The organism is Sphingomonas sp. CFBP 8765 (assembly GCF_014841445.1).
Classification (GTDB): Bacteria; Pseudomonadota; Alphaproteobacteria; order Sphingomonadales; family Sphingomonadaceae; genus Sphingomonas; species Sphingomonas aerolata.
Genome location: NZ_JACYTY010000002.1, coordinates 112111 through 342796 on the forward strand (window position 1 = coordinate 112111; position 230686 = coordinate 342796).

216 protein-coding genes, 3 tRNA genes and 2 pseudogenes (2 of these 221 running past the window's edge) are annotated in these 230686 nt (G+C 65.7%); 128 read left to right on the forward strand and 93 right to left on the reverse strand.

Features of this window, described 5'->3' with window-relative positions:
- On the reverse strand, positions 1-1093 hold the 5' portion of the coding sequence (locus IFT87_RS05030; protein ID WP_192007785.1) for a hypothetical protein. It extends 125 nt beyond the left edge of the window; the window shows 1093 of its 1218 coding nt (coding positions 1-1093); its start codon is at positions 1091-1093; the stop codon falls past the left edge of the window.
- 165 nt (positions 1094-1258) lie between these two features.
- Between IFT87_RS05030 and IFT87_RS05035 the strand changes: the two are divergent.
- The 4 genes and pseudogenes from IFT87_RS05035 to IFT87_RS05050 all read left to right on the forward strand — a co-directional run bounded on the left by IFT87_RS05035 (position 1259) and on the right by IFT87_RS05050 (position 4434).
- A pseudogene (locus IFT87_RS05035) lies at positions 1259-1814 on the forward strand (recombinase family protein).
- Between the two features lie 592 nt (positions 1815-2406).
- Positions 2407-2811: a lysozyme inhibitor LprI family protein gene (locus tag IFT87_RS21005; protein WP_192007786.1), complete on the forward strand. Its 405-nt coding sequence runs from the start codon at positions 2407-2409 to the stop codon at positions 2809-2811.
- Between the two features lie 651 nt (positions 2812-3462).
- On the forward strand, positions 3463-3801 hold the full coding sequence (locus tag IFT87_RS05045) for a hypothetical protein (RefSeq protein ID WP_206757223.1): 339 nt from the start codon (positions 3463-3465) through the stop codon (positions 3799-3801).
- Positions 3802-3822: 21 nt separating this feature from the next.
- The gene (locus IFT87_RS05050; RefSeq protein WP_192007788.1) at positions 3823-4434 is read left to right on the forward strand and encodes a GGDEF domain-containing protein; all 612 of its coding nucleotides are present in this window, start codon (positions 3823-3825) and stop codon (positions 4432-4434) included.
- Between the two features lie 253 nt (positions 4435-4687).
- Here the strand turns inward: IFT87_RS05050 and IFT87_RS05055 are convergent, their stop codons facing one another.
- On the reverse strand, positions 4688-5767 hold the full coding sequence (locus tag IFT87_RS05055) for a helix-turn-helix transcriptional regulator (RefSeq protein ID WP_192007789.1): 1080 nt from the start codon (positions 5765-5767) through the stop codon (positions 4688-4690).
- 378 nt (positions 5768-6145) lie between these two features.
- On the opposite strand from IFT87_RS05055, the gene IFT87_RS05060 reads away from it, so the two are divergent.
- The 4 genes from IFT87_RS05060 (at position 6146) to IFT87_RS05075 (ending at position 11025) form a co-directional block, all read left to right on the forward strand.
- Positions 6146-7480: a vanadium-dependent haloperoxidase gene (locus tag IFT87_RS05060; RefSeq protein WP_192007790.1), complete on the forward strand. Its 1335-nt coding sequence runs from the start codon at positions 6146-6148 to the stop codon at positions 7478-7480.
- 403 nt (positions 7481-7883) lie between these two features.
- Complete coding sequence (locus IFT87_RS05065) at positions 7884-8507, forward strand: hypothetical protein (RefSeq protein WP_192007792.1); 624 nt, start codon at positions 7884-7886, stop codon at positions 8505-8507.
- Positions 8504-9577, forward strand: coding sequence for a hypothetical protein (locus tag IFT87_RS05070; protein ID WP_192007793.1), 1074 nt, complete (start codon positions 8504-8506; stop codon positions 9575-9577). The genes IFT87_RS05065 and IFT87_RS05070 overlap by 4 nt, the downstream gene beginning before the upstream one ends.
- Complete coding sequence (locus tag IFT87_RS05075) at positions 9574-11025, forward strand: hypothetical protein (protein WP_192007795.1); 1452 nt, start codon at positions 9574-9576, stop codon at positions 11023-11025. Before IFT87_RS05070 ends, IFT87_RS05075 begins: the two co-directional genes overlap by 4 nt.
- 326 nt (positions 11026-11351) lie before the next feature.
- Here IFT87_RS05075 and IFT87_RS05080 read toward each other — a convergent pair whose 3' ends face one another.
- The gene (locus tag IFT87_RS05080) at positions 11352-11786 is read right to left on the reverse strand and encodes a pyridoxamine 5'-phosphate oxidase family protein (RefSeq protein ID WP_192007796.1); all 435 of its coding nucleotides are present in this window, start codon (positions 11784-11786) and stop codon (positions 11352-11354) included.
- A gap of 183 nt (positions 11787-11969) precedes the next feature.
- A complete protein-coding gene (locus IFT87_RS05085) occupies positions 11970-12467 on the reverse strand; it encodes a hypothetical protein (RefSeq protein ID WP_192007797.1) in 498 nt (165 codons plus the stop codon).
- Between the two features lie 495 nt (positions 12468-12962).
- Between IFT87_RS05085 and IFT87_RS21010 the strand changes: the two genes are divergently transcribed.
- From IFT87_RS21010 to IFT87_RS05095, 3 genes are all read left to right on the forward strand, one after another.
- A complete protein-coding gene (locus tag IFT87_RS21010) occupies positions 12963-13154 on the forward strand; it encodes a DUF6771 family protein (RefSeq protein ID WP_446740629.1) in 192 nt (63 codons plus the stop codon).
- Positions 13155-13903: 749 nt separating this feature from the next.
- Positions 13904-14311, forward strand: coding sequence for a response regulator (locus IFT87_RS05090; protein WP_192007799.1), 408 nt, complete (start codon positions 13904-13906; stop codon positions 14309-14311).
- A 333-nt stretch (positions 14312-14644) separates the two neighbouring features.
- The gene (locus IFT87_RS05095) at positions 14645-15145 is read left to right on the forward strand and encodes a MucR family transcriptional regulator (protein ID WP_192007800.1); all 501 of its coding nucleotides are present in this window, start codon (positions 14645-14647) and stop codon (positions 15143-15145) included.
- Positions 15146-15655: 510 nt separating this feature from the next.
- Here the strand turns inward: IFT87_RS05095 and IFT87_RS05100 are convergent.
- From IFT87_RS05100 to IFT87_RS05110, 3 genes are all read right to left on the reverse strand, one after another.
- Positions 15656-15874 carry a hypothetical protein gene (locus IFT87_RS05100; RefSeq protein ID WP_056405815.1) on the reverse strand — a complete coding sequence of 73 codons (219 nt, stop codon included), beginning with the start codon at positions 15872-15874 and terminating at the stop codon, positions 15656-15658.
- A 50-nt stretch (positions 15875-15924) separates the two neighbouring features.
- Positions 15925-16506, reverse strand: coding sequence for a recombinase family protein (locus IFT87_RS05105; protein ID WP_192007801.1), 582 nt, complete (start codon positions 16504-16506; stop codon positions 15925-15927).
- Between the two features lie 629 nt (positions 16507-17135).
- Positions 17136-17309, reverse strand: coding sequence for a hypothetical protein (locus tag IFT87_RS05110; protein WP_192007802.1), 174 nt, complete (start codon positions 17307-17309; stop codon positions 17136-17138).
- A 509-nt stretch (positions 17310-17818) separates the two neighbouring features.
- Between IFT87_RS05110 and hsdR the strand changes: the two genes are divergently transcribed.
- The 6 genes from hsdR (at position 17819) to IFT87_RS05135 (ending at position 25792) form a co-directional block, all read left to right on the forward strand.
- On the forward strand, positions 17819-21196 hold the full coding sequence (gene hsdR, locus IFT87_RS05115; protein WP_192007803.1) for a type I restriction-modification system endonuclease: 3378 nt from the start codon (positions 17819-17821) through the stop codon (positions 21194-21196).
- Positions 21197-22663, forward strand: coding sequence for a class I SAM-dependent DNA methyltransferase (locus IFT87_RS05120; protein ID WP_192007804.1), 1467 nt, complete (start codon positions 21197-21199; stop codon positions 22661-22663). It begins immediately after the preceding gene.
- A gap of 20 nt (positions 22664-22683) precedes the next feature.
- Positions 22684-23937 carry a restriction endonuclease subunit S gene (locus IFT87_RS20835; protein WP_192007805.1) on the forward strand — a complete coding sequence of 418 codons (1254 nt, stop codon included), beginning with the start codon at positions 22684-22686 and terminating at the stop codon, positions 23935-23937.
- 4 nt (positions 23938-23941) lie between these two features.
- Positions 23942-24370: a winged helix-turn-helix domain-containing protein gene (locus IFT87_RS20320; protein WP_249403220.1), complete on the forward strand. Its 429-nt coding sequence runs from the start codon at positions 23942-23944 to the stop codon at positions 24368-24370.
- A 3-nt stretch (positions 24371-24373) separates the two neighbouring features.
- Positions 24374-24865, forward strand: a complete 492-nt coding sequence (locus tag IFT87_RS20325; RefSeq protein ID WP_249403221.1) for a restriction endonuclease — start codon at positions 24374-24376, stop codon at positions 24863-24865.
- A gap of 354 nt (positions 24866-25219) precedes the next feature.
- Entirely contained in the window at positions 25220-25792 is a 573-nt protein-coding gene (locus IFT87_RS05135) for a recombinase family protein (protein WP_192007807.1), read from the forward strand.
- Between the two features lie 49 nt (positions 25793-25841).
- Here IFT87_RS05135 and IFT87_RS05140 read toward each other — a convergent pair whose 3' ends face one another.
- From IFT87_RS05140 to IFT87_RS21015, 5 genes are all read right to left on the reverse strand, one after another.
- Entirely contained in the window at positions 25842-27689 is a 1848-nt protein-coding gene (locus tag IFT87_RS05140; protein WP_192007808.1) for a hypothetical protein, read from the reverse strand.
- Positions 27686-28633 (reverse strand): TniB family NTP-binding protein, encoded by a 948-nt coding sequence (locus tag IFT87_RS05145; RefSeq protein ID WP_192007810.1) that lies wholly within the window; start codon positions 28631-28633, stop codon positions 27686-27688. Before IFT87_RS05145 ends, IFT87_RS05140 begins: the two co-directional genes overlap by 4 nt.
- Positions 28630-30804: a DDE-type integrase/transposase/recombinase gene (locus tag IFT87_RS05150; RefSeq protein WP_192007811.1), complete on the reverse strand. Its 2175-nt coding sequence runs from the start codon at positions 30802-30804 to the stop codon at positions 28630-28632. Before IFT87_RS05150 ends, IFT87_RS05145 begins: the two co-directional genes overlap by 4 nt.
- A 134-nt stretch (positions 30805-30938) precedes the next feature.
- A complete protein-coding gene (locus tag IFT87_RS05155; RefSeq protein WP_192007812.1) occupies positions 30939-31706 on the reverse strand; it encodes a TnsA endonuclease N-terminal domain-containing protein in 768 nt (255 codons plus the stop codon).
- A 216-nt stretch (positions 31707-31922) separates the two neighbouring features.
- Positions 31923-32153 carry a helix-turn-helix domain-containing protein gene (locus IFT87_RS21015; RefSeq protein ID WP_192007814.1) on the reverse strand — a complete coding sequence of 77 codons (231 nt, stop codon included), beginning with the start codon at positions 32151-32153 and terminating at the stop codon, positions 31923-31925.
- 554 nt (positions 32154-32707) lie between these two features.
- Between IFT87_RS21015 and IFT87_RS05165 the strand changes: the two are divergent.
- Both IFT87_RS05165 and IFT87_RS05170 read left to right on the forward strand, forming a co-directional pair.
- Positions 32708-33055, forward strand: a pseudogene (locus IFT87_RS05165) (transposase); the annotation flags it as partial.
- A gap of 615 nt (positions 33056-33670) precedes the next feature.
- On the forward strand, positions 33671-34309 hold the full coding sequence (locus IFT87_RS05170) for a hypothetical protein (RefSeq protein ID WP_192007815.1): 639 nt from the start codon (positions 33671-33673) through the stop codon (positions 34307-34309).
- 62 nt (positions 34310-34371) lie between these two features.
- On the opposite strand, the gene IFT87_RS05175 is transcribed toward IFT87_RS05170, so the two are convergent.
- From IFT87_RS05175 to IFT87_RS05190, 4 genes are read right to left on the reverse strand one after another with little or no spacing between them, the layout of a single operon-like run.
- Entirely contained in the window at positions 34372-34893 is a 522-nt protein-coding gene (locus IFT87_RS05175) for a hypothetical protein (protein WP_192007816.1), read from the reverse strand.
- Entirely contained in the window at positions 34894-35511 is a 618-nt protein-coding gene (locus tag IFT87_RS05180) for a hypothetical protein (RefSeq protein WP_192007818.1), read from the reverse strand.
- Positions 35501-35923 carry a hypothetical protein gene (locus IFT87_RS05185; RefSeq protein ID WP_192007819.1) on the reverse strand — a complete coding sequence of 141 codons (423 nt, stop codon included), beginning with the start codon at positions 35921-35923 and terminating at the stop codon, positions 35501-35503. Before IFT87_RS05185 ends, IFT87_RS05180 begins: the two co-directional genes overlap by 11 nt.
- Before the next feature lie 10 nt (positions 35924-35933).
- Positions 35934-36980, reverse strand: coding sequence for a hypothetical protein (locus tag IFT87_RS05190; protein ID WP_192007820.1), 1047 nt, complete (start codon positions 36978-36980; stop codon positions 35934-35936).
- Between the two features lie 520 nt (positions 36981-37500).
- Here IFT87_RS05190 and IFT87_RS05195 point away from each other — a divergent pair.
- On the forward strand, positions 37501-37644 hold the full coding sequence (locus IFT87_RS05195; RefSeq protein ID WP_192007822.1) for a hypothetical protein: 144 nt from the start codon (positions 37501-37503) through the stop codon (positions 37642-37644).
- Positions 37645-37829: 185 nt separating this feature from the next.
- Here IFT87_RS05195 and IFT87_RS05200 read toward each other — a convergent pair.
- Positions 37830-37903, reverse strand: a tRNA-Gln gene (locus IFT87_RS05200).
- A 185-nt stretch (positions 37904-38088) separates the two neighbouring features.
- On the opposite strand from IFT87_RS05200, the gene IFT87_RS05205 reads away from it, so the two are divergent.
- Positions 38089-39108 (forward strand): Ppx/GppA phosphatase family protein, encoded by a 1020-nt coding sequence (locus IFT87_RS05205; protein ID WP_037528621.1) that lies wholly within the window; start codon positions 38089-38091, stop codon positions 39106-39108.
- On the forward strand, positions 39105-39785 hold the full coding sequence (locus IFT87_RS05210; RefSeq protein WP_031393473.1) for an RlmE family RNA methyltransferase: 681 nt from the start codon (positions 39105-39107) through the stop codon (positions 39783-39785). The genes IFT87_RS05205 and IFT87_RS05210 overlap by 4 nt, the downstream gene beginning before the upstream one ends.
- 406 nt (positions 39786-40191) lie before the next feature.
- On the opposite strand, the gene rpoZ is transcribed toward IFT87_RS05210, so the two are convergent.
- On the reverse strand, positions 40192-40536 hold the full coding sequence (gene rpoZ / locus IFT87_RS05215; protein ID WP_031439727.1) for a DNA-directed RNA polymerase subunit omega: 345 nt from the start codon (positions 40534-40536) through the stop codon (positions 40192-40194).
- Between the two features lie 164 nt (positions 40537-40700).
- Between rpoZ and IFT87_RS05220 the strand changes: the two genes are divergently transcribed.
- Complete coding sequence (locus tag IFT87_RS05220; RefSeq protein ID WP_052149001.1) at positions 40701-41903, forward strand: phospholipase D-like domain-containing protein; 1203 nt, start codon at positions 40701-40703, stop codon at positions 41901-41903.
- 24 nt (positions 41904-41927) lie between these two features.
- On the opposite strand, the gene tldD is transcribed toward IFT87_RS05220, so the two are convergent.
- Together tldD and IFT87_RS05230 are read right to left on the reverse strand one after the other, a co-directional pair.
- The gene (tldD, locus tag IFT87_RS05225) at positions 41928-43358 is read right to left on the reverse strand and encodes a metalloprotease TldD (RefSeq protein WP_056673054.1); all 1431 of its coding nucleotides are present in this window, start codon (positions 43356-43358) and stop codon (positions 41928-41930) included.
- Between the two features lie 18 nt (positions 43359-43376).
- Positions 43377-43610: a zinc-finger domain-containing protein gene (locus tag IFT87_RS05230; protein WP_031393477.1), complete on the reverse strand. Its 234-nt coding sequence runs from the start codon at positions 43608-43610 to the stop codon at positions 43377-43379.
- A gap of 272 nt (positions 43611-43882) precedes the next feature.
- On the opposite strand from IFT87_RS05230, the gene IFT87_RS05235 reads away from it, so the two are divergent.
- A complete protein-coding gene (locus IFT87_RS05235) occupies positions 43883-44821 on the forward strand; it encodes an ABC transporter ATP-binding protein (protein WP_056673057.1) in 939 nt (312 codons plus the stop codon).
- A gap of 40 nt (positions 44822-44861) precedes the next feature.
- Here IFT87_RS05235 and IFT87_RS05240 read toward each other — a convergent pair whose 3' ends face one another.
- Positions 44862-46643, reverse strand: coding sequence for a hypothetical protein (locus tag IFT87_RS05240; protein WP_037528625.1), 1782 nt, complete (start codon positions 46641-46643; stop codon positions 44862-44864).
- A 217-nt stretch (positions 46644-46860) separates the two neighbouring features.
- Positions 46861-47358, reverse strand: coding sequence for a PilZ domain-containing protein (locus IFT87_RS05245; protein WP_084215047.1), 498 nt, complete (start codon positions 47356-47358; stop codon positions 46861-46863).
- Positions 47359-47724: 366 nt separating this feature from the next.
- Between IFT87_RS05245 and IFT87_RS20840 the strand changes: the two genes are divergently transcribed.
- The 9 genes from IFT87_RS20840 to IFT87_RS05290 all read left to right on the forward strand — a co-directional run bounded on the left by IFT87_RS20840 (position 47725) and on the right by IFT87_RS05290 (position 59065).
- Positions 47725-49527 (forward strand): ABC transporter ATP-binding protein, encoded by a 1803-nt coding sequence (locus tag IFT87_RS20840; RefSeq protein ID WP_031439721.1) that lies wholly within the window; start codon positions 47725-47727, stop codon positions 49525-49527.
- The gene (locus IFT87_RS05255) at positions 49524-50444 is read left to right on the forward strand and encodes a hypothetical protein (protein WP_052380852.1); all 921 of its coding nucleotides are present in this window, start codon (positions 49524-49526) and stop codon (positions 50442-50444) included. The genes IFT87_RS20840 and IFT87_RS05255 overlap by 4 nt, the downstream gene beginning before the upstream one ends.
- An 880-nt stretch (positions 50445-51324) precedes the next feature.
- Positions 51325-51606 (forward strand): PqqD family peptide modification chaperone, encoded by a 282-nt coding sequence (locus IFT87_RS05260; protein ID WP_037528629.1) that lies wholly within the window; start codon positions 51325-51327, stop codon positions 51604-51606.
- A 37-nt stretch (positions 51607-51643) separates the two neighbouring features.
- The gene (locus IFT87_RS05265) at positions 51644-53608 is read left to right on the forward strand and encodes an asparagine synthetase B family protein (protein WP_037528632.1); all 1965 of its coding nucleotides are present in this window, start codon (positions 51644-51646) and stop codon (positions 53606-53608) included.
- Positions 53608-54660 (forward strand): 50S ribosomal protein L11 methyltransferase, encoded by a 1053-nt coding sequence (locus IFT87_RS05270; RefSeq protein WP_052380851.1) that lies wholly within the window; start codon positions 53608-53610, stop codon positions 54658-54660. The genes IFT87_RS05265 and IFT87_RS05270 overlap by 1 nt, the downstream gene beginning before the upstream one ends.
- On the forward strand, positions 54639-55142 hold the full coding sequence (locus IFT87_RS05275; protein ID WP_192007823.1) for a lasso peptide biosynthesis B2 protein: 504 nt from the start codon (positions 54639-54641) through the stop codon (positions 55140-55142). The genes IFT87_RS05270 and IFT87_RS05275 overlap by 22 nt, the downstream gene beginning before the upstream one ends.
- Entirely contained in the window at positions 55136-56347 is a 1212-nt protein-coding gene (locus tag IFT87_RS05280) for a nucleotidyltransferase family protein (protein WP_192007824.1), read from the forward strand. The genes IFT87_RS05275 and IFT87_RS05280 overlap by 7 nt, the downstream gene beginning before the upstream one ends.
- A gap of 316 nt (positions 56348-56663) precedes the next feature.
- Positions 56664-57845, forward strand: a complete 1182-nt coding sequence (locus IFT87_RS05285) for a polysaccharide pyruvyl transferase family protein (RefSeq protein ID WP_192007825.1) — start codon at positions 56664-56666, stop codon at positions 57843-57845.
- A complete protein-coding gene (locus tag IFT87_RS05290) occupies positions 57842-59065 on the forward strand; it encodes a glycosyltransferase family 4 protein (protein ID WP_031440302.1) in 1224 nt (407 codons plus the stop codon). The genes IFT87_RS05285 and IFT87_RS05290 overlap by 4 nt, the downstream gene beginning before the upstream one ends.
- Here the strand turns inward: IFT87_RS05290 and IFT87_RS05295 are convergent.
- The 4 genes from IFT87_RS05295 to IFT87_RS05310 form a co-directional block, all read right to left on the reverse strand.
- Complete coding sequence (locus IFT87_RS05295; protein WP_152555456.1) at positions 59052-59627, reverse strand: hypothetical protein; 576 nt, start codon at positions 59625-59627, stop codon at positions 59052-59054. The two genes, IFT87_RS05290 and IFT87_RS05295, sit on opposite strands and share 14 nt — an antisense overlap.
- Positions 59628-59684: 57 nt before the next feature.
- Entirely contained in the window at positions 59685-60257 is a 573-nt protein-coding gene (locus tag IFT87_RS05300) for a polysaccharide biosynthesis/export family protein (RefSeq protein WP_192007826.1), read from the reverse strand.
- Positions 60258-60323: 66 nt separating this feature from the next.
- On the reverse strand, positions 60324-61436 hold the full coding sequence (locus tag IFT87_RS05305) for an acyltransferase family protein (RefSeq protein ID WP_031440299.1): 1113 nt from the start codon (positions 61434-61436) through the stop codon (positions 60324-60326).
- Complete coding sequence (locus tag IFT87_RS05310; protein ID WP_159512169.1) at positions 61433-61750, reverse strand: hypothetical protein; 318 nt, start codon at positions 61748-61750, stop codon at positions 61433-61435. Before IFT87_RS05310 ends, IFT87_RS05305 begins: the two co-directional genes overlap by 4 nt.
- A gap of 620 nt (positions 61751-62370) precedes the next feature.
- Here IFT87_RS05310 and IFT87_RS05315 point away from each other — a divergent pair.
- The 5 genes from IFT87_RS05315 (at position 62371) to IFT87_RS05335 (ending at position 70284) form a co-directional block, all read left to right on the forward strand.
- Positions 62371-63672 (forward strand): outer membrane beta-barrel protein, encoded by a 1302-nt coding sequence (locus IFT87_RS05315; protein ID WP_192007827.1) that lies wholly within the window; start codon positions 62371-62373, stop codon positions 63670-63672.
- Between the two features lie 58 nt (positions 63673-63730).
- Positions 63731-65965 carry a GumC family protein gene (locus tag IFT87_RS05320; RefSeq protein ID WP_342211131.1) on the forward strand — a complete coding sequence of 745 codons (2235 nt, stop codon included), beginning with the start codon at positions 63731-63733 and terminating at the stop codon, positions 65963-65965.
- Positions 65966-66128: 163 nt separating this feature from the next.
- Positions 66129-67169 carry a glycosyltransferase gene (locus tag IFT87_RS05325; RefSeq protein WP_249403251.1) on the forward strand — a complete coding sequence of 347 codons (1041 nt, stop codon included), beginning with the start codon at positions 66129-66131 and terminating at the stop codon, positions 67167-67169.
- A complete protein-coding gene (locus tag IFT87_RS05330) occupies positions 67169-68839 on the forward strand; it encodes a glycosyl hydrolase (RefSeq protein WP_192007828.1) in 1671 nt (556 codons plus the stop codon). The genes IFT87_RS05325 and IFT87_RS05330 overlap by 1 nt, the downstream gene beginning before the upstream one ends.
- Entirely contained in the window at positions 68830-70284 is a 1455-nt protein-coding gene (locus IFT87_RS05335; protein WP_192007829.1) for a hypothetical protein, read from the forward strand. The genes IFT87_RS05330 and IFT87_RS05335 overlap by 10 nt, the downstream gene beginning before the upstream one ends.
- A gap of 8 nt (positions 70285-70292) precedes the next feature.
- On the opposite strand, the gene IFT87_RS05340 is transcribed toward IFT87_RS05335, so the two are convergent.
- Positions 70293-71345, reverse strand: a complete 1053-nt coding sequence (locus IFT87_RS05340; RefSeq protein WP_192007831.1) for an acyltransferase family protein — start codon at positions 71343-71345, stop codon at positions 70293-70295.
- A gap of 143 nt (positions 71346-71488) precedes the next feature.
- Between IFT87_RS05340 and IFT87_RS05345 the strand changes: the two genes are divergently transcribed.
- Positions 71489-72490 carry a glycosyltransferase family 32 protein gene (locus tag IFT87_RS05345; RefSeq protein ID WP_249403224.1) on the forward strand — a complete coding sequence of 334 codons (1002 nt, stop codon included), beginning with the start codon at positions 71489-71491 and terminating at the stop codon, positions 72488-72490.
- A 48-nt stretch (positions 72491-72538) separates the two neighbouring features.
- Here the strand turns inward: IFT87_RS05345 and IFT87_RS05350 are convergent, their stop codons facing one another.
- From IFT87_RS05350 to IFT87_RS05365, 4 genes are read right to left on the reverse strand one after another with little or no spacing between them, the layout of a single operon-like run.
- Complete coding sequence (locus IFT87_RS05350; protein WP_192007832.1) at positions 72539-74035, reverse strand: oligosaccharide flippase family protein; 1497 nt, start codon at positions 74033-74035, stop codon at positions 72539-72541.
- Position 74036: 1 nt separating this feature from the next.
- The gene (locus IFT87_RS05355; protein WP_192007833.1) at positions 74037-75185 is read right to left on the reverse strand and encodes an acyltransferase family protein; all 1149 of its coding nucleotides are present in this window, start codon (positions 75183-75185) and stop codon (positions 74037-74039) included.
- Positions 75178-76272, reverse strand: a complete 1095-nt coding sequence (locus IFT87_RS20845) for a glycosyltransferase family 4 protein (RefSeq protein WP_183935937.1) — start codon at positions 76270-76272, stop codon at positions 75178-75180. The genes IFT87_RS05355 and IFT87_RS20845 overlap by 8 nt, the downstream gene beginning before the upstream one ends.
- Positions 76269-77141 (reverse strand): glycosyltransferase family 2 protein, encoded by an 873-nt coding sequence (locus IFT87_RS05365; protein WP_031440289.1) that lies wholly within the window; start codon positions 77139-77141, stop codon positions 76269-76271. Before IFT87_RS05365 ends, IFT87_RS20845 begins: the two co-directional genes overlap by 4 nt.
- A 203-nt stretch (positions 77142-77344) precedes the next feature.
- Between IFT87_RS05365 and IFT87_RS05370 the strand changes: the two genes are divergently transcribed.
- Positions 77345-78478 (forward strand): glycosyltransferase family 4 protein, encoded by a 1134-nt coding sequence (locus tag IFT87_RS05370; protein ID WP_192007834.1) that lies wholly within the window; start codon positions 77345-77347, stop codon positions 78476-78478.
- Here IFT87_RS05370 and IFT87_RS05375 read toward each other — a convergent pair.
- Together IFT87_RS05375 and IFT87_RS05380 are read right to left on the reverse strand one after the other, a co-directional pair.
- The gene (locus IFT87_RS05375; RefSeq protein ID WP_249403225.1) at positions 78472-79068 is read right to left on the reverse strand and encodes a sugar transferase; all 597 of its coding nucleotides are present in this window, start codon (positions 79066-79068) and stop codon (positions 78472-78474) included. The genes IFT87_RS05370 and IFT87_RS05375 overlap by 7 nt on opposite strands.
- A gap of 508 nt (positions 79069-79576) precedes the next feature.
- Positions 79577-80584, reverse strand: coding sequence for a LacI family DNA-binding transcriptional regulator (locus tag IFT87_RS05380; RefSeq protein WP_192007836.1), 1008 nt, complete (start codon positions 80582-80584; stop codon positions 79577-79579).
- Between the two features lie 124 nt (positions 80585-80708).
- Here IFT87_RS05380 and IFT87_RS05385 point away from each other — a divergent pair, with 124 nt between their 5' ends.
- From IFT87_RS05385 to IFT87_RS05425, 9 genes are read left to right on the forward strand one after another with little or no spacing between them, the layout of a single operon-like run.
- Positions 80709-81971 (forward strand): MFS transporter, encoded by a 1263-nt coding sequence (locus IFT87_RS05385; RefSeq protein WP_235188335.1) that lies wholly within the window; start codon positions 80709-80711, stop codon positions 81969-81971.
- Positions 81968-83032 carry a sugar phosphate isomerase/epimerase family protein gene (locus IFT87_RS05390; protein WP_192007837.1) on the forward strand — a complete coding sequence of 355 codons (1065 nt, stop codon included), beginning with the start codon at positions 81968-81970 and terminating at the stop codon, positions 83030-83032. Before IFT87_RS05385 ends, IFT87_RS05390 begins: the two co-directional genes overlap by 4 nt.
- Positions 83029-84171, forward strand: coding sequence for a Gfo/Idh/MocA family protein (locus IFT87_RS05395; RefSeq protein WP_056406580.1), 1143 nt, complete (start codon positions 83029-83031; stop codon positions 84169-84171). The genes IFT87_RS05390 and IFT87_RS05395 overlap by 4 nt, the downstream gene beginning before the upstream one ends.
- Complete coding sequence (locus tag IFT87_RS05400) at positions 84168-84557, forward strand: c-type cytochrome (protein ID WP_192007838.1); 390 nt, start codon at positions 84168-84170, stop codon at positions 84555-84557. Before IFT87_RS05395 ends, IFT87_RS05400 begins: the two co-directional genes overlap by 4 nt.
- Positions 84558-84570: 13 nt before the next feature.
- Positions 84571-85482, forward strand: a complete 912-nt coding sequence (locus tag IFT87_RS05405; RefSeq protein WP_031440857.1) for a hydroxypyruvate isomerase family protein — start codon at positions 84571-84573, stop codon at positions 85480-85482.
- Between the two features lie 26 nt (positions 85483-85508).
- Entirely contained in the window at positions 85509-86324 is an 816-nt protein-coding gene (locus IFT87_RS05410; RefSeq protein ID WP_192008155.1) for a 3-keto-disaccharide hydrolase, read from the forward strand.
- Positions 86321-86896, forward strand: coding sequence for a gluconate 2-dehydrogenase subunit 3 family protein (locus IFT87_RS05415; RefSeq protein WP_031440859.1), 576 nt, complete (start codon positions 86321-86323; stop codon positions 86894-86896). Before IFT87_RS05410 ends, IFT87_RS05415 begins: the two co-directional genes overlap by 4 nt.
- Positions 86893-87738: a sugar phosphate isomerase/epimerase family protein gene (locus IFT87_RS05420; RefSeq protein ID WP_192007840.1), complete on the forward strand. Its 846-nt coding sequence runs from the start codon at positions 86893-86895 to the stop codon at positions 87736-87738. The genes IFT87_RS05415 and IFT87_RS05420 overlap by 4 nt, the downstream gene beginning before the upstream one ends.
- Positions 87739-87759: 21 nt before the next feature.
- Positions 87760-89436, forward strand: a complete 1677-nt coding sequence (locus tag IFT87_RS05425) for a GMC family oxidoreductase (RefSeq protein ID WP_031440861.1) — start codon at positions 87760-87762, stop codon at positions 89434-89436.
- A gap of 57 nt (positions 89437-89493) precedes the next feature.
- Here the strand turns inward: IFT87_RS05425 and IFT87_RS05430 are convergent, their stop codons facing one another.
- A complete protein-coding gene (locus tag IFT87_RS05430; protein WP_031440862.1) occupies positions 89494-90579 on the reverse strand; it encodes a LacI family DNA-binding transcriptional regulator in 1086 nt (361 codons plus the stop codon).
- Between the two features lie 259 nt (positions 90580-90838).
- Here IFT87_RS05430 and IFT87_RS05435 point away from each other — a divergent pair, with 259 nt between their 5' ends.
- The 9 genes from IFT87_RS05435 (at position 90839) to IFT87_RS05475 (ending at position 105151) form a co-directional block, all read left to right on the forward strand.
- Positions 90839-92011: a glycoside hydrolase family 43 protein gene (locus IFT87_RS05435; protein ID WP_249403227.1), complete on the forward strand. Its 1173-nt coding sequence runs from the start codon at positions 90839-90841 to the stop codon at positions 92009-92011.
- Complete coding sequence (gene xylB / locus IFT87_RS05440) at positions 92011-93456, forward strand: xylulokinase (RefSeq protein ID WP_031440864.1); 1446 nt, start codon at positions 92011-92013, stop codon at positions 93454-93456. The genes IFT87_RS05435 and xylB overlap by 1 nt, the downstream gene beginning before the upstream one ends.
- Positions 93457-93465: 9 nt before the next feature.
- Positions 93466-94773: a xylose isomerase gene (gene xylA, locus IFT87_RS05445; RefSeq protein WP_031440865.1), complete on the forward strand. Its 1308-nt coding sequence runs from the start codon at positions 93466-93468 to the stop codon at positions 94771-94773.
- A gap of 398 nt (positions 94774-95171) precedes the next feature.
- The gene (locus IFT87_RS05450; RefSeq protein WP_031440866.1) at positions 95172-96422 is read left to right on the forward strand and encodes an arsenic transporter; all 1251 of its coding nucleotides are present in this window, start codon (positions 95172-95174) and stop codon (positions 96420-96422) included.
- Between the two features lie 53 nt (positions 96423-96475).
- The gene (locus IFT87_RS05455; protein ID WP_031440867.1) at positions 96476-97756 is read left to right on the forward strand and encodes an MFS transporter; all 1281 of its coding nucleotides are present in this window, start codon (positions 96476-96478) and stop codon (positions 97754-97756) included.
- Between the two features lie 102 nt (positions 97757-97858).
- Positions 97859-99436, forward strand: coding sequence for an L-aspartate oxidase (nadB, locus tag IFT87_RS05460; protein ID WP_031440868.1), 1578 nt, complete (start codon positions 97859-97861; stop codon positions 99434-99436).
- Between the two features lie 116 nt (positions 99437-99552).
- Entirely contained in the window at positions 99553-100662 is a 1110-nt protein-coding gene (locus IFT87_RS05465; protein WP_192007841.1) for a serine hydrolase, read from the forward strand.
- Between the two features lie 78 nt (positions 100663-100740).
- Positions 100741-103515: a DNA polymerase I gene (gene polA / locus IFT87_RS05470; RefSeq protein WP_192007842.1), complete on the forward strand. Its 2775-nt coding sequence runs from the start codon at positions 100741-100743 to the stop codon at positions 103513-103515.
- A 118-nt stretch (positions 103516-103633) separates the two neighbouring features.
- A complete protein-coding gene (locus IFT87_RS05475; RefSeq protein WP_031440872.1) occupies positions 103634-105151 on the forward strand; it encodes a lipopolysaccharide biosynthesis protein in 1518 nt (505 codons plus the stop codon).
- Positions 105152-105184: 33 nt separating this feature from the next.
- Here IFT87_RS05475 and purH read toward each other — a convergent pair whose 3' ends face one another.
- From purH to IFT87_RS05495, 4 genes are all read right to left on the reverse strand, one after another.
- Positions 105185-106747: a bifunctional phosphoribosylaminoimidazolecarboxamide formyltransferase/IMP cyclohydrolase gene (gene purH, locus IFT87_RS05480; RefSeq protein WP_031440873.1), complete on the reverse strand. Its 1563-nt coding sequence runs from the start codon at positions 106745-106747 to the stop codon at positions 105185-105187.
- Between the two features lie 253 nt (positions 106748-107000).
- On the reverse strand, positions 107001-108704 hold the full coding sequence (locus tag IFT87_RS05485) for a heparinase II/III family protein (protein ID WP_192008159.1): 1704 nt from the start codon (positions 108702-108704) through the stop codon (positions 107001-107003).
- Positions 108705-108733: 29 nt separating this feature from the next.
- A complete protein-coding gene (gene rpe / locus IFT87_RS05490; protein ID WP_031396295.1) occupies positions 108734-109393 on the reverse strand; it encodes a ribulose-phosphate 3-epimerase in 660 nt (219 codons plus the stop codon).
- A gap of 71 nt (positions 109394-109464) precedes the next feature.
- Complete coding sequence (locus tag IFT87_RS05495; RefSeq protein ID WP_192007844.1) at positions 109465-110742, reverse strand: RsmB/NOP family class I SAM-dependent RNA methyltransferase; 1278 nt, start codon at positions 110740-110742, stop codon at positions 109465-109467.
- Positions 110743-110844: 102 nt separating this feature from the next.
- Between IFT87_RS05495 and IFT87_RS05500 the strand changes: the two genes are divergently transcribed.
- Together IFT87_RS05500 and IFT87_RS05505 are read left to right on the forward strand one after the other, a co-directional pair.
- Complete coding sequence (locus IFT87_RS05500; RefSeq protein WP_081874308.1) at positions 110845-111003, forward strand: DUF1674 domain-containing protein; 159 nt, start codon at positions 110845-110847, stop codon at positions 111001-111003.
- 242 nt (positions 111004-111245) lie between these two features.
- A complete protein-coding gene (locus IFT87_RS05505; protein ID WP_342211132.1) occupies positions 111246-113075 on the forward strand; it encodes an AsmA family protein in 1830 nt (609 codons plus the stop codon).
- Between the two features lie 46 nt (positions 113076-113121).
- On the opposite strand, the gene IFT87_RS05510 is transcribed toward IFT87_RS05505, so the two are convergent.
- Positions 113122-114099: an NAD(P)H-dependent glycerol-3-phosphate dehydrogenase gene (locus IFT87_RS05510; protein WP_192007846.1), complete on the reverse strand. Its 978-nt coding sequence runs from the start codon at positions 114097-114099 to the stop codon at positions 113122-113124.
- Positions 114096-115124 (reverse strand): tRNA (adenosine(37)-N6)-threonylcarbamoyltransferase complex transferase subunit TsaD, encoded by a 1029-nt coding sequence (tsaD, locus tag IFT87_RS05515; protein WP_031440878.1) that lies wholly within the window; start codon positions 115122-115124, stop codon positions 114096-114098. The genes IFT87_RS05510 and tsaD overlap by 4 nt, the downstream gene beginning before the upstream one ends.
- A gap of 75 nt (positions 115125-115199) precedes the next feature.
- Here tsaD and hemC point away from each other — a divergent pair, with 75 nt between their 5' ends.
- Complete coding sequence (gene hemC / locus IFT87_RS05520; RefSeq protein ID WP_192007847.1) at positions 115200-116108, forward strand: hydroxymethylbilane synthase; 909 nt, start codon at positions 115200-115202, stop codon at positions 116106-116108.
- Positions 116105-117751 carry a uroporphyrinogen-III synthase gene (locus tag IFT87_RS05525; RefSeq protein ID WP_052148996.1) on the forward strand — a complete coding sequence of 549 codons (1647 nt, stop codon included), beginning with the start codon at positions 116105-116107 and terminating at the stop codon, positions 117749-117751. The genes hemC and IFT87_RS05525 overlap by 4 nt, the downstream gene beginning before the upstream one ends.
- A 52-nt stretch (positions 117752-117803) precedes the next feature.
- Here the strand turns inward: IFT87_RS05525 and IFT87_RS05530 are convergent, their stop codons facing one another.
- Together IFT87_RS05530 and IFT87_RS05535 are read right to left on the reverse strand one after the other, a co-directional pair.
- The gene (locus tag IFT87_RS05530; protein WP_031440881.1) at positions 117804-119351 is read right to left on the reverse strand and encodes a globin-coupled sensor protein; all 1548 of its coding nucleotides are present in this window, start codon (positions 119349-119351) and stop codon (positions 117804-117806) included.
- Between the two features lie 202 nt (positions 119352-119553).
- A tRNA-Gly gene (locus IFT87_RS05535) sits at positions 119554-119628 on the reverse strand.
- Between the two features lie 163 nt (positions 119629-119791).
- On the opposite strand from IFT87_RS05535, the gene IFT87_RS20340 reads away from it, so the two are divergent.
- The 7 genes from IFT87_RS20340 to IFT87_RS05565 all read left to right on the forward strand — a co-directional run bounded on the left by IFT87_RS20340 (position 119792) and on the right by IFT87_RS05565 (position 127855).
- Entirely contained in the window at positions 119792-120589 is a 798-nt protein-coding gene (locus tag IFT87_RS20340; protein ID WP_031440882.1) for an ImuA family protein, read from the forward strand.
- Positions 120558-122063, forward strand: coding sequence for a Y-family DNA polymerase (locus IFT87_RS05540; protein WP_249403256.1), 1506 nt, complete (start codon positions 120558-120560; stop codon positions 122061-122063). Before IFT87_RS20340 ends, IFT87_RS05540 begins: the two co-directional genes overlap by 32 nt.
- A 7-nt stretch (positions 122064-122070) precedes the next feature.
- Positions 122071-125454 (forward strand): error-prone DNA polymerase, encoded by a 3384-nt coding sequence (locus IFT87_RS05545; protein WP_192007848.1) that lies wholly within the window; start codon positions 122071-122073, stop codon positions 125452-125454.
- An 88-nt stretch (positions 125455-125542) separates the two neighbouring features.
- Positions 125543-126439 carry a tetratricopeptide repeat protein gene (locus IFT87_RS05550; protein WP_192008163.1) on the forward strand — a complete coding sequence of 299 codons (897 nt, stop codon included), beginning with the start codon at positions 125543-125545 and terminating at the stop codon, positions 126437-126439.
- Positions 126436-127038 carry an LON peptidase substrate-binding domain-containing protein gene (locus tag IFT87_RS05555; RefSeq protein ID WP_031395355.1) on the forward strand — a complete coding sequence of 201 codons (603 nt, stop codon included), beginning with the start codon at positions 126436-126438 and terminating at the stop codon, positions 127036-127038. Before IFT87_RS05550 ends, IFT87_RS05555 begins: the two co-directional genes overlap by 4 nt.
- Entirely contained in the window at positions 127035-127223 is a 189-nt protein-coding gene (locus IFT87_RS05560) for a Trm112 family protein (protein ID WP_031440886.1), read from the forward strand. Before IFT87_RS05555 ends, IFT87_RS05560 begins: the two co-directional genes overlap by 4 nt.
- A complete protein-coding gene (locus IFT87_RS05565) occupies positions 127223-127855 on the forward strand; it encodes a DUF2238 domain-containing protein (RefSeq protein ID WP_037528593.1) in 633 nt (210 codons plus the stop codon). The genes IFT87_RS05560 and IFT87_RS05565 overlap by 1 nt, the downstream gene beginning before the upstream one ends.
- On the opposite strand, the gene IFT87_RS05570 is transcribed toward IFT87_RS05565, so the two are convergent.
- Positions 127837-129051, reverse strand: coding sequence for a UbiH/UbiF/VisC/COQ6 family ubiquinone biosynthesis hydroxylase (locus tag IFT87_RS05570; RefSeq protein ID WP_192007850.1), 1215 nt, complete (start codon positions 129049-129051; stop codon positions 127837-127839). The genes IFT87_RS05565 and IFT87_RS05570 overlap by 19 nt on opposite strands.
- Before the next feature lie 143 nt (positions 129052-129194).
- Here IFT87_RS05570 and IFT87_RS05575 point away from each other — a divergent pair, with 143 nt between their 5' ends.
- The 5 genes from IFT87_RS05575 to IFT87_RS05595 all read left to right on the forward strand — a co-directional run bounded on the left by IFT87_RS05575 (position 129195) and on the right by IFT87_RS05595 (position 134947).
- Complete coding sequence (locus tag IFT87_RS05575) at positions 129195-131510, forward strand: DNA translocase FtsK (protein ID WP_031440889.1); 2316 nt, start codon at positions 129195-129197, stop codon at positions 131508-131510.
- Between the two features lie 211 nt (positions 131511-131721).
- Positions 131722-132342: a LolA family protein gene (locus IFT87_RS05580; protein ID WP_031395416.1), complete on the forward strand. Its 621-nt coding sequence runs from the start codon at positions 131722-131724 to the stop codon at positions 132340-132342.
- A 261-nt stretch (positions 132343-132603) separates the two neighbouring features.
- Entirely contained in the window at positions 132604-133386 is a 783-nt protein-coding gene (locus tag IFT87_RS05585; protein WP_037528589.1) for an exodeoxyribonuclease III, read from the forward strand.
- Positions 133383-134438 (forward strand): GTP cyclohydrolase II, encoded by a 1056-nt coding sequence (ribA, locus tag IFT87_RS05590; protein ID WP_031440892.1) that lies wholly within the window; start codon positions 133383-133385, stop codon positions 134436-134438. The genes IFT87_RS05585 and ribA overlap by 4 nt, the downstream gene beginning before the upstream one ends.
- On the forward strand, positions 134435-134947 hold the full coding sequence (locus IFT87_RS05595) for a YdcF family protein (protein ID WP_051916637.1): 513 nt from the start codon (positions 134435-134437) through the stop codon (positions 134945-134947). Before ribA ends, IFT87_RS05595 begins: the two co-directional genes overlap by 4 nt.
- Here IFT87_RS05595 and IFT87_RS05600 read toward each other — a convergent pair.
- Positions 134944-135627, reverse strand: coding sequence for an HAD family hydrolase (locus tag IFT87_RS05600; RefSeq protein WP_031440893.1), 684 nt, complete (start codon positions 135625-135627; stop codon positions 134944-134946). The genes IFT87_RS05595 and IFT87_RS05600 overlap by 4 nt on opposite strands.
- The gene (locus IFT87_RS05605; protein ID WP_235188386.1) at positions 135624-136322 is read right to left on the reverse strand and encodes a YggS family pyridoxal phosphate-dependent enzyme; all 699 of its coding nucleotides are present in this window, start codon (positions 136320-136322) and stop codon (positions 135624-135626) included. The genes IFT87_RS05600 and IFT87_RS05605 overlap by 4 nt, the downstream gene beginning before the upstream one ends.
- A gap of 22 nt (positions 136323-136344) precedes the next feature.
- Here IFT87_RS05605 and IFT87_RS05610 point away from each other — a divergent pair, with 22 nt between their 5' ends.
- Complete coding sequence (locus IFT87_RS05610) at positions 136345-136857, forward strand: thiamine phosphate synthase (RefSeq protein ID WP_031440895.1); 513 nt, start codon at positions 136345-136347, stop codon at positions 136855-136857.
- Between the two features lie 43 nt (positions 136858-136900).
- On the opposite strand, the gene IFT87_RS05615 is transcribed toward IFT87_RS05610, so the two are convergent.
- Positions 136901-137611 (reverse strand): hypothetical protein, encoded by a 711-nt coding sequence (locus IFT87_RS05615; RefSeq protein ID WP_234387526.1) that lies wholly within the window; start codon positions 137609-137611, stop codon positions 136901-136903.
- A gap of 247 nt (positions 137612-137858) precedes the next feature.
- Between IFT87_RS05615 and IFT87_RS05620 the strand changes: the two genes are divergently transcribed.
- Genes IFT87_RS05620 through holA form a run of 4 tightly spaced genes read left to right on the forward strand, consistent with a single transcriptional unit; the run spans position 137859 to position 142345 of the window.
- A complete protein-coding gene (locus IFT87_RS05620) occupies positions 137859-138290 on the forward strand; it encodes a DUF3576 domain-containing protein (protein ID WP_031396163.1) in 432 nt (143 codons plus the stop codon).
- 10 nt (positions 138291-138300) lie between these two features.
- Complete coding sequence (gene leuS / locus IFT87_RS05625; protein ID WP_192007852.1) at positions 138301-140814, forward strand: leucine--tRNA ligase; 2514 nt, start codon at positions 138301-138303, stop codon at positions 140812-140814.
- Positions 140811-141329, forward strand: a complete 519-nt coding sequence (gene lptE / locus IFT87_RS05630) for an LPS assembly lipoprotein LptE (RefSeq protein ID WP_037528585.1) — start codon at positions 140811-140813, stop codon at positions 141327-141329. Before leuS ends, lptE begins: the two co-directional genes overlap by 4 nt.
- Positions 141326-142345: a DNA polymerase III subunit delta gene (holA, locus tag IFT87_RS05635; RefSeq protein ID WP_192007854.1), complete on the forward strand. Its 1020-nt coding sequence runs from the start codon at positions 141326-141328 to the stop codon at positions 142343-142345. The genes lptE and holA overlap by 4 nt, the downstream gene beginning before the upstream one ends.
- Positions 142346-142410: 65 nt before the next feature.
- On the opposite strand, the gene IFT87_RS05640 is transcribed toward holA, so the two are convergent.
- Genes IFT87_RS05640 through IFT87_RS05665 form a run of 6 tightly spaced genes read right to left on the reverse strand, consistent with a single transcriptional unit; the run spans position 142411 to position 148162 of the window.
- Positions 142411-143322 carry a ParB/RepB/Spo0J family partition protein gene (locus tag IFT87_RS05640; protein ID WP_037528581.1) on the reverse strand — a complete coding sequence of 304 codons (912 nt, stop codon included), beginning with the start codon at positions 143320-143322 and terminating at the stop codon, positions 142411-142413.
- Positions 143323-143332: 10 nt separating this feature from the next.
- Positions 143333-144115: a ParA family protein gene (locus tag IFT87_RS05645; RefSeq protein ID WP_031396158.1), complete on the reverse strand. Its 783-nt coding sequence runs from the start codon at positions 144113-144115 to the stop codon at positions 143333-143335.
- Positions 144112-144732, reverse strand: coding sequence for a 16S rRNA (guanine(527)-N(7))-methyltransferase RsmG (rsmG, locus tag IFT87_RS05650; RefSeq protein ID WP_037528578.1), 621 nt, complete (start codon positions 144730-144732; stop codon positions 144112-144114). The genes IFT87_RS05645 and rsmG overlap by 4 nt, the downstream gene beginning before the upstream one ends.
- A complete protein-coding gene (mnmG, locus tag IFT87_RS05655) occupies positions 144729-146564 on the reverse strand; it encodes a tRNA uridine-5-carboxymethylaminomethyl(34) synthesis enzyme MnmG (protein ID WP_192007855.1) in 1836 nt (611 codons plus the stop codon). Before mnmG ends, rsmG begins: the two co-directional genes overlap by 4 nt.
- 54 nt (positions 146565-146618) lie before the next feature.
- Positions 146619-147899 carry a tRNA uridine-5-carboxymethylaminomethyl(34) synthesis GTPase MnmE gene (gene mnmE / locus IFT87_RS05660; protein WP_192007857.1) on the reverse strand — a complete coding sequence of 427 codons (1281 nt, stop codon included), beginning with the start codon at positions 147897-147899 and terminating at the stop codon, positions 146619-146621.
- Between the two features lie 8 nt (positions 147900-147907).
- Entirely contained in the window at positions 147908-148162 is a 255-nt protein-coding gene (locus IFT87_RS05665; RefSeq protein WP_031440901.1) for a DUF6489 family protein, read from the reverse strand.
- Between the two features lie 56 nt (positions 148163-148218).
- On the opposite strand from IFT87_RS05665, the gene IFT87_RS05670 reads away from it, so the two are divergent.
- Together IFT87_RS05670 and IFT87_RS05675 are read left to right on the forward strand one after the other, a co-directional pair.
- Positions 148219-148692 carry a methylated-DNA--[protein]-cysteine S-methyltransferase gene (locus IFT87_RS05670; RefSeq protein WP_166746577.1) on the forward strand — a complete coding sequence of 158 codons (474 nt, stop codon included), beginning with the start codon at positions 148219-148221 and terminating at the stop codon, positions 148690-148692.
- A complete protein-coding gene (locus IFT87_RS05675) occupies positions 148689-149390 on the forward strand; it encodes a dienelactone hydrolase family protein (protein ID WP_192007859.1) in 702 nt (233 codons plus the stop codon). Before IFT87_RS05670 ends, IFT87_RS05675 begins: the two co-directional genes overlap by 4 nt.
- Positions 149391-149677: 287 nt before the next feature.
- On the opposite strand, the gene IFT87_RS05680 is transcribed toward IFT87_RS05675, so the two are convergent.
- The 4 genes from IFT87_RS05680 to hemE all read right to left on the reverse strand — a co-directional run bounded on the left by IFT87_RS05680 (position 149678) and on the right by hemE (position 153651).
- Positions 149678-150397: a TerC family protein gene (locus IFT87_RS05680; RefSeq protein WP_037528574.1), complete on the reverse strand. Its 720-nt coding sequence runs from the start codon at positions 150395-150397 to the stop codon at positions 149678-149680.
- Between the two features lie 237 nt (positions 150398-150634).
- The gene (rho, locus tag IFT87_RS05685; protein WP_192007861.1) at positions 150635-151891 is read right to left on the reverse strand and encodes a transcription termination factor Rho; all 1257 of its coding nucleotides are present in this window, start codon (positions 151889-151891) and stop codon (positions 150635-150637) included.
- A gap of 273 nt (positions 151892-152164) precedes the next feature.
- Positions 152165-152626: a CopD family protein gene (locus tag IFT87_RS05690; RefSeq protein ID WP_031440904.1), complete on the reverse strand. Its 462-nt coding sequence runs from the start codon at positions 152624-152626 to the stop codon at positions 152165-152167.
- A complete protein-coding gene (gene hemE, locus IFT87_RS05695; protein WP_051916478.1) occupies positions 152623-153651 on the reverse strand; it encodes a uroporphyrinogen decarboxylase in 1029 nt (342 codons plus the stop codon). Before hemE ends, IFT87_RS05690 begins: the two co-directional genes overlap by 4 nt.
- Positions 153652-154000: 349 nt before the next feature.
- Between hemE and IFT87_RS05700 the strand changes: the two genes are divergently transcribed.
- From IFT87_RS05700 to IFT87_RS05750, 11 genes are all read left to right on the forward strand, one after another.
- Positions 154001-154816, forward strand: coding sequence for a pyruvate, water dikinase regulatory protein (locus IFT87_RS05700; RefSeq protein ID WP_031440906.1), 816 nt, complete (start codon positions 154001-154003; stop codon positions 154814-154816).
- Positions 154813-155406 carry a Maf family protein gene (locus IFT87_RS05705; protein ID WP_031440907.1) on the forward strand — a complete coding sequence of 198 codons (594 nt, stop codon included), beginning with the start codon at positions 154813-154815 and terminating at the stop codon, positions 155404-155406. Before IFT87_RS05700 ends, IFT87_RS05705 begins: the two co-directional genes overlap by 4 nt.
- Positions 155407-155532: 126 nt before the next feature.
- A complete protein-coding gene (locus IFT87_RS05710) occupies positions 155533-156348 on the forward strand; it encodes a shikimate dehydrogenase family protein (RefSeq protein ID WP_031440908.1) in 816 nt (271 codons plus the stop codon).
- Positions 156345-156932, forward strand: coding sequence for a dephospho-CoA kinase (gene coaE, locus IFT87_RS05715; RefSeq protein WP_031440909.1), 588 nt, complete (start codon positions 156345-156347; stop codon positions 156930-156932). Before IFT87_RS05710 ends, coaE begins: the two co-directional genes overlap by 4 nt.
- Positions 156933-156939: 7 nt before the next feature.
- Positions 156940-157632 (forward strand): DNA polymerase III subunit epsilon, encoded by a 693-nt coding sequence (dnaQ, locus tag IFT87_RS05720; protein WP_031395100.1) that lies wholly within the window; start codon positions 156940-156942, stop codon positions 157630-157632.
- A 49-nt stretch (positions 157633-157681) separates the two neighbouring features.
- Positions 157682-158278 (forward strand): ribosome hibernation-promoting factor, HPF/YfiA family, encoded by a 597-nt coding sequence (gene hpf, locus IFT87_RS05725; RefSeq protein WP_031395099.1) that lies wholly within the window; start codon positions 157682-157684, stop codon positions 158276-158278.
- Between the two features lie 101 nt (positions 158279-158379).
- Entirely contained in the window at positions 158380-158847 is a 468-nt protein-coding gene (locus IFT87_RS05730; protein ID WP_107931477.1) for a PTS sugar transporter subunit IIA, read from the forward strand.
- On the forward strand, positions 158837-159316 hold the full coding sequence (locus IFT87_RS05735; protein ID WP_031395097.1) for a PaaI family thioesterase: 480 nt from the start codon (positions 158837-158839) through the stop codon (positions 159314-159316). Before IFT87_RS05730 ends, IFT87_RS05735 begins: the two co-directional genes overlap by 11 nt.
- A gap of 10 nt (positions 159317-159326) precedes the next feature.
- Positions 159327-159653, forward strand: coding sequence for a DUF1491 family protein (locus IFT87_RS05740; protein ID WP_031440911.1), 327 nt, complete (start codon positions 159327-159329; stop codon positions 159651-159653).
- Between the two features lie 189 nt (positions 159654-159842).
- Positions 159843-160466, forward strand: a complete 624-nt coding sequence (locus tag IFT87_RS05745) for a cell wall hydrolase (protein ID WP_235188388.1) — start codon at positions 159843-159845, stop codon at positions 160464-160466.
- Between the two features lie 117 nt (positions 160467-160583).
- Positions 160584-161081: an MmcB family DNA repair protein gene (locus IFT87_RS05750; RefSeq protein ID WP_031440913.1), complete on the forward strand. Its 498-nt coding sequence runs from the start codon at positions 160584-160586 to the stop codon at positions 161079-161081.
- Positions 161082-161141: 60 nt separating this feature from the next.
- On the opposite strand, the gene IFT87_RS05755 is transcribed toward IFT87_RS05750, so the two are convergent.
- A complete protein-coding gene (locus IFT87_RS05755) occupies positions 161142-161798 on the reverse strand; it encodes an ankyrin repeat domain-containing protein (protein WP_249403228.1) in 657 nt (218 codons plus the stop codon).
- Positions 161799-161872: 74 nt separating this feature from the next.
- Here IFT87_RS05755 and IFT87_RS05760 point away from each other — a divergent pair, with 74 nt between their 5' ends.
- From IFT87_RS05760 to IFT87_RS05770, 3 genes are read left to right on the forward strand one after another with little or no spacing between them, the layout of a single operon-like run.
- Positions 161873-162472 (forward strand): SCO family protein, encoded by a 600-nt coding sequence (locus tag IFT87_RS05760; protein ID WP_037528571.1) that lies wholly within the window; start codon positions 161873-161875, stop codon positions 162470-162472.
- The gene (locus IFT87_RS05765; RefSeq protein WP_031395091.1) at positions 162469-162903 is read left to right on the forward strand and encodes a YcgN family cysteine cluster protein; all 435 of its coding nucleotides are present in this window, start codon (positions 162469-162471) and stop codon (positions 162901-162903) included. Before IFT87_RS05760 ends, IFT87_RS05765 begins: the two co-directional genes overlap by 4 nt.
- Positions 162904-162907: 4 nt before the next feature.
- Entirely contained in the window at positions 162908-163582 is a 675-nt protein-coding gene (locus IFT87_RS05770) for a YgjP-like metallopeptidase domain-containing protein (protein WP_192007862.1), read from the forward strand.
- On the opposite strand, the gene IFT87_RS05775 is transcribed toward IFT87_RS05770, so the two are convergent.
- The 5 genes from IFT87_RS05775 to IFT87_RS05795 form a co-directional block, all read right to left on the reverse strand.
- Entirely contained in the window at positions 163558-165717 is a 2160-nt protein-coding gene (locus tag IFT87_RS05775) for a transglycosylase domain-containing protein (RefSeq protein ID WP_192007864.1), read from the reverse strand. The two genes, IFT87_RS05770 and IFT87_RS05775, sit on opposite strands and share 25 nt — an antisense overlap.
- Positions 165718-165836: 119 nt before the next feature.
- Entirely contained in the window at positions 165837-166922 is a 1086-nt protein-coding gene (locus tag IFT87_RS05780) for an NAD(P)/FAD-dependent oxidoreductase (RefSeq protein WP_342211133.1), read from the reverse strand.
- Positions 166919-167617, reverse strand: coding sequence for a methyltransferase domain-containing protein (locus tag IFT87_RS05785; protein WP_031440918.1), 699 nt, complete (start codon positions 167615-167617; stop codon positions 166919-166921). The genes IFT87_RS05780 and IFT87_RS05785 overlap by 4 nt, the downstream gene beginning before the upstream one ends.
- Complete coding sequence (locus tag IFT87_RS05790; protein WP_037532050.1) at positions 167611-168741, reverse strand: type III polyketide synthase; 1131 nt, start codon at positions 168739-168741, stop codon at positions 167611-167613. The genes IFT87_RS05785 and IFT87_RS05790 overlap by 7 nt, the downstream gene beginning before the upstream one ends.
- A gap of 100 nt (positions 168742-168841) precedes the next feature.
- A complete protein-coding gene (locus tag IFT87_RS05795) occupies positions 168842-169003 on the reverse strand; it encodes a hypothetical protein (RefSeq protein WP_156360361.1) in 162 nt (53 codons plus the stop codon).
- A gap of 325 nt (positions 169004-169328) precedes the next feature.
- Between IFT87_RS05795 and IFT87_RS05800 the strand changes: the two genes are divergently transcribed.
- Together IFT87_RS05800 and IFT87_RS05805 are read left to right on the forward strand one after the other, a co-directional pair.
- Entirely contained in the window at positions 169329-169796 is a 468-nt protein-coding gene (locus tag IFT87_RS05800; protein WP_031395526.1) for a hypothetical protein, read from the forward strand.
- A gap of 212 nt (positions 169797-170008) precedes the next feature.
- Complete coding sequence (locus tag IFT87_RS05805) at positions 170009-170716, forward strand: PilZ domain-containing protein (protein ID WP_192007866.1); 708 nt, start codon at positions 170009-170011, stop codon at positions 170714-170716.
- On the opposite strand, the gene IFT87_RS05810 is transcribed toward IFT87_RS05805, so the two are convergent.
- The 3 genes from IFT87_RS05810 to IFT87_RS05820 all read right to left on the reverse strand — a co-directional run bounded on the left by IFT87_RS05810 (position 170713) and on the right by IFT87_RS05820 (position 172196).
- Entirely contained in the window at positions 170713-170868 is a 156-nt protein-coding gene (locus tag IFT87_RS05810; protein WP_166746558.1) for a hypothetical protein, read from the reverse strand. The genes IFT87_RS05805 and IFT87_RS05810 overlap by 4 nt on opposite strands.
- Positions 170869-170960: 92 nt before the next feature.
- Positions 170961-171047 (reverse strand) — tRNA-Leu (locus IFT87_RS05815).
- 162 nt (positions 171048-171209) lie between these two features.
- On the reverse strand, positions 171210-172196 hold the full coding sequence (locus tag IFT87_RS05820; protein WP_192007867.1) for an MJ0042-type zinc finger domain-containing protein: 987 nt from the start codon (positions 172194-172196) through the stop codon (positions 171210-171212).
- A gap of 198 nt (positions 172197-172394) precedes the next feature.
- Between IFT87_RS05820 and ftsE the strand changes: the two genes are divergently transcribed.
- From ftsE to IFT87_RS05840, 4 genes are read left to right on the forward strand one after another with little or no spacing between them, the layout of a single operon-like run.
- Positions 172395-173105, forward strand: a complete 711-nt coding sequence (ftsE, locus tag IFT87_RS05825; RefSeq protein WP_056406665.1) for a cell division ATP-binding protein FtsE — start codon at positions 172395-172397, stop codon at positions 173103-173105.
- Positions 173102-173980: a cell division protein FtsX gene (locus tag IFT87_RS05830; RefSeq protein ID WP_192007869.1), complete on the forward strand. Its 879-nt coding sequence runs from the start codon at positions 173102-173104 to the stop codon at positions 173978-173980. Before ftsE ends, IFT87_RS05830 begins: the two co-directional genes overlap by 4 nt.
- Entirely contained in the window at positions 173977-174513 is a 537-nt protein-coding gene (locus IFT87_RS05835; RefSeq protein ID WP_037529032.1) for a YdcF family protein, read from the forward strand. The genes IFT87_RS05830 and IFT87_RS05835 overlap by 4 nt, the downstream gene beginning before the upstream one ends.
- Positions 174510-175196, forward strand: coding sequence for a lysophospholipid acyltransferase family protein (locus IFT87_RS05840; RefSeq protein WP_031439520.1), 687 nt, complete (start codon positions 174510-174512; stop codon positions 175194-175196). The genes IFT87_RS05835 and IFT87_RS05840 overlap by 4 nt, the downstream gene beginning before the upstream one ends.
- A gap of 26 nt (positions 175197-175222) precedes the next feature.
- Here the strand turns inward: IFT87_RS05840 and IFT87_RS05845 are convergent, their stop codons facing one another.
- Both IFT87_RS05845 and hisC read right to left on the reverse strand, forming a co-directional pair.
- Positions 175223-176131, reverse strand: coding sequence for a prephenate/arogenate dehydrogenase family protein (locus IFT87_RS05845; RefSeq protein WP_037529033.1), 909 nt, complete (start codon positions 176129-176131; stop codon positions 175223-175225).
- On the reverse strand, positions 176131-177228 hold the full coding sequence (hisC, locus tag IFT87_RS05850; protein ID WP_031439518.1) for a histidinol-phosphate transaminase: 1098 nt from the start codon (positions 177226-177228) through the stop codon (positions 176131-176133). The genes IFT87_RS05845 and hisC overlap by 1 nt, the downstream gene beginning before the upstream one ends.
- A 73-nt stretch (positions 177229-177301) precedes the next feature.
- Between hisC and metX the strand changes: the two genes are divergently transcribed.
- The 3 genes from metX to IFT87_RS05865 all read left to right on the forward strand — a co-directional run bounded on the left by metX (position 177302) and on the right by IFT87_RS05865 (position 179564).
- Complete coding sequence (gene metX, locus IFT87_RS05855) at positions 177302-178441, forward strand: homoserine O-acetyltransferase MetX (RefSeq protein WP_031439517.1); 1140 nt, start codon at positions 177302-177304, stop codon at positions 178439-178441.
- Positions 178438-179058 (forward strand): methionine biosynthesis protein MetW, encoded by a 621-nt coding sequence (metW, locus tag IFT87_RS05860; protein WP_031439516.1) that lies wholly within the window; start codon positions 178438-178440, stop codon positions 179056-179058. The genes metX and metW overlap by 4 nt, the downstream gene beginning before the upstream one ends.
- Before the next feature lie 110 nt (positions 179059-179168).
- Entirely contained in the window at positions 179169-179564 is a 396-nt protein-coding gene (locus IFT87_RS05865) for a response regulator (protein ID WP_031439515.1), read from the forward strand.
- A gap of 16 nt (positions 179565-179580) precedes the next feature.
- On the opposite strand, the gene IFT87_RS05870 is transcribed toward IFT87_RS05865, so the two are convergent.
- The 6 genes from IFT87_RS05870 to IFT87_RS05895 all read right to left on the reverse strand — a co-directional run bounded on the left by IFT87_RS05870 (position 179581) and on the right by IFT87_RS05895 (position 185615).
- Positions 179581-181128 carry a sensor histidine kinase gene (locus IFT87_RS05870; RefSeq protein ID WP_306286268.1) on the reverse strand — a complete coding sequence of 516 codons (1548 nt, stop codon included), beginning with the start codon at positions 181126-181128 and terminating at the stop codon, positions 179581-179583.
- Positions 181129-181133: 5 nt separating this feature from the next.
- The gene (ssb, locus tag IFT87_RS05875) at positions 181134-181721 is read right to left on the reverse strand and encodes a single-stranded DNA-binding protein (RefSeq protein WP_192007870.1); all 588 of its coding nucleotides are present in this window, start codon (positions 181719-181721) and stop codon (positions 181134-181136) included.
- An 8-nt stretch (positions 181722-181729) separates the two neighbouring features.
- Entirely contained in the window at positions 181730-183592 is a 1863-nt protein-coding gene (gene feoB, locus IFT87_RS05880; RefSeq protein ID WP_031439774.1) for a ferrous iron transporter B, read from the reverse strand.
- A gap of 13 nt (positions 183593-183605) precedes the next feature.
- Positions 183606-183881 (reverse strand): FeoA family protein, encoded by a 276-nt coding sequence (locus IFT87_RS05885; protein WP_031394931.1) that lies wholly within the window; start codon positions 183879-183881, stop codon positions 183606-183608.
- 106 nt (positions 183882-183987) lie between these two features.
- Entirely contained in the window at positions 183988-184641 is a 654-nt protein-coding gene (locus IFT87_RS05890; RefSeq protein ID WP_037529961.1) for a COQ9 family protein, read from the reverse strand.
- Positions 184638-185615, reverse strand: a complete 978-nt coding sequence (locus IFT87_RS05895; protein ID WP_082451174.1) for a DMT family transporter — start codon at positions 185613-185615, stop codon at positions 184638-184640. The genes IFT87_RS05890 and IFT87_RS05895 overlap by 4 nt, the downstream gene beginning before the upstream one ends.
- A gap of 50 nt (positions 185616-185665) precedes the next feature.
- On the opposite strand from IFT87_RS05895, the gene IFT87_RS05900 reads away from it, so the two are divergent.
- Positions 185666-186754: an alkene reductase gene (locus IFT87_RS05900; RefSeq protein ID WP_107931028.1), complete on the forward strand. Its 1089-nt coding sequence runs from the start codon at positions 185666-185668 to the stop codon at positions 186752-186754.
- 90 nt (positions 186755-186844) lie between these two features.
- Positions 186845-187381 (forward strand): hypothetical protein, encoded by a 537-nt coding sequence (locus tag IFT87_RS05905; RefSeq protein ID WP_236701578.1) that lies wholly within the window; start codon positions 186845-186847, stop codon positions 187379-187381.
- A gap of 50 nt (positions 187382-187431) precedes the next feature.
- Here the strand turns inward: IFT87_RS05905 and ribH are convergent, their stop codons facing one another.
- The 7 genes from ribH to gltX form a co-directional block, all read right to left on the reverse strand.
- The gene (gene ribH / locus IFT87_RS05910) at positions 187432-187854 is read right to left on the reverse strand and encodes a 6,7-dimethyl-8-ribityllumazine synthase (protein WP_031440486.1); all 423 of its coding nucleotides are present in this window, start codon (positions 187852-187854) and stop codon (positions 187432-187434) included.
- On the reverse strand, positions 187854-189017 hold the full coding sequence (gene ribB / locus IFT87_RS05915) for a 3,4-dihydroxy-2-butanone-4-phosphate synthase (protein WP_037531593.1): 1164 nt from the start codon (positions 189015-189017) through the stop codon (positions 187854-187856). The genes ribH and ribB overlap by 1 nt, the downstream gene beginning before the upstream one ends.
- Positions 189007-189648 (reverse strand): riboflavin synthase, encoded by a 642-nt coding sequence (locus IFT87_RS05920; protein WP_037531591.1) that lies wholly within the window; start codon positions 189646-189648, stop codon positions 189007-189009. The genes ribB and IFT87_RS05920 overlap by 11 nt, the downstream gene beginning before the upstream one ends.
- Complete coding sequence (gene ribD, locus IFT87_RS05925; RefSeq protein WP_192008167.1) at positions 189648-190625, reverse strand: bifunctional diaminohydroxyphosphoribosylaminopyrimidine deaminase/5-amino-6-(5-phosphoribosylamino)uracil reductase RibD; 978 nt, start codon at positions 190623-190625, stop codon at positions 189648-189650. The genes IFT87_RS05920 and ribD overlap by 1 nt, the downstream gene beginning before the upstream one ends.
- Positions 190626-190627: 2 nt before the next feature.
- Positions 190628-190975, reverse strand: coding sequence for a hypothetical protein (locus tag IFT87_RS05930; protein WP_031396092.1), 348 nt, complete (start codon positions 190973-190975; stop codon positions 190628-190630).
- Between the two features lie 103 nt (positions 190976-191078).
- Complete coding sequence (locus tag IFT87_RS05935) at positions 191079-191744, reverse strand: energy transducer TonB (RefSeq protein WP_056673274.1); 666 nt, start codon at positions 191742-191744, stop codon at positions 191079-191081.
- Positions 191745-191904: 160 nt separating this feature from the next.
- Complete coding sequence (gltX, locus tag IFT87_RS05940; protein WP_037531543.1) at positions 191905-193248, reverse strand: glutamate--tRNA ligase; 1344 nt, start codon at positions 193246-193248, stop codon at positions 191905-191907.
- A gap of 106 nt (positions 193249-193354) precedes the next feature.
- Here gltX and IFT87_RS05945 point away from each other — a divergent pair, with 106 nt between their 5' ends.
- On the forward strand, positions 193355-194293 hold the full coding sequence (locus tag IFT87_RS05945; protein ID WP_031440310.1) for a ribose-phosphate pyrophosphokinase: 939 nt from the start codon (positions 193355-193357) through the stop codon (positions 194291-194293).
- A 34-nt stretch (positions 194294-194327) separates the two neighbouring features.
- Here the strand turns inward: IFT87_RS05945 and IFT87_RS05950 are convergent, their stop codons facing one another.
- Positions 194328-194669: a PilZ domain-containing protein gene (locus IFT87_RS05950; protein WP_042466950.1), complete on the reverse strand. Its 342-nt coding sequence runs from the start codon at positions 194667-194669 to the stop codon at positions 194328-194330.
- A gap of 230 nt (positions 194670-194899) precedes the next feature.
- Here IFT87_RS05950 and sucC point away from each other — a divergent pair, with 230 nt between their 5' ends.
- The 5 genes from sucC to IFT87_RS05975 all read left to right on the forward strand — a co-directional run bounded on the left by sucC (position 194900) and on the right by IFT87_RS05975 (position 200207).
- Positions 194900-196102, forward strand: coding sequence for an ADP-forming succinate--CoA ligase subunit beta (gene sucC, locus IFT87_RS05955; protein WP_031440309.1), 1203 nt, complete (start codon positions 194900-194902; stop codon positions 196100-196102).
- A gap of 231 nt (positions 196103-196333) precedes the next feature.
- Positions 196334-197080, forward strand: coding sequence for an electron transfer flavoprotein subunit beta/FixA family protein (locus IFT87_RS05960; protein ID WP_192007871.1), 747 nt, complete (start codon positions 196334-196336; stop codon positions 197078-197080).
- On the forward strand, positions 197077-198006 hold the full coding sequence (locus IFT87_RS05965) for an electron transfer flavoprotein subunit alpha/FixB family protein (protein WP_031440307.1): 930 nt from the start codon (positions 197077-197079) through the stop codon (positions 198004-198006). The genes IFT87_RS05960 and IFT87_RS05965 overlap by 4 nt, the downstream gene beginning before the upstream one ends.
- A gap of 164 nt (positions 198007-198170) precedes the next feature.
- Positions 198171-198926, forward strand: coding sequence for an energy transducer TonB (locus tag IFT87_RS05970; RefSeq protein ID WP_192007872.1), 756 nt, complete (start codon positions 198171-198173; stop codon positions 198924-198926).
- Positions 198927-198968: 42 nt separating this feature from the next.
- Positions 198969-200207: a dipeptidase gene (locus IFT87_RS05975; protein ID WP_031440444.1), complete on the forward strand. Its 1239-nt coding sequence runs from the start codon at positions 198969-198971 to the stop codon at positions 200205-200207.
- Positions 200208-200210: 3 nt separating this feature from the next.
- Here IFT87_RS05975 and IFT87_RS05980 read toward each other — a convergent pair whose 3' ends face one another.
- The 4 genes from IFT87_RS05980 to IFT87_RS05995 are packed head-to-tail and all read right to left on the reverse strand — an operon-like array spanning position 200211 to position 204626.
- Positions 200211-201485, reverse strand: a complete 1275-nt coding sequence (locus IFT87_RS05980; protein WP_037531152.1) for an MFS transporter — start codon at positions 201483-201485, stop codon at positions 200211-200213.
- Entirely contained in the window at positions 201457-202461 is a 1005-nt protein-coding gene (locus IFT87_RS05985) for a histone deacetylase family protein (protein WP_031441774.1), read from the reverse strand. The genes IFT87_RS05980 and IFT87_RS05985 overlap by 29 nt, the downstream gene beginning before the upstream one ends.
- A 23-nt stretch (positions 202462-202484) precedes the next feature.
- Positions 202485-204059, reverse strand: a complete 1575-nt coding sequence (locus IFT87_RS05990) for a lysine--tRNA ligase (protein WP_192007874.1) — start codon at positions 204057-204059, stop codon at positions 202485-202487.
- Positions 204060-204116: 57 nt separating this feature from the next.
- Positions 204117-204626, reverse strand: coding sequence for an outer membrane protein assembly factor BamE (locus tag IFT87_RS05995; RefSeq protein ID WP_031396395.1), 510 nt, complete (start codon positions 204624-204626; stop codon positions 204117-204119).
- Between the two features lie 129 nt (positions 204627-204755).
- Here IFT87_RS05995 and IFT87_RS06000 point away from each other — a divergent pair, with 129 nt between their 5' ends.
- Positions 204756-205262 (forward strand): ubiquinol-cytochrome C chaperone family protein, encoded by a 507-nt coding sequence (locus IFT87_RS06000; protein WP_192007875.1) that lies wholly within the window; start codon positions 204756-204758, stop codon positions 205260-205262.
- Complete coding sequence (locus IFT87_RS06005) at positions 205259-205783, forward strand: YceD family protein (RefSeq protein WP_031441776.1); 525 nt, start codon at positions 205259-205261, stop codon at positions 205781-205783. The genes IFT87_RS06000 and IFT87_RS06005 overlap by 4 nt, the downstream gene beginning before the upstream one ends.
- 18 nt (positions 205784-205801) lie before the next feature.
- On the opposite strand, the gene IFT87_RS06010 is transcribed toward IFT87_RS06005, so the two are convergent.
- Positions 205802-206341, reverse strand: coding sequence for a SixA phosphatase family protein (locus IFT87_RS06010; RefSeq protein ID WP_037531145.1), 540 nt, complete (start codon positions 206339-206341; stop codon positions 205802-205804).
- 10 nt (positions 206342-206351) lie between these two features.
- Positions 206352-209081, reverse strand: coding sequence for an ATP-dependent DNA helicase (locus IFT87_RS06015; RefSeq protein WP_192008169.1), 2730 nt, complete (start codon positions 209079-209081; stop codon positions 206352-206354).
- 305 nt (positions 209082-209386) lie between these two features.
- Between IFT87_RS06015 and IFT87_RS06020 the strand changes: the two genes are divergently transcribed.
- The 5 genes from IFT87_RS06020 (at position 209387) to IFT87_RS06040 (ending at position 215448) form a co-directional block, all read left to right on the forward strand.
- Entirely contained in the window at positions 209387-210766 is a 1380-nt protein-coding gene (locus IFT87_RS06020) for a glycosyl transferase family protein (RefSeq protein WP_192007876.1), read from the forward strand.
- Positions 210732-211952, forward strand: a complete 1221-nt coding sequence (locus IFT87_RS20345; protein WP_249403229.1) for a hypothetical protein — start codon at positions 210732-210734, stop codon at positions 211950-211952. The genes IFT87_RS06020 and IFT87_RS20345 overlap by 35 nt, the downstream gene beginning before the upstream one ends.
- A gap of 43 nt (positions 211953-211995) precedes the next feature.
- On the forward strand, positions 211996-212910 hold the full coding sequence (locus IFT87_RS06030; protein ID WP_037529957.1) for a sulfite exporter TauE/SafE family protein: 915 nt from the start codon (positions 211996-211998) through the stop codon (positions 212908-212910).
- A gap of 38 nt (positions 212911-212948) precedes the next feature.
- Positions 212949-213668: a TIGR02186 family protein gene (locus IFT87_RS06035; RefSeq protein ID WP_052149151.1), complete on the forward strand. Its 720-nt coding sequence runs from the start codon at positions 212949-212951 to the stop codon at positions 213666-213668.
- 88 nt (positions 213669-213756) lie between these two features.
- Positions 213757-215448, forward strand: coding sequence for an ATP-binding protein (locus tag IFT87_RS06040; RefSeq protein WP_037529954.1), 1692 nt, complete (start codon positions 213757-213759; stop codon positions 215446-215448).
- A 43-nt stretch (positions 215449-215491) separates the two neighbouring features.
- Here the strand turns inward: IFT87_RS06040 and IFT87_RS06045 are convergent, their stop codons facing one another.
- Together IFT87_RS06045 and IFT87_RS06050 are read right to left on the reverse strand one after the other, a co-directional pair.
- Complete coding sequence (locus IFT87_RS06045; RefSeq protein ID WP_052149150.1) at positions 215492-216136, reverse strand: BLUF domain-containing protein; 645 nt, start codon at positions 216134-216136, stop codon at positions 215492-215494.
- A gap of 207 nt (positions 216137-216343) precedes the next feature.
- Complete coding sequence (locus IFT87_RS06050; RefSeq protein ID WP_192007877.1) at positions 216344-217873, reverse strand: peptidoglycan DD-metalloendopeptidase family protein; 1530 nt, start codon at positions 217871-217873, stop codon at positions 216344-216346.
- A gap of 242 nt (positions 217874-218115) precedes the next feature.
- Between IFT87_RS06050 and IFT87_RS06055 the strand changes: the two genes are divergently transcribed.
- The 6 genes from IFT87_RS06055 to IFT87_RS06080 all read left to right on the forward strand — a co-directional run bounded on the left by IFT87_RS06055 (position 218116) and on the right by IFT87_RS06080 (position 223856).
- On the forward strand, positions 218116-220608 hold the full coding sequence (locus tag IFT87_RS06055; protein WP_192007878.1) for a helicase-related protein: 2493 nt from the start codon (positions 218116-218118) through the stop codon (positions 220606-220608).
- Positions 220601-220924, forward strand: coding sequence for an RNA-binding S4 domain-containing protein (locus tag IFT87_RS06060; RefSeq protein WP_042466606.1), 324 nt, complete (start codon positions 220601-220603; stop codon positions 220922-220924). Before IFT87_RS06055 ends, IFT87_RS06060 begins: the two co-directional genes overlap by 8 nt.
- Positions 220925-221138: 214 nt before the next feature.
- Positions 221139-221480, forward strand: a complete 342-nt coding sequence (gene fdxA, locus IFT87_RS06065; protein WP_031393648.1) for a ferredoxin FdxA — start codon at positions 221139-221141, stop codon at positions 221478-221480.
- A gap of 218 nt (positions 221481-221698) precedes the next feature.
- Complete coding sequence (locus IFT87_RS06070) at positions 221699-222232, forward strand: CarD family transcriptional regulator (protein WP_031393647.1); 534 nt, start codon at positions 221699-221701, stop codon at positions 222230-222232.
- 147 nt (positions 222233-222379) lie between these two features.
- The gene (locus tag IFT87_RS06075; RefSeq protein WP_037530038.1) at positions 222380-223111 is read left to right on the forward strand and encodes a head GIN domain-containing protein; all 732 of its coding nucleotides are present in this window, start codon (positions 222380-222382) and stop codon (positions 223109-223111) included.
- Between the two features lie 52 nt (positions 223112-223163).
- Positions 223164-223856 carry a GIN domain-containing protein gene (locus tag IFT87_RS06080; RefSeq protein ID WP_037530036.1) on the forward strand — a complete coding sequence of 231 codons (693 nt, stop codon included), beginning with the start codon at positions 223164-223166 and terminating at the stop codon, positions 223854-223856.
- A gap of 9 nt (positions 223857-223865) precedes the next feature.
- Here IFT87_RS06080 and IFT87_RS06085 read toward each other — a convergent pair whose 3' ends face one another.
- Positions 223866-224282 carry a DUF1489 family protein gene (locus IFT87_RS06085; RefSeq protein ID WP_037530035.1) on the reverse strand — a complete coding sequence of 139 codons (417 nt, stop codon included), beginning with the start codon at positions 224280-224282 and terminating at the stop codon, positions 223866-223868.
- Positions 224283-224325: 43 nt separating this feature from the next.
- The gene (mgtE, locus tag IFT87_RS06090) at positions 224326-225735 is read right to left on the reverse strand and encodes a magnesium transporter (RefSeq protein WP_031440994.1); all 1410 of its coding nucleotides are present in this window, start codon (positions 225733-225735) and stop codon (positions 224326-224328) included.
- Positions 225736-225843: 108 nt separating this feature from the next.
- Here mgtE and IFT87_RS06095 point away from each other — a divergent pair, with 108 nt between their 5' ends.
- Complete coding sequence (locus tag IFT87_RS06095) at positions 225844-226299, forward strand: peptidylprolyl isomerase (protein ID WP_192007879.1); 456 nt, start codon at positions 225844-225846, stop codon at positions 226297-226299.
- A 182-nt stretch (positions 226300-226481) separates the two neighbouring features.
- Here the strand turns inward: IFT87_RS06095 and IFT87_RS06100 are convergent, their stop codons facing one another.
- On the reverse strand, positions 226482-227366 hold the full coding sequence (locus IFT87_RS06100) for a LysR substrate-binding domain-containing protein (protein ID WP_037530034.1): 885 nt from the start codon (positions 227364-227366) through the stop codon (positions 226482-226484).
- A 276-nt stretch (positions 227367-227642) separates the two neighbouring features.
- Here IFT87_RS06100 and IFT87_RS06105 point away from each other — a divergent pair, with 276 nt between their 5' ends.
- Together IFT87_RS06105 and IFT87_RS06110 are read left to right on the forward strand one after the other, a co-directional pair.
- Positions 227643-229916, forward strand: a complete 2274-nt coding sequence (locus IFT87_RS06105) for a CDC48 family AAA ATPase (protein ID WP_037530033.1) — start codon at positions 227643-227645, stop codon at positions 229914-229916.
- Between the two features lie 305 nt (positions 229917-230221).
- A complete protein-coding gene (locus IFT87_RS06110; RefSeq protein ID WP_128082199.1) occupies positions 230222-230506 on the forward strand; it encodes a hypothetical protein in 285 nt (94 codons plus the stop codon).
- Between the two features lie 27 nt (positions 230507-230533).
- Here IFT87_RS06110 and IFT87_RS06115 read toward each other — a convergent pair whose 3' ends face one another.
- Positions 230534-230686, reverse strand: partial view of an MFS transporter gene (locus tag IFT87_RS06115; RefSeq protein ID WP_037530031.1) — the 3' portion only. The gene runs 1170 nt beyond the window's last position; 153 of the gene's 1323 nt are visible here — the last part of the coding sequence; the start codon falls outside the window, past its right edge; the stop codon is at positions 230534-230536.

The window sequence follows — 230686 nt, forward strand, 5'->3', positions numbered from 1 at the left end:
CACCTAAGGGGCGGGCCTCGATCACACGCCACCCCTTTGCCGGTCGCAATTTGCGGGGAATGGTAATGATCCTGTCGCCTGCCATCTTACGCCAATCCGGCCGTCCGCGCGTGAATCGCTCGGTTGGATGGTCGATGATTAGATCGAACGTTCCGGCGGGTTGGTCCGAAGGTAAGGTCGCGAGCCGCATGGTTTCGCTACCGCCCCGGCATGTCGTTTGTGAGATAGTAAGAGGATCAATACCGGTCTTTTCTTTCAGCCGTGCTGCCATCCATTTCTGACCATCGGCCCGAGGAACTTCGGTTGCATGCGAATAGCCGACATGAATCAACAGCTTGGCGGCCGGGTAACTCTTTACGAATGCCGCTAGGTTGTTGGCCTGGGCTTCTTCTCGAAAAGCAATCTGCTGGCTCTGACTGACACCTTTGCTCGGCTCGTTGTGTGTGTTGTCCTCATAAGGCAGCAGGCGATAGCCAAGAGCTTTGGCTTGCCGCCCGAGCCGCCCGTAGCCCGCCTCTGAAGAGTAGTGGCCGTCGTCATCGGAAAGATAGGGCAGGTCCGGATGGCCAAGAAGCGAGGGCAGATACCGCTGTGGTACAGTAGCCGGCGGATTCGATAGCGTTTCCAGCCCCAACGTATCGTAACCCAGTGGGCGCAGGCGTCGTGCTACTTCCGCAGTAAACCAGCGGTGACGCGATCGTTCGTGGCTTTCGTTGATAATGACTATGGAAGTCTGCTCGGCTCTACGCACGATTTCATCTAGAGCCGCTGTCGCCAGTGCAGATGGTGAGCAGTTCGTGGGTTTATAATCGTCGCTAGATGCTGCGATTAGATCCTCACGCCCGAACAGGCTGAGGGTCTGTGTGTCGCCATCCGATACAATGGGATGGTCTGGATCGATTTCCGACAGGCTCTCCAATTTCCAAGAGATCATGGAAGGCAGACTATTTACCTGAACGATCTCGAATGGCTGTGAGAGTATTACGCGCTGCCCCAGGACACCGGGTTGGTCTGTTGCACACGAGCTAAGCGAAGCAACAAAAATTGCCGCGATGAAATTTCGTGAACTCATATCTGGAATAAGTAAGCGCATATCGAATGCTACCGATCACCTTTTCCGATTTCAACTTCTTTGGCGACAGTGAGAGCTCCCGCGTTTTTAAGCTTCTGATGCAAAAATCACGGATTTTGCATCATGCGGAAAACAGCCGAATTGCAGGCGCTTCCATGATGCATAAATCCAATGCACAATCGGGGCATGATTTACGGCTACGCACGCGTCTCATCCAACGGGCAGGATCTAGCCCAGCAGCTCGCCCAGCTCGATGCGGCCGGCTGCACGAAGGCCTATCGCGAGAAGGTCAGCGGCGCGACTGCCGAGCGGCCCCAGCTCAAGCGCGCGATCGGCTCGCTCGATACCGGCGACGTGCTTATGGTGACGTCCACTGATCGCCTTGCCGTAATACCCGTGACCTGTTGAACATCCTCCATGCGGTGAAGGAAGCCGGTGCTGGCTTCCGCTCGATTGCGGAGCCAATGGTGGACACCACCTCGCAGTTTGCCGATGTCATCATTGCGGTGCTGGGGGTTGCCGCCAGCTATGAGCGCCATCGTATTACCGAGCGCACCGCTGCCGGCAGGGGCCAGGCCAAGGCCCGTGGCGTCAAGTTCGGCCGACGTGCTACCCTTCCCCTCACCAGCAGACAGAAGCGCCACAGCGGCTTGCAGCTGGCGACACGCAACGCACTGTCGCAGCGCTGTTCGACGTCGATCAGGCAACAATATCGCGGCTGCATCGAAATCAGGGACGCTAACAGCGGGGTGGCCTGTTTCTCCCGCGATACATGATGGTAGCGGTGGTCGGCTTTGATCGAGCATTCACGGCCACGCTCAACGAAAAACCGGTAGCATCGTGATAGTTAGCGAAGTGAAAACCAGGGCGGCGCTGAACGACAGAACGCTTTAGGCCAGATTTCTGAGCTTGCCTGTCATAATAACCGGCAACGTTAGCTAGGGTCGACGACGTTGAGAAGCTGTACCCCCGATAACAGCCAATGGCTTGATCGCGGAGCAGAAAGTTAGCCCCAGCCGGTGCCTTATAATTGAATGTTTCAGCCAATGCCGGCGATACAATGACGGCAGCGACGAGCAACGCTGCCAGTGGATTTGATAGGTTCATAATTTACTGCCCCCTGTTCCCTGTCGATCCTAACGGCAGATTTGACTGCTACAACGCATCGGAGATGTGCATCAAAATTCAGACCACGGTTCTGCCCTTCATCGTATGATGCAAAACTTGTGAGTTTTGCATCATTGGGAAACGATCTTCCGTTCTTGGTTTAGCGAGCTATCACTAGGATCTACTGATTAAGGAGAGAGCCTGTGCTGCCCCTTCTAGCGCTAGCGATGGTCGTCAGTGCCAGCCCTGATCCTGCTCCTTGCTCTGGTGCAACAACTACACAGGTGAACGACTGTCTCGCAGCTCGCTTCGGCGAGGCAGATGCTGATCTAAACCGCTATTACGACGTGGCAGTTCAGCGAGTTCGCAAAGACGGTGGGGAGCCTGTAGCCAAAGGTTTCATCCAAGCTCAACGGTCATGGCTATCGTATAGAGAATCTGAATGCGGTGCGATTTTTGAGAAGTATCGGGATGGCACAATCAGGACGAGCATGGAGGCCGGGTGCCGCATACGCCTAACGCGCTTACGGACTTATATGATCTGGCGTAACTGGCTGACTTATGCTGATAGCACGCCTCCCTTACTACCTCGCCCAGCCATCGATAGTGCACTGTCAGATGGTCGCGGATAGCTGAGGGTACGCGCTTTCACGGCATTATCGTTGATGCAAAAATTTTGATTTGTGCATCACGAATGGCCGGATGGGTGGAAAGCGGAATGGCGGCTTAGCGCCCGCCAGTGCCGTCCCGGAAGCCGCGTTCGAAGTCGTGAGCAGCGTCCTTCAAGCCAGCATATTGTGTGATCGCCACGAGGACGACAACTGCGGCAACCAAAAGGTGCCTTCTTCCAGTTCGGCGACGTTGATCGGAGGCGTTCATGGGATCAGTCCTCACTTGATAAGTCGCTTCATCCTATGCCTGCGTCAGATTGCAGGCAACCGAGGCTGCAGGCAGCATAGCCTTCCATCCTCAATAAGCGACGGCTTTCAGGCACCGCGACAACCGTGCTGAACGGCGACAATGGGCGGTTTCGACCGTTGCAAAAGGGACCCCTTTTGCGACGCGACACAAGCCGTTATCGGTTTCGAATGTCGCAAAAGCAGCGACATTCGAGACGTTCGAAACTCAGGACTCGCGCGACATGGTCGAGCAGAGTCCGAAAGCAGGCAATTCGCTAATCCCCAAAGTCAGTCAGTCACTACCTTGGTCGCTCACCAGAAATACCGAGCAGTCTGGTTGCTACTACATGGCATATTAAGAAGTGCGGGTGTATACGTACATTTGTGTCAATGCTTATTCAGCAGGGCCAGGTGCCGTTTAACTCGTGGGGCATTCCTTCGCCGGGCCTGTACGAATCTCAATCGCATGGTTTGGTGAAGCCACTGCTTCAGCGTGCCATGGCGCTGGCAAAGGTTGGCGCTTGGTCCTGCAACCTTGCAGATAGCAGCCTGAGTTGGACCTCCGCTGTCTATGATCTGTTCGGGTTATCGCCGAACATGCTCCTCGACCGGCGGCAGACTGTCGAAATGTACGCGGAGCATTCCCGCGACGCGCTAGAGAGGCTGCGCGCCCGGGCGATCGCCGTCGGCGGCACTTTCACCCTAGACGCGCAAATCACCTAGGCGACTGGCGACATGCGGTGGATGCGCATTACCGGCGAGATGAGCCGCACTGCATGTGGCAAACGTCTCCTGTACGGCTTGAAGCAGGACATCACAGAAGAGAAGTTGCGCTACGAGACGCTGCGACGGCTTGCGGAGAATGACGCCCTTACCGGGCTGGCAAGCCGAACTGTCTATGAAAGCCGCTTCCTAAACAGGCAACCCGGCGTCGCACCAATCAGCCCGCTGGGTGCCCTGATTCTGTTCGATCTGGATGGCTTCAAGGGGATCAACGACCGATTGGGGCATCTGGCTGGAGATGCTTGCCTCAAGGCCTTCGCAGAGCGGCTTTCCACGAGTTTCCCCGAAGCGCTGCTGACCGCGAGAATAGGCGGCGATGAATTTGCCGTAATCGTCAGTAATGATGAACCATTATCCTTGATAAAAGCAAGTCTGGACAGCCTCCAGTCCCTGCTGGCCGCACCCGTCCTGTGGCGGGAACATATTTTTAAGGTGGCCGCCACAAGCGGTTTTGCCCTCCCAACCGATCCATATTGCTATGACGCCGAAGAACTGTTCGTCCGCGCCGACGCTGCGCTCTACGCTACCAAGAGAACGGGGCGGCGCGATCGAGCGTCTGACCGGCCCCTATAAAAAACGGGATAAAGTCCGAGTCAGACTTTAAGCAAATAATACTGGAAAACGTTCTGGCACCTAATTATCAATCTTGGACACCACGGCGTCGCATAAGTCAAAATCCAGAACTTTCGCGACAACTTACGAGCTAAGGAGTTCGATCGCGCCTCTCCAATGTTGGGGAGCCTAGTCTACCGGGTTGGGTGCCGGCACCCGTATAACCGACCGGCCATGACGTTCAGCTTCCAGCGGCGCAGTCCGATGATAAGGTTCAGAGATTTGGCGGTGTCATGCATTGCAGTTGCAGAGATAGCTCTGCTTGCTTTCCAGTTCCTGTCTTGGCGAACGCGCGCTTCAAGTGAGTACGCACCGTTTCTGACGAGACGCCAAGCTTGCTTGCAACCATAGACAAGCCATTACCTTCAGCTACTAAAAAGGCGACATTAGCTTCGGCCGGCGTTAGGTCGTATAAAATCTGTAGGAAACTTGGTTTTAGCGAGGATGTATTGTGTAGTTTATCAATTACAACAAGTATGGTATCATAAGAAAATACGTCTTGAGCAGATCGTGAGGTTGGTAGCAGGTGGAGAACAAAAGGGGATTGGTCAATTCTTCTGACGGCAATCGATGTCCCTATTGAAATATCTTTGGCTTTGAGAGCGGATAAAAATCCAATATTTGCGTTTGGGTTTAGTAGCCTCATACGGCCATCCCTCAAATCGATCGCATCGTCTTTGTTTTGATTGAAAAGCGCATTCGAACTTACCACATAAGCGTCAGCAGTTATGATAGCAGCTGCTGCTCCAATCGCTGCCAGTGCATCAGTTGCAGCTTGTGCTTGAATGAGTCGCATTTGTGCCGAGATGGCCGAAGCTCGTGCAAGGTGAGGGCGTAGCCGGTTAAGTGCTAAAACAGAGTTACTTGCTCCAAGATAGCTAGAAAAGCCCTCGAAGGTAATCATCAGGCCGTCTGTTTGGATGCCTTGGATAGCTGTGCCAACGCCCTCATCAAATCCTCGTGGTCTTAGAAAATCAGTGTAGATCGGCAGGGTCTCCAGCTCATTCGGACTCATTAAGTCATGATCCGTCAAAAATCCTGGGTGTCGAGATGCGGCTCTACATCGAACTGCGCGGAGGTTCTGATCAACCCATCCCTCGTCAACGAACTCCCGCATCACTGAATCGAGGCTAGAAGATGCCGTCCATTTCTCCGCGCTACCTGACTTAATCATCAAGAGTCCGCCACGCGCCCCAACGTGATGTGCCAGTCGGTCAAGGGTTCTAGGCCACAGAGAAGGCATAAATCCCGCTTCGTAGATCAGATCGGTCAATACATCAGACTCGTCTCTCATGTGCGCTCCAACATGATGAAACCGCGCGGATGATATCACCCATACGGGTGACGCGCTGCCATTTACCATAACGTATGACCCGTGGTGAGGGCGAATCTAAGATTGTTCGAAGATCCGGGCTGTCGATGGGGGCGCTGCTATGATCCTGCCGCCGTGCAGTTTTGCTGTGCGGGGGTAGTAGATCCGTGGTTACGGCGTCGGTGACACCGTAACCGTTATCATGAGGGGGCAGTCATGACGGTAGGTTCTAGTCAGCTTCGCTTTTGGATTAACATGGCGCTAGAGTGCATCCGACGCGATCATACGTTCCGCGTACCCTGCGCACCAATTAGCGAGGGCGATCAGCGTGGCCCATTCCTAACCGCCCGGGCGCTTGGCATGGCACTGGGCGCACTTCACGACGCCCATGCTTTGGCTGCCGGCCGACCTCCTCTACTCACTATCCCGGACACAGGTAGCTTGGGCGGGCTGCCGCCGATCATGACCGCGGCCGCGGCTTGCCATCAGGTTCTATTACACCGCTACCCCAAGCAGTCGCGCCTGCTCGACTATGCATGGAGACAGTGGTTCGAACTTTATGGTCTTGGCGGTCACGCAGACGCCGAAGCCGCAGGGCGACGTTTTGGCACCGCAGTCCACGAGTTTGGTGCGGACGATCCAGTAAACGCAAAACAGGGGATGTTCGCACCTAGTCCTGGGACACCGTACAAGCACATTGCCCCCCCAAACGAGGCGACTCAAGGTTACTCAGGCGGTGAGTGGGGCAAGTCGAAGCGTCTGCTCGCTACCCGCCTCGCCTATTTCCCTTCACCGCCTGGTCGGGCATCGACTACCGCCGTCAACACCACACCACACTTCCAAGCTGATTTTGCGAAGGTTGCTGCCAAAGGCGCGGATCGCCACACTGGCACCCGTACCGCCGAAGAGGAAGTCGTCGGCATCTTTTGGGGCTACGACGGGGCGCCGGAGCTTGGGACGCCGCCGCGCCTTTACATGCAGGTCGTGTTGACTGTGCTAGATGTCATTGAAGCACGTAAGCCGGGAAAGCTCGACATCGGTGAGGAGCTCGCGATCATCGCGGGAGTCGCGATCGCCATGGCCGATGCGGGTGTCGAGGCTTGGCACTACAAGTACAGTGATGAACATATGATGTGGCGGCCGGTCGTCGGCATACGGAACGCCGTAGATGGAAATGGAACGCCCATTCCTGGATGGCTGCCACTAGGACGACCCGACACAAACAATAGCGGTCAAGGCTTAACGCCAGACTTTCCGGCATATCCCTCTGGTCACGCTACTTTTGGAGCGTCCGCCTTCCAACTGTTACGACTATATCTAGTCGAAAAGGGCGTTGCGAAGTTTGACGGCAAAGGTGTGGATAACATCCACTTTGACTTCACGTCCGACGAGTACAACGGCCGTAACACCGACCCGCGTACATCGTTTCCGCGGGAACACCTGACCCGATCACACAAGAGCCTATGGCAGGCCATTACCGATAATTCGCTTAGTCGTGTTTACATTGGTGTGCACTGGCAGTTTGACGGGATCACAACAAAAGGGAGTGATGGGGACGGCGAGTTCGGGATACCGAAGACTCCCGCAGATTTAGGTAAGCGTGGTGGGGTCTGGCTTGGTGGACAGATCGCTAACGAGGTCGCCGCAAAGCTCGGCGTTACATCGACAACAATAGCCGCTTCACATTTCTCGTAAAGCCTAGAACCCTGCCAGTGGCTAAAGTAAGTTGCGACATTTCAATTTACGAAGACTGGCTGTAATATGTGGCAACCATGTGTTGGTCACAATCATCAGGCATAATCTCCAGATATAGCAAGTAAGAAATTCTGATTGATGACCATACATAGGTAGGCTCAGCTTACGAAATTGATATGGACAGTTGTGACGATTAGCTGATGCAACGGAACGCCGCAGATTAATCGTATGGGCAATTCTAGTATTCCACGCCTATAAATCGAGCACGTTCTAGTCGGTTCAAATCTTCGCGGAGAGACTCGCTATGAAGCGTTCAAACTGTGCCGTTGTGTGCGGCAGTGGGGGTGACATGGATTACTTTTATCAGGGGGCATTAAAGCGGCTGTTGCGAAGTAGACTATCTATGCAGTTATTGGCGTCTGGTCCGATAATTGCGGGCGCAGCGCTCTTAAGTAGTTGTGCCGGAACGAAGGTCGGTCGTATCTCGAACCCGGCATACCAAGTAGACGGGCGCTTTTCGGACGCCAAGGCACAGGGCATCCGCTATTACGAGAGCGCTCCATTCCTGCTGGTCTACAGCGACGGCAAGGGCGGTCTCGTCAGCAAGCTCCTGTTCCTCCCGGATCTCACCCAGAAACGAACGGTCGACCCCTATGCTCTGCTCGCCTCTAACAACACGACGCTGACCTTCACTAACGGCGTCCTGACCCAAGGGAAGACGGTGGTCGACGAGACCATCGTACCCAAGGCGGTCGTCGGCGCACTGGAGAAAGCGGCAGGGGTCGCGCTAAAAGCCTTCAACGTCGCAGGCGGGGGTGCCAGCGGCAACTTGCCTCCGCCGCTCCTCTTCAAGATCATACTGAAGAACGGATCCGCGAGGCTGGCGGGAGGCAAGAGCGTGGGGTCGGACGGCACGCCGCGAGCCATCGGCGTAACGGTCTCGGCACCGAACAAGGAAGGCGGCGAGGGGGAGAATTCGAAGGCTGCAGCAGAATCTCTGCCTGCCCCAGAGGAGGACAAGCGATGAGCAAAGTCTGCACGCTGGCGTTGACCGGCATGCTCGCCAGCACGGTCGCGCTGTCCGGGTGCTCGACTTTTGTCAGGAGCCAGATCGCCACCCCCCGGGCGGAAGGTATCGAGTATTCGCTGCCGGTTCCCATCATCCGGGTTACGCCCCAAGCGAACGGTACGATGACGGTTGATGTGGAGTATCTGCCGGATCCCGACAACACCTACACCTTGAAGACATCCTCCTTCCTGTCGTCATACGCGCTCGACGTCCAGCGCGAGAACGGCATGCTCAAGAGCGTGTCGCTTGACGCCAAGTCGGACGCCGTCGCAGCCGCGTCCGTCGAGTCCGCGGGCAACCTCGTCAAGGCGCGGGCTGAAGCGGCATCGAAGGAAGACGAGGCGCAGGCGACAACGGCCAAGGAGCAGATGAAGGCGATCGAGGACGCAGGCCTTGCCTTAGCGATTGCTGAGGCCAAGGTAAAAACTCTCGAAGGCAGCGGCGCAACGGACCAGCAGAAGCTGGAAGCTAGGATCGCGGCGGATGAAGCCTTGGCCAAGCAGCAGTTCCTCACAGAGGCGGCGAGCGCGAAGGCACAGGGTGCGATGAACGTAATCGATGGGGAGGCCTTTCCCCAAGCGGCCGGCCCAGTGCTGTTCCGCGTGGTTCCGATCGGCACCGACGACGTGAAGCTGGTGGCGTTCGACGGCCCGGCGGCGTTCGCGACGTCGTCCCCCACCGCGCCTGCCTCGGCGCCTGCGGGCTCGGGAGACTTATCGATCGCACTTGAAGGTCCGTCGGTCCTCCGTCGCACGGGCGCTCCCCTGAGTATCACCCTCACGACCGATCGCGCGATGAAGTCCTTCGATCTGTCCAGGTCCAAGCTTATCGCGATCGGCACGGGCGCAACGAACCGCATCGCGCTTGTCACGAAGGCGGAGGTAAGCACGGGCTCGGCCTCTGGAAGGATCGTGCTCACCCTGAGCAGCGCTACGCCGCCGGGACGATATAGCCTATCCCCCTCGCTGATCCTGGCGGACGATCAACCGGGAATGACCGATCCGATCGACTTCACGGTGCAACGGTGATCGCGTTCGAATGTCTGCTGGCACGCCTGACTGCACAGGTCGGCATTCCGACGTTCGCAATGAACGGCGAGGAGCAGGTGCTGCGCGACGTTTTCGATCAAGGCTCGGCTGGCGACATCCAGCTCAGCATCAACAATGCGCCCCTCAATTCTCCGATGAGCAACGCGAAAGGCTTCCACTCGCTCGACCTGCACCTCGCCTTACAAAATCTTACGCAGAACGTGCCGGGCAAGCCCGCCAACAAGATCGCCGTTATGTTCGCCGACTTCTACGCTCCATATCCTCAGGCGCTCGGCGTTATGTTTGATAGAGGCTTCGAGACGCCCGATGATCCGAGTAGCGCAAAGGCGTTCCGTGCGGTGCCCCGAGAGGGTTGCGCGGTCTTCCTCGGCGCAATCACGCAGTACCGGAAGTCCGACGCTGCCCGTCAGGCGGAGGCGCTGTTCACCACGATTCACGAGCTCGGCCACGTGTTCAACCTGCAGCATGCCAACCACCCCGCCAACTTCCTCGCGCAAAGCGTGTCAAAGCCCTATCCTCCGGAGAGCTACCAATTCTTGCCGGCGCACCGCAACATGCTCGCGCACTGCTCATCTTCACCATTCGTGTGCCCCGGAGGTTCCCCCTTCCAGTCGACTGGCATGTTCGCGAACCACAACTCGCAAGTTCGGCGGGCGTCGTCGCCGCCTCAATTCGGGCTCGAACTCGCGATCGGGATGGGGCAGCGGGAGTTCTGGCCGTTTGAGCCGATCGAACTCGACGTCACGCTCCGCGTGGCGAACGGCGTCGACCGCAGTTTCAGGGTGCCGGACACACTGGACGCCGGATACGACACCTTCGCCGTCTGGATTGAGGAGCCGGGGGGATCGAGGCGGAGACTGCAGTCGCCGCGCCGATATTGCGGTGCAACGCGGTCGCGTCAGATACGGCCAGGCCGGCCGTTCAGGCGCGACCTGAGCATCTTCGGGGAGGCCGGCGGCTATACCTTTCGCATTCCCGGCATTCACCGGCTGTGGGTTGATTTCGAATACAGACACGGTACCCGGTTGCGCTCCAACGACCTAGAGGTAAACGTGCTCCCAGCCGATGGAACGCCCTCTTACCGTTCGGTGGCGAACGCATTGGCTCGGCGCAGGAGCGCAGGAATCCTCTACCACCGCCTCCTTCGACGAAATGACCCGCATGTCCTCGACGAGCTTGCGGACTTCGCGGTGGGAGCGGACAAACCCAAGTCTGCCGGATCGATTCTGTATGCAGTCGCCCGCGCTAAAGCCGAGTTGGCTATACGGGATGGTGAGGCCCCCTGCAGGTCGGCAGCGGAGATGCTTCGCCGTGCCGCAGATGAACCCGACATGGGTGAGCACCAGCGCGAGTTGGCACGCAAGCTGACGGTCAGGCTCGACCGACGACGACGGCGAACTCAGACGGAGGCCACGGTAGCAGGCTAGCCCGACGGGAGTGATGTCAGACCGGCAGACGTCGAAACCTGGCTAGTCGAAGAGCGCCTCGCGACCGTGCGCATGTATCCTTCGCATCCCAAGCGGCCATAGCGTTCACTTTCTCGATGCCACGGGCTCGATCTCGCGATCGTGGAGACAGACTGATCAAGTCTTCCGAAAGGCCGTCATCTGCGGGAAAGGCTAGCTAGGCGATCAGCCCACGCCTAAATCCGCTTGTATGTCGCAGAAAGTGGGACATACGCGACGCCCAAAAGTCAGGACTTCCGCGACAATGCCGCGGAAGTCCTGTGTGGTACGGGCTTTAGGTGCCTTGCTCAGATGGTGATCTCACCCTCGTCGCTACCATCCCAGTATCGGATCGCCTTTGCATCGACACGGATCATCACGACACCAGGTGTGTCGATGCCCTCGGGAAAGTACCGATCGAGATCCTTGGTCCAGTGATCGGCGAATGCAGCCTTGTCCTCGATCAGCGCAGCGGCACCTTCGACAGTTACAAACAACGGGGGACCGCCGAGCATACCGACGGCACCGGTATAGCTAAGCGTGACGTGCGGATCGGCACGCAGGTCAGCAATCTTTCGCGAGTTTTGGTAGGCGAAGAAGTAGCTGTCGCCTCGGTATTCGACATCGCCGTTGTTGCTCATCGGGCGGGCTGTTAGGGTGCCATTGGGTGAGCGAGTGGCCATCATCGTGAAGTCCAACTTTGCCATCTTTTTTGACAGGTTGTGTAGGCTGAGGTCGGACATCGTGTTGCTCCTTCAATGTGGGGTCATGAAAGTTTGCCCAAGCGGTTGCAACGAACGTAGTGGCGTAACAGTCGCGTGCGCCGATACGACTATCGGTACAATCGCGAACAATTTTTAGAAAATTGACAGGTAAGGCAGGGGCTCCTCCCCAGACCTGCCGAGCCACTCTGTTCCCAGTAGTTGCTACGAACCGCTGCTCACAACTGCAGATAACGATCCGTCCGGATTGCGCCCCTCACGAATTAATACAGCATCCTGTTGCACTTGTCGGATATCTTGCGGGCTGCCTTCTCTAGCCGGCGGAAGCGCAACCTCGGCAATTCCCCCGACGTTAGCCGAACCATGGAGCGCACCTGCTATCTCGCGATCAAATTCGCCTGCTTCGATAGCGGCCCGCATGTTCACCAGGTAATCGGCAAAGCGGTCAGCGGGAATGAAGTTCGTCGTTTGACCACCGATCGTCAGTGTCGCCCCATTTCGCGTCGTAGGCGTGAAGGCAACATGCTCGCCGTCACGGACGAACCATGTTCCTGAATGAACACCGTCAGTCGCCCATGCCTTTTCGGCCAGATGTAAATCCTGCAAAACCTCGTCGCGGTCGGAAATTGGGTCAGCGGATGGCGACGAGACGACATCCTTCAAAGCAGACTTGGCCGCGTTAACAATGTTTTCTAGTGCCATTTCACTTCTCCAATACTGCTCCGGGACGTTATGAACGCAACGGTCTAATTCGCAGATTGGGCGCAGGTTCACTGGATAAAATCGCCAGCGCCTTTTTCGGACAAATTTTAGAAAGTGCATCGTTTCTACAGCGATAGAATGACCGCATTCGTGATGCAGATATCCTTCTAACGAATCGCGAGGCTGAAAAAGCAGTTAAAAAGGCTGATTAAACCTCCGGGTTGAAAAGCTAGGATCACGCTAGCGTTCTTTTTATGTTCCGCTATAATCCGGGTATGGAACACGCACTCGAGTCGATGCACGACGGCGCACAGCCGTTCAGTTAGACTCACACTCTGATTGCCGAGATCTTGCCAGAGCTTCGGCCTTACGAGATGCAGAACATCTTTTTCCAATGCTTCGAAGACGGTCCTGAGACCCTCCTGGCACCGATCGAAGCAGAGTTCGCGCGGCGTGGGCTGTGCCGTACGGCAAGTTCTCGACCGATTGCTTCTGATGGCTAGCGTGATTTCGCCGGAGCGGATTGCGGCCATTATCGAGAACGCGCCTGCATGGGATTTGATCGGCCTTACCGCCCCGCGCGAGGGACTGAGAGCAGACGCACGCCTGGAAGTGGCAAGGCATGTCTACGGCACTCTATATCAGCCTGTAGACGCTGAAACGGCGCAGATGGCTTTGCCCTGGTGATCCTGTGGGCAACACGTGGTTTAGGACGCTGGGGATTTCACGAAGCACGAAGCTAATGTGGGGTGCGTATGCTCCAAATGCGGGCGTAAGGGGGGCGTGCACCGCCTGGTTCTAGCAAGATGGTGCTACCTCAAACGCAAGAACATGTCGGTCAAATGCCTCCCCGGATATCTGCGATGTTTGGCTTGCGACAGTAGGCCAAGCAGGATCGCACCGACGCCACTACCGCCGTCCTTTCTCGGTTACGGTCAGGACGAACGCCAATGGAAGCGCTTCGAGCGGAAGCTGAGAGGGTAAGGTGGGCTTCTTGTAGGGGCGGGCGTCATCACCGACTATGCCGCTGATGCCGGGGCGACCGTTCACATGGTCCAGCATCACAGACGAGCGCCGGGGAACACACTACAAGCTAGGCAGTTTCTAAATACGCTGGAAGCGTCCTGCCCTTTCGGGGGGAACGGCGGTGAGAGCTCGCAATGCCCTGTCGGTCTTCAGATTGGCAGGGCATTTTCGTAACTATGTACGGAACCGACGCTGGCCTGTACTGTTGATATCATAACCGGCCGGGCACCCTCCCCCCTTGGCCCGCTGGTTCTAAAGCGCCCCGCTGCCCCCCCGCAGCGGGGTATTTTATTGTCTGGGTCCTTTTGGACAATGGGCCAATTAGGCGTTTGCATTCGCAAAGATGGCTTGAAAATGTCAAAGCCAGAGATCCGTCGGAGCCGTTTTGGCATGTGACGGGTTGGTGCGGCATGTCCCTATCAACAGTCCCCTATGCACTCGCCGTTGACGATGACCCGTTCATCCTCATGGATGTCACAGGTATTCTCGAAGATGCGGGTTTCCGCACTTATGAAGCGGATCACGGCGATGCTGCGATCGCGATGCTCCCCGAGTACGCGCACACAATCACCCTGCTCTTCTCAGACGTCGATATGCCGGGCGATACTAACGGGTTCGAGCTCGCCCACCACGTGGCAGAGAACTACCCCTGGATCGAGATCGTCATCGGCAGCGGCCACCTGCGGCCGAAAGCGAATGATTTGCCCGAAAAGGCGACATTCGTGTCCAAACCGTTCAATGCGCAGATGATCCATGGCCATCTCCGCGAGACCCTGCCCGATGGCAAGCTGCCAGAGCCCCTGAAAAAAGCGGTCTAGACGGGCGTTCACACCGAACCCAAGTTGCCGAACCGATAACAATTGCCGACGTGTGTTAGGCACGAATAGCGATCTGCAAAGGACGAGGGAGTCCACGGGACTATCGGTGTTGAGTTGAGGCTTAAAAGACCAAACCGGATCAACTTACATATAAAAGGGTGCCACTTTGCTGGCGTTATATCTCCGGTGACTTCTCAATCGGGGGTTCACTCAGCCGTTGATGATCGTCAGGCAGCGGTCTCATCCATCAAAGCGATATCACAGAATAACTTTTTGAAGGTTGTACGATTATTCAGGGAACCCTACTTGCCTGTCAGCTAAATGGAGTATTCAATGCCCGACGATACCTACCAGCCCAACGCTGTTGAACTCGCTACCGAGCTGACAATCGCTTGGCTCAGCAATCCAAATACCCGTACGTCGGCCGACGACGTTCCTGCATTTCTATCGCAGATGCACAGCAGCGTTCAGTCGCTTGTTGGCGGTTCGCAGACCGAAGAAAGCCATGCGGAGGAGCCCAAGGAATACGTTGGCGCGGTAACCGCCCGTAAGTCCCTCGCCAGCCCCGATCACATCATCAGCATGATCGATGGCAAGCCGTACAAGACGCTGCGCCGTCACCTCGCCACTAACGGCATGACGCCAGTGGAATATCGCGAGCGTTATGGCCTGAAGGCTGATTACCCCATGGTCGCTCCTACCTATTCGGAAGCGCGCCGCACCATGGCCAAGAGCATCGGCCTGGGTCGGAAGCCCGGTCAGACGAATGAGGCCAAGCCAGAGGCGGCAAAGCCTTCACCGCGTAAGCGCAAAGCCGACGACAGCGCAGAGTGATTGCAGGCCGGCCTTTAGAATTAAAGGCCGGCCACCCCAAGCGGTTATTTCTTTTGCTCTCCTTGCGGCACGCCGTTGTAGGGAGTTGCGCTGTTCTCGTCAGGCTTGGCGTCGAAAGAATTGGGCCGCTTGTGATCGTTGCAAGCACCGAGCGTGAGCAGCATGCCCATTAGAAATACGCGCATTTGATGTACCAGTATGATCAACCACAAGGTTGATCCCTATTGTGGTCCGGTTCGCCTCCATTAGGCAGTTGAACTGTGACGGTAGAGCCTGACAGGAAAACGGCTATCCCTCTTGGAGGGTTTTCATCACTGACGCTAGGTTTCCCTTGACAACAGCATAATTGCCCTTCTCAAAGTTTACGGCACTTGCATCATTGCCACCCTTGAAACGGCGCACAAAGTTTACGCGATCGACGTTTATAACGATCGGATCACCCTCAAGACTGTAAAATTCCACGTAACCGTTCACTCGTATCCCCCAACGACCGCGCCTAAATGCACTGCGTTACACATTGTCAGCCGTGTCCGGCGATCTCGCGGCAATCAAAGACGCTATTTCAGCTTCGTCTATCGTCCGATTTTCCCACGTGTCTTCCACCGCAATCGACTTTTCGTCATCGCGCATTGCGATCATTTCAGCAGCGGTAGCGAGCGCTTCGTCGAAGCTGTTTCGGTGAACACCCAGCGTGGACATCTCGCCGTCTTTACGGATTACGTAACGCATTAAATTAGCTCCTGTTGATTGAGACCACTAACCCAACCGAACAGGAATCCCTATGCGCTTGGTGCGGTCCAGCCGATCCAGGCCAGCGTGCCGATCAGCGTCGAGCGCGGTACCTTGAAGGTCCGACAGACAGATACCTTGCTGGCCCCACCATCTAGCGCGGCTGTAATGCGTTCGAGCGTTTCGGTATCGATCATCGGCGGGCGACCACCCTGGAGTCCGCGACGCTTTGCCGCAGCAAGCCCAGCCATTACGCGCTCGCGCGTCAGCGCGCGCTCATACTGTGCGAGTGCGCCGAAGAGGGAGAACAGCAGTTCGCCGTGTGGCGTGGTCGTATCCATCTGCTCGGTCAGCGACCGGAATGCGATACCGCGCGTCTTCAGATCGGTGACAATCGCCAGAAGCTGCGGCAGAGAGCGTCCAAGCCGGTCGAGCTTCCACACGATCAGCGTGTCGCCCGGGTTCAGATAGTCGAGGCAGGCTTTCAGTCCTGGCCGATCGTCGCGCGCGCCGGATACCTTGTCGGTAAGGAAATGACGATGATCGACGCCGGCTGCGACTAGCGCGTCCCGCTGAAGATCGACCGTTTGGCGGTCACCAGTCGACGAGACCCGCATATATCCAACCAGCATGTACGACAAACCCCCGAAAGCACGTTCTCGAACACTCAATCAAAGCGACAGGGTTTGTCGAATGTTACGACCGAAGGCGGCGCTTATTGAGCGAAGGCCGAGACCGGAGATGTCGTAAATCATGTGTTTCCCGTCATCACCTCGGATAGCATCTAGTGCCTGCAATATACGCCAGTCATCATTGACGTTTCACAGCGCGGTTCCTCTCACAGATGTCGCGAAAATCGGGTTAAGCGACAAAGGGCTGCAACGATCATGCCGCTGTGGTTCCTACGGCGGTGTCAGCTAACGAGCAGACCCGGTAAGAGCTGTTCGGCCTCAGTACGGCTAAACAAACCCGAAGCCTGAGGTTTAACTCCATGAGTTCTAGCGAAATTGCCAACTGCGCGCCGGTACAAAACTAATTTTCGGCTCATCTCACTCGTGCTGATTTACCTTCGAGCTAATTCATGGGCCGCATCCATAGTTATCTCCCGAAAAGCGGAGCCGGGCCCAAGCGGGAACTCTGAATGGCGACTAAAATGCGGGGGGCTGATGTTCATCATTTAAGCAAGGTCGTTACCATGCAGCCGCTGCAATCCATGCCTTTGGTCTGCTGAAAACATTCGAGTAAAAGAATGCTCTTAGATCTAACCGTTATGGCCCAGCAAGCGTTGGATGAGCAGATCGCACGCATGATCCGGACCCTGCGGCGTCAGCGGATCGCGATAATACTGATCGGCCTGGCCGGCGCCGCGATCAAACTTACGACGTTGTACCCTCACCTTTAGTGCTTGCGGCACGCGACTATCGTCATCGCGCAACCACCTTGATCCTGTTCCTCCTGCTGCCACACAATCATTCTGCAATGACGTTGATACGACATAGCCGGAACAACTGGTTAAATGACAGGAAAGGGCCGCTTTGTGGCACTGCCCCCGCTCTGTCACGTAGATGCTCGGGGCTGTTGATAAATGCGCCGCTAGTGGCCGGGTACGCTTGGGGGCGGAATGACACCCCAAGGCTTTGCGATCCTGTCCCGACTAGGATTGAATAACGGGACGGCCTCAGCCGTCCCAAATGACGTTAGTGGGACAAAACCGACGTTCGTGAGCCGGGCCCGGAATGGCAGGTTCCCATCCAACACCTGACATTCCTGAAGCCCCGATCGTCGGTCGAAGACTGCGTGCGACTGACCAATTTTAGACTGTCTGGATATGGCCGCTTAAGGCTGAATATGCTGCCGGTCTGAGATATAATTTGATCTGCCTACCACATTTTGCGATCCTCGACGGAGACTAAGCCACTGGATTTTTGGTGGAGTGGGGGAACGGTGGACTCGCTGAATTTCGGCTTCCTTGAGGCCCATGATAAGCAGTTGGTGACTTTGGGAGGGTTGGCGGAACGCTATTTCTCAAGCGATCCTTCAACCGCTATCGTCAAGCTCCGACAGTTCGCTGAATTGATGGTGAAGATGGTCGCAGCGCATCACGCCGTGTATCGTGATGAGCGCGAGACATTCGAAGAGACGCTGCGTCGCCTATCATATGATCGCCTAATCCCCAAAGAAGCCGCCGATATCTTTCATGCCCTGCGAAAAACGGGCAACAGCGCCGTGCATGAAGCAAAGGGTAATCATTCCACTGCCCTGACGGCGCTGAAATTCGCTTGGTCGCTGGGCATCTGGTTTCATCGCACCTATGGTCGCGCTGCCAATTTCCAGTCCGGTGCATTTGTGCCGCCGCGCCAACCCGTTGATGCGACGGTTGCCCTGCGCGAAGAGATTGAAAAGCTCAGGCAGAAGGTGGCGGAAACTGAAGGTGATGCGGCTCGCGCTCGCCTTGAAGCAGAAGAACAGGCCCACGCGCGTGAGGCCATAGAAGAGAGATTGGTGCGCGAGGCCGAGGAGCGAGCCGCATGGGAGAAGATCGCCCAAGACATTGATGCCGAGAAGGCCGAAGTCACGAGCAAGCTCGCTGCCCTTCAAGCCGAAGCCGAAACTGTACCTCGCGCTGAGGCTACTCAATTGATCGAGCGCGGTGAAAAGGCTGCGGTCAAGATCGACCTCGACGAAGCGGAAACCCGTGCGCTTATCGACCAGCAATTGCGCGATCGTGGATGGGAGGTTAATACCCGCGACCTTCGATACAGCAACGGTGTTCGCCCTGCCAAGGGTCGCAGTCTTGCAATAGCTGAATGGCCAACCGCAAATGGCCCCGCCGATTATGCCCTGTTTGTTGGCACGAGTCTGATCGGCGTCGTGGAGGCGAAGCGACGGCGGAAGAATGTGTCAGCCGCGATTGACCAGGCTGAGCGCTATTCGACCGGCATAAAAGACAGCGCCGATTTTGGCTATGCCGGTGGGCCATGGGGCGATCATAAGGTGCCATTTGTGTTCAGCGCGAATGGCCGGTCCTATCTCAAGCAGATTGAGACAGAGAGCGGCATTTGGTTCCGCGATACCCGCCGCGCAGCAAACCATCGTCGCGCGTTGGTGGACTGGCCTACGCCGGAAGGCCTCAACGGGCAGCTTGAGGTCGATCAGGACGCGGCGGATGCGGCGCTTAAGGCGCAGCCATTCGAGTTCGGTTTCCCGCTTCGTCATTATCAGGAAAGCGCGATCCGCTTGGTGGAGGCTGCCTTATCGGCTGAGCAACGCGCCGTCTTGGTCGCGATGGCGACCGGCACAGGAAAGACTAAGCTTGCAATCGCCATGCTGTACCGTTTGCTGTCGGCCAAACGGTTTCGGCGCATCTGCTTCGTGGTTGATCGCAGCGCCCTTGGCGACCAGACAGAGGGCGAATTCTCGACCACCAAGGTCGTGTCAGGAAAGACATTCGCCGAAGTCTTTGGCCTCAAGGGTTTGGGCGACGTGACCCCGGACGTGGAAACGAAAGTCCACATCTGCACGATTCAGGGCTTGGTGAAGCGTGTCCTGTTCGCTGCCGATGGCACATCCGTGCCGCCCATTGACCAATACGACCTGATGGTCATCGACGAATGTCACCGCGGCTATCTGCTTGATCGGGAAATGTCCGACGCCGAGCTGAGCTTCCGGGGGCAGGATGATTATATCTCGAAATATCGCCGCGTGCTGGATTATTTCGACGCGGTGAAGATCGGCCTGACGGCTACGCCCGCGCTCCACACCACCGACATTTTCGGTGATCCGGTCTTCACCTATTCCTACCGCGAGGCTGTAGTCGATGGCTTCCTGATCGACCATGAGCCGCCAATTCGCATTGAAACTGCGCTGGCGCGGGCGGGCATCAAGTTCGAGAAGGACGAAGAGCTCGAACTGCTCAACACCCGGACCGGCGAAATCGATCTGGCTCACGCCCCGGACGAAATCCGTTTCGAAGTCGAGACATTCAACCGGCAGGTCATTACCCCGGAGTTCAACCGCGTCGTGGCGGAGGAACTGGCACGGCACATTGACCCGGCGCTACCGGGCAAGACGCTGATCTTCGCCGCCACTGATGCCCATGCGGACATGGTGGTCAGCGCCATCAAGGCCGCGTTCGCCAAGCAATATGGCGAGATTGATGACGCAGCCGTGAAGAAGATTACCGGCAGCGTGGACAAGGTGAAGAACTGGATCCGCTCGTTTCGTAACGACGCCAATCCGCAAATCGTGGTGACGGTCGATCTGCTCACCACCGGCATCGACGTGCCGAAGATCACCAACCTTGTATTCCTGCGCCGGGTGAACAGCCGCATCCTGTATGAACAGATGATCGGCCGGGCGACGCGCCAGTGTCCGGAAATAGGCAAGGAGGTTTTCCGCATTTTCGACGCCGTCGATCTGTATCCCCACCTCCAGAACATGACCGACATGAAGCCTGTCGTTGTCAATCCGTCGATCAGCTTTGCTCAGCTCGTCCGCGAAATGACGGAAGCGCAGAACGATGAGCAGCGGGAGGCCATTCGCGAACAGCTTGCTGTGAAACTGCGCCGCCGGATCAAGAAACTAACCGATGAGGCAAGGCAGCAGTTCGAGGCCGCAGCGGGCGAAACACCGGAAGCGATGCTGCAACGGGTTATGTCTGGTGATGCGCCGGGTCTTGCCGCCTGGCTGAAGGACCGTGCCGCGATCGGCCCCATTCTCGATTGGCAGGCCGATGGTGATAATCCCGGCCATGTTCCGATTTCCAAGCACGCGGATCATGTCGTCGATGTATCGCGTGGTTATGGCAGTGGCGCAAAGCCAGAGGATTTCCTGGTCAGCTTCGCCGCCTTCGTACGCAACAATATCAACACTATCGCCGCGCTGAAACTCGTCGTGCAGCGTCCCCGTGACTTGACCCGCGCTGATCTGAAGGAGCTCCGCCTAGCTTTGGACTCCAAAGGCTTTTCCGACGCCAACCTGCGACGCGCTTGGGCCGACGCCCGCAATGAGGAAATCGCCGCATCGGTCATCGGCTTCGTCCGTCAGGCGGCGCTGGGCGATGCCCTCATCCCCTATGAAGACCGTGTACGCGACGCCATGCGGGCGATCATGGCAAGCCGCGCATGGACCGACCCGCAAAGACGCTGGCTCAAGCGGATCGGCGACCAGATCGAAAAAGAAATTGTGGTGGACCGCGCTGCCATCGACAAGGAGCCGTTCATCGCCGATGGCGGCTTCAATCGCTTGAACAAGGTGTTCGGCGGGGAGCTGGAAAGCATCCTCGCCGGGATCAATGAAGAATTGTGGAAGAAGACCGCGTAAATGAGCACCACCACCGATATTGTGGCCAAGCTTTGGGGCCTGTGCAACGTCCTGCGCGACGATGGCGTCACTTATAACGAATATGTGACGGAGCTGACCTACCTGCTGTTCCTCAAGATGCTGGAGGAAACCGGCAAGGAAGAGCGGTTGCCGGAAGGGTGGCGCTGGGGCCTGCTTGCCAAACGCGAGGGTATAGAACAGCTCGATTATTACAAGGCGATGCTGCTCGAACTCGGCAAAGCGAGGGACGCGCTGGTCGGCGCGATCTTCATCGACGCGCAGACCCGCCTGCGCAAGCCGACCAACCTCAAGGCGCTGACCTCCAACATCGATCAGCTCGATTGGTTCTCCGCCCGCGAAGAGGGATTAGGCAATCTCTACGAAGGTCTGTTGGAAAAGAACGCGGCCGACAAGAAATCCGGCGCCGGGCAATATTTCACACCGCGTCCGCTGATCGACTGCATCGTGCGCCTGATGCAGCCGCAACCGGGGGAAGTGATTCAAGACCCGGCAGGCGGAACGGCCGGTTTCCTCGTCGCCGCCGACCGCTACATCAAGGATCACACCGACGATCTCTACACGCTGACCGAACAGCAGGCATTCTTCCAGCGACATAACGCCTTTTCCGGCGCGGAGTTGGTGCCGGATACCCACCGGCTGAGCATGATGAATCTGCTGCTGCACGGCATCGAAGGCGGCATGGAGAATATCGATACGCTCTCCCCCGATGGCGAGGCACTGCCTACGGCCAACTTGATCCTGACCAATCCGCCCTTCGGCACCAAAAAGGGCGGGGGGCGTCCGACCCGATCCGATTTCTCGATCACGGCGGATACGTCGAACAAGCAGCTTGCCTTCGTCGAACATATCGTGCGCGCATTGGCCCCCGGTGGCCGCGCTGCCGTGGTTCTCCCCGATAACGTGCTGTTCGAGGATAATACCGGTCGCCGCCTGCGAACCTGGCTAATGAACCTGTGCGACCTGCACACCATCCTGCGCCTACCCACCGGCATTTTCTATGCACAGGGCGTCAAGACTAATGTGCTGTTCTTCCGGCGCGGCAAGAGCGACAAGGGCAACACCAAAGCCGTCTGGGTCTATGACATGCGGGCGAATGCTCCTGCCTATGGCAAGACACGTCCGCTGTCCGTTGCCGACTTTGCGGAGTTTGAGGCCGCTTATGGTGCGGACGCCAATGGCGGCGCTGCGAGGCAGGATCAGGGAGAGGACAGCCGCTGGCGCAGGTTTGATCGCGCAGTCGTCACAGACCGCAACGACAATCTCGACATAAGCTGGCTTCGCGACACCGAAGCGGAAACCGAAGAGGCGCTGATCGAACCGGAGGACATTGCCGCCGCCATCATTGGCCATCTGAAAGCGGCTTTGGAGGAAATTGAAACGCTATCGGAAGAGTTGGAGCCGGACAGCGTTGAGGAAGCTATTGCCGTTGCGGAGGCAGCGGAATGAGTGGGTTACCGCGGGGGTGGGTGGCAACGGCTTTGGGCGAGATTGTGACTTTGCGAGGAGACAAGGTCGATCCAGCCAGCGTCCCCGAAAAATCGTTTATCGGCCTTGAGGATATCGAGCCTCACACATCTGCGATTTTGCGAGTTGGGCAGGCATCTGAAGTCAAGAGTTCTGTAGCCTGCTTCGAAGCCGGTGACGTTCTTTACAGTCGCCTACGCCCTTACCTGAACAAGGTGGCTCGCCCTGACTTTCCGGGCGTGGCTTCTGCTGAAATTCTTGCGCTGAAGCCGAGTGATGCCGCTGAAGCGGAATTCGTGCGTCGCAATATCATGACTAGAAGATTTCTCGATTTCACGGCTATGCTCGACAAGGGAGATCGGCCGCGTGTTAGTTATGATGAAATCGCCGCATTTCAGCTTTCTCTCCCGCCGCTCCCGGAACAGCGGCGGATCGTGGCGAAGATCGACAGCCTCACCGGCAAATCCAGACGCGCTCGCGACCATCTCGACCACATCCCCCGCCTCGTCGAGAGATACAAACAGGCTGTGCTGAACCTGGCCTTCTCACATCTCGCCGAACGGACACGCTTGCTTGATATGGTCGCAAGCGAACGCGGTATCCCATACGGAATCGTACAGACCGGCACGCCATACAAAGGCGGCATTCCGACTGTACGCTGTGGGGATATTAAAGATTTCCGCGTTGGGTTGGACCAGCTTAAGCGGGTCGATCCTGAAATTGAGCAAGGATATCAACGGACCCGTCTCAATGGCGGCGAGGTCCTTATAGCAATACGCGGTAGCGTTGGAGAAACGTGTGTTGCACCGGCGCAGTTCGCAGGTTGTAACATCAGCCGCGAAGTAGCAATGATACCGCCAAAATCAGACATCTCGCCTAAATTTATCATGTATTTTCTTGCTACATCCGAAGCAAAGCGTTTCATCTTGGGCAACACTAAGGGCGTGGCGCAACAAGGCATAAACTTGCGAGACTTGAAGGAACTTCCGACACCCGATTGTTCATTGAATGAACAAATAGCGGTAGCAGAACGCATCGAAGCCGCTTTCACTTGGATTGATCGCCTCGCTGCCGATTCAAATATTGCCCGCAGATTGATCGATCACTTAGACCAATCAGTGTTAGCCAAGGCCTTCAAGGGCGAAATTGTGCCACAAGACCCGTCCGACGAACCCGCAGCCGCCTTGATCGAACGCATCCGGGCAGAACGGGCTGCCGCGCCAAAGGCCAAGCGCGGTCGTAAAAAGGCTGCCTGATCCCATGGCAATTCCCGATTATCAGACATTGATGCTGCCGGTCCTGCGCCTCGCCGCTGGCGAACAGCGCGTGGCCGATTCCGCCGAACGCATCGCCGATGATCTTGGCCTCAGTTCCGACGAGCGCGAAGAGATGTTGCCCAGCGGACGGCAACGCCTACCCCAAAACCGCATTCATTGGGCAAATTTCTATATGTCCAAGGCAGGCCTTGTCGCCTCGCCGAAGCGGGGACGTTTCATTGCGACCGAAGCGGGGTGGGCGCTGCTAGCATCCAATCCCGCGCGCATCGGCGTGAATGAGCTGAAGGACTATGAAGGCTTCCGCGAGTTTTACAGCGGACAGAAGTCCGCTGACGATGATGCTGCGCCCGCAGCCATCGCTCCATCGGCCGAAACCGGCACACCGGAAGAGCAGATTGAGGCGGCCTATTAGGCGTTGCAATCGGCCCTACGCGCGGAACTGCTAGAACTGATCGTCCAGAACACGCCGGCCTTTCTCGAGCAACTGATCGTCGATCTGCTGATTGCCATGGGATATGGCGGATCGCACAAGAACGCAGCCACTCAGCTTGCCCGTTCTAGCGATGGAGGCGTCGATGGCGTCATCAACGAGGACAGGCTGGGGCTTGACCGAGTCTATGTGCAGGCCAAAGGCTATGGCGACGCGACGGTCGGGCGCCCCGATGTGCAGGCCTTCGTCGGCAGCTTGGTAGGCCATGGCGCAACCAAGGGCGTGTTCGTCACCACCTCCACATTCAGCAGCCAAGCGCGGAATTATGTCGAGCACCTCGCTCAGCGGGTGATCCTGATCGATGGAAACCGTCTGACTGGCCTGATGATCGAGTATGGTGTGGGCGTCCGCGTAAGCCGTAGGATCGAGTTCAAGAGGATCGACGAGGATTTCTTCGCGGAGGATTTCTCTATATAGAGATCGCTTAGAAGAGCCATCGACTGTTGTGCGCTGCGAATGGCGGATTTCAGGTCAGTAAGTGCAGAGTTCAGGGAATGGCAGTTCTTGGGAAGGGGATTTGTTCAGAGGAACTACCGGCATGGGCGCGTCATCGACCGGCAGCTGTCAAACTCGCGAGGGAGCTGGTTTCAGTGAAAACCGTCATTCCGGCGCCCGCACCGGAATATCTTAAGTTGGTCGACACCTGCCATCCCAAAAGGGAACCTCCAACGGGACGAGGATCACCGACGCAAAAATCCGTTGTATCCCCACCGGGGCATTCCCAAAATATAAGTCCCAAAATTCGCTGTTTGAGATGGGATAACGGGACTTATGCTGGTTGGTTATGCGCGTGTCTCGACCTCCGACCAGGACCTGACGCTACAAACCGATGCGCTGACCAAGGCAGGGTGCGAGAAGCTGTTCACCGACAAGGTGAGCGGCGCGAAGCTGAACCGGCCGGGTCTTACTGAAGCCCTAAATTTTGTGAGGGCCGATGACACGCTGGTCATCTGGAAGCTCGATCGCCTCGGCCGTTCGATTGGGGGCCTGATCGAATTGGCGGCCGACCTGTCGGCGCGCAAAATAGAATTCCGTTCGCTGACGGATGGGTTCGACACGTCAACGCCATCGGGTCGTCTGCTATTCCATATCCTGGCTTCCGTTGCGGAGATGAAGCGCGAGTTGATAAAGGAACGGACGATTGCCGGGTTGGCAGCGGCACGGGCAAAGGGCGGCACAGGCGGAGGCCGCAAGTCGGTAATGACGCCCGACATGCTCGACACCGCCCGCAAGCTGCTCAAGGCTGGCGACAAACCAGCGAATGTCGCGAAGCTGCTGCAAGTCGGCCGCTCTACCTTCTATCGACACTTCCCTGCCGCCGCCCGTGAAGGCGAACGGCAATGAATTGATTTGCGCCCGGTCGCCAGCATCCTTCGCTGGGCTTAGCCTCTCATCAGTTGCCAGACAGACCCGGGATAAGCTGCTCTGCTTGAGCACGCCTGAACAAGCCGCGCGCGGCGGGCTTCACCCCGTGAGACCGTGCAAGGTTGCCGACGGCGCGCCGATATACATGAAGCTTAAGGCTCATCTCACCTGTGCTGATATAGGTACGAGCTAAATGCAGGGCGGCATCCATGGTTATCTCGCGAAAGGCGGGGCCGGGTCCCAGCAGGAACTCCGAATGCCGGCTAAAATGCGGCGGCCGAATGTTCATGATCTCGGCAAGGTCTGTTTTTGTCACCATGCAGCCGCTCCAATCCATACTCTTTGTGGGCTGAAACCTCGGCAGCGAAAGAGCGCCCTTCGATCCGATCGTGATACGCTGCGCGAACGGCGCTTCCCCCTCAGCAAGGCTGGCGGTTAGCTCGCCGTCCACGATCGCTTTGAACACCTGTGCCCAAGGCTTCGGACGGCCGCCGATCTTCCGCATGGCCTGAGCAAGGCTGACCGGATGCGCATCGTTTGGCTGAGCCAGACGACAATACAGCTTGTCGCACAAGGCTTGCATGCCGTCCCGAGACACGGCGAGCTGCAAATAATCTCCGCGTCCGGGCGGTACGGGTACAACTTCCACAAGGCCAAGATGAGCGATTTCGCGGATTGCGTAGGTCGGCACACCAAGCATTTCTGCCGCATGGATCAGTCGCAAGCGCGGCGTTCTCTGCGCGACCATCGGCACTACAGCGTCTTTGTTCACGAGAACCTTCAACCTGATGCCGTCGAGCGCGAGGAATGAAGGCAGCCTGCCCGCCTTGCGCATCCTGAAAAGAGTCGGCCGGTCCGCGCCGGTCAATTTCGTCATTTCTGCGATGGTGACACCGCGTGAGCGTGCTGTGCGGCATCGCTCAAAAAGCTGGGAAAGCACCTTCTGGACGGCAGGTGACAGCTTTGGATTGCTGCGATCGCAAAGCACTTTGTAAAATGCCTTGCGGGTGCTCCCACCTTTTTCGATGCCGCCAAGGTTGAGCTTGTCAGCAACATGCTGCTCGATCGCGCCGGGCCAGCCCGCCAGGAAGGGCCATGTCGCCGCCAACGCCGGAACGAGTAGGTTGCAATTGCTATCGAGGCAAAGAGATCTGCTCTGGAGCAACGTAGCCACTCGCCGGTCTACAACCGGGGCGAGCGCACAAGCGAGTTCCAGCAGATGCCCGCCGCCTATGTCGCTGAGCTCCGGCGACAGATGACGGCGTGCGATCCTTCGCTTGTCTGAATCATGGTGTATCAAGCCGACGAGCATCGCGAGGCTGTCACGCATGTTTTCGGGAACTGGGACCGCTTGCGCCCGCGTGAGTGGCTCTGCGCAATAGTCACACAAGTCGATGCCCGCCGTACGTCGCCAGACCTGACGGCGACGGCAGTTTGGGTTTGGACAACGCTCTTCGAGATATTCCCATGTTTCGGTGCAGATCGGGAGCTGGCGGACTTGCCATAGGCCACGATGATGCGCTGACATCGACAATGCTTTGGGTGAGAAGCGCCTGTAGGAAAATTGCAGAAACTCCCGAGATACGACCGTCCCGAAAAAATTGAGCGTTCTCGTATCGGGCGACCATAGAGGCGAGTGCAGCCGGGTGCTTGCACGACCAATCCCTAGACAGTCCGCGAGGATCTCCAGACCCGTATCGTCGCAAAAGGAGGCATGAGGGCGGTGCAACTGGATCTCACCCGTGACTTCGGTGATTTGCGCCATCCGCGGCATGTGATGCGCTGCTGCGACGCGCGCGACGTAGCCGTCCAATGACTCTCCCGCGATCAGCGGGAGGACGCGCGTCACGCGCCATGGTGAAAGGTTCGCGCTCATTGCACGCGTTGCCTGGCGAATGGATTGCTTGAACAGAAATCGCGAGGAATACAGTAGCTATCGACGGCTTCGGCCAGATCACCGTGATCGATCGAGGCTCTCCCATCGTGCAGGGCAACAGCCATGGCGGCGCGCACTATCTTGCAGATACGCCGCACTCGGCCTGCCGACGCCTCCCAGATCGGTCGCGCGATACCCTCGTCTGCGAGGCCTGACAGGCAGGCCAGAATGCCTGCATCCACCATTGCTTGGTCGAGATCCGCGAGGAAGCTCAGAAAAAGTGCGCGATCGCCCCTCGTGTCCCAGCGTAGTGGCGAAAGATCGATGTCATCGTCGAGCCGTTCCATCAACTCCGGCACCTGGGCCAGGACCGATCCGGCATCTTCGGAACCAACGAAGGCCACCGGCGCAACGCCCGCGTCCATGATCTTTTCTCGGATTGCCGTGGCCATAGGACGGCTCATCAGGGGGCGGCGTGCAGCGCGATTAAACTCATCAAACACAACGATCTGCACACCGCTGCGCCGCATCTCAGCAATTGCTCTTGGCCAGCGTGCCTTCTCAGTGCCGACATCAGGTCGGGCAGCTCCGAGCGCCTGTAGGATTGAGGTCGGCAAGGAATCTGTCGTGCCGGCTCCTGCGGTTTCGACATGGAGAAGCGGTTTGCAGCCCTCGTCCGCCGCTGCTTCGAGGACGCGGCGGAGTGCGACGATGGATTCGGTCTTGCCGCAACCGTGCGGCGCGACGAGCATAGCCCCGCCGCAAGAAGAATGCTCCGAGCGGTCCAACGCCGCGATGCGCATCTCGTCGAGTGCTGCCATGACAGCCGTTTGAGGCGGATAATCTACGCGGATCGCGTCGAAGCTCGCTTTGGCCTTGCCGACGCGGGTGGCCGCGCTAGCAGGGGTCTCCTGCCTCAGCACCGGACTGGATCGATCAGTCATTGGTAGCCTCCCTTGTTCAAGGGCAGCCGGCGCTCGCGAGCCGGTGTGTCGGGTTCGCTTTGCCCGCGCGCGGCGTGCTCACGGCGGCGCTCAAGCGCCGATTTGGCCGGTTTGGCGCGCGGATCGGGGCGTGATGAGAGGATCTCCTGGTCGAGCGAGGTCAATCTTGCCCGGTCATTGGCAATGAAATCACCCGACGTGACCGACGAGGGCGTTGCCCGAACCAGATCGACGATGTTCCCCGTGGCTTGTCTTATGCGTGGCACTTCTATGAGGGTGGCCAAGCGTTTGCGGGAGGCGGCAAGGTCGCCGGGGCTGATGTTGCGGATGGCCTCGATCAGATGGCCGCGGGCATTGATCCGTTCCTCCTGTGTGTTGAACCCCAACCCCTGCTTATTCGCCTCGCGTTCGATCTGTTCGTGGAGCCACAGAGGCATGCCGCTGCTATATTGCTCGTCGGCGCACATCAGCTCGACATACTTGCGGGTCTTGCGGTTCCAGACGTGAATCCGGCTGATATCCATACTGTCGTAGCGGAACTCGACCGTTGCCGTAGCATCGCTCCGCCGCTGGCGGCGTGGCTCGATCGGAACGAGGTCGCGCAACAGCTCCGGTACAGCCTGGATGTCATGGTAGCGTAAGTTGAAGGCACGGATGCCGGTCGGGGAAAGCTGCGCGCCGGAACGTACCTCCATCACGTCGCGCGTGAAGGATGCGAAGTCGGCAAAATCGTTGATGCCGAACCGATTTATATCCCTTTCGAACACGAGCGCGGGCTGCTGGTTTCTCAACCCGTCATGCGGCTCGACGTTGTACGAAGCGACAATTTGATTCACGATCGCCTCCAGCTCATCAAGCATGACGATGGCTTGAGCCTCGGCGTCGTAACCCCACCGCCTAGCGTCATTCAGCGTCACCGCTCGACCTGGCAGCAGACGGGTGGTCTGATCGTTCAAGGTTTTAATCGCACGTTCGCCGATCGCCCGGTAGGTCGGCTGCTTAATCGGGCAGAAGCGCACGGAGAAGCCAGCGTCCCGCGCCGCCGCTTCCAGCGTATGACTCCGGAACTCGACGGCATTGTCGAGGATCAGGCAACCTGGTTTGCCGCAAAGCATGGCGAGAACCGGGTACCGGCTCACCATGGCCGGCGGGGGACGTTTAGGCAGCACGATGCGGCGTAGGATCTCGCTGACGGACCATCTGGATGGATCATGGAAGGTGATCAGATGGCCAACGATGGCGCGGCTTTTCACGTCGATGGCAAGTGTCAGCCACGGTCGGCCCAGCACCATCTGCAGGTTCGGGCATACGACATGTACGTCGAGCCATGTGTGATCGACGATCACATGTTGCATCACGAAGTCGGCCACGAGCGGCTTGCCGGCTCCTGACCAGTCCTGTTTTACCGCTTCTACTTCTATGGAGGTGGCCAAGGTTTTATCGGACTCGAGATTGTTGAAACGACGTCGCACCGTGCGTTCTGAGCAAATTGCGAATGGAGCGGATGGCTTGTCGATGAACGGATGGCGTCCCTCGTTCACCTGACTGAGCTTGGCGGCATAGTCGGCATGGATGTCGGAGACCTTGTGCCCCGCCTTGCGGCCCTCGAGCACGCAGGCCCAAAGGAGTTGCTGATCGATGCTGCCTTCCGACGGACGCACAACCTGTCTACCCGTCAGGGGGACCATGTGGCGCGGATGGCGGTTACCAATGCTGCCGCGATGCCTGCGCCAGTTCTTGACTGACGATGCAGAAGGCCTGGGTCCAAACGTTTTGGCCAACTCGGGCGTCCAGCACTGGTCGAGGGCAGCCTCGATGGCGCCGGCTCCTTGCTGGACACCGCGTTCGTCAAGCATCTGGCAGGCGGTCGCCATCCGCAACGCACGCGGAGAAATGGCACCCGCCTGATCGCGCGTCCATTCGGAGCGATCATTGTAGTTGCGGATCGTGTCGGCTGATCGTGGCGCTCTGGTAAGGGCGTCGCCACAGTGCTGCATAAGCTGGAATTGTTCGACGGTCGGTAATTCGAGCGATCCGTCTCGTTGCTCGTACTTGAAGATCTCGCCCGTGATCAGGTGGGTGAGCTGGACCCGGCCATGGGCATAGGCAGGATGATACTCGGCTCCGCGGACATCGACGACCGCGCCGGGGGAAAAGCGGATATACGCCATGAGATTCTATCCGTTCTGGCCGCGCCGGAGGGTGGCCGGCATCGAGATGATGCCGGCAACAAGCGCGGGTGGGATCAAAAATGGATTGTTGCCGGGCCTGCTAAGGACAGCCGGTCCTGAGCAACCGCTACGACTCAGTGAATGGTCACCGGCGTCGAATCCATCAGCGGACGGGTGAGGTCGAGTTCAATCCGACGGGCCACTGTAAGCGCCTGCAGCACTGCTTCGCCGGTGCGAAGGCACTGGGGGGCAATCGCGTTGGCTGTGCTGCCGAACGTCGCATCCATGCCTACCTGCCTTGCGTGAGCCTCCAGGCGCTCAACATGCTCCGGGAGGACCGTCACGAACCTACGCGAGCAAAACAGCGTGACGTTGCGACGGTGGACGAGGCTGTTCCAGATTTGATGACGGAAGACGATCCTGAACCGGATGCCATGCTCTTCGCAGACTTCGCGGACAGCCGCTAATTTTGCGCGGTATTCCGGGTCGGTAAGGTCTCGCTCGTCGCGTTTGATTTCGACGAGTGTGACCGTGCCATCGGATGCAAGCAGTTCGACATCGACGGTGTAGATCTGCTTTTTACCGTGCCGCGTGAATTCGAACCGTACCGACTCCGATGCCACCCGTACCACGGGGAACTCGACCTCGGCACGTGTCAAGAAATCGTATTGTGCCGCGCCTTGCCAGTGAAGGACGCGCCGTGCCTTGCGGCTAGTGTACCAGCCATTCTCGTGGGCAAGCCCGCCGTTGAAGGTGCGCAGTGCGCCGCCGTCTTCGGCGCGGATCATCTGCACGTAATGCGCATCGCTGTGTTTGTCGCGAGTGAACTTGGGAGGTGGGCTGCCATTGTGGCTGAGCACTGGCTCGGGCACCTGATCGTCATCTGCGGCATCGAATTTCATCGATCGTTCCTTCCATTTCGCAATCGGATGCGATGGACGTGAGGGGACATGACCCGGGACGGCCCCGAACCTTGACAGGTTTCACGGAATGAAGGAGATCAGGGGTCGTAAGGTCTCTGATCTTCTATGGGCCTCGCTGGCTGCAACCGGCGGGGCCTTTTCACTTCCGTAGCTTAGGAATGTTTCCGCGCGTCAGCGCGACCATTTGCTACGACATCATCTATCTCCTCCCGCTGGTTGCGGATAATGCGCGGGCCAGAGCTGGGCAGGCGTAAAGGCTGCCGCCGCCGCTATGGCCTCTTCGACCCGGCGCGAGCGCACGAGGCCTTTGGAAACTCTGGTAACGGTGCTGGGACTGACGCTTAGATCACGAGCGATCTGTGAGAGCGACGTGCCACGGCGTTCCAACACCCATTTGATGTGCCCGTGCCAATCTTCGCCACCCATTACCTGCCTCACCGGGGAGTCATTTGCGCTAAGTCGCCAAGCCTTTTTGCCCTCACGACTTACATGCGATTCGAATCATAATTGAAGAGTTTCGTCAAGCTCCATCAATCTATTGACAGCTATTGACAGGCGTCGCGGCCTTGCAAGCACGAGAATTTTGATTTGCCCGAAAGTCAAAAAGACTTTTAGAGTTTCGGACACGCACACGTTTGGTCGGTGCTTTCCTATTTAGTTGGTGTCAGGCGCATGGAGACGTGAATCATTCGTAAGATCATCACGATCAGCCACGCGCTTACATGCAGCTCCAACACGGCTATAAGGCAGTCGTTCGTACCATTCTTACTACTGTTCCGCAGGCCGGCGTCCATTCAAGTCGAAGGCGGGAGGTTCGAGTACGTAATATTGGTGTTGGGGTGGACGGCTCCCAACGGCATCGCAATGTGCCAGGCTGAGTTTGTCGAAGGACTCAACGAGGGAGACCGTCCATGAAGCAGGTTACACGTATTGGCGTCGATACGTCAAAGAACGTCTTCCAGCTGCACGGCGTGGACGCTGACCCCAGGCTATTCAAGTCAAGGCGCGATTTCGCCGCCTGGATGGGCCTCACGCCCAAGGATCATTCCACTGCCGGCCGAGCTCGCCCCGGCGGGATAACGCGCGCCGGAGATGAGCTCCTGCGAAGCGTACTGGTCAATGGTGCCACCGTTGTTCTGAAACAGGTTCGTGCCGGGCGCGGCAGGAATGCATCGCCATGGCTTCACAACCTTCTGGAGCACAAAAAACCCAAGCTTGTGGCTGTTGCGCTGGCAAACCGAACCGCCCGCATCGCCTGGAAGATGATGGTGAGCGGTGAAAGCTATCGCGCAACGCCGGCTCAGCCAGTTTTGGCAAAAGCAGCTTAACAGATTGGCTTGTCACGGTGAGCAGATACAGAATGCTACCGTGCTGAGCTGATGCGGGATCTTGCAGGAAACGAGTAGGTGTACTGATCAATCGATCCGGGATGCGGGACACTCCGAGCTTTCCACTGGCCCTCAGAGGTCGTCTTGGTGTTTGGAAGTCGCATCGCGAAAACCATCTTGGCCAGCGGACCATATGCGCCGCATCAACAGGTCGGACATATGATGGCAAGCGATCCGATCAAATACCCGCTCAAACCTCTTGCAAGAGGGGGCCGTCCACATATGGAAAGCGGAACGGCCGTTCTCGGTAGCCTTCAGAGCCTAGCTGCCGTCCATTCAGGTGTCCGCTGGGAGGCTCGTGTGTAACTGGGTGGAAAGCGAATAAATATTTCTAGCGCACACTGCTCCAGTGGGGCACCGGCCTTAGGTATTTCTATTTACCTAGGCGTTTTTCTAGAGAGTAGGTGACGCTGCTATAGGGCAATCCTTAGCGCCTGACCGCCCCTTTACCCTGATAGCCCGATTGTTGCGTCTGGGTCCCAGGAAGGCTTACCTATCAACCCTTCGATTGCGTTGCGCTCTCATCTGCGCCAACCTGGTCTGCATGGGGATGCGATGGACCTGGTAACCCGAATCTATCACGCGCTTGGTGGCGGCGCTGCCGCGCTCGCGGTAATCGTAGCTCTGATTGCCCTCGTCGGCGCGCTGGCTGGCGTCCTCACCTCCTACTTGGTGGCGGGCCGAACCGTCTACATCAACAGCATCACGGCTGAGCGTTCCAAGTGGATCGAAAAGCTGCGGACTAACATCGCGGCTCATTCTGGTTTGCTGGCTGAGCTGAGCTTCACCCTCCATGGTCAGAAGGTGGTCAAGAACGAGGGCAGCGGGATGGCATCGCTCGTCGTCAACGTGCTCACCAAGATCAACAACAGCGCGGCGATCATCCAGTTGCAGCTGAACCCATGGAATGAGATCGACAAGAACATCCTGAGCCTGATCGAGAGCATCGTGATCCGCGATGGAACCGACCACAACCTGGTGGACGAGGCAGACAAGCTGCTCATCGCGCACTCACAATGGCTGCTCAAAGCCGAGTGGGAGAAGGTCAAGTATGAGGCGCACGGTGGGTTCTATCGCTGGTGGTACAACAATGACGATGAGAAGCGACTGAAGGAATACCGCGCGTGGGTTGGAAAGGAGGGGTCGCTTACTGACGTGCTTGCCCGGTTCGCCAAGGAGAAGGCGCGCAAGTGAGCCTGCCAAGCAGGTGAGGTCGTCCACCATTCTGATTGCATCTGGATCGCAGGGTGCAACTACTAACCCGTTGGCTGCGTCCCACCCATGTCTGAATCACGAGGGGCCGGGAGCACGCCGCCGTCCCTGACCATGTAGTTTACGCCGGCCGCTTCAAGCAGGACCTCAGCGACTCGCTTGCCGCCCTTCAGCGGCTTGTGCCGACGCAGGTGCGCTGACAACCCAATTTCACCAGAAAGACGCAACACCTCTGACCTAGTGAGCCTCTTCACATCGCGGGCTCCGTTGGCCTCGTAATACTGGTCGCGAGGGATGGGACCCATGAAGCCGTTCGACTTGCTCAGCATCGATGGCGCATAAACGTCGCCCCTCGCTTCCACCCAGGCATGGATGAAGTCATGGCGCGAGCCGCTCGGGTTGGCGCGCAACTCTTCCTCTGTTCCTCCGGCGAACGTGCCGAGGCAGAGGTCGGCACCTGGTGCGTCCAGCACGAATGCGGCCGCGCGATAGAAGCAGGTTCCGAAGCCGTTACCCTCGAAGGCTACTGCACCGGACAGGTGTGGCATCACGGTCTTCTTGGGCACTTAGTTGTCCTCTGGGTTCCAGTAGAGGGGAACGCCATAGTGCTTCACAGCGAACGTTCGACCCGTGCCCTTGTGCGGATGAGCTGAATTGAACTGTAGCTCATTTACCTCGACAATGTCGCCCGTGAATTCAGTTAGCTTGCCTAGGGACGTCCGCCACTTGCTCATCAGATCGGACGGTTTTTCTTGATCAAAGTAGATGATGATCGCGCCATTGTCCTGCCCTGGTAGGCCGGTGGCGTATCGCGTCATCAGCTGACGGAAGCCCTTGAAGATCCAGGCTTTGCCGGTCCAGTTTTTAGCTTCACCGATCCACAAGAAGCCATCACGCATCTCGACGGAAATGTCGGTGTGCCCACCGATCTTTACATCGTGGTTGGCGGGAATGCCGTTCATGTTCAACATGGACACGATGTCTGTGGTAAGGGCGTCCTCACTCTGGTCCTGCTTATACTTCCGGTTCTTGACCAGATGGCCGATGGCTAATGCGAGCGCGCGTTCCAGTTGCTTGAGGATTTCCTCATGCGTGTCGGCGCTCTGCATCCGCAGCTGAACGTCGTAGGCTGTGTTGTTGTAGGCGCGATTGAGCATGTCACGCAGCGTGGTCTCACCGTCCATTGGCAGGCACAAGCGCGTTCACGAACTCCTGGGAAGCCTTGTAGACAGGCTTCAGCTGACCTGTGAAATTTTCAATCTCTTCACCCGTGCGAGGATGGATGAACACCGCCTCGTCAACGGACTGCATCACCTCCGATGCTGAGATAGCAATCTCTCGATCCTCGCCCTCGTCGTAGAACACGAAATAGAGCGTCAACGGATTGTGTTTGATTGTGGTGAGGGCAGTAAGTGCAGATTGAAAAACGTCGTCGTCGGGTCTGGTCTGCGCGAAGTCAGCCAAGAGAATGTATGTAAGGCGCTGAAGTTGGTCCGGCCGCATAGCTGCTAACCGATCCACCAGACTTTGGCAGATATGCAGAACCGGTTCGCGAATGTCGCGAGCTATGTTTTCTTTGATGTCCTGGAGAGCCATCAGGTCGCTATCACAGTTCGTCGTCGTCGTCTTCGTCGTCGGACGTCAGATGATCGAGGATGCGATCACGGACATGGTCATAGTCCAGGAACCGCGCGCAATTACGCACGACCATCTCGCCGATGAACGGGTTCTGTTCAGCGGTATGTGACGAGTTACCCCGGATCGAAACCTCGGGTGCCGAGGAAGCGTCCTCGCCTAGGTCGACATGCCAGAGCACGCTAGTCCGATACACCTGGATCGGAGCATTAAGCGCGCCAATGCCGCCGAGGTGGTAAGCCTCCTCGCGACAGCATTGCTCGCCCCGCCGGGTCTTCTCCAGCTTTTGAGATGCGCCAGCCACCATGAAGCCTAGTTCGACCATCGCGCCATCGCCCTGCTCTTCGTAGAGCGACTGTATGACGGGGAACAAGTTAACATGACTGAGTTCCAGGTTGCTCCCAAGAAGGTCATCGAATCGCCCACGAGCTTGGTTAAGGGCGATCATCCCGTGCCGCTGGTGCATCCCAAACGGGTAATCCACGCGGACTTCGACATAGCGGCCGTCCTCGGGAATCCACAGCACGTCTAGGGCTTCGAGGCGCTGGTGGCGAACACCGATCAGCTCGTTGAAGCCGGCAAGTTCGCCGGCTGCTTCGTCGGTGAGTTCTGCGACTACGACCGTCTCGCGGGTTTGTAGGTAGCGCGTGGAGGCGAGCACGACCGCTACGCCCTCATTGTAATTGACCACTGCCGCGAGCACCGGTGCTGCGCCTTGGTGCCCAGCCAACTCATCCTCGGTGAGCAAGATGGGGTATGCGCCACTGAACGGGTTCTCAGGCACATCAAGGGCCAGGGCAGTGGCCCGCAGAGCCGCGATCTCCTCTTCCTCAAGCTCAAATAGCTGAACCAGCTTTTCGCCGCACATGATGTGCTCTTCAAGGGCGTTCTGAAGCTCATCTTTTTTGTTGTCGTATTGGTCGTCACCGTCTGCGGCACGCGCAAGGGTGCGGTTCCAGCCGCGCGCCCGATCCAGCCCCTCCGATTTGAGGAGCCGCCGCGCCACCGCCCAGGGCATCCGTGCCCGCATACTTCGCATTACGTCGACAGTAGCCAAGACTCACCCTCTCACTGCATCGACAGTTCATCGCCCTACGGATTTGTTCTGGCAAGACTGACGCTTGGGGACTGGTGATCGCTACCCTACACCGGTGGAGCAAGCGAGCCTACCAGCCCCGTCGTATGGGCTCAAATGCGTGACACACCCCGCTGCTCTGCCCACGTCGTCGTGGCGGCTATTGCCACCCCCAAGCTCCCGTCGTCTCCCGCTGGAGATATATAACACGTCCTCTTCACCCGCCTTCTTGCCATAGCCGGTGCCAAAGAAATGGACGCCATCGCTTGCCTCAACGACGATCCGAGTCTCTTGGTCAGACAGCATCGGCACTTATTCACCGGGAGCCAAATGGATAACATCGGCCATCGGTCGGCTATTCTCACGCCGAAGCAGTGTTCACTTGTGCGCGACTGCAAAGGGCTGCTTTGAAAACAGGACGGTTCCGGCCGGACGCATACCCTTGGGAGATGGAGAAACGGGAATGATCGTGCTGACCGAATGGCTGCTTGCGGGAACACAAATTGTCCGCCTGAGCGTCCGGGTCTGGGTCGAAATCGCCAGATGGCCGATCGTCACTACCATCCTTGCCGGCATACAGGCCACACGCGTCCTACTTCACCGTTAGGGTAAATAGAACTTTTTCCCGACCTCTTTGCGGACGACGCGCCCTCCAGCAGCCTTGAGCCTCACCCAGGCAGTTCGGAACACAATTCTAACGTCACGACCGCGCTGGGTCGGCACCGACGAAAAGCTCGCCAGAAGCGTGCTCCTGTCACGGAGGTCAGGTTTCGGTGTCAAAGGAGAAAGCGCTGGATGCCCCGTGAGGATTCGAACCTCAATAGGCGGTATCAGAAACCGCAGTCTTACCATTAGACGACGGGGCATCAGCGAGGGCGCGATCTAAGCGGGGGTTTGCGCCGTGTCAACGCCCTGATGGTGCCAATTCGCCACGTCGCTTGCGTAATCGCCGCGCTGCGCTACATTCGTCGCCAAGCACCGGGCGGGTATTTTCCCGCGGCGGCAGATATAGATAGTGAGTTTTACGGCGATGGGGGATGTTTCCGCCCGAATGCCGTCCCGGCAGGCTGGTCCTGCCCGTCCGGCGGCGACCCGGCCCGGTCGAGGGCGGTGGGCCGATGCGCAGGCGTTTGCCGCGCTGGATCTCGGCACCAACAATTGCAGATTGCTGATCGCGCGCCCGCAGGCCGGTGGATTCGCGGTGATCGACGCGTTCTCGCGGATCGTCCGGCTCGGCGAAGGGCTCGCGTCCACCGGGCAGCTGAGCGACGCCGCGATCGAGCGCACGATCGCCGCACTGCGCGTGTGTTCGGACAAGCTGAAGCGTCGCAACGTCACGCTGGCGCGCTCGGTCGCGACCGAAGCCTGTCGCCAGGCGCGCAACGGCCCCGCCTTCATCGCCCGCGCGCTTGCCGAGACGGGTATCCATCTCGACATCATCACCGCGGAGGAAGAGGCGCGGCTGGCCGTGCTCGGCTGCCATGCGCTGATCGAACCCGGCAACGACCCCGCACTGATCTTCGACATCGGCGGCGGTTCGACCGAGCTTGTGCTGGTCGATACGTCGACGCCGATCCCGACCGTGCTCGACTGGCATTCCGCCCCCTGGGGCGTCGTGTCGCTGACCGAACATGCGGGCGGCGGCAAGGGCGAGGCGGGCCGACGCGCGGCCTATGCACGGATGCGCCAAGTCGTCGCGGACAGCATCGCGCCGTTCGCCGCGCGGCTGCCGCTCAACGTCGAGCGCCCCCGGCTGCTTGGTACCAGCGGCACCGTGACGACGCTGGGCAGTGTGCATCTGGGGCTCAGCCATTACGACCGGTCGGAAGTCGACGGGCTGATCGTGCCCGCCAGCGCGATGCGGCGGATCAGCGCGGACCTGTCGCACATGGCGATCGAGGAGCGGGCAAAGCTCGCCTGCATCGGAAACGAGCGTGCCGACCTGGTGGTCGCGGGCTGCGCGATATTGGAGACGATCATGGACATCTGGCCCGCCGAACGGCTCGGCATCGCCGACCGCGGCATTCGCGAGGGCATATTGCGCCGCCTGATGGGGAGCCCCAGGCCATGAGTCGCGGCGGCTCGGGCGGGCACACCCGCGTCCTCACCGCACGCAAGCGGACCGCGCAGTCGACGCGCTGGCTCGAACGCCAGCTGAACGACCCGTACGTCAAGCGCGCCAAGGCGGAGGGCTATCGCAGCCGCGCGGCGTACAAGCTGACCGAGCTCGACGAACGGTTCGAGGTCATCAAGGGGTCGAAGCGCGTCATCGATCTCGGCATCGCGCCGGGTGGCTGGGCCCAGGTGATCAAGCGCCGTCTGCCCAAGGCGGCGGTGGTCGGCATCGACCTGCTGCCGGTCGATCCGATCGACGGTGTGACGATCTTCCAGATGGATTTCATGGACGACGCGGCGCCCGCGATGCTGATCGACGCGCTCGGCGGCGCGCCCGACCTGGTGCTGTCGGACATGGCGGCGAACACCGTCGGCCATCCGCAGACCGATGCGCTTCGGACGATGGCGCTGGTCGAGGCGGCACTCGATTTCGCCTGTGACGTGCTGGAAAAGGGCGGGACCTTCGTGTCGAAGGTGTTCGCGGGCGGCGCAGATTCCGCGCTGGTCGCCGAGATGAAGCGCAACTTCACCAGCGTGAAGCACGCCAAGCCGCCGGCGAGCCGCAAGGGCTCGGTCGAGTGGTTCGTAGTGGCGCAGGGGTTCAAGGGGCGATCGGTCGATCGGGAGCGCTGATCCACCGATCGACCCGGCCTACCCCGTTCGTGCTGAGCGTAGTCGAAGCACCTTGAGTCCCATGCCCTTCGACTACGCTCAGGGCGAACGGTGTGGGGGGTGGCGAACGGTGCGGGCGGTGACGCACGGTGCGGGCGGTGACGCACGGTGTGGGATGGCGACCGGTGTCGGGGTGGCGACCGGTATGAGGGTTGCGACCGGTGGCCATCGGGACGGCGAATGCGAACCGCCCCCGTTACCCCCCGCCTCACCCCCAACGACACCCGCAAAGAAAAGGCCCGCGGACCTTCAGGTCCACGAGCCTTTCAATCACACCAACCAAGCGATGCCGAAGCATCGTTCGCCGGAAACCGATCAGGGTCAGATCACGACATGGCCCGGCTAGCGCCGCACCACGTCCGTGCGATCAACCCTCGTAATCGGCACCCAGATTCTGGTTGCGCGGCGGGGCGGCGGCGGTGAGGCGCAGCGCCTCGGCCGATGCCGCGAGGCTGCCGACGGCATCGACCTCGTCGTCATCGTCGACACGAACCTTCTGCAGGCCCTGAATGACCGATTCCTTGAGATGCGCCGGCTTGACGTTCTCGTCGGCGATCTCGCGCAGCGCGACCACCGGGTTCTTGTCGCGATCGCGGTCGAGCGTCAGTTCGGCGCCGCCCGAGATCTGCCGCGCACGCTGCGCTGCGAACAGCACCAGGTCGAACCGGTTGGGGATCTTGTCGACACAATCTTCGACGGTAACGCGCGCCATGACGCTTCCTTCGCAACAAACACCGATAGGGAGAACACAGGCGCCTACCCACACCGCGCCACAAAGTCAAGATTTTGCCGGTTGGGTGTCCGGCGCTACCCCGAGTCGCCCCGCCGCAAGGTTGCATCGGCCCGATGCTATGTCCACTACCCCCGGCCATGACCATGCCCGCCCCCGAGCTCGACCGCACCACGACCCCGCAGGCGGCGGAGTCGGTCTTCACCGTCGATGGCAACCGGCTGACCCTGCTCGAGGCGGGCCCCGAACGCCTGACGGCACTGATCGGGCTGATCGACGGCGCGCGGCAGTCGCTGCGCATCCTCTATTACATCTATGCCGACGACGATGCCGGCCAGCGCGTGAACGCGGCAATGATCGCGGCGGCGAAACGCGGCGTGACGGTCGCGCTGATCGTCGACGGCTTCGGCAGCGACGATGCAGCGAGCGCCGATTTCTTCGACCCGCTCGAAGCGGCGGGAATCGCGGTGTGCCGGTTCTCCGCGCGATTCGGCCGGCGATATCTGCTGCGCAATCACCAGAAGCTCGCGCTGGCGGACGGCGAACGGGACGACGCGCGGATCATCGTCGGCGGCTTCAACGTCGAGGATGACTATTTCGGCACCGTTGCCGACAATGCCTGGCGCGATCTCGGCCTGCTGATCGAAGGCCCAGCCGCGGGGCGGCTGACGGGCTATTTCGATGCGTTGAGCAGCTGGATCCACCAGCCCAAGGGCAAACTGCGCAAACTGAACCATGCGCTGCGCCGCTATAGCGAGACGCAGGGGCCGACACGCTGGCTGATCGGCGGACCGACGCGGCGGCTGTCACCCTGGGCGCGGGCGGTCCGCGACGACATGCGCCGCGCGACGCGGATCGACATCATCGCCGGCTATTTCACCCCGAGCCCGACGATGTTGCGCAGGCTGGATCGTGCCGGGCGTCGCACCGACCGCGTGCGCATCGTCACCGCCGCGAAATCGGACAACAACGCGACGATCGCCGCCGCGCGGTTCACTTATGCCGGACTGTTGCGCAAGGGCGTGCACGTCTTCGAATATCAGCCGACCAAGCTGCACACCAAATTGTATGTCATCGACGACGCGGTCCATATCGGCTCCGCCAATTTCGACATGCGCAGCCTGTTCATCAACATGGAGCTGATGATCCGGATCGAGGATGTCGACTTCGCTGCGAATGTTCGCCGCTATGTCGACGCCGAAATCGCCGCCTCGACCGAGATCACGCCGGCGCTCTACAAGGCAAAGACCGGTTGGCTGCAGCGCGTGAAGCAGTTCGGCGCCTATTTCGTGGTCGCGGTCGTGGACCCCAATGTCTCGCGCGGATTGAACTTCGGGATCGAGGACTAGGACGCCGCTGAACGGCGGCGCCCGTTACTGCGCCGCCGTACCACCGACCGTCAGGCCGTCGACCAGCAGCGTCGGCTGCCCGACGCCCGCCGGCACCGACTGCCCGCCCTTGCCGCACATGCCGATGCCCTCGTCGAGCGCGAAGTCGTTGCCGATCCCGCGCACCTTGGTCAGCGAGCTGGGGCCGTCGCCGATCAGCGTCGCGCCCTTGATCGGCGCGCCGAGCTTGCCGTCCTCGACCAGATACGCCTCGGTGCAACTGAACACAAATTTGCCCGACACGATGTCGACCTGCCCGCCGCCGAACGCCTTGGCGAAGATGCCCTTCTTGACGCGGCTCAGCAGCTCGGCGGGATCGTCGTTGCCCGCCTTCATGAAGGTGTTGGTCATCCGCGGCATCGGCGCGTGCGCATAGCTTTCGCGGCGGCCATTGCCGGTCGCCTCGACCCCCATCAGCCGCGCGTTGAGCCTGTCCTGCATATAGCCCTTGAGGATCCCGTCCTCGATCAGCACGGTCTCACGCGTCGGCGTACCCTCGTCGTCGATCGTCAGCGAGCCGCGGCGATCCTGGAGCGATCCGTCGTCGACCACGGTCACGCCCTCGGCCGCGACGCGCTCGCCGATGCGGCCCGAAAACGCCGACGTGCCCTTGCGGTTGAAATCGCCCTCGAGCCCGTGGCCGATCGCCTCGTGCAGCAGGATGCCGGGCCAGCCATTGCCGAGCAGCACGGTCATCTCGCCGGCGGGCGCCGCGATCGACTCGAGATTGACCAGCGCCTGCGACAGCGCCTCGTCGATCGCACGGTTGTACGTCTCGGGCTGGAAGAGGTCGGTATAGAGATAGCGACCGCCGATACCGTAGCTGCCCGTCTCGCGGCGGCCATTCTGCTCGGCGACGATCGAGACGTTAAGCCGCACCAGCGGCCGCACGTCGGTCGCGATGAAGCCATCGGCGCGGACGATCTCGACGACCGACCATGTCCCCGACAGGCTGACCGACACCTGCGCCACGCGCGGATCGCGTGCTCGCGCGGCGGCGTCGATCGTCTGGCAGAGGTTCACCTTGTCCGCGAACGGCACGAGGTCGAGCGGATCTGCGGCGGTGTAGCGGTGGCGGTTGGTGCCCTGGGGCGGGCCGGCCTTGGCGGCGACGCCCGGCTCGATCAGCGCCATCGTCTCCGCGGCGCGGCGGATCGCGGCGGGGGTCATCTCGTTCGAATGCGCGAACGCGGTCATCTCGCCCGACACCGCGCGCAGGCCGAAGCCCGAGCTCGTGTCATAGGAGGCGGTCTTCAGCCGGCCGTCGTCGAAGCCGAACGCCTCCGCCTTGCGGTACTGGAGATAGAGTTCGCCGTCATCGGCCTTGGCGAGCGCCTTGGCGGTCAGCGCCTGCGCCTGCTCGGGGTCGAGCGTGTCGCGGTAGAGGAACGAGCGGGGGTCTGCAGCTATCGTCATCCGATAGATATAAGCGGCTTAGCGCCCTGCGCCATCCCCATGGTCACGCAATGTCGACTGGTCCGCGCCATCGGCGGCCCCGCCGACCAGGATAAAGCGCCGATCGCAATAGCCGCAATCGACATAGCCGGTCTCGTCGATCTGCAGCCACACGCGCGGATGGCCGAGCGCTGCACCGCCGGGAATGTCGGTGGCGCCATCGCAGGCGACGCGGGCGTGGGTGACGCGGGTGGTTTCGAGCGGCGGATGCATGGCGGCGCGATAGCAAGCGCGGGCGGGGCGGGCAATTGGTTCTTCGGTGGTGATAGGAAGGAAGGATTTGTTCACGCGGAGGCGCGGAGGCGCGGAGGTGTTGCGCTTGTCGCGAAGCGACCTTCACATCAGATGCGGCGGAACAGAAAGTGGGTCTCCCGACCGACAGGCTGGATGCGACATCTCCGCGCCTCCGCGCCTCCGCGCGAACAAATCTTCTTTGCGACCCCCGAGGGGATGACCCGCCCTTCCCGTCCCGCTATGCCGCAGCGATGACCGAAGCCGCGATCGCCATCACCAATCTCTGCAAGACCTACGCCCCCGTTGGCACGGCGGAACCCAAGCGCGCGCTGGACGGGGTGACGTTCGACGTCCCGCGCGGCCAGATCTTCGGGCTGCTCGGCCCGAACGGTGCGGGCAAGTCGACGCTGATCAACATCCTGGCGGGGCTCGTCAACAAGACCGACGGCAGCGCCGCGATCTGGGGCTTCGACATTGACGGCCACCCGCGCAACGCCAAGGCGTCGATCGGCATCGTCAACCAGGAGATCCTGTTCGATCCCTTCTTCTCGCCGTTCGAGACGCTCGAGATCCAGGCCGGGCTCTACGGCGTGCCCAAGGCGAAGCGCCGGACGATGGAACTGCTCCGCGCGGTGCATCTGGAGGACAAGGCGCACGCCTATGCCCGCACGCTGTCGGGCGGCATGAAACGCCGGTTGATGGTGGCCAAGGCGATGGTCCATTCGCCCCCCGTCCTCGTCCTCGACGAGCCGACCGCGGGCGTCGACATCGAACTGCGCCAGCAGCTCTGGACCTATGTCCGCAGCCTGAATGCAGCGGGCGTCACGGTGATTCTGACGACGCATTATCTTGAGGAAGCCGAAGAGCTCTGCGACCGGATCGCGATCATCAACAACGGCCGCCTGATCGCCAACGAGCCGACCCGCGAACTTGTCGGCAAGGCGCAGGAAAAGATCGTCGCCGTCACCGTCGACCGCGACGTCGGCATGGTCCCGGCGAACGCCTGCTTCCAGAAGATCGCGCTCAAGGGCACGCGCACGCTCGAAATCACTTATGCCAAGGACCGCGTGAACGCCGGCGAAGTCCTCGCCGCGGTCCAGTCGGGCGGTTTCGGGATCGTCGACGTCTCGACCAAGGAACCCGATCTCGAGGACGTGTTCCTCAGCCTCACCCGCGCCGCCAACGCCTGAGCGCGCACGGCACCGGGCGCAGTGCCGGGGCCGGTTCGGTTCACGCCGTGGGGCAGACCACCGTCGTGCCCTGGCCACGGTTGCTCAGCGTGGCGCGGTAGAAGAAGGAGTCGCTGCCATAGGTCTGGTTGGGGCCGAACACGAGATCGACCTTATCGCCGATTTCGAGGCCGAACTTGACCCCGTTGACCGTGGCGGTGTCGACGACGATTCCCGAGGCGACGGTCACGCCATTGCGGGTGATGCGGTAATCGACGCCGTCGCCCGTATTTGCCTTGCTGAAACAGGCGGACAGTTCGACCTGCATCGCGCGCGGCGCGGTATAGCGGATCACCGCGCGGATCGGGTTCGCGCCATCGCCTGCCGGTGCGGCGGTGGTATTGTTGATGCGCAGCGGCTTGGACCAGCGATCGCCGAAATGGCTCGCGAAATCGGTGTCGAACACGCCGAGCCGGGTATCGACATTCGCCTTGTCGCGACGCCAGTAGCTCCAGGATCCGCTGCCATATTGCAGCATCGTGTCGGCAACGACCTGCGACGCGGTGATCGTATAGCCGGTGGCCCCGCTGACGATCAGCGGCTCGGATCCGATCTTGACCGGGCCAGCAGGCAAGGCCACCCCGTACATGTCGCGAACAACACCGCCGGTGAAGCTGATCGTGCCGCGCAGCCCCCATACGACCCAGCGATCGGCACCGATCCGGTAGAGGTTGAACGGCTGGTCCCCGGTATCGACCCGCACCGGCTGACCGTATGGCAACAGCGAATCGATGACGTTGCGATAGGCCCTGCCCTGCGGCTTGATCAGCGATCCGGTAAACAGCCCCATATACGGAAAATGAGTCTGTTCGACGAGCGCGTACCAGGACGCATGCCGGACGCCGGCGGCATAGAGCTCGACGACCGATTTCACCAAACCGGCCGAGGCGCGCCGCGTATCGGCATATCCGAAGCTGAATTCGGTTGCCCAGATCGGCTTTGGCGTCCCGTAGCGGCTCATGGCGGCGTTGAGATTGGCGATCTCGAAATCAATCCCCTCCGCATCGGGGCGATAGGGATGGACCGCGACGCCGTCGATCACGTCGAGCATGCCGATCGCGAACAGCGAGGTCAGGAACCCCGTCCCGATCACGTTGGTCGATCCGCCGAGGATCGCGACCTGCGGGTTGGCGGGCTTCACCCGGGCATAGAGGACCCGCAGCATGTCGACATAGGCGCGGAACTTGTCGACGCCGGCCGGATAATCGAGCGCGCCGGCACTGTTGACTTCGTTGCCGACCTCGATCGCCACGACACAGGATCCGAACCGCGTCAGCAGCGCGGCGATATAATTCGCATAGGCGGTGCGGCCCGCCGCCGACGACACCATCCGCCCGCCGTCGTAGAGCGCGTTCTTCGGCGTGATCGTGAGCGTCAGCGCACCGCCGCGTCCGCAAAATGTGGCGAGCGTCTGAACCGGGGTACCGGAAAAGTCGTACACGCCCGCCGTCCGCTCGACACTGGCCCAGTTGACCGTATCGCGCACGGATTTGGTCGCGAGCGGCGTCGTTAGATCGAGCCACGCGGGGCTCCATCCCTGGCTGAAATGGGTCTGCACGCCGAACGCGAACCCGGTCTCGCTCGGCAGAGCGCTCGTCGCCGCAGTGCCGGTCGTCACGCCTGGGGCCTGCTGGCCACTTGCCGGTTGAGACGCCGTCGCGGATGTCGAGACGACCGTGATCGCCGGGTCGGACACAGATGCGCCGCTCGCGCCGATCGCAAATGCCGTGACCCCGTACAACAACGTCGCCGCTGCCAGACCGACCGCTAGTTTCGCCTGCATTCGAACGCCCCCCGCGCCAAACATGCCCGTCGCCCTCACGACGAGTCGCCGCACTTTTCCTACCCCACTTGTAGAACAGATGAGTCTAAAATGGATGAAGTCGGCATTTTTTGGCTTGAATATCGTATTCTTGCAGTACTGCTGAATAATAAGACTGCCAAACTACTGGCAAACAGCAGTTTTGCTGATCTAAGTACTGATATCTCGGAATTGGTGGTCAGAGCCAGCCAACGACCAGTCCGAGCAGCACCCAGGCACCGACCCCGCACCCGACCATGACGACGGCGCGCACGGGTCGCGGCCAGGGTGTGATGTCGGGCACGGACTCAGACACGGGTGCATCGTGCGCCGCCGGGTCCTTTTCGAACATCGCGTGGACGATCGTCTGGCCGGAAAAGGCCTTTGCGAACGTCTCTTCTGGAATGGGCACCGCGAAGACACATCCATAGCCGCCAGGTGCGAGACGGACGACGTCTGCCTCGACGGTAGCGCCGCCGCCGCTCAGTGCGAGACGCAGACGCGTCCCCACAGTCATCGGGATCGAGGACCGCAGACGGCACCCTGTCGTCGAGAAATCCTCGACGATCACGTCATGCGCGACACCAGGCATGAGCCGTAATGTGCTGTCGGCGGAGACGACGCGCCGTGTGGCACGGCTTTCGCGCATCGTCAGCGCATCGATGGGCATGATCTGCATGGTTGCGGTGAGTGACATCGGTCCTCCAGGTTAAGGGCCGTATAAGTCGCGGCTCTTAACACAAGATTATCAGCGCAGTCCGGCATCATCATTTTTGCAGTTAACCCCCTAACAAATGCCATTATACAGATGCTTAGCAAATCAACATTTGTTTTCTTAAACAATAACCTCAGATATTAACGCTGAAACGTCCAATAATGACCCGCGTCATTGCTGATCATTGCACACTGCCTTAGGCGGAAAGACTATATGGTGTGCCGATGACAGATACCCCAAGCTCCCCGATCGACGCGCATCGGCATGACATCGCCAGGATCGATCCGACGGCCTGTAACGCCGCTTCTGGGATCGCGCTGCGCATCACGACGGTACGGGCATGACCTTGTGAATTGGCAGGAAGCACGGGCCTTCGTCATCGCATTCTGCCTGTTCAAGCCGCGCGCGTCGCTCGCGACGGGCCTGCTCGTCGCGATTGCCGGCCTGGTCGAGGCGCTTGGCCTCGTCCTCATCATTCCACTTCTCCAGATTGCCGGGGGGACGGGCGCTCGCGGACACTGGTCCACACTGCTCGCCCGGCTGCATCTCGACAGCCGCCCGGAGCAGATCACGCTCGTGCTCTCGGCCTTTGCCGTGCTCATGCTCGTGCGCGCCGCGCTGATCTCGATCCGGCAGAGCGCGGTCATCCGGCTGGAGCTGGAATTCCTGTCCTCGCTGCAGATCAGGCTGATCGAACGCCTGGGGGCAGCACCCTGGAGTGCGATCGTCGGGCTGCGGCATGCCCGGGTCAATCGTATCCTCGGAAGCGACATCCAGCGGCTCGGCCAAGCTGCGATCGGGCTCGTCCAGTCCATCGTGGCGGCGATCACATTGACGGTGCAGCTGACCATCTCGATGCTGCTCAGCCCGCTGCTCACGCTGCTCGCGGTCCTGTTCGTCGCGACGGGCGCGCTGCTCAGTGCCCCCTTGTTCCGCGCCGCCAGACAGGTCGGCGACAGCGTGACCGATGCCAATCTGATGATGGTGAACGAAGTCGGCCAGTTTCTCGGGGCCCTCAAGCTCGCGATGAGCCAGAACCTGGCCCCCCGGTTCGTCGCCGATTTTTCGAACGCCATGACCGACTCGGTCCAGGCCGAGCTGACCTTCGTCGCGCGGGAAAACCGATCGCGGCTCCGCATGACGGTGGCGGGCATCGTGATGGCGGGCGGGATCGCCGGGATCGGACTGGGCGTGGTCGCAGTCCCCGTCCCGACGCTGGTCGCGCTGCTGCTGATCCTGTCGCGGATGGCCGGACCAGCGCAGGCGCTGCAGACCCAGGCGCTCGAGGTCGTTCGCGCGCTGCCGGCCTATGCGCAGATTCGCGAGCTGGAGGCCGAACTCGCCAGCGATCGCGGTCTTGCGACCGACGCGATCCTGCCGGCGCTGGAGGTCCTGTCGTTCGACCGGGTCGGCTATCGTCACCCGCGCGGGGCCGACGGCGCGGGTTCCGGCGTCGACGCGCTCGATCTGGAACTCCGGCGCGGCGAGTTTCTGGGCGTGGCGGGGCGATCGGGCGCGGGCAAGACCAGTTTCGCGGACCTGCTCGTCGGCCTCTACCACCCGCAGGCTGGGCGCATCCTGCTCAACGGCACCCCCGTCACGCTGGCGAACCACAGCGCCTGGCGCGACCGGCTCGCCTATGTCGCGCAGGATCCGTTCATGCGCCATGCGAGCATTCGCGAGAACCTGCTCTGGTCCAACCCGGGCGCGAGCGATGCGGCGATCGCACGGGCGCTATGGATCGCCGACGCGGACGACCTGCTCGCACGACTGCCCGAGGGGCTCGCCACCTGGGTCGGCGAACGCGGCAGCCTGATCTCCGGGGGCGAACGCCAGCGGCTAGCACTCGCCCGCGCGGTGTTGCGCGATCCGCAATTGCTGATCCTCGACGAGGCCACCAACGCGATCGACATCGATGGTGAACAGATCATTCTTCACCGGCTGCGCGAGGCGTGTCCCGACACGACCATCCTGATGATCGCGCACCGGCTCGAAAGCCTACGCCGGTGTGACCGGATCCTCCTGTTCGATGCCGGGCGCGTCGTTGCACAGGGATCGTTCGAAACGATGCGATCGCGGCTGGTCGCGGTCGAGCGCGACGATGCGACCGCCGCGGCGCCGCACGCCGGACAGACGCAGGGGGCATCGTGAATTTCTATCGCGCGTTCGGACTGGTGTTTCGCTCGGACATCCCGCTCGGGTCGCTTGCCGCGAACCGCATCGCGGCACAGCAGCCCGATGTCGATATCCGACGCGGCACCCCGGCACGCCCCGATCCGGGGGTCGCCGTCGACGATATGCGGGTCGAGATCAACGCCGACTCGTTGCGCTTGTCCGTGCCCGAGTGCGGCTGGTTCGACGTGACGGGGGGTGCGCGCATCATCTACGAGGCGCGGGCCGGCATCCCGGCGGAACACATGCCACCCTATCTCCTGGGGACCGCGCTGGGGGCGCTGCTCCATCAGCGCGCGCTGCTGCCGCTGCATTGCAACGCGATCGTCCATGACGGCAGGGCCTATCTGTTCTGCGGGGATTCCGGCGCAGGCAAGTCGACGCTGGCCGCGGTGTTCGAAGCGCGCGGCTATCCCCTCCTCACCGACGATCTGTGTGCGATCGCAGCGGATGCGGAGGGCCGGTTTTCGGCCACCCCGGGAATCCCACGGCTCAAGCTCTGGATCGAATCGCTCACGGCACTCGGCCGCGAAGGCGCGGAGGTCACCCGCATTCCCTGGTATGAGGACAAGTTCGAGGTCGCGATGTCGCGCGCCGCCGAGGATCGCCGCTATCCCGTCGCCGCCATCTATCATCTGCGTCAGGCCGACGAGGATGCGCCGCCGGGCATCCACCGTCTGCAGGGGCTCGAGGCTGCCAATGCGGTGACGGCAAACATCTATCGCCGCCGCATCGCCGACCTCCTTGGCCGCGCGCCGGGCTATCTGGCCGAATCGATGGCGCTGATCCGTAGCGTTCCCCTTTTCCGATTCAATCGACGATGGGGGCTGCAGAACGTCATCGAAGATGCCGCCCTTGCCGAAGCCCATCTACTCGGCGTGAAGATGACCCAATAAGGGACGCAATGCTGCCATTGTAAGCAAAACGGTTGCGATGATTCCGATGATCTGTGCGACGACCGGGCAACAAGAAGTATTAGCTTAAACCGCATTGAAACACGATCTTTGGGAATTAGTCATGACACAGCATCGCAAGACATGGCAGCGTCCAGTACTTGTTCGCATGGATGCCGCCGATGCCGAGAGCGCATCACTGATGTATAATCGGGACTATTATCACCGCCAGATGGGCCCGTCTTGATTCCACAGTCCCGGTGGGTCGACGAAGCGCACCGGGGCGCGTTGACCTCGGGAACCCAGTCACGATCATAGCGGTGCCGCGCCCTTGAATGTGCGGTCCCCCGGCTCCGAACCACGCTGAACTCGCGCTCCGGTTCGATCATGACGATGCATGATTTCGCCGTCTTTCACCGCCGCTCGATCACGTCACCGTGATTCTTCAAGCAAATCCGGTTGGTTGACGGGTAACAAGTCGCCACGATCATTCATACGAGCCGCGAATTCATAAATGGTAAGGAAAACTATTCACGCCTTTTGGGCCGTTTATGCAATTATTGCGAAAGCCGGAAGCTGATCGACATGCCGCCGATACAGCAAATGCTACAAGGGGTATCGATATGGTCAAGACTCGCAAGACATGGCAGCGCCCTGCACTTGTTCGCATGGACGCAGCAGATGCCGAGAATGCTGGACAGCCCTATAACCGCGACCAGTTTCGTCGTCAGATGGGCCCATCCTGATCTTCAGTCCTGAACAGGCACGGGAAATCGCGCGGCGGTAATGCCGCGCGATTTTTTGTTGGGCATCGATCGGCCCGCCAGGCGCGCCGCCTCCGCGGACGGCCTGCGAAACGCTTCAAGAAGCATGGGAATTCTGTTTGGCTCGTGCAGATTTGGATACGCCGGTCCGCCGCAGCACATCGGCGGCAACGGCGGAGATTGACGGGCAACTGGTCGCGCTCGATATCAATAAGGGCGTTTGCTACGGCCTCAACGAGGTCGGTACGCGCATCTGGGGCCTGATCGATGCCCCCATGTCCGCGCGAGCGATCAGCGCGATTCTCGTGGACGAATATGACGTCGACCAGGCGACCGCCGAGGAGCAGACGCTCGATCTGATCCTCGAACTGCTCGCGGCGGAGTTGGCGATATCCGCCTGATCCGCGGAGGCACGCGCATCGATCGGGAGCGCATGGCGTGACAGCGATCTATGGCCTGACGCACTGGTCCGACCGGGACGTCGATGCCGATGCCGACCGCATGGGTACGGTGCTGGCCCGCTATGGCCGCGACGCGCACGAAATCTGGCGGGGGGGGACGATCGCGCTGGGCGCGCGTCACACCTTCCTGCTCGACGAGGACCGGTTCGTCGCCCCGATCCATGCCCGCGACCGCCGCTATGCAGTGGTCGCGGACGTGCATCTTACCGAGCGTGCGGAGCTGGAACGCGAACTCGGCCATTCGGGCGGGTCGGCAGCGGCACTGTCCGATGCGATGCTGGTCGCCGATGCGCTCGAACATTGGGGCGAGGGCGCGTTCGACCGCCTCTATGGCTGGTTCGCGATCGCCGCCTGGGACACGCAGGACCAGCGGCTGCTGCTCGCGCGCGACTTCATCGGCAAACGCCCGCTTTATTATCTGCGCGCCGAGGACGGCACGCTCGCCTTTGCCTCGATGCCCGACGCGCTGCACGCGCTCGGCATCGTCCCACGCGCGGCGGACGAGGACCAATATCTACGCCTGTTCCGCCGCGCGCCGCTTTCGCCGGATCGCACGCCGATGGCCGGTATCTCGCGCATCATGCCGGGATATTATGGCGTATTCACCGCACAAGGGGCGACGACGCACGCCTATTGGAAACCTGATCTGACGCCGTTGCGACGCCAGACGCAGCGCGACTATGAGACCCAGATGCTCACCCGGCTCGACGCCGCGGTCACGGCGACGCTGCGCGGCGCGGGCGACGAGATCGCCGCGCATCTCTCGGGCGGGTTCGATTCGACGACGGTCGTCGTGACGGCGGCGCGGCTTCTCGCGGATACGCCGAAGCGGATTGTCGCCTATACCGCGGCCCCGCATCACACGCCGCAGACCTACCAGACGCATCATTTCTCCGACGAAAGCGCGCTCGCTGCCGAAACCGCGGCGATGTATCCCAATGTCGAACATGTCGTGATCCGCAGCGATGCTCCGACGCTCGCGGCGCTCGACCGCACCGTCGATCTCTATCCCGAGCCGATCCCCAATCTGTGCAACATGGTGTGGGTCGACGCGATCAACGCAGCGGTGCAGCGCCGCGGCATCCGGGTCCTGCTCGAGGGCACGATGGGCAATCTTTCGATCAGCGCATCGGGCGTCGCGGCGCTGCCGTCGCTGGCGCGACGCGGACGGTTGCTCGCCTGGGCGCGGCTCGGCCGGGGGCTGGTCCGGTCGGGGTGGATGCGCTGGCCGGGCGTCGGCTGGAACACGATCGGCCCGTTGTTGCCCGTATCGCTGTGGAAACGGGTGATGCGCGCCCGGGGCATCGTGATGCCGTCGGTCGCCACCGCCATCCCGCTGCTCCCTGAGACGCTCGCCCGGGTCGAGGCGCGCATCGCCGCGGAGAACCCGACGATCGACCCGGCGCATGCGGCGGACCTGTCCGACGCGATGCGGTACGGCACCGATCCTGTCGGCGCCAATCTGCGCATGGTGGCCGGCAATGAGGACGGCAGTTTTTTCAAGGCAATGCTGGCGGAGTTCAGGATCGACGTCCGCGATCCGCTTGCCGACCGACGCCTCGTCGAATGGGCGCTGCGCGTGCCGGTCGAACGCTGGGCCTGGGGCGGCGAGCCCCGCGCGATCCTGCGCGGGGCCATGCGGGGCAAGGCACCGCCGAGCGTGCTCGATACCCGGCTGCGCGGCTATCAGGGCGCCGACTGGCCCGTCGCGCTCGTCGCCTCGCGCGACCGGCTGCGCGACGAGATCGACCGGATGAAGATGTTCGATCAGACCGCCGGGACGATGGATGTCGACCGGCTCCAGAAGCTGGTCGACGACATGCCGCCCGCCGATTCACCGCTTTGGACGGATATCGCCTATGAGATCGCCTATCGCGAGAATCTGCTGCACGCCGTCGCACTGGCCAGCCACATGCGTCGGACCGCCGGGAGCAATTATTGATGACCGCGGACGATCGTCTCGATCCGGGTATTCAGCGGCTGATCGCGGCTGTCGACGGCCGGCCCGATGCGATGGTCGCGCTGGCCCTGACTCTCCTGCTGCCCCGCGGCCTGACGCAAACCGCGCGACGGTTGTGCGACGCTGCGGTGGCGCTCGCCCCCGATGATCGCGAGATCGCAGCACAGGCGCGCCGGATTCGATCGGCCGGGGTCGGCAAATGGTATTTCACGATGGTGCAGGACGATGATCGCCACGCGCTCTATGCCGAGGCGCTGCGCAGCGTGATGCCGGCCGACGCGACGCTGCTCGATATCGGCGCCGGGACCGGCCTCTTCGCGATGATCGCGGCCCGGGCCGGTGCCGCGCGCGTCATCGCCTGCGAGCGGGATTCCGTGGTTGCAGCGGCCGCATCCGCGGTCGTCGCCAAAAACGGCTATGCGGACCGCGTGACGATCGTCCCGAAGGACGCGCGCGATCTGCAGATCGGGGTCGATCTGGCCGCGCCCGCCAATGTACTGCTGTGGGATAATCTCGCGAACAACCTGATCGGTGCGGGTGGACTGAGGACGGTCGAGGATGCGCGCGCGCGCCTGCTTACGCCGGACGCGGTGATCATGCCGTACCGGGCCGAGATCATGGTCGGGCTCGCCACCCATCGCCGCCCCGCCGATTATGCGATGGGCATCGTCGACGGCTTCGACATGACCCCGTTCAACCAGCTCGCGGTCAGCCATGATACGCCGGACCGGGGGGCGATCGACCTTCGCTCGAATGGCGTCGCGATCTTCGACATGGACTTTACCGGCCCGCCGATCCCCGCGGCGCGCAACGCCGTCACGGTCCACGCGACCGCAGGTCGGGTGCACGGGATCGTCCAGTGGATCCGCTTCCATCTGACCGAGGGGATCGTCTACGACACGATCGATCCCGGCGTGCGGGCGTTCGAAACCGAGGTGACGCCGGTCGAGCCGTTCGACGTCACGGACGGGCAGGCGGTGGTGATATGCGGCCGGCACGACCGCGACGTGCCATGGTTCTGGCTGGAGGCATGATCGTGCCACGCCGCCAGGATGGATTCTGGACCAAGTTCGGCCGCTTTTCGTGGGAGGAGCGGTTCGCCCTCGCCGAGGCGACCATCCTGCTGACGGTCTCCGCACCGCTGATCCGCCACGCGGCGCTGCCCCGGCTCGGCCGGATCGCCTCACGCCCGCTGCCCCGCCCGCTCCCGCCCGGGCCACGCCGGCGCGACCTGGCCGAGATCATCGCCTGGGCCGTCGATCGCGCGGCCAAGCGCAGCCGCCTGCGTGCGCTGTGTTTCGAGCGCGGGCTCACCGCACAGGTCATGCTGCGGCGGCGCGGAGTCGATTCGACGCTGTTCTATGGGATCCGCCCCGGTTCGAAGATGCCGCTCGACGCGCATGTCTGGGTTCTCGATCAGGGATTCGACGTGACGGGCACGCCGCCCGATGGAGGCTATGCGATCCTGGCGTCGTTCCCGCCGGGTCGTGAGGCGAGCGGATTTCAGCCGTGTTGAACCTCGATGCGCTGATCGACGGCGATGCCCAGATCGCCTCCCCGGAATTCGCGCTCGTCGTCGCGGCAACGCGGTGGCCGCATGATCCGCGCTGGGCAGCACGGCTTCGCGATCTGGCGTTACAGGTCACCGATTGGCCGCGCGTCGCGGCGATCGTCGAGCGCCACCGCGTTGCCGGCCTGTTTGCGGCAGGCCTGAACCATGCGGGCCTGCCGGACATCGATGCCGGGACCGAAGCGCGCGCCGCGATCGGGGCACTCGCGCGGGACAGCGCGGTACAGGAACTGCAATCCGTCTTCGAAACGCTACACTTGGTACGCGCGCTGGAGGGGGCCGGCATTCCCGTCCGGGTGCTGAAGGGCGCGACTGCGGCGATGCTCGCCTTTGGCCGCTATGGTGTCCGCTACAGCATGGACATCGATCTGATCGTCGCCAAGGACCAGGTCGCGCACGCCGCCAGCCTGCTCGACGCGCGGGGCTATGTGCGGATCGCGCCGGCGGCCGATGCGAGCGCGGCGACGATGCGGGCGCGGATGGCGCGCTACAAGGATCTCGCATTCGAGCATCCGGATTCGGGGCTGATGGTCGAGCTGCACTGGCGCCTGTTCCAGAATCCCTATCTGTTGCGCGGCGATGACCTCGATGCGCGCGAGCCGATGCAGCTCGTGCCGGGCGCCAGCGTGGCGGTTCTCCCGCGCGCTCCCGCGATCCTGTACCTGTTCGCGCATGGTACAGAACATGGCTGGGCGCGGTTGAAATGGCTCGCCGATATCGGCGCGATCCTTGCCGCCGAGACGCCCGCCGACCTCGATCAATTCTATGCGCGTGCACAGAAGCGGGGGGCGGCACGACTGGTGGCGGCGGGACTCATTCTCAGCCATGCCCTGTATGAGACCGCGCTGCCCGGCGCGATCCGGGACGACCTGGCACGCGACTGGCGGCTGCGATCGCTGGTGCGCACCGCTTATGCGAGCCTGATCGGCGACGAGGATGGCCGCGAACTCGAGCAGGTCGCGCATGCGACGACGCGCAAGAACCTCAGCCACTATCTGATCTCGCGCGATCCGCGTTTCGTGGTCCACGAACTGCGCTACGATCTGCTCGACCGCAGTGCGGAGGGGCTGAAGGGGGGCTCGCGGCTAGGCCGAGTGTCGCGACGGCTTTGGGCACTGTCCGGCGGCCGACGCCATGCCCAAAATGGCTAGGGCTCGACGGCTTTCACGATGATCTCAAGCCACGATGATTAATGTACCCCTGATTCTGGTATTGCAGTTCATATGTCTGGGATGTTTTAGATCTCTAATGTCTGTCAGTATATTGTGCAATTACCAGACTTTATCACCATATAGCGATTTGATTGATCATTTTTAGATTATATTTACTCGCAACGCTGCTCTGATGTTGCACGTAGGATATTTCGTCGGTAGGTTTGATCCGATCGGCGCGATAAAGTCTGATTACTCATTTGCGCCACCCGTCGGGTCCCCGTCATAATCTGCTGTCAGCCTAGGAGGCGCTGCTTTGAAGGTCGCGCTTTTCAATGTGAAATACAGCCCGAATCTGGGCGATGGGCTGCTGTCCGAATGCACTGAGCTCGAATTGCACCGCGCCGGGATCGATGCGGTCTCGATCGATCTTGCCGGCAGGACGGGCTACGCGCCCGGTAATGCCAGCCGGGGCAGGATGCTCGCCGTGCTTGAGGGAATGCCCGCACCGCTGCGCCGCGTCGCGACCCGCACGATCCTCTCGGCGCTGGCGGCGATCCGGCTGCGCCCGGCGTTTCGCCGCCAGCTCGTCGATTGCGATGCGGTCGTCGTCGGCGGCGGCAATCTGTTCAGCGACAGCGATCTCAATTTTCCCGTCAAGATCCACGCCGCACTGTCTGAAGCGGTGAACCTGCCGGCCGCGGTCTTTGCGGTCGGCGTGGCGCGGAACTGGTCCGCGACCGGTAGGCGATTGTTCGCCGACGGATTGCGGAATGCCACGATGGTCTATGCGACGGTGCGCGACGAACGATCGCGGGAGATCTGGGACGACCTCCTCCCCGCACCGATCCCCCGCGCGGGGCTGGTTCGCGACCCGGGTCTACTGGCCAGCCGGCACTATCCGCGAGGCCCCGCCTCCGCCGACCACCGCAGCGTCGGGTTATGCATCACCGATCCGCTCGCGCTGCGCTATCACGGCCATGACACGGATGCCGGAGACATGGCGCACTGGTATGGTGGCGTGGCGACGGCGCTTGCCCAGGCGGGATGGACCGTCGGGCTGTTCACCAACGGCAGCCCCGAGGACCGGGCGTATCTCAATCGCAACGCGGCAGACTGGATCGCGGCAGCCGTGCCGACGCGCATCACCCGCATCGCCGATTTCGCCACGCCCGGCGACCTCGCCACGTTCATCTCGAGCTGCGACCTGATGGTTGCGCACCGCATGCACGCCTGCATCGCCGCGCATTCCTTCGCGGTTCCAACGATCCTGCTCAAATGGGACCCGAAGCTGGAAAGCTTTGCCGAGATTGCGGGCCGATCGGACTATTTCGTCGACCCCGCGACGATCACGCCGACCGCGCTGGCCGAGCTGGCCGCACGGGCCGAGCAGGCCGGGGTCGATCGGGCCGCGTGCACGGCGTTGATCGATGCGGCGGCCGGCGACGTTGCGGCGCTTGCCCGCGCACTCAGGGCGGCGGTCGCGGCGCGTTCATGATCGATCATATCGTCGTCATCAACGACCTGTCGGTACCCAAGGGCGGGGCGACCGCACTCGCGCTGGCATCCGCATCGGCGTTTCGCGCACGCGGCTACCGCGTCACCTTCGTCACCGGCGATGATGGCGACAACCCGGCGCTCCGCGACCAGGGTGTCGAGATCGTCGCACTGGGAAGCAAGCGGCTGCTCTCGGGCGGCGCGCTGACCGCGCTGACCCGCGGCGTCTATAATCGCGCGGCCGCCGACATGGTCGCGCGCTGGATCGCCGCCAATGATCGCCCGTCGACGGTGTATCATGTGCATGGCTGGGCACAGATCCTGTCGCCGTCGCTGTTCGCCGCGATCGCGCCGGTGCGGGCGCGGCTCGTCTATTCGGCGCATGATTTCTTCCTGGCCTGTCCAAACGGCGCGTTCGCGTTTCTGAAGAGCGGTGCGGTCTGCACGCTGACGCCGATGTCGCCCGGCTGCATCGGCGCGAACTGCGATCGTCGCAGTTACGCGCACAAGCTCTGGCGGGTCAGTCGGCAGGCGGTGCAACGCCATCTTTATGATCCGCGCCACTCGCCGCCGGTTCTGGCGATCCACGAATCGATGCGCCCGTATTTGATGCGCGCGGGCATTCCGGACGCGGCCATCGAAGCGCTGCCCAATCCGGTCGTGCCCTGGTGCAACACCCGGGTCGAGGCCGAACGCAATGCCGAAATCCTGTTCATCGGCCGCCTCGAAGCGACCAAGGGTCCCGATCTTGCTGCAGCGGCGGCGCGGGCGGCGGGGTGCACCTTGCGTGTGATCGGTGACGGCGTCCTGCGCGAGTCGCTACAGGCCAGCTATCCCGAAATGTCGTTCATGGGCCAGCAACCGCCGGCGGCGATCCGCGGCTATGCGGAACGCGCGCGGATGCTCGTCATGCCGAGCCGTTATCCCGAGCCCTATGGGTTGGTCGCGGCGGAGGCGCTGTGGAGCGGCCTGCCCGTCATCATCACCGATACCGCCTTCCTCGCAGACGATATCGTCGCGGCGGGCGCCGGGCTGGCGATCGAACCGCGCGACACGCTAGCGTTTGCCGCCGCGATCCGGCTGATTGCCGAAGATGATGCGCTGGCACGCCGAATGAGCGAGGCGGCCTATGGCCACACCCGCGGGCTCGCGCTGACGCCCGACGCGTGGATCGACCGCCTGCTCGACGCCTATGCGCGTCGCCTGGCTATGGCAGCGTGACTGACGCCGGCGCGGGAAGCAGCAGCGGCAGCGGCAATGCGCCCCCGCGTGCACCCCGGCGGTCCGCCCGGGCGGTCCTGGCCGCGGTTGTCGTCGCATAGCCGGTCTTGACGACGCCCCTACTGTCGTCGGCCATCGTAGCTTTTCCGGCGCGTGCGCGGCCGGCGCCACGGCGCTCGCTGCCGGCAAGGACCCGATAGGGATTGGCGAGCGCCGTCGCGCGTAGCCGTTGCGCACGCATCGGCAGGATCGCCGCACCCAAGGCCGCCATGCCATAGAGCAACCGCATCGCGTCGATCGAATGATGGAAAAACGCCGATCCCGCGAATTCGCCGAGCGTCAGGCCGATCGCGCCAAGCCCGGCGATATCCGCGCTGCGCACCATCGGCAGGCCGAGCAGCAGCAACAGCGCCAGCGCATAGGCGATGATTGCGCCCAACGGAGCCGCGATCAGATCCGCGGCGGACAGCAGACCCGCCGCGACGACGAGCAGCACTAGGCCGCCCCGCGCGGCCATGACCACGTCTGCGCCGGTGATCCAGTGGGAGGGTCCTCGAATCATGGCCACAGCCATAACCGGGACACCTCAATTTCGTATTAAACCGGCCGGGGACCGCGATCAGAAATAGCGTTCGCCGACGCGGATCGTATCGCCGGGCTGGACCTCGATCGGCTGCTCGTGAATGACGACGGTGCGCTCCTCGGTCGCCCGCGCGCGACGGATATAGATATGGTTGCGATTGGCCCGATAGGAGAACCCGCCCGCGGCCGCGACCGCCTGCTCGATCGTCATGCCGTTCACGAACGGAAACTCGCCCGGCCGCGCGACTTCGCCCAGGATATAATAAGGGCGATAGTTGAGGACCTCGACGCTGACGTGCGGATTGTTGACATAGCCCTGGGCAAGGCTTGCCGTCACCGATTGCGACACCTGCTCGATCGTCTGGCCACCCGCCTTGATCGCGCCGATCAGCGGGAACGCCACGGTCCCCGACGGCGTGATGCTATATTCGCCGGTCAGATTGGGCTCGTTATACACCGTGATCCGCAACTTGTCGCCGGCACCCAGCCTGTATCCCTCAACGATCGCCATGTCGGACGCGGAAAGAACCGGCGGCTCCGCCTGCGTGCATCCGGTCGCCACCGCCAGGGATGCAATGATGACGACCCGAAAATAGACTATAGGACGCATGGTTTTCCCCAAACTATGATTGTCATGACTGTATCGGAATTGCCGACAAAGAGAAATACAGAGATGTCAGCTTGGGATAACCGTCGCCGACAATGGCATGGCCGATTCCCGGCGACGGTATCGTCTTGATAGCCATACCCGAACCGGTCCATCATAATAGCGCATGGCGACAATCGAGGCGGCAATTACGAACGCCAGGGATGCCACGATAATGGTCGCGGGCGCGAAACCCTGCCGCAACCCGATAAACGCGACTGACAACACTATCGGATAGTGAAGGATGTACAGCGGATAGGAGAGGTCGCCCAGGAACGCGGCCACCCGCCGCCATCGGGGCGGCACCTCGAACCGGCTCCCCGCCCAGACGAGCAGCGGCCCGCCCGCCAGAACGAACGCGAGATCCCTCGCCAGCGACGCCGCGCCGGTGAGCGGCAGCGCGACGCAGAACAGCAGCACCGCTGCCAGCGCCATGCTCGCTTTGGCCGATGGGCGCGCGGTGATCGCCGGCAATCGGGCCAGCAGCATCCCGATCGGAAAGCCGTACAACACCCGCGCCAGCCCGAACGGCAGTCGATCCGCGGTCGATCCGGCGATCAGCCGGTCGGTCCCGTAGAGCATGGGCCCCGCGACGATCACCACCGCCGCAGCGACCGCCAGCGCGACGATCCACAGGGTTCGGGCGCGGAACAGGATCCATGCGTAGAGCAGGTTGACGAACAGCTCGAACGACAGCGACCAGGCTGGTGCGTTCAGCGGAAACACACTGGGATAGGGAAGGAGATAGGGTAGCATCAGGAGGTTGCTGACCGTGGCGAGCACCAGCTGCCCGCCGTCGAGCGCGAACCGCGCGTGCAGATGCGACTGCGCCAGAACCTTGACCAACCCCAGGCCTGCCCCGACCAGGAACAGCGGATAGAGCCGGATGAGCCGCATTCCCACGAACGGCCCGAACCGCATCGTCGTCGACAGACGACGGTCATACGCCGTGGCGATGACATAGCCGCTGAGCACGAAGAAGAAATCGACCGCCAGATACCCGCCGGGCATCAGCGGCACGAAGACGATATCGCCGACGTGCAGCGCGATCACAGCGATCGCCGCGAGCCCCCGCAGAAGATCGAGCAGCAACTTGCGGTCATGATCGGCCCCGGTGCGCGCGGCCGGGGTAAGGGCCGTCATCGTCGCACCGCCCGCTGCGCCGCAAAGGGGAATCGATTGCCGCGCAACGCGGCGCAGGGCTGACGATCGACGTGGCGGCCGACACGCGTGCCGCGCCGCCGCGTACCCGCAATCGAACGCGTGATGATCGCCGTCATGATTCGCTTCGCCCTTCGGTTCGACAATGAGACGGCGACAGGATCAGGGATCCGTACGGCGTTGAGAACAGAAACTTTACTGCCAAAGTTCCAGACACAACCAGACCCGGCCTGCCCGACATCATGTGCTTTGACGACGGTATCTACGTTTTCTTCGGGCAAGACATCGCTATTCATGACCATTGTAAATAATCGCCGCTTTCATTGGAGCGAGGCGTTTCGGCCAGGGCCGAATGGCGATAGCATCGGGACCGCCGATGCCGACCGGCGCCCGGTCCGCGGACACGTCGCACCGCTGGCGCATGATGCCGACGCGGCCAGGCCGAAGAGCGCCCGGCTCGCAAAAACCCCAAGGGGTTCGGCGCGAGCGACTCAAAGTCTTCCTATACAGTTCAGGTTCTTATCGGTGAAACACCTGCTCACTGCGGATCAGCAAGACCTAGCCTCGACTGCCGTGATCGTCTGATATCATGTTCCGATCGAGCCCGAAGGCAGGACGTCTGATCATATGTCCTTTGGCCTTATCCCGCCTTCAGAGCCTCCCCATACAACCCCCGCCTACATTATGAAATGTATTGGAGCCTGCTCCACAGGACGCATGTTACAGCACCGATTGTAAGATCAACTTTTTTACCAAATGACACACCAACTGTAACTTGCATACAATAACGATCATTTGCCGCATCGACAGAATATTGTAGTTATACGGATGTGATGGGCCACGGCTTCTCCGATCCTGCCGAAGTTCGACACAAAGACGGCGGCGGGGCCGGGCAGAGCTCTTGGGGGGCGGCGTATTGGTTGAGCGTAAGAAGAGTGTCGCGCTGATCGCGCGGGCAGTGTGCGCAACGTTGCTCATCGGCGGCGGCGGCAGGGCCGGCAGTGCGTCGGCGCAGATGTCGGCGGGCCGGTTCGGCGCGCAGTCGGTGCTCGAGCGCACGCGGCCGGACTATGATCCGATCGGGCTTCGCCTCGGGACGTTCACGATCCTGCCCTCGCTCGACGCGAACACGGGCTACGACAGCAATGTCCGCGCGCTGCAAAGCCCGGTGCTCGACGACCTCATCTTCACGCTGCGCCCCGCGGTGGTCGCGCGATCCAACTGGTCGCGCAATGCGGTCACGGTGCGGGCGAGCAGCGACATCCAACGCTTTGTCGACCGTCCCGTCGAAAATGCCGAACAATATCAAATCGGCGCCGATGGTCGCTTCGATATCGGCAGCAGGACGCATCTGGTCGCGGACGCGCGCGTCGGCCGGCTCATCGAAGCACGCGGCAGCACCGGCGACACGGCGCTGGACGGCGAACCGGTCAATTTCATGGACTATCATTTCGGCACGGGCGCGGACCATGATTTCGGCCCGCTTCTGACCCGCGCCAGCTTCACGTTCGACGAATTCCGCTATGGCGATCGCAACGCCGCGGGCGGACGCAAGATCGACAACAGCCAGCGCAATTACCGCTCGATCCTCGGCGACATCCAGCTGACGATGCCTGTCGCGCCTGCCGCCGGCGTGTTCGTTCGCGGCACCGTCAATACTGCCGATTACATCAACGAACCTGTCGGGCCGAGCGGCGATTCGACAAGCTATAGCGCGTTGACCGGCATCGCGTTCGGCGTGACCCCGCTGCTCTACGGCAGCATCGGCATCGGATATTTCGCCCAGACCTACCGCGAGCCCTCGCTCGACGGCACCAATGGCCTGAACTATTCCGCGGCGATAACGTGGAACCCGACCCCGCTCGCCACCGCGTCGTTCACGCTCAATCGCGCGCTGCAGCGCGCACCCAGCCCGACGCTGGGCGCGATCACGACGACCACCGGGACGCTGATCGCCGACTACGAACTCCGCCGGAACCTGATCGTCGGCGCGACCGCGGGCTATTCGCGCAATCTATACGGCCTGATCGACCGCACGCAGACGCAGATGACCGGCTCGGCGCGTGCGACCTATCTGTTCAGCCGACTGATCTCGTCGACGCTTCGGCTCGACTATCTTCGAACCCGCCCCGATCAGTCGAGCGGCGTCGACAGCCTGGGCATTGGCCGACGCTTCGACAAGACCCGAATATTTCTCGGCATGCGGCTTCAACTATGAGCCGCGCGCCGATGATCCGACCAGCAAACGACATTCCCGGGATATGGAGAATGAGCAAGTGACAACCGCGATCCAAGTCTATGGCGGCGGCAATGCCATGCCGATCAGCCCCTATACCCCGCAGGCTAGCGAGGTCGCGCAGGATCGGATCGATGCGCGCGCGCTTGTCGCGATGTTCCGTCGGCGGCTCGGCATCTTCCTCCTGGTCTTCCTCAGCATCCTGATAATCGGCCTGGCGCTGACGTTCCGGCAGACGCCGTCCTATACCGCCGTCGCGCAGGTGTCGCTGAACGTCAAACAATCGGCGCTCACGCCAGCGGGGGTCGGCGAGCGGCCGGATCTCGACCGCGCCGAACCCAGCGCGAATTTCGTCGATACCCAGGTCGAGATCATCCGCTCCGAGGCCTTTGCCCGGCGCGTCGCCTCGGCCCTGGCGTTGCCGACGGATCCGCGCTTCACATCGTTGCAGGAGCCCCGTGGCATCCGCACCTGGATCACAAGCTGGTTCACGGCGCCGCCGAAAGTCGCGCGACCGACCGCGGCGGAGGCGGAAGCCGCGGCGATCACCTATGTTCAGGACGGCGTCACCGCGACGCGGCTGAACTCGACCTATGCGCTCCACATCTCGTTCAGCGACACCGATCCGGCGATGGCGGCGCGGATCGTCAACGAATTCGCGCGGCAATATACCGAGGGGTCGCTGGCGAAGAAGCAGGTCGAGAACCGCGATTCGACCGCGATGATCGCCCGCCGCGCGGAGGATCTGCGCGCGCGCTGGCAGGCCGCCGATGCGGCCGAACAACGCTATCGCATCCAGCACAACCTGACGAGCACGCAGGGCCTGTCGCTCACCGAGCAGGAGATCTCGACGTACAACCAAGCCGTCGCCGCGGCCCGCGCCGCGCTGGCCGAAGACCAAGCCCGCCTGTCGACCGCGCGGGCGCAGCTTCGTTCCGGCTCGCGCGGCGATGATGTCGGGGAAGCGCTGGGGTCGTCCGTCGTGTCGGGTCTGCGCGCGAACCAGTCCGCGCTGAGTGCTCAGGTCGCCGAGCTCACGACCCGCTATGGCGCGCGTCATCCCGACGTGCTGCGCGCGAACAGCCAGCTCGCCGCGATCGACAAGCAGATCAGCAACGAAATCGCGCGCGTCATCTCGAACCTCGCGGCGAAGACGCGGGTGTCGGAGGGCCGTCTCGCGTCGCTGTCCGGAACGCTGAGCGGCGCGCAGGCCGCACTGGCCGGCAACAACGCCGCCACTGTCGAGCTCAACAACCTGGCGCAGAACAACAAGACCGCACGGTCGACCTATGAATCCTATCTGACGCGCTATCAGGAGGAGCTGGCCCGGCTCGGCACCGAGCAGGCCGATGCCTCCGTCCTGAAGCTGGCGGCGATCCCCGACACCCCGACCAGCCCCAATATCCTGCTCAACCTGATCCTGACGACCGTGCTCGGGTTCGGCTTTGGCCTGGTCGCCGCCTTCCTCACCGAGATGGCGTTCACGGGGCTGACCACGGGCGACGATATCGAACAGCGTCTGGGCGTCCGCTATCTCGGCGCGGTGCCGCTGCTCGCGTCGGTGACCAAATCGGCGAAGTCCCCGCCCTCGGCGATCGCGGCCGAGCCGCGCTCGGCGTTCGCCGAATCGATCCGCAGCCTGCGCGCGTCGATCACCTTTGCCGCCCACGCCCCCGCCAAGGTGATCGCGATCACGTCCGCGCTCGCGCAGGAAGGCAAGACGACGACCTCGATCTGCCTGGCCAGGTCGATGGGTCTGGCCGGGGAAAAGGTCGTGCTCGTCGATTGCGATCTTCGCCGCCACGGCGTCAGCCGGTTCCTGCGCACCGAAGCCGATCGCCCGGGCCTCATGCAGGTGCTTCGCGGCGAGGCGACACTCGAAGCCGCGCTGGTCGAGGACACCGCGACCGGGATGATGGTCCTGCCGATCGCCGCGGATGACGATTTCGACGGCGACCTCATGATCGGCGACAAGATGGACGGACTGCTCGACGCGCTGCGTGACCGGTTCGACGTCATCGTGCTCGATACAGCGCCGGTCCTGCCGATCGCGGATGCGCGGCTGATGCTCGGCAAGGCGGATGTCGCGGTGTTTGTCGCGCGGTGGCGCAAGACACCCGATCATGCGATCCGCTCGGCACTGCGGCTCCTGCCACTCGACCGCATCCACCTTGCCGGAATCGCGCTGACCAAGGTCGACATTCGCAAACAGGCGCGGTTCGGCTATGGCGACTCGACCTACTACTACCACGACTACAAGGGCTATTATGCCTGAGCTGGCCGTCGATGCCGGCATCGGCAGTCTGGCCCGCCAGGCTGAAACGATGATGCCCGGTGCCCCGTGTCGCGACCCGTGTCGCGCCCCGTCCGTCCTGAATCGCAGCCGCCCCGAAGGGTGGCCGCAGCGGGTGGCGATCGTGCATTATTGGCTCGTCACGATGCGCGGCGGCGAACGGGTGGTCGAGCGGCTGCTGCACCTGTTTCCGCACGCCGAGATCTTTACGCATGTCTATGACGCCAGCGCGGTGTCTGAAACGATCCGCGAGCGCCCGGTCCATACCAGCTTCATCAACCGGCTACCGGGGGCCCGGCGTCACTATCAGAAATATCTGCCGCTGATGCCGATGGCGCTCGAACAGCTCGACCTGCGCGGCTTCGACCTCGTCATCAGCAGCGAATCGGGCCCGGCAAAGGGCGTGATCACCGATCCCGATACGGTGCACCTCTGCTATGCGCATTCGCCGATGCGGTATCTGTGGGATCATTACCATCAGTATCGTGGCAGCGCGGGACGCCTGACCCGGCTGATGATGACCTTGCTCTTCGGCCGGCTCCGCCACTGGGACATGACGAGCGCGGCGCGGATCGACATCGTCGTCGCGAATTCGCAGTTCATCAAGAAACGGATCGCCAAGGCGTGGCGCCGCGATGCGGTCGTCGTCCATCCGCCGGTCGACACAAGTCTCTTCACCCCGGTCGACACGGTCGGCGACGAATATCTGTGGGTCGGCCAGATGACGCCCTACAAGCGCGCCGACCTGGCGGTGGATGCGTTCAACGCGCTGCAATTGCCCCTGCTGATGGTCGGCGACGGCGAGATGGCGGCCGAGCTGCGCAAGCGCGCCGGCCCGACGATCCGGATCATCCCGCGGATGCGCTTCGACGAGTTGCGCCACGCCTATGCAACGTCGAAGGCGCTCATCTTCACACCCGAGGAGGATTTCGGGATCGTGCCGGTCGAGATGATGGCATCGGGCCGCCCGGTCCTAGCCTATGCGCGCGGCGGGATCCGCGACAGCCTGGTCGAGCGCAAGACCGGACTGTTCTTCGAACACCAGACGGTCGAATCGCTGATCGACGGCGTTCGCGCGATGGAGGCATGGCTGCCGGAATTCGACCCCGCCGATGCGGTCGCGCAGGCGGAACGGTTCGCCCCCGAGCATTTCGATGCCGGGATCCTGGCGGCGCTGGAGGCATGATGCGCCGCAGGGCCCTGATCGCGGCGATCAGCGCGGCGTTCGCGGTCGCCGGCAGCGCGCAGCAGCAGCCCGCGACTCCGCCGATGCTGCTCGGCGTCCAGACCCATTTCAGCCAGAACTGGCCTGCCGCATGGGGCGATCGGGCGATCGACGTCACCGCCGGGTCGTTGCGCGATTCGATCCCCTGGGCCTCGGGCGAACCGCGTCCGGGCAAATATGCGATCGAGGGTAGCGTCGCTGGCACGCTGTCCCGCTATTGCCACCGCAGCGGCGGTGACGTCCTGCTGACGCTCGACCCGCGCCACCCGCTCTATGACGGCGGCCATACCGTCAGCACGCCGGCGGCGATGGCCGCCTATGCCGCCTATGTCGGCACGGTCCTCGATCGCCTCCCCGGCTGCGTCACCGCGATCGAGGTCGGCAACGAGATCAATAGCGGCAACCTGGCCTATCCGAAGGGCGTCGACCCCGCCGCCGCCTATGTCGCGCTGCTGACGGTCGTCCGCGACCGCATCAAGCCGCGCCACCCGTCCGTCGCGATACTCGGCGGATCGACCAACATGATCGGCACCGGATTCCTCGAAACGCTGTTCAAGGCCGGGATGCTCGGAGTCGCCGACGGCGTCGCGGTGCATCCCTATCGCCACCTGGCGGACAATATCGACTGGGAGATCACGCATCTCGACGCGACGATGCGCCGCTACGGCACGCCGATCCCAATCTGGGCGACCGAATTCAGCGACAATTACCCGACGCCCGATCTCGCCGCGCCCGAACTGATCAAGTTCGTCACGCTGATGAGCGCGAGCGGGGTCCGGCGCGCCTATTGGTACGCGCTGATCGACCAGCGGTTCTTTCGGAACATGGGCCTCTTCACACAGTCGCAGGCGACCAAGCCCGCGGCGGAGGCCTTCACGCTGCTGACGACGCACATGCTGCCCGCCGGGCGCGCGCAGCGTATCGATACGGGCGATCGCGATGTCCGGCTCTACCGCTTCGGTGGGGATCGCTGGGTGGTCTGGGGTCCATCCGGGACGCTGCGGTTCGATGCGGGGCGCATCCTATCGGCGCGCAACCGGCCCCTGCCCGGCACCAGCGTCGCGATCGGTCCGGATCCGGTCGTGGTGATCGGCGCTGGACGCTTCGCCTTCACGCGCGGCACGGTGCTCGCCGACAGCCTCAGCGGCTATGGCAGCGCCCCCTGGTCCTATTGGGTCGAAGGCGCCGACGGACAGCGCCACGCGCTCGGCATCCTCGACGGGATGTGGACGAGCGCCTTTGGCAGCCGCTTCACGCGGCCCCTGGCGATCAGCGACACCGGCGGCGCGGTCGCGGGCGATGCGGCGCATGCCGCCCGCGCCGTGATCCGCTACACCGCCCCCGCCGCGATGACCGCGCGCGTCGCCGCCTGTATCGCGAAATCACCCGGTGGCGACGGGCTCGACGTCGCGCTTCTGGTCAGGGGCAAGCGGGTCGCAGGCGCGGTCGTCGTCGATCGCTGGACGGCCACCGATCAGACCGTGACGCTGCGCACCGGCGAGACGGTCGATCTGTCGGTCGGCCCCAACCAGATCCCGGGACACGACGCCTTCACCTATCGGATCCGGCTCACCGAAGCGGGCAGCACCATTTCGCCCGACGCCACCAAGGGACCTGCAGGATGCATCTGACGCTCATCGGCGCCGCTCAGCTCGTCATCGGCTTCCTCCTGCTCATGTTCGGTACCGTGCCGGGCATGCTCGCCTTCGTGATCGTCTCCGCGCTGATGATGGGGTCGTCGGCGATCGATCTTCCCGCGATCGGCGCGTCGTCGATCCCGCCGATCGAGTTCGCCGCCGTGTTCCTCACGATCCGCGTGCTGCTGCCCGGATCGATCAACGTGCCCGCGCTGGCGGCCGCGTTGCGCGCCAACATCCTGATGATCATCTTCGTCGCCTATGGCATCGTCGGCGCGATCCTGTTGCCGCGGCTCTATGCCGGGCAGATCGACGTCGTGCCGATGCGCGTCCGTGCGCTCAACCGCTACGAATCGATGGAACGCTTCACCTATGCGACCCAGCGCCTGCTGCCGACGTCGCAGAATCTGACCACCGCCATCTACCTTCTCGGGACGGTGATGGTCGCGATCTGTGCCTATGTGGCGCTCACGCACAAGGATGCATGGCGTCTGCTGGTCAAGACGGTCGCCGTGGTCGCGCTGATCCACGTCGTCATCGGCATCGCCAGCGTGGCGGTGCCGGGCAACGCGGTCCTGACCTTCTTTCGCAACGGCGCCTATGCGCAGATCGACAATAGCTATCGCGGTTTCGTCAGGATGAACGGCATCGCGCCCGAGGCGTCCGCCTATGGCGGATTCGGGTTCATGCTGTTCGTGTTCCTGTTCGAATGCTGGATCCGCGACGTGATGCCGCGTTTGACGGGCCCGTGTGCGCTCGCGCTGGGGCTCGCGCTGGGCGCCAGCACGTCGAGCCTGGCCTATCTCGGCCTCGTCTCCTATGCCGTCCTGGTCTTTCTCCGGTCGGTCGTCTTTCCCAAGACGATGCGGGTGGATCGCCTGCTCGTGCTCGGCGCGACGACGATGCTCTTCCTCATGATGGTCGCCGCGGCCAGCGTCTGGTACCCGCAGCTCGTCGCCGAATTCGGCGATATGATCACCCATTTCACGCTCGAAAAATCCCAGTCGCAATCGAGCGAACAACGGCAATTCTGGTCGTTGATCGGTTACCGGGCGTTTCTTGAAAGCTATGGCCTCGGTATCGGCGCGGGCAGCTTCCGGTCGTCGTCGCTGATCACCGCGATCATGGGATCGATGGGCGTGATCGGGATCGTCTGCTTCGTGAGCTATCTGCTGCAGGTCTTCAAACCCCTGCGCCTGAGCACCTATGTCTCACCCGCCGATCCTCGCGCCGCAGTCGGCGCCGCGGCGTCCTGGGTCTGCTTCGCCTCGATGGTGCCCGCCGCGGTCGGCAGTCCGACGCCCGACCCGGGCGTGCTCTTCGCGGTATTTGCCGGCGCCGCGCTGGCCTTGCGCCCGGCGGTATCGCGCAAACCGCAGCGGATCCAGGCCGGACCGCCGTCCGGCCAGGCGGCGATGCACGATACCGCGATGGCCTGACCCTGGGCCTAGCCTGCCGCCTTGGCGGGATGTGCCAGGCGGGTGCGGTGGAGCAACCACTTGCGCACAGGCTCGTCGAACGTCTTCACCGCAACCCATGCGAACACCGTGAATATGACCGACATCAGGATCGCCAGCAGCGTTGCTGCCAGCCCCTGGATGTGCAGATGACCGGCCAGCCCGCGGATATGCGGAGCGATACCGCCCTGCAGGATATAAACCGGATAGGAGAGAGCGCCCAGCGTGCGGCACAGCGGGACGGTGCGCGTGACCGTCGCATTGGCGCCGGCCGCGACCAGAAGCGGAAAGAGGAGGATCGCCGCAGCGACCTCATACACGCCGTTCCACGCACCCAGCCGGGGCATCGCCATAATCCCGCACAGCGTCGCGATTATCGCCCAGACGGGCGCGCGCAGTCGGTCGAGCAGGCCCGCCCGGCGCAGCCTGTACACCCCGACTCCGGCAAAGAACGAGAACATCACGCGGGGGAGCCCCGCCCAGCCTTCCGGCCAATAAGGGCCGACTGCGAGCGTCTCGAAATGAAGGCCGGTCGCTGCCAGCGCGATGGCCGATACGCCGACGATGACCGCAAGCATCCGGTTATGCAGGAGCGGTGCGATCGCGCCATAAAGAAGATTGACGAGCAATTCCCACAGCAGCGACCAGCTGGGTGCATTGAGCGCATACATGCACTGGTCTTCGGACAGCGCACCATAGGGGGTCGGGATCATCAGCACCCCGGTCACGAAGAGCAGCGCCAGCATCCCGCCATCGTAAAGACGGACAAACCCTGCCGCACCGATCACGGCGCCGAGAACGATCAACGGATACAGGCGAACCACGCGCACCCACATGAAGGCCTTCAACGACATCCCCGCCTTGATCCGCTCCTCATAGACGGCCGCGATCACGAAACCGCTCAGGCCGAAGAAGAAGTCGACCGCCAGCGCGGCGTGCGGGGTTATCAGGATCGCATTATACGGCGTGACGTGCATGACAAGAACAGCGAAGGCGGCAACGCCCCGCAGGCCGTCCAGAACATCAAATCTGACCCTCTCCACATTCTTTCCGCATGTATTTTGTGTATGTTTCGTGCGGCGAACTTTATTTCTTAGACACTAGTATGTTTTGCCTTTGATTCCATTACTTGGCTCAATATCCTTCATCACGGGCTACAACTCGACTTTCTTCTATGTTCAGACTTATGACCAATAATGAGGGATTTACGGCAATGGCGGAGCCTTTAAGTCTGCGAGTGAAACGCGTCGTGCATTCGCTGCGTGATGATTCCGCCTGGCGCATCGCGCGGTTTCTGCGCGACGACGCACGCGATCGCGCGGCCGTTACGCCTGTGGTGTCCGACGATCCCGTTGCGGGCAGCTATCGCAATGACGTGGTCACGCTCGACGACGCGGATCCGGACGACTTTCCCCCCGTGATCTTCCAGACGTGGAAAAGCCGGTCGGTGATTCCCGGCAATTACCGGCACTGGCGGCAGACCTTCGTCGACACCAACCCCGACTGTCGCGTGCTGCTCTGGGATGACGCGGACAACCGCGCCTTCATCGCCGATCGGTTCGCCTGGGCGCTGCCGGTCTATGACAGCTATCCGCAGGAGATCTTTCGCGCCGATGCCGTGCGGTTCTTCTTCCTGCTCGAATTCGGCGGCCTGTACGCCGACATGGATACCGAATGCCTGCGCCCGATCCGGCCCAGCGCGTCGACCGGCGCGGTCGTGCTGTGTCGCATGGGGGGCAATCCCGATTTCGCGCACGCCATCCCCAACGCGATCATGGCATCCCGGCCGTCACAGATCTTCTGGCTGTTCGCGATCCACTGCATGATCGAGGCGGCGGAGCGCATCCCGGATGCCGCCGCACGGATCGCCGCCGGGCCGGAGACGATGACCGGCCCGGTGCTGCTGAAACAGGCCTATGACGCGTTCGTCGCGCTCGACCAAACCGCGGTCATGGCGCTGCTCGCCCCCCTCCTCGCCAAGCTTACCGAGCGACAGCGCACCCGGCTGCGCTATGCACGGCCGACGCTGCTCGACGGGCGGAACTGGTATCCGCTCGACTGGACCAATATGTTCCACAAGCGGCTGTGCAACCGGTTGCGCACCGACCGCCGCATCCTGCCGATCGAGGTCGGCCGCACGCTCTTTCCGGACGCCGCGGTTGTCACCTATTGGAGTCATTCCTGGTAAATACGGCCTGCTGTGACCCGCCCCGCGCGAGGGGGCGGGCCGCGGGGGTCAGGCGACCCCGCGCGTACGCCGTGACACCAGCCGGTGAAACCGGTCCGCGGCGACCGTCTCGATCCCTCGCGGGCGGCCGCTGGCCTGCCAGACCAGCATCAGCACGACGAGGTACAGCATCATCCCCCCCGCCCCGGCACCGACGAGCCCGAGCCCGCGGTCGAACCCGGTCAGCGTCTGCAGCCAGGGGCGCAGAGCGAGCAACAGCGCAGCCATCACCGCGGATGCGGCAAAGGCCCGCCACGGCCGGACAAGCTGCACGCCGAGCGGCACGCCGATCAGGCTCCGGACATAGGCCGCGGACACGATGCCCATGACCAGGGACGATCCCGCCCGCGCGGCGATCGCGCCGGCGACGCCGAAATACAGCGCGCCGAGGATCGTCGCAGGCACCTTGATGCACAATTCGCACAGGCTCTGCCGGAAGAAGATCGCGGCCTGGCCCAGCGCCATGGCGAGCGGCGCGAGCGCGGCAGCGAACAGCGTCGGGATCATTGCCAGCACCAGCCATTGCAGCAGCGGCGATGCCGGTTGCCATTTCGGCCCGAGCGCGAAGGCGACGAGCGGCTGTGCGAGGATGCTGATCGCGACGAGGACGGGAAGGACGGCGCTGACGATCGTGCTGGTCGTCCGCAGATAGGCTTCGCGCAGGCGTTCGGGATCGTGTCGCACCATCGAGAAGGCCGCCAGCAGCGGCCGGATCGTGGGCTTGAGCACCGCCTGGTCGGGCAGGCTGGCAAGGTCGCTGGCGAGCGAGAACGTCCCGAGTTGCGCGCGCGAGACGGTGAAGCCGAGCACCAGCCGGTCGATCTGCCAGTTGATCGCGGTTACTGCCTGTGCGGCGGTCGTCCATCCGAGCAGGTCGGCGAATTCGCGCCAGCGCCCGAGCCCGAAGCGCGGGCGGAAGGGCGCGAACCAGTAGGAGGCCAGCACCATGAAGGCGGGGGCGATGACCGTTCCCGCGGCGATCGCCCAGTAGCTGCGCGTCAGGATCGCGCACGCGGCGGCCGCGACAAAGGCGCAGCCACGACCGCCGACCTCGATGATCAGATCGCGGTGGAAACTGATATCCTTGGCATATTGCGCCATCTTCGGACTGACGAGGCCGCGCAGCGCGGGGGCGAGCGCGATGAAGCAGATCAGCGGGACGAGCCGCGGGTCGCCGTAGAAATAGCCAAAGGGTATCGCGAGCAAGGCCAGACCCACCGCGAGCACGGCACTGCGCATCACGCTGAGCGTGAACGCGGTCTCCAGCATCGGCCGGCTGATAGCCTCGGCGCGGACGAGCACCTGACCCACGGGCAGTTCGAAGACCGCCTCGACGATCCGGACCAGCGTCATCGCGATCGCGACGAGCCCGAAGTCCTGCGGCACCAGATAGTTGGCGAGCAGCAGGAGGCTGGCAAAGTCGATCAGCCGCGCCAGGAACCGCGAGGCTATGAGCCACGCGGCACCCGCGGTGGTGCGTCCGGCAATGGGGGCCGCCTGCGTCATCTCAGACGCCGTTCGCGACGCGCTGCGGCGCGCGGGTGCGCAACCACGTCGTCATGGCACGGCGCAACGGTTCGTCCCACCACCGCAGGATCAGCCAGCTCGCGATCAGCACGCCGGGCAGCGCCAGCCCGGTGCCGACCGCAAAGCTCCTGCTGCCGAGGATCGCCTGATAGGCCGCGTTGATCCAGACGAAGATCGGATAATGCAGCGCATAGACGGGGAACGAGAGCGCCCCCAGCACCGCCGATGCCCGCGCCACCCGGCCGCGCAGCACGACATGCGCCCCGCTGAGCACCAGCAGCGGCGAGACGATCAGCGACCAGCTCCATCCGACCCAGAAGGACAGGCCCTGCGGCCAGTAGAAGAGCAGCACGCTGAGCCCGAGCAACGGCCAGAACAGAAACCGCCACCGCGCATCGCGGATCGGCGCGAACCGCGATTGCGCATGATAGAGCCCAACCCCGGCGTAAAAGGCCCCGAACACGCGCGGCAGGCCGGTCCAGAAGCTTGCGGCCTCGTCCCCGCCTATCCCGACCAGCGCCATCAGCGCATATCCCGCCGCGACGATCGCCAGCGCGCTCCCCATCCCGTCGATCCGGCGCAGCGCCGCCCAGGCGATGTTGACGACGATTTCGAGAAACAACGTATATTGCGGCCCGTTCAGCGGAAAAACCTGCGGTCCGCCGATCGCCCGGCTCGCGTCGAGTATCGGCAGGCACAGCACTCCGAACGCGGTCGCGCGGGCGAGTTCGGCGACGCTGATGGTGGAATCGTGCAGCATTACGATGCGCGCGGCGAGATAGGCGGCGGAGATCAGCGTGCCGAGAATGACGAGCGGCATCAGCCGGACGAGCCGCAGGACGGCGAACGTCCGCGTCGCCATCCCCTGATCGAGCGTGTCGCGATACGCCACCGACAGCACATAGCCACTCAGACAGAAGAAGAAATCGACCGCGAGTCCCGCATTCGCCGCCAGCCAGGGATGGCCCTGCCAATGGCCGAGATGGAAGAGCAGGACCGATATCGCCGCCAGCCCGCGCAGCCCGTCGAGCGCGGCATAATGCGGGCGCTGGCGGGCCATGCCGCGATCGTTTCGGCCAGCGACCGGCCCCGCCGGTGCATACGCACGCGCATCGATCCCCTCAGTCACGCGCGACACGCTCGATAACGTCCAGCAGCTGCCGTCCCGCCGAATCCCAGCGGAACGCCGCGGCCCGATCATGGCCGGCGGCGCGCTTCGCCGACCGGACGACCGGATCGGCCAGCGCGGTGATGGCCTGCCGCCACCCCGCCGGATCGTCGACATCGGCATAGAGGACCGCATCGCGGCACATTTCCGGAATCGCGCCCGCCGGCGCGACGATCGCCGGGCAACCGCACAGCATCGCCTCGAGCGGCGGGAGCCCGAAGCCTTCGGTGCGCGACGGAAAGACCTGCGCATGCGCGTCCATATAGAGCGCGCGCAGCGTCGCATCGTCGCAGCGGCCGACGAACAGCGCGTCGGGCGGCGGCGTCAGGCCAGCCGCGTCGAGCGCTGCGCGATCCGCGCCGACCACGACGAGCTGCAACGGCGCCAGCGCGCCATCGGCAAAGGCCTCGAACACGACGTGGTTGTTCTTATAAGCCTTGGGGCTGCCGAACAGGAGCACATAGCGCCCCGCGGTGAGCCCCAGTCGCGCCAGCGCGTCGCGGTCGGACTCGCCGTCGAGAATATGGTCGACGCCGTTGTGGAGGACTTCGGTCATCCGCCGATCGACCACGCCGAGCAGGTCGAGCATCTGCCGGGAATAGGCCGACACGGTGAGGACGGCCGCGCTGCTGCGCGCCATGCGCGGCACGAGCAGCCGGTATCCGACGCGCTGCCGCCATGGATAGGAGCTGTCGGGAAAGAGGAACTGCGCGTCGTGGATCAGCAGGATCTTGCGACGATGCCGGATCGGCGCGAGGTTGGCGAGGTTGACCAGCACGCCGTCGGCCGCGCGCGCGGGCAGGACGAGCTGCTCCCATCGCTGCGTATCGCCGTCCGCCTGCTCGACGAGTTCGATCGCGCGCAGCACGGGCTGCCATTGCCGCCGCGCGGGTATCAGCAGGCGGGCCGGCGGGCGACGTTCGGGCGGCATCGCGGCGAGCAACGCGTCGACTTCGCGGATGAGGCGATCGGACACGCGGTGCACCCCGTTCATCCCGCCCGCATAGAATTTGCCGTTGAAATAGATCGGCGTCGCGGTGCTGCTCACATCCGCTCGATCTTGCGGGGATCGAGCTTGCCACGGGTCAGGTCGGCAAAGGCCAGGACATTGCCCCACAAACGCCCGCGCCGATCGACATGCGCCTCGGGCCACAGGCTGCGCACCAGATTCGCGATGACGTTCGCGGTCATCAGCCGTTCGCCCAGCCGCGGCTGCATCGTACCCTTCCGCTTCAGATAGACGATGTTCGCGATCTGCGAATAGCCGAGCTTCTTGCCCGGCGTGCGGCCGGACTTCACGCCCATGTGTACACCGGTGATCGACGCGGACGAAACCAGTCGGCCGCGTCGTCCGATCTGCGTCGTGAAATCGATATCCTCCTGCCAGCCATAAAGCGGCAGCGCCTCGTCGAAACGCAGTCCGGTCGCGGCACTCAGGCGGATCGCCATGTTGCAGCCATAGAGCGCCTGACGGTCGCGCAACACGGGATCGGGGCTGGGATCGGGGCTGGCGGCACGCGCCGCGACGATCGCCAACGCGGCCTCGACGCTCAGCCCGCTCGAGTTGATGCCGTCGGCGAGCAGGTCGCCGGTGATCCCGACAATCGCGGGATCGCTTTCGAACACGCGCTCGACCATTTCGAGATAGTCGGGCGCGGGGACGAAATCGTCATCGAAGAAGGTGACGAACGCCGCCGCGTCGCCGATCATGTCGAGCGCCGCGTTGCGCTGCCGGCACAGGCCACGTCCGGCGAACACGATCTCGGGCTGCACCGGGCTTTCCGCGACACCCTCGACGTCCTGCGGCGAGACCGACACGACGATCACCCGATCGGGCCGTCGCGTCTGTCGTTCCAGCAGATCGATCGTTCGACGCGTCAGTGACGCCCGACCGACCGTGGCCACGACGACATACATCAAAGCCACTATTCGCCCCCAAGCAATATCCAGCATAGCTGCTTGACGACTTGTCTTGTAACGTACCTTCTATTCAAGGCAAGCATGTCGCTTACTATTACGGCTTGTAAAATCTTTTGTACAATTTGATAAAATAGAAATACTTTATTTTCATAATGATGATGTTAGTCGCGGACGACATGTCTTTTGGTTCGGGGATAATAATGACGGACCAGCTGCAGGAATTGGTCATCAACGGGCGCTTCTTGATGCAGCCCACGACCGGCGTTCAACGCGTTGCACGTGAAATCACACGCGAGATCGATCACCTCGTTGCGAACGGCGACGTGCCGCTGCGCGTCCGCCTGGTCTGCGAAGCCGATGCCGATATCGGCGATCTCAATCTGCGCGCGATGCAGGTGGAACGGACGCGTCACGCGCATGGCCATGTCTGGGAACAGTTCGTGCTGCCCCGCCATGTGAAGGGCGGACGCCTGCTGTGCCTCGGCAATACCGCACCGATTGTGACGTTGCTCGGCCGCAAGCCGGTCGCGTTGATGATCCACGATCTGTCCTATCGGCTGTTTCCCGATGCCTATCGCCGTCATTACAAGCTCGGCCATGCGTTCATGCTGCCGTTCCTGTTGCGCCGCGCGGATCCGATCGTGACGGTGTCCGAAACAGAAAAGGCAATGTTCACCAGCCTGGTGCCGGGCGCACGTCACCGCCTGATCGTCGCGCAGAATGGTGGCTGGCGGGCCGGCTGCGACGCGCGTGCGGCCCCGCCGCCCGATATCGACGCGTCACGGGGCAATTATATCCTCTATGTCGGCTCGCTGTCGCATCGCAAGAACATCGCGGGGGTGCTGGCGGTCGGCATCGCGATGGCGCGCGAACGCGGCATCCCGCTCGTGCTGGTCGGATCGTCCGGCGCGTTCCTGTCGCCGCTCCCCGTCAGCATCCCCGACGACGTCAAACATCTAATCCGCCTCGAGGGTCAGGTCGAGGATCTCGGCCGGCTCGGGGATCTGTACCGCAACGCGCGGTGCCTGTTATTCCCGTCCTTCTACGAAGCCTCCCCCCTCCCCCCGCTCGAGGCGATGCATTTCGCCTGCCCGGTGGTGGCCTCCGACATCCCGTCGATGCGCGAGCGGTGCGGCGATGCAGCGGCCTATTGCGATCCCTATGATCACGACTCGATCCACCGTGCGGTGGTCTCGGTGCTCGACGATCCCGATTATGCGCGGACGCTCGCGGGTCGCGGGCTGGCGCAGGCGAGCCGATATTCCTGGCGCGAACAGGCGAGGATCATCCTTTCCGCGATCTTCGATCTCCAGACCGTGCAACCGGGTCAGTAGGACCCCTTCGCCATCAGGACCGCGGGCGCGGTCATCAGAATGATCCTGAGATAGAGCGACAGCGACTGCGACCGGCAATAGGCGACGTCGAAGGCGACCCGGCGCTGATAGGAGACATCGCTGCGGCCGCTGATCTGCCACAGCCCCGTAATCCCCGGACGCGACATGCAGTAATGCTCGAAATACCGGCCGTAGCGCCGCTTTTCCGCCTCGACGATCGGCCTTGGCCCGACAATGCTCATCTCTCCAAGCAACACGTTGAACAGCTGGGGCAATTCATCCAGGCTGCTCTTGCGCAGGAAGCTGCCGACGCGAGTGACGCGCGGATCCTCCTTGAGCTTGTGGCTCAGTTCCCATTCGAGCCGGGCCTGGGGGTCGGACGCCAGCAGATCGGCCAGCAGCGCCTCGGCGTTGACCGCCATCGAGCGGAACTTGAAGCACCGGAAATAGGCGCCGCCATAGCCGATGCGGCGCTGCGCAAACAGGATCGCCCCGGGGTCACTGACATAGACGGCCGCGGCGATGACGAGGAGCAGCGGCGCAAAGAAAAGCAGGGCAACGAGCGCGAGCAGAATGTCGAAAAGCCGCATGAGGCGTCGTTCGACAGAAATGGCTGGCGGTGCCGGGCTGCGCTCAGCGCCATATTGAAGAATTTCCCCGCGTGTCGCCACAAAACCCCCCACGGTGATAGCAAAGCGCATTTGTTGTTCTGCGATGCAACACAAACCTTCCCTCTATGTTGCATTCAATAAGGCAATGTAATTGTATAAATATCGCGCTTCTTGAGTCTCAATCTAATAATACAATCTTGTTTTCTGAATATCTACAATCATTCTATAGACTTCATCAACAAACATAAGGCCGAACATATTGTAAGCATCTAATAGATGAGTCCCGCTACCTTCATGATAGTTTTGACCGGCCGCACCATTAAGCGCCTGCTGAAACTTCATATTTTCTTAGAATGGTCGAGGGACGGGCAGGCGCGGCGGTCCGCCGGGGCCGAGGCACGGTCGACGACATCCGGCGCGCGCGCTTGGCGGGACGCGGCCTCAGGGACGATGCGGGAGGCCCGTCGGACGGTGCCGCGCGCGCGCCTTAGCGGTCGGTGAGCGGCCCGGCTGTGCTGCCGCGCACCACGAGCGTATGCGCGAGCGTCGTCTGCCGCCGCGGGCATTCGACGCCGCGCAGTATGTCGACGAGCAGCTCGACGGTGCGCCGGCCGATCATCCCCTTGGGTTGCGCGATGGTGGTCAGCGCGGGCTGAAAATAGCGCGCGAGCGGAAGATCGTCGAACCCCATGACCGACACGTCACGCGGACAGGACAGTCCGGCCTCGCCGATCGCGCTCAGCGCCCCCAGCGCCATCTCGTCGCTGAAGCAGAAGATTGCCGTCACCCCAGCGGCGAGCAGCGCGCGCGTCGCCACGAACGCCGATCCCGCGGAATAATCGCCGATCTCGACGTGCAGCGCGTCGCGCAGACCGCGCAGTTCGGCCGCCCGCAGCGCACCCGCCAGACGGTCGCGGCTGATCGGACTGATCTCGGGGCCGGTGACGACGCCGATCGCCCGGTGGCCGAGATCGGCGAGATGCGTGATCGCCTCCGCGCTCGCCGCCGCATTGTCGATATGGACGCTGGGGACGCCGAGATCCGCGCTATATTCGCAGCCATTGACGATCGGTGCGGCACCCCCCTCCCGCGCGAGCAGCGACGCCAGGCTGTCGGGGAGGCGATGGCCGAGGAAGATCAGTCCGTCGACCTCGCGACGCGACAGCATGTCGGCATATTGATCCTCGACCGCGGAATCATGCCGCGTGTCGCCGACGACGACCGAATAGCCCGCGTCGCGCGCCGCCTCCTCCGCGCCGCGGATGACGCTGGCGAAGAACGGATTCGAGATGTCGGGGACCGTCAGCAGGATCTTGGCGGCGCGCAGCGTGCGCAGGCTGCGCGCGGCGACATTGGGGGCGTAGCCCGACGACCGGACGATCGCGAGCACGCGCAGCCGAGTCTTCTCGGACACCTGATCCGGTCGGCTGAGCACGCGCGACACGGTTGCGGTAGAGACGCCAGCCATCGCGGCCACTTCGATGATCGTCGGCATCGCCGGGTCATGGATCCGGCCGCTGCCGCTGTCGACCGATAACCGATGTAATCCTTTACATCGATGCTTCGCCGACCTAGCCTTATGTCAGACAAGCAGCAAAACTGCGGTTGAGAGGTGGCGAATGGCGGTAGCGGACGATCTGGGAACGGCCCCCTTGCGCGGTGTCGACACCGCGGCGGGCGGCATGCTCACCGCGCGCCTCAGTGCGCTGATGTTCATGCAGTTTTTCGTCTGGGGCGCGTGGAACGTCACGCTCGGGCTGGCGATGCAGACCGTCGGGATCGGCAACCTGATCGGCAATGCCTTTTCGGTCGGTCCGATCGCCTCGATCGTCGGCTCTTTCCTGCTCGGCATGGCGGCGGCGCGCTATGTCAGCCCGAAGATGCTGATGGTCATCCTCCATCTCGTCGGCGGCGTAATCCTGTTCGTGCTGCCGTCGTTCGTGACGCCCGAACGCGGTGCGAGCTTCGTCTGGCTGCTGCTCGGCTACATGATCCTCTACATGCCGACCGTGGGGCTCGCGAACACGATCGCACTCAAGAGCTTTGGCGATCGGACCGACAATTTCCCGTTCGTGCGCGCGTTCGGAACGCTCGGCTGGATCACCGCGGGGCTGATCATCGGCTGGGCGGGACTGTCCGCCAGCCCGCAGATCTTCCGCGTCGCGGCGGTCGTCTCGATCGCGCTCGGGCTCTACAGCTTCACGTTGCCCAATGTCGCCTCCGACGCGCCGCGTGACGAAAGCGTGCTGCGCCAGGTCCTGTGCGTCGAGGCCTTCGGTCTGCTCCGCCAGCGGTCATTCCTGATTTTCATGACCTGCGCGACGCTGATCTCGATCCCGCTCGCCATGTATTACGCCTATGCCTCGCCCTATGTCGGCGCGACCGGCATCACCAATGTCGGCGGCACGCTCGCGATCGGGCAGATGTCCGAACTGGTCTTCATGTTCTCGATGCCGTGGCTCTACCGCCGGTTCGGCGTGAAGCCGCTGCTGCTGGTCGGGATGATCGCCTGGGCGGCCCGCTACGCGCTGTTCGCGATCGGTGACGGCGGGTCGAGCCTCTGGGCGGTCTATCTCGGCGTCGCGCTGCACGGCGTCTGCTACGACTTCTTCTTCGTCGCGGGCGCGATCTACACCGGCACGATCGCGACGCCCAAGGGGGTGAACGCACAGGCGCAGGGGATGCTGACGCTGTTCACCTATGGCGTCGGCATGCTGCTCGGGTCGCAGATCGGCGCGATGCTCTATGCGCAGCTGCCCGCCGCCCCGACCATCGCCGACTGGCAGCATATGTGGTGGTATCCCGCGATTGCCGCCGCCGTGATCGCGCTGCTGTTCCAGATCCTGTTTCGCGACGATACCCGACGGGAGATTGCAGCATGACCGGACTGCGCGGACCAGCCATCTTTCTCGCCCAGTTTCTCGGCACCGAGCCGCCGTTCGACACGCTCGACGGACTTGCCGAATGGGCTGCCGGACTTGGCTATGTCGGGGTGCAGATCCCCTGCACGTCGCAGCTGATCGACCTGTCGCTGGCTGCCGAGAGCAAGACCTATTGCGACGATCTTAGCGGCCGGCTCGCCGCGCATGGCATCGCGATCACCGAGCTGTCGACGCATCTCCAGGGCCAGCTCGTCGCGGTCCACCCTGCATATGATGCGCTGTTCGACGGGTTCGCCCCGCCCGAGCTGCACGGCAAGCCCGCCGAGCGCCAGCAATGGGCGGTCGAACAGGTCAAGCTGGCCGCGCGTGCGAGCGCCAATCTCGGCCTGTCCGCGCATGCGACCTTTTCGGGCGCGCTTGCCTGGCCCTATGTCTATCCCTGGCCGCAACGCCCGGCCGGGCTGATCGAGGAGGCGTTCGCCGAGCTCGCGCGCCGCTGGACCCCGATCCTCGACGTGTTCGCGGAGGCCGGCGTCGACTGCGCGTTCGAGGTGCATCCGGGCGAGGACCTCCATGACGGCGCGTCCTGGGAACGCTTCCTTGCCGCGGTCGACAACCATCCGCGCGCGCGCCTCCTGTTCGACCCGTCGCATTTCGTGCTGCAACAGCTCGACTATCTCGACTTCATCGACCGCTATCACGACCGGATATCCTGCTTTCACGTCAAGGATGCCGAGTTCAACCCGACCGGCCGATCGGGCGTCTATGGCGGGTATGAAAGCTGGGTTGACCGCGCCGGCCGGTTCCGTTCGCTCGGCGACGGACAGGTCGATTTCTCCTCAATCTTCAGCAAGATGGCGCAATATGGCTTTGCCGGCTGGGCGGTGCTTGAATGGGAGTGCGCGCTCAAGCGGGCCGAGGACGGCGCGCGCGAGGGCGCACCGTTCATCCGTGATCACATCATCCGCCTGACCGAGCGCCCGTTCGACGATTTCGCCGCCAGCGGGATCGATCGCGCATCGATCCGTGCGATCCTGGGACTGGCGGAGGACCGCGCATGACCCGGCTGCGGCTCGCGATGGTCGGCGGCGGCGAGGGCGCGTTCATCGGCGCGGTCCACCGGATGGCCGCCGCGCTCGACGGCGACTGGGACCTCGTCGCGGGTGCGTTCAGTACCGATGCCGGCCGCAACACGCGTACCGGCACACAGCTCGGGCTCGCCCCGGCACGCGTCTATGCGTCGTTCGAGGCGATGATCGCCGGCGAAAGCGCGCTGCCCGCGGACATCCGCGCGCAGGCGGTCGCGGTCGTCACGCCCAACCATCTCCACGCGCCGATGGCGATCGCCGCGCTCGACGCGGGCTTCGACGTGTTGTGCGAAAAGCCGATGGCGATGAGCGTCGCCGAATCGGAGGCGATCGCTGCCGCCGCCAAGACCAGCGGCCGGCATTTCGCGCTCGCCTTTACCTATAGCGGCTATCCGATGATCGAGGAGGCGCGCGCACGCGTCGCACGCGGCGATCTTGGCGCGATCCGCCTCGTCCAGGTCGAATATCTGCAGGGCTGGCTCAGTTTGCCGATCGATGGTGACGGCAACCGCCAGGCCGAGTGGCGGACCGACCCGGCCCGTGCCGGGCTGGGCGGCTGTCTCGGCGATATCGGCACGCATGCCTTCCACCTCGCCGAACATGTCTGCGCGCTGCGGGTCGAGGCGGTCTCGGCGGATCTGACGACGCACGTGCCGGGCCGCCGGCTCGACGACGATGTCAGCGCGATGCTGCGGTTTGAGGGCGGTGCGCGCGGCATGCTGAAGGCGAGCCAGGTCGCCGCCGGCGAGGAAAATGCGCTCACGCTGCGAGTCTATGGCGAGCGTGGCGGGCTCGAATGGGCGCAAATGGAGCCGAACACGCTCGTCATGCGCTGGCTCGACCGCCCCGCCGAGATCGTCCGCACCGGCGGCCCCGCGTTGCAGCCCGGTGTCGCCGCGCTGACGCGGACCCCGTCGGGCCATCCCGAAGGCTATATCGAGGCGTTCGCCAATCTGTATCGCGCCTTTGCGGCAACCGTCCGCGGCGAGGGCGGGCGCTGGTTCCCCGGCGTCGTCGACGGGCTTCGCACGATGCGGTTTATCGAGGCGGTGATCGCCAACGCGGCATCGGACCGCAAATGGTCGCCGCTCTATCCTGGAGAGACGGAATGAAATTCTTCATCGGGCTTGGCGCGGCCGGCATCGGCGCGGCGGCCCTCATCGCCGTCTGCGCGCCGACCAGCGCCCAGACGACGCCCGCCGCGGCGCCCCCGGCCTTTGCCGCGTGCCGGGCCTGCCATACGGTCGACAAGGGCGGGCGCAACGGCATCGGCCCCAATCTTCACGGCGTGGTCGGCCGTGCCGCCGCCGCGGCGCCGGGGTTCAATTATTCGCCCGCGCTGAAGGCGTCGAAGCTGCGCTGGGACGACGCGACGCTGAGCGAATATCTCGCCTCGCCGTCGAAGAAGGTCCCTGGATCGCGCATGCCGATCGCGACCCCGGATCCCGCGAAGCGCGCCGCGATCATCGCCTATCTAAAGGCGGCGGGCTCGAAATGAGACGGATCCGGCGATGACGCTCTCACGCCGCACGCTGATCGCGGCCGGCGCCGCAGTGTCGCTGCTCCCCGCGGGGATCGCCGCGCAGCGCCGCGGCACGACCGCCGCCCGCTTCTCGCTTGGCTATGCGCCGCATGAGGGCAGCTTTGCGAGCCGCGGCGGGTTGATCGAGCAGATCGCCTTCGCCGCCGACCAGGGCTTCACCGCTTGGGAGGACAATGAGGCCGCGGCCCGCCCCGTCGCCGACCAGGAGCGGATGGCCAAGGCACTGGCGCAGCGCGGCATGACGATGGGCGTCTTCGTCGCGAGCATGCCAAAATGGGCGAAGTCGCGGCCCCTGCTCGGCGCCAATGACGACGCCGATCGCGAAGGGTTCCTGACCGATATCCGCGCGTCGATCGCGGTCGCCAAGCGGCTGAACGCGACCCGGATGACCGTCGTCACCGGCTTCATGGACCCGAAACTGCCCGTCGAGATTCAGACGGCGCGCGTGATCGACGTCATGCGACGGGCCGGCGATATCGTCGCGCCGCACGGCATCGCGATGGTGATGGAGCCGCTCAACACGCGCACCAACCATCCCGGCGTCTATATGCAGACGATCGCGCAGGGCTATGCGGTCGCCCGCGGCGCGAACAGCCCTGCGGTCAAGATCCTGGCCGACCTCTACCATGAGCAGATCCAGTCGGGGAATCTGATCCCCACGCTGGACAGCTGCTGGAGCGAGATCGGCTATCTCCAGTTCGGCGACAATCCCGGCCGCAACGAGCCGATGACGGGCGAGATCAACTATGCCGCGATCGTCCGCTGGCTGCGCGGCCGGCGCTATGCGGGGGTAATCGGCATGGAACACGGCAATTCGGTGGCGGGACGTGCGGGCGAGGATCGCCTGATCGCCGCCTACCGCGCGATCGACGCGGCATGAGGGGGAAGAGCATGACGAGCTATGTGATGGCGGGGGTCGTCGCGGCGATGGCGCTGATGACAACGGGGTCCGTTGCCGCGCAGGACAAGCCGGGCTTCAAGGACACGCCGATGCTGCCCGGCGGCCAATGGCGTGTCCACGACGCCGACCGCCCTGCGCCCGTCGCCGTCGCGCCGGCCGCCACCCCCGGCGGTCCGCCCGCCGACGCGATCGTGCTGTTCGACGGCCGTTCGCTCGATGCGTGGAAGCCCGATCGCATCGCCTGGCCGATCGAGAACGGTGCGCTCATAATTCCGTCGCGCGCAAAAAGCGGCGGCGAGAACAATCTCGTCTCGAAACAGAGCTTCGGCGACGTGCAGATGCATCTCGAATTCCGCTCGCCCAATCCGCCGACCAAGAGCTCGCAGGACCGCGGCAACAGCGGCATCTGGTTCATGCAGCGCTACGAGCTGCAGATCCTCGACGGCTATCGGAACCCGACCTATGCCGATGGGACGGTGGGCGGGGTCTATGGCTGGAAGCCGCCGCTGGTGAACCCGGCGCGCAAACCCGGCGAATGGCAGACCTACGACATCGTGTTCGAGCGGCCGCGCTTTGCCGCCGACGGCAGTCTGGTTCGGCCAGCTTACGTGACCGCTTTGCTCAACGGCGTGCTCGTCCAGAACCACCAGGCGATGCTCGGCACGACCAACTGGCGCCATGTCGCACGCTATACCGCGCATCCCGATGCGGCGCCGATCCAGCTGCAGGACCATGATTCCCCCGTGGCGTTCCGCAACATCTGGATCCGCCCGCTGACCGATGCGGCAATCGCGCAGGACCTTGGAAAGGACGGTAAATGATCGATCGCAGAACCGCGCTGGCCGGTGTCGCCGGCATGTTCGGCGCAGCGCTCTATGCCCCGATCGCGCGCGCGGCCGGGCTCGCGCAGCAGCCGGCGGGCGGTATCCCGCCGATCAGCGAAGGGCCACCGAGCGCGCCGGTCTTCACGCCTGCACAACGTGCACTGATGACCGCGCTCAGCGAGCGCGTCCTGCCGACCACCGATACCCCCGGGGCGATCGCGGCGGACGTCCCTGCCTTTATCGAAAAGCTGCTGGCCGACTGGGCCCGACCCGAGGACCGCGTGCCGATCATCGCCGGGCTCGACGCGATCGAGGCGCGCTGTCTGCAGGACTACAAGGTCGCCGGCGCCCGGGCGACCGCGGCACAGCACGACGCGCTGCTCACCCTGGCGATGAACGACGGCCTGCCGTCGGGCGGCGCGTTCTTCACCGCATTCCGACAGCTCGTCATCACCGGCTATTACACGTCCGAAATCGGCATCACGCAGGAACGCGAATATCTGCCGGTGCCGGGCGAATATAACGGTGCCTTCCCCTATTCCCAGGTCAACAAGGTGTATTCCTCATGATCCTCAGCCGTAGAACCCTGCTTACGGGCACCGGTGCGGTGGCGGCGCTCGCGCTGGTCGATCGCTCGATCTCCCCCGCCTCCGCCGCACAGCTCAAGGCGATCGGCCTGCAGCTTTATACCGTGCGCGAGCTGTTCGCGAAGGACCCCGTCGCCACGCTCGAGGCGGTTGCGCGGATCGGCTACCGCGAGGTCGAATTCGGCGGCGGCGGGTACGAGACGATGGATCATGCGCCGCTGCGCAAGACCATGGACCGGCTCGGCCTGACCGCACCCTCGGTGCATATCGGCTATGACGCGCTGCTTCAGCGGTTCGAACCGTCGGTGGCGATGGCGAGGACGCTCGGCGCGAAGACGGTCGTGCTGCCGTACATGACTGACGAGCATCGCAACGAACAGGGCTGGAACGCCGCGCTGCCCAATTTCAACCGCTTCGCGACGCAGCTGAAGTCGGCGGGGTTCGGCTTTGCCTATCACAACCATGATTTCGAATTCACGATCCGGCCCGGCGGGGTCAGCCTGTACGACCGCCTGCTCAGGGAAACCGATCCCGCGCTCGTCAAGCTCGAGCTCGATATCTACTGGGCGGCGCATGCGGGCGAGGATCCCGCGGCGCTGATCGACCGGCTGTCCACCCGCCTCTACGCCTATCACGTCAAGGACATGCGCCCCGATCGCAGCATGACCGCGGTCGGCCAGGGCACGCTCGACTTTGCCGCGCTGTTCAAGCGCAAGTCGGGCGCCGGCGTGCAGCATTTCTACGTCGAGAACGACCAGGCGCCCGCGCCCTATCTGCCCGACATCACCACCAGCTTCCGGACGCTGCGCGCACTGCGCTTCTGATCGAGACAGGAGACCAAGACCATGGCCGCAACCAACAGGTTCGACGCGATCGTCATAGGATCGGGCGTGAGCGGCGGGTTCGCTGCGAAGGAACTCACCGAAAAGGGCCTGCGCGTCCTGATGCTCGACCGCGGCGTGATGGTCGAGCACGGCGAAGGCTATGCCTATGATGGCAAGCCCGCCTACGAGGTGCCTGCGCGGAACATCATGCCCCCGGCGCTCGTCAAAAGCGATTATTTCATCGCCAAGCACGGCTATGTCGCACCCAGCAACCGCGCCTTCTACAATGACGACCGGCTGAACCCCTATGCCTATGACGAGGGCAGCAAATTCTACTGGATCCGGCCCGCGGCGGTCGGCGGCAAGTCGCTGATCTGGGGACGCTGGTGCTTCCGGTGGAGCGAGGAGGATTTCGAGGCGAACAAGCGTGACGGAATCGATGGCGACTGGCCGATCCGCTATGGCGACGTCGCGCCCTGGTACAGCTATGTCGAGAAATATATCGGCGTGTCCGGCTCGCGCGAGAATCTACCCTATCTGCCGGACAGCGAATTCCAGCCCCCCATCCCGATGAACGTCGCGGAAAAGTGGCTGAAGCAGAATCTGGAAAGCCGCTTCCCCGGTCGCAAGCTGATCAACACGCGCCTGTCCAACATGACCGAGGACAAGCCCGAGCAGAACCGGACCAAATGCCAGTTCCGCAACCAGTGCAGCAATGGCTGCTCGTTCGGCGCCTATTTCTCGACCCAGGCGGTGACGCTGCCCGCGGCGCGCGCGACCGGCCGATTGACGCTGCAGTCGGACGCGGTCGTCACCAGCCTTGATTATGATCCCAAGGCCAAGCGCGTGACCGGCGTCCGCTACATCGATACCAAGACCGGCCAGGCGCAGTCGGTCCAGGCGGACCTCGTCTTCCTCTGCGCCTCGGCGATGGCATCGACGCAGATCCTGCTCAATTCGCGTCCGGCGGGCAGCGATCGCAGCCATTTCGACACGAGCGGCACGCTCGGCCGCTATGTGATGGACCATATCTTCCGCGTCGGGGTCGACGGCGAGATCGGCGGGATGCAGGAGTTCATCGAATATGGCCGCCGCCCGGGGGGCGTCTATATCCCGCGCTTCCGCAACATCGGCGGCGACGACGGCGTCGGCTTCAAACGCGGCTATGGCTATCAGGGCGGCGCCTATCGCACGCCTGCGGCACCCGTCGGGTTCGGCGCTTCGATGAAGCACGGGATGCGCAACTATGCGCCGTGGCACTTCAGCATGGGCGCGTTCGGCGAATGCCTGCCCTATGCCGACAATCATGTGTCGCTGCATGCGTCGAAGGTCGACCGGTTCGGGGTGCCGCTGCTCCGGTTCGACGTGCGCTTCCACGACAACGAACTCAAGATGATGGCCGATGCGCGGGCGCAGGGCGAGGCGATGCTTCGCGGGGCCGGGCTGACCAACGTCAAGAGTTCGGAACAGGAGCACGTTCCCGGTGACGCGATCCACGAGATGGGCGGCGCGCGCATGGGTCGCGATCCGCGTACTTCGGTGCTGGACGCGTGGAGCCGCGCGCACGAGGCCACCAACCTCTACGTCACCGACGGCGCGCAGATGGCTTCGGCCTCCTGCGTCAATCCGTCGCTCACCTTCATGGCACTGACCGCGCGCGCCGCCGACCACGCGGTGAAGCAGCGCACCCGCGCCTGATCGGCCCCCGCCACCCATCGATGATATCGCTATCATCGATGGGTGGCGGGTGACGGATCAGTCGACGGAGACCTTGGGCCTGCGCCGCGGTGCCGAGTCGGACTGGCGCCGGATCAGCGTAAAATCGAACGTCTTGTGCCGGTCCTGCGGATCGATCGCCTGCGACCGGCGGATGGTCGAGGCGAGCATTTCTACCGCAGACCGCGCCATGTCCGCGATCGGCTGGTGGATCGTCGTCAATTCGGGCCAGATCGCGGTCGACAAAGTCGTGTCGTCGAACCCGCACACCGTCAGGTCGCCCGGCACGTCGAGCCCGCGCCGATGCGCGACCGCGACCGTCGCAGCCGCCATGTCGTCGTTCGACGAGAAGATCGCCGATGGCTGCTCGGCGAGCCCCAGCAGCGTCTCGGCCGCATCGAGCCCCGATCGGTAGGTGAACAGCCCGTGCGCGATCAGCGACTCGTCGCGCGCGATCCCGGCCTCGTCCAGCGCCGCCGCATAGCCTTCGAGCCGGCGCGCACTCGACGACAAATTGGGGTTGCCGGTGATGAAGCCGATCCGGCGATGGCCCAGCGCGATGATGTGCCGGGTCATCGTCAGCGCCGCCTCGCGGTCGTCGATGCGGATCGCCAGCATGTCGGGCACGGGCAGCCCGCTCGCCAGCGACACGGTCGGGACGTGTGCCGCCGCTAGCAGGTCGAGCACCGCATCCGCCTCGCACAACGGCGGCGGCAGGATGATGCCGTCGATCCCGCCCTCGATCAGGTGACGCGTCACCGCGATCTCGTGCTCGCCCAGGTCGCATTTCTCGATGATGATCTGCACGTCGCTGCGCGCCGCCTGGTCGAGGCTGCCGAGCAGGAACTCGCTGAGAAAGCCCGCGCTCGGGTTGCTGTAGAGCAGGCCGATGCGGACCTGCCCCGCCCCGGCCAGGCTGCGCGCGGCCGGGTTGGGCGCATAGTTCAGCGTCGCGATCGCGTGAGTCACCGCATCGCGCGTCGCGGCGCGCACATTGCTCGTGCCGTTGATCACGCGCGACACGGTCATCGGCGAGACCCCGGCGAGTCGCGCGACGTCGCTGATGGTCGGCGCGCCGCCGGTGCGCCGCGAAGTCTTGACGCGGCCGATCGAGGAAGTGTTCATGTACCAACCGTTAGCGCACCCCCTTGACGCGGCAAAGCCCCACGCGATCCGATCCCGAGTCGGTCAACGTCGTCGGACCCCGATGGACGGCTCGCCCCGTTGCGGGACCCCGGCCGTTCTTTTCACGGGGTATTTTTCGTGCGCGATGATGCGGAACCCCCTTGCTCCGGCGCACGGGAGGGATATGATAGCGCTATCTCCCGCCACGGCGGAGGACAGGTCTCGTAGAAGACCGGTTTTTAGGAAGGATCATAAGGTCATGCGCCTCCGTTTCCCCATGCCTGCCCGCCGTGCGCGCGCGGTCCCGTTGCTGGCCGCCTCCGCTCTGGTCGTTCCCGTGCTGGCGGGTCTCGCACCCACATTGTTCACGGGCGGGACCGCGACGGCGCAGTCCGCCGCCAAACCGCAGGGCGAACCGCGCAGCCCCGAGGGCAAGCGCTATCTGTCGCAGCCGCTGGTCACCAGCATCTACACCGCCGACCCGTCCGCGCATGTCTTCAACGGCAAGATCTATGTCTATCCGAGCCACGACATCGACGTGACGACCGCCGACGACGATCTGGGCAACCAATATGCGATGCGCGACTACCGCGTGCTGTCGATGGACCGGATCGGCGGGCCGGTGAAGGTGAACCCCGTCGCGCTCGACGTGAAGGACGTGCCCTGGGCGTCGCAGCAGATGTGGGCGCCCGACGCGGCCTATCAGAACGGCACCTATTATCTGTATTTCCCGGTGCGCGACAAACAGCTCGACAAGAACGGGCTCGGCACCTTCCGCATCGGCGTCGCGACGTCGAAGAGCCCGGTCGGCCCGTTCAAGGCGGACCCCAAGCCGATCGCGGGCAGCTTCTCGATGGATCCCGCGGTGTTCACCGACGCGAACGGCGCCAGCTACATGTATTTCGGCGGCATCTGGGGCGGCCAGCTGCAGCGCTGGAAGGACGGCAAGTTCGATCCCAACGGCTCCGACACCGATCTCGGCCAGGACGACCAGCCCGCGCTGTCGGGCAAGATCGCGCGGTTGAACCCCGACATGAAGAGCTTTGCCGAGACGCCGCGCGACGTCCAGATCCTCGACGAGGCCGGCAAGCCCGTGCTCGGCGGCGATCATGAGCGGCGCTTCTTCGAGGCGTCCTGGGTCTTCAAGCGCGGTGGCAAATATTATTACACCTACTCGACCGGCGACACGCACTTCCTGAACTATGCGACCGGCGACAACCCGTACGGGCCGTTCACCTACAAGGGGCATATCCTGAAGCCGGTGCAGGGCTGGACGAGCCACCATTCGATCATCGAGTGGAACAAGAAATGGTGGCTGTTCTATGCGGACACGCAGCTGAGCAACAAGAACCACCTGCGCAACGTCAAGGTGACCGAGCTGAAGTTCGCGCCCGACGGCTCGATCCCCACCATCGATCCGTTCGTCAACTGATGTTCCTCGGAATCGACATCGGCACCTCCGGCGTGAAAGCCGTGGTGCTCGACGAGGCCGGCAGCGTCGTCGGCCAGGGCGTCGCCGCGCTGAGCGTCCAGCGGCCGCATCCGCTCTGGTCCGAACAGGATCCCGATGCGTGGTGGCATGCGACCACCGCGGCGGTCCAGGCCATCGACCCGGCCGTCCGCCGTTCGGTCCGCGGCGTCGGGCTTGCCGGGCAGATGCACGGCGCGACCCTGCTCGACGCCGACGACCGCCCTTTACGCCCCGCGATCCTGTGGAACGACGGCCGCAGCTTTGCTGAGTGCGAAGCGATGGAGCGTGCGGTGCCCGATCTGCGCGCAATCGCGGGCAACATCGCGATGCCGGGCTTCACCGCGCCCAAGCTGCTCTGGGTGCGCGAGCATGAGCCCGAGATCTTCGCAAAGATCGCGACCGTGCTGCTGCCCAAGGACTATGTCCGCCTGCTGATGACCGGCGACAAGGCGTCCGACCTGTCGGACAGCGCAGGGACCCTGTGGCTCGACGTCGCCGCGCGGAGCTGGAGCGACGCGCTGCTGGCCGCGTGCGGGCTGACGCAGGCGCAGATGCCACGGCTGTACGAAGGCTCCGAGATCACCGGCACGCTGACCGCCGAGGTCGCCGAACTCTGGGGCATGCCGCCGGTCCCCGTCGCGGCGGGGGGTGGCGACAATGCCGCGGGTGCGGTCGGCGTCGGCGTGGTCGCGGACGGCGATGCATTGCTCTCGCTCGGCACCTCGGGCGTGATCTTCGTTGCGACCAGCGACTTCCGCCCCAACGCCGATAGCGCGGTCCATGCCTTCTGCCACGCGCTGCCGGGCATGTGGCACCAGATGTCGGTCCATCTGTCGGCCGCGTCGTGCATCGACTGGGTCGCGAGGATCACCGGCGCGACCGGCCCGGCCGACCTGTTCGCACGCGCCGAAGCCGCCGGTCCTGCCAGCGGCCCCGAGATCTTCCTCCCCTATCTCTCGGGCGAGCGCACGCCGCACAATGATGCCGAGGTCCGCGGCGCGTTTCTCCGGCTCGACAACGACACCGATGCCGGCCGTCTGTCGCAGGCGGTGCTCGAGGGCGTCGCCTTCGCGCTCGCCGACGGGCTCGACGTGCTGCGCGCGGCGGGGACGACGGTCGAACGCCTCGCGGTCATCGGCGGCGGCGCGCGCTCGCGCTACTGGGGCGCGGTGCTCGCCGCGGCGATGGAGGTCGAACTCGTCTATCTCCAGGGCGGCGAGGTCGGCCCCGCGCTCGGCGCCGCGCGGCTCGCGCAGCTCGGTGTCGATGGCGGCGATCCTGCGACGGTCTGCGTCGCACCGCCCGTGTCGCACCGCATCGCCCCCGACCCCGCACTCGTCGCCGCGCTCGCCGAGAAAAAGGCGGCGTTCCGCCAGGCCTATCCCCGTATCACCCCCAAGTCATAGGAATCCCCGATGTCCGACTTCTTCGCCGATATCCCCCAGATCAAATATGAGGGCCCCGACAGCAGCAACGAGCTGGCCTATCGCTATTACGACAAGACCAAGGTCGTGCTCGGCAAGACGATGGAGGAGCATCTGCGCTTCGCCGCGTGCTTCTGGCACACCTTCTGCTGGCCGGGGTCGGACGTGTTCGGCGGGGGCACGTTCAACCGCCCCTGGCATGCCGGCGCCAACGACTCGGCTGCCGCAGCGCACAAGCGCGAGGTCGCGTTCGACTTCTTCAAGAAGCTCGACGTGCCCTATTACTGCTTCCACGACGTCGACGTCATGGCGGATGCCGCCAATGTGACCGAGCATCGCCGGTTCTTCGCCGAAGCCGTCGACCACCTCGAACAGCTCCAGGCCGCGTCGGGCCGCAAGCTCCTCTGGGGCACCGCCAACGCGTTCAGCCATCCGCGCTATGCCGCCGGCGCGTCGACCAACCCCGATCCCGAAGTCTATGCCTTTGCCGCGCTGCAGGTCCGCGACGCGCTCGAGGCGACGCATCGCCTCGGCGGCCAGAACTACGTGCTGTGGGGCGGTCGCGAAGGCTATGAGACGCTGCTCAACACCGACATGAAGCGCGAACTCGACAATTTCGGCCGCTTCCTGAGCCTGGTCGTCGAGCACAAGCACAAGATCGGCTTCACCGGCACGATCCTGATCGAACCCAAGCCGCACGAGCCGACCAAGCATCAGTACGACTTCGACACCGCGACGGTGTACGGCTTCCTCAAGCGCTACGGGCTCGAGAACGAGGTGCGCGTCAACATCGAGGCGAACCACGCCACGCTGTCGGGGCATACCTTCGAACACGAGATCGCGACCGCCAACGCGCTCGGCATCTTCGGGTCGATCGACGCCAATCGCGGCGATCCGCAGAATGGCTGGGATACCGACCAGTTCCCCAATTCGGTCGAGGAACTGACGCTGGCGATGGTCGAGATCCTGCGCGGCGGCGGCTTCACCACGGGCGGCTTCAACTTCGACGCCAAGGTCCGGCGCCAGAGCATGGACGCGGCCGACCTGTTCTACGGCCATGTCGGCGGCATCGACGTCGTCGCGAAGGGCCTGCTCGCCGCTGCCGCGATCATCGAGGATGGTCGGGTCGATGCGATCAAGGCCAAGCGCTATGCCGGCTGGGACGGTGACTTCGGCAGCACGATCGGCGGGCTGGATCTGGCCGGTATTGCCGATCTTGCGGTCGAGCGCGACATCGATCCGAAGCCGGTTTCGGGCCAGCAGGAACGCCTTGAAAACCTGATCAACCGCTTCCTCTGATCAACCCGCGACGCCGGGGCCACGTCCTGACGGACGGGCCCCGGCCTTGCCGCCGCTCGCCGCCCAGCCGCTGCGATCAAGCCGCTGGGAACAGGCGATAAACCCGTCAATCCGGGTCCGATTGCCACATGAACGATTTGTCACGATCGCGGCGGGGCCCTTTGCCCCTGCTGCTGTGTTGTCGCGCCTGACACCAGTTGTCCACAAGTCATGTCAGGGGCCGGATCGATGCGTAACACAATCATTAGGGCAACGACACTTCCCGATCACGCCGCCTAGTCTGAAAGGACCATGGCGAGGACCAGGGTGATGACCGGCTATGCTAGTCATTGTGGCGATAATAACTGCCGTGTCGCGCCGGATCGGTGCCGCATCGGAAAATGCGACGGACACTGCGCGTGCCCCCCGAGACTAGCCTGACCTGGGCAATCTGCGCGGCGGCGACGGCCGGGGTGATCGCGCGCCCGTTCCGCCTGCCCGAGGCGGTGTGGGCGGTCGCCGGCGCGGTCGCGCTGCTCACGCTGGGTCTGTTGCCGCTCGCTGCCGGGCTGGCCGCGGTCGGCAAGGGCATGGACGTCTATCTCTTCCTGATCGGCATGATGCTGCTCAGCGAGACCGCGCGTCAGCAGGGCCTGTTCGACTGGATCGCCGCGACCGCCGCGCGCGGCGCGCGGGGGTCGCCCGTCCGCCTGTTCGCGCTCGTCTACGTCACCGGGATCGTCACCACGACCTTCCTGTCGAACGACGCCACCGCGGTCGTGCTCACGCCCGCCGTCTATGCCGCCGCGCGCAAGGCGAAGGCGGATCCGCTGCCGCTGCTGTTCGCCTGCGCGCTCATCGCCAACGCGGCAAGCTTCGTGCTGCCCATCTCCAATCCGGCGAACCTCGTGCTCTATGGCGGCACGATGCCCCCGCTCGGCCAGTGGTTCGCGTCATTCGCGCTGCCATCGGTCGCGGCGATCGTCGTGACCTACGGCGCGCTCCGCTGGACCGAGCGTGCGCGGCTCGTCGGACAGTGCGAGACGGAGATCGCACGTACGCCGCTGACCCTCGGCGGCAAGGCGGCGCTGGCAGGGATCGTCGTCACGGCGGTCGTGTTGTTGCTGGCCTCGGCGTTCGACGTGCAACTCGGGTTGCCGACCTGCATCGCCGGGGTCGCGACGACGCTCGCCATCTGCCTGCTGGTCCGCATGTCACCCCTCATGGTCGTGCGCGACGTGTCGTGGAGCGTGCTGCCGCTCGTCGCCGGGCTGTTCGTGCTGGTCGAGGCGCTCGATCATAGCGGCGTCATCGGCCACGTCGCGGCGTGGTTGCGTGCAGAGGCCGCCGATCCGGCGCGCGCGGCGATGACCGCGGGGACCCTGCTCGCTTTCGGGTCGAACCTGGTCAACAATCTTCCCGCCGGGCTGATCGCGAGCACCGCGGTCGCGCAGGCGCAGCCGCCGCGCGTCGTCGTCGATGCGCTGCTGATCGGCGTCGATCTTGGCCCCAACCTGTCGATCACCGGGTCGCTCGCGACGATCCTGTGGCTCCAGGCGATCCGCCGCGAAGGCCTCGATGTCGGGTTCCTGCGCTTCCTGAAGGTCGGCGCGGTGACGATGATTCCCGCGCTCGCCGCCGCGCTCGGCACGCGCCTGCTGATCGGCTGACCCTCGACGCTCCCCTCTGCCCGCCCCCTCTTTCCCAGGACCAAGGACCGACCATGGCGACCCTCTCCGCTTCCCTGCCCTCCCGCCACCCCCCCGGCGGCAAAGCTCCGCACCGTCATGCGCCGGCGGGACGCACGCTCGATGCGCTCAACTTCTTCCTTGCCGACGTGCGCGACGGGCTCGGGCCCTATCTCGCCATCTATCTGGTCGCGGTCCGCGGCCCCGCGCATGGCTGGAACGAGGCGACGGTCGGGCTGGTCCTGACGATCGCCGGGATCGTCGGCCTGATCGCGCAGACGCCCGCCGGCAGCCTGATCGACAAGAGCCGCAACAAGCCGCGGATCGTCATGGTGGCAGCGTTGCTGGTGACGTTGGCCAGCGTATCGCTGCCGTTCGTCACGGGCTTCACCGTGGTGACCATCACCCAGTCGGTCGCCGCCGTCGCGGGCGCGATCTTCGCCCCCGCGATCTCGGCGATCACGCTCGGTCTGGTCGGGCCGAAGATGTTCGCCAAGCGGGTCGGCCGTAACGAGGCGTTCAACCATGCCGGCAATGCGGTGTCCGCCGGGCTCGCGGGCGTGCTCGCCTGGACGTTCGGACCGGTCGTGGTCTTCTGGCTGATGGGCGCGCTGACCGTTGCAAGCATCGTCACCGCGACGCGGCTCCACAACGACGATATCGACAATGCCGTCGCGCGTGGCCTCGACTGCGAGCCCGATGCGGACTGCGACGAGCCGAGCGGCTGGAAGACGCTGATCGAGAACCGCCCGCTAATGACCTTTGCGGTGATCGCGTTCCTCTTCCATCTGGCGAATGCCGCGATGCTGACCTCGGTCAGCCAACTGCTCGCGCGCACCGTCGGCAAGGATCAGGCGACGTCGCTGACCGCCGCGTGCATCGTCGCGGCACAGCTCGTGATGGTGCCCGTCGCGATCTTCGTCGGCCGGCATGCCGAACGGCTCGGCACCAAGCCGCTGTTCCTCGTCGCCTTCGGATTCCTCGCCGCGCGCGGCGCGCTCTACACGCTGTCCGACGACCCTTATTGGCTGGTCGGCGTGCAGGCGCTGGACGGCGTCGGCGCGGGCATTTTCGGCGCGCTGTTCCCCGTCGTGATCGCCGACCTGACCGAGGGCAGCGGCCGGTTCAACGTCAGCCAGGGCGCGGTCGCGACGACGCAGGGGCTCGGCGCGGCGCTGTCGGCGACGCTGGCGGGATCGATCATCGTCTGGGCAGGCTATAGCGCGAACTTCCTGACGCTCGCGGCGATCGCGGGGGCCGGGTTCCTGCTCTATCTGGTCACGATGCCCGAGACGAAAAAGCGCGCGCGCGGATAAGTCCGGGCGATCGATCCGAACACCCCCCTGTCCTGTGGTCTCACTTTCGTGCAACAGCAGGACCCCGCATCACCCTGTCCCCTGCCCCGGATCCCGAGCCGCATGACCAGCGACATTCTCATCATCGGTTCCGGCGCGGCCGGGCTGACCGCCGCGCTCACCCTCGCCGACCGTTTCACCGTCACCGTGCTCGCCAAGGGGGCGCTGAACGAAGGGTCGACCGCTTGGGCACAGGGCGGGATCGCCGCGGTACTCGAACCCGGCGACACGTTCGAGAATCATGTCGAGGACACGATGGTCGCCGGCGCCGGACTGAACGATCGCGGGATCGTCGAGATGGTGGTCGAGGGCGCGCCGGCCGCGATCGAACGACTCACGCATCTCGGCGTGCCGTTCGAGACCGAAGGGAACGCGCTGCACCTGACGCGCGAGGGCGGCCACAGTCATCGCCGGATCGTCCATGTCGCCGACGCGACCGGCTGGGCGGTGCAGGAGGCGCTGCAGAGAGCCGCCGAAGCGCACCCCAACATCACGCTGGTCCCCGACCAGGTCGCGATCGACCTCGCCACCGGGCGGCACGAGATGCGCTATTCGGGCGCAGGCCGGGTCTGGGGCGTCTATGCGGTCGACCGCGGCACCGGACGCGTCGCGCTCTACACGGCGCGCGCGACGATCCTCGCGACCGGGGGTGCGGGCCGCACTTACCTGTTCTCGACCGCGCCACGCGGCGCGACGGGCGACGGCATCGCGATGGCTTGGCGCGCGGGCGCGCGCGTGTCGAACATGGAGATGATGCAGTTCCACCCGACCTGCCTCTACAATCTGGAGGTCAAGAACTTCCTGATCACCGAGGCGGTGCGCGGCGAAGGCGGACGGTTGATCAACCCGACCACCGGCAAGCGTTTCATGACCTATTATGATCCCGTCCGGATGGAGCTGGCGCCGCGCGATATCGTCGCGCGCGCGATCGATGCCGAGATCAAGCGCTACGGGCTCGATTACGTCCATCTCGACATCAGCCACATGCCCGCCGACTTCATCCGGCATCATTTTCCGAACATTCACGAAAAGCTGCTGACCGTCGGGATAGACATGACGACGCAGCCGATCCCCGTCGTCCCTGCCCAGCATTACACCTGTGGCGGGATCGTCGTCGACGAGCATGGCAAGACCGACCTTCCCGGGCTCTATGCGGCGGGCGAATGCACCGAATCGGGGCTGCACGGTGCGAACCGGCTGGCGTCAAACTCATTGCTCGAATGCTTCGTGTTCGGCGAGGCCGCGGCGGACAGCATCGCCGCCGATTGGGACAGCCTGCCCCCGCCGCCGCCGATCCGCCCCTGGGACGAAAGCCGCGTCACCGATTCCGACGAGGAAGTGGTCATCAAGCAGACCTGGACCGAGATCCGCCGCTTCATGTGGAATTATGTCGGCATCGTCCGCACCACCAAAAGGCTCGAACGCGCACAGCACCGGATCGCGATGCTGAACGAGGAGGTCGCCGAATATTACCAGCATTTCCGCGTCACGCCCGACCTGATCGAACTGCGCAACCTGCTCCAGACCGCCGAACTGATCGTCCGCTCGGCGCTGCACCGTCACGAAAGCCGCGGCCTGCACTACACGCTCGATTATCCGCAGATGCTGCCGGAGGCGGTCGACACGGTCCTGACGCCCTGACGTTCCACGTCCCGGCGCGCCGTGCGTGCAGTTCGTCGCAGCGAGGCACGCGGGGCGTATCGCGGCGATCGGGACCGTATCAGGATCGTAGCGCTATCGCAGGATATCCGACACCCATGGCAATTGGCAGGTTCGCGCGTCTTTTCGTGACCGGCGGCATCGCGCTCGCGCTGACCGGCTGTGGCTCGACGTCGCGCCCCGGGGCGACCGGCGCCGCGCCGCAGGGCGATGGAACCGCCAGCGTATCGATCCCGGTCCCATTGCCCACCGCACGCGCCACCCGTGCCGCGCCCGCTCCGCTGGTCACCGCGATCGACGCCTTGCACCATGATTTTGCGGGCAAGGCGGGGATCGCGATCCGCGCGGTGGACGAGGGCTGGACGGTCGAGGCCGGCGGGCGCCAGCGCCTGCCGCAGCAATCGGTCAGCAAGCTTTGGGTCGCGATCACGCTGCTTGACCTGCGCGACCAGGGCAAGGCGAAGCTCGAGGATCCGGTCGTCGTCCGCGCGGAGGACCTGACGCTGTTCCATCAGCCGATCGCGATGCTCGTCACCGGCGACGGCTATCACACCACCGTCGGCGAATTGCTCAGGCGCGCGCTGACGCATAGCGACAATACCGCGAACGACCGGCTGCTGAGCTATGTCGGCGGCCCGCGGGCGGTGCGCGGCATGATCCTGCGCAAACAGCTGGGCGAGATCCGCTTCGGTCCGGGCGAGCGGCTGTTGCAAAGCGGGACGGCGGGGCTCGTCTGGCAACCCGCCTATGCGCTCGGCAACGCGTTTGCGGTCGCCCGCGCACGGCTCGATCCGCAGATCCGCGCCGCCGCACTCGACGCCTATGTCGCCAATCCGCCCGATGGCGCCGCGCCGATCGCGATCGCGGACGCGCTGGCCCGGCTCGCGCGGGGCGAATTGCTCAGCGCCAGCTCGACGCAGGTCCTGCTCGACACGATGGGCGCGTCGGTCACCGGCCGCGCCCGGCTGCGCGCCGCGCTGCCCGCGGGGTGGCGGATCGCGCACAAGACCGGCACCGGCCAGGATCTCGGTCCCCGCAACGCCGGCTTCAACGATGTCGGGCTCCTGACGGCGCCCGACGGCAAGCGCTATGCGATCGCGGTGATGATCGGCGACACGCTGCGGCCGATCCGCGAACGCCAGATGCTGATCCAGGCGGTCGCCGCCGCGGTCGCCGCGCATGCCGGTGGCGCCCGCCCGTCGGTCTGAGATTTTCCTCACACCTGATACCCAACAACCACGCTTCGCCCATTGGTCCGCGCGCGCGCATCCGCTAGACCGCGCGCGATGCCCCATATCTATCTCGTCGACGGCTCCGGCTATATCTTCCGCGCCTATCACCGGCTGCCGCCGCTTACCAACAAGCATGGCGAGCCGGTCGGCGCGGTGTACGGCTATACCACGATGCTGTGGAAGCTCGCGGACGAGGTCCATGCCGCGGATGGCCCCACCCACATGGCGGTCATCCTCGACAAGTCGTCGAAGACGTTCCGCAACGATCTCTACGACAAGTACAAGGCGCAGCGTCCGCCCCCACCCGAGGATCTCGTCCCGCAGTTCCCGATGATCCGCGACGCGACGCGCGCCTTCTCGCTGCCGTGCATCGAGACCGAGGGGCTTGAGGCCGACGACATCATCGCCTGTTATTCGAAGGCCGCGCTGGCGCAGGGCTGGTCGGTCACGATCGTCTCGTCGGACAAGGACCTGATGCAGCTGATCGAGCCCGGGCTCGACATGTACGACACGATGAACAACCGCCGGCTGGGCGCGGAGCATGTCGCGGAAAAATTCCACGGCGTCACCCCGGCGCAGCTCGGCGACGTGCTCGCGCTGATGGGCGACAGCGTCGACAACGTCCCCGGCGTCCCCGGCGTCGGCCCGAAGACCGCCGCCAAGCTGATCCTCGAACATGGCGATCTCGAATCGGTGCTCGCCGCCGCCGAGGGGATGAAGAAGGGCAAGCTGCGCGACAATCTGATCGAGCATGCCGAGATGGCGCGGCTGTCGAAGGTGCTGGTCACGCTCAGATGCGACGTCGCGCTGCCCGAGCCGCTCGAGGATCTCGAGCTCAAGGGCATTCCCGACGCACGGTTGCGCGCGTTCCTCGATCATCACGGCTTCAAGTCGCTGATCGCCAAATTGTCGGCCGTCGCCGAAGCACCGGTCGCCGAGTCGACCGTCGTCGCGGACATGGACGCGGACGAGCCGTGCAAGCATGACGATTACGAGACCGTCGTCGACGAGGCGGCGCTCGACCGCTGGATCACGCTGGCAAAGCATCAGGGCTGGATCGCGATCGACACCGAGACGACCGGGATCGACGCGACGCGCGCCGACCTGGTCGGGATCAGCCTGGCGCTGCATCCGAACCTCGCCTGCTACGTACCTATCGCGCATGGCGGCACCGATTTGCTCGCGGAAAACCCGGCCCAGATCGACCGCGCGGTCGTGCTGGCGAAGATGAAGCCACTGCTGGAGGATCCGAGCATCCTCAAGATCGGCCATAACCTGAAATACGACATGATCGTCCTCGCCCGCGCCTATGCCGCCACCGGAGGCGTGACGATCGCGCCGTTCGACGACACGATCCTGATGAGCTTCGATCTCGACGCGGGGCTTCACGGCCACGGCATGGACGAGCTTGCCGCGACGCACCTTTCGCACACCTGCATCGCGTTCAAGGACGTGGTCGGCACCGGCAAGTCGCAGCGCAGCTTCAACGAAATCGACCTCAAGGCCGCGACCCATTATGCCGCGGAGGACGCGGACGTGACGCTGCGCCTGTGGCGCCGGTTCAAGCGCCGCCTGCCCGCCGAGGGTTCGACGCGGGTCTACGAGATGGTCGACCGCCCGCTCGTCCCCGTCATCGCGCAGATGGAGATGCACGGGATCAAGGTCGACGCCGCGAAGCTGTCGAAGCTGTCGACCGAGTTCGCCGCGCAGATGGCGAGCCTGGAGACTGAGATTCACGCGCTCGCCGGCGCGCCGTTCACGATCGGCAGCCCCAAGCAATTGGGCGACGTGCTGTTCGAGAAGATGGGCATCAAGGGCGGCCGCAAGGGCAAGTCCGGGGTCTATTCGACCGACGTCACCGAACTCGAGCGCATCGCCGCCGACAAGGATTCGCCCGGCGCGGTGATCGCGCGCAAGGTGCTCGACTGGCGCCAGCTCTCGAAGCTGAAATCGACCTATACCGATGCGTTGCAGGCGCAGATCAACCCGGCGACGGGTCGCGTCCACACGTCCTACTCGCTGACCGGCGCGCAGACCGGCCGGCTGTCGTCGACCGATCCCAACCTGCAGAACATCCCGATCCGCACGGAGATCGGCCGCCAGATCCGTGACGCGTTCGTGGCGGAGCCCGGCAACGTGATCCTCGCCGCCGACTACTCGCAGATCGAGCTGCGACTGGCCGCGCACATGGCCAACGTCCCCGCGCTGAAACAGGCGTTCGCGAATGGCGACGACATTCACAGCCTCACCGCGCAAGAGCTGTTCGGCGAGGTCAACCGCGACACGCGCGGTCGCGCCAAGACGATCAACTTCGCGATCCTCTACGGCATCTCGCGCTGGGGGCTCGCCGGCCGGCTTGACGTGTCCGCGGACGAAGCACAGGCGATGATCGACCGCTATTTCGATCGCTTCCCCGGCATCTCCAGCTACATCGTCGACACCACCGAAAGCGTCCGCGCGACCGGGTTCACGACGACGCTGTTCGGCCGCAAGACGCATTTCCCGCGGATCCGCTCGAAGATCCAGCACGAACGCCAGGGCGCCGAGCGCGCCGCGATCAACGCGCCGATCCAGGGGACGAGCGCGGATATCATCAAGCGCGCGATGGTCCGCATGGGCCCTGCACTGCTCGAAGCCGGGCTGCCGAACGTGCGCATGCTGCTCCAGGTCCACGACGAACTCGTGTTCGAACTGCCCGAGGGCGATGTCGAGGCGGCCAAGCCCGTCATCGAACGCGTGATGGCGACCGCGGCCGAGCCGGCGGTGACGCTCGACGTGCCGCTGGGGATCGAGATCGGCACCGGCCTGAGCTGGGGCGCAGCGCATTGATCGCGCGGGGCGGCAGCCGGCCACGCCCGGCTGACTCGCACAAGCGCGGCCGGCGGAGCCTTCGCTCCGACCGACGACGCGGCCGTGCCGCGGCGCGGCGCACCAGCGGCGCCCGCCCGTGACCGAATCGACCAAGGATATCGACACGCTCGCCAAGGGCGGTCGGACCAACATTGCGGGCTTTGTCCTCCGCCTCGCCGCGCGCATCCCGTTCCTGTTCATCGCGGGCCGCATTTACGGCCCGGACCTGGTCGGCCGGTTCGCGATCGCGGTCGTGGTGGTCGAACTCGCCGCGCTGCTGGCGACGCTCGGGCTCAAGCGCGGTCTCGCGCAGGCGCTGAGCAGCACCGAGCGGCCGCACGCCTATGTCGTGTGGGATGCGATGGCGGTGGCGTTCGTCGCGTCGCTGATCGCGAGCGCGGTGCTCTTCACCTTCCCCGAGATCATGTATCCCAATACGGCGATCACTGGGCTCGACCGGTTCCTGCCGCTCATCATCGTCGCGGTCGCCTGGTCCGACGTCAGCCTGGCAGCACTCGCCTATCGGCTGAACGTCAAGGCCGCGGTCACCGCGCGCGCGGTGGTCGAGCCGTGGACGATCTCGATCGCCGCCTGGGCCTTTTCCTATTTCACGATCCGCGACGGGCTCGTGCTGAGCTATGTCGCGTCGATGACTGCGGCGCTGATCGCCAGCCTCGTGCCGTTCGTGCGCAGCTACGGGCTGCCGCGCGGCTGGTCGCCGCATCTGCGCCCGCTCTACGCGCTCGCCCGCGCCAATGTGCCGCTGGCGGGCGCGGACATCCTCGAATGGGGCAGCCGCAACGTCGACCGCTTCATCCTCGGCGTGATGTTCGAGCCCAAGGTCGTCGGCATCTATTATATGGCGCAACAGGTCGCGAGCCTGCCGCAGAAGCTTAAGACAAGCTTCGACCCGATCCTCGGCCCCGTCATCACGCAGAGTCTTGCGGTCAACGACCGCGCGGCGATCGCCAACCAGGTCCGCCAGGTCGCGTTCTGGATCATGGCGGCACAGGGTGGCCTCGCGCTGATGGGATCGATCCCCGGCGAGGCGGTGATGGGCGTGGTCGGGCCGCAATTCGTCGCTGGCACCGCCGCGCTCGCCTTCCTGCTGACCGCCGAATTCCTCGCCTCGAGCGGCGCGGTCAGCGAATCCGCGCTCGTCTATATCGCGCGGCACCGCAATCTGATGATCTCAGCGGTGATGCTCGCCTTCCAGATCGGCCTCAGCTTCGCGCTGATCTTCGCGATCCGCCGGCTTGGCTATCCGGTCAACTATCAGGCCGCAGGGCCCGCGATCGCGCTCATGATCTCGGTCGCGCTGACCTCGATGATCAAGTCGCGGCTGCTCGGAAGCCTGCTCGGCGCGAGCGTCTCGCCGTGGCGCTGGCCGCTGGTCTGGGCGGCGCTTGCCGCGATCGTCGTGGGCACGGGCTTTACCGCGCTACCCAAGCGGCTCGAATGGGTCGAACTTGCGGTCGGCGAGCCGGCGATCGCCGCGACCTATCTCTTCATCCTGTGGAAATGGGCGTTCGGGCCCGCCGACCGCGCCCTGTTCGCCAAGACCCCCGAGCCCAGCGAAGCGACGCTGCCGCGGAGCGGGTCGCCGGTCCGCTGATCCGGCCCCCCGAAGCCGGGGGGCCGCCGGCGATCAATGCCGGAAGTGGCGCATCCCGGTGAACACCATCGCCAGCCCCGCCTCGTCCGCCGCCGCGATCACGTCGGCGTCGCGGATCGACCCGCCCGGCTGGATCACCGCGGTCGCGCCCGCCTCGACCGCCGCGAGCAGCCCGTCGGCAAACGGGAAGAACGCGTCGGAGGCAACCGCCGAGCCGATCGTCCGCGGCGTCGCCCAGCCCGCCTTGTCCGCCGCATCCTTGGCCTTCCACGCGGCGATGCGCGCGGATTCGAGGCGATTCATCTGCCCCGCACCGATGCCTGCCGTGCTGCCGTCCTTGGCATAGACGATCGCGTTCGACTTGGTGTGCTTGGCGACGGTCCAGGCGAAGCGGCAGTCGGCGAGTTCCTGCGGCGTGGGCTGGCGCCTCGTCACCACCTGCAACTCGCCGGGCGTGCCGTTGTCGCGCCCCTGTACGAGCCAGCCGCCCGCGATCGACTTGGCGGTGAGCCCGGCGCGCGCCGCATCGGGCAGGTCGCCGGTCAAAAGCAGACGCAGGTTCTTCTTCGCGGCGAACAGCGCGATCGCCTCCTCGTCGGCATCGGGTGCGACGACGACTTCGGTGAAGATGCCGGTGATCGCGCGCGCGGTCTCGACATCGAGGCGGCGGTTGACTGCGATGATCCCGCCGAACGCCGACACGGTGTCGCAGGCGAACGCCGCGGCATAGGCCTCCTCGAGCGTCGCGGCGGTCGCGACGCCGCACGGATTGGCGTGCTTGACGATGACGACCGAGGGGGCGGCATCGCGGAACTCGGCGACGAGCTCGAGCGCAGCGTCCGCGTCGTTAAGATTGTTGTAGCTCAGCGCCTTGCCCTGCACCTGACGCGCCTGGCCGATGCCGCGGACACCATCGGTCGCGGTGTAGAAGGCCGCCGACTGGTGCGGGTTCTCACCATAGCGGAGCGCATCGCCGCGCTTGAGCGTGATCGGCAGCGTGGCCGGAAACTGCTCGCCCTGGTCGACCGTGCCGAACCAGGTCGCGATCGCCGAGTCATAGGCGGCCGTGGTCGCGAATGCCTTGGCGGCGAGGCGCTTGCGGTCGTCGAGCGTCGTGCTGCCGCCCGCAACCAGCGCATAGTCTGCGGGATCGGTGACGATCGCGACATAGGCGTGGTTCTTGGCGGCCGAGCGCACCATGCTGGGGCCGCCGATGTCGATATTCTCGATCACCGTGTCGCGGTCCGCACCCTTCGCGACGGTCGCCTCGAACGGGTAGAGATTGACGATCACGAGGTCGATCGCGCCGATCTGGTGCTCCTCCATCGACGCGGCATGCCCCACATCGTCGCGCACCGCGAGGAGGCCACCATGCACCATCGGGTGCAGCGTCTTGACGCGGCCATCCATCATCTCGGGAAAGCCGGTCAGCTCCGACACGTCGCGCACCGTGAGGCCTGCCGCCCGCAGCGCGGTGGCGGTACCGCCGGTCGACACCAGTTCCACACCGTGGCTCGCAAGCGCGGTGCCGAGATCGACGATCCCGGTCTTGTCGGAGACGGACAGGAGTGCGCGCTTTATCGGGATGCTGGTCATGACAGGTCTTTCGTGATCCGGGTTTCGCCGTGCGGCGGGCCTTAGCGCCGGTTGGGGTTGGGGAACAGGGGGCGGGTCGCGCGCAGATGTCGCCGTCTCGCGCCACGCCACGAATATAGCACCTCCCCGGCGGAGGCCGGGGTCCAGTTGGGGAACGTCGCCAACCTAAGACGGCGCTTCGTCATCGCCACCTTTCCAACTGGACCCCGGCCTCCGCCGGGGAGGGTGATTGTAAACGCTCTCGGTTTGGCGCTCAGGCCTTTTTCAGTGCCCAGCTCACGCTCGCGCCGCCCGCCGCGGCCTCGCCGGTGATCATCAGTTGCTGCGTCGCGACCGGGCGGCCGTCCGCGTCGATCCAGACGCTGTCCTCGACCACCAGCGCGCCGCCGCGGCAGCGGAACTGCCAGATCGCGCCGCCCGGCAGGCGGAGGATCGCGCCCAGACCGTCCGCGGTCGGCGACACCTGCACCCCCGCACCCAGATGGAAGCGGATCGCGAACAGCGAAAGGCCCAGGCGCCGCTTGCTGCCCTTGGGCAACAGCGCGTCTTCGCCCCGTAATTCACGGCCGTCGCCGGTCAGCATCAGCTGCCGGCGGTGCACAAAGCCCCAGCGCCGGACATAGCCGTCATGGCTCGCTTCGATCCGGCTCGCTGCCTCCGATTCTTGCCGGCTCAGCTCGACTTCGGCAACGCCGCGGCCGAGCGTTCCGTCGGCGTGGATCGCGGTCGAGTTGCTGTCGGCGATCGTCAGCGTCGAATGCGCGGCGGTCGACCGCAGACCTTCGACCATTGCCGGCGGCAGTTGCGCGATCCCTGCCCGTGCGCCGCCGCAATTGACGACAAGCCGCGCCGGGCCATCGGAGAATTCGAACGCGAGCGTCGAGGCGCACCCGCCTTCGACCAGGCGTGCGACGGGTGGCGGCGCGGCGTCGACGATCAGCACCGAGGAGGCCGCCGCCAGCCGCTGATAGCCCCAGTCGCGCGCCTGGCGGAGCGGCCGGGTCCGGACGCCGCTCGCCTCGATCACTGCGGCGACCTGGGTCTCGCTTGCGGGGCCGCCGCCCTGCCAGCTCGATAGTCCAAGATCGCCATGCGTCACGCCGAGCAGTGCCGCGACCATCCTGGTGAGCGTCGTCGCGACGGGTTCGGGCAAGGCCAGGTTGCGCGCCAGGTAACTGTCCTGGAGCAGCGTCAGGAGCTGGATCGAGTCGAGCAGCATCGCCGGGCTGCGCGAGACCGAACCGCCATCGTCGAACAACCCGGTGCCGAGCGCGCGCAGCAGCCCGGCCTCGCCGAACGCACGGCGCGGGTCACCGCCCGGGATCAGCAGCCCGGCGGCGACGACGCCGCACCATGCCGCGATCCGCGGTGCGCCCGCGGGCACCTTGTCCGCGCTTCGATCGAGGTGCAGCGCGCCCCGCGCGAGCGCGTTCAGCACCTTCGAGCGGTAGACTAGGTCAGCCGACGACAGGATCAGCGGCGCATGCGCGGTCCAGAACAGGATCCGCCTGCCCCAGAGGTCCGGCCGCCACGCGATCCCGCCCGGCGTGTCGGCATAGGCGGTCAGCCACAGCCCCATGAGATATTCGGCGATCGCTGCCCCGCGCGCACGGGTTGCGACAGTCGACAGGTCGCGCAGCCAGGCAAAGCTGTGGAAATAGTCGGCAAAGGGACCGGGCAGCGGCTTTGCCAGATCGAGCGTCTCGATATCGCGCACCTCGCCGCGGAACGACAGCAGGCCCTCGAGCAGCATCGTGCCCCGCGGGATGTCGCCGAGCACCGGATCCTCGGGGACTGCGATCAGCTTGAGCGGATAGCGCCCCTTGAGCCGCAAGGCATGGAGCGGCGTACGCCAGGTCAGGCGGTGAAACCGCTCCGCCAGCCGATCGGCGAGCGACAGCCCGTTGTCGCCGCCAAGCCGGATCAGGCGACGACCTTCGTCGATTCCGTCGAGCATTGGATCGGTCACGGGATCGGGCTGGTCGGTCAATCGCCCCTCAATGCCGCGATGTTGGCGGCATACTGTGCCGGCCCCCCGCGAAACACCGACGTCCCCGCGACCAGCGCGTCCGCACCCGCATCGATGCAGCGCTTCGCCCATTCGGCGTCGACACCGCCATCGACCTCGAGATCGATCATGCGACCGCTCTTCTCGATCATCGTCCGGATCGCGGTGATCTTCTTGAGCTGGCTGGGGATGAAGCTCTGCCCGCCAAACCCGGGATTGACGCTCATCACGAGCACGAGGTCGACCATGTCGAGCAGGTAATCGAGCATCTTCGCCGGCGTACCGGGGCAGATCACGACACCCGCGCGCTTGCCGAGCGACTTGATGTGCTGGAGCGAGCGGTGGATGTGCGGGCTGGCCTCGTAATGCACGGTGATGCAGTCCGCGCCGGCCTCCGCGAACGCATCGAGATACGCGTCGACAGGGGCGATCATCAGATGGACGTCGAACGGCTTGGCGGTGACGCCGCGCACCGACTTCATGACCGCGGGGCCGAACGAGATGTTGGGGACGAAATGCCCGTCCATGACGTCGATATGGATCCAGTCGGCGCCGGCCGCATCGATGGCGCGGACCTCCTCACCCAGTTTGGCGAAGTCGGCGGACAGGATCGAGGGAGCGATGCGGACGGGTTGCATGAATGTGTCCTAGCGGGGGATTCACGTGGTGCGAAGGCCTTCAATCCTCCCCCAAAGCGGGGAAGGATTGATCAGGCGCGCTTCAGACGGGTGATGAAGAAGCCGTCGCAACCGCCTTGTTCGGCGAGCATGCCCGGCAGCGTGCGGACGGTACCGGTGTCGGTCGGCGTGATCCCGGCGGGGAGCTCGGCCTGGTCGACCGGCACGATCGAATAGTCGCTGCGCGCAGACAGGAACGCGTCGAGCTGCGCTTCGCCCTCCGACGGTTCGAGCGAACAGGTGGCGTAGACGAGCGTGCCGCCGGGCTTCACCCAGTCGGCCGCGCGCGCGAAGATCCGCGCCTGCAGCGCCGCGGTCTCGGCGATGATCGAGGGGCGGACGCGGTGGAGCACGTCGGGGTGGCGACGGAAGATGCCGGTCGCGCTGCACGGCGCGTCGATCAGGATCGCGTCGGCGGGCTCGGCGGGCGCCCATTCGAGAAGGTCGGCGTTCACCACCTCGGCCTTCAGATGCGTCCGGTAGAGATTCTCCCGCAGGCGCTTGATCCGGCTCTGCGAATTGTCGACCGAGGTGACGGTCCAGCCCGCCGAGGCGAGCTGCAGCGTCTTGCCGCCGGGTGCCGCGCACAGATCGAGGACATGGCCCTCCCCCTTGCCCAGCAAGCGCGCGGGCAGCGAGGCGGCGATGTCCTGCACCCACCAGGCGCCGTCGCCAAAGCCCTCCATGTCGGGGACCGAGGCGTGATCGCCCAGCCGCAGATGCCCGGGCATGAAGCTCTCGCCGCCAAGCTTCTCGCGCCAGCCTTCGGTCTCGGCGGGGTCGGCGATCGTCAGGTCGAGCGGCGGCGGTGCGGCGATCGCACGGCCCGCATCGTCGACCATCTCCTCGCCCCATGCCGCTTCCCAGCGCAGCTCGACCGGAGCGGGCAGCGTCGGCACCTCGGGCAGCAGCATGTTGGCGCGGAACAGCGTCCCGAACACGCCGTGGACAAGCTTGCGCGGACCGCCATCGACCAGCGGCAGCACGGTCGAGATCGCGGCGTGCGACGGCGTGCCCAGGATCAGCACCTGGACGAGCGCGATCCGCAGCGCCATCCGCGCCTTCGCATCGTCGGGCAGATTGGTCTTGGTGACCGAATCGATCATCGCGTCGAGATCGGGGAGCCGGCGCAGCGTCTCGGCGGCGATCGCATGCGCAAGCCCGCGATCGGGTCCGTGGATCGCGCGGGTCGCGGCGGGCAGCGCGGATTCGAGCGATTCCCCGCGACGCAGCACCGCGTCGAGCAGGCGCAGCGCGGCGCGGCGGGTGGGGACGCCAAGCGGCTCGGGGGCGTGGGTATAGTCGGGCATGAGAAGGTCCTTCGCGTTCGGGTGCCGCGCGCTGCATTGGCAAGTCGCACGGCGCGCCCCATGTGGCGGTTACGACGCCAACACGCAATCCGGAGAGCCATGATGGGCCAGCGCCCCGACCATGTGAAGCCACCCGCCTATCTGTCGAAGGATACACCGGTGCCACAGCCCGAGCCGATCGTGCCCGACAAGGACCCCGAACCGCGCGACCCGACGCGCTATGGCGACTGGGAACTGAAGGGCATGGCGATCGACTTCTGATCGCTTCGTCGTTTCGAGGCCTGATCCAGCGCTGCTCCACATCCGTCATCCCCGCGCAGGCGGGGATCCATATTCCCGGTTGGCGGCGGTGAGGCCGCACGCTTCGCCCCTATGGATTCCCGCCTACGCGGGAATGACAGAGGTTGTGTCGGTAAATCTGCGGCAGCGGTCCTGACGCAGGCGGAACGTATTTCACGGCGGCGCGTCGCGGTAGGATGAGGGGATTCTTCGCAAAACGCTGGGTGAAAATCACCGGCATCGTCGTCGCTGGCGTGCTCGTGCTGGGGTTGATCGTGCTCGCCGCCTTCCCCTGGGGCTCGCTCAAGGGGGTGATCCAGCGACAGCTCACCGCGCGGTTCGGCCGGCCGGTGACGATCGGCGGGATCGAGCGCGTCGATACATTCGGGTTCAACCCTACGATCCGCATCACCGACGTCCGTATTCCGCAGGCGGAATGGGCCGGAACGGGCGATTTCGTCCGGCTGCGCGAGGCCGAAGCCACCTTTTCCGGGCTCGCACTGCTGAAAGGTGCGTTCGGGCCGCGCGACGTGAAGGCGCGCGGGCTGCGGCTCGTGCTGGTCCGCGACAGGAACGGCCGGACCAACTGGGAACGACCGGGCAAGCCGAAGGGCGGCGGGAGCTCCACCGACCTTGACGGACTGACGATCAGCGACAGCGTGATCGCCTATCGCGACGACAAGCAGGACCGGTTCGTCACCGCACGCTTTACCGCCGATCCGGTGCGCGGCATCCGCGCGGCCGGCAACGGCACGATCCGCGGTGCGGCGGTGCGGATTGCCGTGGCGGGGCCTTCGGTCGAGCGGTTCCGGGGCAAGCCCTGGCCGTTCACCGCGTCGATCGACGGCGACGCGCTCTCGATCACCGCGAAGGGCCGGATGGACCACCCGCTCGACACCGACGCGATGGAGCTCGACGTCACCGCGCGCGCGACCGACCTCAAGCTGATCGACGCGGTGATCGAGGCGGGGCTGTTCCGCACGCAGCCGGTGTCGTTCTCCGCGCATGTCCGTCACGACCAGCCGAAATGGAACGTCACCCAGCTGAAGGGCGTGGTCGGACGGTCCGATTTCACCGGGCATGTCAGCGTCGACAAGCAGGATGGCCGGACCAAGGTCGACGGCGCGATCGTGTCGCGACGGTTTGATTTTGGCGATCTGGCGTCGGACGAGGGGAAGGCGAAGGGGGCCGCGCTCGAACGCGCGATCGGCCCGCGGCTCGTGCCCAACACGCGGATCGATATCGGCAAGATCGACACGACCGACGCGCGGATGGCGTTCCGGATCAAGCGGATCGTGAGCGCCAAGGGCGCGTCGCCGATCCTGTCCGCCAAGGGCGTGCTGGCGATCGACCACCAGCTGCTGACGCTCAGCGACCTCGACGCGCGATTGCCGCATGGTCGGGTCGAGGGGAAGCTGACGGTCGACCAGCGCGGCGACCGCAAGGTGCCGATGGTCGATATCAACCTGCGGCTGCGCGGCAGCAGCGTGCAGGATCTCGCGGGCGGCGGCGGCGATTTCAGCGGCAATGTCAGCGCGCGCGCCCGGCTGAGGGGGCCGGGCACGACGATCCGCGCGGCGGTCGGCAATGCGAACGGCACGATCGGGTTCGTCGCGCGTGACGGGCAATTGCCGCAGGGGATCGCGGCGGCTTTGGGGTTCGATGCCGCGCGCGCGCTGCTGGCGAAGGATGGCGAGCGCGCGGGGCTGCGTTGCGTCGTGCTGAAACTCGACGTGACGCGCGGCCATGGTCGGATCGATCCGATGATCGTCGACACGACCGCCAGCCTGTTGCGCGGTCAGGGGAGCGTGGTGTTTCCCAGCGAGACGCTGAACATCCGGCTGACGGGCACGCCGAAACAGCATGCGCTGCTGCGCGTGCCGGGCTCGGCCTATATGACCGGCACGATCGAGCGGCCGGCGGTGACGATCCCGCCCGAGGTGAAGTCCGTCGGCAACATCTTCAAGGCGATCGGCCGCGCGATCACGGGGAAACAGGGCCCAACCGCGCGCGATGCGGATTGCTCGGGGCTCGCGGCGCGCGTGCTGCGCTAGACTGATCCTCCCCCGCCAGGGGCGAAGATGAAGCAATCGCCTCCTCTCAGCCCGCCTCGTCCTTCAGCGGGCGCGCGAGCAGGTCGCCGATCACGTCGCGGACCGGGGCGCCTTCGAGCAGGCGGCACACCGCCTCAGTGATCGGCATGTCGACGCCCGCGTCACGCGCGGCCTCGCGCAGCACGGGGGCGGTGAATGCGCCTTCCGCGACCGTGCGGCGATCAGCCAGCAACGCGGCGGCGGCCTCGCCGCGCCCGAGACCGACGCCAAGCGAGAAATTCCGCGAACTCGTCGACGAACAGGTAAGCACCAGGTCGCCGAGCCCCGACAGCCCGGCGAGCGTCTCCGCGCGGGCGCCGCGCGCAAGCCCGAACCGCGTCATCTCGGCAAAGCCGCGCGCGATCAGCGCCGCACGGGCGTTCTGGCCGAGCCCGGCCCCCTCGACCACACCGCAGCCGATCGCGAGCACGTTCTTCACCGCCCCGCCAATCTCCGCGCCCGCGACGTCGGTCGACGCATAGGTCCGGAAATGCCGCGCCGCGAGCCGGGTCGCGAGCGCTTCGCCAAGCGCCTCGTCCTCGCAGGCGAGCGTCACCGCGGTGGGCAGCCCCGCCGCCACCTCATGCGCGAAGGTCGGCCCCGACAGCACCGCGATCGGCGCGTCGGGATGTACCGCACGCGCGACCTCGCCGACCAGCCGCTTGCTCCCCGCCTCGATCCCCTTGGCGCACAGCACCAGCGGGATGCCGCCGATCGGCGCGGCGGCGAGCACGCTGCCGACATGCTGCGCGGGTGCGACGACGAGGATCGCGTCCATGTTGGCCAAGGCGCCGAGATCGCCGGTGGCGCGGATCGTCGGCGACAGCGCGACGCCGGCGAGGAACAGCGCGTTCGCATGAGTGGCGTTGATCGAGTCGACGACGGCCGGCTCGCGCGCCCACAGGATGACGTCGCGGCCTTCATGCGCCGCGACCTGCGCCAGCGCGGTGCCCCAGGCGCCGCCACCAATGACGCCGATCTTCATGCCTTCACCCCTGCGCCGCGCACCGCCTCGGCATCCGGATCGAGCGGCCAGCGCGGGCGGGCCGCGGTATCGAGCGGATCGGTCAGTCCGGCGGCGAATCGCTCCGCCCCGGCCCAGGCGATCATCGCTGCATTGTCCGTGCACAGCCAGAGCGGCGGCGCGACAAACCGCAGGCCGCGGGTCGCGGCAAGCGTCTGCAGCGCGCCGCGGACCGCGCCGTTCGCGGCGACCCCGCCCGCGACGACGAGCGCGGTGGGTGTGACCGTCAGACCGTTCAGCGCCCTGGTCGTGCGGTCGATCAGGCAATCGACCACCGCGGCCTGGAACGACGCGGCGATATCCTCCGGCGGATAGTCCCCGACGACCCGCGCGACCGCGCTCTTGAGACCGGCAAAGGAGAAATGCGGTTCGGCCGAACCCTTGAGCGGGCGCGGCAGCGGCACGGCCTTTGGATTACCCAGCGCGGCGGCCCGCTCGACCGCGGGGCCTCCCGGGAAGCCGAGGCCGAGGATCTTCGCAGTCTTGTCGAACGCCTCACCGGCCGCATCGTCGATCGTCGTCGCGAGTCGGCGATAGGCGCCGACCCCTTCGACCAGCAACAACTGGCAATGCCCGCCCGACACGAGCAGCAGGAGATAGGGGAAGGCGAGATCGGGATCGGACAGCCGCGGCGACAGCGCATGGCCTTCCAGATGGTTGACCGCGATCAACGGCTTGCCCGCGGCGTGCGCGAGCGCCTTGCCGGTGACGAGCCCGACCATGACCCCGCCGATCAGCCCTGGGCCCGCGGTCGCGGCGATCGCATCGACATCGGCCAGCTTGAGCCCCGCATCGGCCAGCGCCGCGACGATCAGCGGCTCGAGCGCCTCGACATGCGCGCGTGCCGCGATCTCCGGCACGACCCCGCCGAACGGCGCATGCGCCGCCTCCTGCCCGAGCAACCGGTGCGCCAGCACCTGTCGATCGGCGGTGACGAGCGCGGCGGCGGTTTCGTCGCAGGAAGATTCGATACCCAGAATGATCATCCCATATCCCTATCGCGCCGGACAAGGCTTGTCCTCACGCTTGTCGAACGCGCCGCGTTTCTGCATGCAGGCGTCATGACTAGTTTTCGGCTCGGCACACGCGGCTCGCCCCTCGCCCTCGCGCAGGCAGGCATGGTGCGCGACGCCTTGTGCGCCGCGCATGGCTGGTCCCCGGATCGGATCGAGACGGTCGTGATCCGTACCACGGGCGACCGTGTGCAGGATCGCGCGCTCGCCGAGATCGGCGGCAAGGCGCTGTGGACGAAAGAACTCGATCGTGCGCTGCACGACGGTGAGATCGATTGCGCCGTGCATTCGATGAAGGATGTCGAGACGATCCGCCCGCAGACCCTGCAGATCGCCGCGATGCTGCCACGCGCGGACGTGCGCGACCGGCTGATCGGCGCGGAAACGCTTGCCGATTTGCGCCAGGGTGCTGTCGTCGGCACCAGCTCGCCGCGGCGACGCGCGCAGATGCTGCGATCGCGCCCCGATCTCGACATCGTCCTAATCCGCGGGAACGTCGATACGCGGCTCGCGCGGGTCGCGGCCGGCGACATGGACGCGACGCTGCTTGCCGCCGCCGGGCTCGATCGTCTCGGGCGGACGGCGATCGGTCATGCCATCCCGACCGACATCATGCTGCCCGCGCCGGCGCAGGGCGCGGTCGGGATCGAGACCTTGGTCGGCAAGCCGGCCCATGCGATCGTCGCGGCGATCGATCACGCCGAGACCAGTCTGTGCGTCCGGACCGAACGCGCGCTGCTCGCGCGGTTGGGGGCGGATTGCCATTCGCCGGTCGCGGCGCTCGCCTCGCTCGCCGGCGAGACGCTGACGCTGCGCGGCGAACTGATCGCCGAGGATGGGTCGTGCGACGTCGCCGGCGCGATCGAAGGCGGGATCGACGAAGATCTCGGTACCGCGCTCGCGCTCGATCTGCTGACCCGCGCCCCCGCCAGCGTCCGGCGCCTGTTCGCCGCATGACCCGCATCGTCGTGCTGCGCCCGGAACCGGGCAATGCCGACACATGCGCCAAGCTTCGCGGACTGGGGCTCGAGCCCCTGGCGATGCCGGTGTTCACGGTCGTGCCCGTCGCCTGGACGCCGCCCGACCTCGGCGGGTTCGATGCCGTTCTGCTGACCAGCGCGAACGCGATTCGCCATGGCGCCCTGCCCGACACACTCAAGGCGCTGCCTGTGATTGCGGTCGGCGACGCCACGGCCGCCGCCGCCCGACGCGCCGGCTTCAGTGTCGCGGTGACCGGCACCAGCAACGTCGATGCCGCGATCGACACAGCGCGGGCGTCCGGGTTCGACCGCCTGTTCCACCCGGCGGGCCGCGATCGCAGACCGACCGGCCCGGGCGTCGTCGCGTGCACCGTCTATGCGAGTGACGCGCTGCGGATCGGCGATAGCGTGTTGCCTCGGCACGAAGACCTGCTCGTGCTGATCCATTCGCCCCGCGCCGCGCATGCGTTCGCTGAGCATGTCGCACAGGCCGGCGTCGACCGGTCGCGCATCACGATCGCGGTGATCAGCCAAGCCGCGGCAGACGCGGCGGGCAGCGGCTGGGCCGCGCTGGTCGTGGCGGAGACTCCCACCGACGATGCGCTTGTCACGATCGCCGCAAAGCGCGCGATTGACCCTGACGCGCGTCGCGGGGATAAGCGCGTCATGAGCGACCACGTGCCGATCGAGCGTCCCCGGGCACGCGGCCCCCGCCTGGGTGTTATCATCATAGTGATCGGACTGGCTTTTATCGCCGGATCGGTGGCGATGGGCTATGCGCTGAAAACGATGCCATGGTTTGGTCAGCGCACCGGTCTGACGGCCGCTGGATCGACCACGGCCGCTGCGGCATCGGGCAACCCCGATTTCACCCCCGCGCAACCGCTCAACGCCAATGGCGAACAGCCGCGGGTCGACACCGCAATGCTGGCAACGCGCGAGGCGACGCTGGCGGGCCAGCTCACCGCGCTCGAGGCCCGGACCGCAGCCGTGTCGAGCGACGCGATGGCAGCCGGTGGTCAGGCGACCCGCGCGGAAGGCCTTATGGTCGCGTTCGCCGCGCGTCGGGCGATCGAGCGCGGTGTCGGGCTGGGCTATATCGAGGAGCAGCTGCGGCTGCGCTTCGGGCGCGCCCAGCCGCGCGCCACGGCCGCGGTGATCCAGGCCGCGCACCAGCCGGTCACGATCGAGGATCTGCGCCAGGGGCTCGATACGATCGCGCCGCAGATCACGAGCACCAACGGGACGACCAATGACAGCTGGCTGCAGACCGTGCGGCGCGAATTCAGCAACCTGATCGTGCTGCGCGAAGAGAGCATGGCCTCGCCCATGCCCGCCGACCGTCTTGCACGGGCGCGTCGACTGCTCGAGGCCGGCCAGGTCGAGGCGGCCCGCGCCGAGGTCGAGCGCCTGCCCGGCGCGACGCAGGCGAGCAACTGGATGGACGCTGCCCGCCGCTACATCGTCGCGCGCAAGGCGCTGGATATCCTCGAGAACACCGCGCTGATGGGCCAGGCGGGCCAGCCCCAGCCCACCCCGATCGTGGTCACCACCCCGGTGCTGCCACCGGTCGCGACATCGACGCAGAGCGAGGCGCCGGTCGCCGTACCCGCCCCCTGACGCCCCGCCCGGGCGACCGGCCGAGGCCTGTCGCCTAGGACTTGTCAGGGCGTCAGAAGGAGTTCCAGTCGTCCTCGTGGCGAACCATCGCCGGGATTGCGGCTGGCGGCAGCGGCTTGACCGGCGACGTATAGCTTTCGGGCTGGCCATAATCCTGTTTCGCAGGTGCGACCGGCGGTCTGCCAGCGCGGGAGTCGCCGGTGCGGAACCGTCGGGCCTGGTCGGCCAGCGTGCCCACCTCGGCGGCTAGGTTGCGCGCTGCCGCCGACGTTTCCTCCACCATCGCGGCATTTTGCTGCGTCGTCTGGTCCATCGTCCCGATCGTCGCGGAAATCTCGGTGATCGCGACCGACTGGGCCTGATTGTCCCGCGCCATGGTGGCGAGCAGGGCGTGAACCTGTGCCACGTCGTCCGATATCGCCGCGAGCGCACCATCGACCTTCGTCACCGCATCGACCGCGGTGACGATGTCGGTCTGCGTCACCGTCAGCTGGTCGCGCGCGCGCTTGGCCTCTTCCTCCGCACGCATCGCGAGCGCGGATACCAGATCGGCCACGACCGCGAATCCGCGACCCGCGTCGCCGGCCCTTCCCGCCTCGACCGCGGCGTTCATCGCCAGGACGCGTGTTTGGAAGGCGATCTTGTCCAGCCCCTCGATCACGCTGTCGATGCCCTTGGCGCTGTCCGATACGCGGCCCATCGCCTGTACCGCCAGATCCGCCACCGTGCGACCGCCCCCGACCGTCGCGATCGCCTGATCGGCGCGTTCGACCGTCTGGCCGGCCGCGGTCACGGAGGCGCGAAGCCGGCCATCCATCTGGGTCACGGACGCGGCAGTCTCCTCAAGCGACGCGGCATTGCTCTCGGTCCGGCGGGCAAGATCCTCCGATGCCTGCGCGATCTCATTGGATCCGGTGCGGATCGCGGTGGCGCTTTCGGACACCGCGCCGATCAGCGTGCGCAACTGGTTGAGCGCGTCGTTATAGCTGTCCTCGAGCGGCGCGAAGCTGGCCGGGAGCCCCGTCAGCGTCGTCGACAGATCCCCGGCGGCAAGCGCGTTCAGCGCCTTGCCCATGGTCGTGATCGCAGCGTTGCGTTCGACCTGGGCTTCCTCGAAATACATCGACAGCGACAATTCCATGTCAAGCAGCGCCGCCTTGACGATCGCGATGCCGGCATCGGTCGCGCTCGGCGTGCGGAGCCCCTTCACCAGCCGCCGCCAAGGGCTGTAGTGGCGGCCGATCCCCGCAAGCAGATTTTCGAGAACGAGCGCATAGGCGCCGACATACCATCGCGGCTCGAGCCCGATCCGCGCGTGAACGGTCCCGATCCGCCGTACGCTGTCATAGAAGCTCGCGTCGAACTGGCCTCGTGCGATGTTCATCCAGTGCTTGGCCTGAGCCGACTTGGCCGAAGTCATGTGGCCGGCATCGCGAAAGAAGGGCGAGGTTTCGGGCTGATTGCGGACCCGGTCGTAGAATTTGTCGAGCGCGCCGCCGATCAGGGATTCGATCAAGGGCCGGACGGCGGCGACGGTCGCCTGCTGATCGGCTCCCATTTCCATGAATGCGAGACGCGACGAAACTTGGTCAACGGACACGGACGGCTCCGAATATAGCGGTAGATGACCAATTTATAGCAACGCGGCGCCGCTATCGGTCAGGTCCGCCTCAACAAATCGTCATCGTCGAGCATACATAGATCAAGCATGCCGTACGTATGGCGTGATGCCATCTGGGAGTTTACCGTGGAGGTTTGGAATCACCCGATCGGCGAAAGCCGCTGCCGTTCAAGGCAGCGACTGGAGCGGGCGAAGGGATTCGAACCCTCGACCCCAACCTTGGCAAGGTTGTGCTCTACCCCTGAGCTACGCCCGCTCTGGCGCCTGTGCCGCCGGTCTGTAACGACACGGTGGCGGGGTGAGGCGCGCTATTAGCCCGGGGTTTCGGATCCGGCAAGCGCCTTCTTTGCAAAATTTGCAGCGACCATCGCGAAGAATGTCCTTGGCGACTCCCCCAATAGAACATTACAAGAACAATTGTGAACGACTCGACCGCCCTGATCGCCCGCCTCAAGCGGATCGCGACGACCGGCCTGCCATCGCAGCGCGATGGCCGGGCGGTCGAGGCCTGGATGACCGAGGGCATGGCCAAGGCGCAGCTGCACGAGATCTTCGCGTCAGTCGACGATTCGGCAAGCGCCGCGGGTTTCGCGGTCGCGACAACTCTGGCCGCGCGAGCGGTGCCGTTATTGTGGCTGCGCACCGAGGCGAGCGAACGCCAGGGCGGGCGACTCCACGCAAACGGTCTGGTGGAAATGGGTCTCGACGTCTCGTCGCTGGTCCTCGCGCTGGTCGATGACGAGGCCAGCCTGTTGCGCACCGCCGCGGATGCCGCACGATGCCAGGGGCTGGGAACGCTGGTCATCGAATCCTGGGGTCGGGCGGCGAGCATCGATCTGACGGCGACGCGTCGGCTGATGCTGGCCGCCGAAACCTCGGGCGTGACCATACTCAGCCTCAGGATCGATGCGGCCCCCGTGCCCAGCGCCGCTGCGACGCGCTGGCAGGTGACATCGTGCCGGTCGCAACCGCTGGACGCGGACGCCCCGGGCAAGCCGGCCTTCGATATCGAATTGCTGCGTCGACGCGGAGGCCAGGCCGGCCTGCGCTGGCGCGTGGAGTGGAATCGTGACGCGTATGACTTCGAACAAGCCCTCCCCCAACCCGACATTGAAACCAGCATCGATACCGCGCCGCTATCTGGCGCTGGTATTCCCATGGTTGCCGATCGAGCGGCTGCGGACGATGCGCCCCCATCTGTTCGTCGGACGGGCTGAGGCACCGATCGCGTTCGTCGAGTCGGTTGCGGGCGGGGTACGGCTCAAGTCGCTCGACCGCGAAGCGCTTCGCGCCGGGCTCGAACCCGGGCTGACGCTTGCCGATGCGCGGGCACGCGTACCCGGACTCGAAACCTATCAGCATGATCCGCATGCCGATCACGAATGGCTCGAGCGGCTGGCGGACGGATGTCAGCGCTATACCCCGTCGGTCGCGCTCGATGCCCCGGACGGGTTGATCCTCGACATCGCCGGCTGCGTCCATGAATTCGAGGGTGAGCGCCGGCTTGCCGCCGATCTTGAGGAACGGCTGGCCCGCCGCGGCCTGCTGGTGCGACATGCCTTTGGCGACACGCCGGATACCGCGCGGGCGCTCGCGCGGTTCGCAGGGGCGCCTGCCCCCGACGAACGCCGCGCGGTGAAGCGCCTGCCGGTCGCAGCACTCGGCCTCGACGACGATGCGACGACCGCCTTGTCGCGCGCCGGGTTGAAGACGGTGGGCGACGTGATGGCACGCCCGCTCAGCGTGATCGCGGCGCGATTCGGCGAAGACGCCGCGATGATGATCCGCAGGCTCGACGGAACAGTGAAAGGGCCGATCGTGCCGCGGCAGACGATCGCACGGATCGGCGTCGAACGCCGCTTTGCCGAGCCGATCGCGCGCACCGACTATGCGCTCGAGATCCTGTCCGAGCTTGCGACCGAGGCCGGGATCCAGCTCGCCGAACGCCATGAGGGTGGCAGGCGCTGGGAGGCGCGGCTGTTTCGCGCCGATGGGCTAGTCCAGCGGTTGCGGATCGAGACGGGTCAGCCGACCCGCGACGTCGCCGTGCTGATGCGGCTGTTCCGCGAGCGGATCGACAGTCTCGCTGATCCGCTCGACCCCGGCTTCGGCTATGATCTGATCCGCCTCGACATCGCGCTCGCTGAACGGCTGGATGCGACTCAGCTGAAGCTGGAGGGCGGGCAGAAGGGAGACGGTCAGGACCGGGACGGCCAGAACCGGAACGTGGCGCAACTCGTCGACCAGCTCGGCACGCGGCTCGGTCGGGCACGGGTAAGGCGGTTCGCGGCGCGCGACAGCCATATCCCCGAACAGGCCGAACTGATGCTGCCGGCGGCGGACGCCGCCGCGGTCAGTGCGCGCCCGGCACCGTGGGCCGCCCCCGAATCGGGCGAACCGCCGCTGCGCCCGATCTATCTGTTCGATCCGCCGCACCCGATCGAATCGATGATGGCCGAGGTTCCGGACGGTCCGCCGCACCGGTTCCGCTGGCGCCGCACCGTCCACGACGTCGCGCATAGCGAGGGGCCCGAACGGATCGCGGGCGAGTGGTGGCGGCGTCAGGACATTCCGACGCGCGATTACTACCGGGTCGAGGATCGCCGCGGCAGGCGCTTCTGGATCTTCCGGCACGGCCTGTATTCGGAGGTCGAGACACCGCGCTGGTATCTCCACGGCGTCTTCGCATGACCGCGCCGTGACCGCCTTTGCCGATCCCGCCTTTGCCGAACTCGTTGCGGCGACCAATTTCTCGTTCCTCGACGGCGCGAGCGATGCCGGAACCATGGTCGGTCGCGCGGTCGAGCTGGGCCTTGGCGGCATCGGCATCGCCGATCGCAATACCGTCGCCGGCGTGGTCCGCGCGCACCAGGCGCTGAAGAAGGCCAAAGACGGACTGCTGGGGATGATGCTGCCGCCGATCGACTTCCGGCTGATCGTCGGGGCGCGGCTGGTGTTCGAGGACGGGACCCCCGACATCGTCGCCTATCCCTCGACCCGGCGTGGCTGGGGGCGACTGACCCGCTTGCTCACCGTCGGCAACCGACGTGCCGAAAAAGGCGGCTGCATCCTCGGGCTCGGCGACCTGATCGCGCATCATGCCGACATGATGCTCGTGGTGATGCCCGAGAGCAGCTCGCGTGGCGCAACGGCCGTCTCGCCGCTGCCCGACGGTGACACGCTGCCCGAACGCCGCGACCGCGACCTGTCGAGCGTCCTCCACGCGGTGAAGCGGCTGGGGGCGGACTGTGTCTGGCTCGGCGTGACGATGCCGCGCGGCGGACGCGATCGGCGGCGGCTGGCACGGCTGGCGCGGCTCGCCGACGCCGCGGGCATACCCGTGCTCGCGACCACCGACGCGCTTTATGCCTATCCCGACGACCGCGACCTGCACGACATCGTCACCTGCATCCGCGAAGGGACCAGCATCCACAAGGCCGGTCGCCTGCTCGCCGCCAATGGCGAACGCCATCTGAAGGACACAGACGAGATGGCGCGGCTGTTCCGCGATCGTCCCGATGCGGTGGGGCAAAGCACCCGCCTGATGGCGCGGATCGCGTTCTCGCTCGACGACCTGCGCTACGAATATCCGCATGAGCCTGTCCCGCCGGGATGGGAGGCGCAGGACTGGCTCGAACATCTCGTCTGGCAGACCGCGCTCGAGCGCTATGACGACCGCGTACCCGACAGGATGCTGGCGCTGCTCCATGAGGAGTTCACGCTGATCCGCGAGAAGAACTATGCCTATTACTTCCTGACCGTCTCCGACATCGTCCGGTTTGCGCGCAGCTGCGACCCGCCAATCCTGTGTCAGGGCCGCGGTTCGGCGGCCAATTCCGTGGTCTGCTATCTGCTCGGCGTCACCTCGGTCGATCCGATGAAATACGACCTGCTCTTCTCGCGCTTCGTGTCCAGCGAACGCGACGAGCCCCCCGATATCGACGTCGATTTCGAGCACGAACGGCGCGAGGAGGTGATGCAGTATATCTATCGCCGCTATGGTCGCGACCGCGCGGCGATCGCCGCGACGGTCATCCATTATCGCCCCAAGAGCACGGTGCGCGAGGTCGGCAAGGCGCTGGGCCTGACCGAAGACGTGACACAGAAACTGACGAGCACGGTCTGGGGCAGTTTTTCGAGCCGGTTCGACGAACGCCGCTTCACCGAAACCGGGTTCGATCCCGACAATCCGGAGATCGCGCGGCTTCGCGAGATGGTCGACCGGCTGCTCGAATTCCCGCGGCATCTGTCACAGCATGTCGGCGGGTTCGTGCTGACGCAGGGACGGCTCGACGAAATGGTGCCGATCCACAACGGCGCGATGGCCGACCGCACCTTTATCGAATGGGACAAGGACGATATCGACGCGCTGGGGCTGATGAAGGTCGATATCCTTGCGCTCGGCATGCTGACCTGCATCCGCAAGAGCTTCGACCTGATGCGCGAGCATGGCCACGGCGATCACCTGCTCGACACGATCGCCGTCGCCGAGGACGATCGTGTCTATGACATGCTGTGCAGGGGCGACAGCATCGGCGTGTTCCAGGTCGAAAGCCGCGCGCAGATCAACATGCTGCCGCGCCTGCGTCCGCGCAAACTCTATGATCTGGTCGTACAGGTCGCGATCGTCCGCCCCGGACCGATCGAGGGCGACATGGTCCATCCCTATCTCCGCCGCCGCAGCGGCAAGGAGAAGGTCGACTTCCCCTCGCCCCACCCGCGTTTCGGCCCGCCCGACGAACTCCAGCAGCTGCTCCGCTTCACCTATGGCGTGCCGCTGTTCCAGGAACAGGCGATGAAGCTGGCGATCGTCGCGGCCGGGTTCACGCCGGGCGAGGCGAACCAGTTGCGCAAGTCGATGGCGACGTTCCGAAAGGTCGGCGGCATGGATAACTTCCAGGCCAAGCTGATCGGCGGCATGGTTCGCCGTGGCTATGAGGCGGAGTTCGCCGAACGCTGTTTCAAACAGATCGAGGGGTTCGGATCCTACGGCTTTCCCGAAAGCCATGCGCTGTCGTTCGCGCGGCTGGTCTATGTTTCGTCTTGGATCAAATGCTTCCACCCCGCCGTGTTCACCTGCGCGCTGCTCAATTCGCAGCCCATGGGGTTCTACGCCCCGGCACAGCTGGTGCGCGACGCGGTCGAACACGGGGTGACCGTGCTGCCCGTCGACGTGAATGCGAGCCTGTGGGACAATGGCCTCGAAGCCGGTACCACGGCCGGGCAGGAGGCGTTGCGCCTCGGCTTTCGGCAGGTCGACGGGTTCCGCGCGGAATGGGCGCACAATCTCGTCGCGGCGCGCACGCTCGCGCGGTTCACCGGGATCGAGGACCTTGCCCGCCGCGCCGACCTGCCGCAGCGCGCGATGAACCTGCTCGCTGATGCGGATGCGTTCCGCTCGCTCGCCAAGGACCGCCGCGAGGCGCTGTGGGACGTCCGCCGCACCCCGCCCAGGCAGCTCGCGCTGTTCGCCGCCGCCGATGTGCCCGAGCTGGGCGTCGAACCCGATGCGCAGCTTCCCGCGATGCCCTTGTCCGAACAGGTCGCCGCCGATTACCAGACGACCGGCCTGTCGCTGAAGGCGCATCCGATGGCGTTCCTGCGCGATCGCTTCGCCGCCGAGGGGATCCTGTCGAGCGCGCAGGCCTGTGCCACCAGGGACAGCCGGCGCGCCAGGGTCGCGGGCATCGTCCTCGTCCGCCAGCGCCCGGGTAAGGGCAATGCGATCTTCGTGACGATCGAGGACGAGACCGGCGTCACCAACGGGCTGATCTGGGCGCGCGATTTCGAGGCGAACCGCCGCGCGGTGATGGCCTCGCGGCTGATGGTTCTCGAAGGGGTGATCCAGCGCAGCGAGGAGGGTGTCACGCATCTGATCGCATCGCGCGTCCAGGATCGTAGCGCGATGCTCCGGTTCCTGTCCGAGGACCACGCACTCGATGCGCCATTGTGCCGCGCGGATGAAGTGGTCCGCTCCGTCCCGACGCGCAGTCCGGATCCACGGACGTCGCTGTCGCAACCCTCGCGCGCGCAGCATCCCCGCGACGTGCGTGTCCTGCCCAAGTCGCGCGACTTCCATTGAGAGTGTCGGTAAGATGGTGGCAATCACCGCGCCGCCGCCCCAGATAGCGCACAGTTCAATACGGGAGTGTATGTTGGCCACGCTTGGAATGTCGCCTGCCGAGAAGGACGCCGTCGAGGCGTTCCGTCGCGATGTCGTCGAACCGTCGATGACGAAACTCGTGATCATCGACTTCTGGGCGGAATGGTGCGGGCCGTGCAAGGCGCTCGGGCCGACGCTCGAAAAGGTCGCCGCCGATTATGCGGACAAGGGCGTCGTGCTGGCGAAGGTCGATACCGACAAGAACCAGTTCATTGCCGCGCAATTCCAGATCAAGTCGATCCCGACCGTCTATGCGATGTACCAGGGACAGCTGGTCGCCGACATGACCAGCGCACGCACCGATTCACAGCTGCGCGTAATCCTCGATCAGTTGCTCAAGCAGCTGCCGATCGAAGCGGAGGCCAATACCGCCGCCCCCGACATCGAACCACTGATCGCGATGGGTGAGGCGGTCCTTGCCGAGGGAGACGGGGAACGCGCGCTTGGCATCTTCCGCCAGATCGCCGACATGGCGCCCGAGCACCCCGCGGTCCATGCCGGCTTCGTCCGCGCGCTCGTCCTGACCGGGCAGCTTGACGAGGCGTCGGACTGGCTTGCGAACCTGGACCCTGCGATCGCCAAGGATCCGGCGATCCACCGCGCGCAGGCCGCGCTGGCGCTGGCCCAGTCCGCGCCGCCGGTCGCCGACCTGTCGCCACTGATCGCCGCGGTCGAGGCAGCACCAGACGACTTGGCCGCACGCTTCGCGCTCGCCAACGGCCAGATGGCGGCGAACGACCGCGATGCCGCGGCAGACAGCTTCCTCGCCATCATCGCCGCGGATCGCGACTGGAACGAGAGCGCCGCGCGGACGCAGCTGCTGAAATTGTTCGAGGTGGTGGGCCTCGAGGATCCCTGGGTCTCTGGACAGCGGCGGCGCCTGTCTGCGATCCTGTTCGGATGACGACCCGGCTCTCCATCTTCCCCCTGCCCGGCGCGCTGCTGTTCCCGGGCATGCAGTTGCCGCTGCACCTGTTCGAGCCGCGCTATCGGGCAATGATCAGCGACGCGATGGCGCGCGACCGGCGGATCGGCATGATCCAGCCGCGCGGTGATGATGGAGAGCTCTACGCACTGGGCTGCGTCGGCAAGATCGCCGAGGTCGAGGCGCTCGAGGACGGACGGTACAATGTCGTCCTCGAGGGCGTCGCGATGTTCCGCATCGTCCGCGAACTTGATGTCACCACACCCTTCCGCCAGGTCGAGGCCGAACTGCTGCCGGTGATCGAGGACGACACGCTGTCGCTCGGCCGGCGCTCGTCGCTCGAACTCGAATCGCGTCGCTTTGCCGACGTGCAGGGCTATGCGGTCGACTGGGACGCGGTCGCGCGGCTCGACGACGAGAGTCTGGTCAACGGCATCGCGCAGATCGCCCCGTTCGATTCCGCCGCCAAGCAGGCGCTGCTCGAGGCCCCCGACATCGAAACGCGCGCCGAGCTGATCATCCAGCTGATGCAGTTTTTCGGGCGACACGACGGCGACGAACAGGTGACGCTGCAATGAGCGGGCTCGATCCCTGGCTGCTCGAACGCCTCGTCTGTCCGGTGTCGCGCACGCCCCTGCGCTACGACGAAGCCGCGCAGGAGCTGATCTCCGATGCCGCCGGGCTCGCCTATCCGGTCCGCGACGGCGTGCCGGTGATGCTGGTCGAAGAGGCGCGGCCAATCGATGGTGCTGCAACCGCCTGATGGCGAAACCAGACCGCCGCCTCGTCATCCTGGGGGCGGCCTGGAGCGTCGGGCTCGCGGCATCGGGATGGTCGCCCTTTGATCGCGCCACCTGGTGGATGGAGGTGGCGCCCGTCCTGATCGCCTTTCCGATCCTGGTGGCGCTGCGTCACCGGTTCGCCTTCACCCCTCTGGCGCTGTCCCTGATCGCGTTTCATGGCTTCGTGCTGATGCTGGGTGGCGCCTATAGCTATGCCCGCGTCCCGGCCGGTTTCATGGTGCAGGACTGGCTGCATCTCGCGCGCAATCCCTATGACCGGTTCGGTCACCTGATCCAGGGATTCGTCCCCGCGATCGTGCTGCGCGAACTGTTGATCCGGGGTCGGCATATCGCCTCGCCACGGCTGCTGACCATCACCGTCCTCGCCTATTGCCTCGCCATCAGCGCGCTGTACGAACTGATCGAATTCGGTGCGGCGGTTTCGCTCGGCGAGGGCGCAGACGCGTTTCTCGGGACGCAGGGCGACCCCTGGGATACGCAGTGGGACATGCTGATGTGCCTGGTCGGCGCCGCGCTCGCCGTCATGCTGCTGTCCCGCCCGCACGATCGCCAGATCGCGCGGACGGGCGATGGTCAGATCGTCAGACCCTGAAGCAGCTTGGGCAGGTCGCCGCTCTCACCCCGCGCCTCTGCCATGAAGCGATCCTTGAGCGGCGGTAGCGCGTTGACCGCGCTGATGCCGAAGCGGCGCACCGCACTCGCGGTCTTGCCGGGCATGCCGAACAGCCGGGTCAGCGTGTCGGTCGCGGCCGCGGTCATGAACGTGTCGAGCCCGCGCCAGCGCTGATAGCGCGCGAGCAGCGCCGCATCGCCGAGGTCGAGGCCGAGGCGTTTGCCCTCGACCAGGACTTCGGCCAGCGTCGCCACGTCGCGAAAGCCGAGATTGAGCCCTTGTCCAGCGATCGGGTGGATGCCGTGCGCCGCATCGCCGACCAGCGCGAGCCGCGTGTCGGTAATGCGCGCCGCGTGCTGAAAGCCGAGCGGATAGGAGGAGCGCGGCGTCAGCTTCGACAGCTCGCCGAGAAAGCCGCCCATGCGCTTGCTCGCCTCGGCGAGGAACGCGCGGTCACCCATCTTGAGCATCCCTGCGGCGTTTTTCGTGTCGACCGTCCACACGATAGCGGAGCGATGCCCCTCCGCATCGTCGGGCAGCGGCAGCAGCGCAAACGGGCCGCTGGCGTAGAAGATCTCGTAGGCGACATCCTCATGCGAGCGTTCGTGATGAAAGGCGGCGATGATCGCGGTGTGATCATAGGACCAGTGCGCCATCGTGATCCCGGCCGCCTCGCGCGTCGGCGACTTGCGCCCCTCGGCGACAACGACCAGCGGCGCGCGGACCACCGCGCCCGAATCGAGCGTCGCGGTCACCCCCGCGGCGCTGCGGTCGAGATCGGTCGCGCGCGTCATCATCCGCAGGTCGACATGCGCCGCCGCGCTCGCGGCATCGAACAGCGTGTGACGGAGCAGCTTGTTCTCGTACATCGTGCCCAGCGCGCCGTCGTCCGCGGCGGGGACGAAATCGAGCTTGCCCGGTTCCAGCCCGTCGCTGACGCGAATCTGGCGGATCGCGCAGCCCTGCCCCGCCAGCGTCGCGCCGACGCCGATCGCATCGAGCATCCGCTGGCTCGCGCTCGCGACGGCCGAAGCCCGGCCATCGAAGCCCGGCGCCAGCGTGACCGCGGGGTCCGCCGGATCGATCACGATCGTCGAGATGCCGTGCACGTCGAGCGCCACGGCGAGCGTCGCACCGACCAGCCCGCCACCGAGGATGAGTACATCTGTGTCCATGATGCCGCTCTATCCCGCCCGCCCGCCGCTGCCAACGTCGATCCGGGGTCGCTTTAACCCGTGTTGTCGCGTGCTCGCCTTGACGTCGGACCCGCCCGGCGCGATGAAAAGTCGGATTTTCGCACATTGAAGGATTTGAGGTCATGGCCAGCCGCGCGCAGCCAGCCTTATGGCGTGAGACGGTAAAGGCGGGGGCGGTGCGCAGCGGCGCGCTGATCGCCGCGATCGCGCTGTTCGTCGCGACGTTGCTGATGGCGCTGGCGCTGGCCAGCTATCATGCCAGCGATCCGGCGCTGAACACCGCGTCGGGCGGCTATCCGGCCAACCTGATCGGCCCGCCGGGCGCGTGGTTCGCCGATATCGCGCTGTCGCTGTTCGGCCCCGCCGTCGCGCTGCTGCTGCCGGTCGGGCCGATCCTTGCGATGCGGCTGTGGCGCGACCTGCCGGTCGGACGCTGGGCGCGGATGCTGCGCGGTGCGACTCTCGGCGTTGCGCTGATGGCCAGCGCGCTCGCCTTCGTGTCCGACGCGTCGGTGCTCGCACTTCCCGCAGGCTGGGGTGGCATCATCGGCCTGTCGGTCGCCAATGCGGTGCATTGGGGTCTTGGTTTCCTGGGCCAGCCGGTCGCCGAACTCTGGTCGGCGCGCGCCGTCGGGCTCGTCGCCGCGATCGCGGGGGCGATCGTCTGGGGCAAGAGCATCGAGATCGATCTGGGCGAGCGCAAGTGGCGCTTCCGGCGCAACCGGATCCCGGCGCTCGGCTATGATGACGGGGCCGACGGCTATGTCGGTGGGCCTGACGACGAGGACGAGCCGCTGACGCTGACGCGCAAGCCCGTCGAGCCGCGCGCGATCGCCGAACCCGATCCACGCCCCGCGCCCGTCATCGCCGACCGCCAGAACGCGCCGTCGCAGGCGAAACCCAAGGAACGCCAGCTCGACCTGCGCGACAATTACACGCTGCCGAGCGTCGACCTGCTGACGCCGTCGCCGCCGAGCCAGGGCAATGTCGTCGACAAGGCCGGGCTCGAACGCAACGCGCGGCTGCTGGAGAACGTGCTCGACGATTTCCACGTCAAGGGATCGATCATCGAGGTGCGGCCGGGGCCGGTCGTGACGATGTACGAGCTCGAACCCGCGCCCGGCATCAAGGCGAGCCGCGTGATCGCGCTGGCCGACGACATCGCGCGCAACATGTCGGCGATCTCCGCACGCGTCGCGGTGATCCCGGGACGCAATGTGATCGGCATCGAACTGCCCAATGCGCGGCGCGAGGCGGTCTCGCTCCACGAGCTCGTCGGCAGCCAGACGTTCGAGGATCAGGCCGCGCAGCTGCCGATCATCCTGGGCAAGAACATCGCGGGCGATTCGGTGATCGCCGATCTCGCGCCGATGCCGCATCTGCTGGTCGCCGGGACGACAGGCTCGGGCAAGTCGGTCGGGCTCAACAGCATGATCCTGTCGCTGCTGTACAAGCTGACGCCGAACCAGTGCCGGATGATCATGATCGATCCGAAGATGCTCGAACTGAGCATGTATGACGACATCCCGCATCTGCTGTCGCCGGTCGTGACCGATCCCGCCAAGGCGGTGCGCGCGCTGAAATGGGCGGTTGAGACGATGGAGGATCGCTATCGCCAGATGTCCTCCGTCGGCGTGCGCAGCCTCGCGGGCTTCAACGACAAGGTGCGCGGTGCCAAGGCCAAGGGGCAACCCCTGGGTCGGAAGGTGCAGACCGGCTATCACCCCGACACCGGCGCGCCGATGTACGAGGAGGAGAAGCTCGAATATGACGTGTTGCCGCAGATCGTGGTGATCGTCGACGAGCTGGCCGATCTGATGATGACCGCGGGCAAGGAGGTCGAATTCCTCATCCAGCGATTGGCGCAGAAGGCGCGCGCGGCGGGCATCCACCTGATCATGGCGACGCAGCGGCCGTCGGTCGACGTGATCACCGGCGTCATCAAGGCAAACCTGCCGACGCGCATCAGCTTCCATGTCACGTCGAAGATCGATTCGCGCACCATTCTCGGCGAACAGGGCGCCGAACAGCTGCTGGGCAAGGGCGACATGCTCTACATGCCCGGCGGCAAGGGCATCGTCCGCGTCCACGGGCCGTTCGTCAGCGATGACGAGGTCCGGCTGGTGGCGGATCACTGGCGGTCGCAGGGCCTGCCCGATTACATCTCGTCGGTAACCGAGGAGCCCGAGGACGGCTTCACGCTCGAAGGCTCCCCGACCGGCGAGGATTCGGCGGAGGACCAGCAATATCGCAACGCCATCCAGCTGGTCTGCGAATCGCAAAAGGCGTCGACCTCGTGGCTGCAGCGGCAGTTGCGGATCGGCTACAACTCGGCCGCCCGGTTGATCGAGCGGATGGAAAAGGACGGCATCGTCGGCCGGCCCGATCATGTCGGACGCCGCGAGGTCCTGCGCGATACCGAAGGGCATGCGATCTGAGGGGTTGAGGGGGGGCGTCCAGCACACCCCTGCCCGTCATCCCAGCGAAGGCTGCGATCCAGAGCCCCAAGACCCGGCCTATGCGGCGCTGGATCCCGGGTCAGGCCCAGGATGACGGAGGCTCTGGCGGCGATGACCCGATCCTCACGCATCCCAGTTCACAACCCGTTCAAGCCGGGCCCGGCATTGCCCGGCGTCCAAGGAGATTTCGATGTTCAACACCCGCCCCGCGGTGATCGCGACGATCGCCGCCCTCTCGGTCGCCGCCGTGCCGTCGCCGATCGCCGCACAGGCGACCGGCGACCTCGCCGCCGTCCAGAAGCACCTGCAATCGGTCACGACGATGACCGCCGACTTTTCGCAGGCGGATCGCAACGGCAAGGTGCTGACCGGCGTGCTGACGCTCAAGAAGCCGGGCAAGCTGCGGTTTCAATATGAGAAGGGCGTGCCGATCCTGATCGTCGCCGAGGGCGGCGCACTGACCTTCATCGACTATTCGGTGAAGCAGGTGCAGCGCTGGCCGATCAAGAATTCGCCGCTCGGCGTGCTGCTCGACCCCAGTCGCGACATCACGCGCTATGCCAAGCTGGTCCCCGGCTATGACAACCGCGTCGTCTCGGTCGAGGCGAACGACCCCAAGCATCCTGAATATGGCCGCATCACTTTGGTGTTCGCACGCGATGCCGCCGCCCCCGGCGGGCTGATGCTGCAGGGCTGGGTCGCACTCGACAGCCAGAACAACCGGACCACCATCCGCCTGTCCAAGCAGAAGTTCGGCGGACCGGTCAGCGACAACACCTTCCGGTGGAACGACCCGCGCCGGACCCGGTAAGTCTGGTCACCTCCTGAAAATGAACGGCATTGTCGTTTCATTCATCCCGGCGACAGGTTCCTGGCGCTAGGGGCTGAGTCGCGGATGTGGGGCATTCGGGATTTTTCCCCCTGTTGCCCGGATGGTGTCCCCATTGTCTGCCTGCGTGACGAACGCTGAGTCGGCCCTCGCTCCACGCCCCCGGAGCGGGGGTCTTTTCGTTGATCGGCACGCCGCCGCGCGATCCTTGTCGCCACCCCCACGCGGCGCTACATCGCACGCGTGAAAATCGTCTCCTGGAACATCAACTCGGTCCGCTTCCGGATCGCCATCGTCGAGCAGTTTCTGAAGGAAGCCGCGCCCGACATCCTGTGCCTCCAGGAAACCAAGGTCGTCGACGACGACTTCCCCTTCGATACGTTCCGCGCGCTCGGCTATGAGCATATCGTGCTTCACGGCCAGCGCATGCATCACGGCGTCGCGATCCTGAGCAAGGTGCCGATCGTCGCCGACGACCGGTTTGACTGGCAGGCGAACAGCGAAGCCCGCCACGTCGGCGTGCGCCTGGAAAACGGCGTGCGGCTGGAGAATGTCTATATTCCCGCTGGCGGCGACGTGCCCGACCGCGACGCCAATCCGAAATTCGGCCAGAAGCTCGACTTTCTGGAGCGGATGACGCGCTGGTCGGAAACGCTAAGCGGCCCGACGATCCTGGTCGGCGATTTCAACATCGCGCCGCTTGAGGCGGACGTCTGGAGCCACAAGCAGCTGCTCGACGTCGTCAGCCATACGCCGGTCGAGGTCGAGGCGCTGGCCCGGCTCCAGGCAGCGGGAAACTGGGTCGATCTCGGCCGCCGCTTCCATCCCGCCCCTGCGCGGCTGTTCACCTGGTGGAGCTACCGCGCGAAGGACTGGGCGACGTCCGATCGCGGGCGGCGGCTCGATCACATGTGGGCGACGGGCGCGGCCGCGGAGGCCGCGATCGCGCATCACGTCTTCGAGCCGTGCCGCAGCTGGCTCAAGCCCTCCGACCATATCCCGATCCTGACCGAGTTCGCCTTTTGAGCGATCGCCCCAATCCGCGCGCCGCGGCCCGCGCGGTCGATGCCCTGCGCCGCGGCTGGCCGATCGCGATCGACGGACTGACGTTGCTCGCGGTCGAGACGGCGGACGCGGACCGGCTCGCGGCATTCGATCCACCGGCGACCGGCGGCGTGCTGATCTCGTCTGGACGGGCGGTGACGCTGAAGCTCGCCAATCAGCTCGAGGCGGCCGACCCGACCGCCCCCGTCCTGGTCGATCGCGCGCCCTGGATCGATTTTCCTGCCGCGACCGCGCTTGCCGACCCGCAGTTCGACCTCGCGACGCCGCTCAAGGGTCCGTTCCGCACCCTGCCCGTCCCGCATCCCGACGCAGCCGCGGCGGCGTTGCGGCTCGCACGGATCGCCGGGCTGTTGCCCGCCTTCTTCCTGGGCAGCGGCGCGCCCGAGGCGATCGCGACCGCCGCCGATATCGATGCGCATGAGGATGCGACCCGGCTCGTCATCGCGACCCGCGCACGCTTGCCGGTCGAGGGCGCGGAGGATGCCGAGATCGTCGCCTTCCGCTCGCCGGAAAGCGCCGATGAACACATCGCCCTCCTGATCGGGCAGCCGAACGGCGATGCCCCGCTCGTCCGGCTGCACAGCGAGTGCCTGACCGGTGACGTGCTCGGCAGCCTCAAATGCGACTGCGGGCCGCAGCTCCACGCCGCGATCCACGCGATCCGGCACAGCGGCTGGGGCATATTGCTCTATCTGCGTCAGGAGGGGCGCGGCATCGGCCTGGTCAACAAGCTGCGCGCCTATGCGCTGCAGGATCAGGGGTTCGACACGGTCGACGCCAATACCCGGCTGGGCTTCGCGATCGATGCACGCGATTTCGGCGTTGCCGCGCGGATGCTGAGCCTGCTCGGCCAGAACCGGGTCCGGCTGCTCACCAACAATCCGGCCAAGGTCGCCGGGCTCGAGGCGACTGGTGTGACGGTGGCGGAGCGCGTCCCCCATGCGCTGCCCGCCAATCCGCACAATGCCCGCTATCTCGCGACCAAGCGCGACCGCACCGGACATCAGCTTTGATCGATATACCTCCCTCGCGGCGGCTGATCGTCGTGTTCGGCGCCGCGGTGCGTGCGGATGGCAGCCCGAGCCCGACGCTCGAGCGACGGATCGCGTTCGCGGCAGCGGCGGCAGCGCGCTATACCGAGGCGGACCTGTTCTGTTCGGGCGCGATCGGCCGTCATGGTCCGTCGGAGGCGTCGGTGATGGCCGACCGGCTGGCCGAAACGGTCGATCGGTCGCGGATCCACCTCGACGAAGCCAGTCTCGATACACTGCAGAGCGTGGTCGCAGCGACCCGGTTCGCCCGCGCGGGGCAGTATGCCCAGTGCATGATCTGCACCGACGGCTATCACCAGCCGCGCATCCGCATGTTGTTCGCGATGCTGGGGATGCCCGCCAGCGCGATCCACGTCCCGCATGGCGGCAGCCGCCGCTACCAGATCAAGATGCGCGCACGCGAGGCTGCGGCGATCCCCTATGACCTGGTGGCGGGCGTCGGCGCGATCCTGCGCAGGCGGCGGGCCTAGGCCCCCTCTCGCAGGACGCGCGCCACCGCCTCGAAATCGTCGGCCAGCGCATCGACGCCGATCGCCTTCAGCCGCGCGCCGTGGTCCGGCCCGCAATGCGACCCCGCGGACAGTCCGATGACATAGCCGCCCGAGGCCACCGCGCCGGTCGCGCCGACCGGCGAATCCTCGAGGATCGCGGTCCGGCCGATATCGACGCCCAGCCGTTCGGCACCATACAGATAGAGATCAGGCGCAGGTTTGCCGTTCGTGACATGCTCGCGGCCGCTGTAGAGATGATCGCCGAACGCGTCGCGCAGGCCGATATGGTCGAGGTGCCGCGCGATCCAGCGGGTCGGGCTCGACGAGACGATCGCCTTGGGCAGATCGGCCGGCAAGGCGCGCACGAAGGCGACCGCACCCGCGATCGCATCGATACCGGCGGCCATCACGCGGTCGTCCTCCGCCTTGCGCGCCGCGTAGAACGCCTCGGGCAGCGGCCGGTCGATCCAGCGCTCGATCGCGTCGACGAACTGCGGCCCGGCAAGCCCCATGAAGTTCGCCATCGACTCCTCCGCGGTGATCGGATGCCCTGCCGCGGTCAGCCATTCGGCGATATGGCGGTTGCCGAGCGCCTCGCTGTCGATCAGCACCCCGTCGAAATCGAACAGCAGCGCGTCGAACCGGACCGCGCCGGTCATGCGCGATGCCCCCGCGCGCCGAACAGCGCGCTGCCGATCCGGACATGCGTCGCGCCGATCGTCACCGCGGTCTCGAAGTCGTCGGACATGCCCATGCTCAGCCCCGACAGCCCGCAATCGCGCGCAAGCTTTGCCAGCAGCGCGAAATAGGGCGCAGGCTCGACGTCGGCGGGAGGCAGGCACATCAGCCCCGCAACCGGGAGGTCGGCCGCGCGGGCCGCGTCGAGCAGCGCGGGCAGGTCGGCGATCGCACAGCCGCCCTTTTGCGGCTCATCACCGATATTCACCTGGAGATAGCAGTCGGGGCGCCGCCCGCTCTCGCGCATCGCCTTGCCGAGCGCCGTGACCAGCGACGGACGATCGACGACATGGATGCAGTCGAACAACGCGACGGCATCCGCCGCCTTGTTCGACTGCAACTGCCCGATCAGGTGCAGGACGACGTCGGGGTATCGCGCCTTGAGCGATGGCCATTTGTCCGCCGCTTCCTGGACGCGATTCTCGCCGAATATCCGCTGACCCTGTTCGAGCAGGGGTTCGATCGCCGCCGCCGGATGCGTCTTCGACACCGCGATCAAGGCGACGTCCTCGGGCTTGCGACCGGCAATCTCGGCAGCCTTGGCAATCCGCGCGCGGATCTCGGCCAGGCGCTGCGCGCGGTCGGTTTCGTCGGTCATGCCGTTCGTGTCTGTCATGCGGGGCGCTATAGGCAGCAAGATGCCGCACCGAAACCCCGTCCCGCGCCTCTGGCTGATGACCGACGAGCGGATGGGCGATGCACTATGGCATGCGCTGCAGCGTATTCCGCCCGGATCGGGGGTCGTGATCCGCCATTATCAGACGCCCCCGGCGCAGCGTCGGGCGCTGGCGCTGCGCATCCGCCGCATCGCGCAGGCACGACGGCTGGTGGTGGTCGCGCGGCCCGGATTTGCCGGGATCGACGGCGTGCATGGCGCCGGCCGCGGTGGGAGCTTGCGGACCTGGCCCGCGCATGATCGGCGCGAGGCGATGCTCGGCGCGCGGGCCGGTGCCGACGCGCTGTTCGTGTCGCCGATCTATCCGACGCGGTCGCATCCGGGGGCGCCAGCGATCGGTCCCGCGGCTGCTATGCGGGTTGCGCGCGGGCTCGGCCTGCCGATCATCGCGCTGGGCGGCATGACCGCCGCACGGTGGCGGCGACTCAGGATGCTGGGCTTTCACGGCTGGGCCGCGATCGATGCGTGGACGTGATGGGGGCAATTCGCGGCTCACCGCCGGTCATGCTGCGCCCGGATCAGAAGCGGAAGGCAGTCCCGAGATAGACAGCTTGGCTGTCGCGACGATCGTCCTCGAGCCGAACGAACCGCTCACGGTCCGACCGATAGCGGACGCCCGCGGTCACATCGATGTTGCGCGTAAGCGAATAGGATCCGCCGAGATCGACAGAATAGCTCGGCGCATCCTCGACGAGACGCGGCGTATTGGCGAGCGGACGATCCGCCGCAGCCTTGACGCTGCCCGTGAACCGCTTGCCCGCATAGCTGACCGCGACATCGGCGGAGCTGCGACTGCCCGGCATCCCGGCCAGATCGACGCGTGCCAGATCGCCCGACACCGCAAACCGCTTCCAGCCGACCGACATGCCCAGATTATACGCGATCGGCGCCAATCCGACGGTCGGCGCGGTGCTGGTCGCGAGACGCGTGGTATCGATACCACGGTTAGTCTGCGCGCGGACAGCGACGGTGACGGCACGATTGTCGCGACGCGTTTCGGCCGGGGTGAAGCGGAAGCTGCCGGCATCGAAGCCGCCGCGCGCGAACAGCGCCGCAAGCCGGGGATCCGCCGCCGATGGGGTGAAGCCGCCCGTGCCCCGCACCGACAGCGCCGGGCGCTTGGCGATGCGGACCTGCTGTTCGGAGGCGCCGAACGCGGGCGCGACGAAGACCGCAGCGGCAGCAGCCACTCCGGCGAACATCCCGACCATCACGCGCTTGGCGACCAAAACAACAACTCCCTGCGAATCTTTTATAGACGAATCTTGTTACGATTCCTTCGCTGAACGGCAGCTAACACAGATCGATCCCCGTCAGCTATCCGCACCTAATGATTATCCAAAGGTGTTGCATCAGACACACAGAACAGGTCGAACGTCTCGGTTGCCGGACGAATTGCAGTCGCCCACCCCATCCTTGCGGGTAGCAGGCCCGCCCTGTAGAGGCTGACGACGATCTATTGCCAGGATGATGCCGATGTTCCGCCCGCGTACCGCCCTCGTGGTTCTCGCCGCTCTGCCGCTGGTTGCGTGCGGCGGCGGCAGCGCCCGTCCCAAGGCCGATCTGGCCGCGTCGAAGATCACCACGATCGGCGTCAACAGCTATCTCTGGCGCGCGACGCTCGACACGCTGAGCTTCATGCCGCTGCTTCAGACCGACTCCAATGGCGGCGTCATCGTCACCGACTGGTACGTCAACCCGCAGACCCCGGCCGAGCGGATGAAGGTAACGGTATCGATCCTCGACCAGGATCTGCGTGCCGATGCCGTCCGCGTCGCGGCGCTGCGCGAGATCAACCGCAACGGCCAGTGGGTGTCCGCACCCGTCCAGGCCGCGACCACGCAGAAGCTCGAGGATATCATCCTGACCAAGGCCCGCGACCTGCGTCGCGCCTCGATCGCGGGCTGAGGACGACATCATGGCGTCGCGTTTCAATGCGTTGAAGGCGGACGCGGCGTGGCAGAAGGTCTGGGACGAACGCAACACGTTCGCCGCCGACGACTCTTCGACCAAGCCGCGCTCGTACGTGCTCGAGATGTTCCCCTATCCGTCGGGGCGCATCCACATGGGGCATGTCCGCAACTATACGATGGGGGACGTGCTCGCGCGCTTCCGTCGGATGAAGGGCATGGAAGTGCTACATCCGATGGGCTGGGACGCGTTCGGCATGCCCGCCGAGAACGCGGCGATGGAAAAGGGCGTGCATCCGGGCAACTGGACGCGCGCCAACATCGCGACGATGAAGGCGCAGCTGAAGCGCCTCGGCTTCGCGCTCGATTGGACGCGCGAGCTGGCGACGTGCGAGCCTGACTATTACGGGCACGAGCAGGCGCTGTTCCTCGACCTGTTCGCGGCAGGGCTGGTCTACCGCAAGGAATCCGCGGTCAACTGGGATCCGGTCGACATGACCGTGCTCGCCAACGAGCAGGTGATCGACGGGCGCGGCTGGCGCTCGGGCGCGCTGGTCGAGCGGCGCAAGCTGTCGCAGTGGTTCCTGAAGATTACCGACTTCGCCGACGAGCTGGTCGACGGCCTCGGCGCGCTCGAACATTGGCCTGACAAGGTCAAGCTGATGCAGGAGAACTGGATCGGCCGCAGCCAGGGCCTGCAGTTCAAGTTCGCGCTGGCGGGCAATGCGACCGGCATCGACTCCGTCGAGGTGTTCACGACTCGTCCCGACACGATGTTCGGGTCGAGCTTCGTCGCGGTCGCTGCGGATCATCCGATCGCGCGCGCGATCGCCGAGACAGACCCCGATGCGGCTGCGTTCATCGAACTCTGCAAGCGTGGCGGCACCACCGCGGCCGAACTCGACACGCAGGAGAAGCTGGGCTTCGACACCGGGATCCGCGCGACGCATCCGCTCGATAAGACGTGGGAACTACCCGTCTACATCGCGAACTTCGTGCTGATGGAATATGGTACGGGCGCGGTGTTCGGCGTGCCCGCGCACGACCAGCGCGACCTAGATTTCGCGCGCAAATACGATCTGCCCGTCAAGCGCGTCGTCTCCGAAGGCGATGACGAGGCCCCCGTGTTCGTCGGCGACACCGCCTGGACGGGCGCCGGCAATCTCGTGAACTCGCACTTCCTCGACGGGATGGACATAGAGGACGCCAAGCGGACCGTGATCGAGCGCGCCGAGGGCGAAGGCTGGGGCAAGGGCACGACCGTGTTCCGCCTGCGCGACTGGGGCGTCAGCCGCCAGCGTTACTGGGGCACGCCGATCCCGATCATCCACTGCGATGCGTGCGGTGCGGTGCCGGTACCCAAGGACCAGTTGCCTATCGTGCTGCCCGAGGACGTCAGCTTCGATATTCCCGGCAACCCGCTCGATCGTCATCCAACCTGGAAGCATGTCCCCTGCCCTAGCTGCGGCGGGAATGCGCGACGCGAGACCGACACGCTCGACACGTTTGTCGATTCATCGTGGTATTTCATCCGCTTCGCCAGCCAGCCGGACGCCAAGCCGTTCGACCGGACGGGCGCGGAGAAGTGGCTGCCGGTCAACCAGTATATTGGCGGCGTCGAGCATGCGATCCTGCATCTGCTCTACGCCCGCTTCTGGACGCGCGCGCTGAAGCATATCGGCATGCTCGACATCGCCGAGCCGTTTGCCGGGCTGTTCACGCAGGGCATGGTCACGCACGAAACGTACAAGTCCGCGGACGGCCGTTGGCTCGGCCCCGACGACGTGCGCGACGGCATCGAAATCGCGACGGGTGACGCGATCACCGTCGGTCGTGTCGAGAAGATGTCGAAGTCGAAGAAGAACACCGTCGATCCCGAGCCGATCGTCGACCAGTATGGCGCCGACGCGGTGCGCTGGTTCGTGCTCTCCGACTCGCCGCCCGAGCGCGACCTTCCCTGGAGTGAATCGGGTATCGAAGGCGCGTGGCGGTTCGTCCAGCGTCTCTGGCGCCTGATCGAGGCCGATGGTGCCGCCAAGGCCGAGGGTGACGACATCGCGTTGCGCAAGCTCTGCCACCGGACGACAGTGGGTATCGAGAGCGATATCAATGGCTTGCAGTTCAACAAGGCGGTCGCACGGCTCTACAGCCTGTGCAGCGCAATCGAGAAGGCACCGCAGTCCGCCGACCGCGAACAGGCGATCCGTACGTTGCTGCTGCTCGTCAGCCCGATGGTGCCGCACGTTGCCGAGGAAGCCTGGGCGACCGCCGGTAACGATGGCCTGATCGCCGACGCTGTGTGGCCTGCGGTCGATCCGGCGCTGCTGGTCGATGACGAGGTCACCATCGCGGTGCAGGTCAACGGCAAGCTGCGTGATACGCTCGTCTTCCCCAAGGGCGCGCCGAAGGACGAGGTCGAGGCGGCCGCGCTGGCCTCCGACAAGATCGTCCGCCTGCTCGAGGGCAAGCCGCCCCGGAAAGTGATCGTCGTGCCCGACCGCCTCGTGAACATCGTCGCATGACGCGGTACGCGCTTCTTGCCGGAGCCCTGCTGCTCTCGACCAGCCTGGCGGGTTGCGGGCTGCATCCGCTCTACTCGGGCGGCAGCAGCGGCGCGGTTGCCGGCACGCTCGGCGAGGTCGAGATCACGCCGATCGAGGGCAAGTCCGGGTGGCTGATGGCGACAGCGCTGCGCGACCGGTTGCCGTCGAACGGCGCGGCACCGCTGTATCGGATCGACATCCGGCTCGAGGACCAGATCAACGGCCTCGGCGTGCGGCGCGACGACAGCGTCTCGCGCGAACGCCGAATCCTGCGCGCGCGCTATCAGCTCGTCCGGATCGGCGACGGTACCGTCCTGCTCGACGCGACGGCGGGATCCGACGCCGGCATCGATGTCGTCCGGTCCGAATATGCGACGATCGCAGCCGAGAATACCGCGCTCGAACGTCTGTCGGGCATCGTCGCGGATCAGATCGTCGCGCGGATCGCGCTCTATGCGCAGCGGACCCCGCCGGCCCCCACGCCGGCCCCGTGAAGGCCAGCGCCAACCAGATCCGCGCCGCGTTGGCCCGGCCCGGCCCCGATATCCGTCTCTATCTCCTCCACGGCCCTGACGAGGCCGGCGCAAGCGACCTCGCCCGCACACTCGCCAAAGCGATGGGGCCGGACGCCGAGCGCGTCGATCTGGATGGCGCACAGCTCAGATCCGATCCCTCGCGGCTTGCCGACGAGGCGGCCGCCCTGTCGCTCTTCGCCACCGCGCGTCACGTCCGCGTCGCGTCGGCGGGCGAGGAGAGCCTCGATGCGTTCACCACGCTGTTGAACGCCGATCGCGCGGGCAACCCGGTCGTTGCGATCGCGCCCAGCGTCAAGACAAGTGCGAAGATCGTCAAGCTCGCGCTCGAATCGCCGCGTGCGATGGCGTTCGCCTGCTACGCGCCTACGGCCGCCGATGCAGAGCGGCTCGCCAGCACGATGGCGGGCGAGCAGGGCCTGCGCCCTGCCCCCGGCGTCGCGCGCCGCCTCGTCGAAACCACCGGTGGCGACCGTGCGGTCATCGCGCGCGAGATCGACAAGCTCGCGCTGTATCTCGACGCGAGCCCCGAACGACCGCATGATCTCGACCACGCTGCGCTCGATGCGATCGGCGCAGACCTCGGCGAGGCGGAGATGGGTCAGGCGATCGACGCGGCGATCGAGGGGCGTGTCGCCGATCTCGGGACCGAACTCGCGCGGCTGGAAGAAGCCGGTACCTCGCCGATCCCGTGGCTGCGGCAGCTCGTCCGCAGGCTGATCGCGCTCGCCGAGATGCGCGGCGAAATCGATCGCGCCGAAGCGGTCGATGTCGTCATGAAGCGCCACCGCGTCTTCTTCCGCGACGAGGCACAGACCGCCAAGTCGCTCCGCCGCTGGTCGCCGGTGATGCTCGCTACGGCCATCGCCCGAGTCCGCACCGCCGAACGTGCGATCATGGCCCCATGCAATCCCGGCGGGGTCGTCGCGGATGCCGCCATCGTCGCCCTTGCCCAAGCGATCGCACGCAGAAACTAAAGCCCGCTGAATTCCCCCCGTCAGGCGGACGTACCGGAGGGAAGGAACCGCTTCCCCCCGGACGTTCAGATCGCCCCGCCCGTCAGCCGCTGGCACACCATGTCGAGCTGATCGAGCGTCGAATAACTCAGCGTCAGCGTGCCGCCGGTCTCACTATGTGCAACCCGCACCTGAAGCCCCAGCAGATCGGCCAGTTGCCGCTCAAGCGCCGCGATATCCGCATCGGGGATCCGCGCCTCGTTCGCTGCAGTCGCCGCACCCCCGCCCGACCGGGTCCGGCCCGGCTTGGCATCACGCGCCAGCTTTTCGGTCTCGCGCACCGATAGGCCGCGGGCGATCACCTGGTCCGCCAGTGTCTCGACATCGGGCGAACCGAGCAGCGCGCGCGCATGGCCCATCGACAGCGATCCTTCGACCACCTGCGACTGAACCTGCGCAGGCAGTTCGAGCAGCCGCAACAAATTGGCGACATGGCTGCGCGACTTATGGACGATCTTGGCCAGCACCTCCTGCGTATGGCCATATTCGCCCGCCAGCCGCTGATAGGCCTGCGCCTCCTCGATCGCGTTGAGATCCTCACGCTGGATATTCTCGATCAGCGCAATTTCGAGCGTTTCGGCGTCGTCGAAGTCGCGGACAACCACCGGGACCTCGTGCAAACGCGCCCGTTGCGCCGCGCGCCAACGGCGCTCGCCCGCGACGATCTGATAATCATGGCCGTGCGGCCGGACGATGATCGGCTGGATCAAGCCGCGTGCGGCGATCGAGGCGGCAAGTTCACTCAGCATCGCTTCGTCGAAATGTCGGCGGGGCTGGTCCGGATGCGGCGACAGCGAACTGACCGGCAGCATGCGCACGCCGCTATTGGTCGGCGCATCACCGCTCGCGCTGACCGGCGCCTCGCGGGCCATCTCGCCCAGCAGCGCGTTCAGCCCGCGGCCGAGCCCCGGCCGGCCGCGCTTGGTACCTTCACTCATGCCAATACCCTCACGCGGCTGCTCGTGCAGATACCGGAAGCCGGCCGATCATCTCGCGGGCAAGCGCGATATACGCCTGCGATCCGCTGCAGCGATGGTCGTAGATCAGCGCCGGAAGTCCGTGACTGGGCGCTTCCGACAGCCGTACGTTGCGCGGGATGACCGTTTCGAACACGACCTTGCCCAGCACCGCGCGGACATCCGCCGAGACCTGATCGGTCAGCCGGTTGCGGCGATCATACATTGTCAGCGCAACGCCGAGGATCGACAGGCCGGGGTTGAACCGCTGACGGATACGTTCGACCGTGCTGAGCAACTGCGACAGGCCCTCGAGCGCGAAGAATTCGCACTGGAGCGGCACGAGCAGCGCATCCGCTGCAACCATCGCATTAATCGTCAGCAGCCCGAGCGAAGGCGGACAATCGATCAGCGCGATATCCCAATGCCCGGTCGAGTCCTGCATCGCACGATCGAGCCGATGCGTCCGCGCATCGAATTCGACGAGCTCGATCTCTGCTCCCGACAGATCGACCGTCGCGGGGATCACGTCGAGCCGGGGTACGCGGCTGTGCACCACGGCCTGGTCGATCGTCGCTTCGCCGATGAGGACGTCATAGCTTGATTTGACGCGTTGCGCATGGCCGATGCCAAGGCCGGTCGAGGCGTTGCCCTGCGGGTCGATATCGACCAGCAGCACCCGCATTCCCGTCGCCGCCAATGCGGTCGCGAGATTGATGGCACTGGTGGTCTTGCCCACCCCACCCTTCTGATTGGCGACCGCGATGGTGATCATCGCGCGCGGACTCGATCCAGAACCACGATAGACGACTCCGGGTTCGTGACGCTTTGTTCCACGTGGAACATAAAGTGCCAAGGCTTCTGAAGCGCGGTGATCTCTGCCTCGTCGAGACGCCCCCGAGGCAATAGCCACCGCGTCTCTGTTGTGGCGCAGTGCGCCGCGCCACGCAAAAGGTTTTCGAGCGAGGCGACCGCGCGCGCCGAAATGATCCGGGCCGTTGAAGTGACGGACTCGACCTTGGTCGGATGCACCCGGACCTGCTCGCCAAGCCCCAGCCGGGCGACGCAGAGCTGGAGAAAGTCCGCGCGACGCCGACGTGGTTCGACAAGATCGACCGGCCCGTCGCGCACCAGCGCGACGACCATGCCGGGAAATCCGCCTCCGGTCCCGATGTCGAGCCAGCGCATCACATCTGTCTCCGGGCTCGCGAGTGCAACCAGTTGAAGCGAGTCGACGACATGCCGGTCCCAGATCGTCGGGATCGTCGACGGTGCGATCAAATTCTGATGCGCGGCTTCCTCGACGACCATCGCGACGAACGCCGCAACCCGCTCGGTCGCGACGGGGCCAAACCGCTCGAGGACCCAGGTCCGTGCTTCGTCTTCGGTCATGCCGGCACTCGTTTCGTATGGAGAAGCACCGCAGACAGCGCCGCGGGCGTGATGCCCCGGATCCGTGCCGCAGCGGCCAAGGACAGCGGTCGTGCCGCACTCAATCGGTCGATCATCTCGTTCGACAGACCCGGGACCCGATCATAGGCAAGATCCTGGGGTAACAGGATCGCCTCGTCCGCCCGCAACCGCGCGACCTCCTGCGCCTGTCGTTCGATATAGGGAGCGTAGCGCGCATCCTCGACGACCTCGTCGACCACCGCCGCCGGGATTCCGATCGCTGCATCAGGCGCGACATGCGCAAGCTTCACGCCCTCGAAGCGCAACCAGTCGAACGCCGTCCGCCGCGCGCCATCACGCCCCACCGCAACGCCCTGATCCGCGATCTCGGTCGCGGTGCGTTCGCCGTGCAGCGCGGATCGGAACCGGGCCCGGTCTTCGCCACGCGCGCGCTGATGGGCAAGCCGCGCGGTGCCGAGGCATCCCGCCGCCTCCGCGATCCCACCAAGCCGTGTCTCGGCATTGTCCGCGCGAAGCGACAGCCGGAACTCGGCACGCGCGGTCAGCATCCGGTATGGCTCGGTGACGCCCTGCAGGACAAGGTCGTCGATCATCACGCCGAGATAGCTCGACGCGCGGTCGAGGATCACCGGTGCGAGATCACAGGCATGCGCCGCCGCATTGAGCCCGGCGACCAGCCCCTGCCCCGCTGCCTCTTCATAGCCCGTGGTCCCGTTGAGCTGGCCGGCGCAGAACACGCCGTCGATCGCGGGAAGCGCCAATCGCGTATCGAGCGCGCGCGGATCGATATAATCATATTCGACGGCATAGCCCGGCATCGTCATCACGACACGCTCAAGCCCGGGAATGCTCACGAGCATCGCTGCCTGCACCTCGACTGGCAAGGACGTCGACAGACCATTCGGATAGATCGTCGGGTCGTCGAGGCCCTCGGGTTCGAGAAACAGCTGATGGCCGTCGCGGTCACCGAAGCGCGAGACCTTGTCCTCGATCGATGGACAATAACGCGGCCCTGCCGCCTCGATCGCGCCGGTGAACAGCGGCGACCGGTGGAACGCGGCGCGGATGATCGCATGCGTCTCGTCCGTCGTCCGCGTGATCGCACAGGCAACCTGCGGCAGGATGCGGCCGGTGGTCATCGGCGACATCGTCCATGGCTCGGGATCGGAGGGCTGCTCGGCAAGCGCGCCCCAGTTGATCGTCCGCCCGTCGAGCCGTGGCGGGGTCCCAGTCTTCAACCGCGCCATGGGCAGCGCGCGCGCGCGGAGCTGGTCCGCCAGTGGCTTCGCCGCGCGCTCGCCGATCCGGCCCCCTTCCTCGCGGTCATCGCCACGGAAGATCCGCCCGCCCAGGAACGTCCCAGTCGCGAGCACCACCGCGCGCGCTGCGACCACGGCGCCGTCGGCAAGCACGACACCTGCGACGCGACCACCCTCCAGATGCAGCGCGCTGACCTCGCCGGCGATGATCGACAGGTTCGGCGTCGCCGCCAGCTGTGCCTGGATCGCCGCTGCATAGAGCCTGCGGTCGGCCTGGATCCTCGGCCCCTGGACCGCGGATCCTTTGCTGCGATTGAGCATCCGGTGATGGATCGCTGCGGCATCGGCAGCACGACCGATCAGCCCGTCAAAGGCATCGACCTCGCGCACCATATGGCCTTTGCCAAGCCCGCCTATCGCCGGGTTGCATGACATCGCACCAATCTGCCGCGCGTCGAACGACACCAGCGCAGTACGCGCGCCCCTCCGCGCTGCCGCGGCTGCGGCCTCGGTCCCGGCATGGCCACCGCCAACCACCACTACATCGAACATGCCATCGCCGTAGAGCGACGCGACGATCGCGTCAAAGTTGTTCCACGTGGAACATCACTTGCCGATGCAGAACCGGCCGAACAGTGCATCGAGCATCTCGCCGGTCGCATCGAGACCGAGCACTGCGGCGAGCCCGGTCCGAGCTTCGCGGAGATGCTCCGCAACGATCAACGGGTCCGTGCCCGCCGCACGCAGTGTCGCCGCAGCCCGCTCGCAGCGTAGGCGCTGATCCGCCTTGAGCGCCAGATCGTCATTGCGGGGAAGCAGCGCGGCTGCGCGATCATGGACCACGGCCCAGAGCCGGTCGAGCGATGCCTGATCGCTTTGTGAGAAGGCAATTACCCGACCGGGCGGAACGCCCCCGTCCCGCCCCGGCAGATCGGCTCGGGCGTGAACCCAGATCGCATCCTCGCGTGGCGGCGCCGTGTCGGCCAGCCACAGCAGCAGGTCCGCCGTCTCCATCGCGGTCTCCGCCCGGGCGACGCCGATCGCCTCGATCGGATCGAGCGTATCGATCAGACCAGCGGTATCAGTCAGGACATAGGCGACCCCGTTCCGCAGGACCGGGACATCGATGCGATCACGCGTCGTCCCAGAGATCGGCGAGACGATCGCGGCATCGCGCTCCCCCATCAGATTGAGCAACGTCGATTTCCCGCTGTTGGGCGGGCCGCCGATCACGACGCGAAGGCCGTCTTTCAGCCGCTCGACCGGGGGGCTCGCCACCACCGTCTCGATCTCAGCCGCCAGCGCTGAGAGATCGGCGAGCACCGCGTCGAAGGCCGCCGCATCGCTGGTCACGTCGTCCTCGTCGGCAAAGTCTAGCATCGCCTCGATCCGTGCGGACAGCATCGCGACCGCGTCCATCCAGCCGCGTACCGCCTGGCTCACCCGCCCCTCGGTCGCGGTGATCGCAGCAACACGCTGCGCCTCGGTTTCGGCCTCGAGCAGATCGGCTAGCCCTTCGGCCTGGGTCAGGTCGATGCATCCGTTGCCAAGCGCACGGCGGGTAAATTCGCCCGGCTCGGCCAGTCGTAACCCGGTCATCGCCGCCAGCGTGCGTTCGACTGCAGCGATGACCGCCCGCCCCCCGTGGCAGTGGAGCTCGACCAGATCCTCGCCCGTCGCAGTGGTCGGGCCCGGAAAGACGATCACCAATGCGCGATCGAGCATCGTCCCGCTCGCATCGCGCAGACCACGCAAACTGGCATGCCGCGCGGCAGGGAGCGGCCCGGCGAGCGCGACCGCCGCCGCAAACGCCTGGGGCCCCGATATCCGCACCACTGCGATCGCCGCGGGCGGGCGCCCGCTCGACACTGCAAAGATCGTCGTCATTCTGTTACTCAACCGCCAGTCTTGCCGGTCTGCGTCGCGCCGTCGAACATCCGTTTCCAGAACGCCATCCCCGCCTCGCCCATCGGCTGCCACCCGCGCATCATCGTCTCGATCATCTCAGGCTGCATCGCCCCGTCGCCGAGCCCGGGCATCGCCTCGATCATCATCGCGACATAGCGGTCATGGATCGGCGTCAGGTCGGGCAGCCCGACCGCGCGGCGGGCCTCTTCGGGCGTGCATTCGATTTCGATGTTCATCTTCATGGACGGCCCTTTCGGTGGCGCTTGAGCCGCACGGCGGGGCACGGCATAGCGTGGCAATGTATGCGCGGGATGCCGCCTCGATCGCAACGCCTATCGGGCTGATCCGCGTGACCGGCAGCACCGACCGGATCGACGCGATCGCGATCGACCGGGACGGCATCGTCGAGGCGACCATGAACCCGGTGATCCGCGAAGCGCTTCGCCAGTTCGACGCGTATTTTGCCCGCCGTCTCACCGTCTTCGACCTTCCGCTCGCGCCATCGCTGACGCCCCGCGGCGACGCGCTGCGCCAGGCGATCGTTGCGGTCCCTTATGGCCGGACCGCCAGCTATGGCGATCTCGCGCAGGCGATCGGGTCGAGCCCGCGTGCGATCGGCCAAGCCTGTGCGCGCAATCCGTTTCCGATCGTCGTCCCCTGCCACCGAATTCTCGGAGCCGGGGGCGGGCTTGGTGCGTATTCCGCAGGCCAAGGCCCGATCACAAAATCCCGGCTGCTCGATCTCGAACGGCCGCAAGGAGGATTGCTATGACCAACACCACCACCATACCGACGCTCGCGGGCGACGGCAGCTTCACCGCCTATCGCGCGGTCCCCGCCGGCACGCCCAAGGCCGCAATCGTCGTGATTCAGGAAATCTTCGGGGTGAATGCCGGCATCCGCCGCAAGTGCGACACGCTCGCCGAGGCCGGCTATCTCGCAATCGCCCCGGACCTGTTCTGGCGGCTGGAGCCGGGGATTGAGCTCGACCCGGACGTGAAGCCCGAATTCGAGCGTGCACTCGAACTCATGGGCCAGTTCGACCAGGACAAGGGTATCGCCGATATCGAGGCAACGATCCGCGCCGCGCGCAGCGAACTCGGTGACGGCGCAAAGGTCGGCGCGGTCGGCTATTGCCTCGGTGGCCGCCTCGCCTTCATGACCGCCGCGCGCACCGACATCGATGCGAGCGTCGGCTATTACGGTGTCGGGATCGATGGCCTGCTCGGCGAGAAGCACGCGATCGCAAACCCCGTGCTGCTCCACGTTCCCGAGGAGGATCATTTCGTCGACAAGGACGCGCAGGCGGCGATGCACGCCGGGCTCGACGATCATCCCAAGGTCACGATCTACGATTATGCGGGCGAGGATCACGGCTTCGCGACCGAGTTCGGCGAGCGCCGGTCGGATGCGTCGGCCAAGCTGGCGGACGAACGCACCGCGGCATTTTTTGCCGAGCATCTGGGGTGAAGACGATTTCGGGCATGATGACCGGCCCGCTCGACATCATCGAGGATACCGACATTAGCGGGATGGTCACTGGAAAGGTCCGCGTGGGTCTGAATTGCCGGCTGCGCGTCTAAGGAATGGTGACCGGGAAGATCTATCTTGCCAAGGGTGCCGAGGTCGACATTCCCGGGATGTTCAACGGCAAGATCATCCGCCGCTGATCCCTCCGAACGCGCCCCCCTCGCCAAAAAAAAGGCCTCGCCGGACGATCCCGGCGAGGCCCTTTTCTTATCCGGACGCTGCCCCGATCAGCCGAGCAGCGAGACGATCCCGAGCGTTTCGCCGGTACCGGTCCAGCCCTCGTAGATCATCTTCACCGCAACCACGAGGATCACCGCCAGGCCGATATAGGCGATCCAGCGATAGCGGTTGATGATCCGCGCGATGAAGTTCGCTGCCAGGCCCATCATCGCGACCGACAGCAACAGGCCGATCACGAGGATCCCCGGATGCTCGCGCGCTGCGCCCGCGACCGCGAGCACATTGTCGAGGCTCATCGACACGTCGGCGACCGCGACCGCCCAGGCGGCGCTGGCAAAGCCCTTGGACGACTTGATCCCCGAGCGTTCGTCACCCTCGATTTCCTCGGAGCCGGCGTTTTCCGCACCCTCGCGGATTTCACGCCAGAACTTCCAGCTGACCCACAGCAGCAGCAGGCCGCCCGCAAAGATCAGCCCGACGATCCCCATCAGCCACGTCACGATCAGGGCGAAGAAGATGCGCAGAACGAGCGCGGCGCCGATGCCGATCAGGATGACCTTCTTCCGCTGGTCAGCAGGAAGCCCCGCGGCGAGCGCGCCGACGACGATCGCATTGTCGCCCGCGAGGACGAGGTCGATCATCAGGACCGATCCGAACGCGGCCAGCGCCTTCGGGTCGCCGAGATTGGAGAAGTCGGCGACGATGTGCTGCCAGATTTCCAGCGGTGAACCGGGTCCGGTTACTCCCGATGCGGCGGTGGCCAGCATGGCGATGATACTCAAGATGTCAGCTCCCGGTGACGGGCCACCACCGACGTGCGGAGATGGCGGATTTCAATGGGTTTCATAGCAAAGCGGCACACGAAAGCCATTGCTCTCGCGTGCCGCATTTTGGGTCGGTCTTCTTGGCCGGACATGGGCGAAGCCCATGTCGTCGGTCGGGGCGCTGCCCCGCCGGCCGAACCGGAGCGAGTCCTGCGCCAGCTTGTCGCAGGCCGCCCTCGGTTATTGATTCATGCTGTCGAAGAAATGCTCGTTGGTCTTCGAATCCTTCATCTTGTCGAGCAGGAACTCCATCGCGTCGATCGTGCCCATCTGCATGAGGATGCGACGCAGGACCCACATCTTGGAGAGCTTGGCCTTGTCGACCAGCAGCTCTTCCTTGCGGGTACCCGACTTGCCGACGTCGAGCGCCGGGAAGATGCGCTTGTCCGCGACCTTGCGATCGAGCACGATTTCCGAGTTGCCGGTGCCCTTGAACTCCTCGAAGATCACCTCGTCCATGCGGCTGCCCGTGTCGATCAGCGCGGTCGCGATGATCGAGAGCGAGCCGCCCTCCTCGATGTTGCGCGCGGCACCGAAGAAGCGCTTCGGACGCTGCAGCGCGTTCGCATCGACACCACCGGTCAGGACCTTGCCCGACGACGGCACGACGGTGTTGTAGGCACGACCCAAACGCGTGATCGAGTCGAGCAGGATCACCACGTCCTTCTTGTGCTCGACCAGGCGCTTGGCCTTTTCGATGACCATCTCCGCGACCTGCACGTGGCGCTGCGCGGGTTCGTCGAACGTCGAGCTGACGACCTCGCCCTTCACGCTGCGCTGCATGTCGGTGACTTCCTCGGGGCGCTCGTCGATCAGCAGGACGATCAGGAACACCTCGGGGTGATTGTCGGTGATCGCCTTGGCCATGTTCTGCAACATGACCGTCTTGCCGACACGCGGCGGGGCAACGATCAGCGTGCGCTGGCCCTTGCCCTGCGGCGACACGATGTCGATCACCCGCGCCGACTTGTCCTTGACGGTCGGGTCGGCGGGATCGAGCGTCAGCTTGCTCTCGGGGTAGAGCGGCGTGAGATTGTCGAAATTGACGCGATGGCGGACGACGTCGGGATCGTCGAAATTGACAGCCGTGAGCTTCACCAGCGAGAAATAGCGTTCGCCATCCTTCGGCCCGCGGATTTCGCCCTCGACCGTGTCACCGGTACGCAGGCCGAACTTCCGCACCTGGTTGGGCGAGATGTAGATGTCGTCGGGCCCGGCGAGATAGTTGGATTCGGGTGAGCGCAGGAAGCCGAAGCCGTCAGGCAGCACTTCGATCGTGCCGAGCCCCATGATCTGGTCGCCATTGTCCGCCTGCACCTTCAGGATCGCGAACAACAGGTCCTGCTTGCGCAGCGTCGAGGCGCTCTCGACCCCCAGTTCCTCGGCCAGCTGGACCAGCTCGGCGGGCTTCTTCTTCTTCAGGTCTTTGAGATGCATGGGGATTTCCGGATAGCGATCAACGGGAACAGGTTCGGTCTGCGGGTGCGCTGGAAAGCGGAACTGGGCGAGCCGAACAGGCAGGACCACACGACCGGGCAGGACGCCAGGAGGCCGTGCTGGTAATCGGGGTAGAATTGAGGGGACGGTTAGTCAAGCAGAGACGGGGCGACCGCCCTCACCGTCATCCTGGGCTCGACCCAGGATCCAGAGCCACAAACGGTGTCTTCCGCCGCCCCGGATCCTGGATCAAGTCCAGGATGCCGTGGGGAATCAGAACGGCTTGACGATCACCAGCACGACGATGAGCGTCACCGCCAGCGCGGGAATCTCGTTGAGCATCCGCAACTGCTTCCCCGTCAACGTCGGCTTCCCCGCCGCGAGCTTCTTCGCATAGCCGACCGTCCAGCCATGATAGCCCGTCAGCAGGAACACCAGCAGCAGCTTGAGATGCAGCCACCCCAGCCCCGGCGCGCCATCCGCCAGTCCCAGATTCAGCGCAAGCGCGAGCCCCAGCACCCAGACGACGATCATCGCCGGCGTCAGGATGATCTTCCGGATCTTGCCCTCGCGCTCGATCCAACTCGCCGCCTCGGCTGCATTGCCCGCGGCCAGCGCCTCCTGATGATAGACGAGATAGCGCGGTAGCATGAACAGCCCCGCCATCCAGAAGATCACGAAGATCAGGTGCGCGGCCTTCACCCAGTCATAGGCCGCCCCGAGAAAACCGCTCATGTCGTGCTCCTGACGCGGGCGATCAGTTGCTCGACATGCGCGATCGGCGTGTCGGGCAGGATACCATGCCCCAGATTGAAGACGTGCGGACGATCACCGAACGCCCCGAGAATCCGGTCGATCGCCGCATCGAGGTCCGCACCGCCCGCGATCAGCGCGAGCGGATCGAGATTGCCCTGCACCGGCAGGTCGGCGGGCAGCGACGCGTGCGCCCAGACCGGATCGACCGTCTCGTCAAGCCCGATCGCATCGGCACCCGTCTCGCGCGCATAGGCGGGAAGCTTGCCCCCTGCCCCCTTCGGAAAGCCGATCACCGGCACGCCGGGGCAGCGCGCATGGAGTTCGTCGATAATCCGCGCGGTTGGCGCGATCACCCAGCGTTCGAACTGCGCGGGCGATAGCGATCCCGACCAGCTGTCGAACAGCTGAACCGCATCCACCCCCGCCTCGATCTGGCGGACGAGATACTCGACGGTGTTGTCGGCGATCGCATCGATGATCGCGCCGAAGGCTGCCGGATCGCGATAGGCGAAACGCCGCGTCTCGCCCTGATCCTTGCTGCCCTTGCCTGCCACCATATAGGTCGCAACCGTCCAGGGAGACCCCGCAAAGCCCAGGAACGTCGTCTCGGGCGGCAAGGCCTCGGCGACCCGTGCGACGGTCTCGTAGACCGGCTCCAGCCGCTCCGGCACCGACTGCAGGCGATCGAGCGCATGATCGACCAGCGCGGGTTCGAGCCGCGGCCCCTCGCCCACCCCGAAGCTCAGATCCTGCCCCAGCGCCCAGGGAATCATCAGGATGTCCGAGAACAGGATCGAGCCGTCGAAGCCGAACCGGCGGATCGGCTGCAGCGTCACCTCGGCGGCGGCCTCGGGATCGGTCGCGAGCGCGAGGAACCCGCCCTTTTCCGCTCTGAGCGCGCGATATTCGGGAAGATAGCGCCCGGCCTGGCGCATCAGCCACAGCGGCGGGGTCGCCTGACGGTCGCCGTGCAACGTCGCCAGAAGCGGCTTGAAGGTCGGCACATTGGGGGTCGGATCGGTCAGCGGAGCACCCTTCTTCTACTATAAGAAGATTCAAGAAAGAGGTTGTTGCAGTGGTTGGGCGGTTGATCACGGGACTTATGCGGTGATCCCGGAAATGCCAACAGCTTGACCTCTGCACACCCGTACAAACGCGCTGATTCGATTCAACCGTTCCCGCAACCCACACCCTGTGGATAACTTTTCGGCCTGTGCGCGGCCCTGTGGATAAAAGGTGACTTATCCACAGGAACCGGCCCGCTTGGCGGGAGGCATGAGTTACGCTAGCCCTTATTCGCATGTTATCCACAGATTCATCCCGATGCCCCCCCGCGGCAGGGCTACGCGACCTATGATACGGCTCCATCTTCACCTGCTGTCGGACTCGACGGGCGAGACGCTGGAGAACATCGCCAAGGCGGCGCTCGCGCAATATGACGATGTCGAGACCGTCCGCCATTTCTGGCCGATGGTCCGTACCGAGGCGCATCTCGAGCGCATCCTTCAGGAGGTCGCACAGAATCCCGGGCTCGTGATCTTCACCCTGGTGAACCCCGCGACGCGGCGGATCCTCGAACAACGCTGCCTCGCACTCGGGCTGCCCGCGGTCGCGCCGCTCGATCCGGTCAACGATGCACTGTCGGGACTGCTGGGTCAGCAGGCCAAGGCGCGGCCGGGTCGTCAACACGTCCTCGACGCCGCCTATTTCGCGCGTGTCGACGCGATCCAGTGGACGATCGCACATGACGACGGGATCGCGTGGGAAGAATGGGAGGAGGCCGATATCGTCCTCGCCGGCGTCTCGCGCTCGTCGAAGACGCCGACCTCGATCTATCTTGCCAACCGCGGCTACAAGACCGCGAACATCCCGATCGTCGTCGAAAGCCCGCCGCCGAAGATCCTCTACGCCTTGCGAAAGCCGCTGATCGTCGGGCTGACGACCAGCGCCGACCGGCTGATCCAGGTGCGCCGCAACCGGCTGCTGTCGCTGCATCAGGCACCGGACACCTCCTATGTCGAGGAAGAGGCCGTGATGCGCGAACTCGCCTTTGCGCGGCGGATGTTCGCGGACAATGGCTGGCCGGTGATCGACGTGACACGGCGGTCGATCGAGGAAACCGCGGCGGCGATCATCGCGCTGTGCAACCAGCGCCGGCCCGAGGCATGAGCTTCCTGATTCTCGCGTCGCAGAGTGCGTCGCGTCGCGCGATGCTCACTGCGGCGGGCGTCGCGTTCGATGCGACCTTTGCGGGTGTCGACGAGGATGCGGCGAAGGCGGCCCTGGTCACGCTCTCGCCGCGCGATCTGGCCGACGCGCTTGCCGAGCTCAAGGCAACGAAGGTCTCGACGCGGATGCCGGGGCATTTCGTCCTTGGCAGCGACTCGCTCGTCGCGCTGGAGGATGGCACGATCCTCGACAAACCGGTCGATCGCGATGACGCGGCCGCGCATCTGCGACGGATGTCGGGCACGCATCATGACCTGTGGAGCGCGGCGGTCATCGCGGAGAATGGCCGACCGGTGTGGCGCCATGTCGAACGCGCGCGGATGCATGTCCGGCCGCTGTCCGACGCGTTTATCGAAACCTATCTCGATGCCGAGTGGCCTGCGATCGCGGGGTGTGTCGGCTGTTATCGGATCGAGGGTCCGGGCGCGCAGCTCTTCACGAAGATCGACGGCAGCCAGTTCACCGTTCTCGGCATGCCGCTGCTTAACGTGCTCGATTTTCTCCGGACCCGCGGTGCACTCCCCGCCTAGCGCGTGGGCCGCTGACGGGCATCGGCGTTCGTCTGGCAATCCCGGCGGTATCGATTACACGCGATCGATGCGCGGTGGGCGGCGTCGAACGCCGGCCAGCCAGCCCGGGATCTTATGGAGCTCTGAATGACCCCTCGCCCCTATGCCGAAGTGATCGGCGATCCGATCGCTCAATCGAAATCGCCGCTGATCCACGGCTTCTGGCTCGACGCGCTCGGGATCGACGCCGAGTACCGGCACCAGCACGTCACCGCGGAAGAGCTTCCGGCCTATTTCGCCGAGCGGAAGAGCGATCCCGCATGGCGGGGCTGCAATATCACGATGCCGCACAAGCTGGCGGCGCTCGACCACGTGTGCGACCCCGGCGACGTCCGGGGGTCGATCGGCGCGGTCAATACCGTCTTCCGCAACTCCGCCGGCGACTGCATCGGTACAAATACCGATGCCGCGGGGTTCTGGGCGCCGATCGATGATCTCGATATCGCCGGCCAGCCCGTCACGGTGATCGGTGCAGGCGGCGCGGCGCGGGCGATCCTCTTCGCCCTGTCGCGCATGGGCGTCGGTCCGGTGACGATCCTCAACCGCAATCCTTTGAAGGCGGCGGCGTTGCTGTCGACATTCGGGCTCAAGGGACAGGCGCTGCCGATCGGTCCGGCGGTCCCGCCGTCGCGGCTGCTGGTCAATGCGAGCATCCTCGGCATGGCCGGCCAGCCGCCCCTCGACCTCGATCTCGGCGCGCTCGATCCCGACTCGCTCGTGTATGACATCGTCTACGCGCCGCTCGAGACCGGACTGCTCAAGGCCGCCCGCGCGCGCGATCTCGAAACCGTCGACGGGCTCGAGATGCTGATAGGTCAGGCGGCGGTCGCGTTTGAGATTTTGTTCCACGTGGAACCCCCGCGGGACCGCGACGAGGCCTTGCGCGCGCTGCTCACCGCATGATCATCGGGCTTACCGGGTCGATCGGCATGGGCAAATCCGCCGTCGCCGCGATGTTCGCGGAGGAAGGCGTCCCCGTCTTCGACGCCGATGCGACGGTCCACCAGCTGCAGAGTGTCGGCGGCCGACTCGTCGCACCGATCGGCGCCGCGTTTCCCGGCACCGTCCAGGACGGCGCGGTCGACCGTACACGCCTGGGGGCGGCGGTGTTCGGCGACGACGATGCGATCCGCCGTCTCGAGGCGATCGTGCATCCCGCGGTCGGTGAGGAGCGTCAGGCGTTTCTCGATTCTCATGCCGGCGCACTCGTCGTGTTCGACGTGCCGCTGTTGTTCGAAACCGGTGGTGACGCGCGAGTCGACTGTATCGTCGTCGTGACCGCCGCCGCCGAGGTCCAGCGGGCCCGCGTGCTCGCCCGCCCCGGCATGACCGTCGAGCGTTTCGCCGCGATCCTCGCCCGCCAGACACCCGATTCCGAGAAACGCGCGCGTGCCGATCATGTCATTCGCACCGACACGAGCTTCGACGAAACCCGCGCGCAGGTTCGTGCGGTGATCGCTTGCGTGACGGGACGTGAGCGCCGATAACAGCCGGATGCGTGAGATCGTCTTCGATACCGAAACCACCGGCCTCAGCTTTTCCGGTGGCGATCGCATGGTCGAGATCGGCTGTGTCGAGATGGTCAACCGGGTCGAGACCGGGCGCACTTTCCACGCCTATTACCATCCCGAACGGGACATGCCGGTCGAGGCGTTCAACGTCCACGGGCTGAGCCAGGCGTTTCTCGCCGACAAGCCGCGGTTCGGCGACGGCGTGGCGGACCTGCTCGATTTCGTCGGCGATGCGCCGATGATCGCCCATAATGCGAGCTTCGATTTCTCGTTTCTCAACGGCGAACTCGTCAAATGCGGACGGCCGATCATTCACCTGAACCGGATGATCGATACGCTGCAGATCGCCCGCAGCCGTCATCCGGGCGCGAAGCATTCGCTTGATGCGCTGTGTTCGCGGTTCGGGATCGATCGGAGTCACCGCGTTCTCCACGGCGCGCTGCTCGACGCGCAGCTTCTGGCGCAGGTCTATGTCGAGCTGTTGGGTGGTCGCCAGATCGGTCTCGGCCTGCTCAGCGAGCGAACCGTCACCGCCGCGACTCCGGTCGTCGCACCGGCGCCTCGTGTCGTTCGGCAACCGCGTGTTTTCACGGTCAGCGAGGGAGACCTTGCGGCCCATGCCGCGTTTATGAAGGGGATCAAGGATCCGATTTGGGGGGCCGTGGCGTCCGGATGACGCCGGGCGGACGGAGCCAATAGGACCGTCCGATGAGAAGGAGACGATAATGGATATCCGGATTTCTGGTCATCAGGTCGCCACTGGCGATGCGCTCAACAGCCATGTGGAAGACCGACTCCAGGGTATCGCCGACAAGTATTTCTCGCGCGCCATTTCCGCCGAGGTCACGTTCGGCAAGGGGCCGCATGATGCCGGCTTCAAATGCGATATCGTCGCGCATGTCATGAAGGGGCTGGTGCTCAAGGGCCATGCCGATGCCTATGACGCCCGTGCCGCGTTCGACAGCGCCGCGGCCAAGATCGAAACCCAGCTTCGCCGCTATATGCGCCGCCTGAAGGATCGCCATGCCGGTGAAGCCGTGGCGATCGCGGAAAGCAACGGCTATGACAATGCAAGCTATACGCTGTTTCAGGAGCAGGTCACCGAGGACGATGCCCCCGATGCGCCCCTGATCATTGCCGAGACGCGCGTCGACATCCCCGAGGCCAGCGTATCCGACGCGGTGATGATGCTGGATCTTCGCAATACAGCCGCACTATTGTTCATGAATGCGGGTACTGGCGCGCATAACATGGTTTATCGCCGCGGTGACGGCACGATCGGCTGGGTCGAACCGCAACGCTCCGCATCCGCCGCACCATAATAGAGCGCGCGAGCCGCAACAGCTGTTGTGACGCTGCGCTTTACGCCCCCGTGCAAACCGTTAAGGCGGGGCGTGCGGGGGCGCTTTGAGACATGAACAGCATGAATGACTTCAGTGATATGCTGCGTCCGGACGCGGTCCTGACCGGCATGGTCGCGGCAAACAAAAAGGCCGTGCTTCACCATGTCGCCACGCTTGCTGCCGACATTGTCGAAGGCGACGCAAAAACTATCGCGGACCGTCTGATTGCCCGCGAAAAGCTGGGTTCGACGGGATTTGGCGGTGGTGTCGCGATTCCCCATGCCAAACTCGACGGACTGACGCAGGTTACGGCTGTGTTCGCGCGACTGGCGCAGCCGATCGATTTTCAGGCCGTCGACGATCTGCCCGTCGATCTCGTCTTCATGCTGTTGTCGCCGACCGATGCCGGCGCGGTTCATCTGAAGGCACTGGCGCGGATATCGCGCCGGCTGCGCGACAAGCTGTTCCTGGACAAGCTGCGCGGTGCGGGTTCGACCGATGCGCTCTATGCGCTGTTCACCGCCGATGCGGTCCGCGATGCCGCCTGAACTGGCCTCCGCCGGCGCCGAGGCACATTTTCGTGCGCTGGAATCGCTCTACGCCTGTGCGCCGATCAACCGCTTCTTCGAATCGACGCTCGAGATACCGGAGGCCGGCGTTGCGCGGATCCGGTTCACGATCGACGAACGTCATTATCACGCCGGCGGTGCCGCGCACGGGACGAGCTATTTCAAGATGCTCGACGATGCCGCCTTCTATGCCGCCAACAGTCTCGTCACCGATCGCTTTCTCCTGACGACCGCGTTCAACCTGCTGCTGACCCGCCCGTTAAAGGCGGGGCCGGTCATCGCCGAAGGCCGCTGGATCAGCGGGAAGCGCCGCGTGTTCGTCGCCGATGCCCGGCTGATCGACGCCGAGGGGGAGGAGGCGGCGCGAGGTACGGGTACATTCATGCGCTCGCGGATCGCCCTGGCCGGGCTTCCCGGATACCGCGTCTCGCCGCGCCCGCTGCCGTGATCGTCCTGCGATGAGCGGCCGTCTTCCCAGCGGCGTCCTCGTCAGTGCGCTGCTGCGACGGGTCAACGACGCGGGCGGTTTTGGCGCGGTGCTCGCCAAAGGGGACGCGCAAAGCGGCGCAATCCTAGTGGTCGCCATCGATCGGGGCGCCCTGCCCCGCCTGCTCGAGCGCGGGATCGGCGCCGACGGGCGAACGGCGCTGATCGACTCGACTCCGTCCGAAGACCTCGACGGCTATTGGCGTCGACGGCGGTCGCGCGACCCGGATCTCTGGGTGATCGAGGTGGATGTCGCAGCGGCGGAACGGTTCGCCGCTGAAACGATCCTGGCCGATTGACTCCAAAGTCCCCCCGATAGAGGGGATATTCAACATTGATTGGCGTTGTGCTGGGACGGGTGCGATCCGGATCAGTTACGCAGTCGGGGGGATGCCTGGACGATCGGCTCGTACGATTGGTTCCGTGGTCCAACCGCATCTGAATAAGTTTGAATGACGATTTTGCAGCGGGCCGCAACGATTGCGGTCATGACCTTCTCTCTCGCCGGCCTGTTCGGCAACAGCGCGCCCAGCCAGGCGACCGGCGTCGATCGCTCGACCGCCAGCCTTACCGCACTCGCAAATATAAACGCCCTCTCCTCTCAGAATGTTCCGCAGACCGTTCCCGCCGTGACGCCCGTCACCGCCGTCGAGCCCGCTGCACCGACCGCCGTCCAGACGTCGGCCGAGATCGAAGACGAAGAATTCGAAACGCTCGCCCAGGCCGTTGCCGCGCAGGATAGCGCCGCCGCCGACGAAGCGCTCCAGTGCCTTGCCGGCGCCATCTATTTTGAATCCAAGGGCGAGCCCCTCACCGGCCAGCTCGCCGTCGCCGAAGTCATCATCAACCGCGCCAAGTCGGGTCGTTTCCCCGCCGACGTCTGCGACGTCGTCAAGCAGCGCGGCCAGTTCAGCTTTGTTCGCGGCGGCCAGATCCCCGCGATCAACAAGGGCACGTCGTACCGCACCGCCATCGCCGTCGCGAAGGTCGCACTGGCCGATGCGTGGAACAGCCCGGCCGAGAAGGCGCTGTATTTCAACACCGCCGATCGCCGCCCAGCAGGCCGCGTTATCAAGGTCGCTTCGATCGGCAACCACGTCTTCTATCGCTGATCGACAGCCGATCCGGACAAGGTCCGGTTCATGATCAGCATCCCACCTGCATCGCCAACGCTATAAACAGTCCGTGAACGCGCTTGCGTCGTTCGCGGATTGTTCTATTTCTGGCGCATGCTCGACAACCCCCCGGACTCCTGCATCGACGAACCCGGATCGCCCCTATGTGCCGCCGACGTGGCACGCGGCGTGATCCGGATGTTGTTGCGCCACGACCTGACCGCGATGGCGGAGGTTCCCCTCGACGGGGGGCGTCGCGCCGATCTGATGGCGATCGATGCCCGCGGGCAGATCGTCGTCGTCGAGATCAAGGTGTCGCGCGCGGATCTGGTCGGGGATGGCAAATGGCCCGAATATCTCGGGCATTGCGATCGCTATTTCTGGGCGGTGCCGGCCGGGTTCGACATGCGGCCGCTGCAGGGGGCGGCGTTTCTGCCCGAACGTACCGGGATCATCGTCGCTGACCGCTATGACGCCGCGATCGTCCGCGAGGCGCATACGACCCCCCTGCCCGCGCATGTCCGCAAGCGCTGCACGCTGGCCTTCGCCAGACGCGCCGCACGCCGCCTGATCGCACAGGTCGATCCCGACGCCGCCGGTCTCGCCTTCTGATCCGGCTGGCGGCTGACCCTCCCGATTGGCGGCAGGATCAGCCGCCCGGCGACGTGATCGTCAGAATTTCGGCCCCGCGACCGCCTTGCGGGTCTTCTTTGGCGCATCGGCCAGCAGCTTGGTCACCACGACGTTGCGACCATCCTGCTTGGCATAATCGCGCGCCGACATGCCGGCGATGATATCCGCCTGATCCGGATCGGCGTTTTCGGTGAGCAGCACGCGGATCATGGCAATGTCGCGGCGCTGAACGGCGCGGATCAACGGCGTTTCCCCTGCCGAATTGGCAAGATTCGGATTGGCGCCGGCGGCGGCCAGGATCGGGATCATGTCGGTCTGGCCGAGCGTCACCGCGAGCAGCAGCGGCGTGTTGCCCTTGCCGTCGCGCAGATTGGCGTCGGCGCCCTTTTGCAGCAGGAACCGAAGATAGGTCTCATCGGCGCGTTTGATGACGATGTGCAGCGCGCCCTCGCCTGTCGAGACGTCGCGCGCATTGACGATGCTGCTGCCCGGACGTCCGAGCATTTCGAGGACCTCGTTGTTCTTCGACTCGCGCACCGCGTTCAGGAATTTATAGCCTTCCGACTGGTTCTGCGCGTGTGCGACACGCGGGGCGATCACGGTGGCAACGGGAAGCGCTATCACGGCTCCCATCAACAGGGCGCCCATGGTCTTGGCGCCCGTCGTCAGGGCGGGGCACTGGCGGATATACGACATCGATAGATCCTCGGGACGCGGGTGATGTGCGACGCTTGCGCCGCACGGGCTAACAGATCAAGGCTGGCTGTATCATGACCAATCGACGCCCCGCCCTTCTCGCCGCCCTCGCGCTTGCGGCGTGCAGCCCCTCTGCGCCCGATACGAGCGCGGCGCCCGCGACGCCGCCGCTTGCCGGCGCGCGGATCGGCGGGCCGTTCACGCTCGTCGATCAGGACGGGCAACAGGTCAGCGACCGCCGGTTCGCGGGCAAATACCGGATCATGTATTTCGGCTACACCTTCTGTCCCGACGTCTGTCCGACCGACATGCAGACGATCGGCGGCGCGATGAAATTGCTCGAGGCCAGCGACCCGGCGCTCGCGGCGCGGATCGTGCCGATCTTCGTGACCGTCGATCCGACGCGTGACACCCCTGCGGTCGTCAAGCAGTTCGTCACCGCCTTTCATCCGCGCATCGTCGGGCTCACCGGCAGTCCCGCTGCGATCGAGACGGTGAAAAAGGAATTCGCGATCTTCTCGGCCAAGGGGGATGCCGCGTCCGGTGGCGGTTACCTCGTAAACCACTCGCGTCAGGCCTATCTGATGGATCCGGACGGCAAGCCTCTCGCGCTGCTGCCACAGGATAAGGGACCACAGGCCTTGGCCGACGACATCAAGCGCTGGGCCCGATGAGCGCCAGATTCTGGGAAGACACGCCGATCGAGAAGCTCGACCGCGGCCAGTGGGAAGCCCTGTGCGACGGTTGCGGCAAATGCTGCATCCACAAGCTCGAGGACGAGGATACCGGCGAGCTCGTCGCGACCAATGTGTCGTGCCGGCTGCTCGACCGGCGCAGCGGCCAGTGTTCGGACTATCGGCACCGCCACGCCTATGTCGCCGAATGCGTGCGGCTGACGACGTCGAATGTCCGCGATATCGACTGGCTGCCCTCGACCTGCGCCTACCGCCTGCGAGCGGCGGGCGAGCAGCTTCCCGAGTGGCATTATCTCGTCTGCGGCGATCGCGAGGCGGTCCACCGCGCCAAACAGTCGGTCCGCGGCTGGACGATCAGCGAGGACGAGGCCGGCGAACTCGAATATCACGTGATCGACCGCGAACTCTGACCCGGTGATCGACGGCCTCGAGATCATCCGGCATCCGCGCGCGCGCCGGGCACGGTTGTCGATCGATCCCGCCAGCGGCCGCGCCCGGCTCGTCCTGCCCAAGCGGGCGGCCTTGAAGCAGGCACTGGCCTGGGCGGAGGAGAAGGCGGACTGGATCGCCGAGCAGCGCGCGCGTCTACCGCAGCCGCAGCCTTTCGTTCCCGGCGCGGTCGTGATGGTCGCCGATGAGCCGGTGACGATCCACTGGACCCCCGGCAGCCGGCGCACAGTGGTCCGTGAGGGGGCGATCCTGTCGCTGTCCGGTCCCGTCGAGACGATTCCCCGCCGTGTGGAGGCATGGCTCAAGCATACCGCGCTGGGCCTGCTGGACCAGGAAACCGCCGAATATGCCGCCAAGGCGGGGGTGAGCGTCACGCAGGTCGCGATCGGTGATGCCAGGGGCCGCTGGGGCAGCTGCGCGTCGAGCGGGGTGATCCGCTACAGCTGGCGGCTGATCCTCGCCCCCGGCTTCGTACGGCGGGCAACGGTGGCGCACGAGGTCGCCCACCGCGTCCACATGAACCACGCGCCCGCCTTCCACGCGCTCGTCGCCGATCTCTATGGTGAGGACCCCACCCCTGCGCGCGTCTGGCTACGCACGCATGGCGCGGCGCTTCACTGGGTCGGTCGATCGTCCTGAAAGCGGTCGCGCGAACTCTCGCGTGACCAGTCCCGCTGGGGCGCGCGCGGCTGCGGCGCGGCGGGATCGCGCCGTGGTGCGTCCCGGCCCGTTACCCTGTCGATCCAGTCCTGGTTCAACTGCTGCTGCGGCACCGGCGGGGCCTGGTCGGACGGGTCCGCATCGGGGCGCGGTATCGGCTCACCCGCCGGGGCATCGCTCGGCATATCCGGAACACCGCCAGGCTCGATCGGATTGCCATTCTCGTCGACCATCATCTGGCCGTTGTCCGGCTGGCCGAAATAGCTCTCCTCATCGGGTTCGAGCTGCCATTCGGGCAGGGTCACCTGCGTCTCGAACTGCTCGATCGGGCGATTGGCCGTGGCGGGCTTCATGAACGCCGCCCAGGCGCGCGCCGGTGCCGTACCGCCGTGCAGTCCGGAGATCGGCTTGGCATCGTCGCGACCCATCCACACGCCGGTGGTGATGCCGCTCGAGAAGCCGAGGAACCAGCCATCCTTCGACGAACTGGTCGTTCCCGTCTTGCCCGCCACCGGGCGGCCGATCTGCGCGGCGCGCCCGGTACCGGTGTTGACCGCGGTCTGCAACAGGTCGGTCATCTCGGCGGCGACATAGGGGGCGACGAGGACGTGGCTGCGATCGACCTCATGCGTGTAGATCGTCTGGCCGTTCGCGGTCACGCGAGTGATGCCATAGGGGGTCACCGCGACGCCCTTGCTCGCGACGCTGGCAAAGGCGCGCGTTATGTCGATCACGCGGACCTCCGACGTGCCCAGCACCATCGAGGGATGCGTGTTGACCGTCGTCGTGATCCCGAACCGCCGCGCCATGTCCGCGACCGTCGTGAAACCGACCTCCTGCCCCAGCTTGGCCGCGACGGTGTTCAGCGAATAGGCAAAGGCCGTACGCAGGCTGACGGCGCCGGAATTGCGCCGCGAATCGTTGCGCGGGCTCCATCCATCGATCGTCACGGGTTCGTCGACGATCGAATCCTCGGGCTTGTGCCCGGCCTCGAGCGCGGCGAGATACACGAACAGCTTGAACGCCGAACCCGGCTGGCGGACCGCCTGCGTCGCGCGGTTGTAGATCGACGACACATAGTCCTTGCCGCCGACCATCGCCTTGACCGCGCCATCGCGGTCGAGCGATACCAGTGCACCTTGCGCACCCGGGGGGGCATTCGCCCGGATCGCGGCATCGGCATCGCGCTGCATCGACAGGTCGAGCGTCGTCCACACCTCGAGCGGCGCCTCGGTCTCGTCGATCAGCGTGTCGAGCTGCGGCAAGGCCCAGTCGGTGAAGTAGCGGACGCTGTTCTGCTTCGGCTCGGGTGCCAGTTTGAGCCCCTGCACATCCGCATCGGCCGCCTCGCTCGCGCTGATGACGCCGGTTTCCGCCATCGTCTTCAGCACGACGCCCGCGCGGCCCATCGCCGCCTCGGCATCGGCGGTCGGCGAATAGTTGGACGGTGCCTTGACGAGCCCTGCGATCACCGCCGCTTCGGCCAGCGACAGGCGGTCCGCCCCGTGCCCGAAGAACTTGCGCGACGCGGCGTCGATCCCGTAGGCGCCGCCGCCATAATAGACCTTGTTGAGGTAGAGTTCGAGAATCTGGTCCTTGCTGAACTTGCGCTCGAGCGCGAACGCCAGGATCCATTCGCGGAACTTGCGCCCGAACTTCTTCTGGTTGTTGAGGAAGACGTTGCGTGCGAGCTGCTGCGTGATCGTCGACCCGCCCTGCGTCCAGCGCCCGCGATCGAACCGGACCTTGACCGAGCGTGCGATCCCGACCGGATCGACGCCGAGATGTGAGCGAAAGCGCCGATCCTCGACCGCGACCGTCGCGTCGCGCATCACCGCGGGGATCTGGCCATAGGAAAGCCATTCGCCGAAACTCGGCCCCATCGACACGATCACGCTGCCATCGGCGGCATGCACCCGGATCATCTGGCCATTGGGCGAGGATTTGAGGCTTTCGAAGCTCGGCAGCTGCGCGCGGGCGATGTAGATCGCGATCACCAGTGCGCCGAACGCGAGGATGGCAATACCGGCGAGAACCTTCAGGAGGAGGACAAACCGGCGGCGCCATGAGGAGCGAGGCCGAGAGGGGCGGGAAGCGGGACGCGCGCGAGCCATGAAGGGTCGACGAAATACGCCTTAACCGCGGCGCCGACAAGCGGTTCGCGTGTGCGCCCGCGGCACGCGCACTCCGCCCGGCGTTTCGTCGACAGTATTCATCGCCGCGCGACGGCGCGTCACGCGCCGATCCGCGTCGCCTGCGCGAGCATTCGGATCAGTACGGGATGCGCAAAGGGGATCAGGTGGGCGGCACCGCGGCTTTCGGCCACCCGGCGCACCGCGCCCGCCACCCCGATCGGCCGCGCGAGCGTCCGCGCCAGCTGCTGCTGCCATGCCGCTGCCCCCCCTGCCCCGTCGGTGCGATAGGCGCGCGCGGCGGCAAGTCCGCTGGCCAGCGCGATGCCCATGCCCTCGCCCGCCAGCGAGGGGATCACCCCCGCCTGATCGCCCAGCCTGTACTGCCCCGCCTGCCCCGTCGTCTGGCGCCAGCCATAGGGGACGTTGGCGATCGCATCGATCGTCGCATCCGGCGCGATCGCGGCGACCCATTCGCCAAGCACAGGCATTGCGCGGCCGAGCTCGGCGAGCAGATCCGCCGGCGTTCCCGCTTCCTGCAACCGCGAGCGATGTACTGCCATGCACAGATTCGCGCTGCCATCCTCCTGCATCGCAAGGCCGGCATAGCCCCGGTCGAAGAGATACAGGTCGATCTGCCCCGCCAGCGCTCGGGCCATCGCCGGCGGGGGCATGATGCGGACGCGTATCCCGAGCGTCGGATCTGTGCCGCGGGCGCTTGCCGGCCGTGCGGTCCCGCGGACATCCGACTTGCCGTTCGCCAGGAACAGCGCGGGCGCGGCGATCACCGCGCCATCGGCGGTCCGCACCTGGCCGTCTTCGATCGCCCGGACGGTCACCCCGCGTTCGATCGCTGCGCCCTGCGCCACCGCGGCGGCGAGCAGAACGGTATCGAGCCGCCGTCGCGATACCGATAGCGCAGGCCTTGGCAGCGCGGCATGCGCGACGTGGCTACCGGCGAAGATCCGGACGGTCGTCGTTCGCGCCGGGTTGAGCTGATCAGGATCGATTCCCAGCCTCGCCAGCGTATCGAGCGTCCGCCAGCTCAGGAACCCGCCGCACAAGGCGTCGCCCGTCTCGCGGCTACGCTCGATCAACAGATGCGGCAGGCCCGCGCGTGCAAGCTCGATCGCGACCGCCGCCCCTGCCGGCCCGCCGCCGACGATCAGCGCGCGCGTCGCGGTCACCGCAGCCGTTCGACGCACAGTCGGAACGGGAACGCCCGGAACACGCGCGCACCGCGGATCCCCGCCTCGTCGAGGATCGCCGGCCATTCGTCGGGCCGGTACGACCGCGCGATCGACAGCGTCCCGTCGTGACGCACCATCGGATGCCAGCGCGCGAGCCGTGCGAGAATCGGAAATCCGCGATGCGCAAACCCGTGGCGATGCAGATCGTTGATCAGCCAGCATCGCGCATGCGTGTCCATGAACCGCAGAAAGGCGATCAGTTGCGCATGGCTCATATGGTGCGCGACCAGGCTGCTGACGATCGCATCCCAGCGGGGTTCCCCACCCGTCTTACCGGCAAGATCGGCGTAATCCCCCGTGACATAGCGGATCGTCGATCCCGTGTCCGTATGCATGCGCGCGGCCTGTTCGCTGCGGGGATTGAGGTCGACCCCGACCAGTTCGGTGTCCACGCCTCGCCTGCCTGCCCAGCGCTCGATCGTCCTCAGCATGTCGCCATCGCCGAACCCGACATCGAGCAGCCTCAGCCGTGTCCGCCCCGCGATGACCCGCTTCAGAAAGGCAAGCGTCGGACGCGCCGCCATCGTCACGACATTCACCTTCGCGAGATCGGCGACCACCGCGGCATAGGTCTCCGGCGACAGGTCGTCGGAGTCCATCAGTTCCTCGGCCTGCGCTCGCGTCGTCAGCATCGCGGTGCGCTTCGGAAGCCGATACCCTCGGCTGCGAGACCCGGGCCGAACGCCAGCGCGACGCCCCGCGCGATGTCCGGCCCGGCGAGCAACCGCTGCAGCACGAACATCAGCGTCGCCGACGACATGTTGCCGTTCGCCGACAGCACCGCGCGCGACGCGTCGAGTGCATCCGCCGGGAGCGTCAGGGCATGCTCGACCGCATCGAGGATCGATCGCCCGCCGGCATGGACCGCCCATCCGTCGACCGTGTCCGCGGGGCGCCCGCCGCTCGCGGCGGCACGGAAGGCGGGATCGGCAAGCGCCTGCGCGATCCGCCCCGGCACTTCTCCGGACAGGTGCATCGCAAAGCCCTGGTCGGTGATGTCCCAGCGGATCAGTGCCTCGCTGTCGGGCAATGCGGTGGCGAACGGCGCTTCGAGTTCGAATCCGCTCTGATCGCTGGTCACCAGCGCCGCGGCGGCACCGTCGCCGAACTGGAGCATCGCCAGCAGCGGCTCGATCTCGGACACCGCCTGCAGGTGCAGCGTGGACAATTCGACGGTGACGACCAGGACGCGCGCCCCGGGCTCTGACCGGACGATATGCCGCGCGCTGCGGAGAGCGACGACCGCGGCATAGCATCCCATGAACCCGATCAGCAGCCGCTCGACCGTCGCGGGCAGCGCGAGCCTGCGGGCGATGATCTGGTCGATGCCGGGCGCGACGAACCCGGTGCAGCTCGCCACCACCAGATGCGTTATCGTGCCGAGCGCGATCGTTTCCTGAAGCGCGGCGATCGCCTCGAGCGCAAGACCGGGTGCGGCGTCGGCATAGATGGCCATCCGCTCGGCGGTGCCGGGATGCGGATCGATCGCGTAAAAGCCGCCGGGATCGACCGGGGACCCGGCGTGCAGCCGCTGCGTGTCGTCGCCGTCGACGCCGTCAGCGACCGCGATTGCCTCGGTCGGCGGCAGCACCGACCAGCGATGCGTGATACCCGATCGACCCGCCATCCGATCGAAGAGTTTGGCCGAACGGGCATCGACCCGGTCGCGTGCCCAGCGGATAAACGCCTCGTGAATGTCATGGCCGGGGACCGCAGTCCCGATCGCGTTCAGATAGGCAGGCAGGGAAGCGGGCACGACATCCTTTCGCACGGTTGATACGGCCAACGCGTGACGTCCGGACATCGGCCCGACATGCGGCCATAACAAGCCCTTGGCATTCGGAACCGCGCTGGCTTCAGTCCTGATCGATCGGGTCGAGATGGTCGTGCCCGACCAGGTATTTCTCCTCGACCATCGCCATGCTGACACCGACATAGGCCGCAATCGCATGATCGCCCGCCTGTTCGAGCGCGCGACAAGCTTCCTGCAGAAGCTCATAGGTGCGTGCAGCATTCATCGCGTATCTCCGAGGAGGGCATCCGAGCCGGAGGATCATGCCGGACGCGGGCAAAAGCGATCAAACCTTATATTGGTTTCACATTGGTACAAAATTCTACCTGTTGCAGCCCAAAAACTCACACGGGGCAAGCCACCAATCACAACCAAACTGAACAGATTTCAACCCGTTTTGCATATCTTAAGAAAGTTCCGAGACTATCGCGTGTACCTAAAAGAATAGAGCGGTAAAACAGATAGCTGAATGATGTTGACCATTATGCCGGCGTGCCGCCATATTTGGGTCATTATGGGCTTAAGACCCTGTGGGCGACCGGGAGCATGTGGTGAAAGACGAATCCGTTGCCGACTTGATCAAGGATCTGGGATCGAGGCTGGCCGCCGTCAGCGAGGAGTTCACGGCGCGGGCATCGCGGGTCGTCGACCAGCGGGCCGAGGATGCGACGAGCCCGATCAGCGAGGAAATGCTCGTCGCCCGGGCCAAGGAGATTCTGGCGCATCGTAAACTGCGCCGTCGCTTCCTGCCGGGCGAATTGTTTCACGAGCCGGCCTGGGACATGCTCGTCGCACTGTTCGTTTCGCACCGCGATCACCGGCCGACCAACGTCAAGGCGCTGGTCGCGATGGCGGATGCACCGGTCACCACGTCGCAACGCTGGATCGAGCACCTCCACAAGCTGAAGCTGATCGACCGCGTCAACGACCCGACCGATCGGCGTCGCATCGAAATCTCGCTGAGCGCAGCCGGCTATGACGCGGTCGCCGGCTACCTCACCGCGATCGCCCGACGCTGACCGGCATTCAGCACGGTATTACAGTAATTTCGGTTTTGTAGTAATTAGTTAAGCCGCGCCTAGCACGGTTCGCCGACACCGTTCGGGGATATCAAATGTGCGGCAAGGCAGACCAGGCTCAGGCACCAGATGGCGCGATCGCGCGACGACAGAGTGTTCTGTGGTGATCGCGCGTCGCGGCCCCCGATCGCATGGCGGCGGGGAGACGGCGCGTGCTCTCGGGGCCTGACGAGGAGGACGAAACCGGCGGCGACACCGGGAGCGGGGCAGCTCTGCGCCGGCTGGCGGACCGCGACCGGCGGGCCGGTCGACGCCATGCGACCGTCCTGCTGATCGGCCGGGTCATGCATGCCGACCGCGGCTCGATCTGTCTCGTCCATGACATTTCGACCGTCGGTCTGAAGGCGCGCTTCACCACGCTGCCAGCGCTTGGTGAGACGCTCGAGATCAAGGTGCGGGGCATGCCGTTGCTTCGCGCCACCGTCCGCTGGGTCGACGGGTTTCACGCAGGGGTCGATTTTGACGAGCCGCATGTGATCGACCCCGTCTTCGCGATGCGCGACGCCGCCGGGATGATCGCCCGATCGCCACGATTCGTGGTTTCGGCACCAGTCAGGCTGAATGTCGAGGGGTACTGGTATGCTGCAAGGCTGGTCGACATCTCGACCGGCGGCGCGAAACTCGAGGTCGCGCCGTCGCTCTGCGAGCATTTTTCACAAGGGCAGGCGGCCCAGCTCGTCGTCGATCCCGGCGGACTCGCGATTTTTGCGGCAATCTGCTGGCGGCGTGGCAACCGATTCGGGCTTCGCTTCGTTGCGCCGCTATCGCTCGTGACTTTGTCCCGGGTGCTGGAGTCAAACCCCGATTGTCAGGTCCCCATCCCCCCTCCCAGGGGCCTGGCAACGACGACCGGCGACTAAACCTCGTCGGTCGTCAACTTCACCTTGTTGGGAAGCTTCTTGCCCTTGGTGCGGCGCGACGGGAGCTGCACGGGGTGCTTCTTCTTCCACTGCGCGAACGTCATTGGGCCATCGGGCGTTTCGATGATCTGGTCGTCGATCGAATCGGCCATCGCCGTGCTCCGCTTTGACAGGATCCCGCAGGACGGACCGACATGTCCCCCATGGGGGTGGTCCTGATCCGGGTCGGTAGAAACGAGGAAAGTGGTGCGGCCGAGAAGACTCGAACTTCCACGGGCTTTCGCCCACAACGACCTCAACGTTGCGCGTCTACCAGTTCCGCCACGGCCGCACGTGAAACACTGACCGGACAAGCCGGCTAGCTGGTAGGCCGGTGCCACTAGCAAGGCTTTTGCGATCCCGCAACGCCCTTTCGCCATCGAATGCGCGCCGCTGCGAGAAAATCATGTCGCAGGGCCCTATGCCGCCACCGCGTCGGGGCGGCGGAACCGGATCAGGAGGCGTTTTCGCCGGCAAAGCTCAGTTCGAGCCGTTTCGAATTTGACGGCACGTCGAGCTTGGCGGAGTTGAAATCGATCGCGGCGCCGGGTGTCAGCGTCCGCTTTTGCGGGGTGATCGTCCAGCTATACACGATCCGGCCCTGCGCATCGCGCAGCTCGGCGCGGATGTCGGGCACACGCTGCGTCGAATCGGAGGGATTGGTGACCTGGCCGCTGACCGCGAACAGCTCGGATCCGTTGTCCAGTTCACGGCGCTCGATTGGATTGTCGCGCAGTCGCAGCGGTGTCTCGTCCGCGCCCGTCACGAGTCCAAGCTGCGTCGCAAGGCCAGGTGCGCCGACATAGAGGATCGCAGCGACGCCCAGCAGCATCAGAAGCCCAGCCGCCACCGCACCGATCGTCCACAGCCGGGTGGTGTTGCGCCGTGCGCGGAACGGCGGGGCATGTGCGAATGCATCATAGGAATCGGCGTCGCTCCGGCTTCCCGCATAGGAGGGCGGGGCGGCGCTGTCGGTGGTCGCGACGGCCACGGTCGTCGCAGCCGCCGGCGGCACGGCCTGCGCATCTTCGACATCCGGCGCGGCAGCGGGCGGGGCAGCCGGCGCGGCGACCAATGGCGCAAAGGGTCGGATGATCGGCGGCGGCAGATCGTCGGCGGTCTGCGCAGCCGAAGGCGGCGAAGACATCGGAACCCCGGACGGGGTGGGCGAGGACGGATTGGGCCACGCCGGATTGGGCCAGACCGGGGGCGCGGCGGGCTCAGCGTCGAACGCCGCGCCGAACGGCGGCGCGGGCGCAAAGCCGAGCGGGGCCGCGGGCATTGCCTCCGCGGCGGCTGGCGCGTCGGGCGCCGTGACGTCCGTCGCGGCCTGGAACCAGCTGTGGCGGCAATTGGCACAGCGCACGGTCCTACCTTCGGTGCCGATCGCGCTGTCGGGGACCAGATAGCGTGTGCTGCACTCGGGGCATTGGAGGATCATCGGGCACGATTCACTGCGGGCCGCGGGACGGGGCCGTTCGCGGTCAAACTAAGCACGTGGCCCCCGCTCGTGGCAAGCATCATGCGCCCGGATGCTGTCTGCCGCGCTGCAGATGGCCGCCAGCTTGAAGCCGCGCGCGCTTTCATGCGAAAGCGAGCCTCACGGCACAGGCGAACTCGGGCGGGCGCGACCAATTTCATGGCGAATATCGTGCAGTTCGAAAATGTTGGCTTGCGCTACGACACCGGCGCGGAAACGCTGTCCGACATCTCGTTCACGCTGCGCAGCGGCGCCTTCTACTTTCTGACCGGCGCGAGCGGCGCGGGCAAGACGTCGTTGCTCCGACTGCTCTATCTCGCGCAGCGGCCGAGCCGCGGGGTGATCCGGCTGTTCGGCGAGGATGCGGTGCTGCTCCCGCGTGACCGGATGCCGGGGTTTCGCCGCCGCATCGGCGTGGTGTTCCAGGATTTTCGGCTCGTCCCGCATCTGTCGACCTGGGACAATATCGCTCTGCCGTTGCGCGTCGCGGGGATGCCCGAGGCGGACCTGCGCCAACCGGTCGAGGAGATGCTCGCCTGGGTCGGCCTGACCGAACGCGCCGAGGCGCGACCGGCGACGCTGTCGGGTGGTGAGCAGCAACGCGTCGCGATCGCGCGCGCGGTGATCGCCCGGCCCGAGATGCTGGTCGCGGACGAGCCGACCGGCAATGTCGATCCCGACATGGCCGAGCGGCTGCTCCATCTGTTCGAATCGCTCAACAAGCTCGGCACGACGGTGGTGGTCGCGACGCATGATCTGCACCTTCTCAACCGGATTCCGACCGCGCAGATGATGCGGCTGGATCACGGCCGGTTGCTCGATCCGACCGGGTCGTTGCAGTACCCCCCATCGCCCCGGGCCGAGCCATGAGCCGCGCATCCGAACGTCGCGTGCTCGACGAGGCTGGCGGCGTCCGTGCCATGACCTGGGTCATGGCGATCATGCTGTTCCTCACCATGCTCGCCGCCGCACTCGGGCTGGGGACTGCGGGTGCCGCCCGCGCGCTCGATCGTCAGCTGGCGGGGCGATTGACGGTCCAGATCATCGACGGCGACCCGGTTCGGCGTGATGCCAGTGCCGCCCGCGTCCTCGCGACGCTGCGGACGCTGCCGGAAGTGACCCGCGTCGCCGCGGTCGATCGCGCCGAGCTGACGCGGCTGTTGCGACCCTGGCTCGGCAGCGACGGCGCCGATCCGGGGCTGCCCGTGCCGGCGATGATCGACGTCGATCTGGGCGGCCAGGACGATGCCGCGGTCGCCTCAGTCGCGCGCGCGGTTCGCGGCGTCGCGCCGACCGCGCGCGTCGACCGGCACGAAACCTGGATGTCGCCCGTCAGCGGTGTGATGCGATCGCTGACGCTGCTCGCGCTCGGCATCGTCCTGTTGATGGCCGGCGCGACCGCAGCGGTGGTCGTGCTGGCGGCGCGCGCGGGACTTGAAACGCACCGCGCGACGATCGAGGTCATGCACATGCTGGGGTCGACCGATCTGCAGGTCGCGCGTCTCTTCCAGCGTCGGGTGGCGATCGACGCCGCGATCGGCGGCGTGGCCGGTGCCGGCGTCGCGATCGCCGTCATTTTGCTGATCATGACCCGGTTGCAGGGGCTGGGCTCCGAACTGCTCGACGGGGGGCGGTTGTCCTCGACCGACTGGGCCACGCTGGGCGCGATGCCGATCGGGTTCATCGTGCTGGCGATGGTCGCTGCGCGCGCGACGATCGTGCGCGCGATGAGGACGACCCTGTGATTGTCCGCCTTCTGGGTGTCGGTGTGCTCGTCTGGGCGCTGGGGTTCGCCGCGTTCATGCTGCTCCTGCCGCCACCGCTCAATGGCTCGACCACCGATGCGATCGTCGTGCCGACCGGCGGGGCAGGGCGGATCGATCGCGGTCTGGTGCTGCTGCGCGACCGCCAGGCGAAGCGGATGCTGGTGACTGGAGTCGCGCCCGGCGTCCGCCCGATCGACCTCGCGCTCGAATATCGCACCTCGCCCAGCGTCTTCGCCTGTTGCGTCGATCTCGGCGCAGATGCGGTGGATACGCGGTCGAATGCCGAGGAAACCGCGCGCTGGGTCAAGACGCACGACTATCGTACCGTGCGTCTCGTCACCTCGGACTGGCATGTCCCACGCGCCAAGATGGAGCTTGCCGCAGTGCTCGGGCCGCGGGTGCTGGTGCTCGGCGACGGCGTCCCCGGCACCCCGCGGCTCGGGACGCTGGTCAACGAATACAACAAGTTGATCCTGCGACGGATCGCATTGTGGATAGGATTTGGCGCATGATCGCCTGGTTACGAACGATCGTCTTCATGATCGTCTTTTACAGTATCTCGGCGCCGATCGTGCTGACCGTGCCGATCAGCGCGCTGTTCGGGTCGCGCGCGGTGATCGTCCATTCGACGGTGTGGACGCGGTTCCACCGCTGGGCGACGCGCTGGATCCTCGGCATCCGGATCCGGATCGAGGGGACGAGGCCCGACGTCGCGGCCTTCTACGCGTGCAAGCACCAGGCGATGTTCGAGACGCTCGAGCTTCAGGCGCTGCTCGACGGGCCGGCGATCGTGTTGAAGCGCGAACTGGCGGACATCCCCGCCTGGGGATGGGCGGCGCGACGCTATGGTGCGATCGTCGTCGACCGCGACGCATCCGCCAAGGCGCTGCGCAACATGATGCGCGAGGCGATCGCGGCCAAGGCGACCGGGCGCTCGGTCCTGATCTTCCCCGAAGGCACCCGGGTCGTGCCCGGCGAGCATCCGCCGCTCAAGCCGGGTTTTGCGGGCCTCTACCGCGCGCTCGGCATGCCGACGGTCCCAATCGCCTGCGACAGCGGCACCGTCTGGCCGCGCAAGGGGCCCAAGCGGGCGGGCGTCATCACCTTCCGCTTCGGCGAGGTCGTCCCCGCCGGTCTCAAACGCGAGGAGGCCGAGGCGCGCGTCCATGCGGCGATGAACGCGCTCGACGGCTGACGCCGCTGGCGGCGCTCCGAGCGGGGTCAGTCGTGCGCGCGGCCGAAATCGGCGGCGTCGTCGTCCTGACCCTGTTCGACGATCGACCGGCGCACCGCGCGCGTGCGCGTGAACAGGTCGAACAGCTCGTCGCCCTTGCCCCAGCGGATCGCGCGTTGCAGCGCGCTCAGATCCTCCGAAAAGCGTTGCAGCATGTCGAGCACCGCCTCGCGGTTGGTCAGGAACACGTCGCGCCACATCGTTGGATCCGACGCGGCGATGCGCGTGAAGTCGCGAAAGCCGCCCGCCGAATATTTGATCACCTCGGACTGGGTGACCTCTTCCAGATCGCTCGCGGTGCCGACGATCGTGTAGGCGATCAGATGGGGCAGATGGCTGGTGATCGCCAGCACCCGGTCGTGATGATCGGGGGCCATGAACTCGATCTGCGCGCCCAGCCGCCGCCAGAATTCGGCGACCCGCTCGACCGCAGCCGGATCGGCGCCCGCGGGGGGCGTGACGATGCACCAGCGATGGTTGAACAGTGTCGCGAACCCCGCCTCGGGCCCGCTGCGTTCGGTGCCAGCGACCGGATGCGCGGGGATCACGGTCGCGCCCGGCAGCGCCTCCGCCAGCACGCGTGCGACCTCGGTCTTGCTGCTGCCGACATCGCTGACGATCGCCTCGGCGGGCAGGTCCGCGGCAAACTCCGCCGCGACCGCCGCCATCGCGCCGACGGGGACGCACAGGATCACCAGATCGGCGTCGATCACCGCACTGCCCGCGGTGTCGGCGATGTCGTGGCACAACTCCAGCCGGTCCGCGGTCGCACGCACCGCGGGATCGACGTCATAGCCGGTGAGCCGCACCGTCGGCATCGCCTGCAGCACGCCGCGCGCGATCGACGACCCGATCAGCCCCAGTCCTAGGATCGTGACGCGTGCGAACGGCAGCATCAGCCCCGCTCGACCAGCGCGCGCAACGCCGCGATCACGCCGCGCGTCTCATCCTCGGTGCCGATCGTGATGCGCAGCGCATTGGGAAGGCCCTGTCCGGGCAGCCAGCGGACGATATACCCCGCCTCCATCAGCCCGTGATAGGCCGCGTCGGCGGTCAGCTGACCTTCGAACAGGACGAGCACGAAATTCGCCTTGGAGGGTACGCAGCGCAGGCCGGCATTACCCATCTGCGCGACCTGCTCGACGAACCAGCCGCGCCAGCGGTCGTTGTGCGCGCGAGTCGCATCGACAAAGCCGGTATCCGCCAGCGCCGCGACGGCCGCCGCCTGGCCCGCCGTCGTGACGTTGAAGGGCGCGCGGATGCGGTGCATCGCATCGATGATCGGCGCGCAGGCATAGCCCCAGCCGATCCGCTCCGCGGCAAGGCCGTGGATCTTCGAGAAGGTCCGCGTGACGAGCACGTTCGCCTCGGTCATCGCCAGCGCGAGGCCGGCATCATCCTCCTCGGGGCTGAGATATTCGGCATAGGCCTGGTCGAGGACGAGCAGCACCGAGCGCGGCAGGCCGGCGTGCAACCGGGCGATCTCGGCGCGCGGCGTGAACGTGCCGGTCGGGTTGTTCGGGTTGGCGACGAACACGACGCGGGTGCGTTCGGTGACCGCGGCGAGGATCGCATCGACATCGGTCGCATAGTCGCGGTCGTCGACGACGACCGGCTCGGCACCGACGCGCCGCGTCGCGATTTCGTAGACCGCAAAGCCGTAGCGGACATGGATGATCTCGTCGCCGGGGCCCGCATAGGCGCCCGCGACCAGATGCAGGATCTCGTCCGATCCGGTGCCATAGATCACGCGTGCCGGATCCAGGTCGTAATGCGCCGCCAGTGCCTCGCGCAGCGCGGTCGCGCTGGCGTCGGGATAGCGTTCGAGCGTGTGATCCGCGCCGTCGAACGCGGCCTTGGCCGCTGGGCTCGTCCCAAGCGGGTTCTCGTTCGACGACAGCTTGATCACCGTGCGGCCATCATCGGTCGTCGAGCGACCGGGCGTGTACGGCGCGATCCCCAGGATCCAGGGCTTCGGCGTGGGTGCGGGCATGATGTTTGTCATGGCCGCGGGGCATAGCGGTCGGTGTGGCGCAGTGGCAAATGGTTGTGGTAGCGGACGCGTCATGCTCGACACGATTGATCCCGACCGGACGACCGACGCGCGCTTCGGCCTGGCGCGTCGCGTGACCTTGCCGGGACCGTTGCGGCTCGATGGCGGCGTCCTGCTGTCGCCGGTCGACATTGCCTATGAAACCTATGGCACGCTGAATGCCGACGCCTCGAACGCGGTCCTGATCTGTCATGCGCTGACCGGTGATCAGCATGTCGCCTCGACGCATCCGCGGACCGGCAAGCCCGGCTGGTGGACGCGGATGGTCGGTGAGGGGCGACCGATCGATCCCGCGCGGCATTTCATCGTCTGCGCCAATGTGCTCGGCAGTTGCATGGGCTCGTCGGGGCCTGCGACGATCAACCCCGCGACTGGGCGCGCCTGGGCGATGGGGTTTCCGGTCATCACGATTCGCGACATGGTCCGCGCACAGGCAATGCTGCTCGACCATCTCGGCATCGACGTGCTGCAGGCGGTGGTCGGCGGATCGATGGGCGGGATGCAGGCGCTGAGCTGGCCCGCGACCTTCCCCGACCGGGTCCGCGCCTGTGTCGTGATCGCATCGACCGCGCGCCACACCGCGCAGAACATCGCCTTTCACGAGGTTGGCCGCCAGGCGGTGATGGCCGATCCGAACTGGCGCGGCGGCGATTATCACGACGAGTCCGCGCCGACCGCGGGGCTCGCGGTCGCGCGGATGGCGGCGCACATCACCTATCTGTCGGAAGCCGGGCTGACCGAGAAGTTCGGGCGGCGGCTGCAGGCCCGCGACGCCAAGTCGTTCGGCTTCGACGCCGATTTCCAGGTCGAGAGCTATCTGCGGCATCAGGGGCTCGCCTTCACCGACCGGTTCGACGCGAACTCCTATCTCTATATCACCCGCGCGATGGACTATTTCGATCTCGCGGAGGAGCATGGCGGGCTGCTCGCCAACGCCTTCCGCGCGACGAGCGCGCGCTTCTGCCTCGTCAGCTTCGACACCGACTGGCTCTATCCGACCGCGGAATCGCGCAGCATCGTCCAGGCGCTCAATGCCGCAGGCGCGCCGGTCAGCTTCGTCGAGCTCAGCAGCCCGTACGGCCATGACGCGTTTCTGCTTGAGGCGCCCGAGCTCAACCGCGTCGTCGACGGATTTCTGAGGGCAGGGGCATGAGCACCCCGACGCAGCAGGAGACGCTGCGCGCCGACCTGGGGATCATCGCGCATCACGTGGACCGTGGGTCGCGCGTGCTCGACGTCGGATGCGGCGACGGCGCGCTGATGGCGGCGCTCCGGGACGAGCGCGCGGTCGATGCGCGCGGGCTGGAGATCGATCCGGGCAACGTTGCGGCCGCGGTAGGCCGCGGCCTGTCGGTGATCCAGGGCGACGCCGATGTCGACCTGCAGGGCTATCCCGATGCCAGCTTCGACTATGCGATCCTCAGCCAGACATTGCAGACCGCGCGCGCGCCCGACCTGGTGCTCGACCATCTGCTGCGGATCGGTCGGCGCGCCTTTGTCAGCTTTCCCAACTTCGCGCATTGGCGCGTGCGGCTGTCGCTGCTGTGGGGCGGGCGGATGCCGGTCACGCGGCAATTGCCCGAAAGCTGGTACGACACCCCCAACATCCATCACGTCACGATCGACGACTTCCGGGCGTTCCTCCGGCAGCGCGGTGTGATCGTCGAGGGTGCCTGGTTCCTGTCGGGCGACAAGCAGACGACGTCGGCGGCTGCCAACCTGCTCGCCGAGCACGCCGTATTCCTGTTGCGGGGCGAACCGGGGGCATGACCCGGGCGCTCCCCCGGTAACACAGGTTATTTGTTTCAATTCGCTACACGTTCTTGATTCAAATCAATAAACCGAAGGAACGGATAGCCCGGCCAACGGTTGCCACGACAATGACCAAGACCGCCATGATCGTTGAAGATGAAATCTTCGTCGCGCTGGATCTCGAAAGGATCCTGATCGACGCGGGATATCACGTCGTGGCGATCGCGGCGGACCGCGAAACCGCGCTCATCGCCGCGGCCGGATGCGATTTCGCCTTTGTCGACGTCAATCTGCGCGACGGTCCGACCGGTCCGTCGATTGCGGAGACGATTGCGCGCGATCACGGCGTGAAGGTCGTCTTCGTCACCGCCAATCCCAGCCAGATCGGCGACGCCGATTGCCTCGGCTATATCCGCAAGCCGTTCAACGATGCCGCGATCCTCGCCGCCGCCGAACTGGCGACCACGGGTCAGGCGCTACGCGGCGGTAGCGAACTGATCCAGATCCGACGGCGCGGGAACTGACGGGGAGACCGCGCGGTCAGCGGCAGAAGGAGGGGAGGGGGACCCCGATCTCGACGCACAGCCCCTCGGGACGCCAATCGCGCCGCACCGTCCCGCCCAACTGGCGAACCGCACTCATTTCGATCAGCTGACTGCCAAAACCCTTATGGCTCGTCGGGTGCGCGATCGGCGGGCCACCCTGCTCGCGCCAGGTCAGACGCACCGTGCCCGTGGCGCCGTCCCCGTCATGCCCGATCGTCAGCGCGACATGCCCATCGACGGTCGACAGCGCGCCGTATTTCGTCGCGTTCGTCGCGAGCTCGTGAAACAGCAGGGCGAGCGGGGTCGCGGAACGATCGTCGATCCGCACATCGTCGCCGATCACGACCAGACGATCCGTCCCGTCTTGCCGATAGGGTTCGAACAAATCGCCCAGCAGGCCCTTCAGACTGTCCTGCGGGGCTTCCGGACGCGACTGGGTGCTGTGCGGGCGGACGAAGTCGTGTGCACGGCCCAGCGCGGTGATGCGGTGGCGCAGGTCGGTCGCGATCCCGGCGAATTCGGGTTTGCCGCGCGCGGAAAAGGCGATGAGTCCGGCGATGACGGCGAAGATGTTCTTGATCCGGTGGCTCAGCTCCTGGCTGATCACCTCGCGCTCTTCATAGGCGAGCTTCTGCTCGTGGATGTCGGTGCAGGTCCCGAACCAGCGCGTGATCGCGCCCTGGTCGTCGCGTACCGGCAAAGCGCGGCCGAGCACCCAGCGATAGGTGCCGTCCCGGTGCCGCAACCGATATTCGATCGTATAGGGCTCGCCGCTCGCGAGCGAATGGCGCCAGATCGTCCAGGCGCGGTCCTGGTCCTCGGGATGGAACACGTCGTTCCAGCCCTCGCCATCGGTCGTGCCGGGCGTCGTGCCGGTAAACTCGTACCAGCGCGCATTGTAATAATCATGGAAGCCGTCGGGCAGCGTCGACCAGACCATCTGCGGCATCGTATCGGCCAGCGTCCGGAACCGCAGATCGCTCGCCTCGAGCGTGCGCCGCGCCCGCGCCTCGGCAAAGGCCTGTTCGCGCGCGGTCCGGCGATCGTCGAGCCGCCCCATCGCCGCCTTGGCCAGCAGTGTCAGCCCGTCACGCTGGAACGGCGTAAGCCCCGCCCGCGAGGTCGTCGCCAGCACGCACAGCGCGCCGAGCGGCACGCCTTCGCTCGAGACCAGAGGCGCCCCCGCGTAGAAGCGGACATGCGGAGCACCGGTGACGAGCGCGTTGTCCACGAACCGCGGATCGGCCTGCGCGTCGGGCACTTCCATCACGTCGTGATGGTGCATCGCATGCGCACAGAAGGACTGGCTCCGCGGCGTCTGGTCGAGATCGGTGCCGCTGCGTGAAAGGAACCGCTGATATTCCTCCTCGACCAGGCTCAGCAGTGCGATCGGCGCATCGCACAACCGGGCTGCGAACGACACGATGTCGTCCAGCTCACCCTGCATGCGCGCGCCCGCGACATCGTAGGACGAGATGACGCGTGATCGCGCCGCCTCGTCGTACACGCTCGGCGCTACTGGAGTCGAAACGGGCGGCGTCACGATGCTTAGAACGGCACGTCGTCGTCGAGATCGTCCGAGAACCCGCCGGTCTGGCCAAAGCTGCCGCCGCGCGCGCCGCCACCGCTGCCGCCGCCCGACGGCGCCGAACGACCACCGCCGCCGCCGCCGTAACCGCCGCCGCCTGACGAGCCGCCGCCAAAGTCGTTGCCGCCGCCGGCCCAATCGTCGCCGCCGCCGCGGCTACCACCGCCACCGCCTGCGCCGCCGCCCTGGCCGCCATTCGGGCCGTCGAGCATCGTCAGCACGCTGTTGAAGCCCTGCAGCACGATCTCGGTCGAATACTTGTCCTGGCCCTGCGCGTCCTGCCATTTGCGCGTCTGGAGTGCGCCCTCGATATAGACCTTCGAGCCCTTGCGCAGATACTTCTCCGCGACGTTGGCGAGGCCTTCGTTGAAGATGGCAACCGAATGCCATTCAGTCTTTTCCTTGCGCTCGCCCGACATCTTGTCCTTCCAGGACTCGGACGTCGCGATGCGCAGATTGACGACCTTGCCGCCGTTCTGGAACTGCTTGCTTTCGGGATCGCGGCCGAGATTGCCGACGATGATGACCTTGTTGACGCTGCCTGCCATGATGCCCCTCAGAGGCCGGCGAACACCGCCAGCCAATATGTGATTCCGGCCATGATGTAGGCGGCGGCGAACAAATAGCCAACCATGAACGCCGGCCATTTCCACCCGTTCGTCTCGCGACGCGTGACGGCGATCGTCGAGATGCACTGCGGCGCGAATACGAACCACATCAGGAAGGCGAGCGCGGTCGGCAGGGTCCAGCGGCCGCGCAGATTCTCGACCATCGCCTTGCCGCCCTGGTTGCTGTCGGGATCGTCGATCGCATAGACCGTGCCGATCGCCGCGACCGCAACCTCGCGCGCGGCCATCGCCGGGATCAGTGCAAGCACGATGTCGCGGTTGAAGCCGATCGGCGCGAACACCGGGGCAATGCCGTTGGCGATCCGTCCCGCCGCCGAATAATCGACCGGCGACACCTTGCTGCCTTCAGGCGGCTTGGGAAAGCTCAGCATCACCCACAGGATCACGGTCGACACCAGGATGATGCCGCCCGCACGCTTCAGGAAGATCTGCGCGCGGCTCCACAGGCCGATGCCGACGTCGCGCCACTGCGGCCACTGATATTTCGGCATCTCCATCATGAAGCCCGACGACACGCCCTTGGTGACCGTCCGGCGCAGCACCAGCGCGGCGACGAACGCACCGACGATGCCCATCACGTACAGCCCGAGCATCACCAGCCCCTGAAGGCCGACGAACGGCAGGACCTGCGTGTTGGGAATGAATGCGCCGATGATCAGCGTGTAGACCGGCAGCCGCGCGGAGCAGGTCATCAGCGGCGCGATCAGGATCGTCGTCAGCCTGTCCTTCTCGTCGTCGATCGTCCGCGTCGCCATGATCCCGGGGATCGCGCAGGCGAAACTCGACAGCAGCGGGATGAACGCGCGCCCCGACAGCCCGACGCTCGCCATCACGCGGTCCATCAGGAACGCCGCGCGGACCATATAACCGCTCGCCTCGAGCACGAGGATGAACAGGAACAGGATCAGGATCTGCGGCAGGAACACGATCACAGCGCCGACGCCCTTGATCACCCCGTCGACCAGCAGCGACCGGAGCAGCGAATCGGGAAGCTCCGACGTGATGAACGCCTGCAGCGCCGTGAAGCCGCCGTCGATCAGGTCCATGAACGGCTGCGCCCAGCTGAAGACCGCCTGGAACATCAGGAACATGATCGCCAGCAGTAGCACCGGCCCGGCGATGGGATGCAGCGCGACCCCGTCGAGCATGTGCGTCCAGCGCCGTACCGGCGTCTCGGACAGCGTGGCGGCCGTCGCGATGTCGCGCGCGCGCCGCTGCAGCGTGACGATGTCGTCCTGCACACTGCCGTCCGACTTGCGCAGCCGGATCGGACCGTTGACGACGGTCTGCGTCAGGATCGCACGCAGCGCGTCGAGCCCGCGTTTGCGGACCGCGACGGTCGGGATCACCGGCACGCCAAGTTCTCGCGAAAGCACCGCCGCATCGAGTTTCAACCCGTCGCGTTCGGCGAGATCGACCATGTTGAGCGCCACCACGACGGGCAGGCCGAGCGCGATCAGCTGGAGCGTGAAGCGCAGGTGATTGTCGAGATTGGCGGCATCGACGACCACGACCAGCGCGTCGGGCAGGCGTTCGCCGTCCTGCGTTCCGGTGACGACGTCGCGCGTGACGCGCTCATCGGGGGAGGAGGGCTCGAGGCTGTAGGCGCCGGGCAGGTCGACCAGCTCGACCGGGCGGCCGTCGTCGAGCGTCAGCCGTCCGGCCTTGCGCTCGACCGTCACGCCTGGATAGTTGCCGACCTTCTGCCGCGCACCCGTGAGCGCATTGAACAGCGCGCTCTTGCCGGCATTGGGATTGCCGACCAGCGCGACCAGCGGTGCTGCGTTCATAATGCCAGGCTGATTATTCTGCGGCGGCTGGCGTGGGTGATACGCGAATCGCACCTGCGACCGCACGCCGCAATGCGACGGTCATCCGGCCGATCCGGCAGGCGATCGGACCCTGGCCCAGCGTCGCGCGGTGAAGAACCTCGACATCGACACCCTCGTCAAAGCCGAGTTCGCGCAACCGGCGTGCCTCCGGGCCTGCCAGTCTGGCCCAGTCGATCGCAGCGACGATGCCATGCTGCTTGCGGGGCAGCGTTTCGAGACTGACGGAACGATCGGGGCGAGTGTCCATGATGCGACTGATTATCAGTAACGGATCGCCAAGGGAAGCCCCGGCACGCGCACTTGACGCAGATTGCGTGCATTCCATCGCCGCGTGACGGCGCGCCGCGACCGGCTCACGCCACCGGATAGCGCAACCGCCCGACGAACCGCGACAGGCTGAAGCCATGCTCTGTCCGCTTGAGAAAGCCCGACTTTGCGGTTTCGAACCGCATGATGCCGTCGATCCGCCGGCTGAGAAACGCCCGCGTCTCGGCAAACCCCTCGCTGTCGTCGTCGAGGAAGACGGTGACGGTCGCGGCATAGACGCCGAGCAGGATCGTCCGCTTGGTATAATGATTGTAATCGGTCGCGACATCGCCCGCGGCGCGCCAGATCGTGTCGACCGTCCGCCAGCCGAGCCGCCCCGCCTTGGTCAGATTCTGCGGCAAGGCGAGGATCGCCAGCGCACGGCGCAGCGATTCGCGGTCGGCGGCGGTCGCCTGCAGCCGGGCCTCGATCAGCGCGGCGATCCGTGCGCGGATCTTCATCGCCGACAGCCGCTCGGGCGGCAGGCTTGCGAGCATCGCGACGTCGATATCGGCGAACCACGCGTCGATCATGTCGACCGGTCCCTCTTCGAAGGCGAGCGCGGCGACGTCGCGGTCGATTCCCGCCGCGTCCGCCGCCATGTCGCGCGCCGCGTCGCTCCACCCGTCGAACGCCGCATTGGCGGCGATGCCGGGGGCGAGCAGCGAACGGATTTCGTCGAGCGTGAGGTCTTGGGTCATACCGTCTCCTGCCGTCCAAGATCAGGCGTGTCGAGCGCCTCTTCAATAGGGGGGCGATCGGCCGGCGTCCGGCGGACCAGCACCAGCGCGATCGCCACCATCACCACGCCGGCCAGATCGGGCAGGCCGAGCCGCTCGCCATAGACCAGCCAGCCGACCGTCCCTGCGACGACCGGCTGGATCAGCAGCGCGATGCCGATCACCAGCGGCGAAAACCGCCCGAGCGCATAGATCATCAATCCCTGGCCCAGCACCTGGCTGCACAGCGCGAGCCCGATCAGCGGCCCCCACTGCGCCGGTACGATCCGCTCGCCCATCGCCAGCGCGAACACCAGCAGCGGCACGATGCCCGCCAGGGTCGACAGCACCAGTGCGGACAAGGGGGCGAGCGTCGTCCGCGCGCGCGCCATCAGGATGAAATACACCGTATAAAGCAGCCCCGCGAGGATGCAGAGCAGGTCACCCGCCAGGTTCTTCGCATCGAGCTGATAGGAGCGCCCGAGCAACAGCGCCGCGCCTGCCGCGGCGAGCATCAGCGCCCAGCCCTGTGTCCGCGTCGGCCAGGTCCGCGCGACGAGAAACCCGTAGATCGGAAACATCAGCGTCGCCGCATTGCCGAACAGCGTCGCATTGGCGAGCGTGGTGCGCAGGATGCCGAGATGCCAGCTGCCGAGATCCGCGGCGAAGCACACGCCGCCCGCGATCAGCCCGATCCAGACGCCGCGCCCGAGCCGCGTCGGTCGCGCGCCCTGCTGCGCTGCGAGCAGGACGAGAAACGGCACCGCCAGCGTCAGCCGCCAGAAACCCGCCGCGACCGGTCCGACCTCGGTCGCACGAACGAACCACGGCCCGAATGCGAGCGCGACATTGGCGATCAGCAGCGCGCCGAACGCGAGCGTACCGGGGGCGCCGGTCGTCGTCGCCGTCGGCGTTTCGGGCACGCTAGATATTCTTTGCGGGGCGGGGCGATGCATGCCGCGCTGTAGCGTCCTATCTTGCCCCCGTCAGGCATTAAGGAGCCCCCATGCCAAGCCTTTTCGATCCCATCACGCTCGGCGCCGTCGAAGCGCCCAACCGCATCCTCATGGCGCCGCTCACCCGCGGGCGTTCGGACAAGGACGCCGTCCCGTCCGACCTCATGGTCGACTATTACACGCAGCGCGCCAGCGCCGGCCTGATCATCTCGGAAGCCACCGGCATCAGCCGCGAAGGTCTGGGCTGGCCGTTCGCGCCGGGCCTGTGGACGCAGGCTCAGGTCGAGGCGTGGAAGCCCGTCACCGCAGCGGTGCACGCCGCCGGCGGCCGGATCATCGCACAGCTCTGGCATATGGGACGCCAGGTTCATTCGTCGGTGATCGGCGGCCAGCCCGTCTCGTCGTCCGCGACCAAGACCGAAGGCCAGGCGCATACGTTCGAGGGCAAGAAGGATTTCGAGGTCGCGCGTCCGCTCGAGCTGAACGAGATTCCGCGGCTGCTGAACGACTATGAGCTGGCGACGAAGAACGCGCTGGAAGCCGGGTTCGACGGCGTCCAGATCCATGCCGCGAACGGCTATCTGATCGACCAGTTCCTGCGCGACAACGCGAACAGCCGCACCGATGACTATGGTGGCAGCATCGAGAACCGCATCCGCCTGCTTCGCGAAGTCACCGAGCGTGTGATCTCGGTCGCCGGCGCCGATCGCACCAGTGTCCGCCTCTCGCCCAATGGCGATTCGCAGGGCGTCGACGACAGCAACCCCGAGCCGCTGTTCACCGCCGCCGCCAAGGCGCTGTCCGATCTCGGCATCGCCTTCCTCGAGCTGCGCGAGCCGGGTCCCGACGGCACCTTCGGCAAGACCGACGTGCCAAAGCTCAGCCCGGCAATCCGCAAGGTCTTCAAGGGCGTGCTGGTCGTGAACTCGGATTACGACACGCTCGAAAAGGCGCAGGCCGAGCTCGACAAGGGCGATGCCGATGCGATCAGCTTCGGCCGGACGTTCATCGCGAACCCCGATCTGCCCGAGCGCCTGCGCACCGGCGCACCGCTGGCGCAGGATAACCCGAAGACCTGGTATAGCCAGGGCCCAGAGGGCTATATCGACTATCCGGCGCTGGAAACCGTGCCCGCCTAAGCCGACCGCCTGATTGTCACCGGTGACGCCATCGCATAGCAGCGCGGCTTTCGCGTCGTGCGCGGCGCACCGGTGACGACAGGACATAACATGACCGACGGCTGGGGCCCGCCGAAATCGCCCCCCAAATCCAGCCCCGCATCGGCCTGGCCGCTGAACGACCGCGGCCCCGGCCCGTTGCTGCCCGGCACCGCGGATCGCGCGGCCCGCCGCGCCGAAGAGCGTGCCCGCGAGCGGGAACAGCGCGCGCAGGACCGCCTTGCCGCGACCGATCAGCGCGCCGAAGCGCGCGCCGCGCAACGCGATGCGCTCTCGCAGGACCGTGAACGTGCGCGCGAAGCCCGCCGGGTCGAGGAAGCGCAGCGGATCCGCGCGCGCCTCGACGCGCCGCCCGCCAATGACGAGGAAGCGCTCAAGATCGCCAAGCGCCGCCGCTCGGGCGCGCGTGCGCGCAGCGGCGAGGAGACGAAGACCGAACGCGACACCCGCGGCTATACGACGATCGTCGACCCCGCCCGCATCCGCACGCTCGCCGCACGCGGCGCGTCGATCGCCGCGCTGGCCGCCGCGTTCGGAATCACTGCCGAAGAGGTCGAGGCCGCCCTGCGCGACACTCCCGAGGAATGACCAGGGCGATCGTGGGTGGATGAGGGCGGACGTCCGAACGCCTACGCATCCTACGCGACGAAGCGGTCCTTCAGCGCCAGCATCGCGAGCGCCGCCTTCGCCGCGCCGCCGCCCTTGTCGCCCTCGGTCGGGCGCGCACGCGTGAGCGCCTGCGCCTCGTTCTCGGTGGTCAGGATGCCGTTGCCGATCGGCAGGCCGTCCATCGTCAGCGCCATGATCCCGCGCGCGCTCTCGCCCGCGACGATCTCGAAATGATAGGTCTCGCCGCGGATCACGACACCCAGCGCGACATAGCCGTCATAGGTCTCGCTCTCGGCCGCCAGCGCGATCGCGCCGGGCACCTCGAGTGCGCCGGGGACGGTGATCGTCTCGTGGCTGTGCCCCGCCGCCTCGATCGCCGCGCGCGCGCCTTCGATCAGCAGGTCGTTCAGATGGTCGTAGAACCGCGCTTCGACGATCAGGATATGCGCCATCAGTTGGGAGCCTTTTCGGTGTCGAGGGGAGCGATCGGGCGTTCGCCGACGATCGACAGGCCATAGCCGTCGAGCCCGACCAGCGTGTGGTGGGTGTTGGTGATCAGCACCATGTCATGGACGCCGAGCTCGGTCAGGATCATCGCGCCGACGCCGTAGTCGCGCAGCTCTTCCATGTCCGGGGTGATCTCCGCGCCTGCCTTCTTCAGCACGGCAGAGGTGAACGCGTTGCCGCGCGGCCGGTTGATGACGACGATCACGCCCGCGCCCTCGTCGGCGATCATCTGCATCGACCGTGCCAGGATCCGGCCGCGATCGCCCGATTCGCCGAAGATGTCGGCGAAGGGCGACAGCGCATGCATCCGGACGAGCGTCGGCTTGGCGGGGTCGATCCGGCCCTTGACCAGCGCGACCTGCTCGGTGCCCGTCGCCTTGTTCCAGAAGGTCAGCGCGGTCCAGTCGCCGCCCCATTCGGACGTGAACCTGGCCTCGGCGCGCTTCTCGACCAGATGGTCGTAGCGGCGGCGATAGGCGATCAGGTCGCGGATCGTGCCGATCTTGATATTGTGGAACTGCGCGAAGGTGACGAGGTCGTCCATCCGCGCCATCGTCCCGTCCTCGTTCATGATCTCGCAGATCACGCCCGAGGGGTTCAATCCGGCCAGCCGCGCGACGTCGACCGCCGCCTCGGTATGCCCGGCGCGGATCAGCACGCCGCCGTCGCGCGCGACGAGCGGGAAGACATGGCCGGGGGTGACGATGTCCGCCTTCTGCTTGGTCGCATCGATGGCCACCGCGATCGTCCGCGCGCGATCCGCCGCCGAGATGCCCGTCGTCACGCCTTCGAGCGCCTCGATCGACACGGTGAACGCGGTCTCGTGCCGCGTGCCGTTGTTGCGGCTCATCAGCTCGAGCCCAAGTTCCTCTGTCCGTGCTCGGGTCAGCGCGAGGCAGATCAGCCCGCGACCGAACTTCGCCATGAAGTTGATCTTCTCGGGCGTCGCCATCTGCGCGGGGATGACCAGGTCGCCCTCATTCTCGCGGTCCTCGTCATCGACCAGGATGAACATCCGGCCGTTGCGCGCCTCGTCGATGATCTCTTCGGGGCTCGACAGATATCCATGCTTCAGGCGCCCGAGTTCGGCGCTGCGTTCAGCCGGCATTGACACGGTAATGCTCCATCCGTTGGAGATAGCGGGCAAGGACGTCGATCTCGATATTGACCGTCCGGTCCGTCTCGATCGTCCCGAGCGTGGTCACGCCCCAGGTATGCGGGATGATGTTCAGGCCGAACTCAACCGCCTTCTTCCCATCAGGGCCGTCGACATCGCGGACGGTGTTGACGGTCAGCGACACGCCGTCGATCGTGACCGATCCCTTGGCGGCGATGAACGGCGCGATGTCCGCGCCGGCGCGGACGGTGACGCGGTGCGATCCGCCCTCCTCGACCACCGACACGACCGTCCCGAGCCCGTCGACATGGCCGGTGACGATATGCCCGCCCAGCTCCTCGCCAAGCTTCATCGCGCGTTCGAGATTGAGCGGGCGACCTTGCGTCCACTGGTCGCGCGCGGTGCGGCTGATCGTCTCGCCCGAGACGTCGACCGCGAACCAGTGCGGCCCGTCGCCGCCCGCGGACTTGTCGACCACGGTCAGGCAGACGCCCGAACACGCGATCGACGCGCCCAGGTCGATCGTGGCGGGATCATAGGCGGTCGCGATGACCACGCGTGTGTCGCCCTGTTGCGCCACGCTGGTGATTGTGCCGATGTCGGTGACGATTCCGGTAAACATTATCCCTCGTTTCGCTCGCGCTCGTAGACCTCGACTCGGTCGCTGCCAAGTTGCCGTGAATCGACGATCGACCAGCGTCCATGCGCGCTGGAAAGATCGCCGAGACCAATGTCGCCAATGGAATGCCGGCCGTTCCCGATAAGAATCGGCGCGCGGTACAGCAGCAGCCGATCGACCAGGTCCGCGGCAAGGAACGCCGACGCTACGGCCGCGCCGCCCTCGACCAGCAGATGGTCGCCGGGCAGGGCCGCAATATCCTGCGGATCGGCGATGACGTGCCATCCCGCGTCCGCATCGGGCGCTGTCCGCGACAGCAGCACGCGGCGCGGTGCCCGCGATTCGAGCCCGGCCAGCCGCACGTCGAGTCGCGGCGTATCCGCCTCGAACGTCCCGCGCCCGACCAGAATCGACTCGTGCCGACTCCGTTCGAGATGCGCATGCGCGCGCGCCTGTGGCCCGGTGATCCAGCGGCTTGACCCGTCCGCCATCGCGATACAGCCGTCGAGCGAGGTCGCAAGCTTCAGCGTGACATGCGGCTGACCGCGAGCGAGTCGTGTAAGGAACCCCGCCATCGACCGTCGCGCCTCGACGGCGCGCACACCCGTCTCGACGCGGATCCCGGCGTCGCGCAACCGCGCCAACCCGCGCCCTGCGGTTCGCGGATCGGGATCCTGCAACGCCGCGACGACCCGCGCCACGCCCGCCGCGATCAACAGGTCGCTGCATGCCGGCCCGCGCAGCGATTCATGCGCGCAGGGTTCGAGCGTCACATAGGCCGTGGCTCCCCGCGCCTTCGCGCCCGCCTGCGCCAGTGCCATCGCCTCGGCATGCGGCCGACCGCCTGCTTGCGTCCAGCCGCGCCCGACGACGCGCCCGTCCGAGACGATCACGCAGCCGACACAAGGGTTGGGTGCCGTCCGCCCACGTCCCCGCGCAGCTAGCGCCAGCGCTGCCCCGACAAACCGGCCGGATTCGATGGTCAGATCCCCAGCGCCTTCAGCTTGTCGTCCATCCGCTTGAACGACGCGCGGGTTTCCTCCTCGCGCTTCTTCTGCTCAGCCAGGCGCGCGGCCTTGATCGGCGCGTCGATCTTCTGCTGCGCGACGATCTGCGCATCGGTGCGATCCGCGGGCCATTGCTCGACATAGACGATGTTCGGCCGATACTCGCGCTCGGCATAGCTGTCCTTCGAGAAGGCGTAGATCAGGAAGCCCGTGACGAGCATCGCCAGCGCAAGAAAGCCAAGCTCGTACGGCTGCCGGCCCCGGAGGAACAGGCGGAGGTCGCGATAGGCGCGGACCGGCGAGAAACGACTGAAAGAGCCCATCGCGCAAAGATAGGCATGCAGGCCCCCCAAGGCCAGTACCTTGGGCGACGACCCGGGGGGCCGACCTGCAGGCCCATCCTTGCGGCGGGTCGTCGCCCGCGGCTCAGTTTTCCAGCACGAACGACAGGTTCATCGTCTTCCACGCTTCGACCGCGACCCCGTCGCGCGTCGCTGGCCTGAACCGCCACTTCGTCAGCGCCCGGTCCAGCGTCGCGCGATAAAAGGCGTCGCTGGTGGCGGTGACCCGCTCGACCTGTTTCACGCGCCCGTCCGCACCGATCAGCACGCGCAGGACGACTCGCCCCTCGCGCCCGGCCCGGCGTTCCTCGGACGGATAACCCGGCTGGAAATCCGCGGCATAGCGCGGGTCGATGCCCGGCTGGACGAACAGGGGCGACGGCTTGGGCGGATCGACCGCCACGCTGCCTGTGCCCGTGCCGACGACGTCGATCGGCGGGTTGAAGGGCAGCGGGTCGGGCACAACCTCGAACCCCTCGGTGGCCGGCGTCGGCACCTGCCGGACCGGTGCATCGGGCCGCGGCGCTGGGCGCGGCTGCTGGCGGACCAGCGGATCGGCGGGCGGCACCGGCGTGGGCGGCGGCGGGGTGTGCGGGATATAGATTGTGAGTGGCGGGTCGGGCGGCGTGAACGGCACCAGTTCCGGTGCTGCAAAGAACAACGCCCCGATCACCACGCCGTTGATCGCCAGCGCGACGCCCAGGCTTCCGGGGTTCAATCCGCCCGTCCGGCTCATTCTGTCCGCGTACATCCGTCCGTCTCCTTCGCATCTCCTCGAGGATGGCGGCGCGATCGATACCGCCACGTGAAATGGTACATCATTACATGCGCCGCGCAAGCGCGATCGGAACCGTTTTGCACGCCGTCGGATCAGGGGCGGTCAGCGGGGTTTCAGCCCGCTCGTTCAAGCCTCAGCCGGCGCGTGCCGCCGCGAGGCGCGCCAGTGCCCGCTCGCGCCCGATCAGCGGCAGCAGTGCGGCCATGTCGGGCCCGTGATCGCGTCCGGTCAGCGCGCGGCGCAGCGGCAGGAACAGCGCCTTGCCCTTGCGCCCGGTCTCCGCCTTCAACCGGCTCGTCAGTGCATGCCAGGGGTCACTTGCCCAGTCGATCGCCGCGGACGCGGCCAGCGCCTGGTCGAGATACGTCGCATCCTCGTCCCCGCCGACGGGTTTGACCGCGACCGGCCCCTCGATCACCTGCCACCAGTCGGCGGCATCGGCGAGCGTCATTAGGTTCGGACGTACCGCCTCCCATGCGGCCTCGCTCATGCCCTCGGGCAGGCGGTCGGCGACGTCGGCAAAGGGCAGCGCATGCACGATCCGCGCATTCAGCTGCGCCAGTTCGCCCTCGTCGAACCGCGCCGGCGCGCGGCCGAACCGGGCGAAGTCGAACGTCGCGATCAGCGGCGCAGCGTCGGCGATCGGCTCGACCGGATCGCTCGTCCCGATCCGCGCGAGCAGCGCGCGCACCGCCTGCGGCTCGATCCCTACCTCGCGGAAATGATCCGCGCCGAGCGAGCCCAGCCGCTTGGACAATTTCCCTTCCGCCCCGGTCAGCAACGCTTCGTGCGCGAACTGCGGCGCGGGCACACCGAGCGCTGCGAACATCTGCAGCTGCAGTGCGGTGTTCGACACATGATCCTCGCCGCGCACGACATGAGTCACGCCCATATCGGCATCGTCGATCGCGGACGGCAGCATGTACAGCCACGACCCGTCCGCGCGCCGGATCACCGGGTCGCTCATCGTCCGCGCCTCGAAATGCTGCTCGCCGCGGATCAGGTCGGTCCACGCGATCGGCGTGTCGTGATCGAGCTTGAATCGCCAGTGCGGCGCCACCCCGTCGCGCTCGAACACCGCGCGCTGCGCGTCGGTGAGAGCCAGCGCCGCGCGATCATAGATCGGCGGCAACCCGCGCCCCGCCTGAATCTTGCGCTTGAGGTCGAGCTCCTGCGCGCTCTCATACGCCGGATAGATATCGCCGCTTTCGACCAGCGCCGCGAACCGCCCCTCGTACAGCGCGAACCGCGCCGACTGGCGTTCCTCGCCATCGGGCGTCATCCCCAGCCAGTCGAGATCGCTACGGATCGCGTCGACGAACCGCTCCTCGCTCCGTGCCGCATCGGTGTCGTCGATCCGCAGCAGGAAGCGTCCGCCCTGCGCGCGCGCAAACATCCAGTTGTGGAGCGCCGTGCGGATGTTGCCGACGTGCAGCCGGCCGGTGGGCGAGGGGGCGAAACGGGTTATGACGGTCATGCCCTGCGCTGTACGAAGCGGGGCGCCCCCCGGCAAACCCCTTCGCCCCTTTCCCCATTGAAACACCGGGACTAAGGGGCGTGCGACAGGGCGTGGAGCGATTTTGATGAAATTGATGACCGGCAATTCGAACCTGCCTCTGGCGCAGGAGATCGCCGCCTATCTCGAGACTCCGTTGACCGATGTCAGCGTCCGCCGCTTCGCTGACGAGGAAGTGTTCGTCGAGATCAACGAGAATGTCCGCGGCGAGGACGTGTTCGTGATCCAGTCGACCGGCTTTCCGGCGAACGACAACCTCATGGAATTGCTCATCATGATCGACGCGCTGAAGCGCGCGTCGGCACGCCGCATCACCGCGGTCATCCCCTATATGGGTTATGCCCGCCAGGACCGGAAACCCGGCCCGCGCACGCCGATCTCGGCCAAGCTCGTCGCCAACCTCATCACCGTCGCGGGCGCCAACCGCGTCCTCTCGGTCGATCTCCATGCCGGGCAGATCCAGGGCTTCTTCGATATCCCGACCGACAATCTCTATGCGGCGCCGGTCATGTCCGCGGATATCCTTGCGCGGTTCAAGGGCAAGAACCTGATGGTCGTCTCCCCCGACGTCGGCGGCGTGGTGCGTGCGCGCGTGCTCGCCAAGCGGCTCAACAACGCGCCGCTCGCGATCGTCGACAAGCGTCGCGAGCGCGCCGGCGAATCGGAGGTGATGAACATCATCGGCGAGGTCGAGGGCCGCTTCTGCATCCTGGTCGACGACATCGTCGATTCGGCGGGCACGCTGTGCAATGCGGCGGCCGCGCTGATGGAGGCAGGCGCCGAGGGCGTCGTCGCCTATGTCACGCACGGCGTGCTGTCGGGCGGCGCGGTCGCGCGGGTCGAGGGCTCAGAGCTGCGCGAGCTCGTCATCACCGATTCAATCGGCAATCATGACGTGATCAAGGGCGCGCATGGCAAGATCCGCCACCTGCAGATCGCTCCGCTGCTCGGCGAGGCGATCAAGCGGATCGCGGATGAAACGAGCGTCTCGAGCCTGTTCGACTGACGCGCCGCTGTCGGATCGTGGTGCGGTCGCCGGGTTACCGCTGCGACAGCGCCACGATGTGATCGAACACCGCGGGGTGCAGCGGCTTGGCGAAGGCGCAGCCATATTTGAACTTGTCGCGCCACGCGACCACCGCCTCGAGCGCGGCGAGGCCGGGCAATGTCAGCCACACGACCGTCCCCGGCCAGAGCGTGAAGCTGGTCTCGGCCCGGAACCCCGACAGTGAGAGGTCGGTCACTTCGATCTCGAACCGCGTCTGGCCGCGGTCGCGCAGGTGCGCACGCATCCTGACGGATTTGCGCAACGCCCGGCGCAACTCTCCACCGGGCTCTTCACCGGTCCGAGTCTCAGGCGAGTCGTAGGCGGGGTCTGTCATGGTTCAACTCTGGCACGAAAAGGGTTACTTTTCCGCAAATGTTTGTGATCCGGCAGGCGTTTCGATCCGCTGCGGCGCGCATCCCTAAAATGGCCAAAAATCAGCGATCCCCTCGCTCTATTGCGAACGAGACGCAAGTGCAAATGCCTTAAGGGTGGATTTGCGGCGCGCCCTGTGCTTTACGCGCTGGCAATTCCCGAGTTTCCTAAAAATTGCGTGGAGCCTTCCCGATGAACATCCATGAATACCAGGCCAAGGAACTGCTGGCCAAGTTCGGCGTCCCCGTCCCCGCCGGTTTCGCGGCGCTGACCGTCGAGGAAGCCGTCGAGGCCTCGAAGAAGCTCCCCGGACCGCTCTATGTCGTGAAGGCGCAGATCCACGCCGGCGGCCGCGGCAAGGGCAAGTTCGTCGAGCTCGGCCCCGACGCCAAGGGCGGCGTCCGCCTCGCCAAGACCGAGGACGAGGTTCGCGCGGCCGCGACCGACATGCTCGGCAACACGCTCGTCACCATCCAGACGGGTGACGCGGGCAAGCAGGTCAACCGCCTGTACGTCACCGACGGCGTCGACATCGACAAGGAATTCTACCTCGCGCTGACGCTCAACCGCACCACCGGCCGGGTGATGATGGTGGCCTCAACCGAAGGCGGCATGGACATCGAGGCGGTCGCGCATGACACGCCCGAGAAGATCCAGTCGATCGACATCGACCAGGCGACCGGCTTCATGCCGCATCACGGCCGCGCCGTTGCCGCAGCACTCGAACTGACCGGCGATCTCGCCAAGCAGGCCGCGAACACCGCGTCGAAGCTGTATGACGCGTTCATGGGCACCGATGCCGAGCAGATCGAGATCAACCCGCTCGCGGTGACCAACGACGGCAAGCTGATGGTGCTCGACGCGAAGGTCGCGTTCGACGGCAACGCGCTGTTCCGCCACAAGGACCTGCTGCAGCTGCGCGACGAGACCGAGGAAGATCCCGCCGAGCTCGAGGCGTCGAAGTACGACCTCGCCTATATCAAGCTCGACGGCGACATCGGCTGCATGGTCAACGGCGCCGGCCTCGCCATGGCGACGATGGACATCATCAAGCTCAACGGCATGTTCCCGGCCAACTTCCTCGACGTCGGCGGCGGCGCCAACAAGGAGAAGGTGACCGCGGCGTTCAAGATCATCCTCGCGGATCCGAACGTGAAGGGCATCCTCGTCAACATCTTCGGCGGCATCATGAAGTGCGACATCATCGCCGACGGCATCGTCGCGGCGGCGAAGGAAGTGAACCTGTCGGTCCCGCTGGTCGTCCGCCTCGAGGGCACGAATGTCGAGAAGGGCAAGGAGATCCTCGCGAACTCCGGCCTGGCAATCGTCCCCGCGAACGACCTTGGCGACGCCGCCAAGAAGATCGTCGCAGAGGTGCAGAAGGTCGCGGCGTAAACGCTGTCGGCCTCGCATACTGACTTCGCGAAAAACGGGGCTCGGACGGAAACGTCCGGGCCCTTTTTCGTTGGTATCGCAGCCGGTCCGACGGGGCGGTCGTCGTGACGCTACGGTATCCGATGTTTCCGTACCGCACTTGCGAAAACGACGCGAAACCGCCATCTGTCGCACCAACGCAGCCGGTAACCGGCGGGCGAAACGAACATATTCACCTTGGAAGGAATCCCGATGAAGGTGCTGGTGCCGGTCAAGCGTGTGCTTGACTACAACGTGAAGCCTCGCGTGAAGGCGGACGGAACGGGCGTCGATCTGGCGAACGTCAAGATGAGCATGAACCCGTTCGACGAGATCGCGGTCGAGGAAGCGATCCGCCTGAAGGACAAGGGCGTGACCGAGATCGTCGTCGTGTCGATCGGCGAGCAGAAGAGCCAGGAAACGCTGCGCACCGCGCTCGCCATGGGCGCCGACCGCGCGATCCTCGTCCTCAGCGAGACCAAGGTCGAGCCATTGGGCGTCGCCAAGATCCTCGCCAAGATCGTCAAGGAAGAACAGCCCGACCTCGTCATCCTCGGCAAGCAGGCGATCGACGACGACAACAACCAGACCGGGCAGATGCTCGCCGGCCTCCTCAACTGGGGCCAGGGCACGTTCGCGTCGAAGGTCGAGATCGCCGACGACTCGGTCCATGTGACGCGCGAAGTTGATGGCGGTGCGGAGACGGACACGCTCAAGCTGCCCGCGATCATCACCACCGATCTTCGCCTCAACGAGCCGCGCTATGCGTCGCTGCCGAACATCATGAAGGCCAAGTCGAAGCCGATGGCGACCAAGGCGCCGGCCGACTTCGGTGTCGACGTGACGCCGCGGCTGACCACGCTGAAGGTCGTCGAGCCCGCCAAGCGCTCGGCGGGGATCAAGGTCGCTGACGTCGATGAGCTCGTCGGCAAACTCAAGACGATGGGAGTCGCAAAGTGAAGACGCTCGTTTGGGTCGAACATGACGGTCAGGTCGTCAAGGACGCCACGCTTTCCGCGGTCACTGCCGCGAGCAAGCTCGGAGAAGTCCATCTGCTGGTCGCAGGGCAGGGGGTCGACGCCGTCGCCGCCGCCGCTGCGAAGATCGCCGGCGTCGGCAAGGTGCACGTCGCCGATGACGCGGCGTTCGCGCACGCGCTCGCCGAAAACGTCGCGCCACTGATCGTCGAGCTAATGGGGCATCACGACGCGTTCGTCGCGCCGTCGACCACGCACGGCAAGAATATCGCGCCGCGCGTCGCAGCCCTGCTCGACGTCATGCAGATCAGCGACATCCTCTCGGTCGAGAGCGACGACACGTTCACGCGCCCGATCTATGCGGGCAACGCGATCGCCACCGTCCAGTCGTCGGACGCGAAGAAGGTCATCACCGTCCGTGGCACCGCGTTCGAAAAGGCCGCCACCGAAGGCGGCTCGGGCGAGATCGAGGCGGTCGCCTCGACCGGCGACAAGGGTCTGTCGACCTTTGCCGGCGCGGAGATCGCCAAGAACGAGCGTCCCGAACTGACCAGCGCGAAGGTCATCGTTTCGGGCGGCCGTGCGCTGGCCTCGAGCGACCAGTTCCACGCGCTGATCGATCCGCTCGCGGACAAGCTGGGCGCGGGCGTCGGTGCAAGCCGCGCCGCGGTCGATGCGGGCTATGCCCCGAACGACTATCAGGTCGGCCAGACGGGCAAGATCGTCGCCCCCGAAGTCTATGTCGCAGTCGGCATCTCGGGCGCGATCCAGCACCTCGCGGGCATGAAGGATTCGAAGACGATCATCGCGATCAACAAGGACGAGGACGCGCCGATCTTCCAGGTCGCGGACATCGGCCTGGTCGGCGATCTGTTCAAGATCGTCCCCGAACTGACCGAAAAGCTCTAACCCGCAAAGCCTCCCCCGGCAGGGGGAGGTGGCAGGCATAGCCTGACGGAGGGGGAGGATAGACGGACCCATATTGCCCGTCCTCCTCCCCACCCACCAACCCCCCGGACAGCGCCGCGGCCCGAACGCTTGCCGCCCCGCGCCATCCTCCCCAGATATCAGTCATGTACGGCGTCCAACCCCATCCGCGCGACCGGCTCCTGTCCGCCGCCGGCGCCGCTGCCCTGTGTGCAGCACTGGGCTATGCGCTGATCCTCGGCCTCGGCGTCAGCCTCCCGTCGGCGATCCCCGACGCGCTCAAGACCTTCGCGGTCGGGCCGCCGCCCCCGCCGCCGCCGCTGGAAAAAGTCGTGCCCCGCCCGGCGAAGAGCCACCGGCCCGAAGGTGCCGCATCACCCGCCAATCTCCGGTCGAAGGCGACCGAGCTCGTCGCCCCGATCCCGATCGTCCCGCCCGTCATCCCGCCGCCGATCGTCGCCGCGCTCAAGCCCGGCGTCGGCAGTGCGGCGACGACCGGCGCCGCGCCGGTCCCGGGGCCCGGCACTGGCGCGGGCGGTGAGGGCGACGGTACCGGCAGCGGCCGCTATGGCGACGGCGACGGCGATGGCGGTGACGAGAGCCCGCCGCGGCTGTTGAAGGGGCGGTTCAGGAACAGGGACTTCCCCAATGCGGAGGCGATCATCGGCGCGGGCGGCGTGGTCGGTGTCCGCTACACCGTCGAGACAACCGGCCGCGTCACCGGGTGCAGCATCACGCGTTCGAGCGGCAATGCGGTGCTCGACGCGACCACCTGCCGGCTGATCGAACTGCGCTATCGCTACCGGCCCTGGCTCGACGCCGCGGGGCGCCCGGTCCGCTCGACCGTCGTCCACAATCAGGAATGGGTCAACGAACTCGGCCCCCCCGAGGACGACGACTGATCCCCTTGCCGCCGTGCGATGCGGCGGGCACGATGGCGCGGCATGATCACCGCCCTGCTCCTGATCGCCGCGCAGGCAAGCGTGGCGCCGGTCGCCCCCGACCCCCGCGTCGCGGCACGTGTCGACCGGGTGCTCAGGAAGACCCCGGTCATCGACGGCCATAACGACCTCGCCTGGGAAATCCGCGACGTACACGGCGCGAAGGTCGAATCGCTCGATCTCGCTGCGGACACACGCCCGCTCCAGACGGACATTCCCCGCTTGCGCAAGGGCCGTGTCGGCGCACAATTCTGGTCGGTGTGGATCCCCGCAGATATGACCGGCCCGCGCGCGGTCGAGATGACGCTCGAACAGATCGACATCGTCCGCCGATTCGTCGCCGCCAACCCCGCCGCGCTCGAACGCGCGACCAGCGCCGCCGATATCCGTCGGATCGAGAAGGCGGGGCGGATCGCGTCGCTGATCGGGGTCGAGGGCGGGCACCAGATCGACGGGCGCCTCTCCGTGCTGCGCCAGTACCGCGCGCTCGGCGTCGGTTACATGACGCTGACGCACGGCAAGAGCCTGAACTGGGCGGACAGTTCGACCGATGCGCCGCGGGCGAACGGGCTCACCGATTTCGGCCGCGCGGTCGTCGCCGAGATGAACCGGATCGGCATGATCGTCGATGTCAGCCACGTCTCCGACGCGACGATGCGCGCGGTCCTTGCCGCGGCCAAGGCGCCGGTGATGGCCTCGCATTCCAGCGCCCGCGCGCTGACCGATGCACCGCGCGACATTCCCGACGACCTGCTTGCCGCAATCGGCGCAAACGGCGGGATCGTCATGGTCAATTTCTATCCCGCCTTCGTCTCGACCGCGTGGCGGGCCTGGGATGCCGACCGGACCGCCTTAGCCAAGACTGCAGGCGTGCCCGCCAACGTCTATGGCGCGCGTTCGCCTGCGCCGCTGGTCGCCTGGGACCGGGACCATCCCGAACCGCGTGTCACCGCCGCGACCGTTGCGGATCATGTCGAGCATATCGCGCGGGTGGCTGGCCGCGATCATGTTGGCCTCGGTGGCGATTATGACGGGATCAACGGCACCGGGCCCGAGGGGATGACCGGCGTCGACGGCTATCCGCTGCTGTTCGCCGAACTCGCGCGCCGCGGCTGGAGCGATGCCGACATGGCCAGGCTCGCCGGCGGCAACATGCTGCGCGTCATGGATGCCACAGACGCGGTCGCGCGGTCGCTGTCGGAACTGCCACCGGGCGACGCGATCGATATCGCCTCGCGCTGAGGTTCAGGGCACCGGCATCCGCGGCGTTGCCACCGGCTCGACCCGCAATGGTGGCACCGCGCGCAGCCTCAGCCCGATCGCCAGTGCCGCACCGCCGACGACCAGGCAAAAGTCCGTCACGCCGGGCCAGCCGGCATGCGTCCACGCGAACCCGCCCGCGGAGCCCAGCACGCTCGACCCCATATAATAGAAGAACAGGTAGAACGCCGCCGCCTGCCCGCGCGCGCCACCGCCCGCGACATTCTGCGCGCGTCGCCCGACCCAGGCGCTCGCGATCGAATGCGCGCCGAAGAAGCCGATCGTCACCACCGCGATCCCGGCGATCACCAGCACCAGCGGCTGCATCGCGGTCAGCGCGACGCCCGCGATCAGCACCACCACCGGCACCCAGAAGATCGTCCGCCGCCCCAGCCGCCCGGCGAGCGTCCCGAACCGCGCCGAGCTGATCGACCCCAGCACATAAAGCAGGAACACCGCGCCCACCGCCGACTGGCTGAGCCCGTAGGGCGGCCCCATCAGCCGGAATCCCGCATAATTATAGATGGTGACGAACACCCCCATCAGCAGGAACGCCTCGAGATACAGGAGCGGCATCGCCCGGTCGGCGAACAGCGCGCGCGCATCGCGGACGAGGGCGGCGGGTCGTCCACCGCTCGGTGTGAAGTTGCGCGACGGCGGGGCGAGCCGGCGAAACGCTTCGGCCATCGCCAGCCCCGCGACCCCGACCGCGGCGATCGCGAACCGCCAGCCGCCGAAATCGGCGACCAGGCTCGCGACCAGCCGCCCACCCATCCCGCCGATCGCGCTGCCCGCGATATACAGCCCCATCGCACCCCCGACCGAGGCCGAATCGACCTCCTCGGCGACATAGGCCATCGCCACCGCCGGCACCCCCGCGAGCGCGAGCCCCGTCAGGAACCGCAGCACGAGCAATCCGCTCCACCCCGACACCAAGGCGGTCGCCAGCGTCAGCGCACCCGCCGCGAACATCGCCGCGATCATCAGCGGCCGCCGCCCGAGCCGGTCGGACACGGCCCCTGCGAACAGGATCCCGATCGCGAGCGGCCCGGTTGCCAGCGAGACCGCGAGCGACGCCGCCTCCGCGCTGAGCCCGAACTGCGCGGCGAACGACGGCAGCAGGGGTTGCACCGAATAGAGTAGTGAGAAGGTCGAGAACCCCGCGAACAACATCGCCAGCGTCAGCCCGCGATAGGCCGGCGTCCCCGCCGCGATACCCGTCCCTGAAATGTCAGAATCCCCGCAGGAAGCTGTCGACATTGTGGCCGAGCGCATCGACCGCATAGCCGCCCTCCATGACGATCGCAGTCGGCCAGCCGCGCGCCGCGATATCGCGCGCCAGCACCGCATAATCGGGCGTGGTCAGCGCGAAATGCGAGATCGGATCCCCCTCCCACGTATCCGCGCCGAAGCTGACGACGAGCAGACCCGGATCGAACGTCGCGATCGCGTCGAGCGCGGTCGTCTGCGCCGTGCGAAACGCGTCGATCGTTGTGCCGTGGGGCAAAGGCAGGTTGAGCGTCGCGCCCAGACCGTCGCCGTCCCCCGTCTCGTCCGCATGCCCCCAGAAGAAGGGATAGTCGGTCCGCGGATCGGCATGGACCGAAGCGTAGAACACATCGCTGCGGTCGTAGAAGATGTCCTGCGTGCCGTTGCCGTGATGATAGTCGATGTCGAGGATCGCGACGCGCGCGACACCCGCGTCGCGTGCCGCCTGCGCCGCGATCGCCGCGGTGTTGAGATGGCAATAGCCGCCGCAATAGTCCGCGCCCGCATGATGGCCGGGCGGCCGGCACAGCGCGAACGCCGCGCGGTCGCCCTCCAGCACCGCGTGCGTCGCGGCCAGCGCCGACTGCGCGCTGCCATAGGAGGCGGTCCAGCTGTCGGGGGTGATCGGCGTCGTTGCGTCAAAGCTGTGCGCGCCGATCAGCGCATCGATCCGCGTCAGGTCGAGCGGCCGCCGCGCGCGGATCGGAAACGCATAGGGTATCGCATCCCCCGTCCGCCCCGCCTCGCGCCACAACCGCGCCGCGTCTTTCAGGAACGCGACATAGGCCGCCGAATGCACCGCGAGGATCGGCGCCTCGCCGCGATCCGCCGGCGTTTCGACCGGCCCCAGCGCCGCCAGGATCGCATCGACCCGCGCGGGCATCTCCGCATAGGTCGTGAAGCCGCCATTGTGCAGCTCCTGCGTCGGCGCATGCGCCCGCTGCCGGTCGTCGAAGAACATGCGCATCGGGTATACCCTCGTAAGGAGTGTCAGGCAGCGGGGCGGGCGAGCGCCTCCGCGATCAGCTTGCGCGAATTGTCGATCCCGTACAGCGCGATGAAACTGCCCATGCGCGGCCCCTGTTCGGAGCCGAGCAGCGTCTCGTACAGCGCCTTGAACCAGTCGCGCAGGGTCTCGAACCCGCCGGTCTTGCCGATCTCGTAGACGATGTTCTGCACATCCTCGGCGCTCGCATCGGCGGGCAGCGCGGCGAGTTCGGCATCGAGCCGCTCGAGCGCCGCGATCTCGACGCCTTCGGGTGCACGCCGCTTGAGCGTCGGCGCGACAAAATCGCGGCCGTACGCCAGCGCATGGTCGATCAGCTTGTCGAGCTCGGGATAGCTCTCCGCCGACGCATCGGGGACGTAATTCGCCAGATAGCCCCAGACCTGCGCCTTGCTCGCATCGCCCATCACGCCGACGAGGTTGAGCAGCAGCCCGAACGTCACCGGCAATTCGCCCTCGGGCAGCTTGCCGTCATGGATATGGTGGACCGGATTGCCGAGCTTCTGCTTCAGATCCTGGCCGGCATAATTGCCGCGGAACTGCCAATATTCGTCCACCGCGCGCGGGATCACGCCCATGTGCAGCGACTTGGCCTTTTTCGGCTCGCGATAGGCGTAGAACGCCAGCGATTCCTGCGGGCCATAGGTCAGCCACTGGTCGAGGCTGAGGCCATTGCCCTTGGACTTCGAGATCTTCTCGCCATTCTCGTCGAGGAACATCTCGTAGTTGAAGCCCTCGGGTGGGCGGCCGCCGAGCACGCGCGCGATCTTCGACGACTGCGTCACCGAATCGATCAGGTCCTTGCCCGCCATCTCGTAATCGACGCCGAGTGCGACCCAGCGCATCGCCCAGTCGACCTTCCACTGCAGCTTGGCCTTGCCGCCGAGCACGCTCTGCTCGATCCGCTGCCCATCATCCTCGAACGCGATCAGCCCGGCCTCGGCATCGATCACCTCGATCGGTACCTGCAACACGATGCCGCTGGTCGGCGAGATCGGCAGCACCGGCGAATAGGTCGCGCGGCGCTCGGCGCGGAGCGTCGGCAGCATCACGTCCTGGATGCCTTGGAAATGCCGCAGCACCCCCTTCAGCGCCTCGTCGAAGCGCCCGCTGGTGTAATATTCGGTCGACGACGCGAACTCGTAATCGAAGCCGTAGCGGTCGAGAAATTCGCGCAAAATCGCGTTGTTGTGCGCGGCAAAGCTCGAATGGGTGCCGAACGGATCGGGGATCTGCGTCAGTGGCTTGCCGAGATGCGTGGCGAGCATGTCGCCATTGGGGACGTTGTCGGGTACCTTGCGCAACCCGTCCATGTCGTCCGAAAACGCGATCAGCCGGGTCGGCGTGTCGCTCAGCGCGTGGAAGGCGTTACGCACCATCGTCGTGCGCAGCACTTCGTTGAATGTGCCGATATGCGGCAGGCCCGACGGGCCATAGCCGGTCTCGAACAGGATCGGCGCGCCCTGCTTGCCCTGCGGATAGCGCTTGAGGAGTTTGCGCGCCTCCTCATACGGCCAGGCTTTGGATTCCAGGGCGGCGGTGCGGAGCTCGTCGGTCATGCCCCGCGCCCTAGCGCGAAGGTACGAGTCTGCAAAGTCCGCGACCGCCCGGTAGCGTTAGGGCCGCGTGCGGCCCGTACCCGTATTGGCGCCACCGCCGCCGCCCGTGCCGGGGGCACCGACCGAGCCGATATTGCCGAACAGATCCTGGAAGAAGCCGCGCTGGCGACCCAGCGTCGGCGTCGTCTTGCCATCGGGGCTGATCGAGGCGACCTGATCGAGCCCGCCGCGACGGATCGCGGTGACGGTGCCCTGCTGGTCGAAGCTGATCTGCAGCGTGATCTGCGCGTTCGGGCGCGGGTTGCGGAATGCCAGGTTGCGGCTATCGCGTGCCAGATAATACCAGTCACCCTGGTCGAACTGCCCCGCGAGCGTCGGCTTGCCGAGCGTCTGGAGCACCGACTGACGGTTGTCGACGCCAGGCTGGACCGAGTTGACGAGGTCGACATCGACCACATAGCCCTGATGCGAGCGAAGCTGCGTGCAGCCTGCGCTCGTCAGGCCGACGAGCGCGAGCGCCGCGACGCTGGCCGTACGGCGTGTCAGGCGGAATGAAAGGACGCTCATATACTCTCCCGGGGCGGGGTCACGCGATACTGGCGGCAGCACGATTGCATCGGCCGCGGATCGCCTCGATATGCGAGGTTGCGCAGGCAAACAAGCCGCCGCGCATTGGCGACGGGAAGGCGACAGGATTTGGGCTGGTTCGGCAGGCTATTGGGCGAGAAGCACGACGAGGCGCTGCCACTTTATACCGCGGTCGTGCAGCGCGCGCGCGCGGAGCACTGGTATCGCGACGGGCAGGTGCCCGACACGGTCGACGGCCGCTTCGACATGATCGCCGCGGTCCTCGCGCTCGTCATGCTGCGGATGGAATCGGAGCCGTCGGGGGGTGAGCCCGCCGCGCGACTCGCGGAACGCTTCGTCGACGACATGGACGGGCAGCTGCGCGAGCTCGGAATCGGCGACATCATTGTCGGCAAGCATATCGGCCGGATGATGAGCATGCTCGGCGGGCGGCTCGGCGCCTATCGCGACGGACTTGCCGCGGGCGATCTCGACGCGCCGCTGGTCCGCAACCTCTATCGCGGCGATCCGCCCGCGCCCGCAGCGCTCGCGCATGTCCGCACGGCGCTCACCGACTTCCTCGCCGCGCTCGCCGGCGTCCCGCTATCAACCCTACTCGCCGGAGAGCTGCCATGACCCCCGAATTCAGCCGCCCCGAGCGACTCGACACGATCGGCGAGCGCGATCGCAGTGTGACCTTCGCCGCGACGCCCGAGGAACGCCGCAAGCTTGCCGCGCGGTTTGCGATCCTGTCGGTCGACCTGCTCGAGGCGCGCTTCACGATCCGTCGCGACACGAGCGGGATCGTCGCCAAGGGGCATGTGACGGCTAAGGTCGTGCAGGCCTGTTCGGTGACCGACGAACCGCTCACCGCGACGATCGACGAACCTGTCGCGCTGCGCTTCGTCGATGATTTCGGCGCGGTCGACGGCGAGATCGAATTGTCGGACGATGCGCTCGACACCGTGCCGATCGATGGCGGTGCGGTCGATCTGGGGGAAGCGGCGGCCGAGACGCTCGCGCTCGCGCTCGATCCCTTTCCCCGCGGCCCCAATGCCGCGGCCGCACTGCGCGCCGCCGGGGTGATCAGCGAGGACGAATATCAGCCGGTCAACGCGTTTTCGGGGCTGAAGGCGAAGCTCGAGGGCAAGGGCTGACAAGTCCGGCCCGACGCGTCAGTCCGCGTCGGGCCCCAGCGTCGGATCGAGATCGCGCGGCCGCACGAAGCGGGTGAACCGCGCCGATCCGCTCGTCAGATCGTCCCAGTCGTCAATGTCGAACTGCAGCTCGGCAAGACTCGCGGTCGGATATTTGTCCTCGACCGCGTCGCGGAACGGGTGGGTCACGTCGGGGGTCAGCAGCAGGACCAGATCCTCAAGCCCCGGATTATGCCCGATCACCAGCGCGCGATCGACGGCGCGCGGCAGGTCGCGGACGAGGTCGAGGATCGTCCCCGCCGACGCCAGATACAGCCGCCGGTCCCAGTCGGGTGCCAGCGTGCGTCCATAGCCCGCGACGATCTCGTCGAGCGTCTCGACGACACGGACCGCGGGCGAGGCGATGACATGGTCGAACGCGAGCGACAGCGTGCGCATCTGCCGCCCGATGATCGTCGCGGCGCGGCGGCCCTTGGCGTTCAGCGGCCGGTCGAAATCGCGCGAGACCGTGTCGTCCCAGCCCGACTTGGCATGGCGCAGCAGCGTCAGCGTCTTCATGGCTCGGGCGTCATGATAAGGGTCCTCGGGCCGGTTCGCCCGCCTCATGCCTCAAGGCGGCGCGTGAGGAAAGCCGTGCCGCGACTCGGGTCACCGCTTCGTCGAGTGTGACGCGCGTCACCGGCACACCCGGCGGGAAGGCGCTCAGCAGGCGCGACGGCATCGCCGCGGACAGCATGACGAACGCGCCCGAATCGTCCGCACGCCGGATCAGCCGGCCGAACGCCTGTGCCAGCCGCGCGCGGATCAGCCGGTCGTCATACACGGCGCCACCACCCGCAAGCCGTCGTGCGGCATGCAGCACGGTCGGCTTGGGCCAGGGCACGCCCTCCATCACCACGAGCCGCAGCGATTCGCCCGGCACGTCGACCCCGTCGCGCAGTGCATCGGTGCCGAGCAGCGACGCGCCCGGGTCATCGCGGAAGATATCGACCAATGTGCCGGTATCGATCGGATCGACATGCTGCGCGAGCAGCGGCAGCCCTTCGCGCGCCAGCCGGTCGGCGATCCGGCCATGCACGCCGCGCAACCGGCGGATCGCGGTGAACAGCCCGAGCGTCCCGCCGCGCGAGGCGACGATCAGCCGGGCATAGGCGTTGGCCAGCGCGCCCACATCGCCGCGTTTGACGTCGGTGACGATCAGCACCTCGGCCTGTGTCGCATAGTCGAACGGGCTGAGCGCGGCGAACCGCGCGGCCGGGCGGGTGAGATGCGGTGCGCCGCTGCGCGCCTCGGCGATCTGCCAGCCTTCCTCCGCGCTGCCGCCCCCGGTCAGCGTCGCCGACGTGACTAATGCGCCATGCGCGGGTTTAAGTACGACCTCCGCAAACGGGCGGGTCGGGTCGAGCCAGCGGCGGTGCAGCCCGATATCGAATTCGCGTCCCTCGACCCGGTCGACCGCGAGCCAGTCGACGAAATCGGCATCCGCGGGCCCGCCGACCCGCGCCAGCAGCGAAAGCCAGGCCGCCACCGTCTCGGCGCGCCACCCGATCGACGCGATCGCGCCCTCGACGCGTGCGCGCGCCGGCCCGTCGAGCCAGTCGGGCGCCTCGCTCAGCACCGCCTCGAGCCGCCGGCCGAGCGTGACCAGCGGACGCACCAGCGCGTCGAGCGCGGCCGCGGCAGGTGCGGCGGCGTCGATCAGCGTCGGATCGGGTTCGGCGAGTTCGGTCTCGAGCCCATAGCCGGCATCGCCCGGCTGTTCGGCGCGCGCATAGGTCAGCCCGCGGACCGCGGCGAGCAGCTCCTCGATCGGCCCGAACGGCGCCCCCTCGCCGATCCGCTGCAGCCAGCCCTCGCTCGCCAGCGCGCCGGCCGCGGCCACCGCCTCGCCGATCGCGCGATTGCCGGCCTCGTCATAGCTGGCGAGATCGGACAGGCGTGCGGCCAGTCCGCGCCGCCGCCCCCGGCTGCTGCCCTCGGGACCGATGATCCAGCGGCGCAGCTCGATCGTCTCGCCGCCGGTCAGCGCGGTCGCGAACATCGAATCGGCGGCGTCGAAGATGTGATGACCCTCGTCGAAGACATAACGCGTCGGCCGCGTCGCGAGTTCGCGTCCGCGTGCTGCGTTGACCATGACCAGCGCATGGTTGGCGATGACGATGTCGGCATCGGTCGAGGCGCGTGCCGCACGTTCGATGAAGCATTTGCGGTAATGCGGGCAGCCGGCATAGACGCACTCGCCACGCCGGTCGGTCAATGCGGTCGATCCGTTGCGCCGGAACAGCGTCGGCAGCCAGCCGGGCAGGTCGCCGCCGACCATGTCGCCGTCCGCGCTATACGCGGCCCAGCGCGCGACGAGCTGCGCGAGCACCGCCGCCCGTCCCGCAAACCCGCCCTGCAACGCATCTTCGAGGTTCAGCAGGCAGAGATAATTCTCACGCCCCTTGCGCGTGACGACCTTGGTTCGGCGGACCGCGGGATCGGGAAAGAGCCGTTCGGTCTCGCGCCCCAGCTGGCGCTGCAGCGCCTTGGTATAGGTCGAGATCCAGACCGCGCCGCCCGCCTTTTCCGCCCAGATCGAGGCGGGGGCGAGATAGCCGAGCGTCTTGCCGATCCCGGTCCCCGCCTCCGCCAGCACCAGATTGGGCGAATCGCGCACCGCCCGCGGCGCGAACGCAGCCGTCGCCGCGGCGGCATAGGCGCGCTGCCCCGGCCGTTCCTCCGCGCCATGCCCGGTCAGGTCGTCGAGTCGCGCCTCGGCATCGCCGGGCTCGATCGCGATCGTCCGCGGCGCGGGGCGCGGGGCCTGCTCCTCCCATTCGGGCAGTTTCGAAAACAGCCAGCGTTCGTTGACCGCCGGCTTGGCCAGCCGTTCGGCGACCACGGGCGCCCAGGGCCAGCGTAACCGGTAAAGCGACTGCGCCGCGGTCCAGGCCCCCTCCCGCTCGGGCCAGTCGGCCGCGTCGGTCAGCGCCAGCATCGCCTCGGCCGCGCGCAACAGGAACGGCGCGACCTCGGCATCCTCGGTCGGCAGGTCGAGACCGGTGACGCGGGCGATGCCCTTCGGCGTCGGCACGGCGAACTGCGCCGGGCGCAGGAACGCATAGAGTTCGAGCAGGTCGAGCCCCGACAGATCGGCATAGCCCAGACGCTGGCCGATCAGCGCGGCGTTGAGCAGTATGACGGGCGTGTCGGCAGCGATCCGGATCGCTTCGCCACGCCCGATCCCGCGCGTCTCGCCACCCTGTGCGACCCAGATGCCGCCATGGCTGGCGTGAAGGGCGGGGTAGGCAAGCACGTTGCCGACCGTGCGCGATGCGGAACGAATTGGCAACCTCGCCGTGCCGAAAAGCGCAATACCGACTTGTACGTGGGTCTCGTCGGTGATGAGGAGCCGTCCCCGCCCTGCCGAACAGACGCTGAGTCGCGCACCGGGCAGCGTGGCAGGCGATGTTTATTCGGTGCAAATTTCAGCATCGGTCGGCGGACGAGCCAAGTCATTCCAATATTCTGACGATCGGTCGGCCGACACCTGTCCGAAACGGATCATGTTTGGTCCGTTACGGCGGGGACAGCGGATAGTCTTGGCCGGGGAGAGGGCCGATGAGCGAGTCGCTGGGGATCATCGATATCATCGTGCGCGAGGCGGTGGCATTTGCTGCGGTCGGCTTGCTGATCGGCGGCATCGATGACCTCCTGGTCGACATCGCATTCTTTTTCTGGAAAATCTGGCGCGGACCGTCGACCTTGCCGGGCATGCACGCGCTGCCCACGCCGTCGGAGCCCGGCCGGCTCGCGGTGTTCGTGCCGGCCTGGGACGAGGTGGCGGTAATCGGCGCGATGCTGTCGGCGGCGGTGGCGCGGTTCGACCATGACGATTACCGCATCTTCGTCGGCCTCTATCCGAACGACCGCGCGACGATCGACGCCGCGGCGCGCGTGGCCGCACGCGATCCGCGAATCCGCCTGGTCATTGGCCAGCGCGATGGGCCGACGACAAAGGCGGACTGCCTCAACACGCTCTGGCATGCGCTGCGCCGCGCCGACGATCGCGACGGGCGGCGGACCAAGGCGGTCGTGCTGCACGATGCGGAAGACGTTGTGCACCCGCTCGAACTGCGCGTGTTCGATTCGCTGATCGACCATTATGCCGTCGTGCAATTGCCCGTCCTGCCGCTCGTCAAGCGCGGCTCGCGGCTCGTGTCGGGGCATTATGCCGATGAGTTCGCCGAAGCGCATATGAAGCAGCTGGTCATCCGTACCGCGCTCGGTGCGGGGATGCCGCTGGCGGGGACGGGGTGTGCGATGTCCACCGCGATCCTCGGTACCGTGGCGGCGACCCGCGACGGCGATCCGTTCGACGCGTCCAGCCTGACCGAGGATTATGAGCTCGGGCTGCGGATCGCCCAGCTCGGCGGGGCCGGACGGTTTGCCCGCATCGTCGACGATGCGGGCGCGCTGATCGCGGTGCGGGCGTTCTTCCCGGCGACCTTCGACGCCGCCGTCCGGCAAAAGGCGCGCTGGATGACCGGGATCGCGCTGGCGGGCTGGGACCGGACCGGCTGGGCTCGTCCGCAGGCACTGGCCGATCACTGGATGCGGATGCGCGACCGGCGGGCGCCGCTCAGCATGGCCGTGCTGGCCGCCGCCTATGTCGGGCTGACCGCCTGGGTCCTGACGTTCCTGGTTCATGCGATGGTCCCCGCCGCGCAGGGCTGGCCGGCGATGCCGGTCGTCTGGCTGGCGGGGGCGAATATCGGGCTTCTCCTGTGGCGGCTCGGCATGCGGATGGCCTTCACCGCGCGCATCTACGGCTTGGCCGAGGCATTCTGGTCGCTGCCCCGCTTCGTCGTCGGCAATGTCATCAGCCTGATCGCCGCGCCGCGCGCCGTGGTCCGCTATATTGCGATGCTGCGCGGCGCGGCGCTGGTCTGGGACAAGACCCGGCATGAATTTCCCGATCTCCGATCGTCGGGAGGGTGAGCGGGGCGCGCACGCTGCGCCACGGGTGAAGGGCGGGCGGCCGCTCCGTTTTCTCGCGGCGGCGCTCGGCGGATGGGTCGCGATGCGGATCCTGGTGCTGTCGCCCTATGCGGCGGGGGTGCTGTCGCCCGGCGAATCTGGCAGCCTGCAGCGTCCCACTGTCGCGGCGGGGAGGCGGCACGATCGGCAAGCTTCGCCCGCAGCCCGCGCCGTGGGTATCGCCACTACCGACCATCGTCGCGCCACCGACGATGCGAACATCACTGCTGCCGCAGCCGACCGGCCCGACCGGCGTGTCACGCCGTCGCGACCGCCCTACTGGACCATCGGGCATGGTGCCCACGCGTCGCGCAGCCATGCCCGCGCCGCGCCGGTGCTCGCCGCGGTCATCCTGAACGCGCGTGCTCGCCCCGCTGACGTTCGCGCGAGGCACGCCGCAGATCGTGACGTCGAATTCACTATGGACGTCCAGCCCGACCTTGCGCCCGACCGGCAGGGCCGGATCGCGATGCTCCCGCCGCTCGGTCCGGCTGCGATCGGCGCGACCCGTGCAACTTCGCACGCGCCGCTGAGCGTCAGCGGCTGGCTGCTCGCGCGCGGTGGCGCGTCGGGTACGGTATCGGGGGGGCAATTGGGCGCATCGCAGGCGGGGGTGCGGGCCGTCTACGGAATCGACCCATCGCGGCGGCTCGGGCTGACCGCGCGGCTCGCCGCGCCGCTCGAGGGACGCGGACGCGAGGCGGCCCTCGGCATCGAATGGCGGCCGACCCGCTGGCCCGTCCGTCTGATCGCTGAGCAGCGCTTCGTGCTCGACGGGGGCCGCGGCGGCCCGACGGTCGGCGTGATCGCGGGCTACGGCCCCGCCGAGATCGCACCCGGCGCGCGGATCGAGACCTATGGTCAGGCAGGGGCGATCGTGCGCGACGGGGTCGAAGGGTTCGTCGACGCCGCTGCGCGCCTGACGCACGGCGTCGCGGAACGCGGCAGGCTCCGCCTCGACGTGGGGGTCGGCGCATGGGTGAGCGCACAGCGGGGCGCGGCACGGGGCGATCTTGGCCCGTCGCTCGGCCTAGCAGCGCCGCTCGGCCGACGATCTGTCCGTCTCGCGCTCGACTGGCGCCAGCGTATCGCCGGCACCGCCCGCCCCGGCTCGGGTCCCGCACTCTCGGTCGGCAGCGACTTCTAGCCGGCCGCTAGCCCCCGCGGCCGGTTTGCGTATAACGACGCGCGTGGACCTGTATCTTCCCATCGCAAACCTGTCGGTCAATGCGCTCGTCATCATCCTGCTCGGCGGCGGTGTCGGGCTCCTGTCGGGGATGTTCGGGGTCGGCGGCGGCTTTCTGACGACGCCGCTGCTGATCGTCTATGGCATCCCGCCGACCGTCGCCGCCGCCTCGTCCGCGAGCCAGGTTACGGGGGCGAGCGTGTCGGGCGTGTTCGCGCATTTCCGCCGCAACGGCGTCGATGTGAAGATGGGCGGCGTCCTCGTCGCAGGCGGCATATTGGGCGCGTTCTTCGGCGCCTGGCTGTTCCGGCTGCTCCAGCAGAGCGGCCAGATCGATACCGTGATCGCGATCGTCTATGTCGTCATGCTCGGCTCTATCGGCGGCATGATGGCGAGCGAATCGATCGGGACGATCCGCCGCGCGCGGACCGGCCGCCCCGCCAAGCCGCGCAAGCGACGCCATCACCCGCTGGTCGCCGCGCTGCCGCTGCGCACGCGATTCTACGCCTCGGGCCTGTATATCTCGCCGCTCGCGCCGTTGCTGCTCGGCTTTTCGACCGGGATCCTGACCATGTTGCTGGGGATCGGCGGCGGGTTCATCCTGGTACCGGCGATGATCTATCTGCTCGGCATGGCGACGTCGGTGGTGGTCGGAACCTCGCTGTTCCAGACGCTGTTCGTCACCGCGGTGGCGACGATGGTGCATGCGACGACGACCAAGGCGGTCGACATCGTGCTGGCCGGGCTGCTGCTGATCGGCTCGGTCGTCGGGGCGCAGATCGGTGCGCGGTTCGCGACCAAATTCCGTCCCGAATATCTCCGTCTCGGGCTCGCCGTGATGGTGCTGCTCGTCGGCGCACGGATCGTGCTCGGGCTGGTGTGGCGGCCCGAGGAGATCTTCTCGGTCACGCTGTCGTGAAGCCCGGCGCGCCGCTCCTCCTGCTCGCGCCGCTGCTGATGGCGCAGGCCAAGCCGGTGCTCGTCCCCGACGTGTCGCAGCGCAATATCGAAATCGCCTACAGCTTCACCGGCGCCGAACTGCTGCTGTTCGGCGCGATCCTCTATCCCGGCGGGCGCCTGCCGAGCGGCGAGAGTCCCACCGACATCGTCGTCGTCGTCAAGGGGCCGACCCAGTCGATCGTGATGCGCGAGAAGGAGAAGGTCGCCGGCATCTGGGTCAACACGTCGCGGCTGCGCTATCGGTCCGCGCCCAGTTTCTATGCGATCGCCTCGTCCAAGCCGATCGGGCGGCTGGTCGACGACCGCACCCGGGCGATCTACGAACTCGGCCTCGACAGCCTGCAATTGTCGCCCGCGTCGAGCGCGCCGATTCCGACGCAGGACCGGTTCCAGCGCGGCCTGGTCGACCTGAAACGGCGTGCCGGGCTGTATTACGAGGCGCCGGGCGCAGTCGAGATCACCGATGACGTGCTGTACCGCGCGCGGGTTTCAGTGCCCGCGCGCGTACCGGTCGGGCGCTTCACCGCGGAAACCTTCCTGATCCGCGACGGCCGTGTGCTGGCCGCGGCGGTGCGCGACATCGACATCCGCAAATCGGGGTTCGAACGCTTCGTCGCGCGCGCGGCCGACCGGTCGGCGATCGCCTATGGCCTGGTCGCGGTCTTTCTCTCGATCTTTCTCGGTTGGGCGGCCGGCTGGATCGCGCGCCGGGTCTGAGGCGCGCGAACGCTCACGCATTCTTTACCCGTGCGCGGCATGGATGCGGACATCTGGCAAAAGCCGGAGGATCGAGGACCGACCGCCTATGACCGACATGCCCGCCGCCCATCTGTTCCAGCGGGCGATTGCCGCCGCGGCGATCGTGGACGGCGCGGGGCCGGACGCACACCCGGGGGGACAGGCCGACGTCCCGATCGGCGTCATATCCGCGATCGCCGGTGCCAGCAGCCGGGTCCTGCTCGACCGGACCGCGATCGCGCCGCTGCTCGCGCACTCCGACGCGGTGCTGGCCGCCGCCGGCCAGGTCGGCAGCCAGGTCAAGATCCGGGTCGGCACGTCATGGATCATCGCCAATGTCCGCTCGCTCGCGCTCGAGGCGGCGATGGGCAGCGTCATCGCGGGCGAGATCGATTTCCTTGGCGAGGGGGACGAGGACCGGGCGACCGGCGCGTTGTACGGATTCCGCCGCGGCGTGACGCGCTATCCCATGCCGGGCTGCGAGGTGTTCGCGGTCACGACGCGCGACCTGCGCGAGGTCTATGCCGCCGAGGACCGCGCGAACATCGCGATCGGTACCGTCTATCCGACCGCCGACGTTCCCGCCGCGCTGTATGTCGATGCGATGCTGGGCAAGCATTTCGCGCTCGTCGGCTCGACCGGCACGGGCAAATCGACCGCCGCCGCGCTGATCCTGCACCGGATCTGCGATCTCGCGCCGCAGGGGCATATCGTGATGATCGACCCGCACGGCGAATATGCCGCCGCCTTCGGCACGAACGGCGCGATCCACGACGTGTCGAACCTGCAAATGCCCTATTGGCTGATGAACTTCGAAGAGCATTGCGAGGTCTTCCTGACCAGCACCGGGGAACAGCGCCAGTTCGATGCGGACATCCTCGCCAAATGCCTGCTCGCCGCCCGCGCCAAGAGCCGGCTCGGCCAGGCGATCGCAAAGCTCACGGTCGACGCGCCGATCCCCTATCTGCTCAGCGACCTGACCGGGATCATCAGCCTCGAAATGGGCAAGATGGACCGCGCCGGCGACACCAGCCCCTATCTGCGGCTCAAGGGCAAGATCGACGAGATCAAGGCGGATCCGCGCTATGGCTTCATGTTCTCGGGGATGCTCGTCGCGGACACGATGGCGGCGTTTCTCCAGCGGATCTTCCGCCTGCCCGGCGACGGCCGGCCGATCTCGATCATCGACGTATCGGGCGTGCCGTCGGACATCACCGCCGTCGTCGTCGCGATGCTCGCGCGGATGACGTTCGACTTCGCGATCTGGTCGCGCAACGAGCCGCAGCGACCGATCCTGCTCGTCTGCGAGGAGGCGCATCGCTACATCCCGAACGATCGTCAGGCGGAAAGCTCGGTCGGGCGGATCCTCGGACGGATCGCCAAGGAGGGTCGCAAATACGGCGTTTCGCTCGGGTTGATCACGCAGCGCCCGTCCGATCTGGCGGAAGGCGTCCTGTCGCAGTGCGGGACGATCGTCGCGATGCGGCTCAACAACGAACGCGATCAGGCCTTTGTCCGCGCGGCGATGCCCGAGGGCGCACGCGGCTTTCTCGAATCCATCCCCGCGCTGCGCAATCGCGAGGCCATTATCTGCGGGGAGGGCGTGACGATTCCGATCCGCGTCGCGTTCGACGATCTCGAGGATACGCGCCGCCCCGCCTCGAGCGATCCGCTCTTCTCGGCGCTGTGGCGCGATGTCGGCGGCGAGGAGCAGATCATCGACCGGACGATCCTTAAATGGCGCGCGCAGGGCAAGTGAGCCGGCTGTCGGTCGTCGTGGCGGGAGCTAATCGCGGCGGCGCCTAGGCGGCGTAGTCAGTTTCGGTGATCTCGTTGTCCGCCATCAGCCGCAGCCGGTTGATCAGGCGGCATGCGATCTCCGACTTGCCGGGCCCGTTCGGGGTGGCGAGCATCGGGATGAGCTGCTGGTCGACGAACGTGTCGGGACCCGAATAGGCCAGTGAAAAGCGCCGGAACCCCCGGTCGAGGCCGATCATGTCCGTGATGATCGTCACGTCGCTATGGCGCCGGTCGGCGCTCAGCCGCGCGAGCAGATTGGAGATCGCCGGATCCGGTCCCTCGACCAGCTGGACGAAGTGCAGATCGGTGATGATCAGCGCGCCGGTGATGCCGGCCTGTGCGTTCCGCGCGCTGGACTCGTTGACGATCTCCATCAGCGCGCGCTGATCCATCGCGATATCGGGCTTGATCTTGCTCAGATACAGCACCGTCCGCAAGGCCGGCACGGGCGTCGCGCGGGCGGGCCGGATCGCGGTGACGGGTGTCGGGCGCGGTTGCGGCTGGCTGGCACCGCGCAGGGCCCAGTCCTGCTCGCGGCGCATCGCGCGTCCCGGAACATAGCCCTGGATCGAAATGAGCCGTCCGGTCGCGGTCGAGGAGAGCCCTGTCTGCATGATCGTCACATATCCGGTAAAGCGATGGTGCATCCCGCCTAGCATGGTGCATGACAGCACTGTAATATCGTAGAATTACGAACCGGACTTTAGTATGGGCGCCGCATCCGTGATCAGGATCGACAGCGGCCTAGTCTGCGCGAATTCGAAAAGATGATCGATCAATAGTGCGCGCAGTTGGTACGGCCATCTGCGGGGACTCGACGCCGGTTGCAGACACGTACGGCGCGGCGCGCGTCGCTAGGTGCCGGTGCGGACCGCGAGCAGGCGGGCGACCCGCGCCTTGAACGCGCGCAATGCCGGGCCGGACAGCTGTGCCGCGCTCGCCAGCGATACCGATCGCGGATTGATCGCGCCGCCGTTCCTCCACACTTCCCAGTGGAGATGCGGCCCCGTCGACATACCGGTCGAGCCGACATAGCCGATGACCTGGCCCTGGCGTACGCGCGTGCCCGATGCGACCGCGATCCGGCTCATATGGCCATAGCCGCTCGCCAGACCGCCGCCGTGGACGAGCTTGACGAAATTGCCATAGCCGCCGGTCCGGCCCGCGAAGCTCACCACCCCGTCGGTCATCGCGTGGATCGGCGCGCCCCGCGGCGCCCCGATGTCGAGTCCCTTGTGCATCCGCGTGAAGCCGAGCAGCGGATGCACGCGCAGGCCGAAACCGGACGTGATGCGGCCGATCACCGGCATGCCCGACACAGCGCGGCGTTCGGTCTGGCCATTGGCGTCGAACCAGCCGCCGCGGCCAGCGTCGTCACCCTCTACCGCGTCCGGATCCGCCTGTGGGTCGGTCGTGGTGGTCGGTGCGAAGCGGACGAGTTGCAGCGTGCGCCGTCCCTGGTCGATCCCGGCGAACAGCAGCGCGCCGATCCGCGTTTCCCCGGTCGCGGCGCGTTCGCGGGCGACGATCAGGTCGAAACGGTCCGTGGCGCTGACGTCGCGCCCGATCGACAGCCGTGTCGCGATCGCCTTGATATAGGTCTCGACCGCCTTGGCGGACACGCCGGCGGCGCGCATCGACCGGTACAGGCTCGATCCGGCAAGCCCCTGGATCCGCAGCGGGGTGCGGTCGACCGCGATCGCCGTGCGCGTCATCGCCAGACCCGCTGCGGTGCGGTGCAGCGACACGTCCAGGTCGAACCGCGCGCGCACCGCGAGCGAGTCGAGTGGGCGCGCGACCGTGCGATCCGCGCGCCGGCCCAGCGTCAGCGCGATCCGCGTGCCCGCCGGGATCGCGCCGGGATCGACCGTCTGCGCGATCAGCGCCGATGCAGCACTGGCGTCACGCCGGCTGACGCCCGCGCGGATCAGGACCCGGTCGAAGGCATCGCCCTGACCCAGTGTCGCGGCAAGGTCGACGCTCGGCCGTTCGGGTGCCTGCGCGAGCGGTACGACAAGGTCGTTCGCCGCCATCCGCCGCCCCGTATCCGCGCCCTGGCCGAGCGGCGCGATCGCCAGTGCCCGCGCCTGCTCGCGTGCCGAACCGGCCAGCGGTGCCGGGACGCCGCCGGTCAGCGGACGAAAGCCGGGGGCGAGCATGACGGTCGCGGCGCACAGCGCGGTGCAGGTCGCGAGGCCGCGCCACCAGACGGCGCTGCCGATCGCGCTGCCCAGATCGGGCACCCAGTCGATCCGCGTCGCGGCGTTGTGCAACCGCGTGATGCCCCGGGGAAGGGCGCCGGAACCGGTGGCGGCGGCGCGCCCGAACCCCCGGGCGTCGATGCCGCCCGCCAGCCCCAGCTCCTGCTCCGTCCCTAGATACACGTCGCGCACCTCGTGGCCCAAATTCCTGGCGCACATTTCCGGCCAGGCTCGCCGTTCCCCCCGGCGCGGGTCGGAGTCCTGTGCAGCAAGGGTCCTAAAGTCAAATTAACCCGCCGCACGCCCGCCACGCGTGGCGACGAGGCGTGGTGCGGCGGGGGCGGACGGAAACCCGTGCGCGGAATACGGCGAACTTGTCCTGCCGGTCATTGCGCCGCGCGACCTTACGCCCGATGTTCTGGGCTATGAGTGACGATGTGTCCGGCGGCGTGACCGCGGTCCTGGGGCCGACCAACACAGGCAAGACGCACCTCGCGATCGAGCGGATGTGCGCGCATTCCAGCGGCATGATCGGCTTCCCGCTGCGGCTGCTGGCGCGCGAGGTCTATGACCGCGTCGTCGCGATCAAGGGCGCGAACCGCGTCGCGCTGGTCACCGGCGAGGAAAAGATCATGCCGCCCGATGCGCGCTGGCTGCTCTGCACCGCCGAATCCATGCCCGACCGCGACGTCGCGTTCGTCGGGCTGGACGAGGCGCAGCTGGGCGCCGATCCCGAACGCGGCCATGTCTTCACCGACCGGCTGCTGCGTGCCCGCGGACGCGAGGAGACGATGATCCTAGGCTCCGAGGCGCTGCGACCGATGATCAAGGCGCTCGTGCCCGGGGCGGAGATCGTCAACCGCCCGCGTTTCTCGACGCTCACCTATGCGGGCGCCAAGAAGATCAGCCGCCTGCCCAAGCGCTCCGCGATCGTCGCCTTCTCGGCCGAGGAGGTCTATGCGGTCGCCGAGATGCTCCGCCGGCTGCGCGGTGGCGCCGCGGTGGTGATGGGCGCGCTGTCACCCCGGACCCGCAACGCGCAGGTCGCGATGTTCCAGGCGGGCGAGGTCGATTATCTCGTCGCCACCGACGCGATCGGCATGGGGCTCAACATGGACGTCGCGCATGTCGCGTTCGCCAGCCTCAACAAGTTCGACGGCAAGCGCCAGCGTCGCCTGACCGTCGCCGAGATGGCGCAGATCGCGGGCCGCGCCGGGCGACACCAGCGCGACGGCACGTTCGGCGCGCTGTCCGACGACGGGCCGGGCGCGTTCCTTCCCGAAGAGGTGCTCGCGATCGAGGAGCACCGCTTTCCCCGACTCGAAAATCTCTACTGGCGTCAGGGCGAACCCGATTTCGCCAGCATCGACGCGCTCGTCGCGAGCCTCGAGGCGCGTCCGCCCGCGGGCGTCCTGCGCGCCGCACCCCAGGCGCTCGACCTCGGCGTGCTCAAGCGGCTCGCCGAGGAGGGCTGGGTGCGCGAACGGACGCGGCACCCGAAGATGGTCGCACGGCTCTGGGCGGCGTGCGGCATCCCCGATTTCCGCAAGGTCGGGCTCGACCCGCATGCGCGCTTTGTCTCGCGCGTGTTCGGGCATCTCAGCGAGGGGCGGGGGCATATCCCGCACCAATGGTTCGCCGACGAGATCGCGCGGCTCGACACCGTCGCGGGCGACGTGCCGGTGATCGCGGGCCGGATCGCGGCGACGCGGATCTGGGCCTATATCGCGCAGCGGGCCGACTGGCTCGCCGAGCCCGCGCACTGGGCCGCGCGCACCGCCGCGCTCGAGGAGCGCCTGTCCGACGCGCTCCATGCCAGCCTGACGCAGCGCTTCGTCGACAAGCGCACGACCGCGCTGATGCGCCAGATCGGTGCGGACGCCGCGTCGCTCCCCGTCGTGATCGGTCCGGAGGGCGAGGTGATGGTCGAGGATCATCCGATCGGCCGGCTCGACGGCTTCCGCTTCACCGTCGCCGCCGACGCGCGCGCCAGCGACAAGCGCCTGCTGCTCGCCGCCGCCGAAAAGCGGCTGGCGGGCGAACGCACGCGCCGCGGCCAGTCGCTCGTCGATGCGCCGGATGCGGACATCGCGCTCGACGAGTCGGCGCAGATCGTGTGGGCGGGGCATCCGGTCGCCCGTCTCGGCGCCGGCCCGTCCTTCGCCCGCCCGAAACTGATCCTCGATCGCGCGCTCGACTGTCTCGACAAGGCGGCGCGCGAGCGGATCGAGACGCGCCTGTCGCGCTGGCTCGCGGCGATGCTCAAGCGGCGGCTCGCGGTGCTTGTCGATCTTGCCGCGCTCAGCCGCGACGCGGACGCGACCCCGGCGTTGCGCGCGGTCGCCAGCGCGATCGAGGAAGCGGGCGGGATCCTGCCCCGCCTGCCGATGCGGCTCGCGCTCGAGGCGGTCGATCCCGACGAGCGCAAGCGGTTGCGCAAAATCGGCATCATGATCGGTGCGCTCGACCTGTTCGACGTCCGCCTGCTCAAGCCCGAGCCGGCGCGCTGGCGCCGTATCCTCGCTGGCGTCCGCGGCGCGGTGATCACTGCGCCACGCGACGGGGCGACCGTGCTCGCGCGCGGCAGTGATGGCGCGACGCTCGAGGCCGGGTTTCGTCCGCTGGGGCTTCAGGCGGTGCGCGTCGACCTGATCGAGCGTATCGCCCGCGCCGCGCATGATTCGCGTACCGGCCGCGCACCGTTCGCGCCCGACCCGGCGCTCGCGACCTCGATCGGGCTCGAGCCTGCGTCGATCGAGCGGCTGATGGCCGAGCTCGGCTTCAAGGCGCTGGCGGGCGACACGCCGCGTTGGGTCTGGCGCGGCCGCCCGCCCGCGCGCGCGGTCCCTGCGACGCCGATCGACCCGTCGCGGCAGAACGCGTTTGCCGGGCTTGCCGCACTGGTCCGCCATGGGTGAAGGCGCGATGCGGATCGATCGGTTCCTGTGGTTCGTCCGGCTCGCCAAGACGCGCAGCGCGGCCCAGGCGATTGCCGAGAAGGGGCATCTGCGAATCGACGGCCGCGCGATCGACCGCGCACACTGTCCCGTCCGGATCGGCAACGTCCTCACCTTCGCCGCCAACGACCGCGTCCGCGTGATCCGCATCGAGGCACTGCCGACACGCCGCGGTCCCGCCCCCGAAGCGCAGGCGTGCTATCAAGACCTGATCGCCGGCCAGACCCCCGCCGGCACCGAAGCGGACGACGTCGCACCACCCCGCCCGTCATCCTGACGAAAGTCAGGATCCAGGATACCAAAGGACAGCGTCTCATTGCCTTGGATCCTGACTTTCGTCAGGATGACGGCGTGGTTTGGGCGGAGGCGGTCGGAGGCGGCAAAGCCTGATAACGTCTCGCAGAAGGCTTGCTATGATTGACGCGACGGGCCTGCGCGCATAGTCGCAGGCCGTTCGTCGCCGGGAAGGAATCCGGCCCAGGAGTTCTGCAATGACCTACGTCGTCACCGATGCCTGCATCCGCTGCAAGTACATGGATTGCGTGGAAGTGTGCCCGGTCGATTGCTTCTATGAGGGCGAGAACATGCTGGTGATCAATCCCAGCGAGTGCATCGACTGCGGCGTGTGCGAACCCGAATGCCCCGCCGAGGCGATCCTGCCCGACACCGAGAGCGGGCTGGAGCAGTGGCTCGAACTCAACACGACCTTCTCTGCGCAGTGGCCCAACGTCACTCGCAACGACAACCAGACGCCCCCCGACGCGGACGCGATGAAGGGCGTTGAGGGCAAGTTCGACAAGTATTTCTCGCCCGAGCCCGGCGCCGGCGACTGAAAATCGCACGAAATTCGTGTCTTTATGGCGGATTGGGGCACGAGGGCTGTCACGATCGGCTGGTAATTTTGTTGCAAAGATGGTAATTGGGTCCGTGACGGGCGCGATATGTCAAGTCGTCCGCCTGGAGTATGTTCGAACCCTATTCCTCCACGGTGCAATCCGGCGAACGCGTCGCTGTGGCACCGCGTGGAGGCATTGATCCGGAAAGGCCCCCAATGGCTGCCAAGGCACTGTCCTTCGACGTCGGTGATTTCGTCGTTTACCCAAAGCACGGAGTCGGCCGTGTGATCGAGCTGCAACGCTCGGAAATCGCCGGCATGACGCTCGAACTTTACGTCCTCCGTTTCGAGAAGGAGCGCATGACGCTCCGCGTTCCGACCAACAAGGCCGAAAGCGTCGGCATGCGCAAATTGTCTTCGGACAAAACGATGCGCGAGGCGATGGACACGCTCAAGGGCAAGCCCAAGGTCAAGCGCACCATGTGGTCGCGCCGCGCGCAGGAATATGAGGCGAAGATCAATTCGGGCGACCTCGTGTCGATCGCCGAAGTGGTCCGCGACCTGTTCCGCGCCGACGACCAGCCCGAGCAGAGCTATTCCGAGCGTCAGATCTTCGAAGGTGCGACCAGCCGTCTCGCCCGCGAACTCGCCGCGATGGAAGAGATTGATGAGCCCAAGGCGCAGGAGAAGATCCTCGACATCCTCCGCGCCGCCGCCGCGATCTACAACAAGGACAAGCTGCCCGCCTGACCGCTGGCGCTCCGTTCGATGACGCAAGGGCGGTCCCGCGGGGCCGCCCTTTTGCGTTTCTGGTCCGTCGGCCGACGACCACCACGGATTCCGCTTCCGCCTCTCGCCGATAGGGTGTATTGTTTGTGCAATACACGGGAGGATGCCATGAAGTATCTCGCGCTCGGTCTGATGATGCCGCTTGCTGCCTGCTCGTTCAGCTGGTCGGGAGACGATGACGGGGCGGGGGCATCGCCGAGCGGCACCGGCACGACCCGCACCTATATGGTCAGCGATTTCAGCTCGATCGACCTGCGTGGGGCGAGCGATGTCGATGTGCGCGTGGGAACTGGCTTTTCGGTGCGTGCGCAGGGGCCTGCCGAGGCGCTCGACCGGCTGACGATCGAGCGGGACGGCGACACGCTCGAGATCGGGCGGCGCAAGGGCGTCAATCTCAACTGGGGGCGATCGGGCAAGGTCAAGGTCTTCGTCACGTTGCCGCGGCTGGCGGGGGCGACGATATCGGGATCGGGGGACATGACCGTCGACCGGGTCGAGGGAACGCGATTCGCGGCTGATATCGCGGGCTCCGGCAGTCTGGGGGTCGCGGCGGTGAAGGTCGACGACCTCGCCGTCGCGATCGCGGGCTCGGGCAGCGTCTCAGCGGCGGGATCCGCGCGGGCGCTGGCGGTCGAGATCGCCGGCTCGGGGGATGTCGACGCAGCCGGGCTCAAGGCCCGGTCCGCGCGGGTCGAGATTGCCGGCTCGGGCAGCGTCCGCGCGGTCGTCGATGGTCCAGCCACCGTCGACATGATGGGGTCGGGCGATGTCGACCTGGGCAGCGCCGCGCGGTGCACCGTGTCCAAGATGGGCTCCGGCTCGGTCCGCTGCGCACCGTGATCCGCTGCGCGCGCGGCTTGCGTCGGTGCGTCGAAGCGGCAACGATCGCGCCATGATCCGTTTTCTTGTCCTGCCGCTCCTGTTTGCCTGTCCCGTCGCCGCGGCCGCGGCCGATCGTAGCGTATCGGTGGGCAGCTTCGAGCGGGTCCGGATCGACGGTCCGTTCGACGTGCGCCTCGTCACGGGATCGCCCGGCGCAAAGGTCGCGGGGGATCCGCATGCGACCGAGGCGGTCGAGATCCGCGTCGACGGCGCGACGCTGTCGGTCCGGCGGAGCACGAGCCGCTGGGGCGAACGCCCCGAGACGGGGGCGCAGCGCCCGGTGATCGTGACGCTGTCCACGCCGCGTCTCGCCTTTGCCAGCGTCGTGGCGGGGGGGCGGCTGACGATCGATCGCATGAAGGGGATGCGGCTGGATCTCGCGGTCAGCGGTGCGGGCAGCCTTGCGGTGAACGATGCGCAGGCGGACCAGCTGAACGCCACCGTCATCGGCACCGGGCGGATGACGCTGGCAGGGCGCAGCGCACGTGCACGTCTGACCGTCAGTGGTCCGGGGCTGATCGACGCGACCGCACTGGCTGTCGATGATCTCGTCGTCATGCAGGACGGCGTCGGCGAAACCCGCGCCTCGGCGCGCCGCACCGCGCAGGTGACGAACGGCGGTGCGGGCTCGGTCACGGTCGCGGGCACCGCCGCCTGCACGGTCCGCGCCGCCGCCACCGGCCCGGTGATCTGTGGCCGCTAACCGCGCAGGCTAGATCAGCGCGAGTTCGGCGAGCTTGGTCATCAGCGCGGGCGGCATGATGTCGAGCCCGGTCGCGTCGCCGCCGAGATCGAGCGGCGCATCCGCCCCCTCGAGATACCGCCACCCCTGATGCGCGCGTTTCGGCCGCGCCTGAACGAGCACCAGTTTGGGGTCGATATGGATCGCGACTCGTCCGCCCTCCGCCTCGCCAAAGCCCAGGATCGGCGAGCGCGCGATCAGCTGGTGCTTCAGGATCCAGTACATCGAGCCGCCTTCGCCGACCGGCCCCGCCACCTCCTCGTGTCGCTTGGGCAGGTAGCGGGTGGTGAGAAACACGGGGCCCTCCTCACCGCGCAGCCGCAGGCGCTCCGCCAGATGGTCGACGCTGTCCGCGCCGAACGCGACTTTGGTGAGGTGAAGCGGCATCCGTCTGGAAATGGGCGCTAATCCGCGCCAGTCAACCGGAGCGTCAACCGTGCAGCCCCCACAGGCTGGCAAGGCCGAGGAACGAGAAGAACCCCATCGTATCGGTCATCGTGGTCACGAATACCGCCGACGAGACCGCGGGATCGATCCGGAACTTGTCGAGCGTGATCGGCACCAGCACGCCGGAAAGCCCTGCGGTGATGTTGTTGGTCAGCATCGCCGCGGCGATCACGATCGACAGGTCGGTGTTGCGGAAGATCACATAGGTGCCAAGCCCGATCAGCGTGCCCAGCATGACGCCATTGGCGGTGGCGATCCGGAATTCGCGGACGATCATCCGCTTGGTGTTCGAACTCGTCAGCTGGTTGGTCGCGAGCGCGCGGACCACGACCGCGAGCGTCTGCGTCCCGGCATTGCCGCCCATCCCCGAGACGATCGGCATCAGCACCGCAAGCAGAGCGAAGCTCGCGATCGTCCCCTGGAACAGCCCGACGACCGACGATGCGACCATCGCGGTGCCCAGATTGACCACCAGCCAGGTGAAGCGCGTCCGCACCGTCAGCCGGATCGGTTCGTTGATGTCGCCGTCGCCAGCCCCTGCCAGACGCAGCGTATCCTCGCCCGCCTCTTCGGAAATGATGTGGACGATGTCGTCGACGGTGATCATGCCGACCAGCCGGCCGCCATGATCGACCACCGCGGCGGAGATCAGCGCATATTTCTGGAAGCGGAGCGCCACCTCTTCCTGGTCCATGTCGACCGGGATCAGCGTCTGTTCGCGCTTCATCACATCGGCCATTGCGATCCCGCGCGGCGTGCGCAGCATCCACGACAGCTGGCACGTGCCGATCGGCTTGTGCGCGGGGTCGACGACGAAGATTTCCCAGAAATCGGTCGTCAGCTCCTCGTGACCACGCAGATAATCGATCGCGTCGCCGACGGTCCAGTGCTCGGGCACCGCGATCAGCTCGCGCTGCATCAGGCGGCCCGCGGACTCCTCGGGGTAGCTCAGCGCCTCCTCGATCGCGGCGCGATCGTCGGGATCGAGCGCGCGCAGCACCGCGCGCTGCTCGTCCTCGTCCATGTCCTCGATGATCGCGACCGCGTCATCGGTATCGAGTTCGGAGGCAAGGTCGGCGACCTGGTGCGGCTCGAGCGCATCGATCAGATCCTCGCGGACATAATCGTTCATCTCGGCGAACACGTCGCCGTCGAGCAGATCGGTGACCGCGCGCGCCAGCGCCGCGCGATCCTCCTGCGGCGTCAGCTCGAACAGATCGGCGATGTCGGCGGGGTGCAGCGGCTCGACCAGCGCGCGTGCCGCCGCATTGTCGCCGTCCTCGACCGCGTCGAGCACGGCGCGGACGAATTCGGGCCGCAACCGGTCGTCGCGATCGAGCTGCGTTTCGGGCTGGGTCTCGGTTTCGACCTCGGGAAGCTCGAGTTCGCTCATGGCTGCCTCCCTTAAAAGCGTGCGCTTGGGCCCTAACGCGCTGCGCATGCATTTGCCAGTCGCGGGGTGGATCCCTATCTGCCGCGCATCAATTCAGGAGAAGACCCAATGGCCGATACCCCCGAAACGCTGACGCTGACCCTCGACGGCGGTGACGTGACGATCAAGCTGCGCCCCGATCTGGCCCCGAAGCATGTCGAGCGCATCGTCGAGCTGGCCAATGACGGCTTCTATGACGGCGTCGTGTTCCACCGCGTGATCCCGGGCTTCATGGCGCAGGGCGGCGATCCCACCGGCACCGGCATGTCGGGCTCGGACAAGCCGAACCTCAAGGCGGAATTCTCGGCTGAGCCGCATGTCCGCGGCGTGTGCTCGATGGCGCGCACCAACCAGCCCGACACGGCGAACTCGCAGTTCTTCATCGTGTTCGACGACGCGCGCTTCCTCGACAAGCAGTACACCGTCTGGGGTGAAGTCACCAACGGCATGGAGCTGATCGACGCGCTCCCCAAGGGCGAGCCGCCGCGCGCACCCGGCAAGATTGTGAAGGCAAGCGCAGCCTGAGCTGAAGACTGCACCGGCGCAGCCAAGCTGCGTCGGAGACAGTCGAAGCCGGCCGGCGGAGCAAAGCTCCGTCCGACGGCGCGGCTTAGCCCCGACGCGCTTCAAGTCAGAAGCGCGTCGCGGTTGCTACCCTGACCCTCTCTCAACCGTACATCCGGTATCCGAGCGGAGGCTGTGCCTTGCTAAACTTCCGCCAGCGTCTTGATCAGCCAGTCGTGGAACAGCTTGACCGGCTTGGCCTGCAATGCGCGCGGGCGGCAGACGAACCAATAGCTGTACGGGCTCTCCACCTCGATTTCGAACAGCCGCACGAGCCGCGGATCGTTCGCATCCTCGAAATGGCTGGCATGCATGAACGCGACGCCCAGCCCTTGCGCCGCCGCTTCGAGCATCAGCGCCCCCGAATCGAAATGATCGATCGCCAGCGGCTCGATATCGTCGAGCCCCGCAGCCGTCCGCCAAGCGGTGAACGTATCCGTCATGTCGCGGTGGACCAGCGCGGTCAGCGTCGAGAGCTGTTCGGGTCGGGTGATCGGATCGGCGCGGTCGAGCAGGGTGCGCGCACCGATCACATAGACCGAATTGCGATCGAGCCGCCGCGCATAGAAGGCCGGATCGATCTCGCGCGACAGCGCGATCACCGCGTCCAGCCCGTCGCCCAGCCGCGATACCAGATGCGCCGCGGTATCGATGTCGAGATGCAGTTCGGGATGCGACGCGCGCAGTTCGCCGAGCCGCGGGAACAGCTTCTGCGACGCATAGAGCGGCAGGATGCCCAGCCGCAGCCGCAGCACCTCGGTCGTGCTGGTCATCGATTCGACGGCATCCGACAGCGAATCGAGCACCGGTGCGATCTGCGCGAGCAGGCGTTCCCCGTCCGCATTCAGCACCATCGCCTGGTGCCGCCGCGCGAACAGTGGCTTGGCGATGAAGCGCTCAAGGCTCTGCACGCGCCGGCTGAGCGCGGGCGCGGACAGCGCCAGATCCTCCGCGGCGGCCTTGATCGAGCCCAGCCGCGCGACCTGGACGAACGCCTCGATAGCCCCGAGTGGCGGCAGCCTCCGCATGATTCCTCCCCGACTCCCTTATCCGACTCGATGCATGTGATCCGCATCATTGGCCGCATTGAAGCCTACGATTGCAGTTAGCGCAATCGTAGCGGATCCATTCGCACTTGCAACATGAACCGCCTCGACGCAAAAAGACCTCGCCTTTCAGGCATCCTCTCCTAAAAACTTTCATGGGCTGGCCTTCATTGGCCGGCCCTTTTTTTGTCTTTTCAAGTCCTCGCAAGCCCGGCGGCGGCCCCCCATCTGACACGCTTCGAGTTTGAAGGAGTCGAGATGCCCGATAGCGAAACCCCGACGCGGAAAATCCAGGTGGCGAACGCGCGTCCCGAGGACAGCGGCCGCGGCCTGGCGCATCTGCCGCGCGCGCTGATGGCGACGCTCGGCATCGGCGAGGGCGACGTGATCGAGATCCTCGGCAAGCAGAACACGCCCGCGCGTGCGGTCGGGCCGTATCCGGAGGACGAGGGGCTCGACATCCTGCGCATCGACGGGCTCCAGCGCGCGAATGCGGGTGTGGGCTCGGGCGATTTCGTCGAGGTGCGCAAAGCCGAATCGAAGCCCGCGACGCGCGTCGTCTTCGCACCCGCACAGCAAAATCTGCGGCTTCAGGGCTCGACCAACGCGTTGAAGCGCACGTTTCTCGGCCGGCCGATCTGCCAGGGCGACATCGTCGCGACCGCGGGGCATCAGCGCGTCGGCAACATGCCCGCGGGCGTCCAGCAGTTCATGAACGCGCCCGCCTATGCACTGCAGGAGATCCGCCTCGCGGTAATCGCCGCCAGCCCCAAGGGCGTCGTCCATATCGACGAGAATACCGAGATCGAGCTGCGCCCCGAATATGAAGAGCCGCAGGACGCACGCCGCGCCGACGTCACCTATGACGATATCGGCGGCATGGCGCAGACGATCGACCAGCTGCGCGAGATGGTCGAGCTGCCGCTGCGCTATCCCGAACTCTTTCAGCGCCTCGGCGTTGATCCGCCCAAGGGCGTGCTGCTGCACGGCCCCCCCGGCACCGGCAAGACGCGGCTCGCGCGCGCGGTCGCCAACGAGTCCGATGCGCAGTTCTTCCTGATCAACGGCCCCGAGATCATGGGGTCGGCCTATGGCGAGTCGGAAGGCAAGCTGCGCCAGGTGTTCGAGGAGGCCGCCAAGGCCGCGCCGTCGATCGTCTTCATCGACGAGATCGATTCGATCGCACCCAAGCGCGGGCAGGTATCGGGCGAGGCCGAAAAGCGTCTCGTCGCGCAGCTGCTGACGCTGATGGACGGGCTTGAGGCACGCGCCAATCTCGTCGTGATCGCCGCGACCAATCGTCCCGAGGCGATCGACGAGGCGCTGCGGCGTCCCGGCCGGTTCGACCGTGAGATCGTCGTCGGCGTTCCCGATGAGCGCGGCCGCCGCGAAATCCTCGGCATCCATGCGCGTGGCATGCCTTTGGGCGACCGTGTCGATCTCGACGAGCTGGCGCGCACGACCTACGGCTTTGTCGGTGCCGATCTCGCAGCGCTGGCGCGTGAGGCGGCGATCGAGGCGGTGCGGCGGATCATGCCCAAGCTCAACCTCGAGGAACGCACGATCCCGCCCGAGGTGCTCGACGACTTGTCGGTCACGCGCGAGGATTTCCTTGGCGCGCTCAAACGCGTCCAGCCGTCGGCGATGCGCGAGGTCATGGTCCAGGCGCCGACCGTGCGCTGGGCCGATGTCGGCGGGCTCGACGATGCGCAGATGCGGCTGAAGGAAGGCGTCGAGCTTCCGCTCAAGAATCCCGACGCGTTCCGGCGGCTTGGCATCCGCCCGGCCAAGGGCTTCCTGCTCTACGGCCCGCCCGGTACCGGCAAGACCCTGCTCGCCAAGGCGGTCGCGCGCGAGGCGGAGGCGAATTTCATCGCCACCAAATCGTCAGACCTGCTCAGCAAATGGTATGGTGAGAGCGAGCAGCAGATCACCCGGCTGTTCCAGCGCGCGCGTCAGGTCGCACCCTGCGTGATCTTCATCGACGAACTCGATTCGCTGGTGCCCGCACGCGGCAGCGGCGCGGGTGAGCCGCAGGTGACCGAGCGCGTCGTCAACACGATCCTCGCCGAGATGGACGGTCTGGAAGAACTCCAGTCGGTCGTCGTGATCGGCGCGACCAACCGCCCCAATCTGATCGACCCGGCGCTGCTGCGCCCGGGGCGGTTCGACGAGCTCGTCTATGTCGGCGTACCCGACACGGCGGGGCGCCGGCGGATCCTCGGCATCCAGACGCAGAAGATGCCGCTCGCGTCCGACGTCGATCTCGATCGTCTCGCGGACCGTACCGACCGGTTTTCGGGTGCGGATCTGGAGGACGTCGTCCGCCGCGCAGGCCTGGTCGCGTTGCGTCGCTCGATCGATTCGACCGACGTGACGATGGCCGATTTCGAGAACGCTTTGAAGGAATCGCGCGCCAGCGTCACGCCCGAAACCGAGCGAGAATATGAGCAGATGGCCGCCCGCCTGAAACAGGACGCGACCGCCATCCAGCCGATCGGCTTCGCCTTCCCCAGCAAAGGCGCGGCGTGATCACCGCCCCTCTCCTTGACGGGAGAGGGGCTACCGCCCGCATGGTTCCATTTGGCGGTCGATAGTCGACTGGCCGAATGGCCCTGATCTTGTGCCATGTGTTGACATTACCGGGCACGGGTCCAATGTAACTTTCATGTACGCATCCGCGACACATAAGCGTTTCCTCGATCACGCCGGCCAACTCGCCGCACGGGGTTAGCCCGAGCTCGCGGCTATAGGCCGCTGGAGTTCGGGCTTTATTCGATCTGACCTTTGGGACGTGCGCTGCACGCCCATGATCTCGAATATACGGAAACCACGCAATGTCAGGCCCAGCCTCTGAATCTGGCGATCACTCGCCAGCGCGCCGCGACGTCGATGAAGACGCCCTGTCCCCGAAAACCTCGTTGCGGATGCGTCCCAGGCATTTCTTTTCGAAGCAATTCGATATGGAAATCGTCGAAGACTATTCAAAGGAAGAGGCCGATCGGGACGCTGCCGGGCAGCCGAAATGGCTCAACCGACTGATCCAGATGAACTTGTTACTGATGATCCTCTTGATCGGGGTTCCGCTGCTTCTGTACTGCATCGGAATGTCGGCGAAATAGCGGAGCCGCGGCCTGACGAATCCCGGGTCAGCCGCCCGACGCGTCCTTCGCCTCATTCAGCGTCACCCAGGCATAGCCGATCAACACCACGCACGCTGCGCCCGCGACCAGATAAGGCAGCGAATGTTGCGCCTCGTACAGTCCGACCCCGATCGACGGCCCGAGCACGAAGCTCGCGCC

Excerpts from the sequence above, each read along its gene's own strand:
- IFT87_RS21005 (WP_192007786.1), top strand. The coding sequence starts at position 2,407 with ATGGTCGTCAGTGCCAGCCCTGATCCTGCTCCTTGCTCTGGTGCAACA.
- IFT87_RS05050 (WP_192007788.1), top strand. The coding sequence starts at position 3,823 with ATGCGCATTACCGGCGAGATGAGCCGCACTGCATGTGGCAAACGTCTC.
- IFT87_RS05055 (WP_192007789.1), bottom strand. The coding sequence starts at position 5,767 with ATGAGAGACGAGTCTGATGTATTGACCGATCTGATCTACGAAGCGGGA.
- IFT87_RS05060 (WP_192007790.1), top strand. The coding sequence starts at position 6,146 with ATGGCACTGGGCGCACTTCACGACGCCCATGCTTTGGCTGCCGGCCGA.
- IFT87_RS05065 (WP_192007792.1), top strand. The coding sequence starts at position 7,884 with ATGCAGTTATTGGCGTCTGGTCCGATAATTGCGGGCGCAGCGCTCTTA.
- IFT87_RS05070 (WP_192007793.1), top strand. The coding sequence starts at position 8,504 with ATGAGCAAAGTCTGCACGCTGGCGTTGACCGGCATGCTCGCCAGCACG.
- IFT87_RS05080 (WP_192007796.1), bottom strand. The coding sequence starts at position 11,786 with ATGTCCGACCTCAGCCTACACAACCTGTCAAAAAAGATGGCAAAGTTG.
- IFT87_RS05085 (WP_192007797.1), bottom strand. The coding sequence starts at position 12,467 with ATGGCACTAGAAAACATTGTTAACGCGGCCAAGTCTGCTTTGAAGGAT.
- IFT87_RS21010 (WP_446740629.1), top strand. The coding sequence starts at position 12,963 with ATGGCTAGCGTGATTTCGCCGGAGCGGATTGCGGCCATTATCGAGAAC.
- IFT87_RS05090 (WP_192007799.1), top strand. The coding sequence starts at position 13,904 with ATGTCCCTATCAACAGTCCCCTATGCACTCGCCGTTGACGATGACCCG.
- IFT87_RS05095 (WP_192007800.1), top strand. The coding sequence starts at position 14,645 with ATGCCCGACGATACCTACCAGCCCAACGCTGTTGAACTCGCTACCGAG.
- IFT87_RS05100 (WP_056405815.1), bottom strand. The coding sequence starts at position 15,874 with ATGCGTTACGTAATCCGTAAAGACGGCGAGATGTCCACGCTGGGTGTT.
- IFT87_RS05105 (WP_192007801.1), bottom strand. The coding sequence starts at position 16,506 with ATGCTGGTTGGATATATGCGGGTCTCGTCGACTGGTGACCGCCAAACG.
- IFT87_RS05120 (WP_192007804.1), top strand. The coding sequence starts at position 21,197 with ATGAGCACCACCACCGATATTGTGGCCAAGCTTTGGGGCCTGTGCAAC.
- IFT87_RS20320 (WP_249403220.1), top strand. The coding sequence starts at position 23,942 with ATGGCAATTCCCGATTATCAGACATTGATGCTGCCGGTCCTGCGCCTC.
- IFT87_RS05135 (WP_192007807.1), top strand. The coding sequence starts at position 25,220 with ATGCTGGTTGGTTATGCGCGTGTCTCGACCTCCGACCAGGACCTGACG.
- IFT87_RS05140 (WP_192007808.1), bottom strand. The coding sequence starts at position 27,689 with ATGAGCGCGAACCTTTCACCATGGCGCGTGACGCGCGTCCTCCCGCTG.
- IFT87_RS05145 (WP_192007810.1), bottom strand. The coding sequence starts at position 28,633 with ATGACTGATCGATCCAGTCCGGTGCTGAGGCAGGAGACCCCTGCTAGC.
- IFT87_RS05150 (WP_192007811.1), bottom strand. The coding sequence starts at position 30,804 with ATGGCGTATATCCGCTTTTCCCCCGGCGCGGTCGTCGATGTCCGCGGA.
- IFT87_RS05155 (WP_192007812.1), bottom strand. The coding sequence starts at position 31,706 with ATGAAATTCGATGCCGCAGATGACGATCAGGTGCCCGAGCCAGTGCTC.
- IFT87_RS21015 (WP_192007814.1), bottom strand. The coding sequence starts at position 32,153 with ATGGGTGGCGAAGATTGGCACGGGCACATCAAATGGGTGTTGGAACGC.
- IFT87_RS05170 (WP_192007815.1), top strand. The coding sequence starts at position 33,671 with ATGGACCTGGTAACCCGAATCTATCACGCGCTTGGTGGCGGCGCTGCC.
- IFT87_RS05180 (WP_192007818.1), bottom strand. The coding sequence starts at position 35,511 with ATGGACGGTGAGACCACGCTGCGTGACATGCTCAATCGCGCCTACAAC.
- IFT87_RS05185 (WP_192007819.1), bottom strand. The coding sequence starts at position 35,923 with ATGGCTCTCCAGGACATCAAAGAAAACATAGCTCGCGACATTCGCGAA.
- IFT87_RS05190 (WP_192007820.1), bottom strand. The coding sequence starts at position 36,980 with ATGCCCTGGGCGGTGGCGCGGCGGCTCCTCAAATCGGAGGGGCTGGAT.
- IFT87_RS05195 (WP_192007822.1), top strand. The coding sequence starts at position 37,501 with ATGATCGTGCTGACCGAATGGCTGCTTGCGGGAACACAAATTGTCCGC.
- IFT87_RS05205 (WP_037528621.1), top strand. The coding sequence starts at position 38,089 with ATGCCGTCCCGGCAGGCTGGTCCTGCCCGTCCGGCGGCGACCCGGCCC.
- IFT87_RS05210 (WP_031393473.1), top strand. The coding sequence starts at position 39,105 with ATGAGTCGCGGCGGCTCGGGCGGGCACACCCGCGTCCTCACCGCACGC.
- rpoZ (WP_031439727.1), bottom strand. The coding sequence starts at position 40,536 with ATGGCGCGCGTTACCGTCGAAGATTGTGTCGACAAGATCCCCAACCGG.
- IFT87_RS05220 (WP_052149001.1), top strand. The coding sequence starts at position 40,701 with ATGCCCGCCCCCGAGCTCGACCGCACCACGACCCCGCAGGCGGCGGAG.
- tldD (WP_056673054.1), bottom strand. The coding sequence starts at position 43,358 with ATGACGATAGCTGCAGACCCCCGCTCGTTCCTCTACCGCGACACGCTC.
- IFT87_RS05230 (WP_031393477.1), bottom strand. The coding sequence starts at position 43,610 with ATGCATCCGCCGCTCGAAACCACCCGCGTCACCCACGCCCGCGTCGCC.
- IFT87_RS05235 (WP_056673057.1), top strand. The coding sequence starts at position 43,883 with ATGACCGAAGCCGCGATCGCCATCACCAATCTCTGCAAGACCTACGCC.
- IFT87_RS05240 (WP_037528625.1), bottom strand. The coding sequence starts at position 46,643 with ATGCAGGCGAAACTAGCGGTCGGTCTGGCAGCGGCGACGTTGTTGTAC.
- IFT87_RS05245 (WP_084215047.1), bottom strand. The coding sequence starts at position 47,358 with ATGTCACTCACCGCAACCATGCAGATCATGCCCATCGATGCGCTGACG.
- IFT87_RS05270 (WP_052380851.1), top strand. The coding sequence starts at position 53,608 with ATGACCGCGGACGATCGTCTCGATCCGGGTATTCAGCGGCTGATCGCG.
- IFT87_RS05275 (WP_192007823.1), top strand. The coding sequence starts at position 54,639 with ATGGTTCTGGCTGGAGGCATGATCGTGCCACGCCGCCAGGATGGATTC.
- IFT87_RS05290 (WP_031440302.1), top strand. The coding sequence starts at position 57,842 with ATGATCGATCATATCGTCGTCATCAACGACCTGTCGGTACCCAAGGGC.
- IFT87_RS05295 (WP_152555456.1), bottom strand. The coding sequence starts at position 59,627 with ATGATTCGAGGACCCTCCCACTGGATCACCGGCGCAGACGTGGTCATG.
- IFT87_RS05300 (WP_192007826.1), bottom strand. The coding sequence starts at position 60,257 with ATGCGTCCTATAGTCTATTTTCGGGTCGTCATCATTGCATCCCTGGCG.
- IFT87_RS05305 (WP_031440299.1), bottom strand. The coding sequence starts at position 61,436 with ATGACGGCCCTTACCCCGGCCGCGCGCACCGGGGCCGATCATGACCGC.
- IFT87_RS05310 (WP_159512169.1), bottom strand. The coding sequence starts at position 61,750 with ATGAATAGCGATGTCTTGCCCGAAGAAAACGTAGATACCGTCGTCAAA.
- IFT87_RS05325 (WP_249403251.1), top strand. The coding sequence starts at position 66,129 with ATGCGCGGCGGCGAACGGGTGGTCGAGCGGCTGCTGCACCTGTTTCCG.
- IFT87_RS05330 (WP_192007828.1), top strand. The coding sequence starts at position 67,169 with ATGCGCCGCAGGGCCCTGATCGCGGCGATCAGCGCGGCGTTCGCGGTC.
- IFT87_RS05335 (WP_192007829.1), top strand. The coding sequence starts at position 68,830 with ATGCATCTGACGCTCATCGGCGCCGCTCAGCTCGTCATCGGCTTCCTC.
- IFT87_RS05345 (WP_249403224.1), top strand. The coding sequence starts at position 71,489 with ATGACCAATAATGAGGGATTTACGGCAATGGCGGAGCCTTTAAGTCTG.
- IFT87_RS05350 (WP_192007832.1), bottom strand. The coding sequence starts at position 74,035 with ATGACGCAGGCGGCCCCCATTGCCGGACGCACCACCGCGGGTGCCGCG.
- IFT87_RS05365 (WP_031440289.1), bottom strand. The coding sequence starts at position 77,141 with ATGTATGTCGTCGTGGCCACGGTCGGTCGGGCGTCACTGACGCGTCGA.
- IFT87_RS05370 (WP_192007834.1), top strand. The coding sequence starts at position 77,345 with ATGACGGACCAGCTGCAGGAATTGGTCATCAACGGGCGCTTCTTGATG.
- IFT87_RS05375 (WP_249403225.1), bottom strand. The coding sequence starts at position 79,068 with ATGCGGCTTTTCGACATTCTGCTCGCGCTCGTTGCCCTGCTTTTCTTT.
- IFT87_RS05380 (WP_192007836.1), bottom strand. The coding sequence starts at position 80,584 with ATGCCGACGATCATCGAAGTGGCCGCGATGGCTGGCGTCTCTACCGCA.
- IFT87_RS05385 (WP_235188335.1), top strand. The coding sequence starts at position 80,709 with ATGGCGGTAGCGGACGATCTGGGAACGGCCCCCTTGCGCGGTGTCGAC.
- IFT87_RS05390 (WP_192007837.1), top strand. The coding sequence starts at position 81,968 with ATGACCGGACTGCGCGGACCAGCCATCTTTCTCGCCCAGTTTCTCGGC.
- IFT87_RS05395 (WP_056406580.1), top strand. The coding sequence starts at position 83,029 with ATGACCCGGCTGCGGCTCGCGATGGTCGGCGGCGGCGAGGGCGCGTTC.
- IFT87_RS05400 (WP_192007838.1), top strand. The coding sequence starts at position 84,168 with ATGAAATTCTTCATCGGGCTTGGCGCGGCCGGCATCGGCGCGGCGGCC.
- IFT87_RS05405 (WP_031440857.1), top strand. The coding sequence starts at position 84,571 with ATGACGCTCTCACGCCGCACGCTGATCGCGGCCGGCGCCGCAGTGTCG.
- IFT87_RS05410 (WP_192008155.1), top strand. The coding sequence starts at position 85,509 with ATGGCGGGGGTCGTCGCGGCGATGGCGCTGATGACAACGGGGTCCGTT.
- IFT87_RS05415 (WP_031440859.1), top strand. The coding sequence starts at position 86,321 with ATGATCGATCGCAGAACCGCGCTGGCCGGTGTCGCCGGCATGTTCGGC.
- IFT87_RS05420 (WP_192007840.1), top strand. The coding sequence starts at position 86,893 with ATGATCCTCAGCCGTAGAACCCTGCTTACGGGCACCGGTGCGGTGGCG.
- IFT87_RS05425 (WP_031440861.1), top strand. The coding sequence starts at position 87,760 with ATGGCCGCAACCAACAGGTTCGACGCGATCGTCATAGGATCGGGCGTG.
- IFT87_RS05430 (WP_031440862.1), bottom strand. The coding sequence starts at position 90,579 with ATGAACACTTCCTCGATCGGCCGCGTCAAGACTTCGCGGCGCACCGGC.
- IFT87_RS05435 (WP_249403227.1), top strand. The coding sequence starts at position 90,839 with ATGCGCCTCCGTTTCCCCATGCCTGCCCGCCGTGCGCGCGCGGTCCCG.
- xylB (WP_031440864.1), top strand. The coding sequence starts at position 92,011 with ATGTTCCTCGGAATCGACATCGGCACCTCCGGCGTGAAAGCCGTGGTG.
- xylA (WP_031440865.1), top strand. The coding sequence starts at position 93,466 with ATGTCCGACTTCTTCGCCGATATCCCCCAGATCAAATATGAGGGCCCC.
- IFT87_RS05455 (WP_031440867.1), top strand. The coding sequence starts at position 96,476 with ATGGCGACCCTCTCCGCTTCCCTGCCCTCCCGCCACCCCCCCGGCGGC.
- nadB (WP_031440868.1), top strand. The coding sequence starts at position 97,859 with ATGACCAGCGACATTCTCATCATCGGTTCCGGCGCGGCCGGGCTGACC.
- IFT87_RS05465 (WP_192007841.1), top strand. The coding sequence starts at position 99,553 with ATGGCAATTGGCAGGTTCGCGCGTCTTTTCGTGACCGGCGGCATCGCG.
- polA (WP_192007842.1), top strand. The coding sequence starts at position 100,741 with ATGCCCCATATCTATCTCGTCGACGGCTCCGGCTATATCTTCCGCGCC.
- purH (WP_031440873.1), bottom strand. The coding sequence starts at position 106,747 with ATGACCAGCATCCCGATAAAGCGCGCACTCCTGTCCGTCTCCGACAAG.
- IFT87_RS05485 (WP_192008159.1), bottom strand. The coding sequence starts at position 108,704 with ATGCTCGACGGAATCGACGAAGGTCGTCGCCTGATCCGGCTTGGCGGC.
- rpe (WP_031396295.1), bottom strand. The coding sequence starts at position 109,393 with ATGCAACCCGTCCGCATCGCTCCCTCGATCCTGTCCGCCGACTTCGCC.
- IFT87_RS05495 (WP_192007844.1), bottom strand. The coding sequence starts at position 110,742 with ATGCCCGACTATACCCACGCCCCCGAGCCGCTTGGCGTCCCCACCCGC.
- IFT87_RS05500 (WP_081874308.1), top strand. The coding sequence starts at position 110,845 with ATGGGCCAGCGCCCCGACCATGTGAAGCCACCCGCCTATCTGTCGAAG.
- IFT87_RS05510 (WP_192007846.1), bottom strand. The coding sequence starts at position 114,099 with ATGAAGATCGGCGTCATTGGTGGCGGCGCCTGGGGCACCGCGCTGGCG.
- tsaD (WP_031440878.1), bottom strand. The coding sequence starts at position 115,124 with ATGATCATTCTGGGTATCGAATCTTCCTGCGACGAAACCGCCGCCGCG.
- hemC (WP_192007847.1), top strand. The coding sequence starts at position 115,200 with ATGACTAGTTTTCGGCTCGGCACACGCGGCTCGCCCCTCGCCCTCGCG.
- IFT87_RS05525 (WP_052148996.1), top strand. The coding sequence starts at position 116,105 with ATGACCCGCATCGTCGTGCTGCGCCCGGAACCGGGCAATGCCGACACA.
- IFT87_RS05540 (WP_249403256.1), top strand. The coding sequence starts at position 120,558 with ATGCGCCCCCATCTGTTCGTCGGACGGGCTGAGGCACCGATCGCGTTC.
- IFT87_RS05550 (WP_192008163.1), top strand. The coding sequence starts at position 125,543 with ATGTCGCCTGCCGAGAAGGACGCCGTCGAGGCGTTCCGTCGCGATGTC.
- IFT87_RS05555 (WP_031395355.1), top strand. The coding sequence starts at position 126,436 with ATGACGACCCGGCTCTCCATCTTCCCCCTGCCCGGCGCGCTGCTGTTC.
- IFT87_RS05560 (WP_031440886.1), top strand. The coding sequence starts at position 127,035 with ATGAGCGGGCTCGATCCCTGGCTGCTCGAACGCCTCGTCTGTCCGGTG.
- IFT87_RS05565 (WP_037528593.1), top strand. The coding sequence starts at position 127,223 with ATGGCGAAACCAGACCGCCGCCTCGTCATCCTGGGGGCGGCCTGGAGC.
- IFT87_RS05570 (WP_192007850.1), bottom strand. The coding sequence starts at position 129,051 with ATGGACACAGATGTACTCATCCTCGGTGGCGGGCTGGTCGGTGCGACG.
- IFT87_RS05575 (WP_031440889.1), top strand. The coding sequence starts at position 129,195 with ATGGCCAGCCGCGCGCAGCCAGCCTTATGGCGTGAGACGGTAAAGGCG.
- IFT87_RS05580 (WP_031395416.1), top strand. The coding sequence starts at position 131,722 with ATGTTCAACACCCGCCCCGCGGTGATCGCGACGATCGCCGCCCTCTCG.
- IFT87_RS05600 (WP_031440893.1), bottom strand. The coding sequence starts at position 135,627 with ATGACCGGCGCGGTCCGGTTCGACGCGCTGCTGTTCGATTTCGACGGG.
- IFT87_RS05605 (WP_235188386.1), bottom strand. The coding sequence starts at position 136,322 with ATGACAGACACGAACGGCATGACCGACGAAACCGACCGCGCGCAGCGC.
- IFT87_RS05610 (WP_031440895.1), top strand. The coding sequence starts at position 136,345 with ATGCCGCACCGAAACCCCGTCCCGCGCCTCTGGCTGATGACCGACGAG.
- IFT87_RS05620 (WP_031396163.1), top strand. The coding sequence starts at position 137,859 with ATGTTCCGCCCGCGTACCGCCCTCGTGGTTCTCGCCGCTCTGCCGCTG.
- leuS (WP_192007852.1), top strand. The coding sequence starts at position 138,301 with ATGGCGTCGCGTTTCAATGCGTTGAAGGCGGACGCGGCGTGGCAGAAG.
- lptE (WP_037528585.1), top strand. The coding sequence starts at position 140,811 with ATGACGCGGTACGCGCTTCTTGCCGGAGCCCTGCTGCTCTCGACCAGC.
- IFT87_RS05640 (WP_037528581.1), bottom strand. The coding sequence starts at position 143,322 with ATGAGTGAAGGTACCAAGCGCGGCCGGCCGGGGCTCGGCCGCGGGCTG.
- IFT87_RS05645 (WP_031396158.1), bottom strand. The coding sequence starts at position 144,115 with ATGATCACCATCGCGGTCGCCAATCAGAAGGGTGGGGTGGGCAAGACC.
- rsmG (WP_037528578.1), bottom strand. The coding sequence starts at position 144,732 with ATGACCGAAGACGAAGCACGGACCTGGGTCCTCGAGCGGTTTGGCCCC.
- mnmG (WP_192007855.1), bottom strand. The coding sequence starts at position 146,564 with ATGTTCGATGTAGTGGTGGTTGGCGGTGGCCATGCCGGGACCGAGGCC.
- mnmE (WP_192007857.1), bottom strand. The coding sequence starts at position 147,899 with ATGACGACGATCTTTGCAGTGTCGAGCGGGCGCCCGCCCGCGGCGATC.
- IFT87_RS05665 (WP_031440901.1), bottom strand. The coding sequence starts at position 148,162 with ATGAAGATGAACATCGAAATCGAATGCACGCCCGAAGAGGCCCGCCGC.
- IFT87_RS05670 (WP_166746577.1), top strand. The coding sequence starts at position 148,219 with ATGTATGCGCGGGATGCCGCCTCGATCGCAACGCCTATCGGGCTGATC.
- IFT87_RS05675 (WP_192007859.1), top strand. The coding sequence starts at position 148,689 with ATGACCAACACCACCACCATACCGACGCTCGCGGGCGACGGCAGCTTC.
- IFT87_RS05680 (WP_037528574.1), bottom strand. The coding sequence starts at position 150,397 with ATGCTGGCCACCGCCGCATCGGGAGTAACCGGACCCGGTTCACCGCTG.
- rho (WP_192007861.1), bottom strand. The coding sequence starts at position 151,891 with ATGCATCTCAAAGACCTGAAGAAGAAGAAGCCCGCCGAGCTGGTCCAG.
- IFT87_RS05690 (WP_031440904.1), bottom strand. The coding sequence starts at position 152,626 with ATGAGCGGTTTTCTCGGGGCGGCCTATGACTGGGTGAAGGCCGCGCAC.
- IFT87_RS05700 (WP_031440906.1), top strand. The coding sequence starts at position 154,001 with ATGATACGGCTCCATCTTCACCTGCTGTCGGACTCGACGGGCGAGACG.
- IFT87_RS05705 (WP_031440907.1), top strand. The coding sequence starts at position 154,813 with ATGAGCTTCCTGATTCTCGCGTCGCAGAGTGCGTCGCGTCGCGCGATG.
- IFT87_RS05710 (WP_031440908.1), top strand. The coding sequence starts at position 155,533 with ATGACCCCTCGCCCCTATGCCGAAGTGATCGGCGATCCGATCGCTCAA.
- coaE (WP_031440909.1), top strand. The coding sequence starts at position 156,345 with ATGATCATCGGGCTTACCGGGTCGATCGGCATGGGCAAATCCGCCGTC.
- dnaQ (WP_031395100.1), top strand. The coding sequence starts at position 156,940 with ATGCGTGAGATCGTCTTCGATACCGAAACCACCGGCCTCAGCTTTTCC.
- hpf (WP_031395099.1), top strand. The coding sequence starts at position 157,682 with ATGGATATCCGGATTTCTGGTCATCAGGTCGCCACTGGCGATGCGCTC.
- IFT87_RS05730 (WP_107931477.1), top strand. The coding sequence starts at position 158,380 with ATGAATGACTTCAGTGATATGCTGCGTCCGGACGCGGTCCTGACCGGC.
- IFT87_RS05735 (WP_031395097.1), top strand. The coding sequence starts at position 158,837 with ATGCCGCCTGAACTGGCCTCCGCCGGCGCCGAGGCACATTTTCGTGCG.
- IFT87_RS05740 (WP_031440911.1), top strand. The coding sequence starts at position 159,327 with ATGAGCGGCCGTCTTCCCAGCGGCGTCCTCGTCAGTGCGCTGCTGCGA.
- IFT87_RS05745 (WP_235188388.1), top strand. The coding sequence starts at position 159,843 with ATGACCTTCTCTCTCGCCGGCCTGTTCGGCAACAGCGCGCCCAGCCAG.
- IFT87_RS05750 (WP_031440913.1), top strand. The coding sequence starts at position 160,584 with ATGCTCGACAACCCCCCGGACTCCTGCATCGACGAACCCGGATCGCCC.
- IFT87_RS05755 (WP_249403228.1), bottom strand. The coding sequence starts at position 161,798 with ATGTCGTATATCCGCCAGTGCCCCGCCCTGACGACGGGCGCCAAGACC.
- IFT87_RS05760 (WP_037528571.1), top strand. The coding sequence starts at position 161,873 with ATGACCAATCGACGCCCCGCCCTTCTCGCCGCCCTCGCGCTTGCGGCG.
- IFT87_RS05765 (WP_031395091.1), top strand. The coding sequence starts at position 162,469 with ATGAGCGCCAGATTCTGGGAAGACACGCCGATCGAGAAGCTCGACCGC.
- IFT87_RS05775 (WP_192007864.1), bottom strand. The coding sequence starts at position 165,717 with ATGGCTCGCGCGCGTCCCGCTTCCCGCCCCTCTCGGCCTCGCTCCTCA.
- IFT87_RS05785 (WP_031440918.1), bottom strand. The coding sequence starts at position 167,617 with ATGCTGACGACGCGAGCGCAGGCCGAGGAACTGATGGACTCCGACGAC.
- IFT87_RS05795 (WP_156360361.1), bottom strand. The coding sequence starts at position 169,003 with ATGAATGCTGCACGCACCTATGAGCTTCTGCAGGAAGCTTGTCGCGCG.
- IFT87_RS05810 (WP_166746558.1), bottom strand. The coding sequence starts at position 170,868 with ATGGCCGATTCGATCGACGACCAGATCATCGAAACGCCCGATGGCCCA.
- IFT87_RS05820 (WP_192007867.1), bottom strand. The coding sequence starts at position 172,196 with ATGATCCTCCAATGCCCCGAGTGCAGCACACGCTATCTGGTCCCCGAC.
- ftsE (WP_056406665.1), top strand. The coding sequence starts at position 172,395 with ATGGCGAATATCGTGCAGTTCGAAAATGTTGGCTTGCGCTACGACACC.
- IFT87_RS05830 (WP_192007869.1), top strand. The coding sequence starts at position 173,102 with ATGAGCCGCGCATCCGAACGTCGCGTGCTCGACGAGGCTGGCGGCGTC.
- IFT87_RS05840 (WP_031439520.1), top strand. The coding sequence starts at position 174,510 with ATGATCGCCTGGTTACGAACGATCGTCTTCATGATCGTCTTTTACAGT.
- IFT87_RS05845 (WP_037529033.1), bottom strand. The coding sequence starts at position 176,131 with ATGCTGCCGTTCGCACGCGTCACGATCCTAGGACTGGGGCTGATCGGG.
- hisC (WP_031439518.1), bottom strand. The coding sequence starts at position 177,228 with ATGCCCGCACCCACGCCGAAGCCCTGGATCCTGGGGATCGCGCCGTAC.
- metX (WP_031439517.1), top strand. The coding sequence starts at position 177,302 with ATGCTCGACACGATTGATCCCGACCGGACGACCGACGCGCGCTTCGGC.
- metW (WP_031439516.1), top strand. The coding sequence starts at position 178,438 with ATGAGCACCCCGACGCAGCAGGAGACGCTGCGCGCCGACCTGGGGATC.
- IFT87_RS05865 (WP_031439515.1), top strand. The coding sequence starts at position 179,169 with ATGACCAAGACCGCCATGATCGTTGAAGATGAAATCTTCGTCGCGCTG.
- ssb (WP_192007870.1), bottom strand. The coding sequence starts at position 181,721 with ATGGCAGGCAGCGTCAACAAGGTCATCATCGTCGGCAATCTCGGCCGC.
- feoB (WP_031439774.1), bottom strand. The coding sequence starts at position 183,592 with ATGAACGCAGCACCGCTGGTCGCGCTGGTCGGCAATCCCAATGCCGGC.
- IFT87_RS05885 (WP_031394931.1), bottom strand. The coding sequence starts at position 183,881 with ATGGACACTCGCCCCGATCGTTCCGTCAGTCTCGAAACGCTGCCCCGC.
- IFT87_RS05890 (WP_037529961.1), bottom strand. The coding sequence starts at position 184,641 with ATGACCCAAGACCTCACGCTCGACGAAATCCGTTCGCTGCTCGCCCCC.
- IFT87_RS05895 (WP_082451174.1), bottom strand. The coding sequence starts at position 185,615 with ATGCATCGCCCCGCCCCGCAAAGAATATCTAGCGTGCCCGAAACGCCG.
- IFT87_RS05900 (WP_107931028.1), top strand. The coding sequence starts at position 185,666 with ATGCCAAGCCTTTTCGATCCCATCACGCTCGGCGCCGTCGAAGCGCCC.
- IFT87_RS05905 (WP_236701578.1), top strand. The coding sequence starts at position 186,845 with ATGACCGACGGCTGGGGCCCGCCGAAATCGCCCCCCAAATCCAGCCCC.
- ribH (WP_031440486.1), bottom strand. The coding sequence starts at position 187,854 with ATGGCGCATATCCTGATCGTCGAAGCGCGGTTCTACGACCATCTGAAC.
- ribB (WP_037531593.1), bottom strand. The coding sequence starts at position 189,017 with ATGCCGGCTGAACGCAGCGCCGAACTCGGGCGCCTGAAGCATGGATAT.
- IFT87_RS05920 (WP_037531591.1), bottom strand. The coding sequence starts at position 189,648 with ATGTTTACCGGAATCGTCACCGACATCGGCACAATCACCAGCGTGGCG.
- IFT87_RS05930 (WP_031396092.1), bottom strand. The coding sequence starts at position 190,975 with ATGGGCTCTTTCAGTCGTTTCTCGCCGGTCCGCGCCTATCGCGACCTC.
- IFT87_RS05935 (WP_056673274.1), bottom strand. The coding sequence starts at position 191,744 with ATGTACGCGGACAGAATGAGCCGGACGGGCGGATTGAACCCCGGAAGC.
- gltX (WP_037531543.1), bottom strand. The coding sequence starts at position 193,248 with ATGACCGTCATAACCCGTTTCGCCCCCTCGCCCACCGGCCGGCTGCAC.
- IFT87_RS05945 (WP_031440310.1), top strand. The coding sequence starts at position 193,355 with ATGAAATTGATGACCGGCAATTCGAACCTGCCTCTGGCGCAGGAGATC.
- IFT87_RS05950 (WP_042466950.1), bottom strand. The coding sequence starts at position 194,669 with ATGACAGACCCCGCCTACGACTCGCCTGAGACTCGGACCGGTGAAGAG.
- sucC (WP_031440309.1), top strand. The coding sequence starts at position 194,900 with ATGAACATCCATGAATACCAGGCCAAGGAACTGCTGGCCAAGTTCGGC.
- IFT87_RS05960 (WP_192007871.1), top strand. The coding sequence starts at position 196,334 with ATGAAGGTGCTGGTGCCGGTCAAGCGTGTGCTTGACTACAACGTGAAG.
- IFT87_RS05970 (WP_192007872.1), top strand. The coding sequence starts at position 198,171 with ATGTACGGCGTCCAACCCCATCCGCGCGACCGGCTCCTGTCCGCCGCC.
- IFT87_RS05975 (WP_031440444.1), top strand. The coding sequence starts at position 198,969 with ATGATCACCGCCCTGCTCCTGATCGCCGCGCAGGCAAGCGTGGCGCCG.
- IFT87_RS05980 (WP_037531152.1), bottom strand. The coding sequence starts at position 201,485 with ATGTCGACAGCTTCCTGCGGGGATTCTGACATTTCAGGGACGGGTATC.
- IFT87_RS05985 (WP_031441774.1), bottom strand. The coding sequence starts at position 202,461 with ATGCGCATGTTCTTCGACGACCGGCAGCGGGCGCATGCGCCGACGCAG.
- IFT87_RS05990 (WP_192007874.1), bottom strand. The coding sequence starts at position 204,059 with ATGACCGACGAGCTCCGCACCGCCGCCCTGGAATCCAAAGCCTGGCCG.
- IFT87_RS05995 (WP_031396395.1), bottom strand. The coding sequence starts at position 204,626 with ATGAGCGTCCTTTCATTCCGCCTGACACGCCGTACGGCCAGCGTCGCG.
- IFT87_RS06005 (WP_031441776.1), top strand. The coding sequence starts at position 205,259 with ATGACCCCCGAATTCAGCCGCCCCGAGCGACTCGACACGATCGGCGAG.
- IFT87_RS06010 (WP_037531145.1), bottom strand. The coding sequence starts at position 206,341 with ATGAAGACGCTGACGCTGCTGCGCCATGCCAAGTCGGGCTGGGACGAC.
- IFT87_RS06020 (WP_192007876.1), top strand. The coding sequence starts at position 209,387 with ATGAGCGAGTCGCTGGGGATCATCGATATCATCGTGCGCGAGGCGGTG.
- IFT87_RS20345 (WP_249403229.1), top strand. The coding sequence starts at position 210,732 with ATGAATTTCCCGATCTCCGATCGTCGGGAGGGTGAGCGGGGCGCGCAC.
- IFT87_RS06035 (WP_052149151.1), top strand. The coding sequence starts at position 212,949 with ATGGCGCAGGCCAAGCCGGTGCTCGTCCCCGACGTGTCGCAGCGCAAT.
- IFT87_RS06040 (WP_037529954.1), top strand. The coding sequence starts at position 213,757 with ATGACCGACATGCCCGCCGCCCATCTGTTCCAGCGGGCGATTGCCGCC.
- IFT87_RS06045 (WP_052149150.1), bottom strand. The coding sequence starts at position 216,136 with ATGCACCATCGCTTTACCGGATATGTGACGATCATGCAGACAGGGCTC.
- IFT87_RS06055 (WP_192007878.1), top strand. The coding sequence starts at position 218,116 with ATGAGTGACGATGTGTCCGGCGGCGTGACCGCGGTCCTGGGGCCGACC.
- IFT87_RS06060 (WP_042466606.1), top strand. The coding sequence starts at position 220,601 with ATGGGTGAAGGCGCGATGCGGATCGATCGGTTCCTGTGGTTCGTCCGG.
- fdxA (WP_031393648.1), top strand. The coding sequence starts at position 221,139 with ATGACCTACGTCGTCACCGATGCCTGCATCCGCTGCAAGTACATGGAT.
- IFT87_RS06070 (WP_031393647.1), top strand. The coding sequence starts at position 221,699 with ATGGCTGCCAAGGCACTGTCCTTCGACGTCGGTGATTTCGTCGTTTAC.
- IFT87_RS06075 (WP_037530038.1), top strand. The coding sequence starts at position 222,380 with ATGAAGTATCTCGCGCTCGGTCTGATGATGCCGCTTGCTGCCTGCTCG.
- IFT87_RS06080 (WP_037530036.1), top strand. The coding sequence starts at position 223,164 with ATGATCCGTTTTCTTGTCCTGCCGCTCCTGTTTGCCTGTCCCGTCGCC.
- IFT87_RS06085 (WP_037530035.1), bottom strand. The coding sequence starts at position 224,282 with ATGCCGCTTCACCTCACCAAAGTCGCGTTCGGCGCGGACAGCGTCGAC.
- mgtE (WP_031440994.1), bottom strand. The coding sequence starts at position 225,735 with ATGAGCGAACTCGAGCTTCCCGAGGTCGAAACCGAGACCCAGCCCGAA.
- IFT87_RS06095 (WP_192007879.1), top strand. The coding sequence starts at position 225,844 with ATGGCCGATACCCCCGAAACGCTGACGCTGACCCTCGACGGCGGTGAC.
- IFT87_RS06100 (WP_037530034.1), bottom strand. The coding sequence starts at position 227,366 with ATGCGGAGGCTGCCGCCACTCGGGGCTATCGAGGCGTTCGTCCAGGTC.
- IFT87_RS06105 (WP_037530033.1), top strand. The coding sequence starts at position 227,643 with ATGCCCGATAGCGAAACCCCGACGCGGAAAATCCAGGTGGCGAACGCG.
- IFT87_RS06110 (WP_128082199.1), top strand. The coding sequence starts at position 230,222 with ATGTCAGGCCCAGCCTCTGAATCTGGCGATCACTCGCCAGCGCGCCGC.